Here is a 230,686-nt window from a genome sequence, read left to right as displayed (position 1 = left end):
CCCGTGACCTCTGTCACTGTAGCCACTGGCCACGCCTGCGTCAACGGGCGCTGCGGACATGTACGGAACGGGCCTGCCGAAACCGGGTTGGACCGGGTGTTCTCTGCCTATACTCGATTCAGCACGACGTGTCCAAACATGGGTTGACGAGCAGATGCTGCCGGTTTACACTCTCTGAAACCGGTGCGCGAGCGAGCAATTCGCCGCTGAATCCGGCTATCGAATCGTGGCGATCGAATCAATTGAAGCGCGAGGCAGATCCGACGGATCACTCGCGAACCCCCTTTCCCATTCAGTGCAGTCCGCACGACAGTGAGGTTCAGAAGTTGAGAGCAATAGTGTTCGATGGCACCGCAAGCAAGCTCTCCGACAACGTGGTCGTCCGAGAGCCGGGCTCGGGTGAGGTGCTCGTCCGTATCGTTGCCAGTGGGCTGTGCCAGAGCGACCTCAGCGTGATGAACGGCAAGATCCCGTTCCCGGTGCCGGTGATCCTGGGACACGAAGGGGCAGGCGTCGTCGAGGCGGTCGGCCCAGGCGTCACTGCGCCCGCGGTCGGTGATCACGTTGTGCTCTCGACGCTGGCAACGTGCGGACATTGCGCCGCATGCGTTTCCGGCCGACCCACCATGTGCCGTGAATCGTACGGAGCTCCCCAGGCGCCGTACAGCATGGACGGAGGTGCGATCCACAACTTCGCCGCGCTGTCGACGTTCAGCGAGTACGCACTGGTGAAAGCCGTTCAGGCAGTGTCGATTCCGAAGGACATCTCGCTGGCCTCCGCGTGCCTGATCGGCTGCTGCGTTCTCACCGGTGCCGGCGCAGTCCTCAACCGAGCCCGCATTCAGGTCGGCGACACTGTGGCGGTTATCGGGTCGGGCGGAATCGGCCTCAACGTCATCCAGGCGGCTAGGATTGCGGGGGCCACCAGAATTGTCGCGATCGACACCAATCCGACGAAGGAAGCGCAAGCCACCCGATTCGGAGCTACGGACTTCATCAACCCTACCCAGGTCGACACGGTTGCGGCTCTTCGCGAATTGACCGGAGGCGGAGCCAATCACGTATTCGATTGTGTTGGTGGAGAGAAGATCACGTCCCAGGCGATGGACATGCTCGACTGGGGTGGTCAGCTGATCCTCCTCGGCGTGGCATCACGAGAGACGAAATTCTCCGTGCCCGCAAGCACGTTCTACATGGACCGCTCGGTTCTCGGTTGCCGATACGGTTCTTCCCGGCCCGCAGCCGACATACCGCGATTCATCGACCTGTACCGATCGGGCCGCCTACTCTTGGACGAATTGATTACCAAGACATACAATCTCGATACCTTCGATATGTTGGTCGACGACGCAAAGAATGGTCTCCTCGACCGCGGCGTGCTTGTCATGTCGTCGTGACCACCCCCACGCACTCCGAGCTCGACACCGAGTGCAATCGGGTTCCCGACTACCGTTCCCTACTCGATCTGTCCGGTCGAAGGTATATCGTTCTCGGTGGTGGTCAGGGTATGGGCCGACAGATCTCTCATGCGCTCGCTCAAGTGGGGGCTCAGGTCGTTGTCGTCGACTCCGATTCCGTTCGCGCCGATCAGGTGTCCGCCGAGATCGGAGCGGAGTCGGCGGTGGTCGATGCGACGGACGACACCCAGATGAGCTCGCTGGCAACCTCGGTCGGCGATGTCGACGGCGTCGTGGACGTCATCGGCATGGCGCGGTATGCCTCGCTGGTCGACACGACCGATGAGACCTGGCTGTGGGAGTACGACATCGTACTTCGGCACGCGGCGCTGGTGGTTCGTCACTTCGGACCGCGCGTCGGGAACGGGGGTGTCGGTTCGCTGACCTTCGTCTCCTCTGTCTCGGGTACCGGCAGCTCACCTCAACACGGTGCGTACGGTGTCTTCAAGGCCGGACTGCTTTCTCTGGTCCGAACCGCTGCCGTGGAACTGGGCCCTGCTGGTGTCCGGGTCAATGCGGTGGCTCCCGGGTTCGTCTTCACGCCGAGAATTTCCGAGGCAATGGACGACGCGGGCATCAGCCGCGCGATCGAATCTTCTCCGCTGCAACGGTTGACGTTTCCCTCCGATGTCGCGAGCGCGCTGCTCTTTCTGGTCAGCGACCTGTCTCGGAGCGTCACCGGGCACACGCTTGTGGTCGATGCCGGAGCCACCGTCAAATATCCGTACGACATGTCGGGGTTCTGAACTAACCCGTACTCGTACTCGCTCCACGTCGGAAAACCGACGCACCCCGACAACTCAGAGCACCCACAGCAAGGTAGCCAGATGCAGACAACCGCACGCGATCTGTTGCCGTCCGAGCGGCCCGGCAGGCCCGCAAGCCCCGAATTGGTCGGGCGGCGTGCCCAGTTCACCGGCACTGCCGTCGAATCCAGCACGCGTATAGAGCCCGAAGTCGTTGCATTCGGGGGCGTCTCGTCTCTGGTGCTGCACGGCGGTGACAACTCCACAATTCTGTACCTGCACGGCGGTGGGTACCGTATGGGCAGCCCTGAGGCATATACCGCGTACGGAACGAAATTGGCTCACGCAGCGGGTGCGACGGTTGTACTTCCCGAATACCGGCTTGCACCCGAGCACCCTTTTCCCGCCGGCCTGCGTGATGCCGTTGCTGTCTACGAGTCGCTGGTGGACCAGACCGCTGGGCCGATCTTCGTCGCCGGAGACTCTGCGGGCGCCGGCTTGGCGCTCGCATCTACGATGTCCGTTGTCGCCGCGGGCTCGACCCCACCCGCCGGTTTGATGTTGCTCTCGCCGTGGCTCGACTTGAGCTGCGAATCACCCTGCTACGCAACGTCGACCGATCCATATTTTTCACTCGCAACGGCGCTCTCGGCCCGCGAGGACTACCTGCAAGGTAGCGAGCACTCCGACCCACTCGTCTCTCCACTGCTGGCAGACCTCTCGCTGTTGCCGGCGGTATTGGTCCAGGTAGGAGGCATCGAATCGCTCGTCGGAGATGCCTTGGAACTGACCCGAGTGCTCGCCACGGCCAACAGGTCGTGTCTGCTCGAGGTCGTCGCAGATCAGGGCCATACGTGGCCGCTGATCTTCCCCGACCACCCTGACTCGACACGATCCATCCGCAGCATCGGGAACTTTGCCCGAAGCATCACCGAACGTCGTACCGCAGTATCGCCCACCACGCAGTAATTGTCCGAAAGCCGAGGAATCCACTGTGTCCACCGACAATCCCACAACGCCATCGCCGCAGGTAGTCAGACGCGCCTCTACCGCAGGCTTTCTCGGAACCGTCGTGGAAGCCTACGACTTCTTGGTCTATGTCTTCTTGATCGCGTACACAGCACCACTGTTCTTTCCCAGTGACGATCCGGTGACCGGCACACTCGCCTCCCTGGCGGTACTCGGCACAGGCTTCCTGGCCCGTCCTCTCGGTGGCTTGTTCTTTGGACAACTCGGCGATCGCCGCGGGCGTCGATTCACGCTGATGATCACCATCGTCGGGATGGGTGCAACCACCACGCTTATCGGCCTGTTGCCGACCTACGCCACCATCGGTGTCTTCGCACCGGTACTACTGGTCATCCTGCGCCTCCTGCAGGGCTTCTCGGCCGGCGGAGAACTCATCGGCTCCACCACTTTCGTCTCCGAGCACGCGGGAAAGAACAATCACGGCAAGTTGAGCGCCGTCACCCCGATCGGATTTGCCGTCGGCAGCTCGCTCGCGCCGGGCGTGGTCGCGTTGCTGACCTTCCTGCTGTCCGAAGGCTCGATGGCCGATTGGGGCTGGCGGGTGCCGCTTCTGCTGTCGCTGCCGATGACGGCAACATGCCTGATTCTGCGTCTCCGCCTCGAGGATTCACCCGAGTACCGCCGTATCGTGTCCGAGAAGAAAGTACCGAAAGCCCCACTGAAAGAACTGTTCTCGAACCACGCACGCACTCTGGCGCGAGTCATCGTGCTCAGTGCCTCGGTCCTGATGATCGGCTACATAGCGGCTGCGTACCTACCGGTCTTCCTGCGTCAGGAAGTCGGTATGAAGCCGGGCACCGCAGCGGCGGTCGCATCATTGGGATCGGCGATCGGAATATCTGCGTCCATCGGTGCCGCATTCATCGTAGACCGCCTGGGTCGGAAGCGAACACTGATCCTGCTGATGGGAATTCTGGGCGTGACGATCCTGCCGGTCATGTACGTCATGAAGGCAACAGGAGGCAACTTCGGTGTCACCGTGCTGACCTTCGCATTGATCGCCGGCATCGCCGGTGCCGCTGCGGTGCCAGCCTATGCCGCATTCACCGCACTGTTCCCCGCCGGCGTTCGTTTCAGCGGGGCGGCAATCGGATTCGGAATCGGATCTGCGCTCGGCGGTGGCTTCGGACCCTACCTTGCCGGGCAGTTCACCGCGTGGACCGGAAATCCCTTCGCGCCTGCCTTCCTGGTCATTGTGGCGGCAATCGTCGGGGTTGCCGTGATGGTGCCCGTTCCCAGCCGTGGCGTCGCCGATGACACGGGGCGCATCGACGGCAAGCTGGTCGACAAAGGGACGAAGACTCGACCGGAACCGGATGCGCATACTGCCGACCGCGTTCGCTGACCCGCCGAGCGGGTTCGGTTCTCGTGACCGATCCCGCTCGGCGCGTGCCCTGACTGAAAGGGACTCCCGTGAGAACTGATATTCCGCCGGCTCACTCCGCGTGGCAGAATTGGCAGACCATGGACGACGAACACGCCGATCACCCCGCGGCGACAGACGCAACCGAAGGCCGGTCGGTTCCGCCTGCCCCACAGTTGTGGACGACCCCTCAGGTCGCCGAATTCATGGGAATCAGCCGTCAGGCAATCAACAAGCGCCTCCGTAGTCACCGACTTCTCGGGTATCCGGGGAAAGGCGTGACACTCTTTCCGGTCTGGCAATTCGACCCGAAGACTCGTTGGTCTCGGCCCGAAGTCGAGAAGTTTCTAGCCGCATTCGAAGGCGATGTCGATCCACATGACCTCGCCCAATGGTCGGAGACACCGATCCCGGGCAACGGATCGACACCGGCACAGCTGTTGACCGATGCCGACGCCGAGGTCGAGGTTCTCGATCTCGTCGACAGGTACTACGCGGCCGATACAGACCACACCGCGTCCACCGACGCAACAACTACCCCGCGGTGGGCGAAGGCCGAGTGGCGGCCGGAGGATTCAGGGTCCTCGGGGCCACGCCACGCCATCTTGCTGGCCGCCGCCGACCTGTTCGCACGACGCGGTCCCGCGAAGGTGACCCTGAGGGAGGTCGCTGCGGCCGCGGACGTGTCGTACAGCCTGATCCATCGCTTCTTCAAGTCGAAGGAGAATCTGCTTGTCGCGGTGATGGAACTGCTCGTCACCTACGGCGGTGAACGACTCTCCGACGAGAACGACGCATACGCTGCGATAGAGAATTCGTTCGGTGCAGACTCGGGGCAGATCGGCCGAATGTTGACATGGTCGATCCTGGAGGGGACCACACCCGAACATCTGTTCAGCGGCGGCATCAGGTCCCGCGGCTACCGAACTCAGATCGAGGCTCAGTGGGCGAAACCGTTTGCGCCACATACTCGTAGCGACTTCGACTCACGGACGCTCGCGGCGCTGATTGCATTGATCGCTGCAGTGTGGGATTTCTACGAGCCGCATCTGACGGTGCTGGGCGATCTGGATCGTGATCCTGACGATCTACGAAACGAAATCGTCGACATGCTCAAAGTACTCGTCTACGCAACTCGCCCGAAGAAGTAGCGGCCTCAGGACTGGAGGGTCCGGTCTTGCGAACGAGCCTGTCGGGATGGCGTGCAGCGACGGTCCGTCGAATTCCTTCGCGCCAGTCCACAGTGCACGGACCGGTGATCGCCGACCGCCGGGTGGTGTCGGCAATCGATCCGCGCAGAGTGTTCTCGATCGGCACCACGTTGATCCGGGCCTTGATTCCCATCAGATCCCCCGCGTACTCGGACCAATCCTGCGCACTCACAGGCTCGTCTCCGGCCCAGTTCACGATGGTAGCCGGGGACGAGGCAGCATCGAGCAAAGAGCTGAACTGCGCATTGATGTCGTCCTCGTAGATCGGGCTGTACATGCACGGATCCCACCGAGTTGTGATTTCCGCTCCCGCGGCTAGAGCGTCGATATGGAGGGCGGGTAGGCCACCGTTCGGGCCGTACGAGGCATTCATGCGAGCGATTGTCACGGGCAGATCGAAGGACCGAGAGCAGAAGCGCGCCACCGCTTCCTGGCCGATCTTGGACACCGAGTACGACGGTGAGTGGGTGCTGTTGCTGTCCCCGAGCGGAGCTGATTCGTCGAACTCGAACATCGGATCGTCCTGGGGCTTGTAGACCGAATGCGTGGACATCACTAGCACCGAGCGCGCCGATCGACAATGCTGAAGGAGCAACCCCGTTCCTTCGGCGTTGTCACGTATCGCTGGTTCGTAGTTCAGCCCAGGGCCCATGTTTGCAGCCAGATGGATTACGCGGGTGAAATCGCCAGGAACACCGTCGAAATTTCCTGTGCCCAGGTCACAGACCACCGGGGTGATGTTCGCATCCACCACCCGCGTCTTGTCGTCAGGATTGCCGAACCTCGCCAATCCCCACACCTCGTTGTCCACGGCGAGCATGCGCGCAATGGGGAATGCGATCTGCCCCGCAACTCCAGTCACCAAAATCTTCTCGCCGCTCAACATCTACGTCAGTTCTCTTTCTCTCGCCTGCAACGAACCTGGGCCGTCTACCGACAAGGCGCGCAGGTCGACCTGACCCTGCGCGCCTGTTCTCACCACAACGAGCTCACCACAACTGGTCTGTGTACTTGTCGGTTCCTACCTCGGTCGGAATGAACGGCGCGGCAAACGTGACCCGTCCGGCACCGGATCGATCGACCTCGTCGGCATAGGTGACGATGTGCTGCCAGCTGTCGGCGGGATCGCCCTCCAAGAAACACAGTTGCACAATGCGATCCGTTGTTCCGCCGTCGTTACCCATCTTCATGGGAGGGTTGTGATCGGGTGGCCACGGCTTCATCCCCCACATGCTCACCAAATCGACTGCGCCAGTATCGAGCAGAGCGCGGACGGGCCCCTCGGTGAGCTTGTCGATCACGGTCTGACGGGCCACCCCATCCGACGGCTCGATGGTCACAACTACGAGCCCGCGATAGTTGTGGTCGAGTGCCAGCTCGAGCGGCACACCGTCGTCGTGCGCGGACACATTCGCATCCGGCAGATACAACCCGGTGTGCACGTGCTCACGCTCGGTAAAGCCCCGACCCTGTGCGTAGAGCCAACCCACCTGCGCCTTGGCCCAAGCCTCTGCCGATTCCATCTCCGGCTTGTGTACCCAGTACACAGCCAGATACGAACCGGCATCCACCGGCACGGCCACCGGACCCGTCGCCGGAAAGCGCAGATTCTTCAGCTCTCGAGTGGCTACCCACCGGCCACCGGCAAACCAACCCGGTCCGACCATGCAGCCGGAAAGCCGGTGGTCGCGTTCGTACCACCGGTTGAAATCGACCTCGTGACCGCGATTCGGATCCACCATCGTGAACAACATCTGGCCGACTTCGACCGGAATGTTCTGCATCTGTGCCTCTTTCGTCATCAATTAGGATCAGGACGTGACGGATAGACCGTCGAGGTCGTCGCGTTTGCGCCATTCCGCCAGCAGATCGAAGAATTCGCATCCGGGCATGTAGACACCCGACACCAGCGGATTTCTGTTGTCGGCCAGCTTTCCCTCGTTGTTGTATTGCCCTGGTGTGCATGCAGTGAAGTACTCGAGCTTGGCGACACTCACTTCACGCATGACGGTGTTCCACCCTGCCTCGGCGTCAGCTGTGGGCTCGAGTGCACGAATTCCGGACTTCATGGCCTTGGTGATGATGTAGACCATGTGATTGGCCTGCTGGTCGATCAAATGCGCAAAATTGGACACCGCACCTGTCTGCGTGAAGCCGAGAAAGAACAGATTCGGAAAGTCCTGGGAAAGAAATCCGTGCAGGGTGCTGATACCGTCGGAGAATTTCTTCGAAAGACGGTTACCGTTCCGGCCGAGTACATCGTAACCCGCCTTGTCCGTCCACGAACGACCGTGCTCGAAGCCTGTTGCATAGATGATCAGGTCGACCTCGAACTCTCGATCGCCAACCGCGATCCCACGCTCGGTGATCCGATCGATCGGTGTCGCCGACGTATCCACCAGTTCGACCGATTCCTTGTTGAACGTCGGCAGGTAGACGTCGCTGAAACCCGGACGCTTGCAAAGCGTTCGGTAGTAGGTCTTCAGCTTTTCGGCTGTCGCCGGGTCGAGGACCGTCGCATCGACGCGGTCGCGGAGCATCTCGTTCCACTCGTAGTCCGAACGCTCCATCGCGTCCATGAAGTCCTGCAGCGTTGGGTTGCCGTTGCCTGCCTCGGCCATTGCCGCGAGCTGGTACTTCGCAAATCGAATCCACCCGTCGTCGACCTCGGAGTCGGCCGCAACGCGGTCCATCGCGCACTTGTCGAATGCGATCCGCCGCTCGGTATGCCAACCCTCGGGCAGAGATTCGAACCATGATGTGTCGGTCGGCGCGTTCAATCGAGGCATCACCTGAGTGGGGGTCCGCTGGAACACCACCAGCGACTGTGCGTGATCGGCCAAGTGCGGGATCGCCTGAATTCCTGTCGCACCGGTCCCGATGATCGCAACCCGCTTACCTTCGAGGCCGGTGAGATTACCCTCGGCGTCGCCACCGGTGTAGTCGAAGTCCCATCGACTGGTATGGAAGCTGTGCCCGGCAAAGCTTCCGACCCCGGGAATACCAGGCAGATGCGGGCGAACGAAAAGCCCGCTCTGAGTCGATACGAACCGAGCCGAGAACACGTCTCCGCCATCGGTGTTCACAGTCCAACGGGCTGTGTCCTCGTCCCACTCCATCCCGGTGACCCGAGTCTGGAACAGACTGTTGTCGTACAGGTCGAATTGTCGCGCCAGCAGTCGGCAGTATTCGTAGATCTCGGTCCCAGTGCTGTAACGCTCCTTGGGTACGTACCCAGTCTCCTCCAGCATCGGAAAATAGATGTACGACTCGATATCGCAGCGCACGCCCGGGTACCTGTTCCAGTACCACGTCCCCCCGAAGTCCGCGGCGACGTCGAGGATCTTGATGTTGGAGATTCCCGCCTTCTTGAGCCCGATGGCCGCCGTCATACCCATGAACCCGGCCCCGATGACCAACACATCGACCTCGGCGGTCATCGGGGCGATCTCTCTGCGCCCACGCGCATACGGATCGGCGTCGAACTCGGAGAACTTTCCCTCGAATTGGACAGCCAGGTATTGCTCGGCACCCGACTCGGTCAGGCGCTTGTCTCGCTCAGCCAAGTACTTCGCTCGGAACGGTTCGAGGTCTTCGATCTTTCGCGCGGGCACAAAAGAATGGGGGTCCCGAATGTGAGAATCTGTCGAGGTCATGAGTTTCCTTCGAGATCTGGCTCGGCGTGATACTTGGGCATCATCGAATTGGTATGGAGCGGTCTCTCCCGATCGAGACCGTAAAGTGCGGCCTTCTCAACGTCCGGTGGTACTGCGCAACCGTCGAACTTCGCTGGGGGACCGAGCTGTGGCGGTCGACGGGTTGGACGCCCGCGTCCGAACTGGTGCGTCAATCAGTGTGGTGCGTGTCTCAATTGCACAGAGATTATGCGCTTCTCATTGGATCGTCAAGCAGCACCAGCAATTTGGTGCTGTTCGAGCAGGTGGCGACACCCCGAACGACGAGCGCGCAGATGGCAGCGCGGCCCAAGACATAAAAAGGTCGACCTCGCCCTGAGCGCAGGCGTCCGGCATCGGCGCCGACCCGTCCGGACCACACACACCGCCTTTGACGTGCAGATGAGCGGGACTTCTCGGCAACTCGAGTGAAGACTGTTGACGCAAAGGTGGCCAGTGGCTACAGTGGCGGACGTCACGTTTTTCGATTTCAGCTCGAGCCCGAGGCGGCGCGATCGAGGTAGGAAGTTTATATTTGAGCCTCAATCCGGCGGCGTTGCAACGGAATTGAAGACCGATCGATGCAACAATAGGCCGGCGTTCAGCAGTAGGTTACGAGGCGAATGAAGTTGACTAGGAGTCGAAGTGGACGTTCTGAAGACCAATGGCGTTCGTAGGACAAATTGGGGCCGTTGGGGAGAATCGGACGAGTTGGGTGCCCTCAACCTCCTCACGCCCGAGCGGGTGCTGGCGGCTCTGCAGATCCCGAAGACCGGAAAGACCTACTCGTTGAGCATCCCGATCCAACGTTCCGGAGTTCCGAACTTCGAATACCGTGGCACGCCAATGCGTCTGACGACTATGAATCATACCGACGAGTACATGGCACAGGCCAACGGCGGCGTTCCAGGTGTCGGTGCGAGCGAAGATCAACTGATCATGCCGTCGCATACGTCTACTCACATGGACAGCCTGTGCCATGTCTATTCGGACAGCACGATCTACAACGGCTATCCGCACGATTCGGTCAGCTCGTATGGGGGTGCTGCCAAGTGCAGCATCGACAAGGTCGGTGGATTTGCCGGCAGGGGTGTGCTGATCGACGTTGCAGCCGCACTGGGAACAAACTGTTTGGCTCCCGATCACGTCATCACTCCCGATGAACTCCGTACGGCACTCGCGGCGCAGAAAGTCGAACTCGCCGCCGGCGACTTGGTCTTGATCCGGACCGGGTGGATCGAGGCCTTCCTCGCCAACCCCGGTGATACCATGCCGCAACCAGGACTCGGCTTGGATGCTGCCACTTTCCTTGCCGGGCACGATGTTTCACTGGTCGGTGCAGACAACTCCGCCATCGAGGCGATCCCCTTCGATCAGGGGGTCTATCTCGGCGGCCATATCGTGCTCTTGGTCGACCACGGTATTCACTTGGTCGAGAACCTGAATCTGCAGGAACTGTCCGCGGACAAGTGCTACGAGTTCTTCCTGTCCATCGGTGCACTCAAGATCACCGGCGGCACAGCAAGCCCGGTGACGCCGGTCGCGATCGGCTGACGAACCCCAAACCCACCCGCGCGAAAGGCCGGACTCAACTCGATCGAGTCCGGCCTTTCGTCATGCTTGCCGAGCCGCTGCTCTCACAGACCAATACTGCTACGTTCGAAAATTGCTGTGCCGCTGTCGATTGCGACGCCACGGGTCGAGTCGACGCGGAAGCCACCGCCGCGCCAGCTCGACACATCCACAGTCTCACCTGGATACACAGCGGAACTGAACCGTCCCTGCAGTTCGGTGAGATCGCACGGGTGCACGCCGGTCAGATCCGCCAGGGCCAGCGCCGCGGTGGCCAGTGTCGCCAATCCGTGCAGTATGGGTCGAGGTTGACCTATCGCCTGCGCGGCCGCTGGGTCGACGTGGATATGATGCCGATCCCCGGACAACCGGTACAGCAGTGCGGCATTCAGTGCCAGCCGCACAGCCACATGCTCATCTGGTTGCGTTGCGGCCGGTGGTGCAGCGCGCGGTCCTCGATCTCCGCCGAAGCCGCCCTGACCGGGCGCAAAGATCGACCAGGTCGCGCTGAACAGGTCGGAGTCGACAGTGACATCGAAAATTGCTGCACGGCCTTTGTCCCACACCGCCGTCACACGTGCGTCGAGTGTGAGCTCACCTGACGGCGGCAGGGCAGATCGCACGCGCAGTGTCTGCGAGCCGTGCAAAGCCTGCCCGACGTCGAAAGCGCCTGCAGCACCGAGTGCGTCCGGCGCCCACTGAGCGAGCGTCAGTCCGAATGTGGGCAACACCCGCAAATCGCGCTCGAAAACCAGATCGAGTTGATCGGGGCGGGCACCGACCGCGAGCGCGAACAACATCGCGTCACGCTCGTTCCACGACACCGTCCTGCTCCCGAGGCTGCGGCCCAGCCACTGCCCGGCGCCACCGGAGCTCACGTACGCGCTCCGTATACCGGCTCCGGCCGGCGGCCCTTCTGCAGTAATCCGAGCAGTTCGCCGCCGACCTCGGGCGCAGACCACCGTCGACCCAGGTCGGTGGACGCTCCGTGCACCCACCCCTCCTCGACCGTGACTCGACCGCCTTCGACCTCGATGACGCGGCCGGTGACATCGCCGCTCTCGACACTGGCCAACCAGGCTACGACGGGCGAGACATTTGCTGGATCCATCGCGTCGAACCCCGATTCCGGGGCCGCCATGGTTTCCGCGAACGGACCTTCGGTCATGCGCGTGCGAGCGGATGGCGCAAGCGCGTTGACGGTGACTCCGTACGACTGGAGTTCCTCTGCTGCCACGAGAGTCAGAGTCGCGATGGCTCCCTTCGCGGCAGAGTAGGTCGCCTGTCCGACGGACCCCTGCAGCCCCGCACCCGACGAGGTGTTGATGACTCGAGCCACGCGCGGCCGCCCCGCTTTGGACTCGGCGCGCCAATACGCCGCAGCATGACGGAGCGGTGCGAAGTGACCCTTGAGATGCACTCTGACAACGGCATCCCATTCTTCCTCACTGGTGTTGACGAGCATACGATCGCGGACGAATCCGGCGTTGTTGACCAGCACGTCGAGATGTCCGAACGTGTCGATTGCCTGACGCACCATCGCCTCGGCCGCGTCGAAGTCTGCGACGTCGGCGGTGTTGACGACGGCGCGGCCTCCTGCGGCCTCGATGGTCGCTACGACTTCCTCCGCTGGTGTCTCGCCCACTCCGTGACCCGACAGCGAAACGCCGTAATCGTTGACGACCACGGATGCGCCGTGGCGGGCCAATTCGAGCGCATGCTCGCGCCCTAGACCACGACCCGCGCCGGTCACGATGGCCACTCGACCGTCCAAAAACTTCGGCATGCTTCGCCCTTCTACGGTTTACGCACCGCGACGTCGGCCGCCGATGCTAGCTACGTTTCACGAACGCTGCTAAGGTACCAAGCAATCGCTAGGTTAGGAACTTACATGAGCATCTCGACCGAGATCATCGATGGAAAAATCGCCGTCGTCACGATGAACTACCCCCCAGTCAACGCACTCCCGGTGGCGGGCTGGTTTGCCATCGCAGACGCGATGGACGAGGCCGGCAAGCAATCGGATTTGCGAGTTGTGGTGCTGCGCGCCGAGGGCCGCGGATTCAATGCGGGCGTCGACATCAAAGAGATGCAGCGCACCACCGGTTTCGACGCCCTAGTCGGCGCCAACCGGGGGTGCTACGCGGCATTCAAGGCCATCTACGAGTGCTCGATTCCGGTCATTGCCGCCGTGAACGGCTTCTGCCTCGGCGGCGGAGTGGGATTGGTCGGCAACTGCGACACCATTATCGCCGCCGATGATGCGTACTTCGGAGTTCCCGAGGTGGACCGAGGTGCACTGGGAGCGGCGACGCATCTCTCTCGCCTCGTCCCGCAGCATCTGATGCGAACGATGTACTACACCAGTCGCACGATCGCGGCGGCCGATCTCGTGCCACACGGTTCCGTGCTCGAAGTTGTTCCGCGAGCAGAACTCGACAGCGCGTCGATGGCCGTCGCCCAGGAAATCGCCGCCAAGGATCCACGCGTTCTCCGCGCTGCGAAAGCCGCGCTGAACGGAATCGACCCCGTGGATGTGAACAAGAGCTACCGCTTCGAGCAAGGCTTCACCTTCGAGCTCAATCTGGCAGGTGTTGCCGACGAGCATCGCGACGAGTTCGTGCAATCGGGAAAGAACCTGTCCGTCTGATTGAACTGGTCGCCCAACTTTATTCGGGTTTCACATCACTGTCCTCCAAGGAGACTCCGTGCCTACCTCCGCACGCATCAGAACGCCGCTGACCGAATTGACCGGGGTTGAACACCCGATCGTGCAGACCGGCATGGGCTGGGTCGCGGGGCCCCGACTGGTGTCGGCAACGGCCGAAGCCGGCGGTTTGGGACTGCTGGCGTCGGCGACCATGACCCTCGAGGAACTCGAGAAGGCCATCGTCGAGGTCAAAACTCGCACCAACCGTCCGTTCGGAGTCAATCTCCGTGCCGACGCAGGCGACGCGGTTGCGCGTGCGGACCTGCTGATCCAGCATCGCGTCAAGGTCGCATCGTTCGCATTGGCACCGACGAAGGATTTGATCTCACGCCTCAAGGACGAGGGCATCGTGGTCATGCCGTCGGTCGGCGCACCCCGGCACGCCGAGAAAGTCGCCTCCTGGGGTGCCGACCTCGTCATGGTCCAAGGCGCGGAGGGCGGTGGCCATACCGGTTCGGTCCCAACGACACTGCTGCTCCCGTCCGTGCTCGACGCGGTCGATATCCCGGTCGTTGCCGGTGGCGGCTTCTTCGACGGACGCGGGCTCGCTGCCGCTCTGGCCTACGGGGCCGCCGGAGTCGGAATGGGCACACGATTCTTGTTGACCAGCGACAGTGCCGTCCCGCAGCGCATCAAGGAGCAGTACCTCACCTTCGATCTGAACGGCACTGTCGTCACCCGAAAGGCCGACGGAATGCCGCATCGTCTGCTGCGAACCACCTTCGTCGAGAACCTCGAATCCGAGCGCGCCTCCCGCAGGATGGTCGACACGGTTCGCCGTACTCTCGAATTCAAAAAGATGAGCGGGATGACTTGGGGCCAGTTGATGTCGGACGGCCGGGCGATGAAGAAGGCCAGTGACCGAACCTGGGGTCAGATGACACAGGCAGCCAACACACCGATGTTGCTCAAAGCTGGTTTGGTGGAGGGTGATACGACCGCGGGGATGCTGGCATCGGGTCAGGTCGTCGGACTCATCGACGATCTACCGTCCTGCCGCGAACTCATCGACTCGATGGTCGACGTGGCCTCGGCGCGGCTGGCACATCTGGCGGGTCTGACCGTCTGAACTCGTCGGAGTGGTAGCCGTCGGTGGGCCTGGTGCCCTTGCCCACCGGCAGCCTCGGTCAGGATAGGACGTCGTTGTGTTCGAGCTTGGCGAGCTCGGCGTCGGTGAGGTGTAGGTCGATGGCCTGCACCGAGTCCAGCACCGACTCCGGCCGCGAAGCGCCGGGTATTGGAATCACATGCGGCCACCTCTGCAGCTGCCACGCCAGGGCGACCTGTTGAACCGAAATCGACCGGTTTGCAGCTACTTCGGTGAATGCCACATTGCCCGATCCCATATCCTTCGCGGCCCGCATTCCGCCGAGCGGACCCCAGGACAAGAACGCGAGTCCCAATCGACCGCACAGTTCGATCTCCGGCTCGCTCGAACGAAACCCCGGTGCGTACTGGTTCTGCACCGATACCAACGCGTCGCCGACTATTTCGCGGGCGATCAGAATCTGCTCGGGATTGGCGTTCGATACCCCGACCCGGCGAACTAGCCCGTCGTCGACCAGGTCTCGCAGCGTCTGCATCGATTCCTCGTACGGCCGAAACGGATCGGGTCGGTGGTGCTGATACAGCGGAAGCGGATCGAGTCCGAGCCGGGCCATCGAGTCCTGACAGGCCTTGCGCAGATGCGTTGCGCTGCCGTCGATCCACCAGTTGTCACCATGCCTGGTGTGTCCACCCTTGGTAGTGACGATCACGTCGTCGAGCGGCCCACCCCACGTCCGCAACGCGTCCGCCAGTGCGCGTTCGTTCACGCCGTACTCGTCGGTGGGTCCGTAACTGTCGGCGGTGTCGAAGAGTGTGATGCCCGCGTCGAGGGCAGCGTGGACGGCACGCCTGCCCCGATCGACGTCGTATCCGGCGACCTGGGTGATGGTCATGGATCCGAAACCGATCGCGGAGACCTCTAAATCACCGAGAGCGCGTTGCTGCACAGGGGTATTCACCTTCCCACCCGTCACCTTCCCACCCGTCAGGTTCCCACCCCTCACTTGCCCACCGCAGTCCATCCGCCGTCGACCGGCAGACACACACCGGTCGTGTAGGTGGCATCGACAGCGAGATTGACGATGGCCAGCGCCATTTCTTCCGGCGTGGCAAGCCTTCCGAGCGGGATCCGCGCCTCGGTGGCAGCAATGTCGTATCCGCCGTCGATGAGGTCGACAACCATCGGTGTCAATGTGTGTCCGGGGGCAACGCTGTTCACGCGTATTCCGTGCTGCGCCCATTCGACCGCGAGGTTCTCCGTGAGCTGTCTGACCGCGGCCTTGGCGACTCCGTAATCGGATTGCTTGTGCCACCCACGGTAGGCTGTAGTCGAGGAGATCGTCACGATCGATCCGCCGGTTCCCGCCTCGATCATCCGTCGAGCCAGACCCGTGGCCACCAGCAGAGTTCCGACAACGTGAACGTCGAACATGCGGCGCACGCCATCGGGCGTCAGGTCGAGCGCAGGAACGAATGCCCCGCGAATTCCGTGACAGGTCACGGCCGTATCGATCGGACCGCGCGCGTCGACCGCGGCCGCGATGGACGCCTCGACGAGCTCGGCGTCGGTCACATCGACGGCAATGTATCCGACGGTATCGACGCGATCCGCCGGCTCGGTCAGATCGAAGACGGTCACCTGGTACCCACGGGCGACAAGAAGTTCCACCACCGCGCGTCCGATTCCACTGGACCCGCCGGTGACCACTGCATGACTCATATCTCTCCTAGCAAGTGCTTGCTTGTTATTGTAGGTCCACGCTGTCATGCTGAGCGGAATGCCGCAAGACATGCGTCGAATCTCCACACACAGCGGCACCCACGCACCGACGCTACTTCTAGGAGCTTCATGGCCGACAAAGTAATTCCACTGAGCGAAGTTTCCGATCACGTGAGATCCGGCATGACCATCGGCGTAGGAGGCTGGGGCTCACGCCGCAAGCCGATGGCACTGATCCGTCAGATTCTTCGCTCCGATGTAGACGACCTCACGGTCGTCGCTTTCGGCGGTCCCGAGGTCGGACTGTTGTGCGCGGCAGGAAAGGTCCGACGCGTCATCTACGGTTTCGTCTCCCTCGACAGCATCGCACTCGACCCCAACTTCCGCGCAGCCCGCGAAGCGGGATCGATCGAATGCACCGAATACGACGAGGGCATGTTCGTGACCGCACTGCGCGCCGGTGCGTCGCGAATGTCATTTCTCCCCACCCGAGCTGGAATGGGAAGCGACGTCCTGAAGATCAATCCCGAACTACGCACGGTCGACTCGCCGTACACGGACGAGACCTACGTGGCCGTCCCCGGAATTCGCTTGGATCTCGGCCTGATCCACTTGAACCGCGGCGACTCGCGCGGCAACGGCCAGTACCTCGGACCCGATCCATACTTCGACGACCTCATCGCTATGGCCTCGGACCGATGCATCATGAGCGTCGAGAAGGTGGTGAGCACCGAGGAACTCACCGCTTCTGCACCTCCCCAGTCGCTGCTCGTGAGCCGCATGTTCGTCTCATCGGTCGTCGAAGCACCGAACGGCGCGCACTTCACCTCGTGCGAACCCGACTATCCCCGCGACGAAAAACTCCAGAAGCATTACGCGACATCAGCGGCCGATGCAGACTCGTGGAAGAGCTTCGAGTCACAGTTCCTCGCCGTGGACGAGGACGGCTACCAGGATGCCGTCCGAACTTTCTCCAGCTCTGACGACAAAGGCAAGGAAACAGCATGAGCAGCGACATCACGCGAGCCGAGGTCTGCGTCACCGCCTGCGCGGATGCCTGGCGTGGAGCCGGCGAGATCCTCGCCCACGCCGTCGGAACCGTTCCCGCCATCTCCGCCCGCCTGGCCCGACTCACCTTCGAGCCCGACCTGGTGTTGAGTGACGGCGAGTGCTTCTTCGTCAGCGACCCACCGCCTCTCGGCAAGACTGCAAGCAACGGCGGAGGCACCATCGAGGCATGGGTGCCGTTCCGCTCCATCTTCGACGTATTGAACTCCGGCCGCAGACACAGCATGATGGGTGCCAGCCAGATCGACCGATTCGGCAACCAGAACATCTCCGCAATCGGTGACTGGCGCAAGCCGACTCGGCAGCTCATCGGAGTCCGCGGCGCGCCGGGCAACACAGTCAATCATCGCACCGACTACTGGGTGGCGCGTCACTCGGCCCGCGTGTTCGTCGAGCATGTCGACGTTGTCTCCGGCGTCGGAAATGACAGGGCTGCCGCGGAATCGGGTTCGACGATGAAGTACCACGATCTCGGCGTCGTGGTCACCGATCTGGCGGTACTGGACTATTCGGCAGAGGGCGTACTCAAAGTTCGGTCCCTGCACCCCGGCGTCAGCGCCGAGGATGTCCAGAGCAACACCGGTTTCGATATCGACACCTCCAGCGCGACAACCACTCGGCTGCCGAGCGAAGAGGAATTACAGTTGATCAGGACGGTCATCGATCCCACGTCGCTTCGCGCACGAGAAGTGCGAAGCTGACCGCAGACTACGAAGGACGGATCATGGCCATAGTCACTGTTCCTGAACTGCTCGCAGAGCGCGCAGCGACGTTCGGGGACCATCCGGCGATCGTCGACGGCGAGACAACACTGTCGTATCGCGAACTCGACGAGATGACGCTCGCGGTCGGTGCCGGCCTACTCCGCCTGGGAATACTGCCGGGTGATCGTGTCGGTATCTGGGCACCCAACAGTGCCCGTTTCGTGCTGGCACTGTTAGGTGTGCAGCGCATCGGCGCGTCGGTCGTCCCGCTGAACAGCCGATACCGCGGCTACGAGGCACACGATATCCTGGCCCGCTCGCGGGCCACCGCCATCGTCGTCGCCGACGGCTTTCTGGGCACCGACTACGTCGGCATGCTGCAGAACGCGGGAGAAGGTGCTGCGGGCAGCCCCGTTCCGGGTCTTCCGCATCTGCGCGCGATCATCGACATCACCGACTCGGGCCGCGCCGATACGACTCGATGGAGCGATGTCGTCTCGGTCACCGACGACGATGTCGAGCACGCGCGCATGCGCGGGGCCGAGGTCACCGGTTCCATGCTCTCGGACATCCTGTTCACCTCCGGGACGACGGGTCGACCCAAGGGCGTCATGACGACCCAGAGACAAACGATCGGAATCGGTCGAACCTGGGCCCGCGGAGCCTCGTTGACGCCCGAGGACCGCTATGCAATCGTGAGCCCGTTCTTTCACGGCTTCGGGTACAAAGCAGGTGTGGTGGCCGCCCTCACGGCCGGGAGCACGATCTATCCGGTGGTCACCTTCGATCCGGTGCAGCTGATGGAGCTTGTTCAGACACAGCGCATTACGGTGATGCCAGGGGCACCGACCATCTTCCTCACGTTGATCGACCACCCTCGACTCAGTGAGTTCGATCTGTCATCACTTCGGTACGCCACAGCCGGTGCCACCTCGGTGCCCGAGACCCTGTTCGAGCAGATGCGCGATGTCCTCGGTTTCGAGGTTGCGGCGCAGGCCTACGGACTCACCGAGTGTATGGTGGCGACCCAGTCACGCCCGGACGACGATCCGCGTCATATCGCGCAGACGACAGGGCCGGCAGTGGAAGGCATCGAGATTCGCGTCGTCGATCCCTCCGGGCAGGACGTAGCGGTCGGTATCGACGGCGAGGTGTGGCTTCGCGGCGAGAGCGTGATGATCGGGTACTTCGAGGATCCCGAAGCGACCGCTGCAGCAATAGATTCCGAGGGTTGGCTCCGCACCGGTGATGTCGGTCGCCTCGACGAACATGGTTGCCTCAAGATCACCGACCGCATGAAAGACATGATCATCGTCGGCGGGTTCAACGTCTACCCCGCGGAGGTGGAGAACGTGGTGTCCGCACACCCCGACGTGATCGAAAGCGCCGTGGTGGGAGTCGCGGACGACCGGCTCGGTATGGTACCCCGAGCGTTCGTGGTACCGCGCTCGGGCGCATCGGTCGCGATGGAGGACATCGGTGCCTGGTGCCGCACTCGGCTGGCGAACTTCAAAGTCCCGCGCGAGTTCGTCGTCGTCGACGCTCTGCCCCGCAACGCCAGCGGCAAGATCCTCAAACGAGAGTTGCGTTCGGGATCGTAAATGCTTGTACGGCAATCTTTTGGACCGCTTCTCCAAGGAGATGAGGGCGGCCACCGTAGTTCGGTGGCCGCCCTTTCTCGTCCGTTCCGGTCAGCCGTTGGGGGTGTGTTGCAAGAATGCCGGCCACTCTCCGCCGCCATCCACGTTCAGCACTGCACCGGTGATGTGCGACGCCAGTGGCGAAGCCAGCAAGAGGCACGCTTGACCGATCTCTGCCGGGGTTGCGAACTGTCCCCGCGGAATGGTTGCGGCGACGGCGGCATACTGGTCCTCGTCACCGTAATGATCCACCGCGCCGGGCGTCGCGACCAAACCACAACTGACGGCATTGACACGGACGGCCGGAGCCCATTCCACCGCAAGGCTGGTGGTCAGACTTTCCAGCGCAGCCTTGGCCGCCCCGTACACGGCCGTTCCCGGACTCGGGCGTCGCGCAGATATCGACGTGATGTTGACAACGCTCGACTGTGCTGTGGCAGAAAGTATTTCAGATGCGGCATGGCACACGTTGGCGGCCGAGCTGAAATTGAGCGCCAGTATCTTGTCGTGGAAGCGAGTGGAACTCGTCGAGAAACTCGCGAACGGAGCCCCACCGGCATTGTTGATCACCACATCGAGTCGCCCATGCCGCGCACCGATATCGTCGATCCAGGTGTGAACGGCAGCCGCGTCACGGACATCGACGCGCGAGCTCGACAACCGTTCGCGGCCGTCCTCCACACCTTCCTCCGGCACGGTGCGGCCGCATATTTCCACCGAGGCCCCCGCCTCGAGGAACACATCGACAATGCCTGCGCCGACGCCCCGTCCCCCACCGGTCACGACAACCACACGCCCAGTCATGTCGAGTACGAACACAATTGGCCTCTCTTCGTTGATTCGGTCGACGTCAGAGTCTCTCGATGATGGTGACGTTGGCCTGTCCGCCGCCCTCACACATCGTCTGCATTCCGTATCGACCGCCCGTTCGTTCGAGTTCGTGCAGCAACGTCGTCATCAATCGGGTGCCGGTCGCCCCGATCGGATGACCGAGCGCAATGCCGCCGCCGTTGACATTGACCTTGGCCAGATCTGCGCCCGTTTCCTTGGCCCACGCGAGAACCACCGAAGCGAAGGCCTCGTTCATCTCGACGAGGTCGATGTCGTCGATGCTCATCCCGCTGCGCTCGAGCGCCAACCTCGTCGCCGGAATCGGGCCGGTCAGCATCCACACCGGGTCGTCCGCGTAGACGGTCAAGTGATGAATCCGCGCCCGGGGCGTGAGCCCATGTGTGTCGAGCGCCGCCTTGGATGCGATCAGCACTGCGCTCGCGGCGTCGGATATCTGCGACGCGACCGCAGCGGTGAGGACGCCCCCCTCGGTCAGCGTCCGCAGCCTCGCCATCTTCTCCGCTGACGTATCTCGGCGTGGCCCTTCGTCGGTCGTCACGCCATCGATCGGCGCGATTTCCCGGACGAATCGACCCTCGTCGATCGCCGCGATGGCGCGTCGATGACTCTCGAGGGCGAACTCCTCCATCCGTGCCCGGGTGACGCCCCACTTGTCGGCGATCATCTCGGCCGCCCTGAACTGCGAGACCTCCTGGTCGCCGTAGCGAGCGCGCCAACCCTTCGACTCGGCGAAAGGTGTTGTGAATCCGTACTGTTCGCCGACGGTCATCGCAGCCGAAATAGGGATGGCCGACATGTTCTGCACCCCGGCGGCGACAATCAGATCCGCCGTGCCGGACATGACGCCCTGGGCCGCGAAGTGCACTGCCTGCTGACTCGATCCGCACTGCCGATCGATGGTGACACCCGGAACATGCTGCGGGAGACCAGCGGCCAACCATGCGGTGCGGGCAATGTCGCCGGCCTGCGAACCGATGGTGTCGGTACACCCCATGATGACGTCGTCCACGGCTGCGGGATCGACGCCGCTGCGCTCCATCAGCGCATTCAATACGTGCGCTCCCAGGTCTGCGGAGTGGATACCGGCAAGACCGCCGCCTCGCCGCCCCACCGGAGTGCGCACCGCGTCGACGATATAAGCCTCGGTCATTGGTTTCCCCTCACACTGTTCTTCCCGGATATCTCACGCGTGTTGACTGCTGACCGACACCACTTCACCGGTCATATAGGACGAGTAGTCACTGGCCAGAAACACCATGACGTTGGCGACTTCCCACGGTTGTGCGGCCCGGCCGAAGGCTTCACGGCCCTTGAGTTCGGTCAGAAACTCAGGCGTCGTCACCTTTTCGAGGAACGGATGCATCGCAAGACTGGGCGAGACCGCATTGACTCGGATTCCGTGTTCGGCGAAGTCTGCCGCTGCCGACCTCGTCAGTGCCATGACTCCGGCTTTGGCCGCGGCATAATGAGCCTGGCCTTCCTGTGCGCGCCAACCGATCACCGATGCGTTGTTGACGATGACGCCTGCATGGCCGCGGGCGACCATGCGTCGACCGGCTGCCCGCACGCACCGGAAAGTCCCGGTCAACGTCACATCGAGCACCGAAGACCATTGGGTGTCGGTCATCTCGAGCAGCGACACCGTTCCGCCGAGACCCGCATTGTTGACCATGACGTCCACCCCGCCCACCTCGTCGGCAAGGTCGAGGAGGGCCTCGACGTGATCTTCTCGGGTCACGTCGCAGACGCGGGTTCGGACCCGATCTGCGCCGAACTCCGACGCCCATTCCTGGTGCGCCTCGGCCAATCTCCGCTCATGGGTATCGCCGACGACGACGGCCTTGGCACCTTCTTCGAGTGCGCGGCGCACTACCGCGGCCCCGATTCCTGCGCCTGCACCGGCGGTGACGACGACGGTTCGGTCTGTGAGCAGTCCATGTCCCGGCAGGTACGCGGGGGCCGGTTGTTCTCTCTTGGTCACGGTCGTGGCTCCCTAGGCATTCCGAGTACTCGCTCGGAGATGATGTTTCGTTGGATTTCGTCGGATCCGCCGTAGATCGTGTCGGCCCGACTGAAGAGGAACAGCGTCTGTAGATCATCGAGTTCGTAGGAGGGTCCGGTGGTGAGAGCCGAGCCACCAAGGACGTCCATCGCAAGCTCGCCGAGATCTCGGTGCCACCTCGCCCAGAGCAGTTTGGCCACCGATGCCTCGGGTCCCATCGAGCCGGATTCGTAGGCACTGAGGGTGCGCAGGGCATGCACTCGCAGCACTTCCAGGCCGACCTGCGCCTGCGCCAGCCGATCGGCGATGATCGGGTCGTCGATGGTTCCGTTTTCTCTCGCCCGGTTGCGCACCGTCTCGAGTTCGCGCGCGAAGCCCACCTGTTGGCCGACGGTGGAGACACCGCGCTCGAAGCCGAGCGTCCCCATCGCTACCGGCCAACCTTCACCCGGTGCGCCGACGATCATCGTGGTGTCGGTGACGGCTCCGTCGAAGAACACCTCGTTGAATTCCGATGTTCCGGTCAGCTGGACGATGGGTCGCACGGTCACCCCTGGTTGGTCCATGGGGACGAGCAGGTACGACAGTCCGGCGTGCCGGGTGGTGGTCGGGTCGGTGCGAGCGACGACGAAACACCAGTCGGAATGATGCGCGAGTGAGGTCCACACCTTTTGGCCGTCGATTATCCAGGTGTCCCCGGCCAGTCGCGCTCGCGTCCGTACCGCGGCGAGGTCCGAACCCGCTCCCGGTTCTGAGTACCCCTGGCACCAAAGCTCTTTTACGGCGGTGATGGGCGGCAGGAAGCGGGCCCGCTGTTCGTCGGTTCCCCAGGCGATCAGCGTGGGGCCGAGCAATTCTTCGCCGAGATGATTGACCCGGGCAGGCGCGTCGGCGCGTGCGTATTCCTCGTGGAAGATCATCTGCTGAGAGAGACTGAGTCCGCGACCACCGTGCTCGGTAGGCCAGCCGAGGCAGGTCCAGCCGGACTCGGCCAGGTGCCGGTTCCATTCCAGTCGCTCAGCGAAGGCCTCGTGCTCTCGGCCGGACCCGCCCAGTCCCTTCAACTCGGCGAAGTCGCCGCTCAAGTTGTCAGCGAGCCACTCACGTGCTTCTTCCCGAAACCTGTCGTCCTCTTCGGAGAACGTGAGATCCATCTGTGACTCCTTTGTCGACCACGCGCGTTCGAGGCTTCAACTCCTTTGACACCATACAATACCCCACCAAGCACTTGTTTGGTATGGTCGTGCTGCGGTGCCACTCGCCGAACGGCACAGAACAGTTGGAGGAAAAATGGCAGAGCAAACCGACGCCACCCAGGACGTGGTTACGTACGAGGTCCGCGGACGCGTGGCGGTGGTGACTCTGAATCGCCCGCAGTACAGCAACGCGCAGAACTCGAAGGTGACATATGCCCTCGACGCCGCCTTCACTCGCGCAACCGACGACGACGACGTCGCAGTGATCGTGCTGGCAGGCAACGGAAAACACTTCTGCGGTGGCCATGACATCGGCACACCCGACCGAGACATCGACCAGTCCTTCGAGCGCAAAGCCGTGATCTGGTGGGACCATGCCGACAAGAAGGGTGCCGATTCTCGGATTGCTCGCGAGTCGGAGGTCTACCTAGGGATGTGCCGTCGGTGGCGCGAGATTCCGAAGCCGATGATCGCCATGGTGCAGGGCGCCTGTATCGCCGGCGGCCTGATGCTCGCGTGGTCGTGTGATTTCATCATCGCCTCGGAAGACGCATTCTTCGCCGATCCCGTGGTCCGCATGGGCATTCCGGGGGTCGAGTTCTTCGCACACCCCTGGGTGATGAATCCGCGGGCAGCCAAAGAGTTCCTCTACACCGCCGATCGGTTCCCGGCCGAGCGGGCCCGCGAACTCGGAATGGTCAACCACGTCGTACCGCGCGCGGATCTGGAGAAGTTCACCTTCGATATGGCAGAACGTATTTCGGCGATGCCGCGGTTCGGCCTGGCACTGACCAAGAAGGCGGTCAATCAGACCGAGGACATCATGGGCATGCGGAACGGAATGGATTCGGTCTTCGGACTCCATCACGCCGCCCACGCACACAACGCCGAGGTGGGTGTCGATTCGCTCGGCGGCCTCGACGCCAAGGCCATGGCCGACGCGAACAAGAAGAACGCCAGCGGCGCGGACAAGGACTGAGCGATGCACTTCACCGATGACGAAGTGAACTTTCGCAACGAGGCCCGCGCGTGGTTGACCGAGCACTCACCGGGCCGGCTGCCGTCGATGGACACCGCGGAGGGCGCGCTCGCCCACCGGCAATGGGAGAAGGAGCTGTCCGACGCCCGGTGGTCGGTGGTCGCATGGCCGGCCCGCTACGGCGGCCGCGATGCGAGCCTGACCGAGTGGGTGATCTTCGAGGAGGAGTACTACCGCAGCGGAGCACCGACTCGCATCGCGCAGAACGGCATTTCCCTACTGGCACCGATCATCTTCGAACACGGCACACCGGCCCAACAGGAACGCTTTCTCGGCCCGATGGCGAACGGATCGCAGGTATGGGCCCAGGCTTGGTCGGAGCCCGAGGCCGGCAGCGACCTCGCGTCGATTCGCAGCCGAGCCGTACGCGACGACGAGCGCGGCGGATGGCTGCTCTCCGGGCAGAAGACGTGGAGCTCACGCGCGCCCTGGGCAGATCGCGGATTCGGCCTGTTCCGTTCGGACCGAGATGCCCAACGCCACCGCGGCCTGACGTACTTTCTGTTTCCGCTCGATGCACCCGGCATCACCGTCCGGCCGATCGCCCAGCTCGATGGAGACGCGGGGTTCGGCGAGATCTTCTTCGACGACGTATTCGTGCCCGACAAGGACGTACTCGGCGCGGTAGGGGACGGCTGGCGCGTCGCGATGAGCACCGCGGGCAACGAGCGTGGCCTGTCGCTGCGCTCCCCTGGCCGATTCAGTAACGCTGCCGATCGTCTTACCGCACTGTGGAAGTCGACCACTACCGCCGCGTCCTCCATCGACGACAAGGTCGTCGACGCGTGGATCGGCGCACGCGCATATCGGCTCTACACCTGGGGAACCGTCGAGAGACTCTCCGGCGGCGGCGATATGGGTGCGCTCGGCAGCGTCAACAAACTGTTCTGGTCGACGCTCGATATTCGGTTGCACGAGGCGGCCCTGGAACTGCTGGGGGCCGATGCCGAATTGCGAGGAGCCAATGCCCCCGATGAGGGCGCTTGGGTCGACGACTATCTGTTCTCACTCGCCGGGCCGATCTATGCCGGCACCAACGAAATCCAACGAAATATCGTCGCTGAGCGCCTCCTCGGGCTACCGCGAGAGATCGATGTGAGGAAGCTGTCATGAAATTCTCGCCGGATCAGGAGCAGGAGGACTTCGCGCGGGCGCTCGATGCGTTGCTCTCGAGCGCCGACACGGTAGCCGCGGCACGGGCCTGGGCCGGTGACGACTTCGGTCCCGGATCGAAGCTGTGGCGCAGGGTTGCCGGCCTCGGCGTCACGGCCCTGCTGATTCCCGAGGAATCGAACGGGATCGGCGGCACACTGGTCGATGTCGCCGTCGTCTTCGAAAGGCTCGGCTACCACGGCATTCCCGGACCGTGGATCGAGTCGGCAGTCTTCCTCCCGGCACTGCTGAACGACTCGTCGGAGACCTCGCTCCGCACCCGCCTCGCCGAGGGCCTCATCGCCACCAGCTCCGAACCCGACGCGAGTCGTGCTCTCGACGTTCGTGCGGCCGACTGCGCGTTCACGGTCACAGGAAACCGAATGTTTCGAGCGCAGCGGACCGACGACATGACCTCCGTCGATCCGGTCCGACGCCTCGGTGCCGTCGAACCCGGTGAGCCCGTGTGTGAACTCGATGCTGCGACGGTCATCCGCGCATTCGACGCCGCCTCGCTGGCGTGCGCAAGCATGCTCCTCGGTGCGGGCCAACGGTTGCTGGCCGATACGGTGGCGTATGTGCTGCAGCGCAGACAGTTCGGTAGAGTGGTCGGCGGCTACCAAGCGGTCAAGCACATGCTTGCCGACGTCGAAGTTTCGCTCGACTTCACCCGACCGCTGGTCATCGGAGCCGCCCACGAATGGACTGCCAATTCCACTACTGTCTCGCGCGATGTCTCGGCAGCGAAGGTCGCAGCCGGAAACGCCGCGTACCTCGCAGCCCGCGCGGCCCTGCAGCTGCACGGCGCAGTGGCGTACACCCTCGAACTCGATGTGAGCATGTGGATTCTGCGCGTGCAGGCACTCGAAACGGCCTGGGGTACATCGGCTTATCATCGCGGACGGATCGCCGCAGCTCTACGAGAGGGATGACGATGCAATTCTCGTTGACCGAAGAACAGCAAGAACTTGCGAAAACTGTACGGGCAGTAATCCTTCGGCGACTGTCCTCGACCTCGCTTCGCGATGCCTTCGCGTCTCAAGCCGGGTACGACGAGGTGCTGTGGAAGGCTCTGTGCGGTCAGGTCGGCGTCACAGCGCTGTCGGTGCCCGAGAACATGGGCGGGCTCGGGTTCACCTCGTTCGAGACCCACATCGTGCTCGAAGAGCTGGGGCGCACCCTGACCCCCTCCCCCTTGCTCAGTTCGGGTGTTCTCGGTGTCCAGGCACTGCTGTACGGAGCGGACGCCCAGGAACAGGCGCGGCTGCTACCGGAGCTGGCCGAGGGTGCCCGTGAGGCCGCCTTGTGCTGGGCAGACGAGCACGGACGGTGGCGAACGGACGGCAGCAGCGTGATCGGCCGAGACCAGGACGGGTCCTGGTACCTCGACGGGGTGAGCACCCTGGTGCTGGGCAGCAGCGAATCCACGACACTGCTGGTAGTCGCGTCCACATCGGATGGGGCAGCGTTGTTCGAAGCCGATCCCGCTTCCGACGGGGTGACACTCGAGTCCGTTCGCGGCGTTGACCCGACCATGCGATTCGGTACCGTTCGCTTCGACGGTGCCGCGGCCCGGCGGCTCGGCGGTTTCGGCGATCGATTGGCCGATCTGCACGCCGCCGCATCGACCGCAATCACGGCCCTTCAGGTCGGCGGCGCTCAGGCTGCCCTCGACCGTACGGTCGCCCATCTGAGCGAGCGCGTCCAGTTCGGTCGACCGCTGGCGTCGTTCCAGGCGCTCAAGCATCGGTGCGCGGACATGCTCGTCGCAGTGGAGACCGCGCGTTCGATCTCGTGGGCGGCTGCGTGGGCAGCCGCCGAGTCGACCCCCGATATGCGTCGCCAGTCTGCGATCGCCGCTTCCTGGTGCAGCGAAGCCTTCTCGGCCGTGGCCAGAGAAATGGTGCAAATGCACGGCGGTATCGCCATTACGTGGGAACATGACGCTCATCTGTATTTCAAGCGCGCACACAGCACCGCCCAGCTGCTCGGAGCGCCCCACGAGCACCGCCGACTGCTCGGTGCGGGAGTCCGGTGACGGCCGAGTTTCCTGGGCTGGCGTCGTTCGCAGGCCCGCGCGTGCACCACGCGGGAGTGACTGTCTCGGACCTCGACACCTCGGCGGAGTTCTATCAAGACCTGTTGGGCGGCAGCCGGTTCGGGCCGTACGAACGATCCGGCCCTCGGATCGACGCGGTGACGGGATACGTCGGAGCTGTGGTTCGGCAGGTGTTTCTCACCGCAGCCGACGGTTCGACGATGGTCGAATTGCTTCAGTACGTGGGCGGCTCTGCCGATGTTCTCGAACCGGACAACGGCACAGTGGGAGCGGTGCACATCGCGCTCACGGTCGACGACCTCGACGCGGCGCTTGCGCGGGCCCGAGAACGCGGATACGTGGCGTTGTCGGATCCGATCCCGGCGAGCCCACCGATGACGGGCTGCCGCGTGGTGTACATGCTCGATCCGGATCGCGTCAGGGTCGAACTGGTCGAGCTTCCGCGTCGGACTCTCGCGTGAGTGCCGTGGTCACACAGGGCTGTACACGCCGACCCGCATGACGGCCAGGAACTGATCGGCCACCTCCTCGTGGCCGAGTCGTCCGTTCGGTTTGTACCACCGCACGGTCGACCACACTGCATCCTGAACGAACCTGTACACCACACCGGTGTCCAGGTCAGGGCGGAAGTCACCCGCGTCGCGACCGGAGTCGAGTACGCCACGCCAAATGCGCTCGACTTCTCTGCTCGCGTCGGCCACGAATCTGAATTCGGCGGCGCTCATGAACAATCCGGATTCGTTCTGGTACAGCGCCACCGGATCAGGCAATTCGTGGATACGCTGGAACGAGGCTCGCACCAAACCTTCGAAAGCTGCTCGTGCTGATGGACTTTCCGCGACAACACCGGCGAATGTCTCGCACAGATCTCCCATGAACTGGTGAAGGATCTCCGTCAGCATTGCCTCTTTGGAATCGAAGTGGTGGTACAAACTGCCCGAGAGAATGCCTGCCTCGTCCGCAATGTCGCGAACGGTGGTCTGGGCATAGCCGCGCTGCGCGAACAACCGCGCTGCGATCGCCAGCAATTCTGTACGCCTGGACGACGCCGCGACCGCCTTGCGTCGCCCGCTACCCTCACCGACGATCGTCGAGCTCATCCTCGTGCCCTTCCATGAAACATCCGAACTCGACAACGGCTGCCGTGCATACTCCTGCGACGGAGGCACCACACCACGATACCCGGCACCGAGAACACACCGCAGGTAGCTACGACAGACGCTGGACGACCATGGCCATTCCCTGACCGCCCGCCGCACACATTGTTTCGACACCGAACTCTTTGTCGTTCCAGCGCAACGCATTCAACAGGGTGGCCGTCATACGCGCCCCCGTCATTCCATAGGGATGCCCGAGCGCGATCGCCCCGCCGTGCACGTTCACTCGGTCGTAATCGAGCCCGAGTTCGCGCACACTCGGGACCACCTGCGCGGCGAATGCCTCGTTGATCTCGACAAGGTCGATATCGCTCAACGTCATTCCCGCCGCCGAGATCGCCCGCCTGGTCGCATCGACCGGCGTCATGCCCATCACCTCGGGGGACATCGCCGATACGGCCGTCGAGACGATCCTCGCCAGCGGGGTGATCCCCAGATTCCGTGCCTTCTCCTCGGACATGATCACCAGTGCCGCAGCGCCGTCGTTCATGGGGCAGCAGTTTCCGGCGGTGACCGTGCCGTCGGCAGTGAAGACCGGCTTCAGCGCGCTGAGCCCTTCGGCGGTGACGCCCGCCCGTGGACTGTCATCCGCGGTGACGACCGTGCCGTCGGGCGCGGTGACCGGTGTGATCTCGCGATCGAAGAAGCCCGATTCGCGCGACCGTTCGGCCCGATTCTGACTGAGCGCGGCGAACTCGTCCTGATCCTCGCGGGAGACGTTCCAGCCGGACGCGACATTCTCGGCCGTCAATCCCATCGATACGTACAGGCTCGGCAACAGACCGTCCTTGCGCGGATCGACCCAGCCACGTCCGGCACTCTCGGTAGCGCGACGCTCCGGCTCGTCGAACCGCGGGTTCCTGGTATCGGGCATGCCGTCGGACTTGCCGTTCACGAACCGCGAGACCATCTCGACACCGGCCGAGACGAAGGCGTCGCCCTCCCCCGCCTTGATGGCGTGGAATGCCATCCGGGTCGTCTGCAGGCTCGACGCGCAATAACGCTGCACGGTAGTTCCAGGAACGCCGTCCAGGCCGAGTAGTACAGCCATCGCTCGCGCGATGCCATAACCCTGTTCTCCCGCCGGCTGCGCGCACCCAACCATGATGTCGGTCAGCTCGTGTCGATCGAAGGCGGGAATCGAATCGAGTGCGCGGCCGATGATCTCGGCCCCGAGGTCGTCGCCACGCATGTCCCGAAGCGACCCCTTCTTCGCGCGTCCGATCGGAGATCGGGTGGCTGCGACGATGACGGCTTCGGGCATCTTCGGACTCCTTGAATCGACGTGGCTCTCACTGAACGGAGGCGATGCGTCCCACCATAGCAAGCAATTGCTTGCTTTGTAACCCGGCCGCGGTTAGGCTCCCATCAGCCGTTGACGATGAGTTTCGGACAATCACTTCCTCCACGATTCGATGCGGGGAGCAGAGCAGACTGCCGATCGAGGAACGAGGTGCCGGTATGAGCCAGGCAACGCGGCGAATAGCAGAGGTGCGATGCGGTGAGTGGCACGAGATCACACCGACACCCGAGGACGTTCAGACTGTCCGCGTCTGCGCCACCGACCTCGGCGAAGCACTGATCACAACTGCGCGGATTCGCGACGAAGCTCACCAGGCCGAGCGAAAGATCGCCGTCTACTTGGACGTGGTCTATCACGTCGCCGACGACGCACGGAAAGCGCGACAGGAGGCGGCCCCCTATACCGGACAGGCGAGCCCGCGCACCGTCATGTACATCGGCACCCGTGCAGGGCTGACCGGGCTGATCGACGACATCGCCGCCGCCGACGTCGCCGATGGAGTCACCCTGCTGCCGCTGCTGCCGACCCCGCGTTCCGCCGAAATCGTCCGCCCCAGCGAGCCGGGTCCGCGCATCTCGGCCTGAGACGCGATTGTCGGCGACACCCTCTATCAGGCGCGGGAGGGGACCCGCATGGACCGTACCGCCCGTGCTCGCTTACGCCCGGTATTCGCGCAGCAAGAAGTAGAGCGCTCCTTGAAGAATGCGATTACGAACGCGTTGGGGAGGATGAATCCGAGGACGGTCAGCAGGAGCAGGAGACGCCGTCGGCCCCGGGACGACACTCGCCCCGCCCTCATGCCTGTGCCATGTCGTCGAGGACGTTTCGCCCCAGCACCGCCGATGCTGCGAGCACTCCCCCTTGAGTCGCTCCAACGACTCCGGCTGCGGCTACGTCCTGTCCTGCCAAATACAAATTCTCGATACCGCTGTGCGCGCCGAGGTTTGGGATCGCGAATCGGGCCGGACTTGCGGCCAATGACATGAAATCTCCGTGGCTACGTCCGAGGAAGTGGTTGAAGCTCAACGGAGTTGCCAACTCGGTGTGGTCGATCTTGCCGCGGACCTGCGGGCAAAAGCGATAGACCTGCTCGAGCAGTTCGTCGATGAGGCGGGATTTGATCGCTTCGTATTCGGCGCCGCGGTTCATCCATGCAGTTCCGGAGAACTGCTCGAACAACGCCCAACTCGTCACGCCTGCGATGTCGATTGTGGAACGACCGGGATGCCTGTCGTCCCAGGTCGAATCCTTGGCTGAGGGGAAGGTTATGAAGAACAGCGGCATCGGCGACGTCGCGGGCTTGCGCTCGAATGCCTCGAGATGCGCGTCGATGTCCGGTTCCGGGTGAATCCAGATGTTGCCCCGCGGCAGACCCAGGTCGGCTGCTGATTCCGCGATCCCGATGTTAAGTACGACCCACGGTAGCGAAGGCCCCACTGCAGTGCACTCGTTCAGAACTTCGCGCGCCGTGTCGCTTCCGTGCGATGCGGGCAACAGTCCCCCCAGAGTGGGGGTGATACCGGCATCGCTGATCACGGCACGAGCACGGAAGATCCTGTCGTCGGCCATCTCCACACCCGCCGCAGCGTGAGTGTCGTCGAGCAGGATCGAGGTCACCTCCGCGCCGACAAGTATCTCGCCTCCCGCGGACTCGATCACCGAGGCGATCGTTTCCGCCAGTTGGCCGGAACCGCCGCGCGGGTAGCTGGCACCGTCGATGTAGTGCCGAATAAGCATGGCATGCACAGCGAACGATGCTTTGCCGGGTGAAAGGCTGTAGTCGCCGCAGTGGCCGCAGAGAACGGCGATCAAGTCGATGTCGTCCGTCAGTTCGGAAAGAACGTCGACAACAGTACGGTCGGAGTACTCGCGGAACGGTGTGCACATGTCGTCGTAGGCGGAGTTGGCTACTGCCGGGGGCAGAGTGCGATGCGCGAAAAACATCCGTGCTGATCGATTGACATGGTTGACCAAGCCAAGGTACGCATCGATCGCTTCTACTTCGTTCGGGAAATACAGCTTCATTCGGTCGGCGAATGCTACTTCCCCCGAGAGATATTCGTAGGCTTTGTCACCGACTACGATGGTGTTGTAGACATCGGGCATCGGATCCCATTCGAGCTCACCATTGCTGATGTAGTCGAAGATCCGTCGTAACCCGCTGTTCGGCCGGTGTACCTGACCGATGTAGTGCAGTCCGGCATCCCATTCGTAACCTGCTCGTTTGAAGGTCTGCGTGGCGCCCCCGGCAGTGCTGTGCTTTTCGAGTACGAGTACCCGCTGTCCCGCCTGGGCGAGGAACGCAGCTACAGTGAGACCACCAATCCCCGAACCGATTACGATCGCATCCCATGTCTCCTGCAGTCGACTGCGCTTGTAACTCTGTCCTACCGGCATGACTGTGCTCCTTGTGGATTGATGCGCACCTGAGCGCGCGTTGGGATCGCCTCAGCCGAAAGCGATGTTGTCGGTGGTGTACATGGTGATTCCAGCAGCAAAATTCTTCAGATCTGTCCCAGCGTCGGCCATTTCGCGAGTCACCAAAGCAGCAGCGCGCTCGTCCGCTGTCTCGAAGTCCAGTGTCGCGATCATGTAGTACGGAGCCGGGTGACCGCCGGGGAGTGGCCGGCAGTGAGACCGAGCAGACCTGGGATCGTCCGTACGATCGGTACATGCACGTCGGCGTAGTGCAGATCGAACGCGGACTTATCGGCGGGCTCGTGGTAACAGATCGACAAACGGAACATGGCCAGAACTCCTCGGTGTGGTGTGGCGTGCAAACTCCGGCCGGGTCTACCTAGAGCAACCGGCCGGTGGAACGAGTCAGCGATCCAGCGCGCTGTGGTCTCGCTCTGAGATCAGAACGGCGAGCGCGTCGGGGTGCTCGTCCGGAATCCAATGGGTTCCGTCCAGAATGACGAGGCGGTAGTCGGCGTGCACGTAGCGCCCGGTCAGCTCCGCCCCGGACCGGGAAAGTGAAGTGTCTTTCGTTGACCACACATGAGTGGTCGGCACCCGAACTGCTGCAATCGTGCGTGGCGAGACAAGGCAGATTCCGCGATACCAGTTCAACGCGCCGGTGAGTGCTGAATTTGGGACGACATCGGCGACCACTCGGTCGACCTCCGATGTGGACAGACCAGTAGCCCTGAGTACGGCGCGGAACGCGTTCGGGTTGCGACGAATCCATGCCTCAGGAAGCCATGGCAGCTGGAACACAGCCATATAGATCGCCCGTTTGCCTTGATCGCTCGACAACAACGACCGGGCAAAAGCACGTGGGTGGGGAACGGACACAGTCGTTATCGACCTGATCGCGTCCGGCTGCGCCGCAGCAACTGCCCAAGCCACGATCGCACCCCAATCATGGCCGACGATCGACGCCGAACGCGGCCCCAGCATGTTCAGCAGAGCCGACACATCTGACGCGAGTGCTCCCACGCGATACGCAAACCTACTTCGCGGCCGTGCTGACGGCGCATAGCCGCGCTGATCGAAAGCGATCGTTCGATGTCCTCGCTCGTGCAGAACTTGTCGAACCTCGTCCCAGCAATGACGGTTCTGCGGAAACCCATGAAGCAAAACAATGATCGAGCCGTCGATCGGCCCCTCATCACTTACCTCGAACTCGAACTTGCCGTTCCGAAAGCGCTCGATACGCATTGCTGTATCCAATTGGGCCCCCTTCGACTGCATTTTCTTACCATAGCATCTGTTATGTCATCCGATATTGTCCGCCTGCTCGGGCAACACCGCAGCCTGCAATGCAAGACTTGCCGATATGTCACGAACGTCCAATCCGGGAGTACGAACCGACCTGCTCAACAGCGCCGCCCGCTTGATCGCGGAACACGGGCCGGACGCAGTCTCGACGCGAAGGGTCGCGGCAGAAGCGAACACATCGTCGATGGCTGTGTACACCCAGTTCGGATCTATCGGAGGACTGATTTCGAGCGTGATCGAAGAGGGATTCAGCAGCCTGGCCGAAGAGCTCCAATCCGTCGACAGCACCGACGATCCCGTACGAGATCTCATGGCCCTGCTGCTGGCCAGCATCTCCTTCGCGCGGCGTGAACCCAATTTGTACGAGGTACTGTTCGTGACGGCATCACTCGGGAAATACCGTCGCTCGGAACCAGCAGAAATGCTCGCCGGAAGAGCCGGAACGTTCCGTCGCGTCGAAGAAGCCTGCGAACGCGCATGCGTGACCGGACGCTTCGACACCGCCTCCGACATCTCCCCGTTGGCCTATCAATGGTGGAGCGCAGTTCACGGCTACGCAATGCTGGAAGTAGCCGGATTCATCGACCCCGGGCCGGGTACGGAGAAAGTCCTGCTCCCCCTGCTGACTACGCTCGCGCGCGGACTCGGCGACAAACCCATCAGAACCGAAGCCTCGCTGTGCGCTGCGCTCGGCTGAGCTCACGACATCGGCCCGATTTGGTCGACGACCAGGCGATATGCGGCGTCGATCCTTGGCAGAGATAGACAACTGGCTTACGTCGGTCGACTGGAACCGGTAGGTCCGAGCGGGCGCTAGCTAGGCATGATGCGCAAGAGGACAGTTCGGATCTTCTGTTCGATTTCATCGAACTGCTCTTGGCCGCAGATCAGCGGTGGGGCTAGCTGAATGACCAAGTCACCGCGACTGTCGACGCGACAGTAGAGGCCCTCGTCGAATAGTTCACGCGCCAGCCAACCGTCCGATAGGCGACCTAAGAAATCAGGATCGAAACGCGCCTTGCTCTCCTGGTCGGCCACCAACTCGATCGCGTAGAAGTAACCGCAGCCGCGTACGTCCCCGACCATAGGAAGATCAGTCAGCTGTTGAAGCGTTTCGAGGAACAGGCCCTCATTGCTCAAAACGTTCTCGTTCACGCCTTCTCGAACAAAAGCACTGATGTTAGCGAGGCCGACGGCGGTCGCGACCGGGTGGCCGGCGAATGTCGAACCGTGGGCGAATACGCCCTCACCCGTCGCGAACGGTTCCATTAACTTTTCACTGGCGAGAACTGCGCCCAGGGGCGCGTATCCCGAAGTTAACCCCTTGGCGCACGTGATGATGTCCGGAATGTAGTTGAACCGCTCCGAGCCGAAGAAGTAGCCGAGTCGTCCGAATGCACAGATCACTTCGTCAGAGACAAGCAGGACTTCGTACCTATCACAGATTTCTCGAACGCGAGCGAAGTATCCGGGCGGAGGCATAAGGCAACCGCCGGCGTTCTGTACGGGTTCGACGAAAACTGCTGCCACCGTGTCCGGGCCCTGGGCCTCGATCTCTTTGGCAATTTCGTCGGCCGCCCACGTGCCGTAGCCCTCAGGGTCGTCTTGATAGATATCTGAGGCGCGATACGAGTTGGTGTTCGTGGCGTGTCCCCGGTGAACGGGGCCATCTCGTTTTAGAGTCTTGTTGCCCCTGAAGTGGGCGGATAGGACGATGGAGAACATGGCTGGACGGAAGCGCAACTCTGCCGAGGACATCGTGCGCAAACTGCGCCGTGCCGATGAGCTGACCGCTGCAGGCAAGACGCAAGAGGAGATCGCGGCGGAGCTCGAGGTGTCGGCGGCGACGTTGTACAACTGGCGGCGTCAGTACGGCGGGATGGACACCGATGCCGCGAAGGAACTCAAGGAGCTGCGCGAGCAGAACGGCAAGCTCAAACGCCTGCTCGCCGAGGCCGAGCTGGAGAAGGACGCACTGCGGGAGGTAGCGAAGGGAAAATTCTGAGCCCAGCCGCCAAGCGCCGCGCCGTCGACATGCTCGTCAACACCATGAGTCTGTCGAAACGTCTGGCGTGCAAAGCTGTTGGGCTTGCCCGCTCCACCTACGCACGAACACCGATCGCCGACACACCCGCGGATCCCGACGCGGCCCTGAGGGCGTCGCTGCGGACATACGCAGGCTCGCATCCACTGCACGGCTTCCGTCGCGCCTGGGCGCATCTGAGGCACGACCAGGGCATGTCGGTGAACAAGAAGAAGGTGCACCGGCTCTGGAAGGAGGAGGGTCTGCAGGTTCGGATCTATCATCCCCGCAAACGCGCCGGCATCAGCTCCTGCCCGCAGATCGAAGCCGATGCGCCGAAAGTGGTGTGGGCTATGGATTTTCAGTTCGACTCCACGGTGGATGGGAAAGCGATCAAGATCGCGTCGATGATCGACGAACACACCCGGCAGTCCCTGTTGAACATCGTGGAGCGCTCGATCACCGCGCAACGACTGACCGACGAGCTCGACAAGACGTTCGCGCTGTGGGACGGACCGCCGATGGTCCTGAGAATGGACAACGGTCCGGAGTTCATTTCGCATGTGCTGCAACAGTTCTGTCGCGACCGTGTCGGTATCTCCTACATCCCGCCGGGGACGCCGTGGAACAACGGACACATCGAATCGTTCAACAACCGACTACGGAAGGAGTGCCTGAACCGCAATCACTGGACGAGCCTTCTCGAAGCGAGGGTGGTGATCGAGGACTTCAAAGACGACCACAACCATCGACACCGGCACTCATCACTGGGCTACCTCACGCCGTCCGAGTACGCTGCCCAATGCACCCACAACCACCAACCGGTCGAGGGTTGCGAGATCGACTGAAATCAATCACACCGTGGCTCTAGAACACGGTGGCCCGACTATCGGGGACCTGCCATTCGCAACATGGAACGCACTTGGAACCAGCGGTTCGAATGCTTTCTTGATGTCAGGCAGGCCGGTGATCGTCAACGCACCGTGTGTGGTCCCGTGATACGACAGAACGCGGCTGATCACTTTGTGCTTGAGCGGCTTTCCGACGGTCTTGAAGTAGCTCTTGGCCAACTTCCACGCCGTCTCCACGGCCTCCGACCCGCTGCTGGTGAAGAACACGTGGTTCAAGTCGCCCGGAGAGATCTCGGCCAGTCGTTGTGCCAGTTCGATTGCAGGTGGATGACCGAACGACCACAGAGGAAAATACGCCAAAGTGGAGGCTTGTCTCGCCGCCACCTCCGCCAAATCGGTCCGACCGTGCCCGAGCTGGTTCACGAACAGACCGGCCAGGCCATCGAGATAAGGCTTCCCAGCGCTGTCGTAGACGTAAGCACCTTCACCACGAACGATGACCGGAAGATTGTCTCCGCGTAACTTCGACATGCGAGTGAACTGAAGCCATAGATTGGCGTCATCGTCTACTGCAGACCCTGATGAAAACCCAGCTAGCTCAGTGCGAGGATTCATTGTCTATATCCGCCTCTCGTTTGATGAGGTGCCCTTGCCACTACACTCCGGGGGGGTGCTGGTGACAGAGTGGTTCCTTAGCTTCTGAGTCCGATCACGAACAAAGAGCCTGCTCGGCGTCGCCAACATCGCCATATTCGGTCGTACGCTGCTTCAGCGGCCGATTGACGCCGCGTGCTATCTGCGCGAGCTCCGCAACCGTCTTGGCCGATCCGTGTTGAGAACCGGCCATTCTGGATATTGTCTCCTCCATCAAGGTGCCGCCCAGATCGTTTGCCCCAGCCCGCAGCATGGATTGCGTTCCCTCGACACCGAGCTTCACCCAGCTCGTCTGGATGTTCTCGATCCGTCCATGCAGCATGATGCGCGCCACCGCATGCACTGCAAGGTTGTCTCGCAATGTGGGACCGGGACGCGCGACACCTGCCAGATAGATCGGCGCGGAGTTGTGCACGAACGGCAGCGGAACGAACTCGGTCAACCCATTGGTCTCGTCTTGGATGCGACTGAGAACCCGCAAGTGTTGGCCCCAGTGTGTCGGGTTGTCGACGTGGCCGTACATCATCGTCGATGTCGTGGAAATACCCACCGAATGCGCCGTAGTGATGATCTCGACCCACGTTCTCGCTGGCAACTTTCCCTTGGTGAGAACCCAGCGCACCTCGTCGTCCAAGATCTCGGCAGCCGTTCCCGGCAGGCTGTCCACCCCAGCCTCTTTGAGAGCGACCAGATAGTCGCGGAAAGACATGCCGGATCGAGTTGCGCCATTGACGATTTCCATGGGAGAGAATGCATGAAGGTGCATCTGAGGTACACGTTTCTTGATTGCGCCGGCCAGATCGAAGTACGCAGTTGCCGGCAACCGCGGATCGATGCCACCCTGCATGCATATCTCGGTCGCCCTAGCCTCGATCTTGCATGAGGCCGATGTGTCGGCCTGAGCGGTTCGAGATTGCGGTTTTCGAGCTCGATTGCGGCTTCGGGCATGGTGACTGTGCCGATATCGTTCGGCTGGGCGCTCGGTTCCACTGTCCGAGAGGGGTCTTTCGGGTCGATCGGTCGGTGGGTCCGGTCAGGCGGGTGCGGTCAGTGCCGCCAACCGGTTCAGTGCGGTGACGATCAGGTCGGACCAGGTCGCACTTTTCGACAGTCGCAGGTGGATGCGGCGGGCATGGTGGGCGATGCGTCCGGCGACGGAAAAAATCCGCAACCGTAGCCGTTTCGGCTCCCACCTGCGAGCGTCGTGATCGGTGAAACCGAGCATCTGAGTCCACGCGGTCAGGTCGAGTGCGAGAGCGACGATGGCAAGCCAGATCCGATTCTGATCGAACCCGTGCAACGGAAGATTGCTCAGCCCAGTATCTTTCGCGATACGGATCCGGTCCTCGCAGCGTGCACGGCGACGGTGCCGCAGTTCGAGAACCTGAACTTGACCACGGACTGTGTTCGTGGCGAACGCAGTGAGCCGCAGTCCGTCGGTATCGGTGAAACGCAATTGAGCACCCGGATGCGGGCGCTCCTTCCTGATCACCACACGCATCCCCGGCGGCCATGCCCCGAGGTCGAGGACACCGGTCGCGTCAATCACCCAGGCACCGTCGCGGACCTTCTCATCGGCGTCGACCGCGACCGACCACGCAGTGTCGGGGACCTCGCCCAGTGCGGCGACCATGGCGTCGGTGAGCCCGAACCCGATCGAATACGACACCCGCTGCCGATGCAACCACGACATGAAGACATGGCTGGCTCCCGCTCCATCGGTGCGGACCAGTACCTTCTTGCCGGGGCGGCCGCCGGTGGTGAACGGCAGTTGTGCGAGCGCCGCGCGGGTGACGGCGATGTGGTCGGCGGCGGTGTTCGAGCCGGCGTTGCCGGCGCGCAGCAGTGCTGCGAGGGGCTCGCCCGTCCCTGCCTGCCCGTGATCGACGAAGGCGAGGAGTGGGTGAAAGCCATACCCGCGCTTGTATGTTGGTGCGGCGAGCTGTTTGTCGGAGTGGGCGGTGACGAGGGTGGCGTCGAGGTCGATCACGATCGGGTTGTCTGCGGTGATGCCGTGATCGGGTGCGTCCTTGCCGGCATGTTTCCATGCTGCGGCGCGAGCGGCTGCTCGGGCAGTGTCGATGGCGGTCAGGACTGCAGGGGCATCTGCGGCCAAGGTTGCGATCAGTCTGGAGACGGTTGGGTCGGAGGGTACTTTCCCGAACACGGCGGTGTGTTCGCGCAGGGTCGCGATGTCGGCGAGGCAGTCACCACCGAGCGCCAACGACACGGCGAGGTCGGTGATGATTTTGCCGGGGTCGAACTGCGCCAACGGTTTCCGCCACAACGAAAGCTGCCCGGACAACGCTGCGGTGAGCCCGGTAGCGTCCGCGGTTCGGAGCAGTGTCACCGCTCCGGCGTGCGACACGATGCCGCCTCCGGTGGCATCGACAGACAGGGCGGGGTAGGGCGACGTAGACTTACTCACCGGGATGGTGCCTCTCGAACTGGTCGGGTTTCAACTGTGGTAAGTCGAATTCTCCCAGTTCAAGGCACCATTCCACCATCTTGACACGCCGCCACTAACTACCGGCATGAAAGCCCCAGGTTAGGAATGCCGGAGAGCCATCCGGCGTGGGCGGGTTGTCGGGTGAGAGTAGCGACGTCGCGGTTACAGGGAGTCGACGCTTCTGTCTGACTGGACACGGATGCTGGAACTGACGCTTGCCAGCGATCGGCACGGACGTGAGCGTGGGCGTGGGAGCCGAACATCGGTTTGCAATGGCCGCCTGCAAAACTCTCAGTGTGCATATCTACCCGAATCGGAACTTCACGGCCGGCGCCCCGGCGTGGGCTCACGATTCCGACGAGGACTCCGAATGCGTCACCATCGACCTGAGCTCAACAGAGTTCATCGACACTCTCGGATTGGTTGCCATCGCTGCGGTTGCCGAGGATGCAGTGACGCAGGGCCGAGCTGTAGATCTGCGCCTACCAACGCTGTTGAGAACCCGAAACTGGCTTGCACGTATGCACCTAGGACAAAGCCTCCAGGAGCTCGACATACCGTGCAATCTCGACAGCGTGGTCGAATCGGCACTCGGAGACAGACTCTTGGAGCTACACCGGTTCGACAGCACATCGCCGGATGAGCTGGCCGAAAAGGTCTACGCAATACTGGCGAGCGATAACGCCGAGGAGGCCGGCGAACTGTTCAGGAGCGTTGCTGAGGCCGCTGCCAACGTGTGGGAACACAGCGGGGCGTCAGGGGGTTGGGCAGCTCTCAGGCAGAAGGGCCAGGGACCCGACCGGGGCGTCGAGTTCGCAGTCGGCGATTGTGGAGTTGGGCTACGTGCCAGCCTGAGCAAGGCAATACCTGTTGCATCTGACGTCGCGGCCATTGAGCACGCCGTACAGAAAGGCGTCAGCGGCACCGGCGAACGCAACCGAGGCTTGGGCCTGGCTGAAATAGCCGCAAGCGCGCAGAGGAGAGACGGCTCCCTTCGACTCTTCAGCGGGCGCGCCGGCGGGTTCACACTCCCCAACGGCAAGATACTTGCCCGCAATTCGCTCGCTCGATACCCTGGAACGCTTGTCTACGCTACGCTGAAGTTCGAGACTGGGAGGTGACCGTGCTGCAAGCGCTGCCATTGCCGCCGCTGGCGGGAACGCGGAAACGCGCCCAGGAACTACTTTCTGCCCTTCCGCCGACGCTTAAGGGGTCGATCGTAACCGTCGATTGCCGCGGGCTCGTCGCAGCGACTCAGTCGTTTGCAGATGAACTGATCAAGGTCGTCCTGGTAGAACGAGACGCGTCGGAGATGCGTTTTACTAACGTCGACGACATGAAGTTCGCTCAGTGGGTAGATGATCGCGCGGAGTTCCACGGTATGACGAAGCGCGTGAAGGTGGATCGTCGCCCTTAGTCGAGTTCGTCGAGTACCTCGCGTATCCGGTCGACTAGCTTGTGCGAACTCTTATCAAGGTCTACACGTGTAACTACGCTCGCCTCGTCAAGTCCGTCGAGGTCATCGCTCTGTACCGAGTACATCTTCAGCTTCTCGTGATAGTCCTCCGACAAGCGCTGGATTTTGCTGTCGGAGCTCATCCTCCAAGCCCGGCCGTACGCACGGATTGCCAGATCTAGGTCACGGCTCTCGCGAGACGCAAGGTCGGACCCCGTGGCCGCGGCGTAGGCGCCGTCAAGCACCTCAATGCTCTGCCGCAGCTCGTCCAGTTGGGCTGACCTACGGTCACTGCGCCGTTGGTTCTTTGACAAACGGAATGCACCCAACTGTGTGATCGCCACACCCAATATTGCAGAAAGACCACCTACGAGGCCGGCTACGACAGCGCCCGGGGTCGAGGAGATAGGGCCCGCTCCAGGCTGAAAGCTCGGCACCGCAGGCGGAGTAGAAGTGACTGGAGGCATTACATCCGTTGAAACCTCTGCTTGTACAGACGGAACCAGCTCGGTAGGCACAGCCGTCGGAGGTGTCGGTGCTGGTTGCGAGCTTGCCACGCTTGGGGCCGCCAGGAGAAGTCCGAAAGCAATGCTTAAACACAACATTCCGGCCCGAACTGAACGGCCTCGTCGCAACCCGTACCTCCTCATGAACCAACCCTATGCAAGCGAGAGGCACCACCGTTCAAATTTGACTTGCCGCCGAACCGCGCGGCCACGGATTCCATCTATCGGACCTCACTGCTGCTCCCCAACATATCCTGCAATCGCGCAAGCGTTACCCGCATCTTCTGAGAATCGGCGATCTCCTCCAACACATTCGGATCGCACTGCCGGTGCAACTGCTCCACCGCCTGTCCACACCTCCCCCTCGGCATCACCCAACCCCGGACGCTTTGCCAGATCCAACACCGTCTGCTCCGCAGTAGTTACTAGCACCGCACCCAACTCGGTATCGATGCGCTCCGCATCCAGACGTGCCGTGTCGCGCACGGCGAACCGAACCACCGCCTGACGATCCGCCAACCGGATCGGATCGTGCCGCATCGGCAAAGCCACTACAGCGGTCGCCAACGCGCGCGGAATCGCGCCATGCAAGCGGGCTGCGCTGACGCCCATCACGACGGCATCGTCGGCGCTGTAGGCCGCTACCGCGATACCGGCCGCCGCTGCCTCCAGACCCGGCATCCACTCGGTCCCGCCCCGGTCGTCGGGCACCGCCACGTAGAAGCCCGTCGCCACCCGGTGCAGTAGACCCAAGTCCGTCAGCCGCGCAAGCTCGGCGCGCGGGTGCGCGTAGACATCGGCCGCTGTCGCGGCTCGCACCATCCGCATCGGAAGCCGCGCGAACTCCGAAGGTAGACCGGTCTGACGGCGTCGAACATTGCTCGAAGTCACGGACACCTCCATCGAGTATCGAATACGTAGGCTTTAAGCCTATAGAACCGACACTAATCACGACGCCTCCATCCGGCCTCAAACCTCCCGGTCAAGTCCGTGCGCATCCACCTACAGCCACACGAATGCTCACTGATGAGTTAGCAACGAGTTGTGACATTCTGTGACACCCAGCGCCGAATCGAGCCGCCGAACCGGCAAATCCCCAGGTCACAAGCGACAGATAAACCCAGGTGGACGAACCGGGCTCACCCAGAAACGAGCGGCCGAAACAGGCCGAAAAAGAGACGGCCCCAACCGTTTTCGCTGGTCAGAGCCGTCCGAAAGAGCCTCCTAACGGGATTGAACCGTTGACCGCTCGCTTACAAGGCGAGTGCTCTACCGCTGAGCTAAGGAGGCGTTGCTGCGTGGTCACTATATCCGCTAAGCGAACGGTCAGTGTGAGCAGGTACCTTGTCGGTGGATCACCCCAGCAACGTAAAGACGGACATGACCTTCCTGCAAGACCTGACGACGTCTCTTGGTCGTATCACCGGTGAGCGTCGGGCCACCATTGATACACCCACAGCCCCGCCGTCGCCTCTGCGTCCGATCGATCTCTCCGACGATGCTGTGGTGGCCGAGGTGCTCGATCTCGCGGTTCGTGTCGGCGAGGTTCTGCTGGCATCGGGGACGGGGGCGATGGATACGACCGCCCAGGTCCAGTACATTGCCGCAACCTACGGTCTCGCTCGGTGCGATGTCGACGTCACGTACAACTCCATCACCATCAGTGCTCACCGCGGCCCGACGCGGCCTCCGTCGACGACGATGCGCATCGTTCACTACCGCTCGATGGACTTCACTCGCCTCGCTGCCGTCGACCGTTTGATTCGCGGTGTCCGAACGAAGATGATTCCGCCGACGCTGGCACGGGAGACACTGAACAAGATCACGACGGCACCGCACCCGTACAACCGTTGGGTCGCGACGTTCGCGTGGTCGGGCATGGCCGCATCCATCGGTGTCTTGGTCGGCGGTGGCGCGCTGGTAGCCGTCGTCAGCTTCTTGACGACGATGGTCATCGACCGCATCGGCCGCGTCCTGAACCGAGCGGGCCTCCCGTTCTTCTTCCAGCAGGTCGTAGGCGGATTCGTGGCTGCAACTCCGGCGATCACGCTGTACAACTTCCAGGACCAACTGGGAGTCACGATCTCGCCGACGCTCGTCATCGCCGCCGGAGTGACGGTGCTGTTGTCGGGGCTCTCACTCGTCGGTTCGGTGCAGGACGCCATCACGGGCGCACCGATCACAGCGTCGGCGCGGTTCTTCGAAGTCCTGATGATGACGGGCGGCATCATCGCCGGCGTCGCAACGTCGTTGAAGATCGCGGCGATCATCGGCAGCGATCTGCCGCTCATCAGCAACACCCCACCGCCGGACATCACCGAAGTCCCGACGAAGGTGCTCGCAGGCGCTTTCGCCTCGCTGTTCTACGCCCTTGCCTGCTACGCGGAGAAGCGTGCCCTGACGGCGGCGTTCCTCGGCGGCTTCGCCGGCGCGCTGGTGTATCTGATGGTCCAGACGCTGGCTACGGGCCCGATCATTGCGTCGGCATTCGCGGCGACGGTCGTCGGCTTCGCAGGTGGTCTGATGGCTCGTCGCGCATTGATTCCACCGCTCATCGTCGCGGTCGCGGGCATCACGCCGTTGTTGCCGGGTCTGTCGCTGTATCGCGGTTTGTACGCGATGCTCAACGACCAGCTACTGCTCGGGTTCAGCTCACTGCTCGCGGCGTTCGGTATCGGCTGCGGCCTGGCGGCCGGAGTCACGCTCGGCGAGTGGGGTGCGCGCACGCTGCGTCGGCCGCGGATCCTGGCGCGCACGGAGGAGCTACTTCGACCGACCCTTCGCCGCAGAGAAGAACCGCGCCGCCCGACGGTTCGTCGGCGACGCGGTCCAGTGGAGCTCAAGAAAAAGAAACCTCAGGCCTCGGGGGTTCCCTCAGCGGACTGACGGGCAGCCGCGTCGGCCTCCATTGCTTCACGGAGGCTGCGCGGACGCATGTCGGTCCAGTTCTTCTCGACGTACTCCAAGCACGCTGCGCGGCTGTCTTCACCGAAGACAACTCGCCAACCCTGCGGGACGTCGGAGAACGTCGGCCACAGTGAGTGCTGATCTTCGTCGTTGACCAGCACGAAGAAGCGTCCGTCTTCGTCATCGAATGGATTGGTACTCATCTCGCCTCACTCGTCGCATACGTATGTAGGGCAGTCTTCTTTGGTGAAGTGCCCCCCTGACCCTAGCAACGCACACTATCCCAACGGTGCGTCAGCTCCGCAGAAACTCCAGGACAGCCTCGTTGATCGCTTCGGGTCGCTCCAGGTAGCCGTAGTGTCCGACGTCCGGGATCTCCACGTACTGGGCGTCGGGAATGGCTTTGGCCAGCTCCGCACTCAGGTACGCCGGAATCATCCGGTCGTGCTCGAACCCGACCGACAGGCACGGAACGCCGATTTTTCCGTACGCGGCACCGCGGTCGAAATTCTCGTCCATGCCGATCTGCGCTCGAACGCCCGCGGAGATCGGCGCGACGGAGAATTCCAGCAGATCGAGCCAATCGCGAGCAGATCTGGGGTCTGCCAGAGTCGTCGGCGATAGGTTCATTGCGGCCGTGATCGCTGCGGCGTACTTCGGCGGCAGCTCTGTCTTCGCATCGGCCAACGCGCGCTCACCTTCGCCGAGGGTCTTCTGGAACTCGTCCAGCCGAGCGTGGCCAGCGAGGAAGATCGCCTTGCGAATCAACTCCGGACGTCGCAGCGCAAGTTCCTGAGCAACCCGGGCGCCCATCGACGTGCCGACGACGAACGCCTGCTCGTCACCCTCGCGCACCTGCTCGATCAGACCTGCTGTGTCCGCGACGAGATCATCGATGGTCATGCCCTGGGTGCTCTCGGACGACGGCGCGATGCCTCGGTTGTCGAAAAAGCACACTCGGTAGCCGGCCTTGACCAGGGCCGGGACCTGGTGAAGATCCCACACTCGGCCCGGGCTGCCGGTTCCCATGATCAGAACCACCAACGGCCCGGCACCCTTGACCTGGTAGTTCAGCGATATCCCGTTCACCGTCGCGGTGGGCATGTAACTCCTTAGCTGTCGCTCGTGTTCGCGATGAGTTTACGACCGCGACGCCGGCGCCGGGTTTCCGGCATCGTCTCAGGGGTACTCGCGGGTAGGGGACATCGCCGTCCGACGGACTCAATTTTCGTATGCACTAGGAGTACTGCACATGACTGACGACAATGCATCGCAGGAAGCCCGAAAAGGCCTGCTCGACGGCATCAAGGGCAAGGCGAAGGAGGTCGTCGGCGCGGTGACGGGCAACGACTCGCTCACCACCGAAGGGCAACTCCAAGCCGCGCAGGCCCGTGAGAAGAAAGAAGCCAAAGCATCCGAGCTGGCGGCCGAGACCCAGGCCGCCCAAGCGGGCGAGGATCTTTCCTCGGTGAAGAACGCCGCGGACGACCAGCGGGCTGCCGCCGAAGAAAGCGCCCGCGCCTCCGAGGACGAAGCCCGCCGCGCACAGCAGGCGCAACGAATCGCTGCCGAGCAGGAGAAGGACCGCGCTGTTGCTGCCGAGATCGTCGACGCCGAGGTCGACGCCCGGGCCGAGCAGATCGAAGCCGTCGCCGAAGGGCAGGCCGACGCCGCAGCCGCCTCGCAAGACCAGTTGGATGCGGTCGTCGAATACAGCAACGACGTCTCCGAGGCCGAGGCAGCACGTGCCGCGGCCGAGCGTGCTCGTCGCAACGCCTGACTTTCCATACATACCTAGGAGTTTTCCGAGAATGAACCTCATCGACATCCCGATCTCGATCCTCAGATTCCAGTACAAGCTCGTGCGGATTCCGCTGGATTTGTTCGAGAACAACGTCGTGCACTCGATGAACACCGAGGCACCCGCACGACTGGTGTACGAGCGCACCGTCGGCACCCTCGACCAGAAGGTCGGCGCACTTCTCGGTGACAAGAATGTTCAGCATCGAGGTGCCGAGCAGGTGCATCACGCGGACGAGCTGGCCCGAGCGCAACGGCTGGAAGCCCAAGCCGACGCGAAGGAAGCAGAGGCCGCGCAGAAGTTGAAGGCCTCCCGCGAGACCGCCGAGAAGGAGCGCAAGGCCGCAGCCGACGCGGCCAAGGAAGCGACCGAGAAGGCCCGCGTCGAAGCCGAGGAGCGTAAGCAGCAGGCCGCCCAGGAGGCGGAGGAGAAGGCCGCAGCCGACAAGAAGAAGGCCGACGATGCGGCCGCCGCTCGTGCTGCTGCCGCTCGCGATGCCGAGAAGAAGCAGAAGGAACAGATCGACAAGGTGGAGCGGTCCGCCGCAGCCCCGGCCGAGGCAGAACTCGCCGACGCCGCGGAGCACCAGGAGGACGCCGAGGACAAGAAGGCCGAGGCCGCCAGGATCGAGAAGCTGTTCCTGGCAGAGAAGGAATCGGACAGCTGAACGAGCGCTGTACAACTGGGGAAGAAGCGCCTTCGCGGGGACGCTTCTTCCTCAGTTCACTTCAGGAGACCGGCGTCGTTGCCGCCAGTCGAAGCCGTCTCAACATTCGCTGACCCGCACTCAACCTGGGTGCGGGTTGGAGATCTGCGTCATCGTGCTGAGCCAACAACGCACGGGCCACGTCTGCGTAATCCGTGAAGTTTCGTACATTCCCGCCCCCTTCCGTTCAAGCCGACTCCCGCGGTCGACTGCACGACATGGTGCACGAAGGCACCGACAAACTAGCCGATACCACGGAAAGTTGCGCGATACGCACTCGGGGAGACCCCGATCTCGGCCATCAGCTGCTGACGCATCGAGGTGGCGGTACCGAACCCCGCATCGGCGGCGACCCGGTCGATTGTCTTGTCGGTATTCTCGAGTAGCTCTCGGGCACGGTGCAACCGTTGCTGCACAATCCATTTCGCCGGAGACATGCCGACTTCAGCAGCGAATCGCCTCGTGAACGTGCGCACGCTCATCGATTGCGTCGATGCCAGTAGTTCGAGGCTCAAAGGCTTGTCCAGATTCGCGACCGCCCACGCTTGCGCATCCGCCGTCGACGTCGTGGTCGTCCGCGGCACCGGCGTGTCGATGTACTGGGCCTGCCCACCACTGCGATGCGGCGGCACGACGGTTCCCCGCGCCACCTGATTGGCGACGGCGGAACCGAAATCACAACGAATCATGTAGAGACACAGATCGATTCCCGACGCCTCACCTGCGGCCGTCAGGATGTTGCCGTCGTGGGTGTAGAGAACATTCGGCTCGAGGAGCACCTGGGGGTGCAGTGCGCGGAACTGCTCTGCCGACTTCCAGTGCGTAGTGGCCCGTTTACCGTCGAGCAGACCTGCCGCGGCGAGAACGAACGATCCGGTACAGATCGAGGCGATACGGGCGCCTGCCGGAACCGCGTCGAAGATGCCGCCGACGTCGAGCCGCGAAGACCCGTAGTCGACGTCCGATGCCGGCACGATGACAGTGTCGGCATCGGCCAATTCCTCGACGCCCTTGGTGACGTGAATATCCACGTCCGAGTCGGTGCGAACAGTCCCGGGCGCCAAAGTGCAGGTCACGACGTCGTAGAGCGGCTCGTCCTGTTCCGACCTGGCTTGCCCGAACAGTCGGTGGACCGAGCCGAACTCCATCGCAAGTAGACCGTCGCGGACGAACACCGTCACCTTGTGCGCGCACATGGCCGAATTCTTTCACATGTTGTCCTGTCGGCCACTGTCTTGGTGAACCGAATCCCGGCAGGCTTCGAGTCATGAACATTTTATGGGTTTTCACGCATCCTGAATCTCGCTCGCTCAACGGCTCGCTGCGGGACGCGGCAGTAACGCACCTGACGTCGTCGGGGCACACCGTCGAGCAGTCCGACCTGTATCGGATGGGATGGAATCCCGTTGTCGATGCGGCCGACTACGGCCACGATTCAACCCGCCGCCTGCATGTAGACACCGCATCCTCGGACGCTCTCCGCAACGGAACCCTCGCCGCAGACATCGCGGATGAACACAAGAAGCTGCGGCAGGCAGATGCCGTCGTGCTGCAGTTTCCGCTGTGGTGGTTCTCGATGCCTGCGATTCTGAAGGGGTGGGTGGACCGAGTGTTCATCGAGGGCTTCGGCTACGGAATCCGACGCGACACCGGCGGCACGCGACGCTACGGCGACGGCCTGATGGCAGGCAAGCGCGCTTTGATCGTCACGAGTATGGGCGGCAGTGAGCACACGGTGTCCGAGCGCGGGATCAACGGTTCGCTGGACGAGCTACTGTTCCCGATCCAACACGGATTGTTCTGGTACACAGGCATGTCCGTGCTGCCACCGGTCTTGGTTCCAAGCGCCGACCGAATCACCGCCGAGGGGTATGTGGAGGCGGAATCTCTACTGCACAGGCGTCTCGACTCGATGTTCACCGATGCACCGGTTCCATTCCGACAGCAGAACGGCGGAGATTACGACGAGCGGTTCGTCTTGCGGCCCGAGATCTCGGCCGGCGAATCCGGGGTGCGGGTGCACAGCTCCCTGCCGGGCGCATGAGAGTCACGCGGCAACTACTGTGCTCGAGGACGACCACTCGATCGGCGGCGGAGTTTTTGTCGGTGGTGGGTTGTAGCTTTCCTGGCATGCAGAAGTTGGGGGACTTCCAGAGCGCACACACGCTCTCCGATCAGGAGCTCGTGTCCGCACTCGCCCACATCCACGCCACCGAATCCTCCCTCGCCGCATCGAAACTGGCGATACTCGCCGAATCCGACCGCCGCGGCCTCGCCCTCAAACTCGGCTACTCCTCCGTCGCCTACTGGCACGCAAAATCCACCCGAACCCGCGAAGCCCAGTCCACCCACCAGATCCGCCTCGGCTACTGGCTCACACACCACCCCACCGTCGCCGACGCACTCACCGACGCCACCATCCACCACGCACACGCCAGCGCCATCGCCGACGGCCACACCCTCATCCACACCGCAGACCCCACCCTCGACAACACCGCCCTCGACGCCCACATCGCGACCCTCCTCGACGTCGCCACCCGCTCCCTCGCCTCCACCGTCACCACACGCGCCCGCGAACTCGCCCACACCGCCGCAGCCGACGCCCAAGCCCGCCACGACGCCGCCCGACGCGAAGCCGCAGCACGGCAAGCACGCGAAGAAGCCGCCCGACGCGCCGCAGAAGACAAAGCCCAACGTCGCGGCACACCTGATCCCACACCACGCCCCGACGACACCGATGGACCCAATCCGGGTGATGATCCCGCGCTGGATCTCCCCGACGGACCCCGCCCACCAGCAGCATCAGAGAACCCCGCCTTGAACGTCCTGAAGATCTTCCAACTTCCCGACGGACGTAGCCGCGTCGAAGGCAACCTCGACACCCTCACCGCCGAGAAACTCCGCACCGCCCTCTCCCCACTGACCGCACCGACACCCGGACCCGGCGGCGCCCTCGACCCACGCACCCCCGCCCGCCGCAATGCCGATGGCCTCGCCGAAATCCTCGACCGCCACCTCGCCGGCGGACGCGGGTCACCCTTCACCGCACCCGCCCGCGTCAACCTCATCGTCCACCTCGCCGACCTCCTCAAACGCCCCTGCACTCACCACACCGCAGGCGACGGGAGCCCGCTCGATCGCGAATGGCCATTCGACATGGAATGGACCGGACCGATCTCCGGACAACTCGCCGAACTCCTCACCTGCGATGCCGACCTGACGCCGATCATCGTCGACGGCGCCGGCGTACCCCTGGCGATGGGCCGAGAAGTTCGCCTCGCCCCACCGGAACTACGGCAAGCGGTCATCGCACGAGATCGATGTTGCGTCATGTGCGGACGACCCGCAGGCTGGTGCCAAGTCCACCACCTCCAATACTGGACCGACGGAGGACCAACAGACCTGACCAACTCGGCGTTGGTCTGCGGGCGATGCCACCGCTCCATCCACCACGGAGACTGGGAACTCGTCCTCGGCGACGACGGACACCCACAGGCCATCCCACCTGCCGCCGTCGACCCGCACCGACAACCCATCCCCAGCTACCACCGCCGACGACAACGCACCGCCTGACCGCTGGGGCACGTCCCCCTACCGAGATCGAAGCTACGATCTCGGCGGGAGGGGCGGGAATGGCCCCCGAGAATCAGGTGGAACCGGCAGTGTTCCGCGAGGTCCCTACCTCCGGTCAGCGCCCCTCCCACGCCGACCAGAGTTCCGCATACCGCCCACCGGCGGCGACGAGCTCGTCGTGCGGGCCCTGTTCGAGGATCCGGCCATGCTCGAGGACGACGACCCGATCGGCGGCCGCAGCCTGAGTCAACCGATGCGCGACGACCAGCGTGCTTCGACCCCGCGTTGCTGCTGCAGCCGCCGCTTCGAGGTCCCGTGCACCCGAGCTGCCCGCTTCCGCCGTCGCCTCGTCGAGGACAGCAACGGCCGGGTCCGCCAAGACCAACCGTGCGAGCGCGAGCTGCTGCGACTGGGCCGAGGTCAGCTCGTGCCCGCCTTCCCCGACCTGCGTATCGAGGCCATCGGCGAGCGCGTCGACCCATTCCTGTGCGCCGACGGTGTCCAGTGCGGCCCGGACGTCGTCGCGAGTCGCGTCCGGCGCCGCCAGCAGCAGATCGTCGATCAGGCTGCCTGCGAACACATGCACTTCCTGGCTGACGATCGCGATGTGACGACGCAGACCGTCGGCACCGAGCTCATCGAGGCTCGCCCCGCCGATGCGGACCTGCCCCGAGGTTGCATCGATGGAGCCGGCAGCGATCGCCGCGATGGTGGATTTGCCTGCACCAGTGGACCCTACAAGCGCAACAGTTTCCCCTGCGTGCACCGTCAGATCGATTCCGTGCAGTACTTCGTGGCCGGTGTCGTAGGAATGCCGAAGTCCGGTGACCTCGAGCGTCCCGTCCGTCGGCGTCGCTCCGGTACCGCGGGAACGTTCGTCGGGCATATCGATGACACCGACGAGCCGCGCGAGAGACGCACCAGCAGACTGGACGTCGTCGAACGAGAACATCAGCATTCCGATGGGATTGAACAGCCGGTGGAACAACAGTGCCGCAGCAGTGACCTCACCGACCGAGACATGGCCGTCCTGCACCAACACGAATCCCGCGGCGAGAATCACCGACAAGCCGACACATTCGGCGCGATTGCTGCGAGAGCCGAAGCGCGTGAACAACCGAAACACCGTGATACCGATGTCTCGAGCCTTGCCCGACGCCGCGTCGATTTCGGCCAGGTGGGCCTGCTCGAGTCCGTACGCTCGGACGGTTCGGGCGCCTTGCATGCTGCTGATGAGCGCCTGCGATCGTTCACCCATCGCGACACGCTCCGCGGCGTACATCGGCGCAGACCTGGGCAGATACCAGCGCAACGCGAGCACGTACATCGGAATCGCGACCATACCGGCGAGGCCGAGCCGCCAGTCGAGACTCAGCATGGTCACGACACTCAGCGACACCAACAGCAACGCCGAAACGATGTTCGGGATGACCTCACCGATCGACTTCGCCATGACTGCAACGTCGTCGCCGACACGAGACAACAAGTCGCCCTTACCGACTCGTTCGAGGGTGTTGACGGGAAGATGCAACGCACGGCCGAGCACTCGCTGACGCAACGATGCGAGAATTCCCTCGCCGAGCTTGCTGATCAGGTACGAACTCAGCGCAGTGAACACGCCACCGACGAGAGCGGCCACGGTGATGATGGCGACCACGGAGACGATCGTCGACGTCGGCGCTCCCTCGGTCACGCGGTCGACCAGCACCCCGAACACGTAGACCGGCACGAGCGACATCGCCGCAGCCACAGCAGAAATGACGAGTGTGACGAGCCCGAGGACCCGTCGCCCTTTCAACTCGCCGGACAGAAACGCCCAGGATCGCGCGCCTGTCGCGATGGGAAGCAATTCGGGTGTGCTCATCGCAGGACCGTCTCCCGGTAGCGTTCGTCGTTCGCAGCGAGATCGTGGTGTGTGCCCTCGGCGACGACCCGTCCAGCGTCGACGACGAGCACCCGGTGGGTCACCGCCAGCAACGCGGGACTCGTCGTGATCAGCACGGTCGTCTGCGCGAGATCACCCCTATGACGCAGTTCCTTGATCCCAGCGGCGATGGCGTGCTCGGTGACGGCGTCGACGGCCGTCGTCGGGTCGTGCAGAACGAGCACCGGCGCGGACACCGACAGTGCTCTTGCGAGCGCGACGCGTTGACGCTGGCCACCGGACAGCGACGCTCCGCGGTCCGTGACGGCATGATCGAGCCCGCTCTCGTGCATCGCGACGACATCCGTGGCAGCCGATGCCGCCAGGATCCTGTCCAGTTCATGATCGGCGCGATCGCGTCCGGCGATGACATTGCTGCGCACCGTCCCTGCGAACAAGTCGGTGTTGTGCGGTTCGACAAGAACGGTCCGGCGTGCCTCGGTAAGTCCGAGTTCGCCGACTCCGACGCCCCCGATCGTCACGGTGCCGAGGTAGTCGTCGGCACCGATTTGCCCGGACAGCACCGACGCCAGCGCCTCGCCGTCCTGTGCACGCAGCGTGACGACGCCCAGCAGTTCCCCCGGCGCGGCCGACATGTCGAACCCGTCGAGTGAGCGGTAGGTGACACCTTTCACGGCGACGTCGGTGGCCGTCGGCACCTGTGAACCGCCCTCTGTCAGAACATGGTCGGCGCCCAGTACCAGCGCGAGCCGGTCCGCCGATCCTCGTACCATCGCCGCGATCCCCGGCAAGCGCGACATCGTCGTCAACGGCTCGATCACGAACTGCGAGAGTCCGACGACCGTGATCAGCTCCCCCACCGAAATACGCCCTTGCAGAGCAAAGAAGCCTGCGGTGCCCGCGATCCCGACGGAGAGCAGAGCACTGACCGTCGTCGAGAATCCGAGGTAGATGCTGTTGGCTTTTGCCATCTTCATGGTGGCGGTCAACGCTTTTCCGCTCGACTCGTCGAACCGAGCCGATGCCGCACCCTCGGCGCCGATTCCGCGCAGTGGCCGAACACCGCTGACTAGGTCGGTTGCCATCCCCGATACCCGGGCGACCTCGGCCTGCTGTGTCGTCGCGGTGCGCGTCAGGAGCGGTGCCGCGCGCTGCAGCAGATACATGATGACCGGCGTTCCGAGAAGCACCGCGAGACCGAGGGGAATGTCGATGATCAACAACGCGACCGCGCAGACGACGGTCGCGGTGATCGCGGCGACGGTCCGCGCGATGACGTCGAGAATCCAGGACGTCTTTTCCGCGTCGGACGTCGACACCGTCAGGAGCTCACCGGAGACCAGGTCGGTGCGGACGCCCCGGGGGTGCAGCACCCGGCTTGCGACCTCGACGCGCATCATGTGCGCCTCACGCTCGATCGCGACGATGATGATGCGAGCGCCGAAGCGGTACGCGTACGACAACACCACGAACAACCCCGCCAGCGCGAACAACGAGACGATCATCGCCCTGCCGTCACCGGTGTCGATCGCCCTGCCCACGATGAGACCGATCGCGACGGGAACCATCGTCTCGCAGAACTGGTGAACGCAGAAGAACAGCGAAGAAATGATCATTCGCGCTCGTTGACGCATGACAGTCCGGCGAAGAATCGAGCTGCCCGTCAACGGTGAAGTGGCGTTCGAGGATGTCGGCATCACGTCGCCGGAGAAGAAAAGGACATTAGCCGACCCTAAACCATCCGCCCGTTCTGTTTGCCGCCGACAGCAGAAAGTGGCGTGAGGGCAGCGAATTCTCATAGAGTCGGGGCGCGACGAGCGACATGGCTCCCGCAGTCGACACCGACGAAGGAAGACGGAGAAGATCATGGCCGCCAAGACGACCACCGACACCGACATTGCCGACGAGGATCTGGTTCCTCTCGCCGACGAAACCGCCAGCCAGGCGCAGCGCGTTGTCGCTGCCTACGCAACGGATGCGGACGAGTGCCGCATGCTTCTGGCGATGTTGGGTATCGAACCCACAGCGAAAGTCGACTGACTCGCTTCATTCTCGAGATCGATGAACGAAAAGGACAGTAGTGGCTGACGCCTCGAAGGGCTCGGATTTTGTCGTAGTAGCCAACCGGCTACCCGTCGACATGGAGACATCGGCCGACGGCAGCACCCGATGGAAGCGCAGCCCAGGCGGTCTTGTCACTGCACTGGAGCCGATCCTTCGTGCCAACAAGGGTGCATGGGTCGGCTGGCCGGGAGTCCCCGACGTCGAGGTCGAGCCGTTCGTCGAGGATGAGCTCGAGCTTTGCCCGGTCACGCTGAGCGAGCGAGAAGTCGCCGACTACTACGAGGGCTTCTCCAACGCGACCCTGTGGCCGCTGTACCACGACGTCATCGTCAAACCGGTGTACGACCGGGCGTGGTGGAACGCGTACGTCGAGGTCAACAGGCGCTTCGCCGAGACCACCTCGGCTGCGGCAGCCGAGGGCGCGACGGTATGGATCCAGGACTACCAGCTCCAACTCGTCCCGAAGATGCTGCGGATGCTCCGTCCGGATCTCACCATCGGCTTCTTTCTGCACATCCCTTTTCCACCGGTCGAGCTGTTCATGCAGATGCCGTGGCGTACCGAGATCGTCGAGGGTCTCCTCGGCGCCGACCTCATCGGCTTCCATCTCCCCGGCGGGGCGCAGAACTTCCTGTACCTGGCTCGGCGCCTTGCCGGGCAGGTCACCTCACGCGGAAGCGTCGGAATTCGCTCGAGGTTGGGTTCGGTGCAGGTCGGGTTCCGGACAGTTCGAGTCGGTGCCTTCCCGATCTCCATCGACTCGGGCGATCTGGATGTGAAGTCGAGGTCGAAGGCCGTCCGTGACCGGGCCAAGGAGATCCGCAAGGAACTCGGCAACCCGAAGCGCATCATGCTCGGAGTCGACCGCCTCGACTACACCAAGGGCATCGACGTCCGACTCAATGCGTTCCGCGAACTCCTCGAAGAGGACCGCGTGGACCCGGCTCAGAACATCATCGTTCAGCTCGCCACTCCCAGCCGGGAACGGGTGGAGAGCTACAAGGCGATGCGCGGCGAGATCGAACAGCAGGTCGGACGCATCAACGGCGAGTACGGGCAGGTCGGCCATCCAGTGGTTCACTACCTGCACCGCCCGATACCCCGCGACGACCTCATCGCCTACTTCGTCGCGGCGGACGTCATGCTCGTAACCCCGCTGCGCGACGGCATGAACCTGGTCGCCAAGGAGTACGTCGCCTCCCGCAGCGATCTCGGCGGCGCACTCGTACTCAGCGAATTCACCGGCGCTGCAGCCGAACTGCGACAGGCGTACCTCTGCAACCCGCACGACCTCGACAGCGTCAAGGACGCCATCATCTCTGCGCTGGAACAGCCGGCGGAGGAAGGTCGACGCCACATGCGCGCGATGCGTCGTCAGGTTCTGGCCCACGACGTCGACCGGTGGGCTCGGGCGTTCCTCAATGCGCTGTCCGATCCGCCGCAGGACAGTCAGGCGACGTCGAGGTAACCGCTCCGCCCCCCAGGTGACACAGGGGCTCCGCCCCCAGTGGCGCGGTTAAGTGCACTGGCGGACGCTTTACCGCACCACTAGATGGGCTCCAAGTTGCTCGTCAGCCAGCGCCCGTCGACCTTCTCGAGGCTCATCCGCACCCGGCTGCCGCTGCTGGCGGCGTCCGGGGCGTCGGAACTCGTGGTGATCTGATTGAGGAACAGCAGTACCGACGCGGCGTCCGGTTCTGCGGAGACAACGGCCGTTCCTTGCACCGTGACCTGCACTGTCAGCGACTTCTCCTTCGCGGCAGGCGCAATCACATCGGTGATGAGCCCCAAATACTCGTCTTTGAAGTCACCCGTCAATCCTTCTGCAGCGGAGCTCAATTGCTGATCGACGCTGTTGTAGTCGTAGGCCAACATCGCGAGCGCTTGGGCACCGGCGGCGTCGACTGCCTCCGTGCGTGCCTGCTCGACCTGCTGAGTCTGTCGGTATTGGTAATACAAGGCACCGACACCCGCAGCCAGAGCGACGACCAGCAACACCGCAAGCAATTTCTTCACGGTACGAACTCCACTCTCGACGCCGTCATGACGCCATCGGTGTCGACGACTCTGACGCGGAGCCGAAAGTCCCGCGGCTGGGGTTCTTCCGCGTCCGAGTTCTGCACCATCGCCCGCGCAGCAACCAGAACTTCGGCGTAATCGTCTGCGCTGCTCTCGATTCCGGCTTCGATGATCTCACCGTTGGAATCGACTCTGGCTTGCTGGACGACCTCCACGAACGGCCCCTCGCGTCCTTCGAACTCCGCTTTGAAGTCGCCACTCGCACCAGCGAGCAACCGGTCGACGTCGGCCTGAGCCGAATCCGGGTGAATGGTCGTCAGATTGAGGACAGTCTGACGTGCCGTCTGCACGAACCTCTCCGCGCGGGCATCGTCGGAGTTCGAAGCACGCAGGCCGACAAAGAGATACGCCCCCGCGGTTACCAAGGCCAGGACGACGACCACGAAAGCAGCCGTCAGCAGGACGCCTCGACGACGGGCGGGAGCGTCCACAGGGGCATCCTCAGTCGCCCGGGGCCCCTCAGCCTCGACCTCAGGCTCCCGAGACGGCTTGGGCTCATACGACGGCGTGGGATCGGACTCGTGCGGGGGCGAGATCGGGGTCTCGCGCTGCGCCGGTGCGCTCGCGCCGGCCACCGGGCCCGCCGCTCGCACAGCTCGACGGCGTGGACGCCTCGGCGTCGTGCCCTCGTCCTCGTCCATGAAAACCTTCCTCGTACCAGCAGTCGTCGTCATGCCAACTAGAACCGGTTTTTCGGGTACGTCGATCACGATAGTGCATGCCAATCATTGCCGGACACACCCCAACTGGAACCCGTTCCTTCTACTGCTAGCCTCACAATGTCCGGTCTCACCCGCGAGAGGATGTTCGACGCATGACCCACACTCTTACGTGGCATCACGACGTCAGCCGCCAGGCACGACTTCTGTCCTACGCGATGAGACTGACGCTCAAGCCGACGCTGCGCATGTGGCCCCTCACCGACGGCGGCATCAAAGCCATTGCACATGTCGACCGCGCGGTGGACAAGATGCCCAAGCCGAAGCGCGTCACGATCGAACAAGTCTCGCTCGGCGGCATTCCGTGCGAGAAGACGACGCATCCTCGCCCTGCGTCCGGCTCGCTCGACGGTGCGACGGTCCTGTACTTCCACGGCGGTGGCTTCGTGTTCTGCGGCCTCGCCACCCACCGTGTTGCCTGCGCGACCATCGCTGCTCGCTCCGGCGTTCCCGTCTACTCCGTCGAGTACCGGCAGATTCCCCACGGCGGAATCGGAACATCCATCGCCGACGCCATGGCGTCGTACCGGGCCGCACTCGACCTTGTCGCCGATCCCAAGAAGATCGTCGTCGCCGGGGACTCCGCGGGTGGATATCTGGCGATGAAGGTCGCCGAGATCGCAGCGCTGGAGGGCCTCACTCCACCGGCCGCGGTCATCGGATTCTCGCCGCTGCTGAACCTCGACCTGAAGAACCATCCGCGGAAGTTCATGAACAAGGACGCCTACCTGCCGATGAAACAGGTACTTGCGCTGGAGGATCGATGGCTGAACGGCCCGGACGCCATTCCCGGTTCGGCGTCCCCCATCGACGCCGATCCGTCGGCGTTCCCGCCGGTGTTTCTCTCCACCGCCGAGTACGAGCTCATGCGCCCTGACGTGGAAATGATGACACGAAAATTGGTCGACGCCGGCCGCACCGTCGAGACGCACGTCTGGAAGGGGCAGGTGCACGCTTTTCCGGTCCTCGCCGGAGCCGTGCCGGAGGGGCGCACCGTCCTCGAACTCGCCGTAGCCTTCGCTGCACGAAACCTGTAGGCCTGCAGCCTTACTCACCCGACATCCTGCTGCCCCATCATCAGTCCGGCAATGTCGTCGACGCCGCCGAGCGTCGGCTGATGGTATGCCGTGCCGTCGGGCGCGACGTAGGTTCCGGTCTGCGGATTGTACGGTCTGGCAGCCGATGCAGGTGCGACACTGCTTTCGCCGCTGGGGATTTCGGTGTACGACGGTTGATCCTGTTCGACAGGTCCCCACGGCGGGTTGTTGCCGAGCGGCACGTAGCCCTCTGCGCTGCGGCAGATTTCGGGCGTCGGCGCTCTCCGCCCAGGCACTTCCATACACGGCAAGTTTCGCGACCCGCGAACGGCAGTGCTGTCGTTCTGGTCGACTTTGCAGAACAGGTCGGCGGGTGTGTCGGGTATCGACATCTCGTTGGGGTCGCGGCGCTGTTCGGGTAGCAGGAAGCCCGTCGTGCACGCGGGAGGATCGTTGACCTCGAGTTGGAAGTCGACGATCGCACCCTCGTCTGCCGGTCCACTTCCCGCCGCGGTGACCAGGGCAGCCGTGACCGGCGGGTACAGCACCAGAATCTGTTCGATGCCGGCGTTGTAGATGACTCCCACTTCCCCGATGCTGACGAGGTTGGCGACCAGGATCGGGAGCGTCGGCCGCAGGTTCTGGAACAGTTGGTTCGCCTCGGCCGCAGCTCCGGGGCCCTTCGCGATGATCGCTCGCAGATTCGGATCACTGGCGCGCAGCTGGTCGGTGAAGGTCGCGAGATTACTGGTCCACGTGCGGATTGCGTCGCTACTGACGACTTGTCCGTCGAGCAACGGGCCCGCTTGGTCCAGCAGGATCTTGGTCTGTTCCGAGTTGGCCTGCGCTTCCTGAACGAACAACCGCGCCGAATCGATGAGCTGTTGCAGTTCCGGACCGGTTCCGTTGAACGCCTGGAACGCTTCGTCAACGACGGTCTCGAGCCTGGTATCGGAGATACTTCTCAGCAGCACGTCGGCCTGATCCAACATGGGCCCGACGTCCTGTGGCACCGATGTCCGGTCTTCGGGAATCACGTCACCGTTGGCCAGCGCTGGTTCCGAGCTCGAGCGCGGAATCAGATCGACGTACTGCTCGCCGATCGCGGATACGCTCTTGACCTGCGCATCCACATCGGCGGGTATGCGATAGGAACTCTCGATCGACAATTCGGCGTCGACGCCATCGGGCGTCAGGCGTACCGAGCTCACCTCACCCACCGTGGTGCCGCGGTAGGTGACATTCGCGTGTGGATACAGACCACCGGTGGTGGGCAACTGGACGGTCACGCTGTAACGCCCGATGCCAACCAGCGCCGGAGCGCCCACGTACTGCGTCGCCATGACGACAAGCCCGAGGACAGTGAGGATCGAGAAGATGATCAATTGAGCGCGAACGAACTTGGTGAGCATCATGGCGCCGGCACCCCGAGACCGGGAAGGACCGGTAGCTCGATCGGCGGTAGCCCCGGGATCTGCAGTGTCGGCGGAGCCACGGGTGCGAGCAGCGGATCGACTGCCGACGAAGCCGTCGGCGCAGCCTGCGTCCCGAGTGCACCCTCCAGGCCACCCATCCTGCCCGCCAACGGCGTTCCCGTCAGGAAGTTCGCATCGAGTCGTGGAAGCGACATGTCGATCGTCATCGCCAGATTCGCATAATCTCCGCGGATGGCGTTGTCGATGCCCTCCTGCGGGAATGGGTAGGTCAGCAGCACCGACAACACGTCGGTGAGTGCGTTCCCGGAGTCTGCCAGGGCCTCGAGCACCGGCGTCAGGCTCGCGATGTTGGTCTGCAGGTCCTGCCCTGATGTCTCGATCAGCCGCGTCACGACTTCACTCAGATTCCCGAGGGACGAGAACGCGGTGGTGATGTTCTCCCGGTCTGCGATCAGCACGTCGAGTGCCGGTGGGATCTCGTTCAATGCCCTGGTGAGAGTCGCGTTCTGGTTCTGAACGTTCACTGCCAGTCGATCGATGCCGCTCATGGCGTCGATGATGTCCCCGCGCTGGTTGTCGAGGCTGGATACGAGTTCGTCGAGTCGCGGCAGCAGGTCGCGGACCGAATCCTCGCGTCCACCGATCGCATTGTTCAGCTCCGTTGTGATGTCCTGGATCTGAGCGAGACCGCCGCCGTTGAGCACCACCGACAGTGAGGACAATGTCTGCTCGGTCGTCGGATACGCCCCGGCGCGGTCGAGCGGAATCGTATCGCCCGCTTGCAGACGGCCTTCCGGATTCTCCGGTGGCACCAACGCCAGGTGTTGGGAGCCGAGCAGCGACGTCTGACCGATCTTGGCATCGACGTTCGCCGGCAGCTCGACGCCCTCGTTCAGCGAGACCGTCACCAGAGCCTTCCAGTCCTGGACCTCGATGCCCGCGACGCTTCCGACCGTCACATCGTCGAGCATGACCGGCGAATTCTGCGACAGCGTGGTGACATTCGGCATCTGGATCTGCACCTGATACGCGTTCTCTCCTCGACCTTCCGTTCCCGGCAGTGGAAGCGAGTTCAGTCCGTCCCACTGGCAGCCGGCCAGCGTAAGCACCAACAGTGCACCGACGAGCGCGCGCTTCATCGTCCGCCTCCCAACAGGTCGCCGAGGCTCGGCACCTGCACAGTCGGCATAACCGGCGCCGCAGCGGGAACGGGCGTAGGTGCCGGTGCCGCCGGTTCCAATCCCGGCTCGGTGTAGACGATCTGATCGGGATTGGCGTCGGCACCCATGATCGGATTCGCCAGAAACGCCGGGTAGTTGAACACCAGGGAGCTCAGAACCGGTCCGAGATACTGCTTGCACAGGTCCGCGCTCCGCTCCGAAGTAGTATTTTCGATTCCCGCCACGGCGCCACACACGAAGTTGATCGGATTGCCGAAGTTGTTCGCCGCGATCGCACCCGTCAACGTCCCCTGTGCCGGTTGGTAGATATTGTTGAAGTTGGCCAGAGCATTGGGTCCGGCATGCAGTACCCGTTCGATCTCGGGACGCTTCGTGGTGAGCACCTGGGTAGCGTCGGCGAGCCGGGCGACTCCTTCGACCAGGCCTGCCTGGTTGTCGGCGACGAAGCGTTGCACCTCCCCGATGGCAATGTCGAGATCGGTCATCGCTACTCCGAACTCGTCGGAACTCTCACCGAGCATCTGCGATACCGAGGCCAGCCTGCCACCGAACTGAACGATCTGTTCGTTGCTGTTCGAGAGCGCCGTGACGAAGGTCTGCAAGTTGCGAATCGTCGCGAACAGGTCGGTGCGACCGTCGGAGAGCACCCGCATGGTGTCGGACAGTTCCGTCAACGTGGACCTGAGCGACTCGCCGTTGCCGTCCAGGTTCTCGGCGGCCGTGTCGATGAATCGTCCGGCAGGGCCCTGTTCGTCGACGCCATCGGGGCCGAGGGCGCTCGACAGCTTCGTCAGCTCGGTCTTGATCTCGTCCCACTCGACCGGAACGGCGGTGCGCTCCAATGGAATGACAGCATCGTCGGCGAGCTCGGGACCCCCTGCATAGACGGGAGTGAGCTGGACGAATCGAGCCGAGACGAGACTCTGCGCAATGATCACCGCCTGTGCATCGGCCGGGATGCTGACGTCCGAGTCGATGTCCATGGTCACCGTCGCTTCGTCGCCCTGTGGGTCGATCGAACGCACCTTTCCGACATTCACACCGAGCACTCGGACGTCGTCGCCCGCGTACAGGCCGGTCGTCGAGGAGAACTGTGCGACAACGGTTGTACGCGTCACTCCCATGTACACGAAGTAGCCTGCGGTGGCGATGGCAACGACCAGCACGGCGGCCGCTGCGGCGATCACGATCTTCTTCATCTCACTCCCCCGGCGGCTTCAGGATGGGCGGTGCATTCTTCGGGAGCAGATCGATGAGCGTGCTGGGCAGTTGCTCCGGCGCCACGACGCTGTCGACGACGGTCTTCCACCAGGAACTGGGCAGAATGTTCTGAATGTAGGCGTTGAAGAACGGGCCGCTGGCGACGGACTCACCCAGCGCACTGATGTACGGACCGAGACCGTCGAGCGCACCGGCGATGTTGTCGTTGTTCTTCTGCAGCACCGCCACCACGGAGTTCAGCTTCTCGAGCGTCGGTCCGAGCTGCGTCTGATTCTCCTGGACCAAGGCCGTCAACTGTCGCGACACCGCCGAGATGTTGGTGATCAATTGACTGATCGCAGTGCGGCGACGATCGAGCTCGCCGAAGAGCTCGTTGCCGTCGAGGATCAGTTGATTGATCTGCCCGCTGCGATCGGCGAGTATTCCGGTGACGCTCTCGGCGCGTTCGAGTAGGTCCTGCAGGCTTTCGTCGCGAGAGTTGATGCTCTCCGACAGTCGGGACACGCCGTCGAGTGCCGCTTTCAGGTCGGGCGGAGTGTCGGCGAAGGTGTCCGACACGACGTTCATCGCATCGCCGAGCTGCTCGGTGTCGAGTTCGGAGACGGTGGTTCCGAGGTCGCCGAGCGCCTCGGTCAGCGAGTACGGCGAATTGGTTCTGCTCGACGGGATCACGTCGTCGATTCCGATCGCGCCGGCACCGGCTGGGGTGACCTTCAGCGACTTGCGACCGAGGATGGTGTTGGTCTTGATGTCCACGCTCGTCGCGTCGCCGAGTTCGATGTCTTCCTGCACCGTGAACTCGACACGCACTTGCTGCTCGGCGAGGGAGATGCCGTCGACCTTGCCGACAGTGATTCCGGCGACCGTCACATCGTCGCCGACCATCAGTCCGCCTGCGTCCTCGAACATCGCCGAGTAGTTCGTCCCGCTGGAGAGGAACGGAAGCTTGTCGTACTGCAGTGTTGCGAGCACGATGCAGACCGCGAGCACGATCCCGATGATTCCGACGTGTGCGAGGTTTCTAGTTTTGTCCATTGATGTTTGCACACCTCCCCGTGTCCTGTTTGGCCGTAGGAACGAGAAGCGTCCGGCCGTCGGGTCCGGACAGTTTGAACGTATTGGAGCACAGGTAGAACTGGAAGAAGCTTCCGTACGATCCGACGCGAATGAGCTTCTTGTAGTCGCTCGGCAGTCTCGTCAGAACCTGATCGATGGTGTCCTTGCCCAGATCCAGTTGTGTCGCAGTGCGTCCTGCCTCGGCGATCATGGACTGGATGTCGGGTCGCGATGCTTGCAGAAGCCCGGCGAGGTCGGCTGTGGCAGAGTCGATCTTGGGTATCGCAGCCCCGATGGGATCACGGTCCTCCGCGAGCCCACTGATGAGTTGCTGCAGCGAGTCTATCGTGGTCTCGAACTGTTCGCCCTGACTGTCGATGGTCTCGAGAGTGGTCTCGAGGTTGGTGATGACGTCACCGATCAGTTGATCTCGATCGGCGAGGGTGTTGGTGAACGAGTTGGTATTGGCCAGAAGCGATACCAGCGTTCCTCCTTGACCTTGCAGCACATGCAGCAGTGCCGCCGACAGGTCGTTGACCTGCTGCGGATCGAGCCCCCGCAGCAGCGGCTTGAATCCGCCCAGAAGCATGTCGAGATCCAGGGCGGGCGATGTCTGCGTGACTTCGATGGTGCCGCCGTCACCGAGTTCGTCGGTGCCACCGGGTCCTTCGAGTAGCTCCAGGTAGCGGTCGCCGACGAGGTTCTCGTACCGGACCGTCGCCGCCGTACTCGACAGCAGTCGATACTTCGAATCGACGTCGAAGTCGACCTCGGCGAGAAGACCGTCCGCGACCTTCACACCCGACACCGACCCGACGGGCACACCCGCGATGCGGACTTTGTCACCGGACTTGAGCCCCGAGGCGTCGGTGAAGACGGCGTGGTAGCCGTCGGTGCTGCCGAAACGGTACTGGCTCAACACCAGAGCCAACGCCCCGAAGATCAGCACCATCACGAGCGCGAAGATGGACAGTTTGACCGTGTTGCTTCTCATGGCCACGCTCCAGCGAACAGGAACTGGAAGATCGTCGGCACGTTGACCGAAGGCTGGGTCGACGGGATGTACGGCTGGGTCCCGGTGTCGGCGACGACGAACGGCGCCGGGCCCTGCTTCGGATCGAAGTCAGGTAGGCCGTAGCAGTTGGGCCCACCGGACGCAGCGATCTTCGGGAGGTCCTTCTCGACCGTGTACGCCGGATCGCCCAGCAGGAAGCTCGAGCTCAACTGGATCGACGCGTTGTCTCCCGCACCCGCGAGCGGTCCGAACGCGATCCGACCCTTGTTGAGTCCCACGAGGAAGCACGTCAGGGCCGGGGAATATTCGTCGAGCAGAGTTGTTGTCGCCGTGAGCGTTCCGAGGGCCGTGACGAGGGGTTGTTCGTTCTCGGTCAGAACCTGATTCGCGGTGTCGGCGAGACCTGTGACATTCATCAGCAGCAGATCCAGGTTCGCCTGCTCGCTGACGATCGTCGCCGAGGTCGTCGTCGCGTTGTCGAGGACGCGCATCAGATCCGGCGTCGAGTCCGCGTAGACGTTCGTCACGACGGCCGCAGCCGACAGATCACGTTGCAGCGCTGGAAGAGAGGGGTTCATCGTGGCCAAGTATTCGTCGGTGTCCTCGAGAAGCTCACCCAGCTCGTTGCCGCGGCCTCGCAGGGCGGAGGAGACGGCACCGAGAGTTGCGTTGAGTTTCTCCGGTTCGAGTTTCTGGAGCACCTCGGACAGGTGCTGGAAAAGAGTGTTGAACTCGACGGTGACACTCTCGGCAGGGATGATCGCACCGGCCTCGAGGCTCTGCGTCGATGGGTCGGCAGGGACGAGGAAGTTGACGTACTTTGCTCCGAACACCGTGGTGGACTTGATGTCGACAGCAGCGTTCGATGGGATCATCTGCAGCATTGCCGGGTTCAGATCGAGGTGTATCTGCGCCTCGCCACCCTCCTGCGTGATGGATGCGACCCTGCCGACCTCGACACCGCGAAGCTTGACCTTGGCTTGCGGATCCATGACAAGACCGGCACGGTCCGAGGTGACGGTGACCGGGACCGTCTCGGTGAATCCACCACCGAACGTCGTCAACGCGAACGCGACGATGGCAACAAGACCGAGAACGAGGCCGGCAGCGGCGAGCTTTTTCATCGCTATCCCGACAGGTTGAAGTTGCCGGAGCTGCCGTAGATGGCGAGCGAGATCAACAGGGTCACGGTGACGACGGCGATCAGCGATGCGCGTACTGCATTTCCTACTGCGACACCGACTCCGACCGGGCCGCCGCTTGCCGTGTAGCCGTAGTAGGTGTGGATCAGCATCACGGCAAGAGCCATGACGATCGCTTGTGCGAACGACCACAGGATGTCCGTCGGTATCAAGAAGGTATCGAAGTAGTGGTCGTACACCCCGGACGACTGACCGTAGATCACCACTGTCGCAAAGCGACTCGCGATGAACGAGGCAATTACCGCCAGCGAGTACAGCGGCACGATCGCTATCATCCCGGCCAGTACCCTGGTGCTGACGAGATACGGAATGGATGGAATAGCCATCGATTCGAGTGCGTCGATCTCCTCCGAGACGCGCATCGCGCCGAGCTGGGCAGTCGAACCAGCACCGATCGTGGCAGCAAGTCCGATACCCGCGATGACCGGAGCTGCAATCCGCACGTTGATGAATGCCGCGAAGAATCCGGTGAGTGCTTCGACGCCGATGTTCCCGAGTGAAGAGAATCCCTGAACCGCAATGGTTCCCCCGGCGAACAGCGTCAGGAAGCCGACGATGACGACCGTGCCACCGATGACCGCGAGCGCTCCCGACCCCATGCTGATCTCGGCCACGAGTCGCAGCGTTTCCTTTTTGTAGCGCACCGCGGCACGCGGAACCGAACCCAGCGCCTGGAGATAGAAGATCGCCTGTTCACCGAGACGGTCCGCCGAACGCGACGCGCCGGCGATGCGCCGACGCGTCAATGGGAATCGACCTGCCGCAGCGAGGGCCATTCAGCGCTCCCTCATCCGGCCGTCAACTTGATACCGACGGCAGTGACGACGACATTGACGACGAACAGCGCCATGAAAGCGAACACGACGGTTTGGTTCACGGCGTCGCCGACGCTTTTTGCGCCGCCCCTGACGTTCAGCCCGAGGAAGCACGCGACGAGCCCCGCGATCATTCCGAACAGGCCGGCTTTGACCTGGGACACGATGAGCTCGCCGAAACCGGTGAGCAAGGTGATGCCGCTGACGAACGACCCCGGGTTCACGCCCTGCAGGAACACCGAGAACACGAAGCCACCCAGGATGCCGATGGTGCATACCAAGCCGTTGAGCAGCAGCGCGATGACGGTGGACGCCAGTACCCGCGGCACGACGAGACGGTGGATCGGATTGATGCCGAGCACGCGCATCGCGTCGATTTCCTCGCGGATGGTGCGTGCCGCGAGGTCGGCGCAGATGGCCGTCGCACCTGCACCGGCGACGATCAGGACGGTGACGATGGGTCCGACCTGGGTAACCGCACCGAGGGCCGCGCCTGCCCCACTGAGATCGGCCGCCCCGATTTCTCGCAGCAGGATGTTGATGGTGAAGCTGACGAGGACCGTGAACGGGATGGCGACGAGGACGGTCGGCACCATGGAAACGCGGGCGATGAACCACGCTTGGTCGACGAACTCGCGTCGCTGGAACGGCCGAGAGAATACTGCGCGGAGGGTGTACCAGGACATGTCGAAGAACGCGCCTACCGCACGTAGCGGTACGAGTAGGAGGTCGTTCATCAACCCTCCCCTACTTGTTGCGTGTGACTCAGGTCATATTAACTAGAACAGGTTCGGTAGTCAAAGAATGCGCATTGTGGGCGTTTCTTTTGTTGTTGTTCAACGTATTCGACAACATCATCGGTGTTCACCGAATCCCAAACTAGAACGTGATCTAGTTTTCCGATCGGCGGCAATGGTCAACCGCCAGTCACCATCTTCGTACTCTCCGGCCACCGATGTAGCCGAAATGACAAAGCTCAGGAACCAGCCGTGACCTGCGGCGCACCGAGATCGAGGGCCGCTGAGGCCGAGAACGTCCTCGACGGATCACGTCCGGAAAAGTGCGAACCCAGCTGCTCGGCGAGATCTTCCGGTGTCCACGCGCCGTCGCCGGCGTCGAAACGCGCCTCGACGGTCGGCGCAGCCATCAGAGCGACCATCGGACCGTAGACGACGAAGACTTGCCCATTGACACTGTCGGACGACGGGGCGGACAGGTAGCGGACCAAGGTGGCCACATGTTCGGGCGACAACGGATCGAGGCCGTCGCTGGGCGCCGATCCGAAGACCGCCTCGGTCATCGAGGTTCGCGCCCGAGGACAGATTGCGTTGGCGCGCACACCGTATCGTGCGAGTGCCCGCGATGCAGACAATGTGAGCGCGGTGATGCCGGCTTTCGCTGCACCATAGTTCGCCTGCCCTTCCGGCCCGAGAAGCCCCGCCTCGGAGGAGGTGTTGACGATTCGGCCGTAGACGGGACCGTCCGCCGCTTTGGATCGAGCCCGCCAGAAGGCGCCCGCATTGCGGGTCATCAGGAAGTGCCCCCGCAGGTGGACCTTGATAACAGCGTCCCAGTCCTCGTCGGACATGTTGAACAGCATGCGATCTCGGACGATCCCGGCGTTGTTGACGACGATGTCCACGCTGCCGAACTTCTCCTGCGCGACACTGAACATGGCGTCCGCGGTCGATCGTTCACCGATGTCGCCCGCGACGAATGCGACCTCGCCTCCGGCCTGCTTCACCAGATCGATGGCTTCGTCGACGGCCGGTCCCGGGGCGATGTCACCGAGCACGATGCTCGCACCCGACTGCGCGAGCCCGATCGCTTCCGCACGCCCAAGTCCCGATGCCGCACCGGTGACGAGAGCAACCCGCCCGTCAAGTCGTATCTGTTCATCGCTCACGATCAAAATGTAGAACGTGTTCTCATTCTTGGCAAGGAGCCTAGGTCCGCCACCGAATGGCTGCCCGCGGGCAGCCGGCGATGGCCTCGTCGATCGCATCCTTGTTCTCGGGTAGCTCCGCGGCCGAGTCGGACACGACCAGCTCGTCGCGCTCGTTCAGATCGAACACGTCGGGAGCCACACCGACGCAGACGCCGTTGGACTCGCAGAGATCGAAGTCGACCTCGACCATATTCGCTCCTTCCGTAGGGCGGTTCGGCCGCCGATTCCGTAGGGGGCTCCGCCACCAGTGGCACGGTTGAGTGCCCCAGAACGCACTTAACCGCGCCAGTGCGGCGGAGGCGCGTCCTCACTCAAGACTAGAACCTGTTACACCTCGTGTGCAATGATTTGGCCAGCATCGAAAAGAGGTATGGCATGCACATCGCATACACCCAGGAGCAGACCGCGCTCCAAGAGGAACTCCGCTCCTACTTCGCCACCCTGATCACTCCGGAGCGTCGCGAAGCACTGAGCTCCACCTCTGGCGAATACGGCGAAGGCACGGTCTACCGGGACGTCGTCCACCAAATGGGCAAGGACGGTTGGCTCGCGCTCGGCTGGCCGGAGGAGTTCGGCGGGCAAGCCCGATCGGCCATGGAACAGCTGATATTCACCGACGAGGCGGCCATCGCGGGCGCACCGGTCCCATTCTTGACGATCAACAGCGTGGCTCCGACGATCATGGCGTTCGGAACCGAGGACCAGAAGTCGTACTTTCTCCCTCGCATCGCGGCGGGCGAGCTGCACTTCTCGATCGGCTATTCCGAACCCGAAGCCGGCACCGACCTCGCGTCCCTCCGCACCACCGCGGTGCGCGACGGCGACGATTACGTGATCAACGGCCAGAAGATGTGGACCTCGCTCATCCAGTACGCCGACTACGTGTGGCTCGCGTGCCGCACGGATCAGGAAGCAAAGAAGCACCGCGGGATCAGCATGCTGATCGTTCCCACCGATGCCGACGGCTTCTCCTGGACCCCGGTGCACACCATGGCCGGTCCCGACACCAGCGCCACCTACTACCAGGACGTGCGCGTACCGACAAGCGCGCTCGTCGGCGAAGAGAACCGCGGGTGGTCGTTGATCACCAACCAGCTCAACCACGAACGCGTCGCGCTGACCTCCGCCGGGCCACTGGTCGCGTCCCTACGCGACACCCGGATGTGGGCGCAGAACACCAAGCGGCCGGACGGTACCAGAATCATCGACCAGGAATGGGTCCAGATCGCCCTCGCGCGGGTGCACGCAAAAGTCTCCTACCTGGAGCTTCAGAACTGGGAGATCGCGAGCGCCAAGTCCGCCCTCGGTCCGGCCGACGCGTCGGCCAACAAGGTGTACGGCACCGAACTCGCCACCGAGGCATACCGCACCATGATGGAAATCCTCGGTCCCGCCGCCACGCTTCGCCAAGGTTCCCCCGGCGCGCAGCTGCACGGCAGACTCGAACGCCTGCACCGCTCCTCGCTGATCCTCACGTTCGGCGGCGGCACCAACGAGGTGCAGCGCGACATCATCGGTATGACCGCACTCGGCCTGCCTGCCTCGGCTCGCTGACTCCCGAAGACTCGCCGACTCCCTAAGGCTCGCTGACTCCCGAAAGAAAGAGACCATGGATTTCACGACGACCGAGGCCCAACGCGATCTCGCCGGACTCACCCGCGACCTCGTCGCGAAGTACAGTACCAACGACGTTCAACGACAACTCGATTCGAACCCCGACACGATCGATGCGGCACTGTGGAGCGCGCTGGCAACCGGGGGGCTGCTGGCAGCCGCGGCACCCGAGTCCGTCGGCGGCGACGGATTCGGCGTCCTCGAGTCGACGTCGATTGCCGTCGAGCTGGGCCGCGGTCTCGCCGCCGTCCCGTTCGTCGTGAGCTCCACGGCCGCGGCCGCAGTGGCCGAGTTCGGAACGCCGCAGCAGATGGCAGAGTGGGCAGCGCCGGCTGTAGCCGGATCGTCGATACTCACGCTTGCGCTCGAAGAGGAACAGGGCGAGGACCTCCTCGACCCTCTTACTCGGGCCGAGGAAACAGCCACCGGATGGACGGTGACGGGCACGAAGATCTCCGTCGACAGCGCCACCGTCGCAGATGGATTCGTCGTGAACACCACCGACGGGGTGTTCCTCGTTCGCGCCGACGACCCAGGGGTCGCCATCACGCCACAGCGCGGCGTCGACAACCGCAGCCTCGGATTAGTCGAACTGAACTCCGTTGCCCTCGAACCGAACCGACGACTCGCGAGCAGCGACGCCGCACGATGGATCAGGGCTCGCATCGTACTGGGAACCTGCGCGTACCAGCTCGGGGTGTTGGAGGAATCACTGAAGGTCACCGCCGAGTATGCACGCGAGCGGGTGCAGTTCGGAAAGCCGATCGGTAGCTTCCAAGCCGTGGCGCAGCGGTTGGCCGACGCATACATCGACGTCAAGGGTGCACGGCTGACCCTGTGGAAGGCAGCCTGGGTTCTGTCGGCAGGGCGACAAGGCGACGACGAGGTTGCCGTCGCCAAGTTCTGGGCGGCCGACGCAGGCCATCGAGTTGCACACACGCTGGTGCACATCCACGGAGGTGTCGGTCTCGATCGGGATCATCCGGTTCATCGATACTTCCTGGCTGCCAAGCGCGCTGAATTCGTATACGGCTCTGCCACAGCGCAACTCCAACGCCTAGGGGCGACACTGGCGTCCGTTCCAGCGTGATGGAGACCGTCGCGGATCTGCTCCTCGCGCGCGAACACGATTCGACGACGGCGCTGCTGTTCGAGGATCGGCGCATCACTTGGGCCGAGCACGTGGCGGAGTCACGACGATGGGCTGCATACATCGAGGGCATGCTCGACGCCGACGCACCGCGCCACATCGGGGTGTTGCTCGCCAACGTTCCCGAGTTCTCCTACCTGCTCGGCGCGGCCGCGCTCGGCGGTTTCGTGCTTGTCGGACTCAACTCGACGCGGTCGGGACCGTCGATCGTCGACGATGCCAGACGGACCCACTGCCAGCTGATCCTCACCGACTCCGAGCACATCCACCTGGTACCGAACGCCGTGAACATCGCCGGAATCGAGCTGGGTGATCGTGTTCGTGGGCCTGTTGTCGATCCGGCCCCGCAGGACCTGTTGATGCTCGTCTTCACCTCGGGAACGTCCGGTGAGCCGAAAGCCGTCCGATGCACACACGACAAGGTCGTCACTCCCGGAACCATGTTGGCGTCGAGGTTTCAGCTCGGCCCATCCGACACCGTCTATGTCTCGATGCCGCTGTTTCATTCGAACGCGATCATGGCCGGTTGGGCTGTCGCATTGGCAGCGGGCGCGAATCTCGCTCTGCGAAGAACGTTCTCGGCCTCAGGTTTTCTTCCCGATGTACGTCGGTTCGGTGCAACCTACGCCAATTACGTCGGCACTCCCCTGTCGTACGTGTTGGCGACGCCCCCGCGGCCGGACGACCGCAACAACCCCCTGCGCGTGGTCTACGGCAACGAAGCGACGCCGGGTGCAGCCGCACAGTTCGCAGACAGGTTCGCAGTGACGGTCGTAGACGGATTCGGATCCTCCGAGGGCGGAATCTCGATAGCGCGAACCCCGGACACACCACCGACCGCCCTGGGGCCGATCCCGGAAGGCGTGAATATTCTCGATGCGTCGGGCAACGTCTGTGCCATCGCGGAATTCGACGACGGACGCCTTACGAACGAGGACGCCGCCGTCGGTGAGCTCGTCAACACTGCCGGTCGCGGGATGTTCTGCGGCTACTACGACGACGAGGACGCCGATGCCGACCGCATGCGCGGCGGGATGTACTGGAGCGGCGATCTGGCCTATCAGGACGCCGACGGTTTCGTCTACTTCGCCGGTAGGTCCACCGGGTGGATGCGAGTCGGCGGGGAGAACCTCGCGTCCGCACCGATCGAGCGGATACTTCTGCGTCACAGCGGGATTCATGCAGCCAGCGTGTACGGGGTGCCGGCGTGCGGACCAGGAGACAGAGTCATGGCAGCGATCGTCATCGACGACGTCGATTCCGTCGCCGACGTAATGGAATTCCTGACGAGACAACCCGACCTGGCGAGACGAGCACGACCCGAGCTGATCCGGATCTGCACGGAACTCCCCAGAACCGCCACCCACAAGGTGCTCACGCGAAAGCTACAGAGGCAGAGGTGGAACACCTCCGACCCAGTATGGATGTCGGCCGAGCCGACGGGCCCGTATCGACGCCTCTCGGAGCTCGACCGTCAGGGTCTCGAAAAATCGATTGGCACCGATCTCCGGCGCTGATAGTTTCTTCCCGCATCAGCTTTTCGATTCGAACGTCACAGGAGGTCACCATGCCCATTCGGCGCACGGCCGCACCGTCGGCACCTCTTGCCCATGTTCCTGGCCGACCCGTAGACCGCGGGTCGGCCCCTCGAAAGGCTCACCTGCGTTGTTTCTCGACTCCTACGGGTACGACTCCCACTGGCATGACCTCTTCCAGGCACTCGACTCGCCGGGAGACCCCGGCCGTGTGACGGTGGTGGACCGCGGCGCGTGCGGCGTCGCCACTTCCCACGGCATCGTCCGCGCTCGATCCGGCCGACACGACGTGTGCACCGGCGACTGGGTTGTCGTCGACTCCGACACCATTGCAGGGGTGCTTCCGCGCCGAAGCGCGATCGTCCGAGCGTCGGCGGGAACCACCTCGACCTCCCAGACACTTGCATCCAATGTCGACACTGTTGCAATCACCGTGGCCGCCGATACCGAACTCGACCTCGGTCGCGTCGAACGCTACGTTGCCCTCGCATGGGACAGCGGTGCAACGCCTGTCCTCGTCGTCACCAAGAGCGACAGAGGCCTCGACAACGACGGCCGCCTCGACGCCGTCCGATCGGCTGCGCCGGGCGTGGCAGCACTCGCGGTAAGTTCGCAGACCGGTTCCGGAGTGGACAGCTTCACAGACAGGCTCGCGGGGACGGTCGCCCTGATCGGGCCGTCCGGATCGGGCAAGTCCACTCTTGCCAACGTTCTGATCGGGGAGCAGGCGCTCGACACGGGCACTGTCCGACAAGCCGATTCGAAGGGGCGACACGTCACTGTCCGGCGCGAGTTGATTCCACTGGCGACTCCGGGGATGACCGTCATCGATACCCCGGGACTACGTTCGGTCGGGCTCGTGTCTTCGGAAGAAGGCCTGCACCAGACGTTCTCGGATATCGAGGCACTGGCGCAGCACTGCCGCTTCGACGACTGCGCACACGGCAGCGAGCCCGGGTGCGCTGTCCAGGAGAACATCGACCCCCGAAGAATCGCCAACTATCACCGGTTGCAGCGGGAGAACTACTGGGCGACGACGCGCCATGATGCGCGCGCCAACAGTCGCCGACTCGCCGAGGCCAAGCAGTTGTCGAAACTACAGCGGCGAATGTACAAGAACCGCTAGTCGAACAGGGTCGGCGATTCGGGCTCGTCGACGGCAGGCTTGGCCGCGTCGACGGGCGATGCCTTACGGACCACGGACAGCGTCGTCGTCCGCACGGACAACCGGTGCCCGTCGAGGTGCTCGAGCAACGCGAGACCCTGGCGTATCTCGAGCACCTTCCACGGCCCGGCATGACCGCTCGCCTGAACCAGGTCGCCTACTGCGATCTCGGAAGCCACTGCTCGTCTCCATTCGACTCGTCGACTCGTGCTCGCGTTTGTGCTCGTCGAGCAGCTTAGTCGTACGCGTCGACCGTCCAGCTCTACCGCAGCTCGACGAGCCTGTCGACTGCACTTTCGTACCCCGCGACGAGCTCGGCGACGATGTCTGCGACCGGAAGGATCTGGTTCATCCGGCCGACGATCTGGCCGACGGGCATCGCCACGACCTCGGGATTCTCGGCCTCGTTGATCCGCTGGTGCGCCTCACTGACCAAGATGTTCTGAAGCGGCATAGGCAGTGGGTTCGGCGCGTCGGGCTTGTCCCACGCGTCGGTCCACTTCGTTCGCAGGAGCCGCGCCGGCTTGCCCGAGTAGATACGTGTGCGCACGGTGTCGCTCGAGGTCGCCGTCAGGAGCGCTTCCTGCATCGCCGACGGTTTGCCTTCGTGTCGCGCCCCGAGTCGGTACTCCGCTGCTGTCAGCCACGTCGATCCCATCCACACTCCGTGTGCGCCGAGGGCGAGGGCGGCTGCCACCTGCCGTCCGCTGCCGATCCCGCCTGCGGCCAGGACGCTCGCACGCTCGCCTACGGCGTCGACGATCTCCGGAAGCAGCACCATCGACGCGATCTCACCGGTATGGCCCCCTGCTTCATACCCTTGAGCGATGACGATGTCGACGCCGTTCTCCACGTGCCTGCGGGCATGTTCCGCGGTGCCCGCGAGCGCGGCAACCGGAACGTCGTGCTCGTGGGCCTGCACGACGACGTCGTTCGGAGGCGAGCCGAGTGCGTTGGCGATCAACGCGATCGGGTGCCGCAACGCGACGTCGACGTGTGATCGGGCGACCGAATGGAGCCATCCGAGCACGCCCTCGTTCCGCGCGGCGTCGTCGCCGAGAGGCGGGACACCGAGCTGTTCGAGCGTCCTGTCGATGAACGCACGGTGCTCCGCCGGGATCAACTCGTTCAGATCCACCGACGCGCCCTCGGTCGGCACCTTGGCCGGCATGACGATGTCGACGCCGTACGGCTTACCGTCGGTGTTCTCGTCCATCCACGTCAGCACGGCGTCGAGATCCTCGGCGTCGTTGAAGCGAACACACCCCAGCACACCGAGCCCTCCCGCCCTACTGATCGCTGCCGCAACATGTTCGGACGGGGTGAAGCCGAAGATCGGGTACTCGATGCCGAACTTCTTGCTCAAATCGGTGCGCATCAACGCACCTTCTCGGACAGGTACGCGGAGTTGACCTCGTCGGCAGGTCTGAGCTCGGTTTGGCTCACCGCCCACCGATAGTCCGGCTTACCCGCCGGGGAACGCTTGATCTCGTCGACGAACCACACCGCGCGCGGGACCTTGTAGCCCGCAATCTCTTTCCGCGCACACGCATCGAGTTCCGCGAGCGTTGGACGATCCGAGCTGCGCGCTTGAACAACGGCGGCAACCTTGTGCCCGAGCCGCTCGTCGGGAACCCCGACGACGATCGCGTCGAACACCTCGGGATGCGATTTGAGCGCCCCCTCGACCTCTTCGGGGAACACCTTCTCACCACCGGTGTTGATGGAAACGGACCCACGTCCGAGCATCGTGACGGTGCCGTCCTCCTCGACCTGCGCATAGTCGCCAGGAATCGAGTAGCGCACTCCGTGTATCTCCTTGAAAGTCGCGGCGCTCTTGGCCTCGTCCTTGTAGTAGCCGATCGGAATATGACCGTGCCGGGCAAGCAAACCTGTTCGGCCGGAACCTGGTTCGACGGGATGTCCGTCGGCACCGAGAACTGCGGTCGAGGCGTCGATCTTCACTCGCGGTCCGCCGGTGTGCTCGGTTCCCTTGGCGACGATGCTGAGTCCGCCGAATCCGGTCTCCGAGGATCCGATCGAATCGGTCAGCATGCGATTGGGCAGCAGTTCGAGGAACTTCTCCTTGATACTCGGCGAGAACAACGCCGCACTGCTCGCCATCAGGTAGAGCGTCGAGAGATCGTAGGGCGTCCCGTCGGGCTTGCCCTCGATCAGGGCGTCGAGCATCGGTCGGGCCATGGCGTCGCCGGTGATGAAGATGAGATTGACACCGTGACGATCGACCAGCTGCCAGATGGCGTGACCGTCGAAGTCCGGATGCAGCACTGTCCGTCCACCGCCGAACAGGCTTTGGAAGGTTGCCCACTGCGCACCGCCGTGGATCATCGGCGGGATCGGCATCCTGGTCATGACGGGGTTCTCGGCACCCATCTTCGCCAGATCCCATTCGTCTTCGACGTACTCGCCCGTCATGAAGTTGATGCCGCCACCGAGTACCCGCCAGACATCCTCGTGACGCCACATCACGCCCTTGGGGCTCCCTGTGGTGCCACCGGTGTAGAGCATGTAGATGTCGTCGGGGCTACGTTCGCCGAAGTCGCGCTCCGGGGAAGACTCGGCAAGAGCGTCTTCGTAGGAGACTTGGCCGTCCTGCCCGTCGATCACAATGGTCGTCTTCAGAAGCGGGCACGACGGCAGGACCGCGGCGACTTTGTCGGAGTAGCGCTCCTCGTGAATCAGGGCAACCATGTCCGAATTCTGGAAGATGTACTGCAACTCGTTCTCGATGTACCGGTAGTTGACGTTCACGACGACACCGCGAATCTTGAACACCGCGATCATCGACTCGATCGTCTCGATGCCGTTTCGGCTGTACACACCCACCTTGTCACCGGGCTTCACTCCCTGTTTCTGCAGGTAGTGCGCCAGTCTGTTGGTCCTGTCTTCCATCTGCGCGTAGGTGATCTCGCGATCACCACACACCAGTGCGACCCGGTCGGGTACCAGGTCTATTGCATGTTCCACGAGGTCTGCGATATTGAGGGCCACGTGTCAAAAATAGAACGTGTTATCGTTTCTGGCAATAGCCAATTGGAGACGCAGGTCACACAGACTGGGAGTACTGAACAGTGTCGTCGATCGCACCGGAAACATCTGCGAAATCAGCACACGCGCTCGTCGAGAAGCGTGGCCACGTTCTCATCGTGACGATGAACCGTCCCGAGGCCCGCAACGCGCTCTCCGGCGAAATGATGGCAATCATGCGCGACGCCTGGGACCAGGTCGATGCCGATCCCGACATCCGAGTCGCGATCCTTACCGGCGCCGGCGGAGCGTTCTGTGCGGGTGCGGACCTGAAAGCGATGACGTCCACGCACCCGGGTGACAGTTTTTCCTCGGGCGGATGGGACATGTCCAAGATCGAGGCCCTATTGAAGGGGCGCAGGCTCACCAAGCCGCTGATCGCGGCGGTCGAAGGGCCCGCGATCGCGGGCGGTACCGAGATCCTTCAGGGCACCGACATCCGCGTCGCAGGAGAGAGCGCAAAGTTCGGTGTGTCCGAGGCCAAGTGGGGTCTCTTCCCACTCGGCGGATCAGCCGTCCGCCTCGTCCGGCAGATTCCGTACACCATCGCGGCCGATATTCTGCTGACGGGCAGGCACATTCGAGCCGCCGAGGCGTTGCAGATCGGATTGATCGGACACGTGGTGCCAGACGGTCAAGCGCTGGACAAAGCGCTGGAACTGGCCGAGCAGATTGCCGCGAACGGTCCGCTCGCAGTGCAGGCAATCCTGAAGACCATCCGCGACACCGAGGGCATGCACGAGGAGGCGGCATTCCAGATCGACGCCGAACTCGGCGTCGAGGTCTTCAAGAGCAACGACGCCAAAGAGGGACCGCGTGCCTTCGCCGAGAAGCGAAAGCCGTCGTTCGAGGGGCGGTAAGTCTCCAGCGTCAGCGCACGATCGCCTCGACCGGAGTCCCGTTGCCGACGAGTGCGGCAACAGTCGCCGCCTCCATCCCTGGCGAACCGCACACCAGTACCTGATGCTCGGTGAACGGCTCCTGCACGCTCATGACGTCGGCCAAGCTCCCTTCCCAGCAATGCTCGGGCCCGAAAACTCCTGAAGCACCGTCGATCTCACCGCGGATCGTGTCGTGCCAGCGATCCGGCGCCCACGGATCGGAAAGCTGATCGACAACGGGGATCACCGTCAACCACGGCAGCTCGGACGCCAAGATCCACAGCAGATCGGCGGCATAGAGGTCGCGTGGCGATCGACCGCCGACGAACAGCGTGACCGACGGCGGTGATTCGCGTCGGGCCAGATCCAGGATGAGCGATCGCATCGGCGCCAGCCCGGTTCCGCCTGCAATCATGACGACGTCACGTCCCGAGTCGTCGACGCGAAGCGCACCGGCGGGATTGGTCAACTGCCAGATATCTCCCGGCCTGGTCTCGTTGACGATCGACCCGCTCACCCAACCGGCCGGCACGGCTCTGACGTGAAACTCGAGCTTGCCGTCGAGAGAGGGTGGCAGCGCGGGCGAGTACCGACGGCGCAGGCGTGCGTTCTGCGGAACGGTGACTTCGAGAGACTGGCCCGCGGAGAACGGGATCGCATCTCCGACGAGTCGAATGACGGCCAGGTCGTTGCGAAGTCGGTGGTACTGCACCACCTCGGAATTCCACGTCTGCATGGGCTCCAGGATATGTGGCGCCGGTGGCTTCACCGACCAGGCGGGCAGGTCAGGGAGGCTGTGGTCACCAGGGGTCGTGACGGACCGTCGAGAGATCGACCCCTGCCCCTTGCAGCCGAAACTTGGTGGTGTTGATCATCGACGGCGAACCGACGATCTGAATGTCACGGTCGGTCCACCGGCCGAACTCGGCGACGACCTTGCCGATCTGCCCGACGATCGGCGACGAGCCACCCGGCGTCGGCCGATACTGCGGGCCGTCGTACCACCAGGGGTCGGTTTCTTCTTCGACTATTCCGATGACCGACAACCACGGATTGGTCGCGGCGATCTGTTGGAGGATCGGCAGGTCGTACAAGTCGCACGGGTAGCGGCCACCGTAGAACACGTGCACACGCGGGTTGTCGGTTCGGCTCGCCATCTCCATCAGCTGTGCCCGCACCGGTGCAATGCCGGTGCCCGACGCGATCAGCAGCCGGTCGCGTCCCCCCGCGGTGTGCCGTGTCATGGTGCCCAACGGAGATCCGACGGTCCACCGATCACCCACCGCGGTGCTCGCGACCAGTGCCGGGCTGACCCAGCCGCCGGAGACTCGTCGAATGTGGAACTCGATTTCGCCTGCCGAGTTCGCTGGGATCGCCGGCGACAGGTATCGCCACATGCGAGGTCTGCTCGGAATGGAGACGCTTACATACTGACCTGCGCTGTAGTCCAACGGTTCGTCGAGCTTCAACCTGATGACCGAGACGTCGTCGAGCACTCGAATGTGATCGACGACCGTTCCCTGCCACACCGGAGGCCCGTCGTCGGCCTCGGCGGCTTCGATCATCGTTCCGGCCATGACCGAGATGACGTCGCGCCAGGCCGCGTCTACCTCTTCCGTCCAGATCTCGTTGCCGGCGAACTGCTCGAGGGCAGTGATCAGAGCATCGCCGACGGCCGCATAGTGGGCGTCGACGATGCCGTACTTGCGATGGTCCCGCCCCAATTGCGCGAGAAACGGCAGCAGCCGATCGAGATCTTCCAATTGGTCGATCGCATATGCGATGGCCGTCACCAGCTTGTCGCGCTGCGTCACCATCGAGGCTGGAAAGAAGTCGCGGACAGCAGGATGTCGAGCGAAGAGAATTGCGTAGAAAGAACGCGTCAGCTTCTCGGGCCCGCCCTCCACAGCCGCGACGGCCTTGAACGTCGTTCGCACAAGCGAAATTGCTCGAGCATCCATCTCTCGAAAACCCCTATCCACCTTCAGGCCAAGCAGCCTTCAGCTCGCCTACGTGTGATTGAAGGCGTTCGACAGCCAGCGCGCAACGCCGAGCACGGCAATCGCTGCAATTGCCTGGGAGTCTAGCCCAGCTCTCGCACACTGACGTATCGAGAAAATTCGACCGTCGGATTCACGCGGCAGTAACCGTCACATTGCCCGAAACGGACGTCGTAACCAACTGCCCGATCGAAACCGATTGCCCCGCATCCGCATTCGGCCTTTCCAGTAGTTGTTCGAGGCCCTAGGATTCGCAGCGTCGATCAAGATCGGACTGATGCCAATCGAAACGGGGTAGGCGAATCGTGACTCTCACTGTCGGGGTGGGCTTGAAAGAACCAGTGATAGACGAATCCCTCCTCGCCCGGCGACTCGCCGAATGTCGCGAATTCTTCGACCTACCGGAGCTACGCCACCTCCCCGCCGAGCGCACGACGCAGGCATTGGCCGAACTCCGAGCCACCGGAACGTACGTCCAGTCGGCCGAGGAAATTCTGATCGGCGCAAAGATCGCCTGGCGAAACCATGCACGATGCGTCGGACGCAAGCACTGGCGCACACTCAAGCTGCTCGACGCGCGTCGCGCCACCACGGCCGCGGAGATCGCCGAGGCATGCTTCGAGCACCTACGAGTCGCGACCAACGGTGGCGCTCTGCAGTCCATCGTCACCGTCGGCCCGACGCCGTTGCCCGACGGGCGCGAGTATCGGATCATCAGTCCGCAGCTGATCCGATACGCCGGGTACCGGGGCGTGGACGGCACCATCGTCGGCGACCCCGCGCACGTCGAGCTCACCGAGCTCGCGTCACGACTGGGCTGGCGCGGCGAGGGAACCCCCTTCGACGTCCTCCCGTTGATGATCTCGACGCCCGACGAGCCGATCCAGTGGTTCGAGGTGCCGCGCGAGTTGGTGATGGAGGTCGCGCTGGAGCACCCCAACTACCGGTGGTTCGCCGGGCTCGGGCTCAAATGGCACGCAGTCCCAGCAGTCTCCAACATGGACCTGGAGATCGGGGGCGTTCGGTATCCCTGCGCGCCGTTCAACGGGTGGTATGTCAACACCGAAGTCGGCGCACGAAACTTCAGTGACACCGATCGATACGACATGCTGCCGACCATCGCGAAGAAGCTCCGTCTCGACATGAGCTCCGACCGCACACTCTGGAAGGATCGTGCGCTCGTCGAGCTCAACCGCGCAGTCATCCACAGCTTCCGTGAGGCGGGGGCGTACATGGTCGACCACCACACCGTCGCCAAACAGTTCGTCGACCATGTCGATCGCGAGGCACAGGCCGGACGAGAATGCCCGACGGATTGGTCGTGGGTGAATCCGCCGATGTCGTCGGGAATCACTCCGACGTTCCACAGGCTCTACGATCCGCCGGACCTGGACATCAGGCCGAATTTCGTCGCCAGGGGTTCGGCGGGCTGCCCCTTCTCATGAGGTGTCGGGGGTGCGGTGTCGTCCGGCGCCCCTCCCGGTGACCGAATGTCTCATTCGGTCACCTCCAGGGCCCGACGCGCACCTTCCAGCCGGGGCGCAGGTTGCAACCCGCGCGCTCGCTGGAACCTGCGCGGGCTGACCCTCACGGGAGCGAACGACTCATTCGGTCACCTCGCGGGCTGACCCCCGAGTGACCGAACGACTCATTCGGTCTCAAAACCGGCCGAACGCGCACCTTCCAGCCGCCCACACCTAGGCCGCAGCTCAGCGCTGGTTTCGCGGCTTCCAGACGACCAGGGCGCTGCGCTGAACCGGCACGAGATCGCGACGATAGCTCGCGTGCACGTTCGCCAGTTCCTGCGCGAGCTCACCCACTCGGGCTTGCAGTGCCTCGACCTGGTTGGACAGTTCGATGATGCGCTTGATGCCCGCGAGGTTGACTCCTTCGTCCTGCGACAGCCGCTGAACCTCGCGGAGCAGCGCGACGTCTCGCGGCGAGTACCGACGCCCACCACCGGTGGTGCGATGCGGCGTCACCAACCCGAGTCGGTCGTAGGTCCGCAAGGTCTGCGCGTGCATCCCCGCGAGCTGGGCTGCGACGGAGATGACGAAAACCTGCGCGTCAGGATCGCCCTGGGGAGGAGGGGGTGCAGGCGGCACCGGCATCATGCACCTGCCCATCCTGCCCGCGGATCGAATCCGCTGGCCTTCTCCGCTTCCAGATACGCCCGCAATGCTTCGGTTGCCGGATCGTCGAGCTTCTGAGGGACCGCGACCTTGACGGTGACCATGAGATCACCGGGGTTGCCGGTCTTCTTCGGCACGCCACGACCGCGCACTCGCAGGACTCGTCCGTCCACGGTGCCGGGCGGAACCTTCACACCGACCCGTCCGTCGAGCGTCGGAACCGACAGAGTCGTTCCGAGTACAAGCTCGCCGTAACTGACCGGAACGGTGACCGTGAGGTCGTCGCCGGTGCGGCCGAACACCTTGTCCGGTCGAACCCGAACGGTGACGTACAGGTCGCCCGAGGGAGCACCGCGCAGTCCCGCCTCGCCTTGACCTGCGAGCCGGATCTTCTGGCCGTCGGACACGCCTGGTGGCACTCGAACGGTGATGGTGCGGGTCCGATTCTGGACGCCGCTGCCGCGGCAATCCGCGCACGGGTCGTCGATGATGGATCCGGTTCCGCGGCAGTCGTCGCACGGCTCGCTGAAGCCGAACGCCCCCTGGTTGCGGTTGACGACGCCGGCGCCGTTGCACTTGGGGCACACACGGGGGCTGGTTCCTGGCTTTGCTCCGCTGCCGTGGCACGTCGTGCACGATGACGGACTGGTGAGCCTGAGCGGAACCGTCACACCCTGCGTGGCTTCTCGGAAGCCGAGTGTGGTCTCGGTTTCGACGTCGCTGCCACGCCGGGGTCTGGTGCCTGCGGGGCGCTGCTGTGTTCCGCCGCGATTGAACAGGCCACCGAACAGGTCTCCGATGCCGCCGTCGCCACCGCCCTGACCGAAGATGTCGCCGACGTCGAAAGTCTGACCACCGCCGCCGAATCCGCCTGCGTTGGGGTTGAATCCACCTCCCTGGCGGCCGAAGCCACCGGAGGCGAAGAGCCGTCTCGCTTCGTCGTACTCGGTCCGCTTGGCAGGGTCGGCAAGGACCGCGTGGGCCTCACTGACAGCTTTGAATTTCTCTTCGGCGGCAGCATTGCCGGGGTTGGCGTCAGGATGGTTGTCCCTTGCCAACTTTCGGTAGGCCTTCTTGATCTCTTCTGCACTCGCGCTGGAGGAAACGCCCAGCTCCTTGTAGAAGTCCTTCTCGATCCACTCCCGCTGGCTCACCGGGCGTTTCCTCCTCTCGCGCTATTTCTGTTTACTTCTCGTCGGGCGCATCGGCACCCGACTCTTGTCCAGCATCATCTACGACGCCGACCATCGCGGTCCGCAGAACACGCTCACCGAGCTTGTAGCCCGGACGCATCAGCGTTCCGACGACGGGGCTGCTGCCGTCACCCTCATGGGAGACGGCCTCGTGGATGGCGGGGTCGAAGGCGTCGCCCACGGCTCCGAACGTGCTCAGACCGATGTTCGAGAACACCCCGGCCAACTTGTCAGCCACGGCCTTGAGCGGACCGGTTTCGAGATCACCGTGCTGGCGGGCCCGCTCCAGGTCGTCGAGGACGGGAAGCAGCTGGGAGATGACGGACGCTTTCGCGTTCTCGGCACCTGTCTGCTTCTCGCGATCGGTGCGACGCCGGTAGTTGGCGTACTCGGCCGATACGCGCTGCAGATCGGCGGTGAGCTCGGTGACCTGCGTGTCCCGCGGGTCTTCCTCGACTTCACCCTCGACTGCCACTACATCGGATCCCTCCGCGTCCACCGAGCCGGGCTGGGGCGCAGCCCCGGTACCCGCAAAGGGCTCCGGAACTGCGTCCCCTTCCCGTGCTGCACCGGTCTCGGGATCGATCTTTCGCTTGTCCACGAAAGTGACCGGTTCTTGCTCGGTATTCTGCAGATCCTGCTCGGTGTCGCGGGGGGTCACTTCTTCTCCGTGTCGACCGGCTCGTCCACGACCTCGGCGTCGACGACACCGTCGTCAGCTGCCTGTGCATCGCCTTCTGCGCCGCCCTGCTCCTTGGCCTGAGCCTCGTAGATGGCGGTGCCGAGAGCCTGCGACTCGGTCGAGAGCTTCTCGACGGCGGTCTTCACTGCCGAGATGTCGCTGCCCGCGAGAGCCGACTTGGCCTCTTCGATGGCCGACTCGACGCGTCCCTTGAGCTCCGCGTCGACCTTGTCCTCGTTGTCCTTGACGAACTTCTCCGTCTGGTGGACGAGGGACTCGGCCTGGTTGCGGACCTCGGCCTCTTCGCGACGAGCCTTGTCCTCGTCTGCGTGAGCTTCCGCGTCGGCGACCATGCGGTCGATCTCTTCCTTGGACAAGCCGGAGCCGTCCTGGATCTTGATCGTGTTTTCCTTGCCGGTGCCCTTGTCCTTGGCCGTGACGTGCACGATGCCGTTGGCGTCGATGTCGAAGGTGACCTCGATCTGCGGGACGCCGCGAGGAGCAGGCGGCAGCTCGGTCAGCTCGAAGGAGCCGAGGAGCTTGTTGTGCGAGGCGATCTCGCGCTCACCCTGGAAGACCTGGATCTGCACCGACGGCTGATTGTCGTCAGCGGTGGTGAAGGTCTCGGACCTCTTGGTCGGGATGGTGGTGTTGCGCTCGATGAGCTTGGTCATCACGCCACCCTTGGTCTCGATACCGAGGGACAGCGGTGTGACGTCGAGGAGCAGAACGTCCTTGACCTCGCCCTTGAGCACGCCGGCCTGCAGAGCAGCGCCGACGGCCACGACCTCGTCCGGGTTGACGCCCTTGTTGGGCTCGCGTCCACCGGAGAGTTCCTTAACCAGCTCGGAGACAGCAGGCATACGCGTCGAACCGCCGACGAGCACGACGTGGTCGATGTCCTTGACGGCGATGCCCGAGTCCTTGACCACTGCCTGGAACGGCGCACGAGTGCGGTCGAGCAGGTCGGAGGTGATCTTCTGGAACTCGGAGCGGGAAAGCTGCTCGTCGAGGAACAGTGGGTTCTTGTCGCCGTCGACCGTGATGTACGGAAGGTTGATCGAGGTGCTCTGCCCGGAGGACAGTTCGATCTTCGCCTTCTCGGCAGCCTCACGGAGACGCTGCAGGGCCATCTTGTCCTTGGTCAGATCGATGCCGTTCTGAGCCTTGAACTTGTCGACGAGCCAGGTCACGATGCGCTCGTCCCAGTCGTCGCCGCCCAGGTGGTTGTCACCCGAGGTCGCACGGACCTCGACGACACCGTCGCCGATTTCCAGCAGGGAGACGTCGAATGTGCCGCCGCCGAGGTCGAAGACCAAGATGGTCTGCTCGCTGTCGCCCTTGTCCAGGCCGTATGCGAGAGCAGCCGCGGTGGGCTCGTTGACGATGCGCAGGACGTTGAGGCCGGCGATCTGGCCGGCTTCCTTGGTGGCCTGACGCTGTGCGTCCTCGAAGTACGCAGGCACGGTGATGACCGCGTCGGTGATTTCCTCGCCCAGGTACGCCTCGGCGTCGCGCTTCAGCTTCTGTAGCGTGCGCGCGCTGATTTCCTGTGGCGTGTACTTCTTACCGTCGATCTCCACGTTCCAGTCCGTGCCGATGTGGCGCTTCACGGATCGGATGGTGCGGTCGACGTTGGTAACCGCCTGGTTCTTCGCGGGCTGGCCGACCAGCACTTCGCCGTTCTTGGCGAAAGCGACGATCGACGGGGTGGTGCGTGATCCCTCGGAGTTGGCGACCACAACCGGCTCGCCGCCCTCGAGGACGGACACGACCGAGTTGGTGGTCCCGAGGTCGATACCGACCGCACGAGCCATAGTGTTTCCTCCTGTTTGTTGCTTGGTAAGTCCCTAGCTGAGCGAACTGCGCTCAAGTCTGCAAGACATTTCGAACTTCTGTCAACTCGGACTTGAGCCTCATCCACTCAAGGCTGTCGAAGTGCACAACGGAGGGTTTCGCAGATTTGTTCCCGGCAGGTCGGCTCCGCCTCCAGTGGCGCGGATAAGTGCACTGGAATGCACTCAATCGCGCCACTGGGGCCGGAGGCCCCCACAGGGCACAGCACTGCGCCGCGACGGCAGATGCTCGTCACGGCGCAGTTGGTGGGACCGAACTAGGGTTACTCGCCCTCGGGCACGTCCTCCGGCTCGCAGTTGATGCTCAGGAGGCCGAAGGCGACGTTGTCCGGGTAGTTGGCGTCGAACTGCGGCGAGAACACTGCAGCTCCACCCGGTCGCGACTGCCACACCTCGTCGGCGCTCGGAATCGTGTACGTGACCCCTTCGCCCGCCTTGATGACATCTTCGTTGATGACTCCGGGCGCTTCGGGAAGCACGACGTAGTTGGTGGCGACGTTGGATGCGTCGCCCGTGCCGACGTTGTCGACGTCGATCTGAAGAGCTGCGACATCGCCGCCGAGATCTCCGTCGCGCGGATCGCAGATGGCAGCGACCGTGACGACCAGGTCAGGCGATTGCGCGACGGACGACCCGAAGGGCATGGGAGCCGGATCCTCCTGAGCCGACGCCATGGGTGCGAGGGCGACCGCACCGACAGCGGCGGCGATCGCGGCCGTCGAGGCCAAGACAGTGGTGCGGACAAAGCGACGCATGTGTTACTCCTGTGACTGAAGGGGTTGTTGTTGCGTTCTAACTATTACTCATTTCAATCGGACATTCCATACCGGACAGTCTCGATCCGGACACGTTCGGATACTCCGGCGGTCTCGGATCACAACCGTGTAATTCACTTCGGCACAGGTTTCGCCACTCGATCATCCGGGGATGCCCCAACACTGCAGAGGGCACGTTCCCTACGTAGGGTTCAAGTAAAGCGAGGCGAGAAGAGGCACATGGATCCCGAAGTGCAGCACGAACCGAGCGAGATCACCTACGACGAGAAGTTCTATCCGGCCCGGCCGCGGCCGCTGCGCCCGTCCGTGCGACGAGCCGATCGAAACGGCGCGACCCCGCAGGACGGCGAACCATCGGCAGCCAATCCCGAGTACGTCGAGTGGCTGACCGAGCAGTCGATGTTGCGTGACGCCAAGCTCATCGCCGAACAACTCTCCGGCAAGGGGAGCATGTGGCAGAACCCGTACGCCGACCCGAACCCTCGCGGCGCGGTGGAACGGGCCCCTGTCTGGTTCACCGCGTACCCCATCTCGGTGATCAATGCGCCGCGCACGAGCTTCCTCAGCACCCTCGGCGACGAAGCGTTGTGGCAAGCGTTCTCCGATATCGGCATCACCGCGGTCCACACCGGTCCGGTCAAGGTCGCGGGCGGCATTCACGGATGGCGCCCGACGCCGTCGGTCGACGGTCACTTCGACCGAATCGGCATGCAGATCGACCCGGCATTCGGATCCGAGGAAGAGTTCCGACGCTTGTGCGTCGTCGCAGCTGCATACGACGGCATCGTCATCGACGACATCGTCCCCGGCCACACCGGCAAGGGTGCCGACTTCCGTCTCGCCGAGATGGCCGTCGCAGACTATCCCGGCATCTACCACATGGTCGAGATCGAGCCGGAGGATTGGCACCTGCTCCCCCGGGTTCGCGCGGGCGCGGATTCCCAGAACATCGACGCCGAAGCCGAAGCCAATCTGGCGCGTGCCGGCTACATCATCGGCCAACTCCAACGCGTCATCTTCTACGAACTCGGAGTCAAGGAAACCAACTGGAGCGCAACGGCTCCCGTCATCGGTATCGACGGGGTCGAACGACGCTGGGTCTACCTGCACTACTTCAAGGCCGGCCAGCCGTCGATCAACTGGCTCGACCCATCGTTCGCCGGAATGCGTCTGGTGATCGGCGACGCCTGCCACTCCATCGCCGATCTCGGCGCCGGCGCACTTCGTCTGGACGCCAACGGCTTCCTCGGCGTCGAGCGGCGTGCCGAGGGGCCGGGGTGGTCCGAGGGCCATCCCCTGTCCGAGGCTGCAAATCACCTGATCGCCAGTGTGGTTCGCAAAATGGGCGGGTTCACCTTCCAGGAATTGAACCTGACCATCGACGACATCAAGGCCATGGGCACCAACGGCGCCGACCTGTCGTACGACTTCATCAATCGCCCTGCATACCAACACGCCCTCGTCATGGGGAACACCGAATTCCTCCGACTCACCATGACGCTGTCGCGCGATCACGGCGTCGACCCGGCGTCACTCGTGCACGCGTTGCAGAACCACGACGAGCTCACCTTCGAGCTGATCCACTTCGCGACGCTCCATGCCGAGGACGAGTTCCACTACGGCGGCGAGGTGGTGAAGGGTTCCGATCTGGGCAATCAGATTCGCGCCGAGCTCACCGACCGGCTCACCGGCCGCTGGGCGCCGTACAATCGACTGTTCACGACCAATGGAATCGCTTGCACGACAGCCAGTGTCATCACCGCATCGCTCGGAATCCGCGACCTCGACCGGATGGACGAGGCGGACATCGAAACCGTCAAGACGGTGCACCTGATGCTCGCGATGTACAACGCACTGCAGCCGGGTGTGTTCGCATTGTCGGGATGGGATCTACTCGGCATTCTTCCGATCGACGCCGAAGACGTGGCCGAACTCATCCGTGAGGGTGACACCCGTTGGCTCAACCGCGGCGCCCACGACCTGATGAACAGCTTTCCCGACGCCGTGCGCTCCGAATCCGGCATCCCGCGTGGTCGCAGCCTGTACGGTTCGCTTCCCGAACAGTTGAAGGACTCGAACTCCTTCGCTCGCCGACTGGCTCATATCATCGAGCTGCGTAACCGGTACGGCATCGCGACAGCGCAACAGCTGGACGTTCCGACGGTGTCCCACAAGGGACTGTTGGTTCTGGTGCACGAGCTGGCACAGGGTGCGATCCAGGCGACCGTCATCAACTTCTCGCCCGACGAGGTGGCCGCGACGATTCAGTCGAAGCACCTGACTCCAGGCGCAGGGGTCTACGACATGTTCGACGATTCCGATATCGGCGTGGTCGACGAGTTGAACAGCTTCCCGATGACGCTCGGCCCGTACCAGGGCGTGCCAGTGATACTGCGCTGACGTTCAGCGCAGTATCACAGCGGCACGCAGTCGCCGATAGGATCGACAGTTGTGACCGATCCCGCCAGCCATCGTCGCCCGGACCCAGCACCGCGGCCGCAGCCGGAACGACCGGAGTTCGCAGTTCGCCCGCTGCGACCGCGGGACGAACCGGCACGACCCGCGGTTGCCTTCCGAGTGACCCTGGCAGCGTGGGCGGGGGTGACGCTCGTCGTCCTCGGGCTCGCGGCCGTGGTTGCGCTGAATTACGACGCCGTACGCGCGGCGCTGGAAACGACGGTGTCGCAGGACAGCTCGGGTGCGACGGAAACCGCGATCGCGGATACCGTCACCGTGACCGTTCTCGGCAGTGCGGCAGTTGCAGTCGTACTTCTACTCGTGGCGGGCGTGGGACTCTCGCTCGCGTCGGCGAGAAAGTCCCTGGCCGGCAGCATCCTGCTGGTTGCAGGGTTGGCAACCACGGGCGCGTGCGTACTGTTCTGGACTTTCACTGCCGACGCCGGTGACCTCGTAGCGGGCGTCCTTCGCTGGGGACCGCTGCTCGGTGCAGGCCTCGCGGCAGTCGCGACGGTGGCGGCCGGTGCGGCCATGGCACGAAGATAAGATCCGCGCAGCTACCGTCGTGACTGTCTACGTCCTCACGGGCGGCGCAGCCGCAATCCCCTCCGCGCTTCGCGCTGCCACCGCGCACGCCCGCGAGGTGAACGGGTCGAGCAACGGATGCTCCGACAGCCGCCGCCACTTCCACGCTGCGCCGATGGCCGCGTCGTAGCGTTCGGTCGGTCCTGCGTCTGGATCCAATCCCAAGCGCGTCGACGGGTCGATTCCGAATCCGCCGATCAGTCGGTGTAGTTCGGCGAGCTCGGTCTCCGGAAGCTTCGGCTTGGCCGACCGCATCCGGCCCAGCAGCCGCAGCTCCTGAAAACCGTGCACGTCTGCGAGCATTCGCCCGGCTTCGGCACGGAACGCCGCCGATTCGGCGATCGGTCGTGCCTCGAGTGTGCGCTGTAGCGCCAGCAGCGCCGAGTGCAACTTCAACTGATCGGCACGCTGACCGAATTGCACGTCGATGACCGAGCGCAGTTCGTCGAGTCCGCTACGCTCGACCAACTCGGCTGCGAGAGTCGGAGAGTCACGAACACCGAGCTTGATCAACGTGACGGCCATTCGGATGCCGAACAAGCCGAATCGGTCGACGATCGACGCCCGCAGCTCCGAATCGACCGGCAGCAGACCCGGCCGCGAGAAGCGGTCCGCGGACAGCATGGCCATCTGCAGGTCCTCGTCCGGCACTTGAGCCAGAACCTCGAACGCCGCGAACTCGGTTTGCCGCAACGTTTCTGCGGCCAGTGCCAGCAATCCCGCAACCGGCACCACGGCCTGACACAGCCCAGTCGCCTCCAACTCCGAGGCGAATCGGGCGGCGACGTCCCTGGCCGACATCATGGCGTCCATGCGGCCGCCACCGACCTCGTCGGCGCGGGATACGACGCCGACGACACCGAGCGGGCCTGATTCCCCACCCACGTGCGACCCGATCTGGCTCAGAAACGATACGTCCGTCGCGTTCAGCGTGCGCAGCAGATACACGACGGCGTCGGCACCGGAGGATGCGTTCTCCGGCGTCAGCATCGACAGAGTGCGCGCGGACACGTCACGCGAAAGCGACGACGTTCCCGGCGTGTCGATGATCGTCGTCTGGGTCAACGTCCGCGCCGGCCATTCGACGTCGAGGCGATCCACCTGCGCCGCCGTCAACTCCCCCAGGTCGAACGTCAACCGACCGCTCCGGCGCTGGACGGGAACGTGGGCAGAGCGGTTGCCGTCGTACCAGGCCGTCACGCTCGGAGTTGCGCCGCTGCGGTACCACGTCACGACTTTCGTGCACTCGGTCGCGTCGGTCGGCGCAATATCCTGCCCGACAAGCGAGTTGAGCAACGTCGACTTGCCCGCTTTCAACGACCCGGCCAGCGCCACGCGCAGCGGCTGATCCAGCCGTTCGAGGCATTCGGTCAGCGTCGCCGCCGCATACGTGTCGATGGAGTACGCAGTTCGCGCGGCAGCAATGAGGGCACGGGCGTCGGCGAGCGCTGTCACTTCACCACGTCTTTCGGGCCGACGAGCGCAGCGGCCCGCTCGTTGAGCTCGGCGACGACCTTCATGTCCCGATCCAGTTGCGCTGTGCGGGCGGCACGTTCGGTCGACTCGATCTTCGCGGCTTCCTGCGCGGCGCGCAACGAATCGTTCAGAGATCGCAGTGTCTGCTCGGCGATGGAGGTGAAGTGATCCCGAAGAACGCGCTGGATCTGACGCAGCCGATCCTTCGACTCTTTGCCGACCTGGAAGCTGACGTCGTCGGTGAATCTGCGGATGGCCATCTTGGCCTCGGATCGCCGAGCTCGGATCCGATTCTCCTTGTCCTCCTTGTACGCCTTCGTGCCGAGGAGAACTCCCGCGCCGATCGAGATGGGGTTGAGCAGGCTCAGGCCGACGAAGGTGGTGATCAGTCCGAACATCAGGACACCGCCGTACGATCCCCGCATTCCGACGAGAACCTTCTGGGTGATCCCGATCTTCCCGCTCTCCAGATCAGCAAGGGAGGCAACCGGATCGAGAACGTTGTCGAGATCGCCGATATCGAGATCGGGAAGTTGGGCTGCACCTGCGGCCGCGAAATGATCTGCGACGAGCTCGGCGAGCCAGAGTGCACGCTCGTGGGCCCACACGAAGTTGTCGCCGACCGACGTCGCGATCTGCTCCTCCAGCCAGTCGCCGAGCTCGAGCCAATCAGATCCTGGATCGCCCTCGTCGACGGTCTCCTCCGCTTCCCGGGTGACCCGACGAAGCCGATCACGCAGGTCATGGTCGATGTCCGACGCCAGGTCGGCGATACCGTCGGCGAGGGTCTGTTGCCACTGCGAGGTCTTCTTGTGCAGTTCCTCGGCGGCGGACTTGGCCCGTTGCAGACCCGCCACCGCAGCTGCGGCGCGATCGGGATCACGCAACGCTGCCAGTTCGCTTCCCATCGCAAGAGTTAGATGTTCTGTCACAGATCGGATGTCGAGCGAGACTGCGGACCGAGTCGTGGCATCGGCACGGGACACGACCTGCTCTCGCAGAAATGCGTAGAGCTCCGGAAAGCCGGACTCGACGTTCAGTTCTTCGTCGTTGAGCCGCAGTGCGTGCGAGCGGAGAAGCGAGGACAGCGGAACCATCGGAACGTCGAGGCCTTCACGCTGGAGGTGGCCGCGGTTCGCCTCGACGATCTGACGCCAGTGCGGATACAGATCGGTTTTCGTGATCAGAACTGCGACGGTGGGGCAGAGGCCGAGAACCTGACGGAGAAAGGAGATTTCGGGCTCGGTGAACTCGCGGCTCGCATCGGAGACCACGAGCACGGCATCGGCCGACGGAATCATGCCGAGAGTTCCTGCAGCGTGCGGGTTTCCGTGACCACCGACTCCCGGCGTGTCCACCAGCACGAGGCCGTCGGCGAGAAGCGGACTCGGCACGTTCACCTCGAGCCGCACTACCTCGCGTCCTTGCGCCCGAGGGCTGGACGGGGTGATCGCTTGCAGTTCGTCGAGCGGAACGTCGGCGCGCACGACGTCGTTGCCTGGATCCGCCAGCACCAACTCTGCGAACGAGCGTTCCGAGTTCTGCACCAGCGTAGGAATCGCGGTCGTCTCGTCGTCACCGACCGAGCACACGTTCAGGTTGAGCAACGAGTTCACGAACTGGCTTTTTCCCTGTTTCAGCGGGCCGACGACGACGATGCGTCTGCGCGGATCCAGTACCCGCTCTTTGGCGAGTTCCATTCTCGATACGAGATCGGACCGTCCGACCGTCTGCGCTACTGCCGCAGTTCGATCGAGCAGCTCGGCCAACTGTTTCGCTTGCCCGTCCATGGCCTTCTTTCGGTACACGTTCATCGGCTGCCCTGAACTCTAACGAGCGTAAAGACCCCGGGCAGTAGAACCGCCCGGGGTCTTTACCTACAAGTTCACCGATTACGTTACGGGTTCAGCAGATCCGGGTGGTGATCTACGGTGGCGACGTCCGTGACGGCGTCGGCCGAACTGTCCACGTCGCCGTGCAGGCTCGCGGCCGAGTGCAGCGAGGACTCCGCCTCGCCGAACACGCTGGAATCCACCGAGGACCACGCGCTCGAATCGAAGGCGCTGGTGAACGATCCGGATGCGCTCCCCGCGACGTCCGCAGCACCGTCGAAGCCGCTCGTGACTCCACCTGCTGCGCCGCCGACGACATCTGCGCCTGCTCCGATTCCGCCCGCCACATCACCGGCAACATCGGATCCGGCTTCGACTCCGCCTGCGATTCCACCGGCCACATCACCGGCAACATCGGATCCGGCTTCGACTCCGCCGGCAATTCCACCGGCAATTCCACCGGCAACGTCACCGGCGACATCCGTGCCTGCGGCTGCGCCACTTGCGATACCGCCGGCCAGGTCCGCTCCCGCCGACGCACCGGCGTCGAGTCCTGCGCCGAGTCCCGTGTTCAGCCCGGCACCGAGGTCACCTGCAGCCGAAAGGCCGAGGTCGGTGGCGCCCTGCAGCGATCCGGTCAAGTCCGCGCCCGCCTGAGCTCCGGCGTCGACGCCGGCTCCGACGGTTCCTTCGACCACTCCTTCGAGCGACCCGCCGAGGCCCGCTGCACCCGAGACGACACCCGAGACCGTTCCGTCGAGTCCGCCGGTCAGTCCGCTGCCCAGCTCCGCACCGGTTTGGACTGCACCGTCAAGGCCTGCGGCCAATCCACCATCAAGGCCCGCGGCCAGTCCGCCGCCTAGGCCTGCGGTCACTCCGCCGACCGCACCGAGTCCCAGGTCGCCGGAGCCTGCTACGCCACCGGTGATGCCACCCGCTGCACCGAGGGCGGCGTCGACTGCACCGGTGAGTGCGCCGCCGAGTTCGGCTCCGCCACCGAGGGCGGCGCCGAGATCGAGCGCACCGCTCGTGTCGAGCACGGTGTCGAGTGCTGCGCCGAGATTTGCGCCTGCTTCACCACCGACTCCGAACGCTGCTCCCAGAACCCCTTCGAGATCGGTCGCAGCTGCGATGTCGGCTCCGACCGACGTGTCGATCGCGGTTCCCAGTGCGGCGGTGAGGCTGCCGACTGCGCTGGTGTCCAGGTCGAGCGCCGAGCCGACCGCACCGCCGATGACCGTTCCCAGTTCACCCGACGTCAGTCCGGTCAGATCGAGATCGGCCAGCGCGCCTGCGTCGAGGACCGCACCGAGCGAGGAGCCGATGCTCGACGCGAGGCCACTCTCGAGTGCGAAGACGCCTTCCAGTCCCGACGCGACGTCGAGTCCTCCACTTGCACCGAGTCCTGCAATTGCGCCGAGATCGATGCCGCCTGCGAGGTCACCTGCTGCACCGAGGGCGGCGTCGAATGCTCCCTCGAGTGCGCCACCGAGAGCGGTCCCGGCACCGAGTGCGGCGCCGAGATCGAACGCTCCGCCGGCACCGACGACTGCGTCGAGAGCGCCGCCGATTGCTGCGCCTGCTTCGCCGCCCACTCCGAACGCGGCACCGAGTACCCCTTCGAGGTCGGCGACTCCGCCGAGTCCCGCTCCGAATGCGCCGTCGATGGCCGTTCCGATCGAGGTCGTCAGGTCCGCGACGATGCCTGCATCGAGGTCGAGTGCGGTGCCGAGGGATCCGGCGACGATTCCGCCGAGGTCGATACCTGCAAGTCCGCCGAGATCGAGATCGGCGAGAGCACCCGCGTCGAGCACCGCGCCGAGTGAAGATCCGAGGGCCGCGGCCAGACCGCTCTGCAACGCGAACACACCTTCGAGGCCACCGCCGACGCCTGCGGCAAGTCCGCCGCCCGCGCCTAGTGCCACGTCCAGTGCCGAGCCGAGCTGTGCGGCGACGTCGGCGCCGAGGCCGAGGCCTGCAGTCAGTGCCGTTCCGAGTCCGCCTGCGAGACCTCCGACGAGGTCGATCTGTCCGGCGTCGATGACTGCACCGAAGACGCCTCCCAGAGCTGCGCCCAGCTCGGCGCCGATGTCGCCACCGACACCGAAGACCGTTCCGAGTGCCCCGCTGAGAGCTCCGTCGATGCCTGCGAGCGCGTTCAGGTCGAGCCCGCCGACTGCGCCGATCGCTGCGTCCAATGCGCCGGTGAGTCCCGCGGTGACGTCTGCGCCGAGTCCCGCCCCAAGTCCTGCGCCGAGCCCAAGTCCGCCGCCGATCAGGCCGGTCAGCGCGGCACCGAGCTCGGCCGAACCGCCGAGGTCCACCGAACCGCCTGCGCCGACGAGGGCTTCGAGCGCAGCGCCGAGGGCCACTCCGAGATCCGCGCCGATTCCGCCACCGACGGCGAGCGCTGCGCTGAGTGCTGCGCCGATGGATGCCGCGATATCGCCTGCAAGATCCAGGTCGCCGCCGAACCCTCCGCCGATTCCGCCACCGATGACTCCGCCACCTGCCAGACCGCCACCGACCACTGCGCCGGCCGTGAGACCGAGGCCGGTCGACAGACCGCCGCCGATTGCGCCTCCGCCGGCAAGTCCACCTTCCAGACTCGCTGCGGCACCGGCTCCCGCACCGAGGATGGCCGACAGCTGCGCACCGGCACCTGCGAACAGTCCGGACTCGGCGACCAACGGGGCGACGGCGACGATGTCCGCGTGGCACACATCGCCGAGGCCGGCAGCAGCCAATGTCCCCTCTGGGTTGGCGCAGTATGCGGCAGCCGCCTCGTCGTCGCGGAGGAGGCTGAGGATGAAGTCGAGTACAGCGTTCGTGGCCATTGCGTGGCTCCTTCGATGTCGGACGTTCGTGGTTGATCACAAAGCTATGGGCACCACGCAGTTCTCCCAACGGGGTCGATCCCCCTACTCGATCCAGGACACCCAGGGGTGGCGCATTAGGGGATTCCCATCCACTAGGGGGTTTGCCCGCATGTAGGCCGCCACCTGCTGTGAGACGTAACGAAAGATGCCATGCTGGCGACATCCACTACAGCGTCGGCGGGCGTCGCGGGCAGAGAAATCGGAGATGCAGATGAGCGCAGGGCTCGGTATACGGATCGGCACGGTCACCTCGGTGGCCGCCCTGGATACTTCCTACGACCCGTATGCATCGCGCGACTTCGCCACCGATGAGGCAATGCCCACGGTTGTGCGCCGCTCGGCTCTCGATCTCCGCCCCGGTGCGACGCCGAACCTTGCCGCTCTGTCGGATCGGCCACAGCGCCATCTGATCACCGGATTCGCAGACCGGGTGGGGGATCCAGTTCCACTGCTCGACGAGGACGGCGTGTCGTACCTCGCCGAGGATCTGTTCGCGACCGCGACCCGCGCGCTGGTGGCCGAGGTAGCTGCGGGTGCCACCACCGAGCCGGCCGTCATCGTCACCCATCCCGATCGATGGACTGCCTACACTGCCGATGTCCTGCGCGAAGCCCTCGGACGTGCAGGGGTTCCCGACGCCACCCTCGTCCCCGAGTCGTTCGCGGCGATGCGCTGGCTCGAAGCCTCACGGGGAGCACAAAGCGACGGCCTGACGGTCATCTACGATCTCGGTGCAACCTCACTTGCCCTCACGTTGATGCGCACCGGTTCCGAAGCCGGCGTCATCGGAACCGGAGTCCACTCACAGGATTTCGGCGGATCTCAGTTCGATCACCTCATCACCCAGTACGTTCTCGACACCGTCTCGGGCAGCCAGCCGTTCGAGTTCGACCCGTTCGATCCCGATACGGTCGGCGCGCTCGTGGAACTGCGCGCGCGGTGTTGCGAAGCGAAGGAACAGCTTTCGTACGAAACGGCGACAACACTTACCGTCGAGCTACCGGGTCTGCACAGCGACACCCGCCTCGTTCGTGACGAGATCGAGGAACTCGTCCGCCAACCGATTCTCGAGACCGTCGAGTTGATCCGCGACACCTTGCACACTGCAGGCCTAGACGTTTCCGACGTCACCCAGGTGCTGCTCACGGGTGGAAGTTCGAGCATTCCCCTTGTCGCCGAGCTCATTTCCTCGGAACTGCGGGTACCCGTTGCGACCGGACCGAACCCCGACCGCATCCCGGCCATCGGTGGCGCGATCATCGCCAACGAGATCTCCGGTTCCGTCGTCGCCGACGTTCCACCGGCGCCCGTCGCAGCGGTCATGCCCCGGCCAACTCCACGCCCGGCATCGGCGTCCGTCGGCAGTGCTGCCGCGTCCCCCGGGATGTCCGGGCGCAAGAAGGCAGGCATCGTCTTTGCGTCAGTGGCCGCGCTGGTGGTCATTGCCGGTGGCGGACTATCCGTCGGCACCGCTCTGACATCCAACGAACCGGCCGAGACTGTTTCCGAGAACACTGCGGGTACCAGCAGTACGACCGCACCCGAGACGACGGAGGCAGCCATCGCCGATGCCATCGTCGGCGCCACTACCGCGAACGGATTGCCCGCACCGACCGTCGCCGCGGACGGCAGCCTCGTCCCGGCCGCGGGCACCGTTATCGCCGAGGACGGCAGCGTCGTGGCCGCTCCCAACGCCGGCGCCGCTCCCGCGGCCCCAGGGGCTGCGGCTCCAGCTCCGGCAGCGACAGTTCCGGATGTCACCGTGCCGAGCGTGCAGGTACCCAGCGTGCAGGCCCCGAGCCCCCAGGCTCCCAACGTCGAGGTCCCCCAGGCGCCGGTGATCAACGTTCCGCCCGTTCAGAATCCGCTGCCCGGAACCCTGGACAGCGCGGGCAATTTGATCGGAAAGACGACGGATTCCCTTGGGCGTCTGATCGACCCGATCACCGGTCGGATCATCAACTAGGCCGTCGGTTGTGACCCCCGCACGTGAACGGTTGACGAAACCCGACATCGCAGCGCTGGCCGCCGATCGAGGCCACCCGATTTCTGCGGCACTCGCGGGGACGATCGCGACCATCACCGGAGGTTGCCCACGGACGGTGGATGCGGCGCTCGACGCCGCCCAGCATTCCGATGCCGACTCCGCGGTCACCAAAGTCGTCGCCGACGCGGTGCGTGGTCATCGCATCGAGGTGCTGCGAGCGATGAGCGAGATCGACCGAACCGTGGTGACGTTGGCGCACTTCGGTGTCGGCGCGGACCACGATGCAATGGTCGATCTCGTCGATGGGATCTCGGATGTCGATTCCATACTGGACGAAGCGGTCGCTGCTGGGCTGGTGTCCGACTCGTTCACCGCACTCCCCGACCTCGACAACGCCCTGATCGGTGCCATCGGCCGGCGACGAGTCCTGGCCACAGCCACCAGGCTTCTCGAATATCGCTGCAAGACAGATACTCTCGATACATCAACGGCCGTGATGATGGCACGGGCCGGTGTTCGTCACGGCGAACTTGCACACTTCCTGGCGTCCTCGGCATCGGGAGCTGGAATCGACTCCGCGGCACTGCTGTACGGGTACGCCGTCGACGCCGGAGCCGACGCGATCGCGCTGGCCCCGCAGCGCGCCGAGATCGCGTTTCTGCTCGGTGACCTCCTGTCGGCCGAGCAGTTCTGCGATTCGGTTCTGGAACAACATGAGTCGGTCGACGATCGGCAACTGCGCACCACCATACGAGTGTCCGCAGCGGTCGCCGCCGAACGAGGAATGGCGACTCGAAGCAGCGCGTTGTACTCGTGGCTCGGCGTCGAACGCGCAGGAAGCGATGCCGATATCGCTGCTGCGGTGGCACTGACCGTCGGCGATCGGACAGTCGCCGACGCCATGGCCGGCGCATCGAACGCGCCACCCACCGCGTCCAGCGCGGCGACCGGCCTACTCGCAGCGGGTCTGCGCGAGTCCGTCACGGCGATCTCCACGGCGGAAGCGACCGCTGCCACGTCCACCTTGATGCGGGCGGTCTCGCTCTCGGCCGCAGCATCTCGCGGCGCAACCCCCGATTCAGCTGCCGCAACGGCGATCCTGTTCGCGCTGCACGGCGGCGACCTTGCCCGAGCCGAGTCGACGGCGGTCCGAGCTGCCGCGACGCTGCCGCCCAGACACCCCCACGCAGCGCGAATCGCACTACTGCACGCCTGGACGGCGATGCTGGCCGGGGACGTCACCAGCGCCCAGGCCCGCATCGATTCCGTCCAGATCCCGTTGTCTCACAGCCGGAATCAGCTCTTTCTCCACGGCCTTCGTGTCGGCCTCGCACGGCGGTCCGGTGACAGCGGATCGTTGTCGAAGGCATGGGACGATGCGCAGGACGTCGTCGCGTCGTACTCGGTGGATCTGTTGTCCTTCCTGCCAGTGGGAGAGCTGTGGCTCGCCGCCGTCCGCGTCGGTCAGCCGGAGCGGGTATCTCACCTCCTCGCGCAGGCGGACGCGGTGATCGCCCAGCTCGACGAGCCGCGTGTGTGGTCCTCGGCGCTCCACTGGTACGGCGTACAGGCCGCGATTCTGGGCGAGCGCCCGGCCGAGCTCGTCCCCCACGCCCGCGCACTTGCACGATCAGCGGAATCGAATCACTACGCTGCGGCGCTTGCTGCAGCGGGGCGAGCGTGGCTCGGCGTTCTACAGGGCCACCCCGATGTGCCGGAAGTCGAGCTGGCCGCCCGGTCGTTGACCCGCTTCGGGTTGTCCTGGGATGGAGCTCGCCTCGCCAGCGAAGCGGCTCTACGCGTCGCAGACACTCGTTCCGCGACCTCGCTGTTGCAAGTAGCGCGCTCGCTGCGGCTGCCGGCGTCCGCTCCGACAGCCGACGTCGCCGACGAACCGAAAGGCTCCCTCAGCGCCCGTGAAGCCGAGGTCGCCGAACTCCTCGTCCTCGGCGTCACGTACCGCGAGGCGGGCGCACGCCTCTACATATCGGCCAAGACCGTCGAGCACCACGTGGCTCGGATCCGTCGACGGCTCGGCGCGGGCTCCAGGTCAGAGCTGCTGTCGATGCTTCGAGCACTGGGATACGGCGCGGATTCGACGGACGTGTAACTCCGGCACGCCGAAAAGCGACATCCTTGACAGTGCGGTGACCGCCCGGTGCGCCGATCAGTTGACGAGGTAGCGCAGAACATGTCGAACCGCCACGCCGAGCCAGACGCGGCCTTCTCGTCGTATGTCGGCCTGCCCGACGTCGGGTTGTACATCGACGACGAGCGGTCCATCGCCGCTGTCTCGCGTCCCAGCGCGGCCAACCCGTCGCTGCACGTCGCGTCGTTGCACAGCACAGTCCTGTACGTCCACGCCGACAATTCGGTATCACTGGGCGGTACCGACGACCTTCATGCTGCGGAGTTCACCGGCTACGTCGGAGCCGAGGTCGACTCCGGATTCGAGCCCGGCGACCTCATCGCGATGACGCTGCGCTGCCTGTTGGCGGAGGTCGCCCAGTCGGTCGGTACCGATATGTCGCGCATGGCCGCGGCAGCAACGTTCCCCGCATCGTGGACAGCCGAACGAGTTTCCGATGTTCGGATCGCCATGAACCGGCACGGCCTCGATCACGTCGCACTCGTATCCGAAACCGATGCCCTCGCTGCCTGGGCGAACACCACACGGGCAACCTGGGCCGGTGCAGACACCGGGATCGCAGCGGCGCGGGGAGCGGCGTCGATCGCGTCCGAATACCCGGTCGACGCAGTGACCGAGGAGATTCTTCTCGCCCGGCCGGCACGACCGATCTGGGCACGCACGCCAGTACTTGCAGCTGTCGCGTTGGCCGCCGTCCTGGCACTCGGCGGCGGTGTCGTGTCGCTGATCCTGCAGGACTCGACGACGCCCTCGATCCCCGTGATCGAGGGCGCACCGGCTGCGGCTCCACGGACGACGGCCAGCTCTCCCACGTCCGCCATCCCGTTCCCGACGGTGGTGCCGATCATCGAACCGGCTGCACCAGCGCCATCCACGCTGGACCCGGGCACACCGACGGCTGACTCCGAGGTCGGCCGCACTACCGAGGAACTCCCCAGGACCAATCCTGCGTCCAACTCGACTGCACCCAGCAGCGACGTGGACACCCCCGCTGACGACACTCCGCCCACCGACGATTCGCCGGACGGTGAAACTCCGGATAGTGAGACGCCGGGTGGTGAGACGCCGGGTGGTGAGACGCCAGGCGAGGGAACCCCAGGCGGGGAAACCCCGGGCGAGGGAACTCCAGGCGAGGGAACTCCAGGCGGAGGAACCGGACCTGGCGACGATGGAGGCACGGACACCCCGTCGGCGCCGAACGGGTCGACGAATTCGGAACGGGGCGCCTGATGGGGTACCTCGCTGTATCGATCGGTGACACGAACTCCGTCGCTGTACACCGCAGGGACACAAGTGTGGACCCGACAGTCTTCGAAACGACGACCCAACTGAGCTTCGCCGAGGATGGAACCGTCAGCCTCGGCACAGAAACCCAGCACGAGTCCGAGGACGGTGCGCCGACGGTTGCCGCATCCATCTCACGCGTCGGACGCCCACCTGCCGAGGACGACGTCTATCTCGCCGAGGATCTCGTCGCGCATGCGGTGAACTGCCTCGTCGCGATGACAAGATCCCGCCACGGCGGGGTGACACCCAGCGTCGCAGTCGTTCATCCCGACAGCTGGGGAACCGGCGAAATCGATCTACTTCTCGGAGCGCTGGACCACACCGGCCTGCGCGGCGTCCACCTCGTGCCGCAGACCGCTGCGAGAAGCGCCTACGCGGCACTCGACTCGGGCGCTGGATTGCCCGACGACGTCGCGCTGGCGATCGGTGCACTGGCCGTGCTCGAGGGCGGTCGATCTGGCGACGCTGCAGATACCGATGCGCTACCGGTCATCGCGTCGCCGCAAGCACTGGCATTTTCCGAGGCCATACCCGTCGCAGTGGCAGAGCCCTCCCGGTCCGCTCCCGAGAGCGAGCGCCGCAAGCGAAAGCCATTGCTGGTCGTCACCGGTCTGGCTGCTGCGGTGATTCTGGCATCGATCGGGATCGCGGCTGCTCTCGGCACTTTCTCGGACGGAGCAGAAGTAACACCGCCTCCGATCACGGATGCGCAGTCCCCGTCCACTACGTCGGCGGCGCCGCCCACCACCCCGCAAGCCGTAGCTGTTCCGTTTCCCACCACGGAGCCCGCACCGCCGACCACCGAGGCACCTCCCGAACTGCCCCCGCAGGAAGCCGTCGAGACCGTGCCACCCGAGCCGGCTCCGCCCGTGGCACCGCCACCTGCCGTCGAACCGCCACCGGTAGCCGAACCCCCACCCGCTACGACGCCACGGTCCCTCCCTCCTCGTATGGAGATCCCGCGGCTCACTCTGCGTGAACTGCCGCCTGCGCTCGGTATCCCGGGCGCAGGCTGACGCAGGGGACGCTCCTGCTCATCGCTGTGAGCTGCGGGTTCCCACCATCTGTGACGTTATGGCCTAGGGTGGGGCGCTGATGCTCAGACCCGATGAAGGGATTTCATGCGTAACACGGGGGCACTGCGCGCCGCAGTGATCTGTTCGACGGCGTTCTTGTTTTTCGGTATCTTCTCGGCCCCCGCGTCGGCAGACCCAGAATCATCGATAAGTCAGAGTCCTGCCGATCAGCTCCCCCGCGAGCTCGCGGACGCTGTCGTTCGTGATCTGAAGATTTCTCCCCAGGAATACCTCGACCGCGCAGCGCGCGCTCAGGAGCTGTCCACCTACGCTTCCGACTTCCGCGCGTCCCGGCCGTCGGATTTCGCCGGCGCCTGGATCGGTCCCGACGGCACTGCCGTCGTCGCCGTGACCACTCCCGATGCCGCACAGGCAGTCGCCAAGGACGGGTACGACACCGCTCACGCGCCGGTGTCGGCCGACGGCCTGGAAAAGTCGCTCGCCGACCTCAACTCGTGGATTGCGTCGCTGCCACGCGAGGTTGCCAGTCAGGTCAATGGCACATCGATCGACATCCTGGACAACCAGATCGTCATCGATCTGGCCAACAGCCCAATCGGTAGTGCTCTCAACCTTCCGACGTTGCTCGCCAACTTGAAGGTGATTCTGTCTCCGGGAGCACCGAAGCCAGTCGATCCGTCGCCGATGGGCGGCGACACGTACGTCACCACCAAGGGCGATATCAAGGACACCCCGTCCACCGAGATCAGCGTCTGCTCGTTCGGTTTCAACGCTACCGACGCATCCGGGAACCCTGTCAATCTCAGTGCAGGACACTGCAATCCGAATGCCGACACCGGCTCCGGTGGAGCGCCCGTCTATCTGCCGAACCCGGCGGACGTGCAGGCGAGCACTCGGATCGGCACCGTCGATCGTTCGAGTCTCGGATCTTCCAGCGGCCTCGACTGGTCGGTCATCGCGCTGAACGAGCAGGGCGTCTCCTCCGGTCTAGATCGCCCCACGGTTCGCGGCGCCAACGGCAGCACGATCACCGTCACTGGTATGGCGTCGCCGGTCGTGGGAGCGCCGGTCTGCAAATCGGGACAGTCCTCGTCGTTCACTTGCGGTGTCATCGCGGCCGACCGGGTCGAGACACAGTTGTTCATGGAGGGCGGCAGCAGCCGTACCGTCCGTGGATTCGCCAGCACGGCATGCACATTGTCCGGTGACAGTGGCGGCGCAATCGTGACGGGAACGTTGGCTCTCGGCATCACCAGCGGCTCCAACAGCGGCGGCGCTCCCGACTGCGCAGAGGCCAACCTGGCCCTCGCTCAGTACGGCGGAACAGCGAGCCTCGGCATCCCCATCGCCCAGGTCGCCGACGAAACCGGAACCACAGTGCGAACTTCGCCCGTCACATAGCTTTTCAGGCTCCACAGGTCCGCCTCGACAACCATGTCGAGGCGGACCTTTTGTTTCTTCTCACAGACTTTCGCTCGGCCGTGGCTGGGCAATCTGTTCGAGCGGTACCTTCTATCGGAAGAGTGGCCGGGGCGGCCGAACTCACGAGGGGACACAATGCCTGCTTTCACGATGGTCTGGATTCAGCTTGCCGAGCACGCGGTTGCGCTGTGGCAGAGCGCAATCAACTTTCTGCCGCCGATTCCAGAGGACGCTCTACCGCCTCGAGAGTGACGTCACCGGCGGCGTCCCACACGCGCGGCGGCACCTCCGACGCTCGACAAGACCCGAGGTGCCGTATAGAGAATTCGAAGCATTGCTCCTGACAGCACCCACGCATTCGGCACCGCAGACAGCCGGAGAACGTCGTACCCGGAATTCGCCCACGTCGTCTTGATTCGATTGATGCCGACTCCCTGGTCCAGCCAACGGACGCCGAGTTCGTCGTGATGGTCGGCGAACCACTCGATCATCTGATGGCCCGGCTGCAGTTTTCCTATCCCGGCGTCGTAGTGCGTCAGCCAGCCTTCCATTCGCGTGCCTGTGCGGAGCCCGACCTCATGTGCGCTCCAGACACCGTCGATCACCAGACCTATGACGCAGAGTGTGCCGGCACGCGCTTCGCTGAGGAGAAAGCTCTTCGCGAACTCACCGTGCGGCGGAACGAGGTAATTGACCCTGCCGTTCCGCTCGACCGCAGACGCCGCGACCCGTTCGATGTCGGCCCAACGGGATTCCAGATGCTCGACGCCCGTCACCATCTCGACGTCGAATGCCGTGACTCCGCGCCGGTACTGCCGAAGGCGTTTCAGCGACTTCGCACTTCTGATGCTCGACGCCTTCTGCCCATCCGCCAGCTCGAGAACTGGGACGCTCTCGCGGATCGGTGCATGCACGTTCCACGACGCATGCATCAACAATCGCTGCATGGTGAGGTCGTTCGCGATCATCGAATCTGCAGACAACATGTAGCCCTGATCGGCAATGGCTCGCAGGAGCGCATCCGACGCCTCGGGGCCGTCACTGAGAATTTCCAGTGGCACACCCAAACCGGTGCCGACCACCTTGGCGAGCGTGAACGGCCCGCGCTTGAACTTCGAGAGCGCCGCAAGCGCAGCGAGTCGACCCCCTCGACGGACCTCGACGTATTCACACGCGAGCGCTGTCGCTTCCACAACGTTCGACACGAAGCCGGGTCGGGAAGAGAAGACCGTGCCGACGCGCTCTGCGAGCTCATGCCATTCGGCGAGGATCGACTGCGGGTCGGTGCGAATTCGAGCTACAACCGTCTCTACGCCCGTTTCCACGCTATTCAATTTACCAAGAGTTTGTAAATAACGCGAAAACATTCATTCAAACAGGTGAGAGTCACTGATAGCCATTTACTGTGTGGCACTGCCCCATTCGCCGTTCGGTTGCACTGCCCCCGACGCGTGTGGCGGCACGATCCCCGGGCCTGATGCGTCGTATGATCACCGTGCAGTCAGGTACCCACGTACCGATCAACCGGCGGCGCCTCGCGCCTGCACCACTCGACTGGAAGGCATACCCCTCATGCTCGCACTTCTCGGCGTCGGCTTCGATCTCCTCGGCTATGCAGCCGTAATCGTGATCGAGGCAATCAATTTGGCGTCGCCCGGTATTCGATTCGGCTAGACCCACGCAACGCACAAGCGGCCCGTCACCTTCCGGTGACGGGCCGCTTTCGTGGATGTCTACTTGTTGGCTGCGTCTGCGAACTTCGACGTGCCTGGTGCTGCCTGGAGGGTGTTGATCAGGTCGATGCCTGCAACCACCAGGGTGGGGCCACCGGCGACGATCGTGCCGATGATGCCGCCGACTGTTGCTGCGAGCGGGACAGTAGCGAGACCGATCGCACCGCCCGCGAAGCCAAGCAGGCCGACGCCGAAGCCGATTGCCGTTCCGGTGAACCCACCGATTGCCGTAGCGATACCCAGCTGCGTCGCGAAGGTCTGCTGAGCGATCAGGTTCTCCTCGGTCGATGCGACCGGGGTGGCGCCGAGGCTGCGCGAGTTGGCCGACGCCTTGGTCAGGTCCAGCTGAGGAACGAGACGAAGCGTCTTGCCGTTGTCGGTGACGTTCTGCTCGTACGGGAAGTTGAGCCCGCCCAGGTTGAACGACAGCGGCAGCGTGACGACTACCTTGTCAGCGGAATCGAGGACGTCGACGGTCTTGCCGTCGTCGGCGACCTTGAAGACACCGGCGTCGATCGTCGTGACGATCGTGCGGTCTTCCAGGTTCGATTCGTAGTTGATGTTCTCCGTGGTAGCGGGAGCGTCCGGGGTCGGATCTGCATAGGCCGTACCGCTGGCGAGACCCATCGCAGCGGCGACGAGCACCGACGTAACGACCAGTTTGCTGAGTTTCATGTAGAGAATGTTCCGTTTCTATGCAGTCGAGCCTTGCAGTACCGAGCTAAGAGCAGCCTGTCAGCCGCAGATACACCCAGACCGAATCCGCGAGTTAATCGGTGCGGCAGCAGCATAACCCACAACTCCGACCAAGCGTTATCGTCCTGGCATCAATGCGAGTCCCACTGGTTACCAAAAGCCCCACTGGGTAATTCGGACAACCGACACTCTCCGCACAAACCGCCAGTACAAGACGTCGCACAGCACTTTTCGAACTGCCACTGCATTCTGTGAACCCAACTTAGGACTGCCTTCTTGGCGACCCTGCGAAACACTACGCATAACGTGACCTACAGGACACAACCTACTGACCGGTTCAGCCAGCCGCGAAGAGAGGCCCATCCGGCGACCTACCAGCAGCCCGCCAGGCGTCGCCACTAAGTTACCCACGGGTAGCTACGGACTTGTTACCGACGGGTAGCATCGCTACTCTTAGGCTGACCCAAAGGTGGCTCTTGCTGCCGATGAACGAAAGGCCGCTTACATGAACGCCCTGACGATCACGTTGGGCACGGTCGGATTCCTCCTGAGCCTTGTTTGCTGGGGCTACTTCTTCCGCGGAATCTGGAAGATGGTTGCGGCCATCGCTCAGGGTCAGCCGGACAAGACCCGACTTCGCCCGTTCATTCCGCGTTTCAAGCAGATGATGATCGAGTTCATCCTGCATACCCGGATGACCAAGTTCAGGACCGTCGGCTGGGCCCACTGGCTGGTCATGGTCGGGTTCCTCGGCGGATTCCTGCTGTGGTTCGAGGCCTACGGTCAGACGTTCAACCCCGAGTTCCACTGGCCGATCTTCGGCAACACATTCGCCTGGCATCTCTGGGACGAACTCCTCGGCATCGGCACGGTCGTCGGCATCATGACGCTCATCGTCATCCGCCAGCTCAATCACCCCCGCAAGCCCGAGCGTCAGTCACGCTTCGGCGGCTCGCGGATGAAGGTCGCGTACGTCATCGAGGGCATCGTCCTCCTCGAAGGCCTCGGCATGATCCTGGTGAAGGCCGGCAAGATCGCCACCTACGGTCACGCGAACGCATACTCCGACTTCTTCACGATGCAGGTCGCGAAGCTTCTGCCTGCCAGCCCCGAAATGGTCTCGGTCTTCGCATTCGTCAAGTTGATGACGGGCATGATCTGGCTGCTGATCGTCGGACGCAACATCAACTGGGGGGTCGCCTGGCACCGCTTCACCGCGTTCCCCAACATCTACTTCAAGCGCGAGGCCGACGGCGGCGTCGCTCTCGGTGCTGCAAAGCCGATGATGTCCGGCGGCAAGGTCCTCGTGATGGAGGACGCCGACCCCGATGTCGACGCGTTCGGAGCGGGCAAGATCGAGGATTTCACTTGGAAGGGCTGGCTCGACTTCACCACCTGCACCGAGTGCGGCCGCTGCCAGTCCCAGTGTCCTGCATGGAACACCGGCAAACCGCTGTCCCCGAAGCTGCTCATCATGTCCCTCCGCGACCACGGCAACGAGAAGGCCCCGTACCTGCTCGCGGGCGGTAAGAAAGACATGGCAGGTGACGAGGTCGGACTCGTCGACGCCGATGGCAACCCCGATCAGGCCAAGCTCGACAAGATCCCGCAGTCTGCGCGTGACGAGGCCGATCGCAAGCTCGTCGCCGACGCCATCGAGGGCGGCATCATCGATCCTGAGGTTCTATGGAGTTGCACCACCTGTGGTGCGTGCGTCGAGCAGTGCCCCGTGGACATCGAGCACGTCGACCACATCATCGATATGCGCCGCTACCAGGTTCTGATCGAGTCGGAGTTTCCGTCCGAGCTGGCAGGCCTGTTCAAGAACCTCGAGAACAAGGGCAACCCGTGGGGCCAGAACTCCAAGGACCGTCTCAACTGGATCAACGAGATGGACTTCGAGATCCCGGTCTTCGGCCAGGACGCAGATTCGTTCCAGGACTACGAGTACCTGTTCTGGGTCGGTTGCGCCGGTGCATACGAAGACCGCGCGAAGAAAACCACCAAGGCAGTCGCAGAACTCCTCGCTACCGCGGGCGTCAAGTTCATGGTCCTCGGCGCCGACGAGACCTGCACCGGTGACTCTGCTCGCCGTGCAGGCAACGAATTCCTGTTCCAGCAGCTCGCAATGCAGAACATCGAGACACTCAACAGTGTGTTCGAGGGTGTCGAGCAGCAGAAGCGGAAGATCGTCGTCACCTGTGCACACTGCTTCAACGCGCTCGGGAACGAGTACCCGCAGGTCGGTGGCGACTACGAAGTGGTCCACCACACGCAACTCCTCAACCGTCTGGTGCGACAGAAGAAGCTGATCCCAGTGGCCACGGTTGGCCAGGACATCACGTATCACGATCCGTGCTACCTCGGCCGTCACAACAAGGTCTACGACGCTCCCCGCGAGCTCATGGCCGCGTCGGGCTCCAATCTCAAGGAGATGCCACGACACGGTGAGCGTTCGATGTGCTGCGGCGCCGGCGGTGCTCGCATGTGGATGGAAGAGAACATCGGCAAGCGCATCAACATCGACCGGGTCGACGAAGCGCTCAGCATGAACCCGAAGAAGATCGCTACGGGTTGCCCGTTCTGCCGCGTCATGCTCACCGACGGTGTCACCGCGCGTCAGGAAGGCGGCGCACACGAAGGTGTCGAGGTCGTCGACGTCGCGCAGTTGATGCTCGAGTCGATCACCCGCGTCGATGCATCGGTGCTGTCGGAGAACATCAAGGTCATTCCGCGCGAGCGCACTCCCGAAGAGGAGTTGGTCACCGAGAAGGCCGCAGAGGTCGAAGAAGCCCAGCGCATCCAACCCGTCGAAGAGCCTGCGGAGTCGAAGTCCGCTCCCACAGCGCCGGCGCCCAAAGCAGGCGGCGGTTTGAAGATGAAGGGGCTCGCCAAGGCTCCGGGAGCGAAGGCCCCCGGCAACGCATCGCCGGCCGCCGAGTCCTCGGACGACGCTCCGGCCACGCCTGCCGCTCCGGCAAAGCCCAAGGGCCTCGGAATGGCGGGTGGCGCAAAGGCACCTGGCGGGAAGGGTCTCGCGATCAAGGGCAAGGCTCCGGGTGCGAAAGCAGCAGCATCTGAGCCCGCAGCACCTGCCGAGGCAGCCGAATCGACGCCGACGGTCAAGCCCAAGGGCCTGGCAGTCAAGTCCGGCTTCAAGAAACCAGGCGCAAAGGCACCGGGGCAGTCTGCACCCAAGGCCGCCGAGACCGCAGCACCCGAGGCGGCGGCACCTACCGAGTCCAGCGCAGCACCTGCCGAAGGCTCAGTGTCCACGCCGACCGTCAAGCCCAAGGGCCTGGCAGTCAAATCCGGCTTCAAGAAACCAGGCGCAAAGGCACCGGGGCAGTCTGCACCCAAGGCCGCCGAGACCGCAGCACCCGAGGCAGCAGCTCCAGCTGCCGAGACCGCAGCACCTGAAGCACCGGCTGCTACAGCACCCGAGGCCACTGCACCTGCCGAGGCCGCCGCACCTGCCGAAGGCTCAGTGTCCACGCCGACGGTCAAGCCCAAGGGCCTGGCGGTCAAGTCCGGGTTCAAGAAGCCGGGGGCTCGTACTCCGAGCAAGCCTGCCGCTCCGGATGCTGCGCAGACGGAACCTCCAGCGGCCGAAGCGCCAGCGGTGGAAGAGACTCCGGCCGAGGCACCAGCTGAGGCAGTCGAACCAGCGACCGCTCAGGAGACTCCGACTACGGCACCAGCTGAGGATTCAGCGCCGTCTGCGGACTCGGACAGCTCCAACGGAACACCAACGCCGCCGCCCGCGAAGCCAGGCGGTCTCGGATTCCGTCCGGGCACCAAGGTTCCGGGCCGAAAGAAGTAACCTGGCACCGTTTTTGCCAAGCAAGCACCCCTGTTCGCCTCAGCAGGGGTGCTTGCTTGTCAGAAAGGGTGCTAGCTTCGCGAACCCGGGTCCGATACCACACCGATTCCGCCGAGCACCCCGAATACTGCGCACAAATGGGAGTTATCCACAGCCGCAGGCTCTATCCACATTTCGTGGATCGGACCTTGTCCAGCCGCTCGCCGATCGCCACTATTCGCTCATGGCACGCATCGTCTCCCGATCCGACGCACTCACACGTGGAGTAACCGACTCCGAGCTGCAACGCTTCTGCCGCACGAAGACATGGCGTCGGCTACGCCCCGGGCAGTACGTCAGCAGAATCGAATTCGATTCCCTGTCGCCCGTGGACAAGCACCGGGTGATGGCAGAGTCCATGATGGACGCGTCGACCGCTGCGGATGCGGTCCTCAGCCACGTCAGCGCCGCGGTGTTTCACGGCCTCGAAGTGTCCGTCGCGGATCTAGGTCGAGTACATATCACTCGCAACAGGACCGGTGGCGCCCGAAGCAACTCGCTGCGCGTCGTACATGCGGCGCCGTACTCCGCATCCGACGTCACCAGCATCGACGGCCTTCCCGTCACCGCTCTTGCGCGCACCATCGCCGATGTCGCACGATCCTTGTCGTTCGAGAACGCGGTCTGCTTGGCTGATCTCGCGGCCCGCCTCAGAAACGTCACATCCGAACAGGTTGCGGCAGTGCTCGATTCGTGCCCCACGCACCCGTCGAACCGCAAAGCTCGTCGAGTAGCGGAATTCATGGACGGGAAATCGGAAAGCGTTGGAGAATCCCGCTGTCGCATCGTTCTGCACGAGTTGGGCTACACGCCGCGATTGCAGGTTCGGATCGCGGATGCGGACGGGGTGTTCGCGCGTATCGACTTCTATCTGGACGGCATCTACACGGTGGTGGAGTTCGATGGCCGCATCAAATACGGACGCCTGGTTCCCGAGGGAGCAACACCGTCGGACGTGGTCTGGAAGGAAAAGGTTCACGAGGATCGCATCCGCGCTACCGGGAGGCAGGTGGTTCGGCTGACCTGGGCAGACCTCGACAATCCCGAGCACATCGAACGCCTGATCCGAGCAGCGGCCATCCGTGCAGCGCAATCACCTCCGCCGGCCGGTTCGATCGGCTGACCTAGCACCATTTTTGCAAAGCTTGGACATCGGCTCGCGTCCGAGCAGGGGTCCAAGCTCGGCAAAAAGGGTCCAAGCTCCCGCCACCCAGCCAAGCGCAACTAGCCCTACTACTCAGGCCGCCACAGCTCTAGCTTCGGAATCCCCGGCGGCGTGAAACCGAGCACCTGACCGTAGAACGACAGTTCGGATTCGCGGGCGTTCACCTGCGTCTCGAGCTTTCGGAACCCGTGCGATTCACCCTCGTAAGCCAAGTAGGCATGCGGAATGCCCTTCTTCACCATCGCATCACGGAATCGCTCGGCCTGTGAGGGCGGAACGATCGGATCGGACAACCCCTGCAGCAGCAAGACCGGGCACGAGAGTCCGTCGACGTTGTTGACCGGCGCCCGGGTGCGGTACAGATCGATGGCTTCCGGGAGTGGTCCGATCAGACCGTCGATGTAGCGGGACTCGAAGTCGTGCGTCTCGGCTACGAACAACTCCAACTCGGCGACTCCGTAATACGATGCTCCGCACGCGAATACGTCCGAGGATGTCAACGCAGCCAGAACTGTCCAGCCACCGGCGGATCCCCCTTCGATGGCCAGACGTGCTGGGTCCGCCAGCCCGGCGTCGGCCAATCCCTGTACCGCTGCGACGGTGTCCTCGACGTCGACGATCCCCCATTGACCGCGAAGCCTGTTTCGGTACTCGCGTCCGTAGCCACTCGATCCGCCGTAGTTGACGTCGACGACGCCGATGCCGCGGCTGGTGAAGTAGGCGAACACCGGATTGAGCGCGGGTGCGACGTGAGCTGTCGGACCGCCGTGGACGAATGCCACGTACGGCGGCAATTCACCGTCCAGTCCTTGATATTCGGGGCTGCGGGGTGCGTATGCGATTGCATGCACCTCACGCTCCGCGCCCTGGAAGGTCATCGGCTCACCGAGCGGTAGATAGTCCTCGTCGGGAACGGTTTCGAGGCCGGAACGCACCAGGCTGTGTTCCCCTGTCGAAAGGTCGAGCAGCCGAAGGCCACTGGGGCTCTGTGCTCCTCCGGCTTTGATCAGCACCGAGGTTCCGTTGCGCCCACCCAATGACACCGAGGTCAACCCGTCGAGATCGATGTCCTCCAGCGAACCTGTCTCCGGATCCAACACGGCGAGCGTGTCGACTCCGTATGTGCGCACTGTCAAGAGTTTCCCGTCGTCCAGCACCGAGTACCATCGAGCACCGAGCTGCCACAAGGGCGCACCGAAGTCGGACTCGCACTCGTGCAGAGGGCTCGAAGAACCCTCTGTGTCGGTGCGGTAGATGCTCCACCAACCGGTGCGGTCGCTGATGACGTACAGCGAGTTATCGTCGATCCATTCCGGCTGGAGGATCGATTCTTCGGAGCTTCCGAGCACGGTCTTCCACGTTCCGGTCGCGAGGTCGGCGACACGGAGTTCGGTACCGTCCCAGGGCATCTGCGGGTGGTTCCATGCGATCCACGCCAATGCCGAACCGTCGGGTGAGAGTCGCGGATACGCCAGGAAATCCGATCCCGACACCAGTGAGCGCACGCCGGAACCGTCGAGAGCGATCATGCAGATGTCGCGGGTGACATCGGCGCCGTCGTGGCTTTCCCGAACAGCGAGAACTTCGTCGCCGACGACCGACAGTTCACCGTATCTGACCGACGACGCAACCTCGGGCGCCGGAGTGAGTGCGACTGGCGTCTCACCTGCTTTCGCGACGTACACGCGCTGATCGGAGAACTCAGCGAAGACGATTCGTGCGTCCTCGGTGACAGTCCATGCGCCGCCGCCGTACTCGTGCACGCGGGTGCGGGCGTTGTACGGCTCTTCGAGCAGTACCTCGACCGTGTCACCCGAACTCCGACAGATAGTTGTCCGCCCGTTTTCGCTGGGCCGCATCTCCGCCCACCAGATCTGGTCGCCTACGAATCGGCCGCCCTCCACCGGGTGCCCGCTCGCAGACAGGTCCGCAGCGGTGATCGGTGACGGCCAGGATCCGTAGGGCAACGCTGCACGAGTCATGCGATCAGCGTAAAGGTCGTAACGCAACGTTCACCGGCAGGAGAGAGTATGTGGCTGAAGATTTAGGGAGAGAACATCATCTGGGGGTAGCAATGCGCGACACGGTACCGAACAACCTCGATCAGGCCATCCTTGCATTCGGTCGGGCTTGGTGGCGGTACGGCGGCGGAAGCGACGAGGACATCTACGTCGAATTCGGCCTGTCTGCCCGGTCGTACTTCGAGCGACTGCGCATTGTGCTCGACGGGCAGGCCGCGGCATCGCTGGACGAGCAGACACGGGCACAGATGCACGCGATCTGCATGCGCCGCCTTCACTAACCGACGGGCGTCAGTAGATCGGGACCGTTGTTTCTGACGCTGTTGACTGCCGTACTGACCTCGTACGGCACCAGCCGTGGTTCGGGGATCGCCGCAAGCATCTCCTGCACGGACTCGAGTGAGGTGATCGACGGATTCAGCCAATCGGAGCGCAGGTCCTCCGGCAGGACCACTGGGGACCGATCGTGAATGTGCCCGAGCGCGTCCGCCGCCGGAGACGTCAACACCGTCACCGACCACACCCATCGATCCGGGTCGTCGTCGGACTTCGACGGATCACGCCACAGTTCGTACAATCCCGCCATCGCAAGGACTCCGTCGGAGTGCAGAAAGTACGGAACCTTCTGGCCGTCACGCTTCTCCCACTCGTAGTACCCGTCTGCCGGAACGATGCACCGCCTGCGTGCCGCGGCCTTCTTGAACGACGGCTTCTCGGTGATGGTCTCCGAGCGTGCGTTGATCATTCGGCTGCCGATCTTCGGGTCCTTCGCCCACGACGGGATCAGACCCCATCGCACCGACCGAAGTTGGCGCACGGCCCCGGTCTCGGGTTCGTCTTTCGGTGCGCGTTCGACGACGGTCCGCACAGTCTGCGTCGGCGCCACGTTGTAGGCAGGCGGGATCTCGTCGCCGACCGTCTCCGCGATGTCGAACACCGCACGTAGATCGCTGTCGGTTTGTGTACTCGCATACCGTCCGCACATGCCCTCGATTGTCGCACCCACTACCGACAAGTAGCAGCGGGCGGAATATGCCTCGCCGTTCCAGGGGCGCACCTGGCACGATGGGAGGGTGAGCCATCCGCAGACGATCCACCAGACGCGTCAACATCGCCCGCTGCAGCAGTCGACGAAGCTGCAGAACGTGCTCTACGAGATCCGTGGGCCGGTACACGCCCACGCTGCGCGGCTGGAGGCGGAAGGCCACCGAATCCTCAAGCTGAACATCGGCAACCCGGCCCCGTTCGGCTTCGAGGCACCCGACGTGATCGTCCGGGACATGATCGCCGCTCTGCCGTACGCGCAGGGCTACTCCGAGTCCAAGGGCATCCTGTCCGCCCGACGTGCCATCGTCACCCGGTACGAGCTGGAACCCGGATTTCCCGAACTCGACGTCGACGACATCTACTTGGGCAACGGCGTCTCCGAGCTCATCACGATGACGATGCAAGCGCTTCTCGACGACGGTGACGAGGTGCTGATTCCGGCGCCGGACTACCCGTTGTGGACGGCGATGACGACGTTGTCGGGCGGCAAGGCCGTGCACTACATGTGCGACGAGGAGAATGGGTGGAACCCCGACCTCGCCGACATCGAATCGAAGATCACGCCGAAGACCGTCGCGCTGCTGGTGATCAATCCCAACAATCCGACCGGCGCGGTGTACTCGAAGGAAGTACTTCAGGGCATCGTCGACCTAGCTCGCAAGTATCAGCTTCTTCTGCTGGCCGACGAGATCTACGACCGGATCCTGTACGACGACGCCGAACACACGTCGTTGGCCAGCCTCGCTCCCGATCTGCTGTGCCTGACGTACAACGGCCTGTCCAAGGCGTACCGCGTGGCGGGTTACCGCGCCGGCTGGCTCGCTATCACCGGCCCCAAGGAACACGCGGCCGGCTTCATCGAAGGCATCGACCTACTCGCCTCGACGCGACTGTGTCCGAATGTTCCCGCGCAACACGCGATCCAGGTGGCACTCGGCGGACACCAGAGCATCGAGGATCTGATCCTGCCCGGTGGCCGACTGCTCGAACAGCGCGATGTCGCCTGGGAGAAGCTCAACGCGATCGACGGTGTGTCCTGCGTGAAGCCACGGGGTGCGCTGTACGCGTTCCCTCGCCTCGATCCGGAGGTGCACGAGATCTACGACGACGAAAAACTCGTCCAGGATCTGCTGCTGCAGGAGAAGATTCTCGTGGTCCAGGGCACCGGATTCAACTGGCCCGGACACGATCATCTCCGCATCGTGACCCTGCCGTGGGCACGCGATCTCGCGGTAGCCATCGAACGATTCGGCAACTTCCTGTCTTCGTACTCGCAGTAGAGCATTCCTCGCTTTTCCGGTCGGTTCATCCTGCGAACTGACGGGAAAGTAGGGAAAGTAGTTGAAAAGTGATCTAAAAAACACCGCGGTGAAGCCACACTTTCGCCAATTCGTCTGTACATTGGCCATGGCACCTTGTGTGCCCGAGCACTGGTCGTACCCCACCCCCCCGGGGCGATCAGGAAGGTGGCGGGGGACGCCCCCCCTGCTCCCCGCCACCGAGCTCCACACACGTTCCCGCCGTAACCGGCAGCCACTAGCCTTGCACCGTGGAGTCACACGGTCATGGACACGGACACAGCAACGCATCAGCGCCACTCGGGCCCGTTGCAGCACGGATCGTCATCGGACTGCTCGTCGCCATCGGAATTGCCGTGATCGCAGGCGCTGTCGCGCTGTGGCCGAGCCAGCAGAGCGTCGAAGTCCCACTTCCGTTTCAGACTTCCGGTGGCGGATCCGTCGAGACCGAAGCCGGTACCGTCGTCTCCCAGGACATCGGTGCGTGCGGCAGCGGATCGGCGGGCCGGGTGTTCACCGGCAACCCGACGCCACCCGTCGGTGGCGGTTACGAGTGCCAGCGCAGCATCGTGACGATCGACTCAGGACCGAACGCCGGAACCCGAACCCTGATCGAAATTGTGCCCGGGCCAGGACAACCCGACATTCGCACGGGAGAGAGCGTTCGTCTGGTTCGCCAGACCGACGCGGCAGGCACCACGCAGTACTCGTTCAACGACTTCGCCCGAGGACTCCCGCTCGCCGTCATCGTCGGTGTGTTCGCGCTCGTGATCTGCATCGTGGCCAGGTGGCGCGGTTTCCGGGCGCTGCTCGGGCTGATCATCGCGTTCGGCGTACTCGTCGGATTCATGCTGCCCGCGCTGCTGGATGGGAAGCCGGCGATTCCGGTGGCTCTCGTCGCCGGTTCGATCATTCTGTACGGGGTGCTCTATCTGGCACACGGAATCAATCTGCGCACGAGTTCTGCGCTCCTCGGCACTCTCACGTCGATGGCGCTGGCCGCTGTGCTGTCCTACGTGGCGATCCGTATGACGCACCTGACCGGACTGTCCGAGGAACAGAACACCAACGTGCAGGCCTACATACAGCAGGTGAGCATCACCGGCCTGCTGTTGGCGGGTTTCATCATCGGCTCTCTCGGCGTCCTCAACGACGTGACCATCACCCAGGCGTCGGCCGCGTTCGAGATCGCGTCGGCCGATGCCACGGCGACCCGACGGCAGATATTCTCGTCGGCGATGAGGGTCGGCCGGGACCACATCGCCAGCACCGTCTACACCCTCGTTCTTGCGTACGCGGGCGGCGCGTTACCGCTGCTGTTGCTCTTCAGCGTCGCAGGACGCTCTATCCAAGATGTCCTCACCGGTGACGCCGTGGCGGTCGAAATCGTGCGCTCGTCCGTCGGCGGGATCGCATTGGCCCTGTCGGTCCCGTTGACGACGGGAATCGCCGCACTGCTCGCGCGCCCTGGCGGCGTGGCAGGAAGCCCCGTGGGACCAGGAAGCCGCGTGGAACCAAGAAGCCCCGTGGAACCAGGAAGCACTGCCCGGGCGATGCCGGCCCCGAAGAAGTCGGGCCGGCATTCGCGGTAATCGAACCCTCAGGCGAAGGCTGCCGCCACCGACTCCGACAGCAGCACGCCCGCATGAGTGCTGAGGCCGTTCTTCAGGCCGGGATCAGCTTCGCATGCGGCTTCCCAGCCCTTGTCCGCGAGCGCGACGACGTACGGCAGCGTCGCATTGGTCAGCGCATATGTCGACGTACGCGGGACCGCGCCCGGCATGTTGGCGACACAGTAGAAGACGGACTCGTGGACGCGGTATGTCGGGTCGTCGTGCGTCGTCGGGACGGAATCCTCGAAGCAGCCGCCCTGATCGATGGCGATGTCGACGAGCACCGAGCCTGGCTTCATCCGCTGAACGAGGCTGTTGGAGATCAATTTCGGAGCCTTGGCGCCGGGCACCAGAACTGCACCGATGACCATGTCCGCAGCGAGCACAGCTTGCTCCAACTCCAGCGCGTTGGAAACGACGGTCTTGACGCTGCCCCGGTACTGATCGTCGATGGACCGCAGCGCAGCCACATTGAGATCGAGCACGGTGACATCGGCATGCATGCCGTGGGCGATTGCGACGGCATTGCGTCCTGAGACACCTGCACCGATGACGACGACATTCGCCGGCCGAACCCCGGGGACACCGCCCATGAGAACTCCGCGGCCGCCGCCGCTCGCCATCATGTGGTACGCCCCGGCTTGGGGTGCGAGCCGCCCGGCGACCTCGCTCATCGGCGCCAGCAGCGGCAGCGACCCGTCGCGCCCTGTGACGGTCTCGTAGGCGATCGAGGTGGTACCTGACGCCAACAGCGCATCGGTACACGGCTTCGACGCGGCGAGATGCAGGTAGGTGAACAGAACCTGGCCCGCGCGGAGTCGCGAGTACTCCTCGGCGATCGGTTCTTTGACCTTCAGCAGCAGATCGGCAGCTTCCCAGACCTCATCGGCGGAGGTGATGATCTGCGCACCCGCAGCCTTGTAGTCGGTATCGGAGAAGGACGATCCCGAGCCGGCTTCGGTTTCGATGATGACTTCGTGTCCATGCGAGACCAATTCGTGCACGCCTGCCGGAGTGATGGCCACCCGGTATTCGTGGTTCTTGATCTCGCGTGGAATTCCGATCTTCATGATGTGACTCCTATGCGGTTCGGCGGAATTGCCTGCTCGGGGGATTGTCACAACTATGAATTAAATGCAGAAACACGACAACAGATGTGAATAAAATTCTGTAGACTCTGGCAATGTCGGTCAATAATGCATCTTCGGGTCGTAAGAACACCCACCCATCGAATGATGTTCGGCACGTGCAGCTCGACAAGATCGACCACATTTTGATCGACGAACTGCGCCGGGACGCCCGAATTCCCAACAACGCGCTCGCCGCCGCTGCCGGGATCGCACCGTCGACTGCCCTGGGACGCGTCCGTTCGCTTGTCGAACGAGGTGTCATCCGCGGCTTCCACGCAGAAATCGACCCAGAGGCGCTCGGGCAAGGCATTCAGGCCATGATCTCCGTGCGACTCCAAGCCGACGCCCGCAAACGAATCAGCGAGTTCGGCAAACAGATCGCTGCCCTCGAGGAAGTGCAGAACATCTACTTCATCGCCGGCGCCGACGACTTCCTCGTTCAGATCGCGACGGTGGACACTGCAGCGCTACGAAACTTCGTGGTCGACAACCTGAGCGCACATCCAGCCGTCTCCGCCACGGAAACGATTCTGATCTTCGAGCACGTTCGCCCCCGAAACAGCGCGTCGCGACCCGGGACCTAGGGCGCAGGCGGGAACAGCGGCGGGATGGTCGGCAACGTGAAGTCGGGCAGACCGGGGATCAACGGAGGTGGCTCAGGAGCCGGCGGAGGCGCTTGCTGGGTCGGCGCGGGCGCTGGTTCCTGCGTGGTCTGCACCGCGGTCGGCTGCGGTGCAGCCGTAGGCTCGGGCTCGACTGGAACCGCGGCCGCAGTCGTCTCGGGTGGCGGCGGAGCGACCGGAACCACCGGCGCGCTCGGAACCGACGATGCCGGTGGCGTCGTGGCTGCCACGCTCGGTGCAGGCGCATCGGTGACTGCGGTGTCGACGACGGTCGGTGAGCTGCTCGGCCGCAACAGCAGAAAGCCGGACAACGCGACGATGGCCGCTGCGACAACTCCGACGACCGACCAGGCACGCACTCGACGACGCGTGTACTCGGCAACGGTATCCCCGTCATCGTCCTCGTAGTCCGCCTCCAACCAGTACACGTTCTGCAGCGCGAAATGGGAAGAACCCGCGGGCTCCTCCGGCGATTCGCTCGGGGGCGGCGAACTAGGAGGCGGCGAACTCGGGGGCACGGGTGGCAGCGCAGTCGGGAGACTGTCGCGCGAGATGGAAATGGTCGGCGTCGCGTCCGTCGGCCTCGGCGATACCGGAGCCGTACGATCACCGATTCCGTTACCGACCATGGCTGCCACCGGCGGGCGCGGGCGGGCAGCCACCTGGCCCTCGGCCGGCCTCGCCGACAGCGCGGCACCTCGCGCGGCGACGGACTCCGGCTCGTTGGGGGTCAGCGCGGGCAGGTCGAGCGACGCTCCGACGCGCTTGCGAACCAATGGGATCCGCGAGCCGCCGCCGACCAGGACGACTGCGTCGATCGGGACGTGGGCACCGATCAGCACATCGCGCGCGAACTCGATCGACCGATCGACCTCGTCGGTGATCAACGTCTCGTAGCTGTCACGAGACAGAAGGATCATTCCGCTCTCGTCCGGCAGGCACACCGCATCGTTTCCGGACAGCCGTTCCTTGGCCACCCGGCAGCGACGGGTGAACAGGTCCATGTCGGGCGCATCGCTCGGCTTACCCAGGCGGTCGAGCTGATTGTCGCGCAGGATCGCGTCGAACTGATCTCCGCTGAACTCGGTGCTGCGACGCGTGACGATCACCCGACGAGCGGCCAGATCGACGACGCTGACGTTGAGACCGGAACTACCGAGGTCGTACAACGCGACAGTCGAGTACCCGGCGGCCTCGCCGCTCGCGATCAGGTATTCGACGACCGCTTCGACCTCGTGGACGAGGTGGTAGTTCTGCAGATGCTGATGTTCGAGCGCTCTCTGCAGGGTGTCGGCTTGATGCGCGTCTCGGTACGCGACGCCGGTGGCCATCTGCCGTTCGGACTCGGCCGCGACGGCACTGATCGACTCGGCGGCGAGGTACTCCACGTCGTCGTCAACGGTGTCGATGACCTGATTCCGAAAGAACAGTTGCTGTGGAGCCTCGAGCACGCGAGCCGACGCCATGGCGGGCGCAAAAGCCGTTCCGTTGCGCGGCAGCGCCATACGCACGGCGTGGGCACCCATGGACACCCCCAGCAACACGGTCATCGTTTATGCCTCACTCGAACGGTCTGCGGTCGGACGTGAAAGGTAAGTCCGACTCGCCACGCTACCGGTAGTTCAGGTGGGGTGCGCCGCGGCCCTTCCGCGTCCGAAGGTCAATTCCCGACGTCCAGCCCGGTACCGGAGCCGAAACCGACTTCGGCGAACTGCTCGTCGTCGAGTTCGGTGCCGTCGGTCTCCAGCGTGCTGTCCTCGCTGTCCACCTCACCGGAAATCACCTGCGGATCAACCGGTGGTGGCGGGAGCGCGGGCGGCGGAATTGTCGGCAGCTCGGCGGGCGGCACACCCTCGGCGACCGAGATGTCGCTCGTCGCACCACTGACAGGTTCGACACCGATCCCAGGCGGTGGCGGGGTATCGCCCCGAAGGAAGACCACGGCCCACACCAGGACCACGACGGCCGCCACCCCGGCCAGCCCAGCAGCGTCGCGCACCGACCAGCGGATACGACGGCGGGACGGCGATCGCTCGGGAGCAGGCTGGGAAGCAGGGCGTACGGGCGCGGGCGCCGGTGCCACGTCCGGAGCGGGCGCAGAGACATCCGGAGCGGGCGCAGAGACATCCGGAGTGGGCGCAGAGACATCCGGCGCGGGCGCGACAACCCGAAGGGGCGTTGTCGGTGGCTCCAGGTCCTCGTCCGCGTCGACGGTGAGAACCATGTCCTCACCGCCCGGATACTGCTCCGGCTGATGCTCCTCTGGCTGGTGCTCCTCGGGCTCGCCGTCGAGATCGAGATGCGGTGCCGACGGCTGCGCTTCGAGCGCCGCGCCTTCGACGATGACGGAGTTGGGCGAGTCGGGCAGGACGAGCGGAACCGTCCACTCCTGCTCGACGAGAGCCTTGACCAGCGGGATCCGCGCCTGGCCACCGATCAGGAGGACGGCGTCGGGTTCGTCGGGAGCAGCCCAGGCAAGAGTCTGCAGAAGCGGCGCCGTGACGGCCTCTTCGAATTCTTCGCGCGTGAGCAGCATCGGGCCGTTACCCGGAGCGCGGACGCCAGCCGAGGTGGAGACCAGTTCCTTCAGTTCGCGGAAGAAGGCGCGGTACTCGCGTTCGGCGTCGATGCCCTGTGCTGGGGGAAGGATGCCTTTGCTCATGACGAGACGTTCGACGACGTCGTCGAGCACCTCGCCCGACAATGCCGCGCGCCGAGAGGACCGCGTGACCTGCCCTGCTGCGACGTCGAGGGTGAACGCCGACGTGCCGTACCGACCGAGATCGAGTACGAGAAGTGCGCGGGCGTCGGCCAGAACCTCGACGGAACGCGCGTACGCGAGTAGTGCAGCACCTTCGCCGACCATGCGGATCGTCGACGTATCCGAAGTGTCCAGCGAGGCAAGGAGCGAGGAGACCGCGTCGACGTCTCGACCGGTCAGTACGACATCGTCGAACGGTCCGCAGTCGACAAGTTTGCCGTTCAGGTGCCAGCTGGCTCCTTCGGCATCAATCGAGTCCTCGACACGTTGCCCGTCCCGAAAGTACGAGATGCGGACGGCGTCCGACTCCACGGCCACGCCGCAGACTCCACCCATCGGCTAGAAATTCCTTCGACTGTACGAACCCCGACCTGTTGATCACTGTACTGGCGCGCGGCCGTGCGATTTGTCCTACTCGAGCGCCGACGAGCAAGTAATGCGGCGTTCGACACACTACGTAGGCACGTACACCCAGGTGAACACAAAGCCTGTAAAAGATTGCATGAGCAAACTACACTCTCGTGGTAACGCGATAAAACAATCTAAGATATTGTTCGGGTGGGTCTGGGGAGACTGCTGGGTGTCGAACGGTCGTAGCCTTCGACCCACGGTCGCGATCGAGGCCGTCCGGTCTCGGTATCAACGAGATTCGGTGGAGGATCGCATGGAGACGCTCAACTCTGAAGATGTCGCACGAGTTCGGGACGTTCTGGACAAGTTCGGAAAGCTGCCGGTATCGGCGGCGGACCTCGATTCCAGCGCTGACCTCTACGACAACGGCCTCACTTCCCACGCCAGCGTCAACGTCATGATCGCGCTGGAGGACGAGTTCGACGTCGAGTTCCCGGACACGATGCTGCAGAAGTCCACCTTCGGCAGTGTCGACGCCATTGCCGCCGCTCTCGCACAGCTGACGGACTGATCGCCGGTGACCACCGTCTACGACACCGACACACTCGCTGTGTCCGAGGTCCTCGCTGTCCTGCGTGAGCACGCAGGCGCAGTCGACCGTGACGCTCGCTTCCCCGCAGAGTCGGTCGATGCTATGCGCAGGGCAGGCCTACTCGCTGCGGGTATTCCCACGGAGTTCGGCGGCGGTGGACAGTCTCTGACCGAACTCGCACACACCGCGCGTGCTCTCGGCGCCGAGTGCGCATCCTCGGCCATGATCTTCGTGATGCATCAGTCTCAGGTCCTGAGCATCGTCCGACACGGCAAGTCCGACGCCATGGAGTCGCTGCTGCGGCGGATTGCCGCCGAGCAGCCCCTCGTCGCGTCCGCAACCACCGAGATCAACATCGGTGGTGACGTACGCACCAGCAGCTGCGCCGTCGAATACGACGGCGAGCGAATCACACTCTCCAAGACCGCGCCGGTCATCTCCTACGGTGAGTACGCGCAGTTCGTCCTTGCCACGGCGCGGCGTTCGCAGGACAGTCCGCCGAGCGATCAGGTTCTGGTCGTGTGCGAGAAGCCGAACGTCGAGCTTCGGAAGATCGGCGAATGGGACACGCTCGGGTTCCGCGGAACCTGCAGCCCTGGGTTCCAACTCGAAGCGACGGCAACGACGTCGAACATCCTCGGCGACAACTACGGTGACATCTCCTCACAGACGATGCTGCCCGCGGCACACGTCCTGTGGGGCTCGGCGTGGCTCGGCATCGCCGACGCCGCGGTCGCCAAAGCTCGAAAGTCCGTCCGTAAGTCCGCGAGCCGCACCCCCGGCGAAACGCCTCCTGCTGCGCTGCGACTTGCCGAGCTCTACGTCGTCCACGAGCAGTTGGTCGATACCGTATTCGGTGCCGCCGCCAAGTTCGAGGCCATCGCCGACTCCCCCGCCGAGCTCGGTGCCATCGGGTTCGCCGTCAAGATCAACAATGTGAAGGTGACGGCGTCGACACTCGTCATCGACATCGTCGGAAAAGCACTGCAGATCTGCGGCATATCCGGCTACCGGCAGGACGGCGATCTCAGCGTCGGCCGTCACCTCCGAGACGCCCACGGGTCGGCCATCATGGTCAGCAACGAGCGGATCCTCGGACACAATTCCCAACTGGCGCTCGTCTACAAGGGGAAGTAATGACCGCGACGCAGGAAACTACCATCAGCGAACTCGACACTGCCCGTTCACGTTTCCGAGAAGAACTGGTGGAAGCGGGCCTACTGGTCCCGAGCTCGGTCGAAGGGCTCTACGGACGCTCAGGCGAGTTCGAGGACATCGTCGACACGATCGACGACCACGTCAAGGCAGCCGGTGCCGCAGAACACGGTTACTCGGCCCCGCGGTTTCGCTTCCCGCCCGTCTTCCCTCGGGAGGCCTTCGAGCGCACCGACTACATCGCCTCGTTCCCCAACCTGACAGGGGCGATCAACACATTCGACGGTGACAACAAGGCCCACGCGGCGTTGCTGGCAGATCGTTCCGACGGCAAGGATTGGGATCACCATCTCGAGTCCGCGGGCACGATGTTGGTGTCGGCGGCGTGCCACCCGTCGTACTCGATGATGACCGGCACACTGCCCGACGAGGGCCGTCTGCTCGATATCTACGGATACTGCTTCCGGCACGAACCGGCCGTGGATCCTGCTCGCATGCAGGCGTTTCGGATGCACGAGTACGTTCGCGTCGGAACGCCCGACGAGGCAATCGCACACCGCGAACGGTGGGTGGGCCGCGGTCTGCAGGTTCTCGCCGATCTGGGACTCGAAGCCGAGGCGGTCATCGCGAACGACCCGTTCTTCGGGCGCGCCGGCAGGATGCTCGCAGCGAACCAGCGCAACGAAAACCTGAAGACAGAACTCGTCGTCAAGCTCTACGGAGATCTGGACGACGGCACCGCGGTCGTCTCGTGCAACTGCCATCGCGATCACTTCGGTCACACCTTCGACATCCGGACAGCCGACGGCGAGCCCGCACACAGCGCCTGCGTCGGATTCGGAATGGAGCGAATCGCGTTGGCGATGCTGCGTACTCACGGTCTCGATCGCCGTCGCTGGCCGGCCTCACTCGCAGTCTGATCGAGCGTAGGCAGACAGCCCGGCAGTACCCGCACCACCCGTAAACACGACAAGGACATTTCCAGTGAGCAGTCGAGACACCGCTGTGCGGAGCACGGACACGAGCGCGGCCCACACCGCCCCGTCCACTGCCGAGGGCAAGTACTCGACGTGGTTCGGTGCAGAGTCGTCGAGCCTGCTCGGGACCGTGCATGTACCGGCAGGTGGGCAGGCACGCGGTGCGGTCGTGTTGTGCCCGCCGCTGGGAAAGGAGCAGGTCGACTCGTACCGAGGCCTGACCCTGCTTGCACAGAAGCTCTGCGCCACAGGCCTTCTCGTCCTTCGTTTCGACTACCTAGGGACCGGAGACTCACACGGCGCGCAGGACGAGGCGGGTGCGGTAGAACGCTGGCAGGCCAGTATAGACACAGCGGTGCAGTTCGTTCGTAGCTGCGGACCCCAAGACGTCGCACTCGTCGGTTTGCGCGCCGGCGCGCTGCTCGCGACGACGGTCGCGGAACGGAACGGGCCGCTCACCGGACTTGTACTGTGGGATCCGGTCGTGCGAGGACGGTCGTACCTCCACGAGCAGCGCGCGTTGTACTCGGTCAGCGTCGCCCAGGATTCCGAGGAAGATCCGCGGGTGTCCATCATCGGCGCTGTACTGAACCCCGATGTCGTGCCGGCGTTCGGCGCGCTGGACGCCACGAAACTACCTGCGGTCGGGTGCCCGGTTATCGTCGCAACGAGACCTGAACGCGCTGATGCAAAGCCGATCAGAGCCGTCGTGAAGAACCAGAACGCCGAAGAGCACACCCTGTCCAAGCACGAACTGTTCCTCGAACCGAGTGATTTCGAGGTGGTGCTACCGACCGAGGACATCTCGCACCTCGCCAAATGGGTCGGCAACTGCTTCGACAGCGTCACCGCGGACGTGCACGTCCCGCTTCGAGACACCGCAGTGACAGGTGAAGGCGACAATGCCGTCACGGAAACAGTGGAACGACTCGGTCCGGCACAGCTGTTCGGCATCAGAACCACGTCGCGGCAGTGCATTCCGGCAGGACCTACCGTCGTGTTCTACCCGACCGCCAACGAGCACCGCGTCGGCCCAGTCCGCAGCTGGGTGGAACTATCGAGAACACTGGCAATGCACGGTGTTTCCGCCCTCCGGTTCGATCGACGCGGCACCGGCGAGAGCGGCGCCGTCGAGGACGACGAGATCACCCGGCTCTACAGCGACGAAGGCAACGAGGACGCCCTTTCCGCCGTACGCGCGGCGGGCACCTCACCCCACAACGTGATGGTATCCGGAATGTGCTCCGGCTCTTGGTATTCGAGTTTCGCTGCGCGCGAGCTCGGCGTCAATTCCGCCGTGCTGCTGAACACCCTCGACTGGACCACTCGTCGGCTCGAATTCGTCAAGCGCGCGTCGATGCACAACGAGGACACCGGACTCGCCAGCACCGCACTCGACCGTCTGCACGACGTCGGGGTCGCGGTGAAGAACAGCCTGCAGTCGTCGATGCCGTATCCGCTGTGGTTCTGGCTGGGCACGCGCGGACTGATCCAGGTCCCCGAGATCTCGCTGCGGAAGCTGGAAGCGAAGAACGTCCGCACGACTGTCCTTCTGTCACCGACGGACGCCGACTGGTTCATCGCCAATCGTGGACCGGAAGGGATGAACCGCCTCCGCGGGAAGCGCGCGACGCGCAGGAGGAAGGCACAGTCTTCGTCTCCAGCCGTCGTGAAGTCCTACGCAGGAGGCGACCACTCGCTCTACGGACGCGATCTTCGCGAGACGGTGCGCGGTGAACTTCTGCGCGCGGCGTCGGAAGCATTCGACGTAGAGATCAGCGCGCCCGCACCGCCTGTACCAGTGGATTGGGCTCCTCTGTGAAGCATCGCGCGCCGAAGGTAGCGCCTCCGAAGCATCACAATCTGGAACGGCTCGAGTGGCATCGAATCGAACCGGTGCATTGGGACATGGGCCTGATGTCGCACACAATGCCGATCCAGAAGATCCAGGCCGAGAACCCGTACGTCGCCGCGCCGACTCCGTCGGGTCTATCGCTGGAGCAGACGCCCCCTACCGATACCACGAGCTCCGACCGAAACCTTGCCCTCAACTCGCTGGCCATGATGCTCTCGACGGTCATCACCGGCGGTCTCGGTCTGCTCTTCTGGGCCGCTGCCGGGCGTCTGTATCCGGTCGCCGAGGTGGGCAGCGCGTCTGCCGTGATCACCTCCGCGGTCATGTTGTCCACGCTCTCGAACCTCAGTCTCGGTTCGATGTACGAACGCTTCCTGCCGGTGTCCGGATGGTTGGCCCGGTCGTTCGTCATCCGTGGCTACCTGACGGTCACCGTCTTCGCATTCATCCTCGGCTTCGGATTTCTCCTCGTCGCGCCCGTGGACGAAATGTTCACGACCACGGCCGAAATACTCTCCTTCCCAGCGTTCGTCGCGGTCCTGTCGGTATTCGCGCTGCAGGACCAGACGTCCTCCGGTCTCGGTGTGGCGCGATGGGCCGCAGGCAAGAACATCTTCCACGCGGTCGTGAAGTTCGTGCTGCTCCTCGCCCTCTTCACCACCGCACGCAGTACCTCGATCATTGCGGCGTGGGCAATTCCCGCCGTCATCGCGTCGGTCGTCGTGCTGCGGTCGATATTGCGAAATCTGCGCACCGAGCCGCGCTACCGCAAAGCCCCTGACCTGCCCCCGAAACGGGAACTGTGGTCCTACTTCGGCTCCGCCTACGGCATCACCGCGCTCGGATCCCTCGCTCCACTGCTGGTCCCGATGATCGTCGTCGCGACCCTCGGCGCCGAGGACAACGCCTATTTCTCTCTCACCTGGTCGATCGTGAGCGCCCTGTACATTCTCATCAGCGTTCTGGTCGGTCCGTTCGTAGCCGAAGTGGCGGCAAACCCCGAGCAGTTCGGACGCTTGACCAAGCGATTCATGTCGATGGTGTGTGTTGTGGCACTGGGCGGCTCGTTCTTCCTCGCCTTCCTCGCTCCCTACGGTCTCGGCATCGTCGGCCAGCAGTACCGCGAACACGGGACGATCATCGTCCACCTGGCAGCAGTGACGATCCCGCTGTCGGTCATCGGATCTCTCTACGACGGCCTCGCACGTGTCCAGCGTCGGATGCGCCTCGCGGTAGTGGTCCAGGTGGCAGCCACGTCGATCATCATCGTCGGCTCACTGGCGCTGTCGGACTCGCTGGGTATCGCTGCGGTCGGTTGGGCGTATCTCGCAGCGGAGGCATTCGGTGCCATCGTTCTGATCGTTCCGCTGATCCGGTGGATCCGCGAGCTCTCCCAGCGTGGAGGTACGCCGCCCTCCGGCGGCGCGGTCCCACCGAGGCCGCGGCCGCAGGTCGGGCGCGACGATCCACCCGCGTCGGGGCGGGGCGAGTACCAAAACGGCCGCACGCGTGAGTACAGCACGGCAGGTTCGCACAAGATTCGTACGTCGCCGCAGGGTCCAGGTCCAGGCCACCTGCATAGCCCCTATCGAAATCCGGCACCGGGAAGAAGTACGCCATGAACCCAGTGAAGTACTCCGCCAGCGCGATAGACATGCTGCGTTCCGAGGCCCGAATCGTCTGTGTACTAGGCCCGGCCGACTTCGGCGGGCTCGCTCGCATCAAGGAACGACTCGGTCGGCTGGCATCCGCCGGTCCTGCCGCTCGCCTCGGTCTGCGCGTGGATTCTTCGTCGCGGAAGTGGGACTACCGACCAGACCTTGTGTGCGACGACGTCACCGAGATCGCCGCTGCCACCAGATACGACGTCAGCGACCGGCTCGCCGAACTGTCGCGCTCCGCCTCGACCGAGGTTCCAGTGCGCGCTCGACTGGCGGGCGAGTACCTACTGCTGGACCTGTCGCACGGGTTGAGCGACGCGGTGTTGCCCATCGAACTGTTTGCCTTCCTCGCCGATCCCGCCGAGTCGCCCGAACTCCCTGCGTGGGCCACCGCGCGCACCGTCCGCTGTCCGCTGCCGCGCGCAGTGGCCAGCTGGATGATTCACAACCCGATGAAGGTCGTCGACGTTCTGTACGGCAAGTTCTTTCGGTCCCCACATGCCGGAGGGTCCACTGCCCAAGGGGCCACTGCCGGCGCACCGATCGACGAGTCTCGAATCCCGTGGACCCGATCCCCTGCCGTCGTCGCGGCCACATCGTCTGCCGGGGCGACGAAGTCACTGCGCGAATGGCGCGACGCCAACCTTCCCGATGTGTCGGTCACCTCGATTCTGAGCGCTGCCGTTGCGTCGGCGTTTCGCGCCCGCGGCATCGCGACGTCGAACTCGGCGGCATTCCTGTTCGACTGCAGGCGCTACCTCCGTGGCACCGACGGCGTCGTCCTCGGCAACTTCGCCGTCGGCATCGACTTCGACGGAGTCGACCTCACCGATGCCAATGACGTGCACCGCAACGTCACTCACGCGATCGACAAGGGTCGTCCGCTGGCCGCGGGAGCACTCAGCGCATTGATGTACTTGCGGACCCGAGCGTCATTACCCGTCATCGCCACGGACTCGGCTCCGACGTCGACCCGCGCGAATCTGACCTTCTCGGACGTCGGCCGTCTCCGCCAGCTCGAATCCATCGCGTGGACGGACGATCCGAGCAGGCGCTCGTTCTACCCGCTCAGCGAACCCAGCTTCCCGGACACCATCGTCGTCACGTCGATGCATCTCCGCGATACTTTTCACGTATCCGCGTCGTTCCACGACAATTTCTTCGATCGTGACATCGTGCAGTCCGCAATGGACCTCGCGATGAAAGATCCCGTCGCTCTTCTCAGTGCATAGGAGTTGTCCCCTTGAGTACCCAACTGCAGCAGGTGCGGGCAGCGATACGTGGCAAGACGGCCACCGGTCCCGACGCATCCTGGTGGGCCCGGGTCGGATTCTGGGCAGGCGTGTCGGTGATTCAGCTCGTCGTGCTCGAATTCGTCGTGTCCGCGACGTGGCGGGGGCTCTACAGCTACCGGACGAACTTCGTCAGTGAACTCGGTGTCGCATTCTGCGGGCCGGCCGGCAACTGGCCGTGCAGCAAACTGTATGTCCTGATGAACTTTTCGATCGCACTGTTCAACGCCGCTCTCGTGGTCGCGGCCCTGGCATGGGTGATCACCGGGGTCCTCGACGTTCGTGGCGGAGTGCTGTTGTCGATCGCGGGGCTCGGCGGAATCGTGGCCGGAACGGTGAACCAGGGGATGAACTACCAGATCCACTCCTTCGGGGCGATGGTCGTTCTTGTCGTCGGATCGCTCGGGATCATCGTCGCCGGCGGCCATCGGACACTGGATCGCACGGCCCAGATCACCGTCACCGCTCTCGGCGGCATCGCATTAACTGCCGCACTGTTCTTCATCGGTGGACACCACTTCGGGCTCGGCATCGGCACAGTCGAACGCATCGCGGTCTACAGCATCCTCGTCGCAACACTTGTGTTGGCCTTCGCCCACCGCAAAACGGCGCGCCGGATCGCAGCACGTGCCGACGCCTCGAACGGCGACCGAAGGCGATGACACATCGCCAGGATTTCGCCGGCAGCGGCGAAACGAGCAATATGCCTCACACCGTCGAGGTGTCACGGCTGCCCTCACCAGGGCTGGCCCAGCCCAACTCCACCCCGCCCAGCCTCAACCCGGCGCCCAAGCCGAAGCTCTGGCCGCGACTGTTGAGCATTGCGGTCGTCACGGCCACCTGTGCCGTGTCCGGGTTCGTCGCGTACCAGCAGTTGTGGCCTGCGCCCGAAGATCTCACCGCATCGAAGATCATGAACGACGACACAGTCGCCGGCTTCACCGTGTACGACCAGTTCGACGGCGCTGGTGGAACCGAACTCGACTCGGACAAATGGAGTTACGACACCGGACAGACCGGCTGGGGTAACAACGAAAAGCAGAACTACACCGATTCCTCGGCGAACTCGTTCCAGGACGGATCGGGAAACATGTCGATCTCGGCGCTGGACACAGCCGACGGGTACACCTCGGCACGTGTGACGACGAGGGGCAAGTTCGAGTTCACCTACGGCCGGGTCGAGGCACGCATCAAGATGCCGGCGGGCGACGGACTGCACCCCGCGTTCTGGCTGCTCGGCTCCGATATCGATTCGGTGGGGTGGCCGCTCTCGGGTGAGATCGACGTCATCGAGACACTCAACGACGCGGACAACTACCACACTGGCATTCACGCTCCGCAGGCCGACAGCCTGACGAGCCAGAAAGTCCAGGCCGCCGGTTACCCGCCCGTTCTGCTGTCCGACGACTATCACGTCTTCTGGGTCGAGCGGTCCCCGAACAAGATCGTCACGGGTATGGACGACAAGATCCTGAAGACGATCACTCCCGATGATCTGACCGGCGGTTCCGAGTACTGGGTGTTCGACAAGCCCTTCTACCTACTGTTCAACGTGGCGGTCGCAGGCGATTGGCCGGGACCGACGACCGCGGAGACGAAGTTCCCCGCGACCATGTCCGTCGACTGGGTTCGCTACCGAACCGACTGATCTTCCCCCCATGCTCCACCCGAAAGGATCTACCCCAAGTGTCGAAGCCAGCCGATCTCGAGCCTGCCCTGACCAGTACGCAGCCGCCCGAGTGGACCGGCGCCGTCTGGATCGGCGACGTCGACATCGAGGCGGAAATGCCGGACACCCTGGCCCTCGCCTGCTCTGACGGTTACACCCGGGCTCGCCTACTCGTGCGACGCGGGATGGATCCGCTCGGCTTCGTGGAGCTACCGATCAGCGGGTTCGGCCTCGACACCGGGGAACTGATCGATGCCGTCCGCACACTCGAAGTCGTGGATCCGGGTCCTGTCCCCGCACGCAGTGCAGCCCAGCCGCCGATCACGGTCGTCATCTGCACGCGCGACCGCATCGATCATCTACGGGGCGCGCTGTCTTCCGTACTCGCCGTCGAGTATCCCGACTTCGAGGTCGTAGTCGTCGACAACGCGTCGCCGACGGATGCGACGCAGACCTACGTCCGCTCGCTGAACGATCCGCGTGTGCGCGTCGTGTCCGAACCTGTTGCGGGACTGTCGAGAGCTCGAAATACCGGTCTGCGAGCGGCGCGGCATTCGATCGTCGCATTCACCGATGACGATGTCGCGGTGGACGCCAAGTGGCTCTCCAGCATCGCCCGCGGATTCGGCCGGGACGTTCGAGTGACGTGTGTGTCGGGCATCGTCCCCAGCGGCGAGATCCGCACGCATGCGCAGGCCTACTTCGATCGCCGCGTCGGATGGGCCAGTTCGGTCACGCCTCGCATCTACGATCTCGCGCATCCACCCGCGGACGTCCCACTGTTCCCGTTCCAGGTAGGAATGTACGGAACTGGCGCGAACTTCGCGGTTCGACGAAGCCGCATGTTCGATCTGGGCGGTTTCGACGAGGCCCTCGGGGTCGGCTCTCCCACCAACGGCGGTGAGGACCTCGACATGTTCTTCCGTGTGTTGATGGCAGGAGACAAACTCGTCTACGAGCCTGCTGCCATCGTGTGGCATCGTCACCGCGCGGATTCCGACGCCCTTGCGGTGCAGGCTCGCGGCTACGGACTCGGCCTCGGTGCCTGGCTGACGACCGTCGCGACCAACCGCCGCGCCGCGACGCTCGCTGCACGGGTGGCCGTACGAAGGCTCGGCAGCGCAATCCGATTGTCGGCCAAGATGAGCAAGGTTGCATCCCCGCCCGACGATCTCGCCGCCGATCTACCCGAGGGAATCGGCAGAATGGAACTGCTGTCCATCGCGAAAGGCCCGGGTGCGCTGCGTCGTAGCCGCCGTGAGGGCCGTCGCCGTCAACCGCTTCTGGAGGTCAGCCGTGAGCCTGTCCTCGACTGAGTATCGGCCGCGCACGGTCGTTGCGGCGTCGCACGTCCTCCGGCCTCGGGTGCGGTACGCCGACGTCGCGGTACTCGCATCGGCGACGGCGTTGCTGTCGATGCTCCCCCTACCCGCCGCGCTGCGGGCAATCCTGCTCGCAGGCATGGTGTTCGCCGGTCCAGGGTCGGCGATCCTGACGTGGGTCTACATCCCGCCGAGGGCGCGCATCGCAGCGGTGCCGGTGTTGAGCCTCGCCCTCGTCACGCTGGTCACGACGGCCGCGATGTGGGGGTACCACTGGTCGCCACGGTGGATCACCACCGTCGTCGCGCTCGCCGGGCTCGGGTCCTCGCTGCTTTGGTACCGCAGGAAAGACGAGTGGCCCGATCTACGCAGGTGGCGAAGCTGGGCACGCCACACGTTGTCGCGCCGTCACCTGTCGGATCGATGCAGGGTCGGCCTGACAAGGCTGTGGGACCGGGAGTACCTGCGGCGTAACGTCGCCGGACTGATGCTTGCGCTGACAGTGGTGCTGTGGCTGCCGTCGCTCCCGGGTCTCGAGAAAGCTGGATACTCCCAGTTCGGACTGCTGCCGGCAGGAACCGGGCCCATCCTGGTGATCTGTATGGCTCTGGTCGTGGCAGCGTTCTTGATCGCGATCCGCCGACACCAACTTCGCATCGCCGTCGCTGCGATCGCGGTTGCGATTCTGGTGCAGCGACTGACCGTCACCTTCGTCACGAGCGCACCGGTGTACGAGTGGACGTACAAGCACGTCGCGGTCACCGAGTACATTCTCGCGTTCGGGGCGTTGCCGCCCAACGGCATCGACATCTACGCTCAGTGGCCGAGCTTCTTCGTCCTCACCGCGTGGTTCGGCCAGGTCACCGGGTTCGGCATTCTGTCGCTGGCACGCGTTTTCGCGCCACTCGTCCACGTATTGATCGCGCTGTTCGTCTACAGCCTCGCCCGTGTCCTGAAGCTGAGACCTCGGGTCGCCGTGATGGCAGCCATGCTGGCGGAACTGGTCAACTGGGTCGGACAGGACTACTACGCACCGCAGTCGCTCGGATTCGTGCTCGCCGTCGGATTTCTCGTCCTGCTGCTCGCATCGACGCAGCTTCGGGTTGCCGGTTTCCTGGCGATCATCCCGTTCGCTGCGCTCGTGCCGAGTCATCAACTGACGCCGTACTGGCTGTTCGCGGTCACCGGAGTTTTGCTGGTGACCGGTCGGGCGAAACCGTGGTGGCTGATGTTCCCGCTGGCCCTGATACTCGTGGGCTACCTAGTGCCTCGACTGGACATCGTCGCCCCGTACGGGCTGCTGTCGGGGTTCGACCCCGTCGAGAATGCGGCAAGCAACGTGCAGGCTCCCGGCATCCTCGGCAAGCAGGTGACGTCGCTGATCTGTCGAGCATTGTCGGCCGGAGTGTTCGGCCTCGCCATGGTGTCCATCGTGTACGCGTGGCGCACCAAGAAGACGTTCTGGGCGCCCATGGTGATGGCCTTCGGGTCGATCGGTCTGCTCGCCGGACAGAGTTACGGCGGTGAAGCCATCTTCCGGGTGTACCTCTACGCCATTCCCGGTTGCGTGCTGCTGATCGCGCCGATGCTGCTGGCTCTGCTCGACGCGAATGCCTCTACCGCCCGTAGCACAGTGCGCAGGCTCGGGGCGCGTGCAGCGCTCACGTGCGCGTTCGTTGGCACCGTAGTGGCCGCGACGTTCGGGCTGCAGGGCTACTTCGGCCTGTGGCCTCTCGTCATCGAGAACCGGTCTCAGATCGAGCACACCCAGGCTCTCGTCGAGAGTGCTCCTGCGGGATCACAATTCACGATGTTGTATCCGGCGGGCTATCCCATCAGATCGACCGCGAAGTATGTCGAACAAGCCGAAGCCAACGTGATGTTCGATGCGCCACTGAACTACTACGGCGCCGAATACATGTTGGAGTTCCCGACGGTCGAGCAGCTGGAAGCATTCGAATGGGACGCGTCACAACGCGATACTCCTTCGTACGTAATTCTGACCAGACAATCCCTGGAAGCGATGAAGTACTACGGGTTCATCCAGGACGGGGCAGCGGACACCTTCGAGCGCTGGTTGAGGTCGAACCCTGCCTGGTCAGTGCGCTACCAGGATGCGGACACGATCGTGTTCGAACGAGCAGTGGACTGACCGACCTCGCGGTATGACGAACGTCTCCAAACAATCACTCAGTTTGTTTCATCGGGACTTGACAAACTCATAGCTTCTTTTAAGGTTATGGGCAGTCGATGAAAACGCAATCTTCGTGCCTAACCAGGGCGCAGGATGCTTCTGTGGATCCGCCGGGGGTCGCGACACAGGCTTTCTGAGATCAGTCGGTCACACACTGCCCTCAACCCGTCTGGAAATGGATATGTCGAACTCCCATAATCCGCGCATCAGCATCGTCATCCCCACTCTCAACGAGGCCGCCAACCTGCGCCACGTTCTTCCGTTGCTGTCCCACGACTACGAACTGGTCCTGGTCGACGGCGGATCAATCGACGGAACCATCGACGCCGCCCGCGAGATTCGCGGAGACATCCGCATCATCAAGCAGACCCGCAAGGGCAAGGGCAACGCGCTCGCATGCGGTTTCGAGGCCGCCACCGGTGACATCATCGTCATGTTCGACGCCGATGGGTCCGCCGACGCCGACGAGATCCCGCGTTTCGTCGACGCATTGCTCGCCGGGGCCGACTTCGCCAAAGGCAGTCGCTTCACCGACGGCGGCGGAAGCCATGACATCACGCCCCTTCGTCGTGCGGGCAACGGCGGACTCCACCTCGTCGCCAACACTCTCTTCGGCACGAAGTTCTCGGACCTCTGCTACGGGTACAACGCGTTCTGGCGCGATCTGGTGCCGGTTCTCGATCTCCCGCCGGTGGATCAGCAGGGCCGCGAGGACGAGATGCTGTGGGGCGATGGATTCGAAATCGAAACCATCATCAACTGCCGCTTCGCGGAATCCGGCGTTCGCATCCAGGAAGTTCCGAGCGTCGAACTCGCTCGTATCTACGGACAGAGCAACCTGCGCACCTTCTCCGACGGCTTCCGTGTCCTTCGCACCTTGTTCACCGAGCGGTTGAGGGCGCGCAAGCTGGCCAAGAAGTCGATCCCACGCCCCGATCGCCGCACCAACGATTCCCGTACCGACATGGATCTCGAGTTCGAGGCGTTCGACGTTCTCGACGAGATCACGTGGCAAGAAAAGTCGGCGTGAACAACCCGACTTCCTCGGTAGTCATCTGCGCGTACACACTCGATCGCTGGGACGATCTCAGTTCCGCTGTGAATGCGGTTCTGCGGCAGTCGAACCCCGCAACCGAATTGCTCGTGGTCATCGATCACAACGACGAGTTGCTGTCGCGTGCCCGCATCGAATTCCTACCGCGCGGTTCCACCGTCGCCGTCGCCCCGAACACGCATCCGCGCGGTTTGTCCGGCGCGCGCAACACCTCGCTCGACAGAGCCACCGGCGAGATCGTCGTATTCCTCGACGATGACGCCACACCGAGATCCGAGGACTGGCTGTCGTCGCTTCTCGCGCACTACGCCGATCCGGCCGTGTACGCGGTAGGTGGATCGGCACATCCGGTATGGCCCGATGCACGTCCCGCGTTCCTGCCCACTGCGGTGGCAGGGCAACCGGGCGAACTGGACTGGATCGTGGGCTGTACGTACAGGGGGCAGCCCACGACCACTTCGGCTGTCCGAAACCTGATGGGCGCGAACATGTCGTTCCGCCGCGAGCCGATCGTCGCCCTCGGTGGATTCGTATCCGGGATCGGGCGCATCGGGCGCATTCCGCTCGGGTGCGAGGAAACCGAATTGTGCATCAGGCTCCGGCAGAATCATCCGGGTGCCGAGATCGTCTTCGATCCGTCGATCGTCGTCGATCACACTGTCAGCGCAGACCGGACTCGGCCCAGGTACTTGCTGTCGAGGAGCTACGCCGAGGGTGTGTCCAAGGCTGCCATAGCGCGACTGATCGGTTCGGAGGACGCACTGTCGTCCGAGCGGGCATACACCGCGAAGATCCTGCCTCGGGCAGTCGGCCGTGAAACGTCGGCGGCGGCGCGTGGCAATCCGGTCCGCGCCTGGGGTGCAGTCGCTGTCGTGGCCAGCGTCGGTGCCGCGGGATTCGGCTACGCCCGCGGTCGCTTGAGTCGTATCTCGGGCTAGCAGATCTGGGCGCGCTCGACCGAGTTGAGTGCGCGCACATGGCCCGTCACCTTTGCCTTGTCCCCCGTCACAGTCAGTATGCGTCGGGAGCCGGGCGCGAGGTGAAACCACGAGTCGCTGACCTCGAGGCCGTCCACGTCGATGCACACGTACTGCGCTGCCCACCGTGTCGACACGGTCAGTGACCACACACCGTCGTCGACCGGCTCTGCGTGAGCTTCGAGTCCGATGCCGTTCTGGCGGGCATGCCGGGCGCCGACGAGATGGACCGCCTGCGCCAGGGTGGCTCCGGAGGAGTCCACCAGGTCCACCGATACGGCCGCGTACGTCTGCGAGCCGAAACGGTATGCATGGCCCGCGTCGGTGAACGAACCTAGTACACGGTCCACCGACATCCGCTGAGAACTGTGCGCGCCCAGCTCGACAGGACATTCGTACGGGTCACCGGTTGCGCCGGTTGCGCCGTGCAGCGTCACCCTGAGTGTTCCGCGCACGGGTTCGGCCGAGTCTACGACCAGCTCCACGGTCAGGCCGTCGAGGCCGTCGTCGACCAGGAAGACCGCGACTGCACTGCTGAGGCGAGCGAGGCTGTACCACGGCGCTTTCGGTATTCCCGCCGAGTCGATCAACCCCCAGCCCGCCCCGGGCACGAGGTCACGAAGGGTGAGCACCAGAGCACCCGCGCACTCGGAGTCGGTTCTCCGCCAGTGCATGTACGACGCGGACACCGCCTCGCACACGGCAGCGCGACCGTAGTCCAGATACAGCTCGGCATCGTCGCGGCGCACGAGATGCGGATCGACCCCGAAAAGTTCACGGACGTAGTGATCGCGAACATCCTCGAAGTCCCAGGACGATCCACGATCGCGTGGCACCGCAGCTTTCCAGTCCGGGTGATGTCCGGCAACGGTGGCCGATCCGAACATCTTCTCGACCGATCGACGTTCCGGGGGAATCGAAAATGCCAGGCATTCCGCGGCGAACCGCACCCGCGCCGTACGCACATCGGACAGAGGCCGTAGATAACCGCCTACCCCGAAGTAGTGCGCGATTCCGTCTCCGACATGGGTGTGTAGTTCGCCGGTTGTCGACGACGGACTCGAGGTGACGTACGGGGTGCCGGGTAGCTCGGACTCGACAAACTCCGGAATCAGTTTCTCCAACAACGACATGTACTGCCCGTCGGCTGGAACACCCAGCATGGTCGGTTGCTGCTGGGTCTCGCTTCCTCCGCTGACGACCGCCAAAGCGGGGTTGCCGCCGACGAGACCGGTCAGCTCGGCCAACTCCTGCTCGAAGGCCTCGACGAAATCCTCGTCGTCCGGCGGGTCGAACGTCGCCACCATGACGTCCTGCCAAACCAGGATCCCCAATTCTGCACAGAGAGACCAGAATTCGCGCTGCTCGTACACCAAGGTCCCGACGACTCGCACCATGTTGTGTCCGGCATCGCGTATTCGCTCCAGCTCGCACCGCATGCGGTCGGCGTCCACCCACATCCGCGTCGGATCCGGGGGCACCCAGCATCCACCGCGCGCGAACATTCGAATTCCGTTGACTGTCAACGTGACCGCTCGATCCGCACGGTCGAGGTGGACGGACCGGAACCCGAGTGCACCGGACCCGACGACGCTACCGTCGACCTCGAGTTCCCATGGATAGAGCGTCGGCTCGCCGTGGGTGTGCGGCCACCACAACGCCACATCGGGAACGACCACGGAGGCATCGATTCTGTCGGAATCCGAGGGAATCGAGATTTTCTCGGCACCGATCCGTACTACGACGGATGTCGCAGGTGCCCCGAGATCGGCTCGCACTCGGACGGTGCCGTCGGTGCCCCGGGCCGCTGCGTGCATCCGGATGTTGCGCACCGTCGGGCGCTCACGAAGTTCGACGGGACGCCACAGACCGATAACCGGTGGTAGCGGACCGTACACCGGTGCCCGCCCCAGAAGGGTGGTCCGTTCGTGCCGCAACCCCTGCTGAGCGACGAGCGACGAACGCCACCGTCCCCGTGGTCGCCTCTTCTTCAGGTGTGCGTCCATCGACTCGATGCGGACCGCGATATGCACGGGGCCGGACCCCGCCTCGAGATCGATCGACACCGGCACGAACATCGAGCGAGCCCGCGCTGATTCGACACCGCCGATCCAGATGGTCGCCCTCGTAGCGATGCCCCCGAAGGTCAGCGTCGTGGCGATCCCCTCGGGTGCCGTCGCCGACGCCAGGAACCACCAATCAAGCAAATCCGGTTGCAGGTCACCGACGCTCTCGATCGACGAGACGACAGTGCCCGGCACCTGGGCAGGCTGCCACTGAGCATCGGCGGGGAGTTCGTCGGGATGGCTGCACGCGCCGGCAGGCGTCGCAGTGAGCCGCCATTCGACGCCGTCGAGGTAGTCCGTACTCACGAAAAGCAGGATGTCACAGCGCCGCCGACACGATGTTCATCGCCGCTGACCAATTGGCGGCCATGTCCGCGAGCGGCTCGTCGAGTGACACTGCGCGACCTCGAGATGCGCGGGCCATCCGGAATTGGACAGCCTTTGCACCCTGAGCCACCTGGAGGAAATGCGGCACCGCGTCGTCGATACCATCCGCGCCGCGTCCGGCCAGATACCCCACCAGGTCTGCAGCAAGTTCCGCCGTCGCGCCGCACTGCCGCAGCAACCCGAAGGACCACAGATGAAACGCGTCGGGTCCGGACGCTTGCACGACGGGAATGTCGGCGACGATGCGCTGGGCGAGCCGGTCGACGGGATTGCCCGGAGGTCGTCGCGACAGGTGCGCGCGGGCCACCGTCAGATCTCGTTCTCCGACGCCCTCCGCGATGGTGTTTCGGCCGACCCGAATCTGCTCGATGTACGGGAGGAGCACTTCGTCGTGCGGCTCTGGGGCGAGGTTGAAGACTCCGTCGAAATCTGCGCCGGACAGCTCGAAATAGCCCCGGTTGTGGAAATAACCGAGGACCCTCTCGGTCTCGTCGACCGAGTTCGGCACGATCGTGGTCTTGGTGTGCTGGTTGCGGTAGCTGGTGCCCGCGGTGTCGGGAAGCCAGAAGCCGTCGACCTCCACCGTCAGCAGAACACCGTCGGCCAGGCCTTCTCGGACGTGCGCGAGAACCGGCCGCCAGACGTTCATCTCACCGACGTCGATTCCGTACAGGGTGCGCAGATCCTCGGATTGCATCTTGACGAAGTCCCACTGCCTCCCGTCGCAGTCGGCACTGAGCACGAAAGCGAGCGCGGGCACAGGATCGGCACCGAGCGAATGAAGAAGTTCGATCCACAGATCCACGTAGCAGTTGGTCTCGGTCCATACCCGATCGTGAGCGTGGATCGTGTGTGGCTGGTATTCCTCCGGGCGCAACGCCAGCAGGCGATCCGCGCTGCTTCCCTGGGCTACCTGGCTTCCCTGGGCGATGGTCGAGCCGATCGACATGTTCATGACTGTGTGCCTCCCGCCGGATCACAAGCTCACGGTCCCCACGCCGACTTGCCCGTATTGCCTTGATTCAACTCACGATTCTAATCAATCGGTTTGTTTATCGCACAATTTCGGCCGGTATGCTCGTCAAGAGGTACTTCGGCTAACGATTGACCCGCCTGGTCAGGATCGACAGGATGGGACGTCGGAATCGAGGACATTCACAGAGAGAACAGTCGCTTCCCCGACGGTAATGCTGATGTGCAGTTTGCTGGTGACCACACTTGCAGATGGGGACTGAGCTGGGCATATGTGGAGTCTAGACAATGGATTACCGACCGAACGCCGCTTGCGGCCCTAAGCACCGGAGGCGAGCGCAGTTGCGACGCATCATGCGTGGAACAGCCATTGCGGTTGGCTCCGCACTCTTGTTGGCCTTGGCCGGGATGCTGGTCGCCAGACAGATGGGGGTGACGGACATCACACTCGTTGCGCTGCTCGTCGGCATGCCTTTCGCTGCACTCCCGGCAGCCCTGGCGGTCGTACTCTTCGCGCTCGCGAAATCTCGGATCGGAGTCGCACTCGCCGTCGTGTTCACCGTCGTACTCACCGCTGTTCAAATTCCTGGATTCATCGCGGAGCGGCACACCGCGTCCGGCGCCGAGTTCACGGTCCTGACCATCAATGCGGCGCACGGCGATGCCGACGCGGCCGCCATCGTCGACGAAGTCAGAAGCAGTGACGCAGACTTTCTCGCCGTACAGGAGTTGACCCCGAGTGAGGAAACAGACCTCACCGCCGCGGGGATCGAGGACGTGCTGCCGTACAGCTTCACCGCCGCGCTCCCTGTCGCCGACGGCACCGGGTTGTGGAGCAGGACGCCACTCACCGACGGTGAGACTCTCCCCGACTTCGGTTTCGTCCCGGTGCGTGCGAACACCGTCGTCGATGGCGTCGAACTGACCTTTGTGTCGTTCCATGCGATGTCGCCGGCAACTCCGCGCCACACCGTCCAATGGGCAGAAGACCTCGCGCACATGCGCAGGCTCATGGACTCGTACTCGGGGACGGTCCTCGTCGCGGGAGACTTCAATGCCACCGGCGACCATCGTCAGTTCCGCCGATTGACCGAGGACGGGTTCATCGATGCTGCCGATGCGTCGGGCGCAGGCCTGTTCCGGACGTTTCCGTCGTCCGGTCCGCTTGCTCGGCTCGACCACGTGGTGGCCAGCGATGACGTCGACGCCATCGAGGTGAACCCGGTATCGATTCCGAATTCCGATCACTTGGGCGTCGTCGCGCACCTGCGGCTACCGGCAGCCTGAGCGACCGCGTCCGGTCAGAAGCGAGGTAGCTCGAATACCGGTGGCGGCGGCAGCTGGATCTGCGGCAGCTGGAAGTCGGGCAGACCCGGAATCAGTGGCGGCGGAGGCGGAGGGGGCGCGGGCGCCGGCGCAGGCCTTTCGTACGCCGGGGCCTCGTAGGTCTCGACCGGAGCCGGTGCCGGGGCGGGGGCCTCGACGGTCGTGGACGGCGGGAGCGTCGTGGTCGACGTGCGCGAGGTCGACGGCGGAGCCGTCGTCAGCGGTTGCTCGCTGTCAGCAGGCGCGCTGGTGGAGTCCTCGGAACCGCCGTAGCCGAGAGTCAGACCCAACGCTGCGACGGCAGCAAGACCACCGGCGACAAGGGCCGCGCCCCTGATCTTGCGCTTCGACGTCACCGAACGATCGACCGGTTCCGGGCTGAGCCACTCGGGGGCCCCGCTCAACGCCTGCGCCCCGGAGGAAGTCGCCGGCCCGTTGCGGAGAACCGGCGGTGCCGTGGGTGCCGGTGCGTCGCGAACCGGGGTAGCGAGAAGCGCAGCACCCTTGGCGGCCACCGATTCCGGCTCGGCGGGAGTGACGACGGGCAGACCCGTCCAGGAACGCAGTATCGCTTCGACGAGCGGAATCCGAGCTCCACCTCCGACGAGGAACAGTGCATCCACGCGCTGCGGCGACCGGGTGATCACGTCGCGGACCAGCCGCGCCGAGTATTCGATCGGGACGGTCACGAGAGCTTCGAACGATTCGCGGGAAATGAGGATTACACCGCTCTCGCCCGGCAGGCACACCGCGCCCGACGTCGACAACTGTTCCTTCGCGATGCGGCATCGAGTGGTGAACTCCTCCACACCGACCGAGTTCTGAAGGTCGACCCCCTGCTTGGCCAGCTGGTTGTCGCAGATGAGCCGATCGAAGTCCGACCCGCTGATGTCCGTGGTGCGCTCGGCGAGAAGGACGTCGCCGGTAGCGCGATCGACGACACTGATGGTCAGACCGGAGCTGCCCAGGTCATAGAGCGCGATGGTTCCGAAATCACCGATCTCGCCGGACGCTTCGAGATACGCCAACGCCGCGCGCGCCTCGGGCACCAACCGATAGTTGTGCAGCCGCTGCACCGACATGGCTTGCTGGATATCACCGAACTGCTGTTGGTCTCGGTAGGCGACACCGGTGGCCTCGACACCTCGATCGCCGTAGTTCTGCGCAAGAACGACGCCGATGGTCTCGGCTGCAAGTTCTTCTGCTCGATCCCGCTGGGTGTCGACGGTGTCGTGGCGAAAATCGAGTTCGCGCTCGCCGGATGTGTGCAGGCGAAGGTCGGGACGCGCCATGCGCACAGCACTGGCCCCCACCGACACACCGAGAACCTCAGTCATGACCTGCCTCACTTGGACGTGCGAAGGGACTCGCCGACAGGATATGTAACGATCCAATCTCGAAGCCCCCGCTCGGCATCACTGTAGCGTGAGCGCTGACTGAATGCGATCACAGTTGTTTTTTGCCGGTTCAGGATGCCTGCAGTCCGCTTGCCGCGCGTCCACACGACGATGATCCGGTTTCGGGTCTCTCACCGGTATGCGGGCCCGGTACAGGCCCCATCCGGCGCCGGTTTCGCGTCAGGCTCCCGTCGGGAAATCGCCACCCACTAGTCTGGCCCGCGTGCACGTCCTCTTCGTCTGTACCGGGAATATCTGCCGCTCACCCACGGCCGAACGACTGACCGTGGCGTATGCGCGCGAACGCGGTCAGGAGCTGACGTCCTCCAGCGCGGGTACGCATGGGCTGACCGGACACGAGATGGATCCCGACGCCGCGACCGTCCTGCATCAACTGGGCGGTGATTCCGACGGGTTCGTCGCGCGTCGCATCACCCCGAAAATCGCCGACGGCGCAGATCTCATCCTGACGATGACGGCTCGCCACCGCGATGCCGTGTTGGCAGTCGCACCGCGCAAACTTCGCACGACGTTCACTCTCCTCGAGGCTGTCGCGCTTGCCGAGGCATCCGGTGCGCAGACGATCGCCGAGATCGCCGATGCTCGCTCACGGCACACGGTCACCACATTGGACATCGACGATCCGTACCGACGTGAGCTGGAGATGTACGAGCAGATCGGCCAGCAGATCGCCGACGCCGTGCCCAGGATCCTGCACCTACTCTGACGTTCGGCCCGTTTGTACGGCGATCGAACGACAGACCGAGCGCTGCAGTGGCGATAACGGCGACGCAGCCGGTCCGTATCGCTGTCGCACAAGACATTTCGCGCGGCGTGATGCATGATGTGCACCATGCCGATGTATCAGTTGCGAACCGACGACGACGAAGTACTCGCCGAAGCCGAGCTTCCTTCCGACAGCAAAGCCATGACGTGGGCAGTGCGGCAGACTACCGAACTGAGCAAGACACTCGGCGGCCGTCGATGGCAGGGCCACCGTCTTGTAGGCAATGTCTGGGAGCACCGCTTCGGCGGTGGACGAGGCGCGTCGACGCAGGATGCGGTTGCCTAGCTGAGCGAACACCGGGCGTCCTACGGTAGCGTTCTCGCATCAGCGCCGCTGAGACCGACGCGGCACCTCGAGAACAAGGCCGAACAACGATGCGCGACAAAGTCATCGCGATTTCGACGGTGGCAATCGCCGGAGTCGCTGTTGTAGCTGGACTGACCATAGGCGCCCTCGGCGGTGCCTTCGACGACGGAGGCGACAAGGTCCAGCCGCCCGCGTTGCGCTCGGACCTCAGCGTCGCAGTCACGGCGACGAGCTCCTCGGTGATCACCGTTCCGCCGTCGCCGACCTGGCGGGTTGCGACGCCGACCACACCCAAGCCGACCACCACCACCGCAGTGACCACGACACCATCGAAGTCGGACGAATCGACCACCAGAGCTCCGCGTGGACGAACCACCACGGACGTGCCAACACAGTCCGAGGAGCCGGAAGCAGAGGACGACAGCTCCGAGACTCCGACGTCGACGACCCGCTGAGCCGCCGGTCCTCCTAAAGGATGACCCTCCTCTCGCCCGGTCAGCCGATGTGCGAGCCGGGCATCTGAAGCGAACATGCACGTATGAATGCAGTCGCAATCGTCATCGCCCTGTGTGAACTCGGTTTCTGGGCACTGATAGCCGTCGGATTGCTCGTTCGGTACGTCCTGCGTAGGCGTCGAGCGGCGACGTGGATCCTTGCATCGGTGCCGGTCCTGGACGTCGTGCTGATCATCGCGGTCGCCTTCGATCTGTCCAGCGGAACGCCCGTGGGCGGGGTGCACCACCTCGCCGCGTACTACCTCGGCTTCAGTGTCGGCTTCGGTCCCGCATTGATTCGCTGGGTGGACGTGCGCGTTGCCCACCGATTCTTCGGCGGTCCAGCACCGGCGAAGATCGAGAAGGGGACCGACGAGTACCGCCGCTACCTGTGGGAGGACTGGTTCCGGGCAGTCGTGGCGTGCGGTATCGCCGCGCTGGTGCTGCTCGGGCTTGCCTTCACGGTCGCGTCGGGCGAGCAGTTCTCGGCGCTCGTGGGCAATATCGCTCCGCTCGGCTTGATTCTCGGAATCTGGTTCCTCGCCGGCCCTGCGTTCGCGTCGACCAAGGACTCGGTCCACCACTGAGACAGTTCCAGATATATGTGTAAAAACCAGTTACATGTACTATTCGACATCATGCCCGTCATCGAACACTCCGCCGTAGCCGACGTCCCACGCTCGCGTGCGTTCGCATACGTCGACGACTACAGGTCCGTGCCCAAGTGGATGTTCGGCATCCGATCGTTCGAACCCATCGGCGACATCGACCACGGCCTCGATGCCGTCTACTCCGCCGAGATGCAGATCGGTCCGAAAACGCTCCGATCCACACTCCGCGTCACCGAGTGGATCGAGAATCGATCGCTGACACTGTCCTCGGTCGAAGGGTTCTCGACGGTCTCGAAGTGGTCGTTCGAGGACACACCGGATGGTGGGACCAGATTGAACGTCGACTTCGCCTACAACTTCCCGGGTGGGCTCGCCGGCCGAGCACTGGGCGCCCTGGTCGAACCGGTTGTCGGCCAGGCGATCCGGCACACCGAATCCACGTTGCGGAGGGAGCTAAGCGCGTTGTGAGCCTGGCCTTGCCCGGCGGCTCCGCCGCCAGTGGCGCGGTTAAGTGCACGGGAGGACACTTAACCGTGCCACTGCGGCGGAGCCGCTCACGCCACTGGGGCGGAGCCGCTCATGTGATTGGGGGCGAAGTCACCGAACCACCGCAGAATCCCCGATCCGCAGCGCCTCGACCAACTCCCGGTACAGCGAATCCGACTGCAGCAGCTCCGCGTGGGTCCCCCTGGCCCTGATTCGGCCGTCCTCCATCACCAGGATGGTGTCGGCATCCAGCACGGTGGACAGCCGGTGCGCGATGGTCACGACGGCGCGGGTCGACGCGATGGAGCGAATGACGTCGTGGATCGCGGCTTCGGTCCTGCCGTCCACCTGCGCGGTCGCCTCGTCGAGCAGCAGCACCTGCGGACTTCGAACGATCGCCCTCGCCAACGCAATTCGCTGCCGTTGACCCCCGGAGACGGTGGACCCGACGAGATCGGTGTCGAGCCCGTCCGGCAGTTCCCGCACGGCACGACCGAGGTGCACCGAGTCCAACGCCCGCCAGATATCGGCTTCCGATGCTTCGGGATGTGTGAACAGAAGGTTCTCTCGGACGGTCCCCGGGATCGTCGGTGTCTCCTGTTCGACGTAGGCGAGCGCACTGCGGACGTCGTCGTTGGACAGGTCTGCGTACGACGTTCCCCCAAGCAATATTTCACCGTCGACCGGCTCGAGAAACCGTAGGATGAGCGAGAACACGCTGGTCTTGCCCGCTCCCGACGGCCCGACGATCGCCGTGTGACCGGCCGCGGGTACGTCGAACGAGATTTCCTCGACAGCGGGTGCGCCACCGGGCCGGTAGCGCGCTGTCACACCCCGAAAGCTCAGAATCGAATCATGCTTTCCTGCAACCGCATTCCCGACGGTTTCTGCCGAGGTTTCGATCTCGAGTTGTTCGATCTGCCGGATTCGCGCTGCGGCCGCCATTCCGGATTGAAGTTGAGTGAAGTTCGTCGTCAACGATGACAGCGGGTCCATCAGTTGGAATGCGTAGAGCAGGAACGCAATCAGGCTGGAGACCGCGAGCGCGCCGATGCTCACACGATATCCACCTATGCCGAGAATGCCGATGATCGCCAGTTGTATCCCGCCGCCCGCGACCGTCCACGCCAGCGCGGACGTACGCACCGCCCGCACACTGTGTTCGGCAGAGTCTCGGGCGTCGGCGATCACCCTGTCGAATTCCCGCTGCTCGGCGCGGGAGGACTTGACGGTTCGAATGGCCCGCAGCGCACCGTCCAGGCGTCCCCCGAGCCTGCCCACCGATTCCTGTGCTTGCTTCTGCGCCTCGGCGATGGGCGGCATCAACTTGGCGAACATGGTGCCGAGAATTACGATGGCGACGAAGATCGTGCCGAGAAGCACCAGGTCCAGGACCGCCATGAGCACTAGAGCGCCGATCAAGGCGATGGTGCTGTTGACGATGGCCACCAGAGCCGACGACGCCGCCTCGCGAAGAAGAACCGTGTCCGAGGTGACGCGGGTGACCAACTCTCCGGTCGGCCGCGTCGAGAGGCTGCCGACAGTGGCTCGAAAATACCTGCTCACCATGGATTTTCGAGCGTCGAGAACAATTCGCTCTGCGAGTGTCCCGAGCATGATCCATTGAACGTAGAGAACTGCGGATCCGATGACGAGAAGCAGGACGAGCAGGGCTACTGCACCACCGAAGGACTGCCCCGACCCGAGACCGTCGAGAACCGACTTGGTGACCATCGGCGTCGCGAGCGAGGCTCCGGTGCCGACGAGTCCGAGCAGCATGCCGAAAATCAATGTCCGCCGGTGTGGTCGAACGAAAACCCACAGCACCCGCAGATTGGGCAGCGAAATAGCTTTGTCCGGTTCACCCATGCTCGTTAGTGAATCACCGAAGTCGGGAGTTCGTCGACCACGTTATTTTCGAGTGAATCCGATCTCGGCGAACTCTGCGCCGAACTGAGTTCCAACCGGAGCAAGCTCACCGACCCACACCAGCACCCCGGTCAGGCCTGCGGGAGCGTCGACGACGATGTCGGTCCTTCCGATGTTCAGAGCGCCGGAACCGAGGACCCGGGTCGACGCCAGCGCCCCGTTCTCCGCCGGCGGTGTCCTGATCTCGACGAGGGCTCCCGGATTCGGCGTCGAAATCCATACTGCGCCCAGGTCGGTGGGCTGCGCGAACGAGACAACAACACCGATACCGTTGCCGGGATCACCGAATAGCTCGCGGTACAGGTCGGTGGACCAGGACGTGACCGGGTCGGCGTCGACGGCCAGTGCTGCGTCGCCCGCATTGTCGGGCGCACGAACAGCCGACCACACCTGAACCCCAGCTGGCAGAATTGGTTCGGTGGAGGGTGTCGGGGAAGTGTCCGCCGTGGGCAGGGAAGGGACCGCGACGACGTTCCGCACGTCACCGTAGTCACCGCCGAACATCCTGGTGGTGAGCATCCAGCCGCCGATTCCCAGTGCGGCGACAAGCACAGCCGATGCGGCGACGAAAGCTACGACGGAGCGGCTTTTCGGGGTTGTACTTGTCTCCCCGGCCTGCACTGGATCGAACAGCTCGGGTTCCGAACCGGGCTCACCGACGACCACAATGTAGGGGGCGACGTCGAAGATCCGCACGTCACCGCGGGCAGTGGCTCGGACTGCTCCTCTGAGTCTTCGAGCGGCGTCCGCAGACGGATCTCTGGATCTGATCACGTCGTCGTGCACGAGCGTCAGCGTCATCTCTCGCCCGGTGTGCAGTTCGCGGGCATCCCATTGCTGAACCCACGGAGCAGACGGTCGACGAGTGAACAATCGGAATCTCCCCGCGACCACCGACCCAGGTACCTCTTGTGTGTCCATCTGCGCCTCCACCCTCGGCGCCCCGAGTGTGCAGAGCGTCGGGGATGAGAGCATTGTGCTCTCTCACAAAGGACACTGTCCTGCCTTTGGAGAAGCCGTCAAGCAGGCGCGTTCCAGACCAGACGAACGGTCGTTCCCTCGTCGTCCGAGGTGACCGAGGTCGAATCGGCGAGGGCGTGCATCAACGGGACGCCTCGCCCGCGAGTCGAGTCGGGTTCGTGTACCGCCCACGCCCCGCGATCACGAATAGTCACTTCGATCCGGCCGGTCGTGGACACGTACTTTGCAATCAGGTCGAGGGTGCCTGGCCCAGGATCAGCCGTATAGGCATGCTCGACAGCGTTGGCCAGCGCCTCGTACGTCGCGAGCACTACGTCGTACACCCGTTCTGGTGCCACCTGCAACCCTGTCAGCCAGTGACTGAGCTCCACCCTGAGAGCCGAGGCGCGCTCCGCGACAGCAGATTCGCCATCGAATATCAGGTGCATGGCGTCCTCGTGAACTGGCTCGGTGTGGGGTCGGGCGGCAGCGGCCACGGCGTCTTCTCCACCGAATGCAATTGCCATCATGACCCCGTCATACCCGAAAGTTCAGGAATTACCCGCGCCGACCGCGGACAGCGCTTCGCCGACAGTGGCGAAAATACCGAAGACCTCGTGCAAACCGACGAGAGTCAGTGGTCGACCGGTGGACGGCCCGTCCGCCACCACTGCAAATCCCGTCGAGCGGTCGAGCTGCTGATGTGTGGAGGCAAGGAGCGACATTCCGGCCGAGGCGAGGAAGCCGACGTGGGACAGGTCGATGACGACGGCCGATGGCCGCTTTTCCAGTACCAACTTCATCGACTCCGACAGCTGCGGTGCCGTGGCCAGGTCGAGCTCTCCCGACACCGTCACGATCACGACATTGTCGCGCCACTCCACTGCTACGTCGAAATGCTGAGGGCTGAACCCTGACTCGTCTAGCGTCACAGATGTCAACATACCCGAGGCCGACTGTGATCTGCCCCGGCAGAGCATGCTTCCTCCGATCGACTGAGGATAGGGTCAGTCGTTGTGGCCCCCACCCGTCTGATCGAGAGTGCGACGGTCGCAGTCGGTGGTGCGCTCGGCGCAGTGATTCGGTACGAGATCTGGCAGTGGCGAGACACTCCGAAGTGGTTGTTGATCAATACCTTCGGCATCAATGTTCTCGGATGCCTACTTCTGGGCAGCGCCCTCGGCTATCTGTCCGGCCGGCCGGCACCGATTCCGCGAGCGGCAGTAGCGGGCCTGGCCTGCGGCTTCACCACTTTCAGCTTCTACGCACTGCAGGGCATCACCCACGACGGTGCGTGGAACTCCGTGGTCTACATCGTCGTGACCCCCGTCGTCGCCGTCGCTGCGCTCGCTGCAGGCGCGCTCGTCACCCGTCCGGTGCAGCGAACACGATGACGGCCCTCCTTCTCGTCGCGGTGGGTGGGGCGTCGGCCGCGCTGCTCCATCATCACCTCACCCGAGCTGTCAGCGAGCCGAAGCGAATCCTGGTCCTGACGATCGTGACGTGCACGATTCTGGGATTCGTGACTGCCGCGACGCCACCTCAGTGGTTCGTCGGACTTGTGTGCGCAGGATTTCTCGGGTCGCTCGCCCCGATGACCTCGATCGCACTGTTGACGGTGTTACGAATCCGGGAACGGCGCTACCGAAGCGGGCTGCTCTTCCTGGCCGCCGCCGTGATCGGCGGGATTGCGTGCACGATGTTCGGCTTCCTGCTGTACAGATCGGGGCTGACGCTCTACCACAAGTTCTGACAGTCGCCCTGCACAGCGGCCTTCGCGAAGCCCGCCAGCTGATACAGGTAGGTGTACTCCCAATGGACGAGGGAGAAGTCGTACGCCCGCGGCACGGCCTCCATCGATACCTCGCCGCTGAAACACTGCCCGAAGATGTATTGCGCTCTGGGCAGGTGGTAGCGCCAACTCACGACGACTACGTGGTCCCAGCCCCGCTCCTGAGCAAGGTCCTGGGTGAATATCGCCTCACCACGCGTCGTACTCGGAACAGGTTTCTCGCACAGAACGCTGTACGTGTCGGTCTGCACCCCGCAGTACTTCTTCATGACTGCATCCGACTTGCCGTACGGATTGGACAGTACGACCGTGTCCGCCACGCCCTGTTCCGCCAGTTCGATGCCGTACGCCTCGCGGCCGTCGTGCTCACCGCCGAGAACGATGATGGCGTCGGCGCGCCCGATCGGATCGGTTTTCGCCTTCGTGAACGTCAGGTAGCCGCCGACTCCGACCACCGAGACCATCAGTACCGGCATGACGATGGCCAGGACTAGCAGGAGGTTCCGACGGATCACCCGTCAAGCGTAGGCACGCCGGCCCGAACGTGCTCGGACGGCGACGAACGTCACCGCCCCGCCCGAGCACGTCCCACGGCTATTCGCTCGGCTGCGGCAGTTGGCAGTCCGTGACCTCGGGATTGACGCCTGCGTAGTTGAGTGGTCCGGCTACCACCGTCAATGCGATGGTTCCGACCCCGGCGCAGTTCTCCGGCGCGCTGTCGAAGTATCCGCGCTGGAACACCGCGAAAGCACCGATGACAAGCCAGACGACAATGATGAGAGTGACGAAGCGCATGATTTACCCCCTACCCGTAGCCGTGTCTCGGCTACCGCGAATCGGGCGAATACCCCATCTGCGTCCGTTGAAACCCAATCTCCAACGTATCCAGTTCCCGGCCCTTGGTCTCGGGGGCCGCGTAGGCCATCCACAGCACCGCGAGGACGACGAATGCCGTGACGATCGCGAAGGTGAGTGGCAAGCCGAGGATCGGCCACATCACCGAACCGAAAAGCAGCGGCGCGAAACCGGTGGCGATACGACTGACCGAGGAGGCATAGCCGAAGCCCGACGCCCGCAGCGGCGTCGGGTAGAGCTCGGAGACATAGCAGTACAGCACCGGGATCGCGATCTGGATGACGAACCCGAACACTGCCAGCCAGACGAGCACCGCTGATCCGACGTCGAGCATGATCGCGAACAGCACCAGAGCAGCACCGGCGATCGGCCCGGAGATGCCGATGACCCATTTCCTGCCGACGACCTCGACGAGGTAGGCGGACACCGCGACGCCGAGGATGCCGACCGCCGTCATCAGCGTCGTACCCGCGAATGCGGCGAAGTCGTCGTAGCCTTCGCGGCGAAGGATCGACGGCATCCAACTCAGGGCCGCGTAGTACAGCAACATGATCGAGACGAACAGCAACCAGGAGGCCGACGTGATCCTCGGGCTGTAGCTCCAAACCGCTTTCACGCCGGACAGAGCCGTTCGCTTCACGGGCGGTTCGGCGGTGATGGAGTACTGCTGGACGTCGGCTCCGGTGCGCGCAACCAGATCGTCGATGACGGTCCGAGCCTCCTCCTCACGTCCGACGGCAGCCAGATACATCGGCGACTCGGGAATCCCTCGGCGCACCCAGAACAGCAGGAGCGCAGGCAGGATCATGAACAGCAGCATGATTCGCCAGCGGACATCGCCGTCGATCGGTACCAGCGCTGTCGCGACGACGCCGCAGATCGTGGCTCCGATGGGCCACCAACCGTCCATGGCGGACAACACTTTTCCGCGTATTCGTCGCGGCGAGAATTCGCTGACCAGCGCGTAGTCGACGGGAATACACCCGCCGAGTCCGAAGCCCGCGCAGAATCGGAGCAGTACGAAGATCTCGAAGTTCGGCGAGAACGCGCCGAGTACCGAGAACAGCGCGAAGATCAACAGGGTGATGGCGAATGCTCGCTTGCGCCCCATCCGGTCTGCGATGGTCCCCCACACGACGGCGCCGACGGCCATGCCGATGAGATTTCCGGTTGCGACGAGACCACGCTCGGTCTGCGACAGGTCCCAGTAGGAACCGAGCAGCGGGGTCAGAAACCCGTTGAGAGTGACGTCCCAGGCGTCGAACATGAAACCGAGACCACCGATCACGAAGATCCGGCCCTGCACCCCCCATTTCCAGGGAAGCTCCTGCACGATCTGTTCACCGGTTTTCACCGACGCATCCTCTCACCGAATGTCCATACAGTGTCCTCCCCATGCGAATCGGCGTCGGCCGGTGATTGCGGTGTCGTAACCGAGTGGGCGCGGGCCACCGTTGACCCGGTAGACTTGTGTTCGGTGCGCCGGGAAGTCTGGTCGGCAACAACTTAGTGCTGCGCACATGCTTTCCGTTTCTTCAGGATGTGCCGCAGCTTCGTCGACGTTTGCACACGAAAGGCCACCCTCCCAGTGACCAATCCCAAGACCCGCCTACCACTGTTCTCCCGCGGTTCGTGGTCCGAAGCAGACCGGATCGGGCAGATCCTGCGCAAGGAGACCGTCGGTGGCGCATTGCTGCTCGCGGCTACCCTCGTCGCATTGATCTGGGCCAATTCGCCGTGGGACGAGGCCTACAACTCCCTGATGAGCACCCGCGTCGGTCCGTCGGCACTCCATCTGGACCTCACACTGTCCACGTGGGCCGCAGACGGACTGCTCGCCATCTTCTTTTTCGTCGTCGGACTCGAACTGAAACGCGAATTCGTCGCAGGAGACCTCCGCGATCCCGCGCGAGCAGCCCTGCCGATCGCTGCCGCAGTCGGTGGAATGGCAGTTCCCGCAATAATATTCGTCATCATCAACCTCAGGACCGGTGACGGTGCGCTACTGGGCTGGGCAATCCCTACCGCCACCGACATCGCCTTCGCGGTCGCCGTTCTCGCAGTGATCAGTACCCACCTACCCCTCGCACTGCGAACGTTCTTGTTGACGTTGGCCGTGGTCGACGACCTATTGGCCGTCACGGTCATCGCGATCTTCTACACCGACGACATCAATTTCGTCGCGCTCGGGCTGACTCTGATTCCGTTGGCGCTGTTCACATTCGCAGTGCAGAAGCGCGTTCGGTCGTGGTGGATCCTGCTGCCGCTCGCTGCGGCCACGTGGATCCTGATGCACGAGTCCGGCGTTCACGCCACCGTTGCAGGCGTGCTGCTCGGCTTCGCCGTACCCGTTCTCCGCAGCAAGGCCGCAGGCGGACCCGAAGCCGGCCCCGGGCTGGCCGAACACTTCGAACACAAGATCCGACCCATCTCCTCCGGGATCGCCGTGCCGCTGTTCGCATTCTGCGCAGCAGGCGTGACGGTCGGCGGATTCTCCGGTCTGCGCAGTGCGCTGTCGGACCCCATTGCCATCGGCATCATCGCCGGACTCGTTGTCGGTAAAGCCATCGGCATCTTCGGAACCACCTATCTCGTATCCCGGTTCACTCGAGCGACCCTCGACGCCGGTTTGAAGTGGCTGGACGTCTTCGGTGTTGCGTTGCTCGCCGGAATCGGATTCACCGTCTCGCTGCTGATCGGCGACCTCGCATTCGGCGAAGGAACCCAACGTGACGACCACGTCAAGGTCGGTGTGCTCACCGGCTCGATCGTCGCCGCGTCACTCGCCGCCCTGATCCTGCGCAGCCGCAACAAGGCATACCGGCTCATCCACGAGGAAGAAACCCGCGACGACGACCACGACGGCATTCCCGACATCTACCAATCGACGCGGGACGAGAAGGCCTAGACCCGATCGTCTTCCTGCGATTGCACCACCTTGTCGGGATCGTGCTTTCCTGGGCGAGTTGCCATGTAGTCGGCCAGTTCACGCTTGACCACCGGGAGTAGCAGGTAGAGCCCAGTGATGTTGACGAGCGCGAGCAGGAACAGCGTCGCGTCGGCGAAGTCGAGCACCGATCCGAGCGAGAGGACGGTGCCGATGACGGTGAACGTGCAGAACATCAGGTTGAAGAAGTTGCGGGAGAGTGGGCTGCGTCCGAACAGCGACGTCCACGCCTGCTGGCCGTAGTACGCCCACGTGATCGCCGTGGACAGCGCGAACAGTGCAACGGCAACAGTCAGTACGTACGGGAACCACGGCAGCACCGTCTCGAAGGCGTCCGAAGTGAGTGTGACGCCGCCGGCGGGCAGTTCACCGGTCTCGGCGACGACCTCTCGTTGGTCCTGCCAGGTCTGGGTGTTCGCGATGACGATGTCAACGCAGTTGCCGTACAGATCACGACAGTGTCGATGAACGGCTCCAGCATCGCGACGAAGCCCTCGGTCACCGGATGCCGAGTTTTGACCGCGGAGTGTGCGATCGCTGCGGAGCCCAAACCGGCTTCGTTGGAGAACGCTGCGCGCTGGAAACCGATGATCATGACGCCGAGGACGCCGCCCGCGACACCTTCGGGTGAGAAAGCACCCTCGAAGATCGCCACGAACGCCGACGGCACCGACTTGAAATTGACGCCGATGACGACGGCGCACGCGAGGATGTAGACCATCGCCATCGACGGAACCAGTCGTGCGGTGACGGCCGAAATCGACTTCATCCCGCCGATGATGACGAGGCCGATGATCAGTGCTATTCCGATACCGAAGATGGCTTTCGCACCGTCGGAACCGAGGAGCCCGTCGTCGCCTCCGGTGACGGATCGAACCTGCGCGAAGGTCTGGTTGGCTTGGAACATATTGCCGCCGCTGATCGCGAAGAACGTGATGATGATGGCGTAGAAGACAGCCATGATCTTGCCGAGCTTGGCGAGTCCACGATCGGCGAGGCCCTTGGTCAGGTACTTCATCGGCCCGCCCGACACGGTGCCGTCTTCGTTGACGTCGCGGAATTTCACGCCCAACGTACATTCGACGAATTTCGACGCCATTCCGAGCAGTCCGGCAAGGATCATCCACAGCGTCGCACCTGGGCCACCGAGCGTGACGGCCACTGCGACGCCAGCGATGTTGCCCAGGCCGACCGTCCCCGACACCGCCGCGGTGAGTGCGCGGAAGTGACTGACCTCCCCGGGCGCGTCGGGTTCGTCCTCTTTGCCGCTCACTAGGATCAATGCGCGCTTGACACCGCGGAACTGGATGAACTTGAAGGAGACCGTGAAGATGACGGCGCCGACGATCAACCACAGGACGATGAGCGGTACGTCAGCGCCCGCGATGTTCACGGAGTAGAAGACGAAGTTCGTCACGGCCGCGGAGATGGGATCGAACGCGTTGTTGATCGCTGTCTCGATCGAGCTGATCGTCCCCCCGTCCGCAGCGAGATGGTCCATGGACAGGGGGTTGTGACTCATCCCTCGATACAACCCCACCGAATACCGGCGCCGCACCGGTTTGCCCACTCTCGGGCAATGTTTTACTCAGTGTTGACCATCGCCATTGATACCCCCAGGGGTACTTGCATACCCCCCTCGGTATATGTCATCGTAGTGGACACACGCCCACTGCATCAGCACGGCGTCGAGCGCTCGATTCAATACCCCCGCCCGTATAAGGAGACCAATGCCTCTGCCCGACGCCCTTCTGGACACCGAAGCCCCCCACGCCGCCTCACCCGGCATGCTCGGGCGCGCAGGGGCCGCGATGGTCACCCACCGCAAGTGGGTGTTCGGGGTGTGGCTGCTCGCGCTGATCGCCCTCGGATCAGCGGCACCGACGGTGTTCACCTCGCTCGCCGGGGCCGGCTGGCAAGCCAACGGGTCCGAGTCCGTTCAGGTCCGTGAACTGGCACAGCAACACTTCGGCGGAAATTCCTCGGCCGCCGTTCAGGTCGTAGTGCACTCCGATACTGCATCGATCGGCGACGCGGCCGTGCAACAGACACTCGCCGACGTCGCAGCGGTCTTCGACGGGGACTCACGTTTCGGGGATGTCGTTATGCCGCAACCGGGTATGACGATCAGTCCGGACTCGCACACCGGAATTCTCATTGCCGGTGCCAACGCGAGCACGGACGAGATGGTCAAAGCTGTCGACGACGTCAAGGACGAGCTGACCGCCCTGTCGACCGACGGAATCGAGGTCTACCCAACCGGATCGTCGGCACTGTGGTCCGACTTCAACGTCGCCAACCACGACGCCATGATTGCGGCCGAATTGATCTCCTGGCCGGTCACTTTGGCGATCATGGTCCTGGCCTTCGGCTCACTCGTCGCCGCGGGCCTACCCCTACTGCTGACCGTTGCCGGGCTCGTCGCGTCCGCCGGCGGTCTCGTACTGCTCAACGAGGTGACGCCGATCTCGGTATGGGCGATGAACTTCGCGATGATGTTCGCCCTCGCACTGGGTATCGACTATGCGCTGTTCATCGTTGCGCGCTTCCGCGACGCTCTGCGCCATGGCGATCCACGAGCCGCAGTCGCCGAAACCATGGATACCGCAGGCAAAGCCGTCGTCCTGTCCGGTCTGACGGTTCTGGTCAGCCTGTCGGCTGTGTTGCTCGTTCCAGCACCGGCGGTAAGGACGATGGCGGTAGGCATCATGATGGCGGTCACCTTCGTTCTGGTCGCCACGATGACCCTGTTGCCGGCGGTACTCGGTGCACTCGGCCCTAAGGTCAACGCCGCGTCGCTGCCGTACGCCAAGCGTCAACACCACCGTTCACCGAAGTTCGCCGCCTGGGGCGAAGTGCTGCACAAGCACCCGTGGCCGTTCGCTGTCGTGTCGGTCGGGATCCTGATCGCACTGGCACTTCCGGTCCTCGGATTGAAAGTGGCCATGCCCTCCATCACCGTCGTGCCCGAAGACGCACCCGTGCGCCAGGGATACGAACTGGTTCAAGCACAGTTCGGTGACGGCGCGCCCGGCGCGTTGCAGATCGTCGTCCCCTCGGCCGACGCCGAATCCACCGCCGCGACCGCGAGCACCGTCGACGGAATTTCGATGGTCACCCCACCCCAGCAGGCGCAGGACGGTTCCGACTACGCACTGCTGCAGGCAATTCCGGCAGTGGACCCATCCGATGAATCGATGGGCACCATCCTGCAGGATCTGCGGGCGGAACTACCCCGGTCGGCACTCGTCGGAGGTGCTCCCGCGGAGAATCTCGACTTGCAGCAGGCCCTGAACGACTACCTGCCGATCGTGATCGGCATCATCCTGGTCCTCGGTTTCGTTCTTCTACTCGTCGCACTGCAGGCCCCTCTTATTGCACTGCTGGGAACCGTCGTCAGCCTGCTGTCCACCGCCGCGGCGTTCGGTGTCGCGAAACTGATCTTTCAGGACGGACACGGCTCGTCGCTGCTCGGATTCACCCCGCAGGGCTTCCTCGACGGGTGGGGCCCGGTGTTCTTCTTCGCAATGATCTTCGCCATCGCCATGGACTACACCGTATTCCTTCTCGCCACTGCCAAAGAACACTACGAGCGATCCGGTGACCCCAAGGCCGCACAGGTCGACGGACTCGCACACTCCGGACGCGTCATTTTCGCCGCAGCTGCGGTGATGGTCGCAGTGTTCTTCACCTTCGCGCTGTCGGATCCGCTTCCCCCGAAGGAAATGGGAATTATCCTCGGTGTTGCGGTCCTACTCGACGCTTTTCTGATCAGACTTATCCTGCTTCCGGTGCTGCTCCGTTTGAGCGGACACGGCGCGTGGTGGTCGCCGGCATGGCTCCGCAGGGTGTTGCCCTCGATAAGTTTCTCGCACTGAATATTTCACACAGATTGTTTCGCCATCTACAGGAGGCACGATGAACATCGCATTGACAACCACACTGACCGACACCGATTTCGATGCCGCAGTCCAGAGCACCAAAGCGGCATTGTCCGAGCAAGGGTTCGGAGTACTGACCGAAATCGACATGCAGGCCACCTTGAAGGCCAAGCTCGGCGAGGATATGGAGAAGTACCTGATCCTCGGCGCCTGCAACCCGAACCTTGCACACCGCGCAGTCGGGGTCATGCGGCAGATCGGGCTACTGCTGCCGTGCAACGTCGTCGTCCGCGCCGACACCACGACTGAAGGCTCGGTGGTCGTCGAGGCCATGAATCCGGCGATCATGGTCGAGGTAACCGGTGAACCCGGTCTGTCCGACGTCGCAGCAGAGGCGACCGTCAAGCTGCAGGCGGCCATCGACGCACTCGGTAGCGCGCAAGCCTGAGACAGCTACCCGTTCTATGCCCCCGGGGGTAACCTGACACTACCGGCACCACTACTCCCTAGGAGACCGACATGATCGGCGACGAAGACAGCATCGCATTGGTACTCAACCGCCTGCGACGGGCACACGGCCAGCTCGCCGGTGTGATCGGCATGATCGAGAACGGCCGCGACTGCAAGGACGTCGTCACGCAGCTCGCGGCCGTCTCTCGCGCTCTCGACAAAGCCGGGTTCAAAATCGTCGCGACCGGTCTCCGCGAATGCATGACGGGTGAAACAGCCGACAACAAAGAGCCCATGACCGAGGCGGAGCTCGAGAAGCTCTTCCTCGCCTTGGCGTGAACTTCATCGTTTCGACGTAAGGGGCTTGAGCACACGACTCGGAACCCAGTGCGTGACCGTTTCACAGCGATCCTTCGACGTGAGCTGGTAGGTGACACGGCCGATCCAGTCACCGTCGACAGTCATGGACCACTCGGTGAGGTCGCCTGGCACGACGGTGCGGACGTCGAAGCCCTCGGCGGTGAACGTGCCGCTGTGATGCGGAGGCTGCGGGTAGAGGACCGACAGGTCGATCAGGACCTTCACCGCAGGGGTCAGCACCTTGAACGGTCGACGCCGAGGATCCACGCCACCACTCGATCCGTTGACCCTCACTGTTCGACCATACGTTCGAACTCGACAGGACTCAATCCAGATGGAGCGTACACTGTACGGTGACGAAAGGTGGTTCACCTTGTACGCGCTTCCTCCACTGAGCAAACAGGCCGAGCGGCTGATCGAACTCGGCGTTCATTCGCTCGCCGGCATCACCGACGCCCAGGTCCGCGGCGCCGTCTCCGATGCCACTGACGATGCGCTCCTCGTCCTGGGTGGCGTAGGTCCATCCGCGCTCGCACCGATGCTCGAGTTGTCGGGCGTGTGCGGATTCGTCGTCTCGGACATGCCGGACGTCGACCGGTTCACCCCGATCGAGTCGTTGACGATCCCGGCGGGTCCGGCATACCTGGTCCACGGGCCGACACGCGGCGACGAGATGGAGAACTGGAGCCCCGACGAGGCGCTACCCGCCATCCTTGCCGCAGACCGCACACCTCTGACACTGATCGAGGGGATCCACTGGCTGATCCAAGTGCCCGACGTGCTCGAACGGGGACATTGCTTCATGACGATCGGGTCTCGGCTACGCAAACCGAATGGAGCGCTCGACACACGGACCCCTGCGCTGTGGATCAGCAACGGCACCGGGCGAGACGGAAAGAACAACCGCAACGCCCCGAAAGTCGGTTGGTGCTGGGCAGGAAACAGGCACACCTGGCTTGGGTTCGCGTCCGCGGCCAACCGGACGTGAAGTCCGCGAAGCGACTGGATATTTACCAACGTTCGCAACGCCAACTCGACAACGCGCCGTGTAACTGTGACTGTGGAGGACGTCTTACCCACCCGAAGTCTGGAGAAGTACCCGTATGAAGTTCCCGCGTCGCTCGATCGTCGTCCTCGCTGCTGCACTGACCGTGGGGCTCGCTGGCTGCGGGTCCGACGACGGTTCGGACAGTGGTTCGGACGGTGGGGCCAATGCAGACGGTGGCGGGGATATCTGCACCCAGCTCGAGGACATCTCGAATTTCGAGATGGAGTCGCAGTCGTCCGCCGAGATCGATCCCTCCGACTGGCCGGGAATGCAGGCTGTGCTGAAGAAGTACGGTGACGGACTCTCCGAGCACTACGACCCTGCCATCGAATCGGCTGACGCGGACATCGCAGCCGATCTCACCACGGTGCGCGACGCCAGCGCCCAGGTGACCGACCTCGTCACCGAGTCCGCCTCGTTCGAGGAGTACCAGCAGAAGACTCAAGCCAACATCGATGCCGAGAGCTTCACCGCCGCAAGCGATGCCAGCGCCCGGATCGACACGTACGCCAAGTCGAACTGCGAGTTCGCCAAGCAGATGCAGCAGCAGCAGCAGCAACAACAACAACAGCAGCAGCAAGATCCGCAGCTCCAGGAGATCCCGCAGCAGGACCCGCAGGTTCAGCCGGGCGGGTAAAAGCCGGTGCTCCGCGCCAGTGGCACGATTAAGTTCACCCTGGTGCACTCTTTCGTGCCACTGGAGGCGGAGCCTCCACTACCCGACGATCCGGCCCAGCGTGCGCGCGGCGTCAGGGAAGGTACTCGGATTGGGTCCCGCGTAAGTGAGTCTGAGGTATTTGCCGGTCGCCTCGGCCGGGAACCAATCGTCACCTGCGCCGATGATCACCCCGGCCGATTTACATTCCAGGACAACCTGATCCAGATCGGACGTGTCGGGAAGTCTGACCCACAGATTGATTCCCCCACGGGGAACGGCGTCGAGATGGACGTTGGGAGCGTGCTCGCGCAGACTCTCGACGAGCAGGTCGCGTCTCGCACGCAAGAGTTGACGGACGTTGCGCTGGTGCGCTTTCCACGACGGATGGGTGACGACGTCGAGCGCGACGCCCTGGAGCACCCCACTGACGTACATCGACTGCACCTGCGTATCGGCCAGTATTCGCTCGTGTGCGGGACCACGTGCAATGACCGCCGCGACCCTCACCGCGGGTGAAACACTCTTGGCCAGCGATCGAATGTAGACGACGTGACCGCCATCGTCTCGCGCTGCGATGGGACTCGAGTCCGCCGTAATCCCGAAATCGTGCGCAGCATCGTCCTCGATCAGAAACGCGGAGTGCGCACGCACTACACTCAGAACACGGTCGGCCAACTCGCTCGACCACAGCGCGCCGGTCGGGCTCGCGAAGTTCGGCTGGGCGTAGAACGCTCGTGCACCGGTCTCCTCGAACGCCCTGGCCAGTTCGTCGGAGTCGGGTCCGTGCGACCCACTCCGAACCGGGACGATGACGACGCCCGCCTGCTCCGCTGCCAGGATCGCACCCCAGTAGGTGGGCGATTCCATCAACAGGATCCGTCCCGTACCGACGAGTGTGCGGAAGATAGTGCTCAGCGCCCCTTGGCTTCCGGGCTGAACAACGACGTCGCTGGCAGCAGGTTGCCTGATACCAGCGGGCGTAACCGCAGCGAGTTCGGATGCGAACCACGATTGCAGTTCCTCCATTCCTGGCGCACGAGGACGGCTCACCACCGCTTCGGATCTGGCCGCTCGCCCAAATGCCGCTCGAACCAGTCTCTCCGGCAACAGTTCTCGATCGGGATAACCGGAGTGCAGTGCGATGACGTCGTTGCTCGCACCCTGCAACGCTGCAGGCAGTTTGGGAACCTTGTTCCCGAGTGCCGCGAGTGCGCTCGTCTGCCAGCCGTAGTCGCTGGGCCGCGGCGTTGCGACGGTTCGTACGAACGTCCCGACGCCAGGGCGCGTATCCACCAAACCGTGGGCGGCCAGCGTCCGAAGTGCCTTCTGCACCGTTACCGGGCTTGCACCGTAGCGAGCGACAAGCGACCGCGTCGACGGCAGCTTTCCACCGACGGGCGCCGATGCGATCCACTGCCGGAGGTCCGCCACTATCTTCGAACTGCTATCGTCGGACATGACACAGCAGAGTAGCGCTACTCGATCCAGCACACCAGTGCTACTGAACCGGGCCGGCCTCATGTGGGGACTCCTGGGGGTCACCGCATTCTCGTTTACATTGCCGCTCACTCGGTTTGCCATCGGCGGAGGAATGTCACCGCTGTTCGTCGGATCCGGCCGCGCAGTCGTTGCCGCCCTGTTGGCGGCCTGCGCCCTGACACTGACCAGACAAGCTCTGCCGCATGGAGTCCAGTGGGTGCGCCTGACTGTCGTCGCAGGTGGCGTCGTCGTCGGCTTTCCGGTTCTGACGTCGTTCGCACTACAGACCGCTCCCGCAGGACACGGAGCCGTCGTCATCGGGCTCTTGCCAGCAGCGACCGCGGTCGTCGCGGTTCTGCGCACGGGCGAGCGTCCACCGAGGGCCTTCTGGATCGCCGCGGCAGTCGGTGCAGCGGCGGCACTCGCGTTCGCGCTGATCAGCGGTGGCGGCGTACTCGGGTTACATTGGTCGGACCTGCTGCTGTTCGGATCCGTCATCGCTGCCGCCGTCGGGTACGCCGAAGGTGGTCTCCTGTCCCGTGACCTCGGCGCGTGGCAGACGGTGTCGTGGGCACTGGTGGTGGCATCGCCGGTCATGGTTCTCCTCGCCGCAGCCGCGGTCGCATTCGAACCACCGTCCGGGACACCCAGCACCTGGGCCGCGTTCGCCTACCTTGCTGTAGTCAGCATGTTCCTCGGCTTCTTCGCCTGGTATCGGGGTCTGTCGATCGGCCCGATGGCCCGGGTGAGCCAGGTCCAGTTGGTTCAACCCGTCATGACAATCGCCTGGGCTGCGCTACTCCTCGGCGAAGCGCTGACGTGGCAAACCGTCGTGGGCGGACTTCTCGTGATCGCGTGCGCTGCGGGTGCCGTCATCGTGCGCACCACCGCTCGGCCCACCACCGCTTGAATGGTCCATTCATACGATCAGATAGCTAGCGGGTGACATTCAAGCGGAGAACCGCTTGGCAGCGAAAGTAGCTGACCCGCTGGTCAACTCGCCAAACGGCGAACCTGACTCCACACCCCGTCGAGCGACGATGCGTCATTGCGCAGCTTTGCGAAGAGAACCAGACCCTCCAGCTGGGCAAGCATCGCCGACGCGAGTCGATGCGGCGTGTCGTCGGCATGGAGACTGCCGTCGGCCATGGCCTCACCGAGGACCTCGGCAACCAGCGCGATTTGTTCGTCGAAAACCGATTCCAGGTCCGATCGTATCGACGCGTCCCGGGCCGACAGTTCCAGCGACAGGTTCGCAAAGATGCACCCGTTGATGACGTTCGACTTCTGTTCTGCGCGAATATCATCCGCTTGCATGTCGAACAGAGCCTCGAGCCGCACCAGGGGCGCCCCCGACGCCGACAGCACCGCGACCCATCGCGCCCGCTCACTCCGCCAGTGCTCGCGGATCACCTCACGGGTGAGGGCCTGCTTGGAATCGAAGTAGTAATAGAAGCTGCCTTTGCGCACGTCGGCGACGGAACATACTTCGGCAACTCCGACGGCTTCGTAGCCACGGCTTCGGATCAGCGAGCAAGCCGCATCGAGCACCCGTTCACGCGCCGTACTGGTTCGTCCCATGAGCCCACTATACGACCGGTCAACTACCTCTCGACAAATAGTTGACCGGTCGTCTACTGTCAGGGAACTTCCCCTACGACGCGAGGATCGGCCATGACGGACTGGACACGGACCCCTTTCGCACGCACCCTAGGCCTCAGGTACCCCATCGTGCAGGGGCCCTTCGGCGGCGGCATCTCCCGCATCGGGCTGACCGCGGCCGTCTCCGATGCCGGCGGTCTGGGTTCCTTCGGGGCGCACCATCTCGAGCCGGAAGAACTCGATGTCACCGTAGGGCTGCTGCATGCCGCGACGAATCACCCGTTCGCAGTGAACCTCTGGGTTCCCCGGCCCGGCCAGCCCGACGAGCTCGATCGCACCACCTACGACACATATTCCGATGCCCTACGCCCGTGGTTCGAGCGAGCGGGCATGTCGCCGCCGGTCTATCGGCACGCCGCGTCCCCGGACTTCGACGCCCAGGTGGAGGTCGTGCTGGCGCGTCGACCAGCGGTGTTCAGTTTCGTATTCGGCATCCCGAGCCCTGAGGTACTTGCCGAGTGCCGACGACGAGGCATCCGAACCATCGGCGCGGCAACACATCTCGACGAAGGTATTGCGCTGCGGGACGCTGGTGTCGATGCCGTCGTCGCCGCCGGTTACGAAGCCGGTGGTCACCGCCCAGCATTCCTGCGCCCTGCGTCGGATTCCGTGGCCACCGGTCCACTCACTGCACAACTGTCCGCTGTGCTCGAGATTCCCGTGATCGCTGCCGGCGGTATCGCGGACGGACGCGGGATCGCCGCTGCGCTGGTACTCGGTGCCGACGCTGTCCAGATCGGCACCGCCTTCCTGGCCACCGATCAGTCCGGTGCACCCGACGCCCACAAACAGGCACTCAGGTCGCCGCGGTCTCGATACACCGCCCTGACAAGAGCCTTTTCGGGCAGGCTTGCACGCGGAATCCGCAATGACTTCCTGGATGCATTCGAATTCGCCGATGTACCAGCGTATCCGCAGCAGAACTGGATGACCGCGCCGCTCAAGGCTGCAGCGGCGGAGCGCGACGATGCCGAGCTACTCGCACTCTGGTCGGGGCAGGGTGCAGCATTACTCACCGATCGCCGGGATGCGACCGAGCTGTTCGAGTTCCTCGTCGAAGACACCGACCACATCCTCGGTGCCACACCGAGACCGACCACCGCATGGGAGTCCGTCGCATGAATGCAGTCACAATTGCCGTCGTATTCCACAGCGGCTACGGACACACCGCACGGCAGGCATCGGCCGTCGCTCGCGGCGCCGCAAGTGAGTCCGCCGAGGTACATCAGTTCGACGTCAGCGACCCGCCGGCCGACATGTGGGACATCCTCGACTCTGCGGACGCCATCATCTTCGGCTCACCCACGTACATGGGCGGGGCGTCGGCCGAGTTTCGGCGCTTCGCCGAGGAGTCGTCGACCGCCTGGTCGACGCTGAAGTGGCGGGACAAGTACGCGGCCGGATTCACCAACTCCGCTGGCGTCAACGGCGACAAACTGAACACTCTCATGAGCTTTGTACTGCTGGCCGCCCAGCACGGTATGCACTGGATAAATCTGGGGCTACCCCCGGGATGGTTGTATACGACGCACGGTTCCGCCGAAGACCTGAATCGTCTCGGCGGATTCCTCGGGGCGATGGCGCAATCACCGTCGGATGCGGGCCCCGAGCTCTCACCACCCGCATCCGATCTGGCGACCGCCGAGCACCTCGGTCGTCGCGTGGCGACGACAGTCGCAGCCAGAATGCCCGCGCGATCAAGTTGATGGCGCTCCACCCCAGTGGCACGATTGAGTTCACCCTGGTGCACTTATTCGTGCCACTGGGGGCGGAGCCCCCAGTCAGCCCATCCGATAGGTTCCCAACCCCGTCGCGACCAGCCGCTCCGAGTTCGTGGCAACGATGTCGACTGCGCACGTGCTCAGGCTCCGACCAGCACGGACACGCCGTCCGACGATGTCGAGGCTCTCCGCGAACGCCGGTTCGACGAATTCGACCGCCATCGAAATCGTGACACCACGCAACTGCTCGGGCACACGCTCGCCTGCCCACGCGGCCGCCATGATGCCGATGTCGATACACCCGGCGAGGGCGCCACCGTGCACCATGTCGCCGACCGTGATCAGGTCGTCCTTGAACGGCATCCGCAGCCTGGCATGCCCCTCCGAAATATCGATCAGCTCGATCCCCAGGTGTTGCACGAACGGTGATTGCGGCAGAAACATCGTCATCGCATCTGAACCGGTCTTGGGATTCATCTCTACCCCTATCGGAAGTTGATTCTGTTATCGGAATCAGATTACGATAAGACCATGATGTTGGAAACCCCCACCGACAAACGAAAACGCCGAACACATACTGCGGTACTCGACGCCGCCCGATCACTCTTCCTCGAGCACGGATATCGCAGTACATCGATCGAAATGCTCGCCGGCGCAGCAGATGTCGCCGTCAGTTCCATCTACGCCAACTTCGCCGGTGGCAAAGCCGACGTGTACGCCGCCCTCGCCTGGCACACCACGACGACGCACGTCGACGAGATGAAAGGCTCGACGTCCATCGTCGACGCCTTCGACCGGTACGTGGCGTTCCACCGGGAGAATCCCCTGGCGTTGCGGCTGCTCAGCCTGTACGACGTCGCTACGTCCGAATCCGAACTGGTCGCGCACGCGAAGCCTCGAATCGACGAAGCGCTCCAAACGTTGGTCGAGACCGTAACGCGGGACATCACTGAGTCCGGGTGCGACACCGATCCCCGAGTTCTCGTACTCACCACCTGGGCCGCGGCGAACGGGGCGGTGTCCCTTCGTCAGCGCGGAGTCGTCGACGACACGACCCTCGACGCCATGCTCGCCATCACCAGAAGCGATCTACAAGGCCACATCACGGAGGGACCCCATGCGCACAGGTGAATTGACGCGACGGGGGCAGCTTCGCGTGATCGGCGACGCCCTTGCGATCCAGACCATCGCCATGCCTCGCCTGCTGCGCGGGATCGACGCACCGAGCAGCCCGAGATTTCCAGGCACCCGTTCGACGCCACCGGATTCCAGACTGTGCCGCGATGCTCTGCAGGAGGCGGAGGAAACCCTGACTCCTGCGGTGCTCGCCCACAGCCTCAGATGCTGGGAGTTCGGTAGCGCCCTCGCCGAGGTCGACGGTCGGTCTTTCGATCCCGAAAACCTCTATGTCGCAGCCCTTCTACACGACATCCGGTTCGGCGCCCCAGCGGACGATCAGGTGGGATGTTTCGCTGTACTCGGCGCCCAACATGCGCGCGCGTTCGTCGCCGCACACGGGGGCTCCGCAGCCAGTGGACACTGCGTGCACACAGCCATTGCCCGGCACATGGACGCCAAGACCCCTCTCGATGCGGGGCCCGAGGCCGCGCTGCTTCACGACGCCGCCCACCTGGATGTAGTCGGCCTACGCGCACACGAACTCGATGCGGCACTTCTGAGCGATATCGAATCGCGCTTTCCTCGAATCGGTTTCGCCGACGAGTTCAAGACTGCGATGCGTGCCGAAGCGCAACTGCGCCCACGCTCGACGGCAGCGGCGCTGTGGAGGTCCGGGATGAGGCTGGCGATCGCACTGAACCCCCTTGATCGGGGCGCGAATCAGTAGCGTGCGCTTACCGCCGCGACAATATCCTGCTCGAGCAGATAGTGATTGATCGCGATGGCGGCTCGCGATCCCGCGCTCGCCGCGTTGATGATCTGCGCAGGCGAGTCTGCGACGTTGCCTGCCGCCCAGACCCCCGGGACGCTCGTTGTTCCTACAGCGTCCGTCTCCACCCATCCAGAGTCCGCACGCGCACAACCTAATTCGACCAACAACTCGTGTCGGGGAAGGAACCGAGGCCCGACGAACACAGCCGACCGGTGAATCGCTGCGCCACCCTCGAGCACCACCGCCACCCCGTCGCGGTCGTCCTCGACTGCCTGCACGGCGCCTTCGGCGATGTAGACCCCGCGCGCCTGCAACCTCCTACGTTCCTCGGGTTCGAGTTCGATGATGCCAGGGAAGAACACGACGTCTTCCGACCATTGACGAACCAGTGATGCCTGATGAATGCTGAACGGCCGATTCTCGCCGCCGATCACGCCGAGTGTCCTCTCGCGCACCTCGTAACCGTGGCAGTAGGGGCAGTGCAGAGCCTTCCGTCCCCACAGTTCTGCCAGTCCGGCGATCGCAGGCAGTTCGTCACGTAGGCCAGTTGCCACCACTACCGCTCGCGCCCGCACGTCGATTCCGTTGTCGCAGTGGACCGTCAGATCCTTCGATATGGAGTCGACGCGGGCCTGAACGATCTCCGTTCCGTAACCGAGCGCTTCGCGCTTGCCGACGTCGAGCAACTCCGCAGACGCCATCCCGTCGCGGGACAAGAATCCATGCAGGTGTCGAGCTTTCACGTTTCGCGGACTTCCTGAATCCACGAGCAGAACTTTGCGGCGGGCACGTGACAACACAAGCGCTGCACTCAACCCTGCAGCACCCCCGCCGATGATCACACTGTCGTACTCCACTTCTCGCCCCCTCCTCGTCGAGTAGAGTGACGGTAGCAAATTGTTAACTGGTTAACAAAGGGGAGTGCATGCTCAGGACGGAGACAATCGAATCGTGGCGAATCCACAATCCCGACCTCGACACGTCACCGATGACGATCGTCGCGCTGATCAAGGAAATCAGTGAGGGTGTGGGCCGAGCGGTCGACGAGATCTACGCACACTCCCCCTTGTCGCACGCCGACGTCGAGCTACTCGTCCCACTGCGCTACCAAACCGAATCAGTGACCGCGATCCGATTGGCCGAACGCCTCGGCATGTCCCGAGCCGGCGTCAGCAAGACGCTGTCGCGACTCGAGGAACGCGGCATCGTTGTTCGCATGCCGGACCCCACCGACAAGCGGTCCGCATCCGTACACCTCACCGCGCACGGCGAACGCCTCGTCGACGACTTGTTCCCACGGGAATTGGCTTCGCATGCAGCCATTCTCGACCACCTCGGCCCGGACAGAGAACACGTGATCACTGCGCTCGAGCTGCTCGCACAGGCATTCCGGTGACACGCCGCGTTCGGATGGTCGCCTGTGCGCCTCTCGGATGGCTGGCCGTCACCCTGATCAGCGTGTTCGCGCTGGCCCCCTGGTGGAATATCGTCGGCGATGTCGTCGTCACCTGGAACGTGGTCGGCGTCTTCGGGTTGGTCCTGACGCTTCCCGGAGCCCTCGTCGTACTCATTGCTTCCACCTCATTGGACACCCGCGCCGGACGCTGGTTCACCACGGCCGGCTTTGCCGTACTTCTCGCCTTCTGTGCATGGATGATGGTTGTCACCTTCGACGGATTGAACTCTGCGCCAAGGCAATACGACGATCCCTCGATGGTCCCCAAGCTGACGACCACAGAGCAGCTGGTGTTCACGACGCCCTACGTGCTCTACATAGGTCTGATCGCCTGGGTTCTGCTCGTGATGTGGCGACGCCCGTCCGCGTCAGCTTCCACGCGTCATGCGCCACCCCGCGCGAATGAGTAGCGACGCGACGATCCACCCGGCGAGTGCGCCCACCACCGGCGCAGCATACGGGAGATATTCGCGCACGTACCACCAGAATCCGGGGTCGTACCGTCCGACCACGAACGCGAAGTTCACGCGCACCGGTTGCGACACAGCCACCAGCGAAATCCAGCCGACGGCGACACCTGCAACCAGACCGAACACCGACAGAGTGACTTTCAGACTTCGCATGACCAACCGTCCTCGCTCACCGCACGCGCGTGCGTGACCGGTGCGTCGATCCTAAACGGCTCCTACCCAACACGACGAAGCCAACGGTTTCCATCGAGAAATCGACTGTGCGATCGGATAATTCGACTCGTATCGGCGGTTGGTTCGTATCGACGTGCAGTGGCGGGCAATTGGCAGAATTCGGATCCGCTTCTCGCAGCCCGCCATCGGGTACCGTAATCAGACCACGAAGTTCGGACGCCACCGTGGTGAACGAACCGACCAGCACTGCGCCATGGAGGGATATGTCGAACCGCCCGGCCGCAGCTTTTCTGCTGACCGTCGTCACTGCCCTTGCGCTCGCAGGATGCACCACCGATACCGACGATGCAGCTCCCACGCCGTCGACGACGACGTCCGGATCACCGACTTCGGCCGCGCCAACTTCGCCTATGCAGGCCTCCACCAGTCCGGAAGCACCTCCGCTCGTGCCGCCGACCGCTGTTGCCTCGGTCCCACCGCCACCGGTCGACCAGCCGCCGACCACGTTCGTCGAACCGGTCATCGTCGAACCGCCGGGTCCGACGGAATGCGCCGACTGCGCGTTCACGCCGACCGAACCGGCGGGCCCACCGCCGAATCCGGTGGACTGGCGCGGATTCCCGTTGGGTACCACGTGTGGGCCGGTCTCGTGCACATCGCCGGACGGCCTGATCTTCGTCAACCCCGATGCCGTACCCGGCCTCGGTGGCCAGACCTTCGATCTGTGTGATCACACGTACTGCGCACCCCCTGGTCTGCAGATCATTCCGGGGCCACTTCCATCCACCGGCAGTTCGGGAGGCGGGGGCGGACTTCCCACCGCACCGCGGTAGCCGACCGGATGAAGTAGGTACGGCACAATGCTCGAGTGGTGAAGACTCGGCGTTACCGACTGCTGCTCGTCGCCGGAATGATCCTCGTGGTGGTCGCCGGCTTGGTGCTCGGCCCGCTGAAGAAGCCGGTTCTGTATCTCTGGAATGCCGAGTGCTTCGGCTGGAGCACGAGCAGTGACGGACCACGGCTAGAGCGTGTCTCCCAAATTTGAGAGGTGCTGTCAGCGATGATATTTCGATGACGCGCGTGGGAGTGATCAGTGACGAGTTCTGGGAGATCGTCGAGCCAGTGATACCCACCGACGTGGGAAAACGTGGGCGGCGGTTCGCCGAGCACCGGCGAATTCTGGAGGGCATCGCATACCGATTCCGTACCGGGTGTCCGTGGCGAGATCTGCCGGAGGACTTCGGTCCGTGGCAGACGGTGTGGAAACGCCACCACCGATGGTCCTTCGATGGCACCTACGACGAGATGCTTGCCGCGGTGGCCGAGGTGTTCGGTCTCGACCCGGAAGAACTCGACGGCGATATCGGGGCGGTGCTCTCGATCGACTCGACCAGCGTCCGGGCGCATCAGCATGCGGCCGGTGCGCGAGCCGACACTCTCACAGGGGGCCTTGTCGAATTACAAGAAATCCGTCGACGAACCCGCTGACCACGCGTTGGGTCGATCTCGCGGAGGATTCACCACGAAGATCCATGCACTGACCGACCTGACGTGCTCGCCGGTGACGATGCTGCTGACCGGTGGGCAAGCCGGGGACAATCCACAGTTGGTGCCGTTGCTCGATGCCCACCGAGCTGCCGGTGGGGACCAGGACTACCGATTGCTCGCCGACAAGGCGTACACCCATCCCAGTACCCGCACCGAACTGCGTCGCCGCAAGATCAAACACACCATTCCCGAGCGCAGCGACCAGAAGCAGCGACGGGCCGACAAGGGGTCCGCCGGTGGTCGTCCACCGGGTTTCGATCCGACGATGTACAAGCACCGCAACACCGTCGAGCGTGGCTTCGGGCGGCTCAAACAGTGGCGTGGTGTGGCCACTCGATATGACAAGTACGCCATGACATTCCTCGGGGGCGTTGTCCTGTGCGCGGCAGTTCTGCACTCCCGCAACCACAACCACCGCCCGGCGATGAAAACGAAAACGGACCCAATTTAAGAGACACGCTCTAGTCGCGCTCGGAGATTCGATCGCCGAGGGCAATTCCGTCGCCGACTGGGGCATTCACGGCGACACCTCGTGGTATTCCCACCTCGTGTGCGGGGACGGTGCAGCTGCCGTAGACGGACTGAACGCGGGCGCCACAGGCGAGACCACCGCGCAGATCGCGGCTCGTATGGACGAGGCACTCGCCGCCGAACCGGATGTGCTCGTCGTCAACGGTGGAACCAATGATCAGGCGCGCGGAGTTCCCTTGGCAGACACCATCGCGAATCTTCGATCGATCTTGGACCAGGCCCGAGGCGTCGAGACCGTCGTACTCGCCACCGTGCCTCCGTCGAGGTCGGCGCCGGACGACAGCTTGAACACCGCCATCCGGAACCTCGCCTCCGAACGCGGGCTTCCGCTTGCCGATTTCGCGTCGACGCTGAAGACACCGGGTGCGACGTTCGACGGTGTTCATCCGACCGCGGACACCGCTCGGTCGATGGCCGAGCAGGTCGTCCTCGCCGCCGGCTTACGCTGACAGCGCCCGCAGACCGTCGTTACCGATCCGTTATTCGGTAGATGCCCTACCGTGATGAAACCCGAAACGGACACGAGATCTTCGCCTGTCAGAGTTTCAGCAGGCACGAAATACGACGCGAAGGGCAGAAGAGATGATCACTGCAGCCAACCCCTTATCCGTCGACGCCACCGCACAGTCCGTCGGCGAAGCTCCTCGGCATTCAGTCGAGATCGAGTCGTACTCGACCTTGTACGCGGTTCTACGAGTGTCGGGCGACCTGGATATGACCGCTCGAGCAGAGCTGACAGGAAAACTCGACGAGCTCCTCGGCAGTGGCGCCGACGTGCTGGTCGATCTGTCCGCGGTCTCGTTCATGTACTCCGGTGCCGCGAATGCCGTGATCGACGCAGCATCGGCGACGGATTCGCGTGTTCGGATCTTCGCGCCGACGCGTCCGGTTCGGATGATCCTCGACGTGCTCGGTGCGGGCGTGCTGATTGTCGACAACCGGTCGAGAGAGTGGACTTCGCGATGACCAGGTCGGATCACCCCGAATCAGAGCACCCGACGGACACGCCCCGGAGCACGTCCGAGCCCAAACCTCAGGCGTCATCGTTCCTTCAAATGTTCCTCGAGACCCGTCCCCCCGGCAGCAGTTCCGACTGAACCTGCGACGTCGATAGAGTGTCCGCGTGGATACTCCGTCGACTGACTTCTCGATCGCAACACCTCGACTCCGCCTCCGCCACTACCGGATCGGCGACGAGGCACAACTGCTCGAGTACTACGGCGACGAGGAAGTCTGCCGCTATCTACTGCACGGTCCGTGGACCGAGTCCGACGCGCGCGAGAACGTGGAGATTCGCAGTGCACGTACGGATCTCGACACAGGCGACCTCAATGTCGTGGCCACTCTCGACGGCCGGATCATCGGAAACGTCAGCGCTCATTTCGTGAACGACACCGACCACACCGTCGAACTGGGCTGGACGTTCTCGCCCGCCTACGCAGGCCGCGGTTACGCAACCGAGGCCGTCACCGCGCTGATCGAAACAGTGTTCTCCCTGGATCGGGTGCACCGCGCGATCGCTCAGATGGACGCCGAAAATGCCGCGTCCGCACGGCTCGCCGAACGCGTGGGCATGCGTCGGGAAGGGCACTTCATCCAGGATTGGTGGAACAAGGATGCCTGGTCGGACACATTTTTGTATGCAATTTTGCGTGCCGAAGTGACCGAATGACTACTCGAGTCACTCAGAGTGACCCAGATAGTCGTTCGGTCCGGAAAGAAGTGTGACACACATCACACTACCGTCGGCGTTTGCTTTCGCGGTCCCCAACCGACTAAGTATCTGCAACTTCCAATCACATGCAGACAGGAACTCCTGATGACCTCCACCGATTCCGCAACCACCCCCGCACGTCGACGCAGCGGCGGCTTCACCAAGTTCTCGCTGGTGATCGCGCTCGTGCTGATCGTCGCCCTGGTGATCTTCGCACTCCAGAACACCGTGCACACACGCATCAACTTCATCGGGTGGAACTTCGATCTGGCGCAGGGCGTGTGGCTGTTGGGCGCGGCAGCGGTCGGATCGATCATCACCCTGGCCGTTACTGCTGCACTGCGCGTCCGCCGCGCGGTGCGCTGACTCGGATAGGACTGCACCATGCTTCCATTGCTAGCGCGCAAGTACCTCTACCGATATCTGTTCGTAGCGATTGCGCTGCCGATTCTGGCGCGGTTGCTCGTTCTGAGCGGTCTTGCGATCGAAAAGCGTTCAGGCAAGCCGAACTTCGTCTCCAAGGCTCTGAAGAAGGGCGGCACGTTCGCCCAGCGTCGCGCCGACAAGGCCGCAGGAAAAGACAAGAAACAACCTGTCCGGTGAGTGCGTGAAAAAAGTCACGCCCTCACCGATTCTCGGAGCGATGCCGGACCGAATCAAGTGCACCCAGCACGAGTACGGCACCGATCACGACCAACCCCAGGAATGCGCGCGGTGCCCAGACCTCCAGGACCACCCACTGCCACACCGCCCATCCGATGGCCACCGTGCCGACCACTCCGGCGAACACTCGAGAACCGGCGACGTCCACGATCACTGCCGCAGCACACACGAGCGGCGCAATTCCCAGCGCGAGCAATACGAATGCGCCTGCATAACGGTAGTCCCAGGTATGCCAGTCCGGGAGCATGTCGACGCGAAGCCCCAGCGTGCCGCCTTGAGGGTCGGAGACCAGCGCGATTCCGTTGAACAGCCCTGCGGCGCCCAGCAGCAGAAGTACCGCAGCGGTGGCGAGTTTCTTCACGCCCTCGCCGTTACTGTGGCGTCCATCGCACGCACGCAACGGGTGAACTCGATCATGCGTGCACGACAAGCAGGATCAGGGTGGACGATATTCTCCAGCGACACACGCAGGCTGTCCTGATAGACCTCCATCGAACCCCTCTCACAGCATCGCCCCCGCCTGCATTCAAGTTAGACGACATAATCCAACCTGTCAGTACGGAATCACAACATCCTGCACGCACGCCCAGGCCGCCAACAAATAGTCACTCGGAGGCGGCTGTAGCGCTTCCGCCAATGCATCGCCGACGGCGTCGAGCACAGCGACTTGGTTCTGCTCGCGTACTTCGATCAAAAGCGCTTCGCGACTGTCGAATTCGACAAGCTCGAGGACACTAGGGCGGGGTACCCGGGACCGTCGTCAACAAGATCGACATTGGTCAGGCGCCGACCCCGACGATTCCCATGTTCGTGGCCCAGGCGTCGAACGGCATCATGGTCGCCGGGGACGTGCAAAGTTCACCTTCAACCGTCTTCAGCAGCGGAAATACTGTGACGCAGTCGTTGGTTGAAGGCGTATCAGGCGGGGTAGTTGCCACTCGATCGTTTCCCCCAGCTGACGACACTCAGCCTCAACACATGGAGAATCAGTGCTCAAACGCGACGTATCAGCGCGACTCGATGTCGATATCACCGACGCCACCACCCTCGAATTCCAGATCGCCATCGCGCCCCACCCCGGCACGACGGTGACCGAGTCACTCACCTTCGAACTCGACGGACAACCGATCACGCCCACAGAAGTCAGTGGTGCGCACGGCAATCGCATCCACGTCTTCCCAGCCGGCGTGGGCAATCTTCAGGTCGCGTACGACGCCACCGTCCTCGGTAACACGACGCCCGCGCCCGTCACGGATTACGACATGTCGCTGTACCTGCGCCCCAGCCGCTACGCCGAGGCCGACAAGTTCTACGGTTTCGCGGCGACCGAGTTCGGCGCCTACGCCGACTCCGAGGAGTTGCTCGAGCGAATCTCGTCATGGGTCGGTGCGCGGCTGAATTACGTTCCGGGCAGCAGTGATCCGATCGACGGCGCGACCGACACCCTCCTCGCCGGAGCGGGCGTTTGCCGCGACTACTCGCACTTGGTCGTCGCGATGCTGCGGGCGGTCAACGTGCCGGCGCGACTGGTCGCGGTCTACGCACCGGGCTGCGACCCGATGGACTTCCACGCCGTCGCCGAGGCATTCGTCGGCGGCGTATGGCGAGTCGTCGACGCCACCTGCTTGGCTCCGCGCTCGACGCTTGTCCGCATCGCAACTGGGCGGGACGCGGCGGACACCGCGTTCCTCGACAACCACAAGGGTGCAATCACCTTGAACAGCTCGGTCGTCACCGCAGTGGTCGACGGCGATCTCCCGAACGACGACATCACCGAACTCGTCTCCCTGACCTGATCTGCATTCTCTGTCGTCGGCACCGAGATTTACCCCCCGGTTGTGCGCTGAATGTCCCTGTGGCCGCACAACCGGGGGGTAAATCTCGCAGTCCAGCATTATGACTACACCCGCCGGAGGTAGACCCTGCCGGTTAGGAATCGGTCGACGATGCGCCCGGCCTCTGGACCGTCGATCTGCTCGACCATGATCATCGTGCCCACACCGTGGATCAACGACATCAGAGTCCGCGCTTCCACCCTCCACTCCATGTCGGCTGCACCGCATTCGAGTGCCGCCGAGCGAATCAGATCGACGAGGACCTCTTCCGTCGCATCGAGATTGGCGCGATAGATGCCCGCCGCCAGCTGAGGATCACTCAGAGCCAACGACGCGAACGCCACCCCCAGCCTGTGAAACGCGCGGCGTTCCTCGTCGAGTGGAAGCGCAGCATCCACGAACGCGCGCACCTTCTCCCGCGCAGACATCTCGTCGCCGACCCGGGCGCGCCAGCCGGCGAAACTTCGGTCGGAGAACCGCGTCAGCACCGACTCCAACAGGCTCGACTTCGACCCGAAGTAGTACTGAACCAATCTCAGCGACACTCCGGCCTCGGCTGCGGCACTGCGCATCGTCAGCTTGTCGAGCCCCTCGAAGGTGGCTACTCGCTCCGCTGCAGTGAGTATTTGATCTCGCCGATCATCGTCTCCCATTCGTCCTCCCGTCTGATACAACTGTATCAAAGGGGTGATCCGATGGTATCGAAGAGTCGTTGGGGAGTACTTGCAGTCGCGGCACTTGCGCAACTGACAGTGGTGCTCGATGTGTCGGTGGTCAACATCGCACTTCCCGAGATCGACACCGCACTCACTCTCAGCACCAAGGACATTCAGTGGGTTGCCGGCGGATACAGCCTCGCGTTCGCTGCCGCGCTCCTCGCCGGCGCCCGAGTCGCGGACACGCACGGCGCACGACGCGTGTTCATCATCGGCACAACGGCATTCGTCGCGGCGAGCGTCGCCGGCGGACTTGCACCGACCGGTTCAGTGCTCATCGCCGCCCGCATCGCGCAGGGCTTGGCCGCGGCGGTCGTCTCTCCTGCGACCTTCACGCTGCTGACAACCACATACCCCGAAGGGCCCACTCGAACACGGGCACTTGCGGTGTGGACGGCCGTCAGCGTCGCCGGCGGCGGAGTCGGAAATATCGTCGGTGGCGCGTTGACCGAATACATCTCATGGCGTTCGGTGCTGCTGATCAATCTGCCGATCGGCATTGCGGTACTGCTCATGACGTTTCGCTACGTTCCGCGACCGGTCCTCTCGAACCGACCGTCGGTCGACTTGGCGGGTGCCGCGCTGGGCGCTGCCGCACTGGGTGGATGCACCCTCGCCGTCACCGAACTCGGCGACGACGGCTCGACCTCGGTCGCCTCGGCGGCCGCGCTACTCGGGATTGTCGGCACGGTCGGCTTCGTCGTCCGACTACGTCGATCACCCAATCCACTCGTCCCGGCACGACTGCTCGCCAACCGAATCCTTGTCACCGGGAACGCGTTGACCCTGTTGACCGGCGCCGTTTTTCAAGTACCCATTTGGTTCTTCCTGACCTATCGCATGCAGCAGTCGCTACATCTGAGTCCAGTTCGGACGGCCTTCGGATTCCTCCCACTCACCACAGCAGTAGTCATCACCAGCATCGCCCTGACACCTCGCCTACTCGACAAACACCCGCCGCACCGCATAGCGGCTGCGGGCGCGGCACTGGCATCGATCGGACTGATGTGTGCGAGCCTCGCGTCAACGCACTCGGACGCTTACTTCCTCGCCATCGGCATCCCGTCGATCCTGATCGGCGTCGGCGGAGGACTGCTCAACACACCGCTGGCCACAGCCGTCAGCAGCGGCGTCGCCCCCGACGACGCAGGCGCAGCATCCGGGCTGATGAACACCAGCAAACAATTCGGCGGTGCGCTGGGACTGGCGGCGCTCACGCTCGCGACAGGACTGGCCGACTTCCGACTTGCGTGTGCAGTCATGGCCGTCTTGCTGGCAGTCACGGCAGCATTCTCGTTCGCCCTCCTGCGTTCGACGGTGGCCGCGCGCTAGAGAGAGTTCACGTGCTGTTCGCTTGACCCGTAATTCGGCGACTGTCAATATAGACGCATGTCGAAACAGAGCCTCCCCGTCGAGGACGCCGCAAGTGGTGCATGTTGCTCGCCCTTGATCCGCGAACCCTTGACCACCGATTGGGCAGGCGATCTCGCTCGGATGTTCAAGGCATTGGGAGATCCGGTCCGGCTCCGACTGCTCAGCATCGTGGCGAGCCACGCAGGCGGCGAAGCGTGCGTGTGCGACATCTCCGATTCGTTCGACCTGTCCCAGCCCACGATCTCCCATCACCTCAAGGTTCTCCGCGAAGCCGGGCTTCTGGATTGCGAACGGCGCGGCACCTGGGTGTACTACTGGGTCATTCCCACAGCACTGCAACAGTTGTCGTCGGTGCTGGCTGCCGCCGACCCAACCGCTGACGATGCTGCGCTGGTGACTGCATGAGCACCGCAGCCAGTACCTCCGACCACCCGGCAGTCGTCGGAAAGCTCTCCACCCTCGACAGGTTCCTCCCGGTCTGGATCGGTGTAGCCATGGTCGTCGGCATCCTGCTGGGGAAACTGATCCCAGGAATGAACGACGCCCTGTCGGCCATCTCGATCGACGGCGTCTCACTGCCGATCGCCATCGGACTGCTGATCATGATGTACCCGGTGCTGGCGAAGGTCCGATACGACCGTCTCGACACCGTCACCGGCGACAAGCGTCTGCTCATAGGTTCTTTGCTTCTGAACTGGATCCTGGGCCCGGCGTTGATGTTCGCACTCGCGTGGCTCTTCCTACCCGATCTGCCCGAATACCGCACCGGACTGATCATCGTCGGTCTGGCCCGCTGCATCGCTATGGTCATCATCTGGAACGACCTCGCGTGTGGTGACCGAGAAGCGGCAGCCGTGCTGGTCGCGATCAACTCGGTGTTCCAGGTGTTCATGTTCGCCGTTCTCGGCTGGTTCTACCTGTCGATCCTGCCCGGCTGGCTCGGCCTCGAACAGACCACCATCGAAGCCTCGCCCTGGCAGATCGCGAAGTCGGTCCTGATCTTCCTCGGCATCCCTCTCATCGCCGGGTTCGCGTCGCGCTACTTCGGTGAGCGCGCCAAGGGGCGTGAGTGGTACGAGTCGAAGTTCATCCCGAAGATCGGTCCGTGGGCGCTGTACGGTCTGCTGTTCACCATCGTCATTCTCTTTGCGCTGCAAGGTGATCAGATCACCTCGCAGCCGCTGGACGTCGTCCGCATCGCACTCCCGCTTCTGGTGTACTTCGCGGTGATGTGGGGCGGCGGATACGCCCTCGGTGCCGCCATGGGCCTGGGCTACGAACGCACCACGACTCTCGCATTCACCGCTGCGGGCAACAACTTCGAACTCGCCATCGCCATCGCGATCGCCACCTACGGCGCAACATCCGGCCAAGCACTCGCGGGTGTCGTCGGACCACTGATCGAAGTACCAGTGCTCGTGGGCTTGGTCTACGTCTCACTGGCTCTCCGCAAACGCTTCACGCCCAGCAAATCCGTGACGACAGCGACAAAGGAGTCCTGATGTCCGAACACCGCGCGCAACCCGAACTACTCATGCCACAGGCCGTACTCTCGCGCACCGCAGAGAGACTGGCCGCCGAATACGAAGGCATCTTTTCGATGCAAACCGTGGAACGGTATGTATTCGAGTCCTACACATCACTGCGGCGGACCTCGAAGATTCATACACACCTGACGACGCTGGCAGGCAAGTTCGCCGCCGATCGACTCACAGCACTTGCTCAATCACAAGGTGACGCACCGAAGCTCGTACCCGAGGTGCTCTTCATCTGCGTCCACAACGCCGGGCGGTCTCAGATGGCTGCAGGCTTGCTCAACCACCGTGCACAAGGTCGGGTACACGTGCGATCGGCAGGATCTTCGCCGACGCACGAGATCAATCCGATCGTGGTCGAAGCCATGGCGGAAATGGGCATCGACCTGGGAGGCGAATTCCCCAAGCCGTTGACCGACGACGTTGTCGCCGCGGCCGACGTCGTGGTGTCGATGGGATGCGGCGACGCCTGCGCCGTCTACCCCGGTAAGCGCTACCTGGACTGGCAACTGACCGACCCCGACGGCAAGTCGCTCGACGAAGTTCGGGTCATCCGCGACGACCTCGACGCCCGCGTGAGCGAGCTTCTCACCGACTTGACCTCATCCGTTCCTGCTTGACCCCCGATACAGAAGGGCCATCTCGATGTCCGACACACCCAGCGTCCTGTTCGTCTGCGTCCACAACGCCGGACGCTCCCAGATGGCCGCCGGATTCTTGAGCCACCTCGCCGGCGACACCATCGAGGTCCGTTCTGCCGGTAGCGCACCGGCCGATTCCATCAACTCCGCCGCCGTGGAGGCCATGGCCGAACTAGGTATCGACATCTCGGCACAATCTCCGAAGATCCTGACCCCGGTAGCCGTCGAAACCTCCGACGTCGTCATCACCATGGGGTGCGGGGACGCATGCCCGGTCTTCCCAGGCGTGAGTTACCGCGACTGGGCTCTACCCGATCCCGCAGGCAAGGGAGTCGAGGCGGTCCGACCGATCCGCGACGAGATCAAGACTCGCATCGAAGACCTGATTGCCGAACTGTCGCAGTCTGTTACGGCTCGATGAGCACACCGAGCGTACTGTTCGTCTGCGTCAAGAACGGTGGCAAGTCGCAGATGGCCGCCGGGCTGATGCGCAAAGCGGCAGGCGATTCAGTCGAGGTGCATTCGGCCGGCACCAAGCCCGGCAGTGCAGTGAATGCGCTGTCCGCAGAGTCACTGCTCGAGGTCGGTGTCGATCTCACCGGTGAGCAGCCCAAGCCGATCGATCCCGAATTGCTGGCTCGGATGAACTACGTCATCACCCTCGGCAGTGAAGCGAAGCTCGACGCGATAGACGGTCCGACGTATCTGAACTGGGATACCGACGAGCCATCCGAGCGCGGTATCGACGGCATCGAACGCATGCGGCTTGTTCGCGACGACATCTCCGCTAGGGTCGACGACCTCACCGCTCGCCTGTCTCGGTGACCGATAAATGGGCAGGAAGCCACACTTGCGACCGAATCACGCGGGTTCCCGCGTGAAATCAGCGCAAATGTGTCTTCCTGCCCACTCGCAACTACTGGTGCGGCCGTGACCACCGTGGTCATCGGTGGCGGCCAAGCCGGTCTCGCCGCAGGCTACTACCTACGCCGGGCGGGGTTGGATTTCGTCATCCTCGACGACCAGCCCCGTCCGGGCGGATCCTGGCAGGACTACTGGCCGTCACTTCACCTGTTCTCGCCCGCCGAGTACTCACGACTGCCGGGATGGCCGATGCCGCCGTGGCCGCAGGGCTTTCCGCCTGCCTCCCACGTCGTGGACTATCTCACCGCGTACGAGAAGAAGTACGACCTCCCTGTGCACCGACCGGTACGGGTGGAGTCGGTTCGTCGCGGTGACCATCATCGGTATCGCGTCGAAACCGACAGCGGCGTATTCGACGCGTCAGCAATCGTCAACGCCACCGGAACGTGGTCACGTCCGTTCTGGCCGAACTATCCCGGAATGCGCAGCTTCGGCGGCGTGCAGTTGCACGCTGCCGATTACCGCACCCCCGAACAGTTCTCGGGTAGAGAAGTTGCCATCGTCGGTGGAGGCAACTCTGCGGCGCAGATCCTTGCCGAGATATCCACCGTCGCCGATACGGTGTGGTTCACCGCTCGGGAACCGCGGTTTCTTGCCGACGATGTCGACGGACGAGTCCTGTTCGACGTTGCCAGTGATCGCGCCCGCGCGCTCGCCAGCGGCGCAGCCGACTCCGGCGGCGTCACCGGGTTGGGGGACATCGTCATGGTTCCACCGGTCAAAGACGCACGCGAGCGGGGCGTCCTGCACAGCCGACGCATGTTCACGGAGATCGTTCCGGATGGAGTGCTCGGCGAGGACGGAACCGAGGAATTCGACGCCATCGTGTGGTGCACCGGATTCCGCTCTGCGCTGCGGCACCTGCGAGCGCTGCATCTGCCATCCACCGATTCGTCGCCAATAGCACTGAACGGCAACCACGTTCAGGACGAGCCGACGATGGTATTCCTGGGATACGGCGACTGGTGCGGCCCAGCGTCGGCGACACTGATCGGGGTGGGGAGGACCGCACGTTCAGCAGTCTCTGCACTCGTGAAGACGCTGTCGTGAATCCGATGGGCCTGTGCTCAGTCCGCGCGGCGGCGTTCGAGCATGACGGTGTCACGCCAGACGCCGTCGAGCTGGGCGACGCGCTCGCGGATCCCGACGGTGCGATATCCCGACGAATGATGCAGCGCGATGCTCGCTCGGTTCTCGGGAAAGATCGACGTCTGCAGTGTCCACAGACCAGCAGCATCAGCCTCGTTGACCTGCTTGTGTATCAACGACTTTCCCACGCCGCGGCCACGATACCCGTCTGCTACGTATACCGAGTTCTCGGCGACTCCGCGGTAGCAGTCGCGGGCGGAGACGGGAGCCAACGTCGCCCATCCCACAAGTTGTTCGTCGACTACTGCGACCCAGCGGTGACCGACCGACCACTTCTCGTCCAGCGCCTGCTGCGAAGGAACATCGGTCTCGAACGTCGCGTCACCGGTTGCGATGCCCTCGGCGTAGATCCGGCGAACTGCATTCCAATCGCCGTCCTCCATCGCGCGAACCGTGACATCGTCCGGAAGGTCCACCGGGCAGCACGGCCTGGGCGTCAGCAGACCCATGACCGCATCCGCGGCGTGCGGGAGGCCGGTGCAGCACGTCGGATTGACCGAAACGATCGTCGTAGTGCCCCTCTTGTCGAGGGTCACGAATCCGACGTCGGCAAGCTTGCGAACGTGATGCGACACCGTCGGCTGGCCGATGTCGAGCGCATCGGCAAGCTTTCCGACGGCGATTCCCGATCGGGATCCGGCGACGAGATGCAGAATTCGGACGCGCATCGGCTCGGCCAAGCACGCGAACCACTGGGCGTACGTCGCCGCATCATCGGCGGCAAGCGGCTCTACCTGGACTGGAAGTGCGGCTGCGGTCATCACGCGAGTATATCGACAGCAATCGATGGTTGCCATCATCGACAACCATCGATATAGTCGGCTCAGCGAACATTGATGACCATCGATGAAAGGGAAGTACAGATGACCGAGTACCCCGTAGTAGTGGTCGGAGCGGGACCGATCGGCCTCGCCGCCGCTGCACACTTGACCGAAACCGGCTCCGAGGTAGTCGTGCTCGAACGCGGCGCGGGTGCTGGATCCTCCGTCGCAGAGTGGAATCACGTCCGCCTGTTCTCCCCGTGGTCCGAGGTCGTCGACCCCGCCGCTGCGCGGTTGCTCGCGCCGACCGGATGGACCGCGCCCGACGGCGACACCTACGCCACCGGCCGCGAATGGGTCGAAAGCTACCTCGCGCCGCTCGCTGCAGAGCTCGGCGACGCGGTCCGATTCGACTCCGAGGTAGTAGGTGTCGCGCGACGCGGACGTGATCGCGTCGTCGACGCCGGCCGTGACACCGAACCCCTCTCGGTCCACGTTCGTCACGGTGACGGCAGCGAGGAACGCATCCTGGCTCGGGCCGTCGTCGACGCCTCCGGCACGTGGGGATCCCCCAACCCGCTAGGTAGCGAGGGACTTCCGGCCATCGGAGAACGCGGCGCTTCCCGGCGCATCGACTACCGCGTTCCCGATCTCACCGACGATGCAATCCGGTCCGAGTTCGCAGGCAAGCACATCGTCATCGCCGGCAGTGGACATTCGGCGCTGACTGCAATCATCACCTTTGCCGAGCTGGCCGCCACCCATCCGGGCACAAGACTCACCTGGGCAGTGCGACGCGGTGTCACCGACTCGGTGTTCGGCGGCGGTGAGTCCGACGAGCTCGCAGCACGCGGCGCGCTCGGTCTACGGGCGAAGAAGGCTGTCGATGACGGTTACCTCAACGTGGTCTCCGGATTCCGCACCGAGGAAGTTGTGGCAAACAGTGACCAGCTCACACTCGTCGGCGACGCCGGTGCCCGCATCGACGGCGTCGACCGAATCGTCGCGCTGACCGGATTTCGACCGGATCTGTCCTGGCTGTCCGAGGTTCGCCTCGATCTCGATCCCACGTTGCAAGCCCCGAAGTTCCTTGCAGCACTGATCGATCCGAACATGCACTCCTGCGGAACGGTCTACCCACACGGCGTCGAGGAACTCACCCAGCCCGAGCCCGGCCTCTACCTGGTCGGCATGAAGAGCTACGGCCGTGCCCCGACGTTCCTGGCGATGACCGGTTACGAGCAGGTCCGCAGCATCGCAGCCGAACTCGCGGGTGATCATGACGGTGCGCGAAAGGTCGAACTGACGCTTCCCGATACCGGCGTCTGCGGCGGTGCCGGACTCTTCGACGACCCGAATGCCGACGCCGGCGGGAGTGGTGGATGTTGCGGCGCGCCGGCGGCACCGGAGCTGATCAGCCTCAGCGCGCCGTCTGGCAGCCGTGACTGAGTCGGTCACCGATCCGGCGTCGACGAAGGAGGAAGCACATCCTGGTCGACGCCGGGTGCTGTCGGTTCTGTGCGTCACCGAGATCACCAGTTGGGGCATTCTGTATTACGCGTTTCCTGTTCTCTCCCCTGCGATTTCCGCGGACACGGGATGGTCGACCACGTCGATCGTCGCGGCGTTCTCGTTGAGCCAACTCGTTGCAGCGCTTATCGGCATCCCGGTCGGGCGGATGCTGGATCGCCACGGACCGCGCTGGGTGATGACGCTCGGATCGGTCGTTGCAGCTCCTGCGTTGGTGCTCGTCGCCGTGTCGCAGAACCTGACGATGTTCTACTTCGGGTGGGTCATCGCGGGGACTGCGATGGGCGCTGTTCTGTATCCTCCCGCATTCGCAGCGTTGACGCGGTGGTGGGGAGCGGACCGCGTACGCGCGCTGATGATCCTCACCCTCGCGGCCGGGTTGGCCAGCACGGTGTTCGCGCCACTGACGGCCCTACTGTCGAATCAGAGCGATTGGCGTCGAACATATCTGGTACTCGCACTCCTACTGTTCGTCGTCACCGTCCCGGGTCACCTACTCGGCCTGCGGGGACGCTGGCCCGATGTGAGCGCGCCACATCATGGTGCGATGCACCGGTCCGACGTCGTCCGCAGTCGGCCGTTCATCATGCTCACCGCGTCCCTGAGCCTGACGGCGTTCGTCGCGTTCGCAGGCGTATTCAACCTCGTGCCACTACTGCTCGAGCACGGCGCCGACTCTGCCGTCGCTGCCACCGCACTCGGACTCGGCGGCCTCGGGCAAGTCCTCGGACGCATCGGATACCTGCCGCTGCAACGGTTCACCGGAGTTCGCGGGCGAACCGTCGGCATCATCGCTGCCGCCGCTGTGACCACTTTCTTCCTGGGTGTCGCGACGTCGACGGTGGGACTCATCGCTCTCGCCGTCGGCGCCGGACTCGCGCGCGGGGTGCTCACGCTCATCCAAGCCACCGCGATCACCGACAGGTGGGGGCCCTCTGAGTACGGACACTTGAACGGAGTCGTGTCCGCACCCGTGATCGTCACGATGGCATTCGCACCATGGGTGGGTGCGCTGCTCGCATCATGGACGGGGAGCTACTCGGGTGCGTACATCGTTCTCGGTGTGCTGGCGATCATCGCCGCCGCAATGTCGGCCGCGAGTGTGCCGGTCGCCAGCTAGTCAGCTGAGCTTGTCCGAAAGCTTGGGCACCAGCAGGTCCGACCGAAGTGGCCAGTGAACTCCTGCAGCTCGCCGTTGTAGGTGACCCTCCGTTCGGGTGACAGGTTCAGCACGATCGCTTGGTCGTTCTGCACGCTGGGGAGACGCGCGATCAGCGGATTCGCGAACCATGCGTCGAACTCGGCCTGATCGGAGGCCTGATTGGAGATCACCAGAACGTCGCCGGTGAGTGAGCCGAGGAGTAGAAGTCGTTCCTGCCATTGTGCGCCGGTGCGCCGAGAACGGGTGAGACGTCGCTGAGCTGCTGAGGACACCAGGCGGCGTCACAACAAAGGTAAGACTACCTACCCAGCGCCGATCGAAACTACTCGCTCACAGGTGGCAACAGATTGAGCCGCGTCTCGTTGACCACCAGAACCCCTCCTCCGATTTCCTGGAGCGCTACCTCCTCGGACCTACCGTCGGTGTTGCCCACCAGTGAATCGATCGACACGGATGCGCGACGACTACCCGTGGCAGGATCGAGCGCCAGGATCTCCTGCCAGTCCACGACGTACGCGGCGCCGCCATGCACCGCCGTCGGCAGAGTATTGACCGGCTCCACATCGTCCGACCACAGTTGCGCACCTGTGCGGAGATCGCGCGCCGGCACGGACTGTGCGATAACCACGCCGTCGACTATCGCAACGTCGCTGGTGAAGTTGTAGTCGTCCGCCGTCCAGAGCGTTTGGCCCGAAATCGGGTCGAACGCTGTGCCGCCGAACATGACCGGATCGTCCGGCGCATTCAGCGCATCGACCGATACCCGCTGATAGAGCTCGGTATCTGCCGTCGCGATGGTTCGTCCGGTCGAGTCGACGAGGTCCGAGCGAAAGACGAACAAGTCGGAGCAACGCCGACCGACCACGAAGAAGACCTCGTCACCGCGCTTGGATCGTTCGCGTACGCAGTCGGGAGAGGCGAAGTTGTCGACAAGTTCACCGGTCTCGACATCGAACAAGGCTGTTCCCGACGAGAACCGGGCCACCCCGTTGCCGCCTGCGATCGTCACGATCTCGAGCCGATTGCTCGGGTCCACCCACGTGTCGTCCACGGTGAGTGACCACCGCGAGTCGAAGTCGTCGAGCGTCCCCCGATGAATACGGACGGAGTATCCGTCTTCTTCCCCCTCGACCACGTAGATATCGGCGCCGTCCGCAGTCACGCGGAACAGGTTCCACCCGGTTGGGTAGCGCGTCACCTCCCCGGACGCAGAATCGACCGCTACGACATCACTTCCACTGATGCACAACACGAACGAACCGACAACTGTCGACGAGCAATGACCGATCCCGTCGGCCGACGCCGTCCACCGCACGACACCCGTCGAAGCGTCGAACCCGACCAGTTCCGATCTCTCGAACTCCTTCGACTCCTGGTTGATCAAGCCGGCCTTCGCAACGAGCACATCACCCGCGTCGATGACGCCTCCGGCTACCTCACCGAATCGTCCACCGACGGGGTCTTCGAACGTCGCGAACTCGTCACCGAGCACGTCGGCAGCGTCGAGAGTCCAGACGGCCCCCGGCGACGTGGCAGTCGACCGTGTGGGCTCCACGTCCTCGCGAGGTGCAGTGGCCACCGAAGCTACTGCTACGCCGACGCTGACGATCGCAACCACGGCAGTGACGGCCAGCCTTCGGTAGGGGTTCACAGAACGTCCAATCCGTCCGCGGTGGCGATGGCTCGCAGCGTGTCCACTCCGAGAGGCTCGTCGGGACGTTCGGCGTGTGAGCGAACCTCCACCTGCGTTCCCGACGGGTACGTCACCGTGACGGTGCGACGCATCCCGCCCGTCGACCCCTCCTGCGGAGCAGGCGAATAGGAGTAGGGCATCTCGTCGAGCTGAAGAACCGCACCGTCGTCGAGGGTTTCGGTAGAGAGCGGGCGGTTGTCGTACGCCGGATCGTAGATGTCGGGAACCGTCGGCAGTTCCTGCCCACCCATGATGGACATGGAAATGTCTGCACCGGTTCCGAGTACGGCGACGTGCGTGCACACAACTTCGGTCCCGAAGTCGGCGAGTCTCAGCGTGTTCAGGCCTGGTTCGAATCGTTCGTCGATATCGACTTCGGCGAGGGCGTCGTTCAACTTCTCCGCGGCATCAGCGTCGATCGGGGGTCCGTCGGAGCTGTACGCCACCGACCCGTCGCACCCGGCCATCGGCCCAGGAGTGTTCGCGGGCACCGGCGCGGTGACTCGCAGGTCCGGCAGCGCGACAATAGATTTCAGCTCATCGACGGTCAGCACTGTGTCGCGATTCCCTGCATTGACCGACGGAAATCCCTCGGCGTCGGAAGCGGTTGCGGAGATCGCCGATCCGTCCGGAGTATAGGTAATCACACTGCGGAAATTCGTTCTGTCCGTGCCGTACTCGTACCAGGATTCGTCGATGTCGGTGACCGTTCCATCCGAAGACCTTGTCCGTTCCTGCACCGCACCTGCCACACACGGCGGAACCGGGGTATTCGCTGCCACGGCCACGGCCAGCAGACCGATAGCGTCACCACGTCCCATCTCTGCAGACGCCGACGCCCAACCCGGCACTACAGGTTCCCCCGGTTCGACGGAGGTCTGCGGGATCGGCTGGAACACCAACGACTCTCGGTGACTGCCGAATTGGATGTCCACGCCCTCGGGAAGCGCCTGCTGCAACGCTTCGGTCATCATCACCGACCGCGGTCCGGAATACCAGGGGTACTGCGGATTGTCGTACGCATCTTCACTGGTGACGAGCTGCCCCCACGTCAACGACCCTTCGGACGGCGGTTCGACGACGTCGCAGCCCGGGATAGTCGTCGGGAAGGTTACTTCCGGAGTCCGATAGGTCGAATCGACAGGTGCCACCTGGGCTTCCGTGGTGGCCGCAACGACAGAACGGGAAGACTCGGGCGATTCGGGGGATTCATGGGCCGAGGAGCTACGATCCACCACCGCCGCAACACCGATACCGAGGGCGACGATGGACACGATCGTCAGCGCATCGGCCAACGCGCCGGCTCGACGAGGACTAAGGCTGGGCACCGAACGACAATACCCCCGTGGTCTAACTAGTACTCGGATCGATGCGACGCCGCAGGTCCGCGAACGCGCTGTCGCTCAGCTCGACGCCGCGTAGCGTCAGTACCCAGTCGAAACCGTGGCTCGACCAGATCCTGGCATCCGGGTACGGCGCCCACACATTCTCGGAATGAAGCCGCCTGGAGAGCGATCCGGAATGACGGTGATCGCCCAGGCTCGCGCTGAACTCACCTGTCTGCTCGTCCAATTCGTGAATCTGAGTCACTTCGAGTGTGATCGTCGTTTCGACGGTCAACGGCTCAGCGGTGACATGGTCGCGGAACCAGGTCAAGTGTTCTCTTCGAGCCGATTCGTCCTCTTCCTGCTGTCGCCGCAAGAGCTCCTCGGCCGACTCCGACGGCCCCGACCAGCTGAAGAGCTCGTCGTCGAGCGAGTCCACGACCTCGAACTCGGTCCACTCGTCGACCGCGCCGACCGACGGAACTCCCTGCAGAAGAACAAGTCCTGTCTCTGCGTCCACGACCATGTGCAGCGGGTGTGGCTTGTGCACAGGCGGAGCGAGATCGAACTCGTAGACGGACCGCCCGTGCCGACGAGTCATCTCGACGGTTCCGATCAGCTGGGTGAAGTCGTCCCCGACCCATTCCGCTGCCGGTCGACGCACCAGCAATTCAGTGCCGCTCCCCTGAAACAGCAGCCGATCCAGAGGCTCGTGCACAGGCACATTACCGCCTCGGAACCGCCAGCTCTGGATTCCGTCGCTGATCAGGACCGGCGTGCCGTCTGGCCGTTCGAGGCGGACGCGCGCGCCATCACGCCAGACCGAGAGGTCACCGACCGAACCGATCGCCACATTCCGACCGAACGACTCAGCTGCCCCGCGCTCCTCTGAACTTCGGAGCTTCCCCCGCACAGGGGGATTCGGCCCGTGCACCATCTGGACCAATACCGCGATCCACGGCACCTCCCGCGCCCGACGCCGTGCCTCGTTGCGGTCGGGCCGCGGCGTCTCTTCAGCCGGTCCACCCCAAATGAACAGGTCTTCCGGCAAATCGCCGCGGAGCTGCAGATCGGTCACGACGAGCCTGTCGACAGCATCGGCAGTGAAGCGAAGAAGCACCCCGGTCTCGTCGTCCAGCACGACCTCGGCCACTTCCGACCCACCGTCGCGCGCGAGATCGACGGCGTATGCCCGACGCCCACCTTCGGAGACGAGTCTCGGCGGTGAGGGAACGATCTTCTGCGACATCCGCTCGAGCAGAGACTGCCCTCCGACGAATGCCATCGGTCCGGGCGATCCGAGCAATGGCATGTGGAAGTCGCTCTGCGATCGATGCATTCGGCCGTCTCGGCGCATCACGGCCGACGTGCCGTCGAAGAGATAGACCGGTTCACCGCCCTGCTCGACGCGCCACTGGTCGCTGCGTGAGCGCCACACCTGCCAGTGCGTGGGCTCGCCGTCTCCTCGCGTCGTCACGGTGGCCGTCAATCCGTGGGTGCCCGACGCCGCATGCCGGCCCATCAGTTCGATCCACGAAGGTGTCTCCGTCATACCCGAAGCCTACCGACGGGTCCGTTCCTGGGGCGAGGGATCAGCGCGGGGTCGGAGTGGAACGCCCCCACCCCTCCTCCTTGCCGAGGTGCTCGAGCAGAGGTTGTATGCGATAACGCAGCGGGGTGGTCAGGGCGAGCGTCGTCGACGAGTGCGACACGCCCTGCACGGACACCACTCTCTGAGCGAGAGCTTGCAGGTCGGCCTGCGTAGCGGTGGCCACTCGAACGAGAAGGTCCTCACGCCCGGTCGTCGCGTGGATCTCGAGCACTTCCGGCATCGACGTCAGCGCGTTCACGACCTTCTGGATACGGCCCTGCTCCAACTCCAACGCCATGAATGCTTCGACAGCGATCCCCACTTCGGTGAGGTCCAGTTCGGGTCGGAATCCGGACAGGACGCGCGCCTCGACCATGCGTGCCAACCGGGCCTGCACGGTGTTGCGTGCAACTCCCAACGCAGACGCCAGTTCCACGATTCCGACGCGGGCGTTGCGTGAGAGAACCCCGAGCAACTCGATGTCGAGCCGGTCGATCTTGAGCATTGTTCTCAACTCCAGACGTGACGGGCGTCTCCAACTGACCCGATGGTGTAGTTGTTGCGCCTTCCTTTGATTGCAGAGCCGAATCGATGCACGCTTACACCACGTTTTGTTCATCTCGACCGCGTGCAAGTGTACTGAAGTGGAGCCTCTTCATGACCCAAATCGACGACACACGCGTAGCGCCGAGCGCGGTCGACCTCGACGATCGCTACCGAACGGACTCCGGACCTGTCTTGATGACGGGCGTGCAGGCCATTGCACGACAGCTGGTCGAGCAACACGAACGCGATCGCCGTGCGGGCAGGAACGTTGCGACCTTCGTGTCGGGATATCAGGGCAGTCCGCTCGCCGGACTCGACCGACTTCTTGCCGGCATCCCCGAGCTGAAGAACGAGCACGACGTTCGACTCGTACCAGGAATGAACGAGGAGCTCGCGGCTACGTCGGTATGGGGCAGCCAGATGGAACTGCCGAAAGGCCAACGCACACACGACGGAATCGTCGGCGTCTGGTACGGCAAAGGTCCCGGCCTCGACCGCGCAAGTGATTCGCTTCGCCACGCCACCATGTACGGCGCCCATCCGTCGGGCGGAGCATTGGTACTGGTCGGCGACGACCCGGCCGCCAAATCGTCGACGGTCCCCGCTGCCAGCGAAAAGTCCCTTGCCGCATTGGGAATGCCGATCTTCTTCCCTCGCAACGCCGAGGAAGTGATCGCGTTCGGTCTTCTCGGTGTCGAATTGTCGCGGCTGTCGGGGTGCTGGTCCGGGATGAAGATCGTCGCCGACGTCGCCGACGGACTATGGACGATGAGCACCGACTTCGCCGACTTCCCCATCGTCAGCCCGACGCTGGAATGGGAGGGTCGCCCTTGGACCTACCGTCAGCGGATCATGGCTTCGCCGCCGGACAGTCTTCTCGCCGAAGCCGACATGTACGGTCCGCGTTGGGAAATGGTGCGGCGCTTCAACGACGCCAACAACATCGACAGCATCGACATCAACCCGCCACGGGCCCGGTTGGGCATCGTCGCGGTCGGGACGGCGTACGACAGCGTCCGGCAAGCCCTCGATGAACTCGGCCTCGGAAGCGATCGCCTGTTCGAGCTGGGCATTCGCGTCATGCGCATCGGAATGCCGTTCCCGCTCGGGGAGAAGAAGGTCCAGCGGTTCGCCGACGGCCTCGACACGGTGTTCGTCGTCGAGGACAAGACGCCTTTCGTCGAGTCTCAGGTCAAGGAAGCTCTGTACGGCACGGCCGACGCGCCGCACATCGTCGGCAAGTACGACGCGGATCGCAGGCCCCTCGTGCCGGCGGACGGAGAACTCACCGCAGCTCGCACGCTCAGGCCTTTGCGCCGGGTCCTGAAGGGGTACACCGAGCTGCCGAAGCCGCCACTGCCCGTCCTCGATCTCACCGTTCTGCCTGCCAAGCGGGCGCCGTACTTCTGCTCGGGCTGCCCACACAATCGTTCGACGGCGGTGCCGGAGGGATCGTTGGCCGGTGGCGGGATCGGGTGCCACACGCTCGTCACGATGTCCTCACGGACCGATTCCCAGGTCACCGGCCTCACGCAGATGGGCGGCGAGGGTGCACAGTGGATCGGTCAGTCCGCGTTCACCGACGTCGACCACATCTTCCAGAACGTCGGCGACGGAACGTTCTTCCACTCCGGTCAGCTGGCCGTCCAGGCGTGCATCGCTGCCGGAGTGAACATCACCTACAAGATCCTCTACAACTCGGCCGTCGCGATGACCGGCGCTCAGGATGCCGAAGCCGGTCTCACCGTCCCCGAGTTGACGCACAAGCTCACCTCGGAGGGCGTCCGTCGGATCATCATCTGCGCCGATGAGCCGCAGCGGCACCGCAAGGCGAATCTCGCCGCCGGAACGGTTCTGTGGGAGCGTGAGCGTCTCGACGAAGCACAGCGGTTCCTGCGCGAGGTCCCCGGCGTCACCGTACTGATCTACGACCAGCAGTGCGCGGCCGAGGCCCGCCGTAAACGCAAGCGCGGCACCCTGCCCCCGCGTCGAACACGCGTCGTCATCAACGAGGCGGTCTGCGAAGGGTGTGGCGACTGCGGCGTCAAGAGCAACTGCCTCTCGGTTCAGCCGATCGACACCGAGTTCGGCCGCAAGACCACCATCGATCAGACGACCTGCAACACCGATTACTCGTGCTTGGAAGGTGAATGCCCGTCGTTCGTGACGGTGGAGATTCCCGAAAACGCCTCCCCCGCACGCAGGGCCGTCCCCGAACCGCCGTCGGCTCCGGAACCGAAGCGCGACGCGCTGACCGGGATTCACAACATCTTCCTTGCCGGCATCGGCGGGACCGGAATCGTCACCGTCAACCAGGTTCTCGGTATGGCGGCGCTGCGTTTCGGTCTGCACGTGGAAGGCCTCGACCAGATCGGTCTGAGCCAGAAAGCGGGACCGGTCACCTCGCATCTACGCCTGGCCACGGACGCTCGGGAATCGTCGAACCGCATCAGCCCGTCCTCGGCCGACTGCGTTCTCGCGTTCGATCTGCTGACCGCAGCCGACGCGAAGAATGTCGGCTTCGGAAGCGCCGAACGCACCGTCATGGTCGCCTCGACCACCAAGACCGCCACCGGCGACATGGTCTACGACTCCTCCGTCCAGTATCCGGCCGACGACGACCTCATCGGCAGGCTCGCGGCGGTGTCGAAATCCATGTACTCGTTCGACGCATCGGCTGCATCGGAAATGCTGTTCGGCAACACCGCAGCTGCGAACTTCCTGCTCGTCGGAGCCGCATATCAGGCTGGTGGACTGCCCGTTTCGGCAGCGTCGATCGAAGAGGCGATCACGATCAACGGGGTTGCAGTGTCTGCGAACATCGCCGCCTTCCGCTGGGGCCGCGCTCGTGTAGCCGAACCGAAGGCCTTCTCCGACGCAGTGGAGTCTTCCGTCGCTCCCGCCCGCAGCGACACAGCAGTCCCGACGCATCTGCTGACCGATCTGACGATCGAGGGCGAGACCCTCGACACGGTCGAACGACGGTCTGCGCAGCTGATGTCGTACCAGGGACCTGCAATCACCCGGCGCTATCTTTCCCTCGTCCAAACCGTCTGGGATGCAGAGAGTTCCGTAGGGGAAAGCCGAGAGTTCACCGATGCTGTCGCGCACGGCCTGCACAAGCTGATGGCATACAAGGACGAGTACGAGGTCGCGCGGATGCTGACCGATCCGGCGTTCCTCAGCTCCGTTGCAGCCGAGGTGCCCGGTGGTGAGAAGCTGACCTACAAGCTGCACCCACCTGCGCTGAAGGCGCTCGGGCGGAAGAAGAAGATCGGAATGGGGCCGAAGAGCCATCTCGCTCTGAAGGTCCTCGCGCGCGGCCGGGTTCTTCGCGGTACACCGCTCGATCCGTTCGGCTACGCGAAGGTGCGGCGCATCGAGCGCACACTGCTGGCGCACTACATCGCGACCGTGCAGGAATTCGCGTCGACGCTGTCGACCGAAAACTACTCGACTGCTGTCGAATTCGCGCAAGCAGCCGATATCGTCCGCGGCTACGAGGACGTCAAGCTGCGGAACATCTCCACCTACCTCGGGACGTTGAAGCGTCTCGGCATCGAAGCACCTGCCATAACGCTGCACTAGAGAAGAAATCCGTTCACACACGCACAGGAGCACATCCATGACGCACGCCGCCGAACACAAGGTCGACATCGACGCCTACTCCGGCGTATTCGACCGCCCGGACTTCGCTGACGACTCACCTCACGAACAGGTTGTGTTCTGTCAGGACAAAGCAACAGGCTTGAAAGCGATCATCGGAATACACTCCACGACGCTCGGTCCCGCGTTGGGTGGCACGCGGTTCTACCCCTACCGCGACGAGCAGGCTGCGCTGACCGATGTCCTGCGGCTCTCGCGCGGCATGACCTACAAGGCCGCCGCGGCGGGGTTGCAGCTCGGCGGAGGCAAGGCAGTTCTCATCGGAGATCCGGCGTTGGACAAGACACCGGCCTTGCTCGAGGCGTACGGCCGGTTCGTCGAGACACTCAACGGGCGATACATCACTGCCGGTGACGTCGGCACGACATCCGACGACATGGACATCATCGGACGGTCGACCGAGCACGTCGTGGCCAGGACACCTGCAGCGGGCGGCTCGGGTGACAGTGCGCCGATGACTGCCCTCGGCGTCTTCAATTCGATGACTGCCGCAGCGAAGTCCGTGTGGGGATCCGCCGATCTGACCGGACGTCGGGTCGGCGTCGAGGGAACCGGCAAGGTCGGATACAACCTCATCTCCCTGTTGCTCGACGCGGGAGCCGTGGTCACCGCCACCGACGTCAATGCCCTTGCATTGCAACGAGTGAAGGCCGCGTTCCCGGGCGTCGCCATCGCCGAGACGGTCATCGACAAGGACATCGACATCTACGCACCGTGCGCGATGGGCGCCACGCTCACCGACCTCAGTGTGCGCACACTGAACGCGGCCGTGGTCTGCGGAGCGGCGAACAACCAGCTCGCCGTCGCACGCGTCGAAGAGTCGCTGCGCGCCAAGGGTGTCGTCTGGGTCCCGGACTTCGTCTCCAACAGCGGAGGTCTCATCCAGGTTGCCGGGGAAATCGCCGACACTCCCCGCAGCGAAGTCGAAGCTCAGGTGAAGAACATCGGAGTCACCGTCGGACGGATCCTCACCCGTCAGCACGAGCAGGGAATCCTGGCAGGTCAGGCCGCCGACGCCATAGTCCGGGAGCGCTTGAGCGCGGTAGCGGCACACTGACGCGCGTGGCACCATTCACACGGTGAATACATTCCAGCGTGTAGCCAAGGGTTTCAACCTTCTCGTTCGGCCGTTGATCAACGCCCCGATCATCGGCAAGTACATCTCGGGCACCCTCACCGAGATCACCTACACGGGCCGCAAGTCCGGCAAGGAATTCACCATTCCAGTCGCATACCACCGCCGAGGTGACGAGGTGATCATCGGCGTCGCTATGCCGGACAAGAAGTCGTGGTGGCGTAACTTCTATCCCGATGGCGGTCCCATCCGTATCGAGCTCGACGGCACACGACGGACGGGTCGGGCGGTGGCGCACAGGGACGGTGACAGCGTGCACGTGAAGGTCGCTCTCGACAGCTGACCTCGAGATCACGACAGGACCCGGTAGATTCTCCAGTTCGGCTGGTCCGCACCCACATTGGGCACCTCGAATTCGAGGGTCGCGATCGTGCCACCGTTGTCGTAGACGGTCGGGTACCGGCGGTTGAGGGCGTCGGACTCACCGCGTCCACTGTTGGGCACCGTCAGGAGGTATTCGACGCCGGCTGCGGCGGGGTCGTTGAGGATCGTCGTGAAGTCCTGGTCGGACGGCACCACGAAGCGCTTCGGATGAGCGGAGGCAGCGAGGACACCGAATCCGTAGACGGTGTCGACCAGGATCGAGCCCTCCGGCAGATCCATTCGGTCGAGATACGCCGCCAGTTCCCGCTCGGTGGAGAACGACGCGATGACCGTGCGAGCCTTCACTGCGTCGACGTCACTGACGTCCGGGTGCGCATCGAGCAGGTACCGCAGCGAGTACTGCTGGCTGGACAGCGACGGCGTCAGCATCGCCCACCCGGTGACCGGCACCGCCAGTAGGGACAACACGACCGACAACACAGCGACCGGACGACCGACCGACGGGCCGTCCTCACGCAGCGTGACGAACGCCCCACGCCGTCGAGTGTGCGGGTTTCCCCGCGCCGGAGCGAGCTGAACGACCAGGACGACGACCAACGGAATCGCGCAGATGTAGAACCTCAGGAAGCCGAACGTCGACCCGCTGATGTAGGTCACTGCCTGAAATGCCAGAATCGCTCCGAACACCACTGGTGCGACGAGGAACTCCAGATCACCTCGTGCCTTGGCCAAGACCGCGCCGACTGGTAGCAGCAGCGGAAGCAACGGCCCCATCGCCAGAACGGCGACCACCGCGAAAGACGCATTGACCAACGGCGTCCCCGTCGACCCGCCCGATTGTTCGAGAATCGCCGAGTTGCCGTAGGTCGAAGTCAGCTGCGTCAGAAGTTCACCGGTGATCAGCCAGCTCGTCGCGCTCCACACCAGGAACGCGATGAATCCCGGCCCCGCGACGAGAACTGCGTCCAAGATGGCCTGACGCCGCATCGCCCGCCACTCATTTCGGCCCCGACGCAGAAGCGTCACACCGGCGACGAGGAACGCCGCTCCGGCAATGGCGACGACGGCGTCGTACCGGGTGAGATATGCCAATGCCAAGGCGATTCCGGCGACGATCAAGTCGTGTACGTCATCGGTGTGCACCCACCGAATCAGCCGACGCACCGCCCAGCACGTGAAGAACAGGAACACCGCCTCGCTCATCCCGTTCGCGCCGTAGAACACGATCATCGGGTTGAGTGCGAACACGGCGGTGATCAGGGCGCTGTGCCATCCGACGAGCCCGCGGTCGCGGCAGATGCCCAGCACCATGACCGTCGCACCGGCCATGAACAGCGCAGACACCGCGATGCCGGAGATGTTCCACCGCGTGATCGCCGACCACCAGGACGACAACGCCACCAACGGCAGCTGCAGCAAGGCGGTCAACGGCGTGAAGATGAACCCGATCGCCGATACGTGCGGATCCCGGCTCAACAGCACTGCCTGTGCAGCGGATGTCCGCGACAACGCGTCGCCGAGCAGGTATCCGAACCGCAGGCTGAGGGTCAGGCCGACCGCGAAGTAACCGGCGAATGCGCCGAGAAACAGTCTCATTTCACCGACTCTGCATCGGGTGTCGGCGCCGACAGACCGTGAAACGTCTTCTCCCAATACGACGGATTACGCAGCAGCTGCCAACAGCCCTTGATCGCTGCGACGCTCATCATCAGCCAGTACAGCGGCATCGTCAGGCTCGGGACCAACAGATACGCGTTGCCGCTCTCGCGGCTGGCGATGAGATACATGTACACGGTCGCGACGTTGCCGATGATCAGCGACACCAGCGAGAAGTAGTAGATGTACGGCGGGAACAGCGCCGCGATCATCGCCGGTTGGCCGAGTATCCATGCCGCAGTGGTGAACCAGAAGACCATGTTGATGCACGCGGTGATCGGCGTGCCCGCCAACAACAGCGTGAAGCGGTACGTCCCCACCGGTCCGAGCGCACGAAACGTGTCCCGAGGCCGACGCATGTGCACCAACCAGGTCTGCAAGTAGCCCTTGTACCAGCGGGACCGCTGCCTGATCCAATTGATCGCGTCGCTGTTGGCTTCCTCGAGTGTGGTCGAGTCCAGGACGGCAGTGGAATAGCCGGACGCTGCGATTCGCACCCCGAGGTCTGCGTCCTCGGTGACGTTGAACCCGTCCCAGGCACCGACCTCCTCGATGACGTCGGCGCGCAGGTGATTGGAGGTGCCGCCCAACGGGATCGGCGACGTGCTCCGCATCAGCCCGGGCAGCAGATAGCCGAACCACAACGCGTAGTCGGCGGTGAACCATCCGGTCAGCAAGTTCTGAGAACCGTTGTGGAAAGCCAACTTCGCCTGCACACAGGCCACGGTGTCGGGCAATCGAGCGAACGCAGCGACGACGCGACGCAGCTGCAGACGTTCCGGTTGATCCTCGGCATCGAAGATCGTGATGATCTCCCCTGTCGCGAAGTGCAATCCGTAATTGCACGCCTTCGGTTTGGTTCGCGGGTCACCGGCCGGAACCAGCACCACGTCGACGACGTCGCTCACGCCGCTCGCCTTCGCCGCAGCGATGGTGACGTCGTCGTCCTCTTCGAGCAGCAACAGAACCTGCAGTTTGTGGGCCGGGTAGTCGAGGCTGCTCATCGCCGCGATGAGATCACCGACCACCTCCGGCTCGTCGTACGCCGGCACCAGGATGGTGTACCGGGGCAATTCCTCGTCGGGAATCGCCCGCGCATCTTCGTCGGTGACGGTGACGATGGCGCTCGCGTCGAGACCGCGAGAGAACAGCAATAACCGGTCCGCCATCATGGCGATGTAGCCGATGGTGCACAGCACGGTTATCGCCAACAGAGTCGACAACGGCGCCAACACCGCGCAGACGACGACGATTGCCGCGATCGTCAATGCGGTGTACTTCTGCCAGGGAACGAAAGCGACGGCGGCCGACGCCAGCGGATGACGACGAGCCAGCCCGTTGACGGCGTCGTCGAGCGCGGCAGCCCGGAAGCTCTCCGACTCTTCCCCGACGCGCGGAATCACTTCTCACTCCATTGCGCGCGTACCAGTTCGGTTCCGAACGACGTCAGCAGTCCCAGGTCCTTGTAGTCGGGATCGCTGTCGGTGGCAATGGTGTTGCCGCGCAGGAAGATCGCCAGCGACGTACCGAGGTTCGACGCCATCGACGGCATCGGTTGTGGGAAGTCCGCGTCTGGTTCGTGATTGTCGACGCTGATGACGGTGATCCGTTGCGTGAAATCGCCACGCACCCAGGTGAAGACCAGCTTGGTCCACGTCAGAAGCAGCCCGTCACTGACCGAGGTGTAGAGCGAACCGACGATGTCGTGGCCCAGTTTCACCGGCAGCGCGGGGCTGGTACGGGTGTTGCTCAGTCGGTACAGCGTGCTCTCCGGGTACACGCTCAGGCTCGCACGGTTGGCAGTGGTCAGCACGTCGACGACGACCGTGCGCGGCCGAGCCTGCAGGTCCCACGACGGGTTTCCTTCGACTGCGCGCATGATCTGACGATTCAGTGACGACTTCTGACCGAAGTACGACCTCACCCAGCCGAAGTACTCGGTGCCGGTCTGCGTCCACCCGTCGGGCACGATGAGCGGGCTCCCCGAAGACCCCGGCGGACCCGGAGTGGAGGCGATCACCGTCTGCTCGGGGATCGGGATCACGAACAGGATCACCGACGCTACGACGACCGTCACGACCGAGCTGATCGATCTCTTCGCTGTCACCGGAGCAACAGGACGCGACAACGGCCGCATCGATTCTCCGCGCCGCGCAACGAGATAGAACCCAATGCCGACGAGCGCTGCGGCACCGGCGGTCGGAATCAACTGCAGCCACGCGATGTGCAGGTTCGGGAACATCGCCAACATCGTCGCCAGAATCACGAAACCGATGGAGACCGAACAGACGAAGCCCGCCAACGCTCTGCGACGGGTGCGACCGACAGCGATGGCCCCGGCCATACCAGCAAGCAGCACGAGCACCGCGCCGTAGGCGAATCGGCTACCTCCGGCAGCGATCGCCACCATTCGATACCCCAACGGACTCAACGCAAGCAGCAGTAGCCACACCGACCAGAACCGCCCGACCGGCCTGAGGCCGAACAACAAAATGGAGGCTCCGAGGAAGAACACCAACCCAGCGAGTACATCGAGATGGGAAAGTTGATACTGCTCGACGTAGCGCGGTACCCACAGCGCTTTGATCGCCACCGCGACCAGGAGCGCCAAACCTCCGACGATGATGTCGGTCTGCCGATCATGGATCGGCAACTCCCCGGCTCGACGACGGGCGATCCCCTGCGCAGCTACTGCGGCGAGGAACGGCAGGACGAAAATGTAACTGGTGATCGCGCCGTCCGCCGCTTCCTGCATCAACCGCTGCAGGGTCGGGTAGGACGCGAAACCGACGCACACCACCAGCACGACCCAGTAGAAGAAGATCACGCCGACGGGTCTACGCGTCCGCAGCGTCAGAAGCCGATCGAGTATCGACTCGGTTTTCTCGATGTCAGAGGTGTCGACGTCGGTCGTCATGGCGCGCGGGAATCGTCGCTACCGGAGTCACCTCTACGCGAGCGCATCCAGACGATCAGCGCTGCACCGAGTCCGATCACAGCCAGCACGGCCGCGGCGACGATCCCCGCGACGAGTAGCCCGTTGGAACCGTCGGGTTCGGCGGCGGCGTCTGCTTCCGCTCCGGCGAGCTCGGCGCTGGACAACGACAACGGATCGGAACCCGCGGCACCGAGCAGGACGTCACCGCTGAGCCCGTACCACCGCGACGGGTCGGCATCGAGCCATCCCAGCAGTCTGTCCAGCTCCTCCGGTGCACCGTTGGACGACGCAACGAGCATCGCCGCGTCGCTCTCGGTCCCTGCCACCTGAATGCTCGCGTACGGCAATGCCGCATCGAGGGTGAGCAGGGTTTCCGAACCCTGAGCCGACTCCGTCGAGAACGTCGTCACGCCCGTGGACGACAGCGGTAGCGACACGGTCTCCGGCAACCCGCCGTCGGGGGCGACGACGATCGCCGGTTCGGTCCCGTTCAGGGCGTCGTCCAGCGGGACGACGTCGACGTCGAGAGCCCTGCCTGACATCCGCTGCAAGCCGTCGACGATCGACACTGCACGCACGAGGTTTGTGAATGTGTTGTCGGCCAGCGCGATACCGACGCGGGGCATCAGGGCCTGGGGTAGCGAGCCGAATCCCAGCGGTGCCGGCGTCGACGAGCCCGAGGACTCGATCACGCTCGAACCATCGATCGTCACCTCGGAGACGACGGTGCTGCCACACGCGGCCGCGCCCTGCGCGGGATGCTCGACGGTGACGTCGAGGGTGGTGATCCGCTCCAGCGTCGCGTTGGGGATATCGATCCACCGGTCGAGAACACCACTGTCGTCCGCAGGCCAGGCAGCGAGGGTCCTCCCGCCGACGGTGGCGGTCAGGGACCCGGAGCCCGGTGTGTAGGTGCCGATCAGGTGCACCGACGCTCCTGAGGTGGACCGGCCGAGACGTGTCTGATCCAGCGGGATCGACGCCGTGCGGGTTCCGGTGACGGTACCGATGCCGAGGTCGTCGAGCGTGGTCGAATCGGGTGCGAGCACGGCAGGCGGTACCGCTGCGCCGGCGAACGCCTTGGTCGACAACGCCAGTTCCGCGACGTTGCTCGTCACGAGCCGGGCCTGGTCAACGAGCTCGGTGCCGGTGCCGGTGACGAACAGCCGCGGCGGCGCCTGGTCGAGCGGGAAGACGAGTTCGGCGCTCGCGTCGGAGTTCTCGGACAGGACCACCGACCGTTCGAACGGCCCGTCCGAGACCGCCCCCTGCAGCTCGGAATCCGGCCGCACGACGACGTTCACGGTCTGCGCACCGTAGTAGTCGGTCACCGACGTCGTCATCGTCAGAGCTGCGGCGATGACGTCGGAGTCGGGCTCGGACGGAACGAACACGGTGAGCTGCCGGAGCACTGGAGGCAGGAAGTCGGCAAGCGTCCGTGGGATCGCGGGGAAACCGGCGTACGCGACGGAGGCATCGATGAGTCGGAGTGGATCGTTGCGCACGTCCGGGCAGTAGGCGACGTCGGGGACGAGTGTCGAGGACAGCTGGAGCGTCACGGCGCCGCCGACGATGGCCGCTGCAGTCAACGGAATCGACACCGGAACCGTCGCTGCGTTCGCGTCGAGGACGATGCGGGAGATCGGGCGGTCGGCGGATTCGACGTCGAGCCAACCTCTGTCGAGCCATGCCGGGACGGTCAGGGTCCCGATCAATTCCGACGGCACGGTTCCGGTCGGAACCGGAATCGTGATCTGTGCCGATCCGTCGAGCCCATACAGCGGAAGTGACCCACCCAAACCGATATCGCCGAAGTCGAGGGACGAAACGACCGCATCCGCCGCGGCTTCGGTGGACTCCTGCTCGTCTGGATCCTGGCCCCAGGCAGGGGTGCCCGGGAGTAGGGCGAGCGCAAGAACACCTGTCGTCACGACGATGCGTGCGCGCCACGAAGACATGCGGGTACTACGGAACATGGTGGGAATCCGACCTTCGAGAGTTGAAACCGTCGAGTTGCATTATTGATTGGAAATGTAATCGGTGCATCCGGAAAGAGCCGTATCGTCACAATACAAAGAGACTATTTGATAGAAACGCAGCTATTCATTCAGTCGTCAAGATTGTTTACAAGCTATCCACTATCCCCACCGTGCATGTTCTATCCCTCAACCCGCGCAGCGCACTGTTCGCACATGTGATCCGATTGTCGTTGCACGTGTCCGCTGACTAGCATCATCCAATGACCCGGACCGCTCGCTCGATTCGATGGGCTGCGATGACAGCCCTCGCAGTGTTTTTCGTGTCCTCGGTGCAGATGCCGGCGACCGCCCAGCCTGCGAGCCCGCCGTCCACAGCCAGGGTCACCGCAGGCGCCGGTGGACTGAGTCTCGACGGCTCGCCGTGGTGGCCGACGGGATTCAACGCCTATCAGCTGGCGACGAACTGGTCCGTCAATGCGGGATGCGGTGCCATGGTCGACCTGGACGACTATTTCTCTTCGTTGCCGGCGCATTCCATGACGCGATTCAACGCATTTCAAGCGCTGGCAACAAATCGATTCACCGGTCTGCTCGATTTCGGCCCGATGGATGCGGTGTTCGCAGCGGCGGAGGCGCACGGCCAACTCATCGTTCCCGTGCTCTCACCCCAGGACGGCGCCTGCGAGGGAGACGTATTCAAGGACCGCCAGTGGTACATCGACGGATGGACTGCGCCGCCCACCGGAAGTGCAGTCCTCAGCTTCCAGGACTGGGTGACGACGGCGGTGGACAGATGGAAGAGCTCGCCCGCCCTCGCCGCATGGGAGCTGGTGGGTGAACCCGAGACCAGCACGTGCGCCGACGCGAGTTGTTCGTGGTCGACCCGCACGTGCTCCTCGGACGCGGCACAGGTGCTACGCACCTTCTTCGACACTGCGGGCGCTCAGGTTCGCGCCCTCGATCCGGACACCCTGATCACTGCCGGGCTGACCGGCGGCGGACAGTGCGGGAGCCAGGGCGACGAGTACCGCTACCTGGCGCAGTCACCTGCCGTCGACGTTCTCCAGTACCACGACTACGGCGCCGATGGGGTCCCGCTGCCCGGCGATCAGTGGAACGGCCTCGCCCGCCGAATCACTCAGACCACCGAGGTGGGAAAGCCGTTGCTGGTCGCCGAGATCGGCGAACTAGCAGGGTCCTGCGGCGATCTCGACGACCGTGCGACAAGCATCGCCACGAAGATCGACGGGCAGAAACAAGCCGGTACTGCAGGAGCTCTGCTGTGGGCGTTCGTGCCCGATCCGAGGCCGGCGGAGTGCACCTACGACATCGGCTACGACGACCCGCTGTGGGATCTACTCACCGACTTCCAGTAGTCAGGCTTGCTGCTACCCGGTCACTCCTTGTACCGACGCGACGATGGTGCGGCACCGTTCTGCGGGACGGATGACGGCGGACGAGGAGTCGACCGCGGTGGAGTCGATGCGTACAACGGCGCGTCCGCCTCGGGTTCGACCGGCGGTGTCGGAGCGGCCGGTGCCGACACGTATGGAGCGGCCGGCGTCGCGATGTGCTGCGGAGCATGGGCAGGTAGCGGCGCTGACGGCATCGACCCGTCCCATGCGGTGGCTCCGGACGTCGGGTTGACGATCGATCCCGGGGCGACGGGGTTGGGTGTCTGGCGCGGGATGGTGCTGTCGGTCTCGTAGTAGTACGAGTAGTTGTCGCTACCCTTGCGACCAGCAGGCATCATCGTGAACACGGCGCCGAGGATGTGCGCGCCGATCGTCTCCAGATTGCCGACGGCCCGGCCGACCTCACTCTCGGTGGTGTGGCCGAAGCGAGCAACCATGAGCGCGCCGTCGCTGTGCGTAGTGAGCAGCGCGGAGTCGGTCACCGGCAGCAGTGGTGCACCGTCGATGATGACGTAGTCGAACCGGCCGCGCAGTTCGTCGATCACGCGGCGCGAGGCCTCGGAGCCGAGCAGTTCGGACGGGTTGGGCGGAAGAGGTCCCGATGCGAGAACTTCCAAGCCCTCGTACGGCGTCGGCTGCAACACGTCGGACAGGTCGGCCTGATTCGCCAGGACGGTCGACAGACCGACCGAGCCGATCAGATTCAGGTACTTCGAGACTCGCGGACGGCGCAGGTCACCTTCGACGAGGGCCACCTGGTGTCCGGCCTCGGCGAGAGCCAGTGCAAGGTTGACGGCAACCGTCGTCTTGCCCTCGGCGGGCACCGCGCTGGTGACGACGATGACGCGCGGCGGGTGATCGACCTCGAGGAACTGCAGGTTGGTGCGCAGCTCGCGATACGCCTCGGCGCTGGGGGAATGCCCGGCACCGAACTTGACGACGGCCGTCTCCTTGAGCGTCTTGTCGAACGGCAGTGTGCCGACGAGCGGCGTCTTGGATGCAGCTTCGAGCCTGCTGCGCGTCTTGATGGTGTTGTCGAGGCGGTCGCGTAGGACTGCGAGCGCGATGCCGAGTAGCAGACCGACAGCCGCTCCCAGTGCAAGGTTGCGTGTGGTCTTCGGGCTGACCGGTGTCGCCGATTCCTGGGCCTGCTCGACCAGACGCACTCCGGCGGCCGGTGATCCACCGTCTTCCGGTGTTTCGAGTTCACGGACCAGGGTGGTCAGCTGCGACGCGAGGGAGTTCGCAATGTCACGGGCAAGGCCAGGAGAGGTGTCGGTGACGACGATGTCGAGCAGCACGGTGTCCGGCGTCGACGTCGCTGTCACCTTCGACGCCAATGTGCCCGGCGACATGCTCAGGCCGAGCTCGTCGATCGTCCTCGAGGCCAGAGTTTCGCCGGTGACCAGTTCGGAGTACGACGCCACACGCTGCTGTGAGAACAAGTTGCCCTGGTACGACTCACTGACGGTCGAGCCGCCGGAAGTGGAAACGAACACTCGGCTGGAGGACTGGTAGGTCGGAGTGGTGAGTAGCGAGACAGCGAGTGCCCCCAATACCGCCACAGCGACGGTGACAACGATGACCATCCATCGCGCTCGCAGGATCTGTAGGTAGTCCTGGATTTCCACTTGGGGCTCCCTCATTCTTTGTGCACAGCTTCAGCAATAGTTTCATGATCTTCGGGGGTCCCGCTCGGTCACGTCATCGAACGAACCGCCGGCGGCGACTGTGCTCGCCTGATCGCATACGTTTCGAACTCGATGCCAGGGAGGAATTCGTCTGGGCACCGGAAGTCGGGGAGCGCCCAAAGTCAAGCCGAGTCAACAGCGCACTCCCAACTGCCACTTCTGCAACCCCTCCTCAACGGTCCAGACAATTGTGCGTTCTTACTCCGAACGTCGCCCAGCAACGTTGAATCTCAGCGCCCCTGACTACAAACTAGTGGACACACGGTAATTGCTCTACTCGTCGAAAAATGTCGAGCACTTTCTTCGACGGTTAGATCTGCAAATTCCGGTGGTCACTCGAAAAGCCGCTAGAAAAAGGTCCAACCGCTCGTTTTCGGACCTGACATCCGGTCAGTCAAACAGTTTCGCGTCCGTACCGAACTTTTCGCGCGGCGGCCAACAAGATGCGAATGTCTCGGGAAAGCGACCACGACTCCAGGTACGAGCGGTCGAGCGAGAAAATATCTTGTGGCGTGAGTTCGGTACGGGGAGTGAGAATCCACAGTCCGGTCATGCCTGGGTGGAGTTCGACGCGTACAGCGGCCGGGACGTTCACCCTCGTGTCGTCGAAGGGTCGGGGACGTGGGCCGACAAGGCTCATGTCTCCCTGCAGGACGTTGATGAGTTCCGGCAGGTGGACGAGCCCGTAGGTGACCATCGGGTGGCCGGGTAGCGCGCGAAAGTTGAGTACCTCGAGGCGGCGTCCGCCGAATCCAATTCTGGGCAACCTCACGATCGGCGACTTTCCAGGATTGGCACTCTTCACATAGACCCAGCACGATAGGAGGATCGGAGCCAGCACCACGAGCATTCCCGTCGAAACGAACTTGTCGAAGATCGATTTGACGCCCGCGTCCCACGAACTCAGGGCGACCGTCGCAGCGGCCGAATGAAACGACTCATCTTCACTTCGGTCCGCCTGATCACTCGGCACGAGCTCGTACTCCTTCCCGACAACTACAACTCCGAAGTCGTATGTAATCACCATCACGTTACGATCACGACACCCGGTGGTGGTTCCCTGTCGCCGATGAAATCCATTTGTCATTCAGGTGAATTAAGTTCGACTCATTCACATTTTCCAAGCGGGAGACGATCCATCGCGACCGCGGACTCTCCAGCAGCCTGACGACGAGACCTCCAATTCTCACCGCGTCGGGTGTTCCTGCAGTCGATCGTATGTCCGTGCGGTCCTGTCAGGATTGAACTGCGAGACGGTCACCCTCACACTCACCCGCTAGTTGCTCCCACCGCCGAGAAGCAGGCCGATCCAGGCGGTCCGGTTGCTGGAATGGATAAACTCGTCGAGTCTGCGCTCGCTCTTGATCCCGACCGCGTGACCCCTCACCAGCGGTCGTAGATCGAGGTGGGCTGCAGCGGTTCTGCGACGGCATAGTCGTCGGTTCGCCGGGGTTGGGTCGGAATCTGCCCGGGCGGGTTGGGCTGCGTCATGGTCTGATCGACCAACCGTGCGACGCGCGGGTCCTCCAGCAGCTCCCGCCTGATTCCGTGCGCGGCCTGATTGGCCGCGGTCAGTGCCGCAGCGTGGGTACGGGCGATCAGTTCTGCTCCGGTTTCGGCAGGCAACATCGAAAACGACTGGCCGATAACAATATCGGTCATCGATCCATCGACTCCTACCTCGACGCGCACGTGGCCGCCGTCGGAGACCGCGCTCCCCCGCACGGCTTGTACCGCTCGCTGGATGCGGGCCGCCTTGACCGTGATCTCCTCCAACCCGCTCATCGCTGCCCGATCGCGTGCACGTTGTCGAGATTTTCGAACGGGAAGCACGGCGACGAGATGCCGAGGCTCAGCTGTCCGTCCTCACTGAGCCTTGCTATGAGTCGGTAGTCGTCGCACGACGTCGCACGCGCAGATCCGAGTCGCTGCCCGGACCGGTCGTCGACTGCCCAGCCCCACTGAGTCCATCGTTCGATCAACAGTGTGAGATCGGAGCGGCCGTCGCTGCCCACAACCCAGAACGTTGCCGAAAAGCGGTGTGGTCCGTCGATAGTGGTGTTGTCGTCGTAGCAGGGTTCGAATTTCGCGAAACCCAGCTGTGCCCACGGGAATTCCGGGTGTACACGGTCCAACCGGACGGCTGCGGGCAGCGCGGACAGCGATTGCTCGAGCGCGTCCATCGAACGGTCCTGCGCCTGTGTCGAGGTCACCGATTGGTTCATGCGCTCGCGCCCCGCCCGACGATGATCGCGCCGATCGTGTCGAGACCCGGGTTACCCCGATCGAAGTAGTTGATGTGTGAGGTCTGCGTCGTGTCGGGGTCACTCCCGAACACGGTGGCACCGAAGTGCGGTGCGACGGGGTTGGATCCGTGGGCGTCGGGAACGACACCGCCCGTCCATGCCCCTGGATCGGACACCGACGCGGTCGCATACACGTGGGTTGCGTTCTCGGACGGGTCCACTCCGTGGAACGACAGTTCTTCGGCTCCGGCCACGCCGACTCCGGGGCTCCCGACGAAGACGACGTCGTCGACGTCGAGCGAGGCCCCGTCGCGCATCGCGTGTCCGATGACGGTACTGCCGTAGCTGTGACCGATGACGGTGGTGTGTGCGGGCAGTCCGTCGTGTGCCGCCCTGAGGCCGTCCTGGAATCGGTCGAGCCGCAGCGCGCCGGCGTCGGCGAATCTCTCCGACGTTGCCGCGTGCAGATCAGGCGGCGCGGTGTAATTGAGCCAGGTGACAACCGAATTGGGTCCGGGGCTGGCCATGTTGGCGGCGTCGAGCAGGTTCTCGGCGCGGCTCATGTCACGGTCGATCGAGGCGAGCACCGTCGATGTTCCGGGCACGTAGGTGGCGATGTTCTGGGCGGTGTCGGGGTTGTTGAGGGCCATCGCCCCACGGCCGCTGTCGTCGATGTTCAAGAGGAATGCGGGAGCGCCGTCTCGGCCCAGTTGGGTGTGGACGTTCTGGTAGCCCGCGAGGCTGGCTTCGGCGGCGTCACGGTCATCGAGCCACCGTGCGTATTCGCGCAGCGCTGCCGCGTCCTCGGCCGTGTGTGCGCCGATTTCACGCGGGAGATTGGTGTCCGTCATCCAGTCGGGGTGACGGGCTTCGATCGCGTCGAGGGTCGCCTTGGCGTCGACGGTGAGAGTGTCCAGCAGTTGGGCGTTGTAGCGGGATTTGTCGACGGCGGGGAGTCCGTCCCGGTTGCCGATGGTCGGATCCCACGCTGCGAGGCCGTCCTTGTCAGCAGGCGTCAGTTGATCCCAGAACTCGGCGAGGGCTGCCGGGTCGTCCGGTAGGGATGCGTGCCCGTCGAGGATCGCGGTGACCTGGGGACTGTAGGAGTCCGCTGCACTGTCCGTGGTTTCGAGGCCACGGACGGTGTCGACGGCCTGTTGCAGTCTGGCGGCGCAGGTTCCGTCGGTGTCGGCGGCGTTCGTCAGCAACGGCTTGAGCTGGGCCTCGATCCCACGTGCTCGCTGCTCGAAGTCCGATTGCAGCACGAGATCGACGACGGCATCGCCGGTCGCGCTGACGGGGGCGAGGACACGTCCGTCATCGAGGACGCTGAATCCGTCGGCGAGGGCCGAGTCGACGACGGCAAGAACCGAATTCCGGACGGCGTCGATCTCCCGTGCTGCCGTGCCGAACGCTGCGGAGTACGCGTCGACGGCGGCGATGAGGTGCGTGCTGGCGAGTTCTTCGGCGAGTGCGCGGGCTTCGGCTGCATCTGCGGTGTCGCCTTGCCAGTGCGGACGTGTCTCGCCGACGGTGCGCCGGACGTAGTGGACACGCACGTCGAACATGTTGTTGACGCGGGCGATGTCCTCGGCGATGCCGGTGAGCAGGACTGGGTTCCACCCACGTAGCTGCGAAACCGATACTGCCATCACAGCCCGCCTTGGTATTCGATGAGCTGGTCGCGGAAGGCGGCTTCGGCTTGGTCGTAGCTGTGGGCACTGGCCAGTGCGGCGTCGGCCATAGCCCGGATGCGTTCGGCTGTTGCCCGGTAGGCGGCGAGTATCGGTTCGGCGGATGATGCTGCCGCTGCTCCGAACGCTGAGTTGGGCATAGCTGCGGCACCGGTCTCCACTGGCGGTGACGGGTCGAGTGCAGCGACAGCGTCCGCTGTCTCGACCAGCGATGACGACAACGCTCGCAATGACTCCGAGTCGACCTCGAGCATCGTTCGCTCCCCTCGCTCGGGCGAACGCGCCCACGCGCCCGCCGACCGCACCACCCCTACACCTTCCTTTGACGCATCAGGTGCGCATCCGGTTCCACCTAATTCTCGGGGCAGCTCCCCCACCTCCCGCCGAGTTCGAGGTTGTGCATCGTTGTTGCTGGTTGTGGGTGCGTGTCTTCGATCTCGGTGGGGGTGTGTGCCCGGTTTGTTATGCGGTGCGTTGTCGTCGGCGGTGGTAGCTGGGGATGGGTTGTCGGTCCGGGTCGACGGCGGCGGGCGGTATCGCCTGGGGGTGTCCGTCGTCGCCGAGGACGAGTTGCCAGTCTCCGTTGTGGATGGAGCGGTGGCAGCGCCCGCAGACCAACGCCGAGTTGGTCAGATCTGTTGGTCCGCCGTCTATCCAGTATTGGACGTGGTGGACTTGGCACCAGCCTGCGGGTCTGCCGCACATGACGCAACATCGATCTCGGGCGATGACCGCCTGTCGGAGTTCGGGTGGGGCGAGGCGAGCTGTCCGGCCCATCGCCAGGGGTACTCCGGCGCCGTCGACGATGATCGGCGTCATATCGGCATCGCAGGTGAGGAGTTCTGCGAGTTGCCCGGAGATCGGCCCGGTCCACTCCATGTCGAACGGCCACTCGCGATCGAGCGGGTTCCCGTCGCCGGCACTGTGATGGCTGCAGGGGCGTGTGAGGAGGTCGGCGAGGGTGACGATCAGGGTGACCCGCGCGGGAGCGGTAAAACTTGTCCCTCGTCCGCCGGCGAGGTGGCGATCGAGGATGTCGGCAAGCCCATCGGCGTTGCGCCGGGCGGGGGTTCGGGGGTCGAGGGCCCCGCCGGGCCCGGGTGTGGGTGCAGTCAGCGGGGACAGCGCGGTGCGGAGTTTCTCGGCGGTGAGGGTGTCGAGGTTGCCTTCGACGCGGCTCCGCCCGTCGGGAAGCTGGAAAATCTTGAGCACGTTCAACGCCGGGTTCTCCGCTGCTGACGGTGGGCGGGGTCCGTCGGAAAGTTCCGGAGCAGGATCGCCGGCTGAGTCGGTGCTGTCGGTGTCGTCGGGGCTGGGGGTGGGGGTGGGTGTGCCGGTTCGGCGGGCTTTCTCTTCCGCGTCGCGTCGGGCTTGTTCTTCACGTGTGCGGCGGGCGGCCTCGCGTGCTTCGGCGGCTTTGCGGGCGGCGTCGTGGCGGGCTTGGGCGTCGGCTGCGGCGGTATGGGCGAGTTCGCGGGCGCGTGTGGTGACGGTGGAGGCGAGGGATCGGGTGGCGACGTCGAGGAGGGTCGCGACGTGGGCGTCGAGGGCATCATCGTCGAGGGTGGGGTCTGCGGTGTGGATGAGGGTGTGGCCGTCGGCGATGGCGGTTGCGTGTGCGTGGTGGATGGTGGCGTCGGTGAGTGCGTCTGCGACGGTGGGGTGTTGTCCGAGCCAGTAGCCGAGGCGGATCTGGCGGGTGGATTGGGCTTCGGGGGTTCGGGTGGATTTGGCGTGCCAGTAGGCGACGGAGGAGTAGCCGAGTTTCAAAGCGAGGCCGCGGCGGTCGGATTCGGCGAGTATCGCCAGTTTCGAGGCGGCGAGGGAGGATTCGGTGGTGTGGATGTGCGCGAGTGTGGACACGAGCTCCTGATCGGAGAGCGTGTGTGCGCTCTGGAAGTCCCCCAACTTCTGCATGCCAGGAAAGCTACAACCCACCACCGACAAGAAAATCCGGCCCGTTCAGTCCGACACCTCGATCGCAATATTCGAGCCGCTAGGCTGGCGGCCGTGCGAGTAGATGAGTATCGGAAGTACGACGGCCTCGGCTTGGCCGAATTGGTCGCGTGCGGTGACGTGACCCCCCGCGAGCTGCTCGATTGTGCTCTGGCGCGGTCGAGTTCGGTCGATCCTGGGCTGAACTCCATTGTCCGGCTCATGATCGAACAGGCCGACGAGCAGCTGACACGACCGTTGCACGGGCCATTCGCGGGCGTCCCTTTCCTGATCAAGGACCTGGCTCAGGACTACGCCGGGTTGCCTACCGCCAGCGGATCGAAGGCATTGACCGATCTTGCGGCACCCGAGCATTCCACGGTGGTGCAACGGTGGCTCGATGCCGGCCTCGTGATTTTCGGAAAGACCAACACTCCCGAATTCGGCTCCAAGGGAATCACCGAGTCCGTTCTCTATGGTCCGGCTCGAAACCCCTGGGATCGCAGCAGAACTCCCGGTGGCTCGTCGGGTGGATCTGCTGCCTCGGTCGCAGCCGGAATTGTCCCGGTGGCTGGAGCCAACGACGGCGGCGGTTCCATACGCATACCGGCTTCATGTTGCGGCCTCGTCGGGCTCAAACCGGGACGTGGCTTGGTCCCGTCAGGGCCGACGGTCGGTGAGGCCATGCACGGCGCTGCGGTGCACGGCGTCGTATCGAGATCGGTGCGCGACACCGCTGCGATGCTGGACGCAATAGCAGGCGGCGAGCCGACGTCCGGTTTCATGCCTGCACGCCCGGAGGAGAGCTTCTTGTCCCGAATGGACAAGGACCCGAGGTCTCTACGAATCGGCATGTACGCGACCACGTCGATGTGTCCGACACCCGACCCCGAAGCTGTTGCGGCGATGGAATCTGCAGCGAAGACATTGATCGATCTGGGTCACACCGTCGAACTACTCGATGCACCCCCGTTCGACGACGCGGCCTTGAACCGCGAGTTCCTACTCGCTTGGTTCGCCTATCTGGCGTACGAAATCGACGACGTCAAGCGTCGAACAGGTTGCAGGGACGATGCATTCGAACGCGACAGCCGCGTCATGGCTGCACTTGGCCGGTCGGCGAGTAGCGTCGACTACCTGAACGCAGTAGAAGGTCGTCACCGGCATGTACGTGCACTTGCGTCCTACTTCGAGACCTATGACCTGCTACTGACGCCCACCCTCGCCGAGCTCCCACCGCGGATCGGTGCGTTCGATCTGCCGAAACCGCTACACCTGGCGTCGGAGTTGTTGCTGCGCAGCCGAACTACCGGAGTTCTTCGGCACACCGGCACAGTCGATCGAATCATCGAGGACAGTATTTCGTGGATCCCGTACACCCAGCTGGCCAACGTGACCGGCAGACCCGCGCTGTCGCTGCCCCTGCATTGGACTCCGAGTGGCCTTCCGATGGGTGCGCATTTCACTGCTCCGCTCGGCGGAGAAGGGCTACTCGTCCAACTCGCTGCGCAGCTCGAACGAGCAGTCCCCTGGGGCGATCGCTACGCGGAGGTCAGCTAGAAGTCAGTGGTGGCAGGTGCGGCGCTCGGGGCTTACTGCCGTCTTACTAGTCATCAACCGTCGGCAACTGCAGTCGACAACACAGAACTCGGGACAAATCACCGTTCAGCGGAGGATTCGACTCACCCACGTCGATGCCGGCGGTACGGTCCTGCAATGGGCAATCGCGCGGTCGCACTGCTTCTCCTCTTCGCGTTCACCATGGTCGGGTGCTCCACGGACTCTGGTGGATCCGATGATCAAAGCCTGCCCACCCCCTCGGAAGCGCCACCGGTGTTCAGTCCTGAGGCTCAGATCTACTCCGCTGTCATTCATCGCCTCGTGTTGACGGACCACACCTTCGGAGGAGCCGGCTATCCGTCTCCGTTCAAGGCTGTGTACATCCTCGATGCCCTCTCGTCCGGTGGCTCGGACTTCTTCATCGACGCGGACGGTGCGCCGTTGGAGGAAGCACTGAAGTCCGAGATCGTAGAACTGTCCGATGGGTTGCCTCCCGTCGAATTCACCGATCGAATCGATACCCGGGCCGACCCCAGCGGACAGGGCGTGACCGGCATGCAGGACGACGGAGTTGTCATCGGCCTCTCGGCTATCGAAGAACCCCCTGAGGGCACGGTCCTAGTGGGCGCCGGCTTCTGGTGCGGCGTCGATTGTGGCTTCGGCACCACCTACGTGGTCGAAGAATCGAACGACGGCTGGCACGTCACACGGAACATCGGCCCCATATCAATTTCGTAGCCACGAGCTGTCACCCTTTCCATATACAGTCGTCGCTCTCACACAGGTAGCCGCTAGCGTTGCCGGTGATTCGGTCGGGAGGGACACAGATGAGCACACAGTCACGAGCTGATCAGCCGGAACTGCAACGTCGGCTCGGTGTGTTCGACGCGGTGGTGATCGGGCTGGGGTCGATGATCGGCGCAGGCATCTTCGTCGCACTGACACCCGCTGCCGCGGCGGCAGGGTCGGGTACAGGGCTGCTGGTGGGGTTGGCGGTGGCCGCGGTCGTGGCGTACTGCAACGCGACATCCTCGGCGAAGCTGGCGGCTCGGTACCCGGTCTCGGGCGGGACATATGTGTACGGCCGCGAGCGGCTGGGTGACTTCTGGGGTTATCTGGCCGGGTGGGCGTTCGTCGTCGGCAAGACCGCGTCGTGTGCGGCAATGGCGTTGACCGTCGGCGCGTACGCCTGGCCTGCGCATGCCAACGCGGTCGCGGTCGCAGCCGTCGTCGCGTTGACTGCGGTGAACTATCGGGGCGTGCAGAAGTCGGCGCTGTTGACCCGCGTCATCATCGCAATCGTTCTGGCGGTTCTGGCATTCGTCGTAGTGGCGAGCGTGTCCTCACCACAGGCTGATGTCGGCCGCTTGGACATCGGTGCCGACGTCACCATCGGTGGAGTGTTGCAAGCGGCCGGGTTGTTGTTCTTCGCGTTCGCCGGCTACGCCCGCATCGCCACCTTGGGCGAGGAGGTCCGCGACCCCGCTCGCACGATTCCGCGTGCGATCCCGCTGGCGTTGGGGATTGCCTTGTTCGTGTACACCCTGGTGGCGGTTGCGGTGCTGGCTGTCTTGGGAGCCGACCAGTTGGGTGCGTCGACCGCCCCGTTGGCCGATGCGGTTCGCGCTGCGGGTGTGCCGTGGCTGGTACCGGTCGTGCAGGTGGGCGCTGCAATCGCCGCGCTGGGTTCGCTGCTGGCCCTGGTGCTGGGGGTGTCGCGGACCGTGTTGGCTATGGCGCGCGATCACCACTTGCCGCACGCATTGGCCGCCGTGCACCCGCGGTTCAAGGTCCCTCATCGGGCCGAACTGGCCGTCGCCGCTGTCGTCGTGGTGATCGCATCGACTGCTGACGTACGTGATGCGATCGGCTTCTCGTCGTTCGGGGTCCTGATCTACTACGCCATCGCCAATGCCGCAGCGTGGACTTTGACCTCGGCTGAGGGCCGTCCCAGGCGGATCGTGCCGGTGGTGGGTTTGGCAGGGTGTGTCGCCCTCGCGTTCGCGTTGCCGATGGTGTCGGTGACGACCGGAGCTGCGGTCATCGTGATCGGTGCGCTGGTCTACGGCCTGCGACGCGGACTTTCCAGCCGGTCGGCGAGATTGGGCTGACCGGTTGAGCCGCGAGAGCTATCCGCCTAGCATTCCGCGGCCGAGTTCCGCCGAAGCGTCACCGAACATCAGCGATTTATCGGGCCCCGAATCTGCAGAACACAACTCTTCTATTCGCACTCGGAGCACCTATCGATATCCGACCGTCTATTCGGCTCCGCCCGCCGCCGCTTCCGGACCGCTTACCGAAGAGGCAGCAGGATTGTTCGTGCCCGCTGGCGGTACTGCCTTCGAGAACAACGCGGCTAGGACATCATCCCAGTGGCTGCTGGCGAAGTAGTCCGAGTGCCCCCGCATCTTTTCTGTACCAGGCTCAGGATCAGCCAACCAATACTCTCGGCCGAGCTTCACGAGCCCTTGGGCGACCGTCTCGCCGGCCTCCTCCTGATAGATTGCTGTCCCGTTCCATGGAACCAGAACCTCGGCGCTCAGGGTCTGGCCAGCGCCGACCGTGCGATCCCAGGACAGTACTGGTCCTCCCACGAAATCGGTGAACCGAATCAGATTGCGCCACCGCCCTTCCAACGTGCCCATCACGCGGCCATGCGATTCGAAGCTGAGCATCGACGGGAATCCTCGAACGAACGCCCATTGCAGTTGCGAGCCGTAGGTGATCAGAGCTAGCCGGCTCAACGCGTCCTTGTTAGCCTGGGGCTTTCATGCCGGTAGTTAGTGGCGGCGTGTCAAGATGGTGGAATGGTGCCTTGAACTGGGAGAATTCGACTTACCACAGTTGAAACCCGACCAGTTCGAGAGGCACCATCCCGGTGAGTAAGTCTACGTCGCCCTACCCCGCCCTGTCTGTCGATGCCACCGGAGGCGGCATCGTGTCGCACGCCGGAGCGGTGACACTGCTCCGAACCGCGGACGCTACCGGGCTCACCGCAGCGTTGTCCGGGCAGCTTTCGTTGTGGCGGAAACCGTTGGCGCAGTTCGACCCCGGCAAAATCATCACCGACCTCGCCGTGTCGTTGGCGCTCGGTGGTGACTGCCTCGCCGACATCGCGACCCTGCGCGAACACACCGCCGTGTTCGGGAAAGTACCCTCCGACCCAACCGTCTCCAGACTGATCGCAACCTTGGCCGCAGATGCCCCTGCAGTCCTGACCGCCATCGACACTGCCCGAGCAGCCGCTCGCGCCGCAGCATGGAAACATGCCGGCAAGGACGCACCCGATCACGGCATCACCGCAGACAACCCGATCGTGATCGACCTCGACGCCACCCTCGTCACCGCCCACTCCGACAAACAGCTCGCCGCACCAACATACAAGCGCGGGTATGGCTTTCACCCACTCCTCGCCTTCGTCGATCACGGGCAGGCAGGGACGGGCGAGCCCCTCGCAGCACTGCTGCGCGCCGGCAACGCCGGCTCGAACACCGCCGCCGACCACATCGCCGTCACCCGCGCGGCGCTCGCACAACTGCCGTTCACCACCGGCGGCCGCCCCGGCAAGAAGGTACTGGTCCGCACCGATGGAGCGGGAGCCAGCCATGTCTTCATGTCGTGGTTGCATCGGCAGCGGGTGTCGTATTCGATCGGGTTCGGGCTCACCGACGCCATGGTCGCCGCACTGGGCGAGGTCCCCGACACTGCGTGGTCGGTCGCGGTCGACGCCGATGAGAAGGTCCGCGACGGTGCCTGGGTGATTGACGCGACCGGTGTCCTCGACCTCGGGGCATGGCCGCCGGGGATGCGTGTGGTGATCAGGAAGGAGCGCCCGCATCCGGGTGCTCAATTGCGTTTCACCGATACCGACGGACTGCGGCTCACTGCGTTCGCCACGAACACAGTCCGTGGTCAAGTTCAGGTTCTCGAACTGCGGCACCGTCGCCGTGCACGCTGCGAGGACCGGATCCGTATCGCGAAAGATACTGGGCTGAGCAATCTTCCGTTGCACGGGTTCGATCAGAATCGGATCTGGCTTGCCATCGTCGCTCTCGCACTCGACCTGACCGCGTGGACTCAGATGCTCGGTTTCACCGATCACGACGCTCGCAGGTGGGAGCCGAAACGGCTACGGTTGCGGATTTTTTCCGTCGCCGGACGCATCGCCCACCATGCCCGCCGCATCCACCTGCGACTGTCGAAAAGTGCGACCTGGTCCGACCTGATCGTCACCGCACTGAACCGGTTGGCGGCACTGACCGCACCCGCCTGACCGAACCCACCGACCGATCGACCCGAAAGACCCCTCTCGGACAGTGGAACCGAGCGCCCAGCCGAACGATATCGGCACAGTCACCATGCCCGAAGCCGCAATCGAGCTCGAAAACCGCAATCTCGAACCGCTCAGGCCGACACATCGGCCTCATGCAAGATCGAGGTTAGGCGGCTGCTGGTCGACAGTCAACTCTCGCCGCACCTGCAGTACAGCCGCATACATCAATAGCGAGCCTTGACTGTGGCCGCACAGCACAACGCGATTATTCTGGGCCACTTTTGTATTGGGCTCCCTTGTCGTTGGATCGAGGCCGAGGTGATAGTAGATGCGGCCCACCAAGTCGTCGAGCGCAGTGGGTGCATACGACAGCGGCGTGACCGGATGCGCTTCACGAGGCCAGAACGATGCGATGTCCCAGATGACTCCAAGGTTCCGGCCGCTCTTCTCCGGATTCTTTCTCGCGTTCATGATCGACCGAAGCAGCGTCGCTGCAATGAGTCCGAGTATCGCGAACCCCGCGCCTTCCAGTGCCCCCTGGCGCGCGGACCATGGCTGGTTTGCGAGGTAGTCCCAACGAAGAGCAACGCTGACCACCCAGTCGGCAATGCACCCCGTAGTCGCATCTCGGAGCGAGAGCAACCACCCCGGTAGATCGTCAGCGGTATGGATCGAAATCAACCCTCCGAGAACGGCACAGCCCACTATGTACGCAACGATACGGTGAAGATACTGGTTGATTCGCGATAGATACCAGCGACCTGCAAGCTTCACTCGGCGCCAGAGGCCCGGCGTCGTGGCGCCGGCAGCGAACTGAACAGCTGCCGCATCGGGGAATGGCTTCAACAGACTTCGGTAAGCAAGAAGTATCAGTATCACGAGCGCAAGAGCAACCAGCCCTGACGCAATAACGCCCCACAGGAACGCAACTGCTTGGTAGATCCCCGGAAGGCGCGCCTTGACGTCGTTCTGGACAAGGAAATGCGAAACGATCTGTGCCAACCCCGCGCCAAACCCTGAACCCAAGATGCACGCCAGAGCCGCGAGGATCGGTGCGTGAATGCCGAATAGCATCGCTCTGAACTTGGGAGGAACTCGTTTCCGATAGTTTTGGTCGGTACACAACACTGTCGCACACTGAAACCGACTCTGCAAGAACGCCGGAACGGAAACGATCACGAAGAGCACAATGCACAGCCCGCAGAGTACAACCATCAGTGCCGACACTCCATCGTTCGAGCCTGTCATCGAGGTTCCGAACGCAGAGCTATCGAATCGTCCAGGGACTACAAGAACACAGACCGCCCAGAAGACCAGGAATGCAAAGACACTGGCGATCCAACCACCAGTTCCACTCAACCTCTGGCGCGCGAACGTGTGGCCTCGCACATACCGGCCACCAGAGAATGTCGGGTCGTCCAGCCAAAAGCTGCAACCAAGCGCAAGGACGCCAAGCACAGCCGTCAAGACGAACAATGCAGACTCCACATTGAGTCCGGACGGCAACCACATCCCGAGCAAGATTAGACCAGAGGCGCAGAATGCCGCCACGGTGTGCAGCGTTCTCAACGCGGGGGCTGTCGGCGAACCAGTCGAGGTAGCGCGAAACTCTTTGTCTCCGAGTGGTGCCGAGTTGGTAGGAACCAATGCTCGGGTTGCGACTGCTTCGTCGTCCGCCTGGCCCTGACTCAGCCCGAGCTTGCTAGCGTATCTAGAACCAGTCATGGTGCCACACAGAACAACGACTGCGGTCACTACCAGCGCAACGATGACGCCACTCCAGAACGAGCGGACACGTAGCGCGTCCGGGATATCGGCGATGAGCGTCCTAGCCACAGTCCATCGCTCGAGCCACGAAGGTAGATGTCCTGCCATCGATTCAGAACTCCAGCATTGCGCGGCCTCGGAGACGGGCACTGTGAAGGACAGACACTGCGCGAAGAACAGGTCGGCGAGAATCACCGTCAACTGAGCGGTGATCAGCGCAGTCAGCAGTAGCCCGATCACGCGTATCAGAGCTCTCGCCGTCGTGACCGCCCGAGCAGCGGACGGCCCGGTTGGAGCCGGCAACATCCACTGCGCCAAATTCACCAGCGAAAAGGGCAGGAGCAGCGCCCACAGCGCCTGCATGAAGCCACCGGAAGTCATCCCACCCCAGTGGTATGCCTCACGGACCCTCTCATGTGTGGTCCCGTCGATCTCCACCGAACGCCGAGAGGGATCAGTGCCATTTCTTTCTCGAAAGAACCGCTTGTGCGTACCTGTGTCTATCGCAACTACAGAGTCGGTTTCGAGCATCGACTCGGGTGGGGTTCCGCTGACTCCATGGGTTCGCAGCTCGACGACGACGAACTCACGAGCCGGATTGACCGATTTGTCGCTATTCGGATCATTCATCGCTCCCACCCCTGTCGCAGTATCGACAGAAAGTACCCCGCAGGAACGCGCCCGGTGAATGAAATACAATGGCTTGGATCAGTCCAGAGTAGGAAGACGATGGACCGGAAATCGGGCCAAAACAGTCCACGAACCGCAGAGAATGGCTGACCGTCGACTGAGAAGCGCTTCAGTACCGGTCTGGAATGGGAAAGTACAAACCACGACGTCGATATCAATATCGATCGCTACGCGATCTGCACTTCGATCACTCGGCGAACGACCGCTACGAATGCCCGTTCAGGGCTGCTCGATCACCCCCGGAGCCTGCGCGTCCAGGTCGGTGCCGTTCTCGAACGGGAAGCACGGTGACGACCCAGTGAGGCTCAGAAATCCGTTGCTGCTGATCTTCGCGCTCAGAAGGTAGTCGTCGGATGACGTTCCACGCGCTGAGTTTCCACCGTCGACCGTTGCGTCGTCTACTGTCCAGCCCCACTCCTGCCATCGTGCCACCAAGGTCTTCAACCCTGCCTGCCCGTCACCGCCATCGACGACCCAGTAGCCCGCACCGAAATACTCCGGCCCATCCACCACGGCATTGCTGTCGTAGCAGGGTTTGAACCCGCCAAATGTCATGTCCGCCTGAAGTTCCGGGTGCACGCGGTCCAATCTGGCACCGGCCGGGAGCGCCGATACGGACTGCTCGAGGTATTCGATCGTCCGATTCATCGACAACTCGGACGTCAAGGATTCGTTCATGCTTTTGCCTCCGCTGGTCGAGCATGCAAGTGCTGCAGTCGACAGGACCGCAGCTGTCGACAGGGCTGCCAAGACCCGGCGATACGAGAGTGTCATCGTCTATTACCTCGTGCCCGCAATGATTCTGCCCATTTCTTCCAGTCCCGGGTTGTTGATGAGGAAGTAGTCGCTGTGAGTGGACGGCGAGACCCCGAAGTCCATGCCGCCGATATCGATGCTCGGACCTGGGTCGGTCTCGAAGACTGTCGCGCCGAAGGACGAGCTGGTCGGGTCGGGCCCGTGTATGAGGCTGATGTCACCGGGAAGCCCGATCACCGAACCTGCTTCGGCCACAGTGTCAGCCGCGCCGCCGATCCACGTTACCGGGTCCGTCGCCGCCGCCGTTGCGAAAATGCGTTCATGATTCGACGACGGGTCGACGCTATCGAGTCTGAGGTCTTCCACCCCGTCGATACCGTTTCCGACGCCCGGACTTCCGACGAAGATGACGCGGTCGGCGTCGAGCGAATTGCCTTCGCTCATCGCGTGCCCGATGACGGTACTGCCGTAACTGTGTCCGATCACGGTATTGACCGACGGTGCGCCGTCGTGCGCTGCCCGCAGGCCGTCTTGGAAACTGTCCAGGCGTGGTGCGCCCGCCGCGGCGTACTCGGAAGATCCTGCATTGTGAATTTCGGGTGGGGCGTTGTAGCCAACCCATGTGACGACAGAATTGCGCCCACCGTTTTCACTGTTTGCGGCGTCGAGAAGGTTGCCTGCACGATCCATGTCACCTCCCAGTGACGGCAACCCCGAGCTCGTCCCGGGGATGTAGGTAGCGACGTGGCCTGCGCTGTCGGGATTGTTGAGGGCGATGGCACCGCGGCCCTCAGCATCGATATTCATCAGGTAGCGCGGCACCCCGTCCTTGTCGAGCTGTGTCCGAACCTCGCGGTATCCGAAGGCGGTTTTCTCGGCTGCGGCCCTCTCTTCGAGCCACCGGTCCAATTCGCGCTGCCTGTCGCTGTCCTCATCGCTGATAATTCCTTGGGTTGGAGGGAGGTTCTCGCCCTTCAACCAGTCAGGATGGCGGGCCTCGATGTCGTCGACATTCGCATCGGCGTTGGCGGACAACGTCTGCAGCAGTTCTTCGTTGTAGCGGGACTTGTCGATCGCGGGCAGTCCGTCACGATTGCCGATGGTGGGGTCCCAGGCCGCAAGCCCGTCTTTCTCGGCCGGTGACAGCTGGTCCCAGAACTCGGCGAGCGCCACCGGATCCTCGGGCAGGAATGCACTCCCGTCGAGGATTGCTCGGACCTCGGGCGAGTACAAGGATGCAGCAGGTGAGGCAGTGGTGATATCGGCGAGGTCGGACATGGCGTCGGCAAGGCTTACAGCGCACGCGCGATCGACTTCTGCTGCAGACTCGAGAAGAGGGATGAGGCTGGCTTGGAAGATTCTGGCCTTTTCATCGAAGCTCGACTGCATGAGCATGTCGATCATGGCATCCCCAGTAGAACTGGACGGGGCGATGACCGTGCCGGAATCCTCGACGGTGAAGCCCTCTGCGATTGCGGAATCGACGATTCTCAGTGCTGGATCTCGCACAGCTACAAGTTTGCTAGCGGCCTGTCCGAATGTCTCGGAGACAGCGGCGACGGCAGTGACGATGTGGGTCCCGACGATCCGGTCGGACAGAGAACGGGCCAATGCAGCAGCGGCCGCGTCGCCTTCCCAATCCGACAAGGCTTCGTCGGTGCTGCGTTCCATCTGGGACAGGCGGTCGTCGAAATCGTCGTTGATCGACCCGACGTCAGCCGCGACTGCGACCAGCGCCTGCGGCGTCCACGACCGCAGCTGGGAAACCAGCACACCCATCAGAGTGCGTATCCGTGTGTGTCCAGCTGACAGCTATGCCCGTGATCTACGGAGTCTTCCCCCATACGTTCTTTTCCTCCCCCAGCGCCCTCCCCGGCACGCGGGTCAGACTAGCAGGGGGACTTGGACCAGCACTCGGAACTCATAGCAGGTCATCGGGCCCGAACTGGAAGCTGACAACCCGTTTTTGGCTGGATATTGGGCGATGTGACAGCGCCTTTCGTCGATATAGCCGGCCCCGACGTCATCGGTGTTCCAGGTGGCATGTCCGAGATGTCAACGTCCGCTCACTCTTATAGTCTGACGCTCGACGAAGGGACCGTTCGACTCATGGGCAAAGGCAGACCGTCCAGTTACGACGCTTACGGCGGCTGGACCGACACATCGAGTCGGCGCAACCGCGAACGACGCCGGCGCCGCAGTTCCGCACGCCAACGGCGCCATCCTGTGCGTCGGCGCATTTTGATTGGGTGCGGCATCGGCGTCGTTGTTGTGGTGGCGCTCCTGGGGTGGCTCGGCTACACCGCAAAAACCGCCTACTCGGATCTGAACATTGCCAAGAACTCCGCATCGGCGGCACGTGAGTCCGTGACTTCAGGAAACCCGGACAATGCCATGAAGCAGGCGGCAGAAGCAGTCGAGGCATCGGCAAGCGCGAAGCAAGCCGCCGATTCACCCATTTGGCGTCTTGCGGCGGCTGTTCCGTTCCTTGGCAATCCACTCGACTCGGTAACGCAGATCATCGACGTGGTCGACGGGCTGGCGAAGAACGTGCTGGAACCCGCTGTGCAGTTGGGGCCCGTCCTCGATCCCAGCCAGCTTCAGTCCCCCGACGGTCGAATCGATGTTCAGGTGCTGCGTGACGCAACGCCAACTCTCGTAGCGATCGCTGACTCCGCCGATGAACTGAAAGCTCAGGCCGACGCCATTCCTGAGTCCTCATCCATCAGCCAGATCGACGACGCTCGTGTGCAACTACAACAGCAGGTGACCGACCTGGCCAGCCTATTGGCAAACACAAGGATCGCCGCTGAGGTCATGCCGTCGATGATCGGTGCAGACGGCCCGCGTAACTACTTCATGGCGTTCCAGACAAACGCGGAATCACGTGGAACCGGCGGCCTCATCGGCGGATTCGCCATTCTGTCAGCCGTCGATGGGCGGGTCCAAGTCGACGATCTGGCAAGCAACAAAGAACTTTCCAGGAACTACGACCCCATCGATCTCGGCCCCGACTTCTACAAGGCCTACGAACAACGATTCCAGGCAACGCAGAACTGGCAGAACAGCAATGTAAGCCCCCACTTTCCCTACGCGGGGCAGATCTGGCAATCGATGTGGCAACAAGAAACCGGACAGGTCATCGACGGTGCGATCGCTACGGATCCTGTCGCGTTGAGTTACATCCTCGAGGTCGTCGGCGCGGTCAAACTCGCCGATGGCGAAGTTATCGATGCCGACAACGTCGTTCGAATCACGCAGTCGGACGCCTACTTCCGGTTCCAAGACGACCAGATTGCACGCAAACAGTATCTACAGAACATTGCGGCGGCAGTGGTTGCCAAGATGCAAGGCGACATCAAATCACCGTCCGCGCTACTCGACGCGATCGGTAAAGCAGCTAGCGAAGGGCACCTTGCAATATGGAGTGCTGACCCTGAGATTCAACGAATCCTCGGACCGACCAAAGTCGGCCACGAAGTGCCCGATACAGCGGCCCCCTACGCAGCGGTCGTCGTCAACAACGGTGCAGGTGGCAAGCTCGACTACTACCTGGACCGGTCAGTCACCTACTCCGGCGGCTCCTGCGAGGGCACGACGCGGCCCACCAAGGTCACTGCATCGATCACCAACAGAGCTCCGGCACAAGACTATCCGGTCTATGTTGCAGGCCGCCAGAACGACTCGACTCGCTATGACGGACCGCCTGGAACCAATCGGTCGATCGTCACCTTGTACGCGACACAGGGCGCAGTGTTGAAGAAGGCGACTCTCAACGGCTCGTCGCTGTTCCTTCTCGGCGGCGGCTTCGAACGCGGGCACCCCATCTACTACGTTCCGGTCGTCACCGAGCCAGGTCAGACGAACGTCATCGAGTACGAGTTCGAGGAGCCAGTCGCGGCGGGAGAACCGCAGGCACCGATCCAGCCGCAGACTGGGGACGCCGAATCGGTCGTTGAGGTGCCTATCTGCTAGCAGACGGGGCGTGCATCGCAATGGACGCGCGGTATTGACCGTCCCTGCGGTTTCCACGAACGTCGCAGTGCGGCGAGGACACTTATCAAAGTACTAGTCGTGTCTGTTCAACTGACAACGTACATGCATGTGCGCCGAAGCCAAATCTGATATGCCCTTGCCTCCGGCAGCACGCTTCCAACCTGCGCGTTCGCTGGAACCTGTGCGTTCAGCGGCGCGGGTGACCGAATGAGACATTCGGTCACTACGAGGGGGTCAGCCCTGGTACTTCGGCAGATAGCCGGCGGCGATGGCGTCCGCAAGTGAGGGTGCCGCTCGGTCCTTGTCGGAGAGTTGATACTCGAGCGGGGATCCGTCGCGTGCGAGGGTCGGCCAGTCGATACCCAGATCCGGATCCAACGGATCGATGTCGCGGTCCAGGGACGGGGTGTACTCGATCGAGCACAGGTACATCACCGTCGATCCGTCCTCGAGCGACAAGATCGCATGCCCCAACCCTTCCGGCAGATACACCGCACGCCGATCGACATCGTCGATGAGCACACTGTCCCACTGCCCGAACGTCGGCGAACCCACCCGCAGGTCCACGATCACATCCAGGAAGGCACCGGTCACCGCGGTGACGTACTTCGCCTGCCCAGGCGGGGTGTCGGTGAAATGGATCCCACGCAGAACCCCGGCCGCGGAGACCGAACAATTCGCCTGCTCCAACGTCAAGGGCCGACCGACCGCATCGGTGAACGCCGAGGATTTGAACCACTCGAAGAACACACCACGATCGTCACCGAACTGACGCGGGGTGTACTCGTAGGCGCCAGCGATCTTCAACTCACGAAAACTCATTGCTTCACTTTTCTCACTGACGGCGATCGAGAAGGTCGAGCAGATACTGCCCGTACCCGGATTTGACGAGCTTCTCCGCCCGCTCACGCAGTTCGTCGTCGCTGATGAACCCTCGACGCCACGACACTTCCTCCGGCGCCCCGATCTTGAGACCCTGACGCTGCTCGATGGTGCGCACGTAATTGGAGGCATCGAGAAGCGAATCGAAGGTGCCGGTGTCGAGCCACGCCGTCCCACGGGGCAGCACCTGCACCGCCAACCGGCCCGCATCGAGATAGTGCCGGTTGACGTCGGTGATCTCGTATTCCCCCCGCGCCGACGGCTGCAGATCCCGGGCGATGGCCAGGACATCGTTGTCGTAGAAGTACAGACCCGGCACCGAATAGTTCGACTTGGGGACCTTCGGTTTCTCCTCCAACGACACCGCCCGACCGGATGCGTCGAATTCGATGACGCCATACGCGCTGGGGTCCTTGACCTCGTAGGCGAAGACCGCGCCGCCCTCGATCGACTCGAACCTACCCAACTGCGAGCCCAGCCCTGGACCGTAGAAGATGTTGTCACCGAGCACCAGAGCAGCACCCTCGGACCCGATGTGATCGGCACCGAGGACGAACGCCTGCGCGAGACCGTTCGGGGTGTGCTGGACCTTGTAGGTGAGGTTGATGCCGAACTGCGAGCCGTCACCGAGCAGACGTTGGAACTGCTCCGAGTCCTGCGGGGTGGTGATGATCAAGATGTCACGAATGTTCGCCAGAATCAGCGTCGAAAGCGGGTAGTAGATCATCGGCTTGTCGTAGACCGGAACAAGCTGCTTGCTCACGCCCATCGTGATCGGATGAAGACGCGACCCGGTACCGCCCGCCAAAATGATTCCCCGCATACCCGGCAGTCTCCCAGATCGACTTCGAACTACCAACATATATCCCGACAAATCTCTGTGACGCGCGCCGCAAGAGAGCAAGTGATGCGTAGCACCACGCAGAACCGTAGACTGAATCAAAATAGCATCTCCTCATGAGCCCCCCCAAGGAGCGAACCTTTGTCTAGCGACCCGCTCGCATCTGCTGTTAAGCGAGTCCTCGATAACGACAACTGCAGCGGATGTGGCGGGTGCGCCTTGGTTTCCAATCGCGTCAGCATTTCTTTAAGCAACGACGGTTTCATGCGTCCGGTGGTGGCTCGCTCAAATTCCCACCATCAAACAGGAGCTGACGAGGCGAAGACTTTCAAAAGCATGTGCCCGGGAATCACGATGACCGCAAGCAAGTCTGCAGTGTTAAAAAACAGCGATATCTTCGGCGGGTACGTGTCAAGCTGGGTCGCCTGGGCAAATGATCCAGAGATCCGTGAAGCCGGCAGCAGCGCAGGTGTACTCACCGCCATGACCGACTGGCTAATTTCAACAGGAAGAATTCGTTCCGTCGTAGCCAGTACCGAAGCAAAAGTAGATCCTCGTCGAACTGTGCCACTCACTATCACCACTCGCGACGAGGCGCTTACTGCGGCCGGTTCGAGGTACGCACCGGTCGCGAACCTTACAAACCTGAAAATTGACGATTTTCAGACGTCGGCATTGATTGGTAAACCTTGCGAAGCTTCAGCGATCAAGCAGCTTGGGGACGCGCTCGGACTGCAGGACCACCAGCGTCCAATTGTTTTGTCTTTCTTCTGCGCCGGCACACCTAGTCAACTCGCGACTGATTCGCTAGCAGAGTTACTTGAAGCGCCTGCAGATGATATTGAACATCTACGATACCGCGGAAATGGATGGCCAGGCGAATTCACGATCAAACTCGAAAGCGGCGACACCAGAACGATGTCATACGACCAGTCATGGGGGACCCACCTCGGTCGAACTGTTCAGTGGCGCTGCAAAATTTGCGTGGACGGCACCGGTGGGCATTCCGATATAGCAGTTGGCGACTACTGGGAAGTCGACAGCAAGGGCTACCCATTGTTCGAGAATGCTGACGGTCGATCCGTCGCGATCGCACGCACCGTCCGTGGCGAGGAACTGCTCGAAGCGGCCGAGAGAGACGGAATAATCACCAGGTCGCCACTGAAGCTTGATCTCGTCTCCGCGGTCCAACCCCTCCAGACCGAACGTAAGCTGACACTTGCGGCACGACTCGTCGGGCGGCGCGTCGCCGGCAAGCGAATTCCCCAATACAAAGGCTACAACCTCATTCGAATCGGACGACAATCCGGAATGAAGGCTTTGCGTGCCCTAGCGGGGACTTTTGTGCGTACGCGTCAAAGTTGACAGCGATGATGCAGATTAAACGGCTACACAGTACCCTTCAGGCAGAGCTTTAATGAAGCTTTGATATCCCGAGTACCGATTACAAGTACAGACGGACCCACACGCAGCGCAGCCAAACTGCCGGCCATAGTCACTGTCCATCCAAGCAAGACACCGACGGCGCCACCGACTGCCCCCATCGCTGGCGAAAGCGTGAAGAGGCCGACCAGAGAGACCAGGATTCCCGCGAGCTGACACACAGTCATTGTCCTACCGCGCCCCTCTGCTCCCAGAACCTGAGTAGCAACATAATTCACTACGAGTAGGGGAGATCCTAAAATCAAGATCAGAGCGGGCGACACTGAATCTCTGAATTCTGCTCCAAAAAGGAACGGAACTCCTATCGGCGTTGCCATCGAGAGGATCACAGCGATGACCGACCCGCCATATACAGCAGTTCGAATCGCAAGCCTTCGAACATACTGCAGTCTATCGGGCGACGCAGATGCAATGTTTTTAAAGACTGCAGAGCCAACGGCATAGCCTCCAGCCAGCGGGATGGCGGCCAAGGTCATTGCCACTGATAGTAGTCCGGTTTGCAGGGCACCCATCGCGACTGCGGCGAATAACAGTACAATTGTATTGCTAGCGGTCTCCGCGATCTGGCTGCCAGCGTACTTTATTCCCTCACGTCCGATTGAAATCATAGACAATCGTGGGCCTATAACGGATACGCGAATCTGGCCAAGCGAAATGGCGACCGCGGTTACGGTTCCAGCAATGTAAGCCAACATAAGATGGCTAATCGACAATGACGAGAATAGCCAAAAGAAAATAACGAAAAAAGCCGTTACACCGGGCTGAACAAACTGCAGGACCGCAATGCTACGATACCGCTGCTTCGCTATCAGCGCGCTCTGCACGCAAAGAACGACAACGAACAGCGCAGACACACCCATCGCCACCAAGAACAATGTTCGATCTACACCTGCTATCTCGGGCAGCAGGAAGATTGCAACGACAGCGCCAATCGCGAATGCAGGACTGACCAGCAGCCCCGCTATCCGATAACACACCCTCACAACCGGGGCAAATTCTCCGACAGAAGCCAAACGCCGAACAGCCATCGGAATGCCTAATCCCACCACGACGGGCGACAGGCTCAATGCAGCCAGGCACGTCGCATACACACCGCGGCCCTCCGGTCCAAGCTCCCTCGATATCATGGGTGCCGTTCCAAGGGCGATGATCATTATCGTCACACGACTGACCGAAATCAGCAGAGGCGATCCCATTGACGGACCTGCAGAATTCGATGTGATGACGGCGCGGCCCTTACGGTGTTTCGCCATTGGCAGCATAGGAATCGAGTAGCCGGCGTGCCTCTATGGGATCCAACGTCCAATACTCGCTATCCAAAATTCGCGCAGCTTGCTCGGGTTCGAACCGAAAGCGCAGCACGCGCGCTGGGTTTCCTGCAACAACAGCAAATGCGGGGACGTCCCGGGTAACCACCGACCCGGCCCCAATGACCGCGCCGACTCCGATTGACCTACAACCCGGCAGAATTATCGAATTGGCACCAATCCAACTATCATGACCAATGACGCAACCTGTCCGAGCGACGTCTTGCGAATCGTCAACAAAGCCCAGCCTTGCGTTATACCAAAAGGGATGCATACTTACATGGTCGAGCGGATGAGCGGCTCCTATCCGCCTCACACCCGGACCCACCGATACATAGCGGCCAAGTACAGACCGCTCATCGGCGTTGCCTGGTTGAAGAAGGGAGCCATAGCTAAATTCGCCTGCAACAACACCGAAATGATGAGCCAGCACGGTTCTTAGGCTCCGCGAATACATGTCTCCCCCCTCCAGCCGCACTATCATCCTAAGCACACTGGAACGAAACGGCACTCGCCGATAGATGTGCGCGACCACCCGGCCAACAACCGACGACCGCATACATTCAAGATCGCTCGTCTTCGAGCGCGCTCGGCGACTCACACTGACGCACCATTCATGGCATCCGAGATTGAGGACCATTTCGGCGAACCGGTAAAGGACCGAATCATAGCGTCTGCCCTGTCATTGACTGACAAGACTGACTCCTGCAAATTCCCGAAGTTCGTGCTTCCCAGTAGGCCAAGCGTCTCGGCCACCGGATCGAGACCCGACCTTAGGTCGACAGTGCAGTCCCAACCAATCGATGCCATCAACGGCGCGAACTTTCTGGAGTATGACCACGGTATTGCCACCGTACCGACTGCCAAAGCATTGATCGAAGAGTGCATCCGTGAACCAATCAGCACCTCCGTACTGGCCAATATGCGGCGGACGTCCGCAAGATCTCTTGGAATCAACACATCGACAGAGATTCCACTGGCGGAGGCGGCAGCCTCGACAGCCGGGACGTCGTTATCCATCAAGTTCGAACTCAAGACGTGAGCCAGAAGACTAATTCTTCGTCCGCGCTTAGACAACTCTTCGATCAGTTCGATTACACTTGACCGGTAGCCCAAATAGTCGACATGCGGATTCGGATTCCAAAGCAAACCGGATACATTGATTACTACATCGTATAGCTGGCTTCGCCTCAACTTTCCTAGAGCGAACGCCATGTCCGTCGACTCGACATCAGCTTGCCGACCAAGCTTCCGTGCATAAGCAGCACTCTCAGGATCGCGTGTGCAAACGAATGCACAGCCGCGCAGCATCGACTTCCCAACCATCTTACCGACACGAGTTTCGAATGGACCGACTGTCTGAGGCGTCATTACCACGGGCCTACGGGCTTTCTTTGCGGCGTATCGGACGTACTTCATTAGCAATAGCCGCCGCAATCCATATATATCGGTGAAGCTGTCACCGCCACCGGTGTCCAGGATGACGTTAA

At 63.5% G+C, this 230,686-nt stretch carries 209 protein-coding genes, 1 tRNA gene and 5 pseudogenes (1 of these 215 only partly in view); 109 read left to right on the top strand and 106 right to left on the bottom strand.

The features are described 5' to 3' along the window. Positions 1-326 precede the first annotated feature (326 nt). From WDS16_RS26615 to WDS16_RS26595, 5 genes are all read left to right on the top strand, one after another. Positions 327-1,397 carry a Zn-dependent alcohol dehydrogenase gene (locus WDS16_RS26615; RefSeq protein WP_338889101.1) on the top strand — a complete coding sequence of 357 codons (1,071 nt, stop codon included), beginning with the start codon at positions 327-329 and terminating at the stop codon, positions 1,395-1,397. Beyond that, entirely contained in the window at positions 1,394-2,203 is an 810-nt protein-coding gene (locus WDS16_RS26610) for an SDR family NAD(P)-dependent oxidoreductase (protein ID WP_338889099.1), read from the top strand. The genes WDS16_RS26615 and WDS16_RS26610 overlap by 4 nt, the downstream gene beginning before the upstream one ends. Before the next feature lie 81 nt (positions 2,204-2,284). Continuing rightward, positions 2,285-3,172, top strand: coding sequence for an alpha/beta hydrolase (locus WDS16_RS26605; RefSeq protein ID WP_338889097.1), 888 nt, complete (start codon positions 2,285-2,287; stop codon positions 3,170-3,172). Positions 3,173-3,197: 25 nt separating this feature from the next. Further along, a complete protein-coding gene (locus WDS16_RS26600) occupies positions 3,198-4,577 on the top strand; it encodes an MFS transporter (protein ID WP_338889096.1) in 1,380 nt (459 codons plus the stop codon). A gap of 68 nt (positions 4,578-4,645) precedes the next feature. Continuing rightward, complete coding sequence (locus WDS16_RS26595; protein ID WP_338889094.1) at positions 4,646-5,746, top strand: helix-turn-helix domain-containing protein; 1,101 nt, start codon at positions 4,646-4,648, stop codon at positions 5,744-5,746. On the opposite strand, the gene WDS16_RS26590 is transcribed toward WDS16_RS26595, so the two are convergent. The 3 genes from WDS16_RS26590 to WDS16_RS26580 all read right to left on the bottom strand — a co-directional run bounded on the left by WDS16_RS26590 (position 5,709) and on the right by WDS16_RS26580 (position 9,462). Further along, entirely contained in the window at positions 5,709-6,668 is a 960-nt protein-coding gene (locus tag WDS16_RS26590) for an NAD(P)-dependent oxidoreductase (RefSeq protein ID WP_338889092.1), read from the bottom strand. The two genes, WDS16_RS26595 and WDS16_RS26590, sit on opposite strands and share 38 nt — an antisense overlap. Before the next feature lie 127 nt (positions 6,669-6,795). Then, the gene (locus tag WDS16_RS26585; RefSeq protein WP_338889091.1) at positions 6,796-7,590 is read right to left on the bottom strand and encodes a hypothetical protein; all 795 of its coding nucleotides are present in this window, start codon (positions 7,588-7,590) and stop codon (positions 6,796-6,798) included. 27 nt (positions 7,591-7,617) lie between these two features. Continuing rightward, positions 7,618-9,462: an NAD(P)/FAD-dependent oxidoreductase gene (locus WDS16_RS26580; protein WP_338889090.1), complete on the bottom strand. Its 1,845-nt coding sequence runs from the start codon at positions 9,460-9,462 to the stop codon at positions 7,618-7,620. Positions 9,463-10,125: 663 nt separating this feature from the next. Here WDS16_RS26580 and WDS16_RS26575 point away from each other — a divergent pair. Continuing rightward, on the top strand, positions 10,126-11,034 hold the full coding sequence (locus WDS16_RS26575) for a cyclase family protein (RefSeq protein ID WP_338889088.1): 909 nt from the start codon (positions 10,126-10,128) through the stop codon (positions 11,032-11,034). Between the two features lie 83 nt (positions 11,035-11,117). Here the strand turns inward: WDS16_RS26575 and WDS16_RS26570 are convergent, their stop codons facing one another. Both WDS16_RS26570 and WDS16_RS26565 read right to left on the bottom strand, forming a co-directional pair. Further along, entirely contained in the window at positions 11,118-11,930 is an 813-nt protein-coding gene (locus WDS16_RS26570; protein ID WP_338889086.1) for a MaoC/PaaZ C-terminal domain-containing protein, read from the bottom strand. Beyond that, positions 11,927-12,838 carry an SDR family oxidoreductase gene (locus WDS16_RS26565; protein WP_338889084.1) on the bottom strand — a complete coding sequence of 304 codons (912 nt, stop codon included), beginning with the start codon at positions 12,836-12,838 and terminating at the stop codon, positions 11,927-11,929. Before WDS16_RS26565 ends, WDS16_RS26570 begins: the two co-directional genes overlap by 4 nt. Positions 12,839-12,943: 105 nt before the next feature. On the opposite strand from WDS16_RS26565, the gene WDS16_RS26560 reads away from it, so the two are divergent. Both WDS16_RS26560 and WDS16_RS26555 read left to right on the top strand, forming a co-directional pair. After that, the gene (locus WDS16_RS26560) at positions 12,944-13,702 is read left to right on the top strand and encodes an enoyl-CoA hydratase family protein (RefSeq protein WP_338889083.1); all 759 of its coding nucleotides are present in this window, start codon (positions 12,944-12,946) and stop codon (positions 13,700-13,702) included. Positions 13,703-13,760: 58 nt separating this feature from the next. Further along, positions 13,761-14,831, top strand: coding sequence for an NAD(P)H-dependent flavin oxidoreductase (locus WDS16_RS26555; protein WP_338889082.1), 1,071 nt, complete (start codon positions 13,761-13,763; stop codon positions 14,829-14,831). A gap of 58 nt (positions 14,832-14,889) precedes the next feature. On the opposite strand, the gene WDS16_RS26550 is transcribed toward WDS16_RS26555, so the two are convergent. Next, positions 14,890-15,768, bottom strand: a complete 879-nt coding sequence (locus WDS16_RS26550; protein WP_338889081.1) for an aldo/keto reductase — start codon at positions 15,766-15,768, stop codon at positions 14,890-14,892. A gap of 41 nt (positions 15,769-15,809) precedes the next feature. Next, the gene (locus tag WDS16_RS26545) at positions 15,810-16,529 is read right to left on the bottom strand and encodes an SDR family oxidoreductase (protein WP_338889079.1); all 720 of its coding nucleotides are present in this window, start codon (positions 16,527-16,529) and stop codon (positions 15,810-15,812) included. A 129-nt stretch (positions 16,530-16,658) separates the two neighbouring features. Here WDS16_RS26545 and WDS16_RS26540 point away from each other — a divergent pair, with 129 nt between their 5' ends. From WDS16_RS26540 to WDS16_RS26530, 3 genes are read left to right on the top strand one after another with little or no spacing between them, the layout of a single operon-like run. Further along, a complete protein-coding gene (locus tag WDS16_RS26540) occupies positions 16,659-17,537 on the top strand; it encodes a CoA transferase subunit A (protein ID WP_338889078.1) in 879 nt (292 codons plus the stop codon). Beyond that, entirely contained in the window at positions 17,534-18,298 is a 765-nt protein-coding gene (locus tag WDS16_RS26535; RefSeq protein WP_338889076.1) for a CoA-transferase subunit beta, read from the top strand. The genes WDS16_RS26540 and WDS16_RS26535 overlap by 4 nt, the downstream gene beginning before the upstream one ends. A 23-nt stretch (positions 18,299-18,321) precedes the next feature. After that, the gene (locus WDS16_RS26530) at positions 18,322-19,902 is read left to right on the top strand and encodes an AMP-binding protein (RefSeq protein ID WP_338889075.1); all 1,581 of its coding nucleotides are present in this window, start codon (positions 18,322-18,324) and stop codon (positions 19,900-19,902) included. A 90-nt stretch (positions 19,903-19,992) separates the two neighbouring features. On the opposite strand, the gene WDS16_RS26525 is transcribed toward WDS16_RS26530, so the two are convergent. Genes WDS16_RS26525 through WDS16_RS26510 form a run of 4 tightly spaced genes read right to left on the bottom strand, consistent with a single transcriptional unit; the run spans position 19,993 to position 23,949 of the window. After that, positions 19,993-20,745, bottom strand: coding sequence for an SDR family oxidoreductase (locus WDS16_RS26525; RefSeq protein ID WP_338889073.1), 753 nt, complete (start codon positions 20,743-20,745; stop codon positions 19,993-19,995). A 46-nt stretch (positions 20,746-20,791) separates the two neighbouring features. Beyond that, positions 20,792-21,943 (bottom strand): acetyl-CoA C-acetyltransferase, encoded by a 1,152-nt coding sequence (locus tag WDS16_RS26520; RefSeq protein WP_338889072.1) that lies wholly within the window; start codon positions 21,941-21,943, stop codon positions 20,792-20,794. 33 nt (positions 21,944-21,976) lie between these two features. Further along, positions 21,977-22,774 (bottom strand): SDR family oxidoreductase, encoded by a 798-nt coding sequence (locus WDS16_RS26515; protein ID WP_338889071.1) that lies wholly within the window; start codon positions 22,772-22,774, stop codon positions 21,977-21,979. Continuing rightward, a complete protein-coding gene (locus WDS16_RS26510; protein WP_338889069.1) occupies positions 22,771-23,949 on the bottom strand; it encodes an acyl-CoA dehydrogenase family protein in 1,179 nt (392 codons plus the stop codon). The genes WDS16_RS26515 and WDS16_RS26510 overlap by 4 nt, the downstream gene beginning before the upstream one ends. Before the next feature lie 136 nt (positions 23,950-24,085). Between WDS16_RS26510 and WDS16_RS26505 the strand changes: the two genes are divergently transcribed. The 5 genes from WDS16_RS26505 to WDS16_RS26485 are packed head-to-tail and all read left to right on the top strand — an operon-like array spanning position 24,086 to position 28,702. Beyond that, entirely contained in the window at positions 24,086-24,970 is an 885-nt protein-coding gene (locus tag WDS16_RS26505) for an enoyl-CoA hydratase (RefSeq protein WP_338889067.1), read from the top strand. Positions 24,971-24,973: 3 nt separating this feature from the next. Continuing rightward, a complete protein-coding gene (locus WDS16_RS26500; RefSeq protein WP_338889065.1) occupies positions 24,974-26,143 on the top strand; it encodes an acyl-CoA dehydrogenase family protein in 1,170 nt (389 codons plus the stop codon). Continuing rightward, complete coding sequence (locus WDS16_RS26495; protein ID WP_338889064.1) at positions 26,140-27,114, top strand: acyl-CoA dehydrogenase family protein; 975 nt, start codon at positions 26,140-26,142, stop codon at positions 27,112-27,114. The genes WDS16_RS26500 and WDS16_RS26495 overlap by 4 nt, the downstream gene beginning before the upstream one ends. Further along, positions 27,111-28,220 carry an acyl-CoA dehydrogenase family protein gene (locus WDS16_RS26490; RefSeq protein WP_338889063.1) on the top strand — a complete coding sequence of 370 codons (1,110 nt, stop codon included), beginning with the start codon at positions 27,111-27,113 and terminating at the stop codon, positions 28,218-28,220. Before WDS16_RS26495 ends, WDS16_RS26490 begins: the two co-directional genes overlap by 4 nt. Continuing rightward, the gene (locus WDS16_RS26485) at positions 28,217-28,702 is read left to right on the top strand and encodes a VOC family protein (RefSeq protein ID WP_338889062.1); all 486 of its coding nucleotides are present in this window, start codon (positions 28,217-28,219) and stop codon (positions 28,700-28,702) included. Before WDS16_RS26490 ends, WDS16_RS26485 begins: the two co-directional genes overlap by 4 nt. A 9-nt stretch (positions 28,703-28,711) precedes the next feature. Here the strand turns inward: WDS16_RS26485 and WDS16_RS26480 are convergent, their stop codons facing one another. Both WDS16_RS26480 and WDS16_RS26475 read right to left on the bottom strand, forming a co-directional pair. Next, positions 28,712-29,341 carry a TetR/AcrR family transcriptional regulator gene (locus tag WDS16_RS26480; protein ID WP_338889060.1) on the bottom strand — a complete coding sequence of 210 codons (630 nt, stop codon included), beginning with the start codon at positions 29,339-29,341 and terminating at the stop codon, positions 28,712-28,714. Positions 29,342-29,450: 109 nt separating this feature from the next. Then, complete coding sequence (locus tag WDS16_RS26475) at positions 29,451-30,662, bottom strand: acetyl-CoA C-acetyltransferase (protein WP_338889058.1); 1,212 nt, start codon at positions 30,660-30,662, stop codon at positions 29,451-29,453. A gap of 197 nt (positions 30,663-30,859) precedes the next feature. On the opposite strand from WDS16_RS26475, the gene WDS16_RS26470 reads away from it, so the two are divergent. Beyond that, positions 30,860-31,285: a hypothetical protein gene (locus WDS16_RS26470; protein ID WP_338889056.1), complete on the top strand. Its 426-nt coding sequence runs from the start codon at positions 30,860-30,862 to the stop codon at positions 31,283-31,285. Positions 31,286-31,496: 211 nt separating this feature from the next. Here WDS16_RS26470 and WDS16_RS26465 read toward each other — a convergent pair whose 3' ends face one another. From WDS16_RS26465 to WDS16_RS26450, 4 genes are all read right to left on the bottom strand, one after another. After that, positions 31,497-33,098 (bottom strand): NAD(P)/FAD-dependent oxidoreductase, encoded by a 1,602-nt coding sequence (locus WDS16_RS26465; RefSeq protein ID WP_338889054.1) that lies wholly within the window; start codon positions 33,096-33,098, stop codon positions 31,497-31,499. Positions 33,099-33,149: 51 nt separating this feature from the next. Further along, complete coding sequence (locus WDS16_RS26460) at positions 33,150-33,293, bottom strand: hypothetical protein (protein WP_338889052.1); 144 nt, start codon at positions 33,291-33,293, stop codon at positions 33,150-33,152. After that, positions 33,290-33,448, bottom strand: coding sequence for an EthD family reductase (locus tag WDS16_RS26455; RefSeq protein ID WP_338889051.1), 159 nt, complete (start codon positions 33,446-33,448; stop codon positions 33,290-33,292). Before WDS16_RS26455 ends, WDS16_RS26460 begins: the two co-directional genes overlap by 4 nt. Positions 33,449-33,524: 76 nt before the next feature. Further along, positions 33,525-34,397, bottom strand: coding sequence for an alpha/beta fold hydrolase (locus WDS16_RS26450; protein WP_338889049.1), 873 nt, complete (start codon positions 34,395-34,397; stop codon positions 33,525-33,527). A gap of 85 nt (positions 34,398-34,482) precedes the next feature. On the opposite strand from WDS16_RS26450, the gene WDS16_RS26445 reads away from it, so the two are divergent. Then, positions 34,483-35,121 (top strand): TetR/AcrR family transcriptional regulator, encoded by a 639-nt coding sequence (locus tag WDS16_RS26445; RefSeq protein WP_338889047.1) that lies wholly within the window; start codon positions 34,483-34,485, stop codon positions 35,119-35,121. A 116-nt stretch (positions 35,122-35,237) separates the two neighbouring features. On the opposite strand, the pseudogene WDS16_RS26440 reads toward WDS16_RS26445, so the two are convergent. Then, positions 35,238-36,065 (bottom strand): annotated as a pseudogene (locus tag WDS16_RS26440) (aminotransferase class III-fold pyridoxal phosphate-dependent enzyme); the annotation flags it as partial. A gap of 82 nt (positions 36,066-36,147) precedes the next feature. Between WDS16_RS26440 and WDS16_RS26435 the strand changes: the two are divergent. Continuing rightward, a protein-coding gene (locus tag WDS16_RS26435) for an IS3 family transposase (protein ID WP_422395690.1) occupies positions 36,148-37,295 on the top strand; the annotation gives its coding sequence in 2 pieces (ribosomal slippage) (positions 36,148-36,415 and positions 36,415-37,295; 1,149 coding nt in all). Positions 37,296-37,349: 54 nt separating this feature from the next. Here the strand turns inward: WDS16_RS26435 and WDS16_RS26430 are convergent. From WDS16_RS26430 to WDS16_RS26420, 3 genes and pseudogenes are all read right to left on the bottom strand, one after another. Next, positions 37,350-37,913 (bottom strand): annotated as a pseudogene (locus tag WDS16_RS26430) (aminotransferase class III-fold pyridoxal phosphate-dependent enzyme); the annotation flags it as partial. Between the two features lie 94 nt (positions 37,914-38,007). After that, a pseudogene (gene cofH, locus WDS16_RS26425) lies at positions 38,008-38,829 on the bottom strand (5-amino-6-(D-ribitylamino)uracil--L-tyrosine 4-hydroxyphenyl transferase CofH); the annotation flags it as partial. 156 nt (positions 38,830-38,985) lie between these two features. Beyond that, a complete protein-coding gene (locus WDS16_RS26420) occupies positions 38,986-40,380 on the bottom strand; it encodes an IS1380 family transposase (protein WP_338888780.1) in 1,395 nt (464 codons plus the stop codon). 236 nt (positions 40,381-40,616) lie between these two features. Between WDS16_RS26420 and WDS16_RS26415 the strand changes: the two genes are divergently transcribed. Continuing rightward, positions 40,617-41,522: a hypothetical protein gene (locus WDS16_RS26415; RefSeq protein WP_338889045.1), complete on the top strand. Its 906-nt coding sequence runs from the start codon at positions 40,617-40,619 to the stop codon at positions 41,520-41,522. Continuing rightward, positions 41,519-41,818, top strand: a complete 300-nt coding sequence (locus tag WDS16_RS26410; RefSeq protein ID WP_338889043.1) for an STAS-like domain-containing protein — start codon at positions 41,519-41,521, stop codon at positions 41,816-41,818. The genes WDS16_RS26415 and WDS16_RS26410 overlap by 4 nt, the downstream gene beginning before the upstream one ends. A 776-nt stretch (positions 41,819-42,594) precedes the next feature. Here the strand turns inward: WDS16_RS26410 and WDS16_RS26405 are convergent. Both WDS16_RS26405 and WDS16_RS26400 read right to left on the bottom strand, forming a co-directional pair. Next, positions 42,595-43,254, bottom strand: a complete 660-nt coding sequence (locus WDS16_RS26405) for a type IV toxin-antitoxin system AbiEi family antitoxin domain-containing protein (protein WP_338889041.1) — start codon at positions 43,252-43,254, stop codon at positions 42,595-42,597. 327 nt (positions 43,255-43,581) lie between these two features. Further along, positions 43,582-43,653 (bottom strand) — tRNA-Thr (locus tag WDS16_RS26400). Between the two features lie 99 nt (positions 43,654-43,752). On the opposite strand from WDS16_RS26400, the gene WDS16_RS26395 reads away from it, so the two are divergent. After that, positions 43,753-45,249, top strand: a complete 1,497-nt coding sequence (locus WDS16_RS26395; protein ID WP_422395869.1) for a threonine/serine ThrE exporter family protein — start codon at positions 43,753-43,755, stop codon at positions 45,247-45,249. Here the strand turns inward: WDS16_RS26395 and WDS16_RS26390 are convergent. Both WDS16_RS26390 and WDS16_RS26385 read right to left on the bottom strand, forming a co-directional pair. Beyond that, a complete protein-coding gene (locus WDS16_RS26390; protein ID WP_019663793.1) occupies positions 45,219-45,473 on the bottom strand; it encodes an MbtH family protein in 255 nt (84 codons plus the stop codon). The genes WDS16_RS26395 and WDS16_RS26390 overlap by 31 nt on opposite strands. Positions 45,474-45,564: 91 nt before the next feature. Next, the gene (locus WDS16_RS26385) at positions 45,565-46,374 is read right to left on the bottom strand and encodes an alpha/beta hydrolase (protein WP_338889031.1); all 810 of its coding nucleotides are present in this window, start codon (positions 46,372-46,374) and stop codon (positions 45,565-45,567) included. A 148-nt stretch (positions 46,375-46,522) separates the two neighbouring features. Between WDS16_RS26385 and WDS16_RS26380 the strand changes: the two genes are divergently transcribed. Beyond that, on the top strand, positions 46,523-47,050 hold the full coding sequence (locus tag WDS16_RS26380; RefSeq protein WP_338889029.1) for a general stress protein CsbD: 528 nt from the start codon (positions 46,523-46,525) through the stop codon (positions 47,048-47,050). A 31-nt stretch (positions 47,051-47,081) separates the two neighbouring features. Continuing rightward, positions 47,082-47,738: a hypothetical protein gene (locus WDS16_RS26375; protein WP_338889027.1), complete on the top strand. Its 657-nt coding sequence runs from the start codon at positions 47,082-47,084 to the stop codon at positions 47,736-47,738. Between the two features lie 281 nt (positions 47,739-48,019). On the opposite strand, the gene WDS16_RS26370 is transcribed toward WDS16_RS26375, so the two are convergent. Next, positions 48,020-48,973, bottom strand: a complete 954-nt coding sequence (locus tag WDS16_RS26370; RefSeq protein WP_338889026.1) for a GlxA family transcriptional regulator — start codon at positions 48,971-48,973, stop codon at positions 48,020-48,022. Between the two features lie 71 nt (positions 48,974-49,044). Here WDS16_RS26370 and WDS16_RS26365 point away from each other — a divergent pair, with 71 nt between their 5' ends. Then, positions 49,045-49,821: an NAD(P)H-dependent oxidoreductase gene (locus WDS16_RS26365; RefSeq protein WP_338889025.1), complete on the top strand. Its 777-nt coding sequence runs from the start codon at positions 49,045-49,047 to the stop codon at positions 49,819-49,821. Between the two features lie 86 nt (positions 49,822-49,907). Further along, positions 49,908-51,350 carry an HNH endonuclease gene (locus WDS16_RS26360; RefSeq protein ID WP_338889023.1) on the top strand — a complete coding sequence of 481 codons (1,443 nt, stop codon included), beginning with the start codon at positions 49,908-49,910 and terminating at the stop codon, positions 51,348-51,350. Positions 51,351-51,465: 115 nt separating this feature from the next. Here the strand turns inward: WDS16_RS26360 and WDS16_RS26355 are convergent, their stop codons facing one another. After that, on the bottom strand, positions 51,466-53,214 hold the full coding sequence (locus tag WDS16_RS26355; RefSeq protein WP_338889021.1) for an ABC transporter ATP-binding protein: 1,749 nt from the start codon (positions 53,212-53,214) through the stop codon (positions 51,466-51,468). Further along, on the bottom strand, positions 53,211-54,851 hold the full coding sequence (locus WDS16_RS26350) for an ABC transporter ATP-binding protein (RefSeq protein WP_338889020.1): 1,641 nt from the start codon (positions 54,849-54,851) through the stop codon (positions 53,211-53,213). The genes WDS16_RS26355 and WDS16_RS26350 overlap by 4 nt, the downstream gene beginning before the upstream one ends. A gap of 250 nt (positions 54,852-55,101) precedes the next feature. On the opposite strand from WDS16_RS26350, the gene WDS16_RS26345 reads away from it, so the two are divergent. Both WDS16_RS26345 and WDS16_RS26340 read left to right on the top strand, forming a co-directional pair. After that, positions 55,102-55,275, top strand: a complete 174-nt coding sequence (locus tag WDS16_RS26345; protein ID WP_338889019.1) for a hypothetical protein — start codon at positions 55,102-55,104, stop codon at positions 55,273-55,275. A 40-nt stretch (positions 55,276-55,315) separates the two neighbouring features. Continuing rightward, positions 55,316-56,767, top strand: coding sequence for a trehalose-6-phosphate synthase (locus tag WDS16_RS26340; RefSeq protein ID WP_338889018.1), 1,452 nt, complete (start codon positions 55,316-55,318; stop codon positions 56,765-56,767). Positions 56,768-56,847: 80 nt separating this feature from the next. On the opposite strand, the gene WDS16_RS26335 is transcribed toward WDS16_RS26340, so the two are convergent. Together WDS16_RS26335 and WDS16_RS26330 are read right to left on the bottom strand one after the other, a co-directional pair. Next, a complete protein-coding gene (locus WDS16_RS26335; protein ID WP_422395723.1) occupies positions 56,848-57,315 on the bottom strand; it encodes a h domain protein in 468 nt (155 codons plus the stop codon). After that, positions 57,312-58,019 (bottom strand): hypothetical protein, encoded by a 708-nt coding sequence (locus WDS16_RS26330; RefSeq protein ID WP_338889016.1) that lies wholly within the window; start codon positions 58,017-58,019, stop codon positions 57,312-57,314. The genes WDS16_RS26335 and WDS16_RS26330 overlap by 4 nt, the downstream gene beginning before the upstream one ends. A gap of 173 nt (positions 58,020-58,192) precedes the next feature. Between WDS16_RS26330 and WDS16_RS26325 the strand changes: the two genes are divergently transcribed. Continuing rightward, a complete protein-coding gene (locus WDS16_RS26325) occupies positions 58,193-59,134 on the top strand; it encodes an alpha/beta hydrolase (RefSeq protein ID WP_338889014.1) in 942 nt (313 codons plus the stop codon). 14 nt (positions 59,135-59,148) lie between these two features. Here the strand turns inward: WDS16_RS26325 and WDS16_RS26320 are convergent, their stop codons facing one another. From WDS16_RS26320 to WDS16_RS26275, 10 genes are all read right to left on the bottom strand, one after another. Continuing rightward, a complete protein-coding gene (locus tag WDS16_RS26320; RefSeq protein ID WP_338889012.1) occupies positions 59,149-60,549 on the bottom strand; it encodes an MlaD family protein in 1,401 nt (466 codons plus the stop codon). Continuing rightward, entirely contained in the window at positions 60,546-61,709 is a 1,164-nt protein-coding gene (locus WDS16_RS26315) for an MCE family protein (protein WP_338889011.1), read from the bottom strand. The genes WDS16_RS26320 and WDS16_RS26315 overlap by 4 nt, the downstream gene beginning before the upstream one ends. Beyond that, positions 61,706-62,950 (bottom strand): MCE family protein, encoded by a 1,245-nt coding sequence (locus tag WDS16_RS26310; protein ID WP_338889010.1) that lies wholly within the window; start codon positions 62,948-62,950, stop codon positions 61,706-61,708. The genes WDS16_RS26315 and WDS16_RS26310 overlap by 4 nt, the downstream gene beginning before the upstream one ends. Before the next feature lies 1 nt (position 62,951). Then, entirely contained in the window at positions 62,952-64,007 is a 1,056-nt protein-coding gene (locus WDS16_RS26305; RefSeq protein ID WP_338889009.1) for an MCE family protein, read from the bottom strand. Then, positions 63,994-65,022 carry an MCE family protein gene (locus tag WDS16_RS26300; RefSeq protein ID WP_338889007.1) on the bottom strand — a complete coding sequence of 343 codons (1,029 nt, stop codon included), beginning with the start codon at positions 65,020-65,022 and terminating at the stop codon, positions 63,994-63,996. Before WDS16_RS26300 ends, WDS16_RS26305 begins: the two co-directional genes overlap by 14 nt. Beyond that, positions 65,019-66,167: an MCE family protein gene (locus WDS16_RS26295; protein ID WP_338889005.1), complete on the bottom strand. Its 1,149-nt coding sequence runs from the start codon at positions 66,165-66,167 to the stop codon at positions 65,019-65,021. The genes WDS16_RS26300 and WDS16_RS26295 overlap by 4 nt, the downstream gene beginning before the upstream one ends. A 2-nt stretch (positions 66,168-66,169) precedes the next feature. Then, positions 66,170-67,021 carry an MlaE family ABC transporter permease gene (locus tag WDS16_RS26290; protein WP_338889003.1) on the bottom strand — a complete coding sequence of 284 codons (852 nt, stop codon included), beginning with the start codon at positions 67,019-67,021 and terminating at the stop codon, positions 66,170-66,172. Positions 67,022-67,032: 11 nt separating this feature from the next. Beyond that, a complete protein-coding gene (locus WDS16_RS26285) occupies positions 67,033-67,797 on the bottom strand; it encodes an ABC transporter permease (protein WP_338889001.1) in 765 nt (254 codons plus the stop codon). Positions 67,798-68,036: 239 nt separating this feature from the next. Further along, positions 68,037-68,975, bottom strand: coding sequence for a 3-oxoacyl-ACP reductase (locus WDS16_RS26280; RefSeq protein ID WP_338893618.1), 939 nt, complete (start codon positions 68,973-68,975; stop codon positions 68,037-68,039). A gap of 31 nt (positions 68,976-69,006) precedes the next feature. Further along, complete coding sequence (locus tag WDS16_RS26275; protein WP_338888999.1) at positions 69,007-69,198, bottom strand: ferredoxin; 192 nt, start codon at positions 69,196-69,198, stop codon at positions 69,007-69,009. Between the two features lie 185 nt (positions 69,199-69,383). Here WDS16_RS26275 and WDS16_RS26270 point away from each other — a divergent pair, with 185 nt between their 5' ends. The 4 genes from WDS16_RS26270 (at position 69,384) to rsgA (ending at position 74,433) form a co-directional block, all read left to right on the top strand. Then, a complete protein-coding gene (locus WDS16_RS26270; protein WP_338888997.1) occupies positions 69,384-70,562 on the top strand; it encodes an acyl-CoA dehydrogenase family protein in 1,179 nt (392 codons plus the stop codon). Positions 70,563-70,617: 55 nt separating this feature from the next. Next, positions 70,618-71,712, top strand: coding sequence for an acyl-CoA dehydrogenase (locus WDS16_RS26265; protein WP_338888995.1), 1,095 nt, complete (start codon positions 70,618-70,620; stop codon positions 71,710-71,712). Next, positions 71,712-73,289 (top strand): AMP-binding protein, encoded by a 1,578-nt coding sequence (locus WDS16_RS26260; protein WP_338893617.1) that lies wholly within the window; start codon positions 71,712-71,714, stop codon positions 73,287-73,289. Before WDS16_RS26265 ends, WDS16_RS26260 begins: the two co-directional genes overlap by 1 nt. 148 nt (positions 73,290-73,437) lie before the next feature. Then, positions 73,438-74,433, top strand: coding sequence for a ribosome small subunit-dependent GTPase A (rsgA, locus tag WDS16_RS26255; RefSeq protein WP_338888993.1), 996 nt, complete (start codon positions 73,438-73,440; stop codon positions 74,431-74,433). Here the strand turns inward: rsgA and WDS16_RS26250 are convergent. From WDS16_RS26250 to WDS16_RS26240, 3 genes are all read right to left on the bottom strand, one after another. Continuing rightward, complete coding sequence (locus WDS16_RS26250) at positions 74,430-74,651, bottom strand: hypothetical protein (RefSeq protein WP_068373033.1); 222 nt, start codon at positions 74,649-74,651, stop codon at positions 74,430-74,432. The genes rsgA and WDS16_RS26250 overlap by 4 nt on opposite strands. A gap of 83 nt (positions 74,652-74,734) precedes the next feature. Further along, positions 74,735-75,850 carry a nitronate monooxygenase family protein gene (locus WDS16_RS26245; RefSeq protein ID WP_338888988.1) on the bottom strand — a complete coding sequence of 372 codons (1,116 nt, stop codon included), beginning with the start codon at positions 75,848-75,850 and terminating at the stop codon, positions 74,735-74,737. Next, positions 75,850-77,484, bottom strand: a complete 1,635-nt coding sequence (locus WDS16_RS26240; protein WP_338888986.1) for an acyl-CoA synthetase — start codon at positions 77,482-77,484, stop codon at positions 75,850-75,852. The genes WDS16_RS26245 and WDS16_RS26240 overlap by 1 nt, the downstream gene beginning before the upstream one ends. Positions 77,485-77,564: 80 nt before the next feature. Here WDS16_RS26240 and WDS16_RS26235 point away from each other — a divergent pair, with 80 nt between their 5' ends. Next, the gene (locus WDS16_RS26235) at positions 77,565-78,380 is read left to right on the top strand and encodes a crotonase/enoyl-CoA hydratase family protein (protein WP_422395722.1); all 816 of its coding nucleotides are present in this window, start codon (positions 77,565-77,567) and stop codon (positions 78,378-78,380) included. Between the two features lie 10 nt (positions 78,381-78,390). Here the strand turns inward: WDS16_RS26235 and WDS16_RS26230 are convergent, their stop codons facing one another. After that, positions 78,391-79,137: an FAD-binding oxidoreductase gene (locus tag WDS16_RS26230; protein ID WP_338888985.1), complete on the bottom strand. Its 747-nt coding sequence runs from the start codon at positions 79,135-79,137 to the stop codon at positions 78,391-78,393. A 64-nt stretch (positions 79,138-79,201) separates the two neighbouring features. Beyond that, on the bottom strand, positions 79,202-80,362 hold the full coding sequence (locus WDS16_RS26225; RefSeq protein WP_338888984.1) for an FAD-binding oxidoreductase: 1,161 nt from the start codon (positions 80,360-80,362) through the stop codon (positions 79,202-79,204). 344 nt (positions 80,363-80,706) lie between these two features. Between WDS16_RS26225 and WDS16_RS26220 the strand changes: the two genes are divergently transcribed. Next, positions 80,707-81,846, top strand: a complete 1,140-nt coding sequence (locus WDS16_RS26220) for a nitric oxide synthase oxygenase (RefSeq protein ID WP_338888982.1) — start codon at positions 80,707-80,709, stop codon at positions 81,844-81,846. 264 nt (positions 81,847-82,110) lie between these two features. Here WDS16_RS26220 and WDS16_RS26215 read toward each other — a convergent pair whose 3' ends face one another. The 5 genes from WDS16_RS26215 to WDS16_RS26195 form a co-directional block, all read right to left on the bottom strand. After that, complete coding sequence (locus WDS16_RS26215) at positions 82,111-82,512, bottom strand: heat shock protein transcriptional repressor HspR (protein ID WP_422395868.1); 402 nt, start codon at positions 82,510-82,512, stop codon at positions 82,111-82,113. Beyond that, positions 82,512-83,687, bottom strand: a complete 1,176-nt coding sequence (dnaJ, locus tag WDS16_RS26210; RefSeq protein WP_338888979.1) for a molecular chaperone DnaJ — start codon at positions 83,685-83,687, stop codon at positions 82,512-82,514. The genes WDS16_RS26215 and dnaJ overlap by 1 nt, the downstream gene beginning before the upstream one ends. A 31-nt stretch (positions 83,688-83,718) precedes the next feature. After that, the gene (grpE, locus tag WDS16_RS26205; protein WP_338888977.1) at positions 83,719-84,387 is read right to left on the bottom strand and encodes a nucleotide exchange factor GrpE; all 669 of its coding nucleotides are present in this window, start codon (positions 84,385-84,387) and stop codon (positions 83,719-83,721) included. Then, a complete protein-coding gene (gene dnaK / locus WDS16_RS26200; protein ID WP_338888976.1) occupies positions 84,384-86,225 on the bottom strand; it encodes a molecular chaperone DnaK in 1,842 nt (613 codons plus the stop codon). Before dnaK ends, grpE begins: the two co-directional genes overlap by 4 nt. 302 nt (positions 86,226-86,527) lie before the next feature. Continuing rightward, complete coding sequence (locus tag WDS16_RS26195) at positions 86,528-87,019, bottom strand: Pro-kumamolisin, activation domain family protein (protein WP_338888975.1); 492 nt, start codon at positions 87,017-87,019, stop codon at positions 86,528-86,530. Between the two features lie 240 nt (positions 87,020-87,259). Between WDS16_RS26195 and treS the strand changes: the two genes are divergently transcribed. Continuing rightward, a complete protein-coding gene (gene treS, locus WDS16_RS26190; protein ID WP_338888973.1) occupies positions 87,260-89,440 on the top strand; it encodes a maltose alpha-D-glucosyltransferase in 2,181 nt (726 codons plus the stop codon). A 51-nt stretch (positions 89,441-89,491) separates the two neighbouring features. Then, on the top strand, positions 89,492-90,043 hold the full coding sequence (locus tag WDS16_RS26185) for a hypothetical protein (RefSeq protein ID WP_338888971.1): 552 nt from the start codon (positions 89,492-89,494) through the stop codon (positions 90,041-90,043). Between the two features lie 27 nt (positions 90,044-90,070). Here the strand turns inward: WDS16_RS26185 and WDS16_RS26180 are convergent, their stop codons facing one another. The 3 genes from WDS16_RS26180 to WDS16_RS26170 form a co-directional block, all read right to left on the bottom strand. Continuing rightward, positions 90,071-91,537 carry a dynamin family protein gene (locus WDS16_RS26180; protein ID WP_338888969.1) on the bottom strand — a complete coding sequence of 489 codons (1,467 nt, stop codon included), beginning with the start codon at positions 91,535-91,537 and terminating at the stop codon, positions 90,071-90,073. Further along, positions 91,534-93,348, bottom strand: a complete 1,815-nt coding sequence (locus WDS16_RS26175; RefSeq protein WP_422395867.1) for a dynamin family protein — start codon at positions 93,346-93,348, stop codon at positions 91,534-91,536. Before WDS16_RS26175 ends, WDS16_RS26180 begins: the two co-directional genes overlap by 4 nt. Before the next feature lie 107 nt (positions 93,349-93,455). Then, a complete protein-coding gene (locus tag WDS16_RS26170; RefSeq protein WP_338888965.1) occupies positions 93,456-96,227 on the bottom strand; it encodes an IniB N-terminal domain-containing protein in 2,772 nt (923 codons plus the stop codon). Positions 96,228-96,480: 253 nt separating this feature from the next. Between WDS16_RS26170 and WDS16_RS26165 the strand changes: the two genes are divergently transcribed. The 5 genes from WDS16_RS26165 (at position 96,481) to WDS16_RS26145 (ending at position 104,130) form a co-directional block, all read left to right on the top strand. Continuing rightward, on the top strand, positions 96,481-98,235 hold the full coding sequence (locus WDS16_RS26165) for an Hsp70 family protein (protein ID WP_338888964.1): 1,755 nt from the start codon (positions 96,481-96,483) through the stop codon (positions 98,233-98,235). Positions 98,236-98,245: 10 nt separating this feature from the next. Then, on the top strand, positions 98,246-100,366 hold the full coding sequence (locus WDS16_RS26160; RefSeq protein ID WP_338888962.1) for a LuxR C-terminal-related transcriptional regulator: 2,121 nt from the start codon (positions 98,246-98,248) through the stop codon (positions 100,364-100,366). Between the two features lie 48 nt (positions 100,367-100,414). Further along, a complete protein-coding gene (locus WDS16_RS26155) occupies positions 100,415-101,635 on the top strand; it encodes a hypothetical protein (protein WP_338888960.1) in 1,221 nt (406 codons plus the stop codon). A gap of 65 nt (positions 101,636-101,700) precedes the next feature. After that, entirely contained in the window at positions 101,701-102,708 is a 1,008-nt protein-coding gene (locus WDS16_RS26150; protein WP_338888958.1) for a hypothetical protein, read from the top strand. 105 nt (positions 102,709-102,813) lie between these two features. Further along, entirely contained in the window at positions 102,814-104,130 is a 1,317-nt protein-coding gene (locus tag WDS16_RS26145; protein ID WP_338888956.1) for a S1 family peptidase, read from the top strand. Between the two features lie 275 nt (positions 104,131-104,405). Here the strand turns inward: WDS16_RS26145 and WDS16_RS26140 are convergent, their stop codons facing one another. Beyond that, positions 104,406-105,476, bottom strand: coding sequence for a GNAT family N-acetyltransferase (locus WDS16_RS26140; protein ID WP_338888954.1), 1,071 nt, complete (start codon positions 105,474-105,476; stop codon positions 104,406-104,408). Between the two features lie 408 nt (positions 105,477-105,884). Further along, positions 105,885-106,559 (bottom strand): ammonium transporter, encoded by a 675-nt coding sequence (locus tag WDS16_RS26135; RefSeq protein ID WP_338888952.1) that lies wholly within the window; start codon positions 106,557-106,559, stop codon positions 105,885-105,887. Positions 106,560-107,085: 526 nt separating this feature from the next. On the opposite strand from WDS16_RS26135, the gene WDS16_RS26130 reads away from it, so the two are divergent. Further along, positions 107,086-110,403, top strand: coding sequence for a heterodisulfide reductase-related iron-sulfur binding cluster (locus WDS16_RS26130; protein ID WP_338888951.1), 3,318 nt, complete (start codon positions 107,086-107,088; stop codon positions 110,401-110,403). Positions 110,404-110,626: 223 nt separating this feature from the next. Beyond that, positions 110,627-111,565 (top strand): hypothetical protein, encoded by a 939-nt coding sequence (locus WDS16_RS26125; protein ID WP_338888950.1) that lies wholly within the window; start codon positions 110,627-110,629, stop codon positions 111,563-111,565. A gap of 110 nt (positions 111,566-111,675) precedes the next feature. Here the strand turns inward: WDS16_RS26125 and WDS16_RS26120 are convergent, their stop codons facing one another. Further along, a complete protein-coding gene (locus WDS16_RS26120) occupies positions 111,676-113,589 on the bottom strand; it encodes a prolyl oligopeptidase family serine peptidase (RefSeq protein WP_338888949.1) in 1,914 nt (637 codons plus the stop codon). Positions 113,590-113,681: 92 nt separating this feature from the next. Here WDS16_RS26120 and WDS16_RS26115 point away from each other — a divergent pair, with 92 nt between their 5' ends. Beyond that, positions 113,682-113,909, top strand: a complete 228-nt coding sequence (locus WDS16_RS26115; protein WP_338888947.1) for a DUF3263 domain-containing protein — start codon at positions 113,682-113,684, stop codon at positions 113,907-113,909. On the opposite strand, the gene WDS16_RS26110 is transcribed toward WDS16_RS26115, so the two are convergent. Beyond that, a complete protein-coding gene (locus WDS16_RS26110; RefSeq protein ID WP_338888945.1) occupies positions 113,906-114,613 on the bottom strand; it encodes an SOS response-associated peptidase in 708 nt (235 codons plus the stop codon). The two genes, WDS16_RS26115 and WDS16_RS26110, sit on opposite strands and share 4 nt — an antisense overlap. An 88-nt stretch (positions 114,614-114,701) precedes the next feature. Between WDS16_RS26110 and WDS16_RS26105 the strand changes: the two genes are divergently transcribed. Both WDS16_RS26105 and WDS16_RS26100 read left to right on the top strand, forming a co-directional pair. Then, positions 114,702-115,955, top strand: a complete 1,254-nt coding sequence (locus WDS16_RS26105; protein WP_338888943.1) for a pyridoxal phosphate-dependent aminotransferase — start codon at positions 114,702-114,704, stop codon at positions 115,953-115,955. A 269-nt stretch (positions 115,956-116,224) separates the two neighbouring features. Continuing rightward, the gene (locus WDS16_RS26100) at positions 116,225-117,565 is read left to right on the top strand and encodes a YibE/F family protein (RefSeq protein ID WP_338888941.1); all 1,341 of its coding nucleotides are present in this window, start codon (positions 116,225-116,227) and stop codon (positions 117,563-117,565) included. 8 nt (positions 117,566-117,573) lie between these two features. On the opposite strand, the gene ald is transcribed toward WDS16_RS26100, so the two are convergent. Next, complete coding sequence (gene ald, locus WDS16_RS26095) at positions 117,574-118,656, bottom strand: alanine dehydrogenase (RefSeq protein ID WP_338888939.1); 1,083 nt, start codon at positions 118,654-118,656, stop codon at positions 117,574-117,576. A gap of 113 nt (positions 118,657-118,769) precedes the next feature. On the opposite strand from ald, the gene WDS16_RS26090 reads away from it, so the two are divergent. Further along, complete coding sequence (locus WDS16_RS26090) at positions 118,770-119,300, top strand: Lrp/AsnC family transcriptional regulator (RefSeq protein WP_338888937.1); 531 nt, start codon at positions 118,770-118,772, stop codon at positions 119,298-119,300. Here the strand turns inward: WDS16_RS26090 and WDS16_RS26085 are convergent. Together WDS16_RS26085 and WDS16_RS26080 are read right to left on the bottom strand one after the other, a co-directional pair. Next, positions 119,297-120,889, bottom strand: a complete 1,593-nt coding sequence (locus tag WDS16_RS26085) for an Hsp70 family protein (RefSeq protein ID WP_338888935.1) — start codon at positions 120,887-120,889, stop codon at positions 119,297-119,299. The two genes, WDS16_RS26090 and WDS16_RS26085, sit on opposite strands and share 4 nt — an antisense overlap. A gap of 110 nt (positions 120,890-120,999) precedes the next feature. After that, positions 121,000-122,418 carry a hypothetical protein gene (locus WDS16_RS26080; protein WP_338888933.1) on the bottom strand — a complete coding sequence of 473 codons (1,419 nt, stop codon included), beginning with the start codon at positions 122,416-122,418 and terminating at the stop codon, positions 121,000-121,002. A 346-nt stretch (positions 122,419-122,764) separates the two neighbouring features. Between WDS16_RS26080 and WDS16_RS26075 the strand changes: the two genes are divergently transcribed. The 12 genes from WDS16_RS26075 to WDS16_RS26020 all read left to right on the top strand — a co-directional run bounded on the left by WDS16_RS26075 (position 122,765) and on the right by WDS16_RS26020 (position 137,160). Continuing rightward, positions 122,765-123,022: an acyl carrier protein gene (locus WDS16_RS26075; RefSeq protein WP_068372947.1), complete on the top strand. Its 258-nt coding sequence runs from the start codon at positions 122,765-122,767 to the stop codon at positions 123,020-123,022. A gap of 6 nt (positions 123,023-123,028) precedes the next feature. After that, complete coding sequence (locus WDS16_RS26070; protein WP_338888932.1) at positions 123,029-124,180, top strand: acyl-CoA dehydrogenase family protein; 1,152 nt, start codon at positions 123,029-123,031, stop codon at positions 124,178-124,180. Next, complete coding sequence (locus WDS16_RS26065; protein WP_338888931.1) at positions 124,180-125,118, top strand: amino acid--[acyl-carrier-protein] ligase; 939 nt, start codon at positions 124,180-124,182, stop codon at positions 125,116-125,118. Before WDS16_RS26070 ends, WDS16_RS26065 begins: the two co-directional genes overlap by 1 nt. A 64-nt stretch (positions 125,119-125,182) precedes the next feature. Beyond that, positions 125,183-126,997: a serine aminopeptidase domain-containing protein gene (locus WDS16_RS26060; RefSeq protein ID WP_338888929.1), complete on the top strand. Its 1,815-nt coding sequence runs from the start codon at positions 125,183-125,185 to the stop codon at positions 126,995-126,997. 95 nt (positions 126,998-127,092) lie between these two features. Beyond that, a complete protein-coding gene (locus tag WDS16_RS26055; protein ID WP_338888927.1) occupies positions 127,093-128,652 on the top strand; it encodes a lipopolysaccharide biosynthesis protein in 1,560 nt (519 codons plus the stop codon). Next, complete coding sequence (locus WDS16_RS26050) at positions 128,649-129,923, top strand: hypothetical protein (protein WP_338888925.1); 1,275 nt, start codon at positions 128,649-128,651, stop codon at positions 129,921-129,923. Before WDS16_RS26055 ends, WDS16_RS26050 begins: the two co-directional genes overlap by 4 nt. A gap of 11 nt (positions 129,924-129,934) precedes the next feature. Further along, positions 129,935-130,645: a hypothetical protein gene (locus WDS16_RS26045; RefSeq protein WP_338888923.1), complete on the top strand. Its 711-nt coding sequence runs from the start codon at positions 129,935-129,937 to the stop codon at positions 130,643-130,645. A gap of 41 nt (positions 130,646-130,686) precedes the next feature. After that, positions 130,687-131,631 (top strand): glycoside hydrolase family 16 protein, encoded by a 945-nt coding sequence (locus WDS16_RS26040; protein ID WP_338888921.1) that lies wholly within the window; start codon positions 130,687-130,689, stop codon positions 131,629-131,631. Between the two features lie 38 nt (positions 131,632-131,669). Further along, positions 131,670-132,968 carry a glycosyltransferase family 2 protein gene (locus WDS16_RS26035; RefSeq protein ID WP_338888920.1) on the top strand — a complete coding sequence of 433 codons (1,299 nt, stop codon included), beginning with the start codon at positions 131,670-131,672 and terminating at the stop codon, positions 132,966-132,968. Then, entirely contained in the window at positions 132,949-135,126 is a 2,178-nt protein-coding gene (locus WDS16_RS26030) for a hypothetical protein (protein WP_338888918.1), read from the top strand. Before WDS16_RS26035 ends, WDS16_RS26030 begins: the two co-directional genes overlap by 20 nt. 223 nt (positions 135,127-135,349) lie before the next feature. Beyond that, positions 135,350-136,198, top strand: coding sequence for a glycosyltransferase family 2 protein (locus tag WDS16_RS26025; protein WP_338888916.1), 849 nt, complete (start codon positions 135,350-135,352; stop codon positions 136,196-136,198). Further along, positions 136,177-137,160, top strand: a complete 984-nt coding sequence (locus tag WDS16_RS26020) for a glycosyltransferase family 2 protein (protein ID WP_338888915.1) — start codon at positions 136,177-136,179, stop codon at positions 137,158-137,160. Before WDS16_RS26025 ends, WDS16_RS26020 begins: the two co-directional genes overlap by 22 nt. Here WDS16_RS26020 and WDS16_RS26015 read toward each other — a convergent pair. Together WDS16_RS26015 and WDS16_RS26010 are read right to left on the bottom strand one after the other, a co-directional pair. Further along, entirely contained in the window at positions 137,157-139,571 is a 2,415-nt protein-coding gene (locus WDS16_RS26015; protein WP_338888913.1) for a beta-mannosidase, read from the bottom strand. The genes WDS16_RS26020 and WDS16_RS26015 overlap by 4 nt on opposite strands. A 13-nt stretch (positions 139,572-139,584) precedes the next feature. After that, a complete protein-coding gene (locus WDS16_RS26010) occupies positions 139,585-140,601 on the bottom strand; it encodes a DUF1839 family protein (protein WP_338888911.1) in 1,017 nt (338 codons plus the stop codon). 377 nt (positions 140,602-140,978) lie between these two features. Here WDS16_RS26010 and WDS16_RS26005 point away from each other — a divergent pair, with 377 nt between their 5' ends. Beyond that, on the top strand, positions 140,979-141,911 hold the full coding sequence (locus WDS16_RS26005; RefSeq protein WP_338888909.1) for an endonuclease/exonuclease/phosphatase family protein: 933 nt from the start codon (positions 140,979-140,981) through the stop codon (positions 141,909-141,911). A gap of 14 nt (positions 141,912-141,925) precedes the next feature. Here WDS16_RS26005 and WDS16_RS26000 read toward each other — a convergent pair whose 3' ends face one another. Beyond that, positions 141,926-143,287, bottom strand: a complete 1,362-nt coding sequence (locus WDS16_RS26000; RefSeq protein ID WP_338888907.1) for an Hsp70 family protein — start codon at positions 143,285-143,287, stop codon at positions 141,926-141,928. Positions 143,288-143,570: 283 nt separating this feature from the next. On the opposite strand from WDS16_RS26000, the gene WDS16_RS25995 reads away from it, so the two are divergent. From WDS16_RS25995 to WDS16_RS25975, 5 genes are all read left to right on the top strand, one after another. Then, on the top strand, positions 143,571-144,074 hold the full coding sequence (locus WDS16_RS25995) for a low molecular weight phosphatase family protein (RefSeq protein ID WP_338888905.1): 504 nt from the start codon (positions 143,571-143,573) through the stop codon (positions 144,072-144,074). A gap of 126 nt (positions 144,075-144,200) precedes the next feature. Further along, a complete protein-coding gene (locus tag WDS16_RS25990) occupies positions 144,201-144,419 on the top strand; it encodes a hypothetical protein (protein WP_338888903.1) in 219 nt (72 codons plus the stop codon). Between the two features lie 89 nt (positions 144,420-144,508). Beyond that, entirely contained in the window at positions 144,509-144,895 is a 387-nt protein-coding gene (locus WDS16_RS25985; protein ID WP_338888901.1) for a hypothetical protein, read from the top strand. Between the two features lie 83 nt (positions 144,896-144,978). Continuing rightward, entirely contained in the window at positions 144,979-145,521 is a 543-nt protein-coding gene (locus WDS16_RS25980; RefSeq protein ID WP_338888900.1) for a hypothetical protein, read from the top strand. A 51-nt stretch (positions 145,522-145,572) separates the two neighbouring features. Next, positions 145,573-146,013 carry an SRPBCC family protein gene (locus tag WDS16_RS25975; protein WP_338888899.1) on the top strand — a complete coding sequence of 147 codons (441 nt, stop codon included), beginning with the start codon at positions 145,573-145,575 and terminating at the stop codon, positions 146,011-146,013. A 129-nt stretch (positions 146,014-146,142) separates the two neighbouring features. Here WDS16_RS25975 and WDS16_RS25970 read toward each other — a convergent pair whose 3' ends face one another. From WDS16_RS25970 to WDS16_RS25955, 4 genes are all read right to left on the bottom strand, one after another. After that, positions 146,143-147,900, bottom strand: a complete 1,758-nt coding sequence (locus WDS16_RS25970) for an ABC transporter ATP-binding protein (RefSeq protein WP_338888897.1) — start codon at positions 147,898-147,900, stop codon at positions 146,143-146,145. Positions 147,901-147,942: 42 nt separating this feature from the next. Continuing rightward, entirely contained in the window at positions 147,943-148,881 is a 939-nt protein-coding gene (locus tag WDS16_RS25965) for a hypothetical protein (RefSeq protein WP_338888895.1), read from the bottom strand. 98 nt (positions 148,882-148,979) lie between these two features. Beyond that, complete coding sequence (locus WDS16_RS25960) at positions 148,980-149,450, bottom strand: ATP-binding protein (protein WP_338888893.1); 471 nt, start codon at positions 149,448-149,450, stop codon at positions 148,980-148,982. Positions 149,451-149,471: 21 nt separating this feature from the next. After that, complete coding sequence (locus WDS16_RS25955) at positions 149,472-149,852, bottom strand: STAS domain-containing protein (RefSeq protein ID WP_338888891.1); 381 nt, start codon at positions 149,850-149,852, stop codon at positions 149,472-149,474. Positions 149,853-149,936: 84 nt separating this feature from the next. Between WDS16_RS25955 and WDS16_RS25950 the strand changes: the two genes are divergently transcribed. Together WDS16_RS25950 and WDS16_RS25945 are read left to right on the top strand one after the other, a co-directional pair. Next, complete coding sequence (locus WDS16_RS25950; RefSeq protein ID WP_338888889.1) at positions 149,937-150,314, top strand: CrcB family protein; 378 nt, start codon at positions 149,937-149,939, stop codon at positions 150,312-150,314. Continuing rightward, a complete protein-coding gene (locus WDS16_RS25945) occupies positions 150,311-150,673 on the top strand; it encodes a hypothetical protein (RefSeq protein ID WP_338888887.1) in 363 nt (120 codons plus the stop codon). The genes WDS16_RS25950 and WDS16_RS25945 overlap by 4 nt, the downstream gene beginning before the upstream one ends. On the opposite strand, the gene WDS16_RS25940 is transcribed toward WDS16_RS25945, so the two are convergent. From WDS16_RS25940 to WDS16_RS25930, 3 genes are all read right to left on the bottom strand, one after another. Then, positions 150,658-151,227: a YdcF family protein gene (locus WDS16_RS25940; RefSeq protein ID WP_338888885.1), complete on the bottom strand. Its 570-nt coding sequence runs from the start codon at positions 151,225-151,227 to the stop codon at positions 150,658-150,660. The two genes, WDS16_RS25945 and WDS16_RS25940, sit on opposite strands and share 16 nt — an antisense overlap. Positions 151,228-151,306: 79 nt before the next feature. Next, positions 151,307-151,507: a hypothetical protein gene (locus tag WDS16_RS25935; protein WP_338888884.1), complete on the bottom strand. Its 201-nt coding sequence runs from the start codon at positions 151,505-151,507 to the stop codon at positions 151,307-151,309. 31 nt (positions 151,508-151,538) lie between these two features. Then, positions 151,539-152,921, bottom strand: coding sequence for an MFS transporter (locus WDS16_RS25930; RefSeq protein WP_338888883.1), 1,383 nt, complete (start codon positions 152,919-152,921; stop codon positions 151,539-151,541). Positions 152,922-153,155: 234 nt separating this feature from the next. Here WDS16_RS25930 and nhaA point away from each other — a divergent pair, with 234 nt between their 5' ends. Next, complete coding sequence (gene nhaA, locus WDS16_RS25925; RefSeq protein ID WP_422395721.1) at positions 153,156-154,475, top strand: Na+/H+ antiporter NhaA; 1,320 nt, start codon at positions 153,156-153,158, stop codon at positions 154,473-154,475. Here the strand turns inward: nhaA and WDS16_RS25920 are convergent. Both WDS16_RS25920 and WDS16_RS25915 read right to left on the bottom strand, forming a co-directional pair. Beyond that, positions 154,472-154,834 (bottom strand): alanine:cation symporter family protein, encoded by a 363-nt coding sequence (locus WDS16_RS25920; protein ID WP_338888880.1) that lies wholly within the window; start codon positions 154,832-154,834, stop codon positions 154,472-154,474. The two genes, nhaA and WDS16_RS25920, sit on opposite strands and share 4 nt — an antisense overlap. After that, positions 154,807-156,036 carry an amino acid carrier protein gene (locus tag WDS16_RS25915; protein ID WP_338888878.1) on the bottom strand — a complete coding sequence of 410 codons (1,230 nt, stop codon included), beginning with the start codon at positions 156,034-156,036 and terminating at the stop codon, positions 154,807-154,809. The genes WDS16_RS25920 and WDS16_RS25915 overlap by 28 nt, the downstream gene beginning before the upstream one ends. Before the next feature lie 208 nt (positions 156,037-156,244). Here WDS16_RS25915 and WDS16_RS25910 point away from each other — a divergent pair, with 208 nt between their 5' ends. The 3 genes from WDS16_RS25910 to WDS16_RS25900 all read left to right on the top strand — a co-directional run bounded on the left by WDS16_RS25910 (position 156,245) and on the right by WDS16_RS25900 (position 159,184). Further along, positions 156,245-158,392, top strand: coding sequence for an MMPL family transporter (locus WDS16_RS25910; RefSeq protein WP_338888876.1), 2,148 nt, complete (start codon positions 156,245-156,247; stop codon positions 158,390-158,392). Positions 158,393-158,432: 40 nt separating this feature from the next. Beyond that, a complete protein-coding gene (locus WDS16_RS25905; protein ID WP_338888874.1) occupies positions 158,433-158,843 on the top strand; it encodes a DUF302 domain-containing protein in 411 nt (136 codons plus the stop codon). A 71-nt stretch (positions 158,844-158,914) separates the two neighbouring features. Then, positions 158,915-159,184: a metal-sensitive transcriptional regulator gene (locus tag WDS16_RS25900; RefSeq protein ID WP_121109931.1), complete on the top strand. Its 270-nt coding sequence runs from the start codon at positions 158,915-158,917 to the stop codon at positions 159,182-159,184. A gap of 3 nt (positions 159,185-159,187) precedes the next feature. Here WDS16_RS25900 and WDS16_RS25895 read toward each other — a convergent pair whose 3' ends face one another. After that, a complete protein-coding gene (locus WDS16_RS25895) occupies positions 159,188-159,499 on the bottom strand; it encodes a hypothetical protein (protein WP_338888869.1) in 312 nt (103 codons plus the stop codon). Between the two features lie 40 nt (positions 159,500-159,539). Here WDS16_RS25895 and WDS16_RS25890 point away from each other — a divergent pair, with 40 nt between their 5' ends. Both WDS16_RS25890 and WDS16_RS25885 read left to right on the top strand, forming a co-directional pair. Next, positions 159,540-160,193, top strand: a complete 654-nt coding sequence (locus WDS16_RS25890) for a DUF5701 family protein (protein ID WP_338888867.1) — start codon at positions 159,540-159,542, stop codon at positions 160,191-160,193. A gap of 115 nt (positions 160,194-160,308) precedes the next feature. After that, entirely contained in the window at positions 160,309-160,890 is a 582-nt protein-coding gene (locus tag WDS16_RS25885) for a hypothetical protein (RefSeq protein ID WP_338888866.1), read from the top strand. 78 nt (positions 160,891-160,968) lie between these two features. Here WDS16_RS25885 and WDS16_RS25880 read toward each other — a convergent pair whose 3' ends face one another. Next, positions 160,969-162,369: a PLP-dependent aminotransferase family protein gene (locus tag WDS16_RS25880; protein ID WP_338888864.1), complete on the bottom strand. Its 1,401-nt coding sequence runs from the start codon at positions 162,367-162,369 to the stop codon at positions 160,969-160,971. Here WDS16_RS25880 and WDS16_RS25875 point away from each other — a divergent pair. Continuing rightward, on the top strand, positions 162,368-163,300 hold the full coding sequence (locus WDS16_RS25875) for a DMT family transporter (RefSeq protein WP_338888863.1): 933 nt from the start codon (positions 162,368-162,370) through the stop codon (positions 163,298-163,300). The genes WDS16_RS25880 and WDS16_RS25875 overlap by 2 nt on opposite strands. Positions 163,301-163,383: 83 nt before the next feature. Here the strand turns inward: WDS16_RS25875 and WDS16_RS25870 are convergent, their stop codons facing one another. After that, complete coding sequence (locus WDS16_RS25870) at positions 163,384-163,971, bottom strand: TetR/AcrR family transcriptional regulator (RefSeq protein ID WP_338888862.1); 588 nt, start codon at positions 163,969-163,971, stop codon at positions 163,384-163,386. Positions 163,972-164,064: 93 nt separating this feature from the next. On the opposite strand from WDS16_RS25870, the gene WDS16_RS25865 reads away from it, so the two are divergent. Both WDS16_RS25865 and WDS16_RS25860 read left to right on the top strand, forming a co-directional pair. Then, a complete protein-coding gene (locus WDS16_RS25865; protein ID WP_338888861.1) occupies positions 164,065-165,174 on the top strand; it encodes a nitronate monooxygenase in 1,110 nt (369 codons plus the stop codon). Next, the gene (locus tag WDS16_RS25860; RefSeq protein WP_338888860.1) at positions 165,171-165,758 is read left to right on the top strand and encodes a flavodoxin family protein; all 588 of its coding nucleotides are present in this window, start codon (positions 165,171-165,173) and stop codon (positions 165,756-165,758) included. Before WDS16_RS25865 ends, WDS16_RS25860 begins: the two co-directional genes overlap by 4 nt. A gap of 75 nt (positions 165,759-165,833) precedes the next feature. Here the strand turns inward: WDS16_RS25860 and WDS16_RS25855 are convergent, their stop codons facing one another. Next, a complete protein-coding gene (locus WDS16_RS25855) occupies positions 165,834-166,250 on the bottom strand; it encodes a PaaI family thioesterase (protein WP_338888859.1) in 417 nt (138 codons plus the stop codon). Between the two features lie 54 nt (positions 166,251-166,304). On the opposite strand from WDS16_RS25855, the gene WDS16_RS25850 reads away from it, so the two are divergent. Next, entirely contained in the window at positions 166,305-166,904 is a 600-nt protein-coding gene (locus WDS16_RS25850) for a TetR/AcrR family transcriptional regulator (protein ID WP_338888857.1), read from the top strand. Beyond that, positions 166,891-167,619 (top strand): HD domain-containing protein, encoded by a 729-nt coding sequence (locus WDS16_RS25845; protein ID WP_338888856.1) that lies wholly within the window; start codon positions 166,891-166,893, stop codon positions 167,617-167,619. The genes WDS16_RS25850 and WDS16_RS25845 overlap by 14 nt, the downstream gene beginning before the upstream one ends. On the opposite strand, the gene WDS16_RS25840 is transcribed toward WDS16_RS25845, so the two are convergent. After that, the gene (locus WDS16_RS25840) at positions 167,613-168,521 is read right to left on the bottom strand and encodes an NAD(P)/FAD-dependent oxidoreductase (protein WP_338888854.1); all 909 of its coding nucleotides are present in this window, start codon (positions 168,519-168,521) and stop codon (positions 167,613-167,615) included. The genes WDS16_RS25845 and WDS16_RS25840 overlap by 7 nt on opposite strands. Positions 168,522-168,589: 68 nt before the next feature. Here WDS16_RS25840 and WDS16_RS25835 point away from each other — a divergent pair, with 68 nt between their 5' ends. Continuing rightward, a complete protein-coding gene (locus WDS16_RS25835; protein ID WP_338888852.1) occupies positions 168,590-169,060 on the top strand; it encodes a MarR family winged helix-turn-helix transcriptional regulator in 471 nt (156 codons plus the stop codon). Further along, a complete protein-coding gene (locus WDS16_RS25830) occupies positions 169,057-169,530 on the top strand; it encodes a hypothetical protein (protein WP_338888850.1) in 474 nt (157 codons plus the stop codon). The genes WDS16_RS25835 and WDS16_RS25830 overlap by 4 nt, the downstream gene beginning before the upstream one ends. On the opposite strand, the gene WDS16_RS25825 is transcribed toward WDS16_RS25830, so the two are convergent. Next, positions 169,489-169,743 (bottom strand): hypothetical protein, encoded by a 255-nt coding sequence (locus tag WDS16_RS25825; protein WP_338888848.1) that lies wholly within the window; start codon positions 169,741-169,743, stop codon positions 169,489-169,491. The genes WDS16_RS25830 and WDS16_RS25825 overlap by 42 nt on opposite strands. 284 nt (positions 169,744-170,027) lie before the next feature. Between WDS16_RS25825 and WDS16_RS25820 the strand changes: the two genes are divergently transcribed. From WDS16_RS25820 to WDS16_RS25785, 8 genes and pseudogenes are all read left to right on the top strand, one after another. Beyond that, positions 170,028-170,597, top strand: coding sequence for a hypothetical protein (locus WDS16_RS25820; protein ID WP_338888846.1), 570 nt, complete (start codon positions 170,028-170,030; stop codon positions 170,595-170,597). 38 nt (positions 170,598-170,635) lie between these two features. Next, on the top strand, positions 170,636-170,809 hold the full coding sequence (locus tag WDS16_RS25815) for a hypothetical protein (protein WP_338888845.1): 174 nt from the start codon (positions 170,636-170,638) through the stop codon (positions 170,807-170,809). 26 nt (positions 170,810-170,835) lie between these two features. Continuing rightward, positions 170,836-171,763 (top strand): annotated as a pseudogene (locus WDS16_RS25810) (IS5 family transposase). A gap of 22 nt (positions 171,764-171,785) precedes the next feature. Then, a pseudogene (locus tag WDS16_RS25805) lies at positions 171,786-172,292 on the top strand (SGNH/GDSL hydrolase family protein); the annotation flags it as partial. A 133-nt stretch (positions 172,293-172,425) separates the two neighbouring features. Beyond that, complete coding sequence (locus WDS16_RS25800; RefSeq protein ID WP_338888844.1) at positions 172,426-172,809, top strand: STAS domain-containing protein; 384 nt, start codon at positions 172,426-172,428, stop codon at positions 172,807-172,809. Between the two features lie 157 nt (positions 172,810-172,966). Further along, positions 172,967-173,515, top strand: a complete 549-nt coding sequence (locus WDS16_RS25795) for a GNAT family N-acetyltransferase (protein ID WP_338888843.1) — start codon at positions 172,967-172,969, stop codon at positions 173,513-173,515. Between the two features lie 147 nt (positions 173,516-173,662). Beyond that, complete coding sequence (locus WDS16_RS25790) at positions 173,663-173,923, top strand: DUF1049 domain-containing protein (protein WP_338888842.1); 261 nt, start codon at positions 173,663-173,665, stop codon at positions 173,921-173,923. Positions 173,924-173,941: 18 nt separating this feature from the next. Beyond that, positions 173,942-174,160 (top strand): hypothetical protein, encoded by a 219-nt coding sequence (locus WDS16_RS25785; RefSeq protein ID WP_338888840.1) that lies wholly within the window; start codon positions 173,942-173,944, stop codon positions 174,158-174,160. Between the two features lie 22 nt (positions 174,161-174,182). On the opposite strand, the gene WDS16_RS25780 is transcribed toward WDS16_RS25785, so the two are convergent. Together WDS16_RS25780 and WDS16_RS25775 are read right to left on the bottom strand one after the other, a co-directional pair. Continuing rightward, positions 174,183-174,581 carry a hypothetical protein gene (locus WDS16_RS25780; protein WP_338888839.1) on the bottom strand — a complete coding sequence of 133 codons (399 nt, stop codon included), beginning with the start codon at positions 174,579-174,581 and terminating at the stop codon, positions 174,183-174,185. 192 nt (positions 174,582-174,773) lie between these two features. Then, positions 174,774-174,914 carry a hypothetical protein gene (locus WDS16_RS25775; RefSeq protein WP_338888837.1) on the bottom strand — a complete coding sequence of 47 codons (141 nt, stop codon included), beginning with the start codon at positions 174,912-174,914 and terminating at the stop codon, positions 174,774-174,776. Positions 174,915-175,209: 295 nt separating this feature from the next. Here WDS16_RS25775 and WDS16_RS25770 point away from each other — a divergent pair, with 295 nt between their 5' ends. Next, on the top strand, positions 175,210-176,016 hold the full coding sequence (locus WDS16_RS25770; RefSeq protein WP_338888834.1) for a transglutaminase family protein: 807 nt from the start codon (positions 175,210-175,212) through the stop codon (positions 176,014-176,016). 104 nt (positions 176,017-176,120) lie between these two features. Here the strand turns inward: WDS16_RS25770 and WDS16_RS25765 are convergent, their stop codons facing one another. Next, positions 176,121-176,708: a TetR/AcrR family transcriptional regulator gene (locus tag WDS16_RS25765; RefSeq protein ID WP_338888832.1), complete on the bottom strand. Its 588-nt coding sequence runs from the start codon at positions 176,706-176,708 to the stop codon at positions 176,121-176,123. A 42-nt stretch (positions 176,709-176,750) separates the two neighbouring features. On the opposite strand from WDS16_RS25765, the gene WDS16_RS25760 reads away from it, so the two are divergent. The 7 genes from WDS16_RS25760 (at position 176,751) to WDS16_RS25730 (ending at position 182,295) form a co-directional block, all read left to right on the top strand. Next, complete coding sequence (locus WDS16_RS25760) at positions 176,751-178,103, top strand: MFS transporter (RefSeq protein WP_338888830.1); 1,353 nt, start codon at positions 176,751-176,753, stop codon at positions 178,101-178,103. A 57-nt stretch (positions 178,104-178,160) separates the two neighbouring features. Continuing rightward, complete coding sequence (locus WDS16_RS25755; RefSeq protein ID WP_338888828.1) at positions 178,161-178,550, top strand: metalloregulator ArsR/SmtB family transcription factor; 390 nt, start codon at positions 178,161-178,163, stop codon at positions 178,548-178,550. Next, positions 178,547-179,647: an ACR3 family arsenite efflux transporter gene (arsB, locus tag WDS16_RS25750; RefSeq protein WP_338888827.1), complete on the top strand. Its 1,101-nt coding sequence runs from the start codon at positions 178,547-178,549 to the stop codon at positions 179,645-179,647. The genes WDS16_RS25755 and arsB overlap by 4 nt, the downstream gene beginning before the upstream one ends. Further along, a complete protein-coding gene (locus WDS16_RS25745) occupies positions 179,647-180,300 on the top strand; it encodes an arsenate reductase ArsC (protein ID WP_338888826.1) in 654 nt (217 codons plus the stop codon). The genes arsB and WDS16_RS25745 overlap by 1 nt, the downstream gene beginning before the upstream one ends. 25 nt (positions 180,301-180,325) lie before the next feature. Beyond that, positions 180,326-180,742, top strand: coding sequence for an arsenate reductase ArsC (locus tag WDS16_RS25740; RefSeq protein WP_338888825.1), 417 nt, complete (start codon positions 180,326-180,328; stop codon positions 180,740-180,742). After that, complete coding sequence (locus tag WDS16_RS25735; RefSeq protein WP_338888824.1) at positions 180,739-181,146, top strand: low molecular weight phosphatase family protein; 408 nt, start codon at positions 180,739-180,741, stop codon at positions 181,144-181,146. The genes WDS16_RS25740 and WDS16_RS25735 overlap by 4 nt, the downstream gene beginning before the upstream one ends. A gap of 105 nt (positions 181,147-181,251) precedes the next feature. Then, entirely contained in the window at positions 181,252-182,295 is a 1,044-nt protein-coding gene (locus WDS16_RS25730; protein WP_338888822.1) for an ArsO family NAD(P)H-dependent flavin-containing monooxygenase, read from the top strand. 17 nt (positions 182,296-182,312) lie between these two features. On the opposite strand, the gene WDS16_RS25725 is transcribed toward WDS16_RS25730, so the two are convergent. Then, positions 182,313-183,155, bottom strand: a complete 843-nt coding sequence (locus WDS16_RS25725; protein ID WP_338888820.1) for a metalloregulator ArsR/SmtB family transcription factor — start codon at positions 183,153-183,155, stop codon at positions 182,313-182,315. Positions 183,156-183,257: 102 nt separating this feature from the next. Here WDS16_RS25725 and WDS16_RS25720 point away from each other — a divergent pair, with 102 nt between their 5' ends. Both WDS16_RS25720 and WDS16_RS25715 read left to right on the top strand, forming a co-directional pair. Further along, the gene (locus WDS16_RS25720; protein ID WP_338888818.1) at positions 183,258-184,604 is read left to right on the top strand and encodes an FAD-dependent oxidoreductase; all 1,347 of its coding nucleotides are present in this window, start codon (positions 183,258-183,260) and stop codon (positions 184,602-184,604) included. Continuing rightward, on the top strand, positions 184,597-185,805 hold the full coding sequence (locus WDS16_RS25715; protein ID WP_338888816.1) for an MFS transporter: 1,209 nt from the start codon (positions 184,597-184,599) through the stop codon (positions 185,803-185,805). The genes WDS16_RS25720 and WDS16_RS25715 overlap by 8 nt, the downstream gene beginning before the upstream one ends. Here the strand turns inward: WDS16_RS25715 and WDS16_RS25710 are convergent. Genes WDS16_RS25710 through WDS16_RS25690 form a run of 5 tightly spaced genes read right to left on the bottom strand, consistent with a single transcriptional unit; the run spans position 185,802 to position 190,961 of the window. Further along, positions 185,802-186,119 carry a hypothetical protein gene (locus WDS16_RS25710; protein WP_338888815.1) on the bottom strand — a complete coding sequence of 106 codons (318 nt, stop codon included), beginning with the start codon at positions 186,117-186,119 and terminating at the stop codon, positions 185,802-185,804. The genes WDS16_RS25715 and WDS16_RS25710 overlap by 4 nt on opposite strands. A gap of 50 nt (positions 186,120-186,169) precedes the next feature. Beyond that, positions 186,170-187,498: a PQQ-binding-like beta-propeller repeat protein gene (locus WDS16_RS25705; protein WP_338888814.1), complete on the bottom strand. Its 1,329-nt coding sequence runs from the start codon at positions 187,496-187,498 to the stop codon at positions 186,170-186,172. Beyond that, positions 187,495-188,868 (bottom strand): hypothetical protein, encoded by a 1,374-nt coding sequence (locus WDS16_RS25700; RefSeq protein WP_338888812.1) that lies wholly within the window; start codon positions 188,866-188,868, stop codon positions 187,495-187,497. Before WDS16_RS25700 ends, WDS16_RS25705 begins: the two co-directional genes overlap by 4 nt. Positions 188,869-188,890: 22 nt before the next feature. After that, a complete protein-coding gene (locus WDS16_RS25695) occupies positions 188,891-190,417 on the bottom strand; it encodes a hypothetical protein (protein WP_338888811.1) in 1,527 nt (508 codons plus the stop codon). A gap of 40 nt (positions 190,418-190,457) precedes the next feature. Beyond that, positions 190,458-190,961, bottom strand: coding sequence for an Lrp/AsnC family transcriptional regulator (locus tag WDS16_RS25690; RefSeq protein WP_338888809.1), 504 nt, complete (start codon positions 190,959-190,961; stop codon positions 190,458-190,460). 152 nt (positions 190,962-191,113) lie between these two features. Here WDS16_RS25690 and WDS16_RS25685 point away from each other — a divergent pair, with 152 nt between their 5' ends. Genes WDS16_RS25685 through WDS16_RS25675 form a run of 3 tightly spaced genes read left to right on the top strand, consistent with a single transcriptional unit; the run spans position 191,114 to position 196,086 of the window. Further along, positions 191,114-194,590 carry an indolepyruvate ferredoxin oxidoreductase family protein gene (locus WDS16_RS25685; RefSeq protein WP_338888807.1) on the top strand — a complete coding sequence of 1,159 codons (3,477 nt, stop codon included), beginning with the start codon at positions 191,114-191,116 and terminating at the stop codon, positions 194,588-194,590. Between the two features lie 37 nt (positions 194,591-194,627). Next, positions 194,628-195,725: a Glu/Leu/Phe/Val family dehydrogenase gene (locus WDS16_RS25680; RefSeq protein WP_338888806.1), complete on the top strand. Its 1,098-nt coding sequence runs from the start codon at positions 194,628-194,630 to the stop codon at positions 195,723-195,725. Positions 195,726-195,747: 22 nt separating this feature from the next. Next, on the top strand, positions 195,748-196,086 hold the full coding sequence (locus WDS16_RS25675; RefSeq protein ID WP_338888805.1) for a hypothetical protein: 339 nt from the start codon (positions 195,748-195,750) through the stop codon (positions 196,084-196,086). Between the two features lie 8 nt (positions 196,087-196,094). Here the strand turns inward: WDS16_RS25675 and WDS16_RS25670 are convergent, their stop codons facing one another. Genes WDS16_RS25670 through WDS16_RS25655 form a run of 4 tightly spaced genes read right to left on the bottom strand, consistent with a single transcriptional unit; the run spans position 196,095 to position 202,697 of the window. Then, the gene (locus tag WDS16_RS25670) at positions 196,095-197,723 is read right to left on the bottom strand and encodes a glycosyltransferase family 39 protein (RefSeq protein ID WP_338888804.1); all 1,629 of its coding nucleotides are present in this window, start codon (positions 197,721-197,723) and stop codon (positions 196,095-196,097) included. After that, a complete protein-coding gene (locus WDS16_RS25665; RefSeq protein ID WP_338888803.1) occupies positions 197,720-199,186 on the bottom strand; it encodes a glycosyltransferase in 1,467 nt (488 codons plus the stop codon). The genes WDS16_RS25670 and WDS16_RS25665 overlap by 4 nt, the downstream gene beginning before the upstream one ends. Then, positions 199,183-200,700, bottom strand: coding sequence for a hypothetical protein (locus WDS16_RS25660; RefSeq protein WP_338888801.1), 1,518 nt, complete (start codon positions 200,698-200,700; stop codon positions 199,183-199,185). The genes WDS16_RS25665 and WDS16_RS25660 overlap by 4 nt, the downstream gene beginning before the upstream one ends. Then, on the bottom strand, positions 200,697-202,697 hold the full coding sequence (locus WDS16_RS25655; RefSeq protein ID WP_338888800.1) for a hypothetical protein: 2,001 nt from the start codon (positions 202,695-202,697) through the stop codon (positions 200,697-200,699). Before WDS16_RS25655 ends, WDS16_RS25660 begins: the two co-directional genes overlap by 4 nt. 299 nt (positions 202,698-202,996) lie before the next feature. Here WDS16_RS25655 and WDS16_RS25650 point away from each other — a divergent pair, with 299 nt between their 5' ends. Further along, a complete protein-coding gene (locus WDS16_RS25650; RefSeq protein ID WP_422395866.1) occupies positions 202,997-204,076 on the top strand; it encodes a beta-mannosidase in 1,080 nt (359 codons plus the stop codon). A gap of 20 nt (positions 204,077-204,096) precedes the next feature. Here WDS16_RS25650 and WDS16_RS25645 read toward each other — a convergent pair whose 3' ends face one another. From WDS16_RS25645 to WDS16_RS25615, 7 genes are all read right to left on the bottom strand, one after another. Next, on the bottom strand, positions 204,097-205,746 hold the full coding sequence (locus tag WDS16_RS25645; protein WP_338888798.1) for a polysaccharide biosynthesis tyrosine autokinase: 1,650 nt from the start codon (positions 205,744-205,746) through the stop codon (positions 204,097-204,099). 454 nt (positions 205,747-206,200) lie between these two features. Next, entirely contained in the window at positions 206,201-206,833 is a 633-nt protein-coding gene (locus tag WDS16_RS25640; protein WP_338888796.1) for a sugar transferase, read from the bottom strand. 356 nt (positions 206,834-207,189) lie between these two features. Beyond that, the gene (locus WDS16_RS25635) at positions 207,190-207,591 is read right to left on the bottom strand and encodes a YbaB/EbfC family nucleoid-associated protein (protein ID WP_338888794.1); all 402 of its coding nucleotides are present in this window, start codon (positions 207,589-207,591) and stop codon (positions 207,190-207,192) included. Further along, the gene (locus WDS16_RS25630; protein ID WP_338888792.1) at positions 207,588-208,019 is read right to left on the bottom strand and encodes a hypothetical protein; all 432 of its coding nucleotides are present in this window, start codon (positions 208,017-208,019) and stop codon (positions 207,588-207,590) included. The genes WDS16_RS25635 and WDS16_RS25630 overlap by 4 nt, the downstream gene beginning before the upstream one ends. Positions 208,020-208,027: 8 nt before the next feature. Then, the gene (locus WDS16_RS25625; protein WP_338888791.1) at positions 208,028-209,704 is read right to left on the bottom strand and encodes an alpha/beta hydrolase; all 1,677 of its coding nucleotides are present in this window, start codon (positions 209,702-209,704) and stop codon (positions 208,028-208,030) included. Next, positions 209,704-210,000, bottom strand: coding sequence for a hypothetical protein (locus WDS16_RS25620; protein WP_338888790.1), 297 nt, complete (start codon positions 209,998-210,000; stop codon positions 209,704-209,706). The genes WDS16_RS25625 and WDS16_RS25620 overlap by 1 nt, the downstream gene beginning before the upstream one ends. A 208-nt stretch (positions 210,001-210,208) precedes the next feature. Then, entirely contained in the window at positions 210,209-211,663 is a 1,455-nt protein-coding gene (locus WDS16_RS25615) for an HNH endonuclease (RefSeq protein WP_338888788.1), read from the bottom strand. Positions 211,664-211,756: 93 nt separating this feature from the next. Between WDS16_RS25615 and WDS16_RS25610 the strand changes: the two genes are divergently transcribed. The 3 genes from WDS16_RS25610 (at position 211,757) to WDS16_RS25600 (ending at position 215,352) form a co-directional block, all read left to right on the top strand. Further along, positions 211,757-213,241, top strand: coding sequence for an amidase (locus WDS16_RS25610; RefSeq protein WP_338888786.1), 1,485 nt, complete (start codon positions 211,757-211,759; stop codon positions 213,239-213,241). Between the two features lie 156 nt (positions 213,242-213,397). Next, the gene (locus WDS16_RS25605; protein ID WP_338888785.1) at positions 213,398-213,979 is read left to right on the top strand and encodes a hypothetical protein; all 582 of its coding nucleotides are present in this window, start codon (positions 213,398-213,400) and stop codon (positions 213,977-213,979) included. 89 nt (positions 213,980-214,068) lie between these two features. Then, on the top strand, positions 214,069-215,352 hold the full coding sequence (locus WDS16_RS25600) for an APC family permease (RefSeq protein ID WP_338888783.1): 1,284 nt from the start codon (positions 214,069-214,071) through the stop codon (positions 215,350-215,352). Positions 215,353-215,499: 147 nt separating this feature from the next. Here WDS16_RS25600 and WDS16_RS25595 read toward each other — a convergent pair whose 3' ends face one another. Further along, positions 215,500-215,985 (bottom strand): hypothetical protein, encoded by a 486-nt coding sequence (locus tag WDS16_RS25595; protein ID WP_338888782.1) that lies wholly within the window; start codon positions 215,983-215,985, stop codon positions 215,500-215,502. Between the two features lie 134 nt (positions 215,986-216,119). Between WDS16_RS25595 and WDS16_RS25590 the strand changes: the two genes are divergently transcribed. Further along, positions 216,120-217,514: an IS1380 family transposase gene (locus WDS16_RS25590; RefSeq protein WP_338888780.1), complete on the top strand. Its 1,395-nt coding sequence runs from the start codon at positions 216,120-216,122 to the stop codon at positions 217,512-217,514. A gap of 150 nt (positions 217,515-217,664) precedes the next feature. Here WDS16_RS25590 and WDS16_RS25585 read toward each other — a convergent pair whose 3' ends face one another. From WDS16_RS25585 to WDS16_RS25575, 3 genes are all read right to left on the bottom strand, one after another. Next, positions 217,665-219,911 (bottom strand): hypothetical protein, encoded by a 2,247-nt coding sequence (locus WDS16_RS25585; protein WP_338888778.1) that lies wholly within the window; start codon positions 219,909-219,911, stop codon positions 217,665-217,667. A 279-nt stretch (positions 219,912-220,190) separates the two neighbouring features. Continuing rightward, positions 220,191-220,745, bottom strand: coding sequence for a hypothetical protein (locus WDS16_RS25580; protein ID WP_338888777.1), 555 nt, complete (start codon positions 220,743-220,745; stop codon positions 220,191-220,193). A 6-nt stretch (positions 220,746-220,751) separates the two neighbouring features. Beyond that, on the bottom strand, positions 220,752-222,506 hold the full coding sequence (locus WDS16_RS25575) for an alpha/beta hydrolase (protein ID WP_422395720.1): 1,755 nt from the start codon (positions 222,504-222,506) through the stop codon (positions 220,752-220,754). A gap of 207 nt (positions 222,507-222,713) precedes the next feature. Here WDS16_RS25575 and WDS16_RS25570 point away from each other — a divergent pair, with 207 nt between their 5' ends. Beyond that, positions 222,714-224,702 (top strand): DUF4012 domain-containing protein, encoded by a 1,989-nt coding sequence (locus WDS16_RS25570; protein ID WP_338888774.1) that lies wholly within the window; start codon positions 222,714-222,716, stop codon positions 224,700-224,702. Between the two features lie 255 nt (positions 224,703-224,957). Here WDS16_RS25570 and WDS16_RS25565 read toward each other — a convergent pair whose 3' ends face one another. Next, the gene (locus WDS16_RS25565; protein WP_338888772.1) at positions 224,958-225,545 is read right to left on the bottom strand and encodes a dTDP-4-dehydrorhamnose 3,5-epimerase; all 588 of its coding nucleotides are present in this window, start codon (positions 225,543-225,545) and stop codon (positions 224,958-224,960) included. A 13-nt stretch (positions 225,546-225,558) separates the two neighbouring features. Further along, positions 225,559-226,428, bottom strand: coding sequence for a glucose-1-phosphate thymidylyltransferase RfbA (gene rfbA / locus WDS16_RS25560; protein WP_338888770.1), 870 nt, complete (start codon positions 226,426-226,428; stop codon positions 225,559-225,561). Between the two features lie 237 nt (positions 226,429-226,665). Between rfbA and WDS16_RS25555 the strand changes: the two genes are divergently transcribed. Further along, on the top strand, positions 226,666-227,811 hold the full coding sequence (locus tag WDS16_RS25555) for a Coenzyme F420 hydrogenase/dehydrogenase, beta subunit C-terminal domain (RefSeq protein WP_338888768.1): 1,146 nt from the start codon (positions 226,666-226,668) through the stop codon (positions 227,809-227,811). A 23-nt stretch (positions 227,812-227,834) separates the two neighbouring features. Here WDS16_RS25555 and WDS16_RS25550 read toward each other — a convergent pair whose 3' ends face one another. Together WDS16_RS25550 and WDS16_RS25545 are read right to left on the bottom strand one after the other, a co-directional pair. Continuing rightward, positions 227,835-229,016 carry a hypothetical protein gene (locus WDS16_RS25550; protein WP_338888767.1) on the bottom strand — a complete coding sequence of 394 codons (1,182 nt, stop codon included), beginning with the start codon at positions 229,014-229,016 and terminating at the stop codon, positions 227,835-227,837. 777 nt (positions 229,017-229,793) lie between these two features. After that, on the bottom strand, positions 229,794-230,686 hold the 3' portion of the coding sequence (locus tag WDS16_RS25545) for a polysaccharide pyruvyl transferase family protein (RefSeq protein ID WP_338888766.1). Its footprint extends 232 nt past the window's final position; 893 of the gene's 1,125 nt are visible here — the last part of the coding sequence; its start codon lies off the right edge, out of view; it ends in the stop codon at positions 229,794-229,796.

It is taken from the genome of Rhodococcus sovatensis (assembly GCF_037327425.1).
GTDB lineage: Bacteria > Actinomycetota > Actinomycetes > Mycobacteriales > Mycobacteriaceae > Rhodococcoides > Rhodococcoides sovatense.
The sequence above is the reverse complement of the archived record's forward strand: the minus strand, read 5'-3'. Positions and strand labels throughout refer to the sequence as shown.

Excerpts from the sequence above, each read along its gene's own strand:
- WDS16_RS25725 (WP_338888820.1), bottom strand. The coding sequence starts at position 183,155 with ATGACCGCAGCCGCACTTCCAGTCCAGGTAGAGCCGCTTGCCGCCGAT.
- WDS16_RS26535 (WP_338889076.1), top strand. The coding sequence starts at position 17,534 with ATGAGCAGCGACATCACGCGAGCCGAGGTCTGCGTCACCGCCTGCGCG.
- WDS16_RS26560 (WP_338889083.1), top strand. The coding sequence starts at position 12,944 with ATGAGCATCTCGACCGAGATCATCGATGGAAAAATCGCCGTCGTCACG.
- WDS16_RS26510 (WP_338889069.1), bottom strand. The coding sequence starts at position 23,949 with ATGGATCTCACGTTCTCCGAAGAGGACGACAGGTTTCGGGAAGAAGCA.
- WDS16_RS26305 (WP_338889009.1), bottom strand. The coding sequence starts at position 64,007 with ATGGACAAAACTAGAAACCTCGCACACGTCGGAATCATCGGGATCGTG.
- WDS16_RS25620 (WP_338888790.1), bottom strand. The coding sequence starts at position 210,000 with ATGCTCGAGGTCGACTCGGAGTCATTGCGAGCGTTGTCGTCATCGCTG.
- WDS16_RS26125 (WP_338888950.1), top strand. The coding sequence starts at position 110,627 with ATGGCACGCATCGTCTCCCGATCCGACGCACTCACACGTGGAGTAACC.
- WDS16_RS26270 (WP_338888997.1), top strand. The coding sequence starts at position 69,384 with ATGCACATCGCATACACCCAGGAGCAGACCGCGCTCCAAGAGGAACTC.
- WDS16_RS26325 (WP_338889014.1), top strand. The coding sequence starts at position 58,193 with ATGACCCACACTCTTACGTGGCATCACGACGTCAGCCGCCAGGCACGA.
- WDS16_RS26170 (WP_338888965.1), bottom strand. The coding sequence starts at position 96,227 with ATGGCCACGAACGCTGTACTCGACTTCATCCTCAGCCTCCTCCGCGAC.
- WDS16_RS26260 (WP_338893617.1), top strand. The coding sequence starts at position 71,712 with ATGGAGACCGTCGCGGATCTGCTCCTCGCGCGCGAACACGATTCGACG.
- treS (WP_338888973.1), top strand. The coding sequence starts at position 87,260 with ATGGATCCCGAAGTGCAGCACGAACCGAGCGAGATCACCTACGACGAG.
- WDS16_RS26520 (WP_338889072.1), bottom strand. The coding sequence starts at position 21,943 with ATGACCGAGGCTTATATCGTCGACGCGGTGCGCACTCCGGTGGGGCGG.
- WDS16_RS26360 (WP_338889023.1), top strand. The coding sequence starts at position 49,908 with ATGCAGAAGTTGGGGGACTTCCAGAGCGCACACACGCTCTCCGATCAG.
- WDS16_RS26215 (WP_422395868.1), bottom strand. The coding sequence starts at position 82,512 with ATGCCGGTGCCGCCTGCACCCCCTCCTCCCCAGGGCGATCCTGACGCG.
- WDS16_RS25855 (WP_338888859.1), bottom strand. The coding sequence starts at position 166,250 with ATGAATCCCAAGACCGGTTCAGATGCGATGACGATGTTTCTGCCGCAA.
- WDS16_RS25605 (WP_338888785.1), top strand. The coding sequence starts at position 213,398 with ATGGGCAATCGCGCGGTCGCACTGCTTCTCCTCTTCGCGTTCACCATG.
- WDS16_RS25880 (WP_338888864.1), bottom strand. The coding sequence starts at position 162,369 with ATGTCCGACGATAGCAGTTCGAAGATAGTGGCGGACCTCCGGCAGTGG.
- WDS16_RS26345 (WP_338889019.1), top strand. The coding sequence starts at position 55,102 with ATGGCCGCCAAGACGACCACCGACACCGACATTGCCGACGAGGATCTG.
- ald (WP_338888939.1), bottom strand. The coding sequence starts at position 118,656 with ATGAAGATCGGAATTCCACGCGAGATCAAGAACCACGAATACCGGGTG.
- WDS16_RS26275 (WP_338888999.1), bottom strand. The coding sequence starts at position 69,198 with ATGGTCGAGGTCGACTTCGATCTCTGCGAGTCCAACGGCGTCTGCGTC.
- WDS16_RS25755 (WP_338888828.1), top strand. The coding sequence starts at position 178,161 with ATGTCGAAACAGAGCCTCCCCGTCGAGGACGCCGCAAGTGGTGCATGT.
- WDS16_RS25575 (WP_422395720.1), bottom strand. The coding sequence starts at position 222,506 with ATGGGTGTGCTGGTTTCCCAGCTGCGGTCGTGGACGCCGCAGGCGCTG.
- WDS16_RS26165 (WP_338888964.1), top strand. The coding sequence starts at position 96,481 with ATGAGCGCAGGGCTCGGTATACGGATCGGCACGGTCACCTCGGTGGCC.
- WDS16_RS26505 (WP_338889067.1), top strand. The coding sequence starts at position 24,086 with ATGGCAGAGCAAACCGACGCCACCCAGGACGTGGTTACGTACGAGGTC.
- WDS16_RS25905 (WP_338888874.1), top strand. The coding sequence starts at position 158,433 with ATGAACATCGCATTGACAACCACACTGACCGACACCGATTTCGATGCC.
- WDS16_RS26230 (WP_338888985.1), bottom strand. The coding sequence starts at position 79,137 with ATGCAGACGTGGAATTCCGAGGTGGTGCAGTACCACCGACTTCGCAAC.
- WDS16_RS26040 (WP_338888921.1), top strand. The coding sequence starts at position 130,687 with ATGCCTCACACCGTCGAGGTGTCACGGCTGCCCTCACCAGGGCTGGCC.
- WDS16_RS26120 (WP_338888949.1), bottom strand. The coding sequence starts at position 113,589 with ATGACTCGTGCAGCGTTGCCCTACGGATCCTGGCCGTCACCGATCACC.
- WDS16_RS25670 (WP_338888804.1), bottom strand. The coding sequence starts at position 197,723 with ATGAGACTGTTTCTCGGCGCATTCGCCGGTTACTTCGCGGTCGGCCTG.
- WDS16_RS26350 (WP_338889020.1), bottom strand. The coding sequence starts at position 54,851 with ATGATCATTTCTTCGCTGTTCTTCTGCGTTCACCAGTTCTGCGAGACG.
- WDS16_RS25585 (WP_338888778.1), bottom strand. The coding sequence starts at position 219,911 with ATGAATGATCCGAATAGCGACAAATCGGTCAATCCGGCTCGTGAGTTC.
- WDS16_RS26115 (WP_338888947.1), top strand. The coding sequence starts at position 113,682 with ATGCGCGACACGGTACCGAACAACCTCGATCAGGCCATCCTTGCATTC.
- WDS16_RS25850 (WP_338888857.1), top strand. The coding sequence starts at position 166,305 with ATGATGTTGGAAACCCCCACCGACAAACGAAAACGCCGAACACATACT.
- WDS16_RS26090 (WP_338888937.1), top strand. The coding sequence starts at position 118,770 with ATGTCGGTCAATAATGCATCTTCGGGTCGTAAGAACACCCACCCATCG.
- WDS16_RS25655 (WP_338888800.1), bottom strand. The coding sequence starts at position 202,697 with ATGTTCCGTAGTACCCGCATGTCTTCGTGGCGCGCACGCATCGTCGTG.
- WDS16_RS26585 (WP_338889091.1), bottom strand. The coding sequence starts at position 7,590 with ATGCAGAACATTCCGGTCGAAGTCGGCCAGATGTTGTTCACGATGGTG.
- WDS16_RS25635 (WP_338888794.1), bottom strand. The coding sequence starts at position 207,591 with ATGAGCGGGTTGGAGGAGATCACGGTCAAGGCGGCCCGCATCCAGCGA.
- WDS16_RS25825 (WP_338888848.1), bottom strand. The coding sequence starts at position 169,743 with ATGCGAAGTCTGAAAGTCACTCTGTCGGTGTTCGGTCTGGTTGCAGGT.
- WDS16_RS26225 (WP_338888984.1), bottom strand. The coding sequence starts at position 80,362 with ATGGATGCTCGAGCAATTTCGCTTGTGCGAACGACGTTCAAGGCCGTC.
- WDS16_RS25785 (WP_338888840.1), top strand. The coding sequence starts at position 173,942 with ATGCTTCCATTGCTAGCGCGCAAGTACCTCTACCGATATCTGTTCGTA.
- WDS16_RS25760 (WP_338888830.1), top strand. The coding sequence starts at position 176,751 with ATGGTATCGAAGAGTCGTTGGGGAGTACTTGCAGTCGCGGCACTTGCG.
- WDS16_RS26050 (WP_338888925.1), top strand. The coding sequence starts at position 128,649 with ATGAACCCAGTGAAGTACTCCGCCAGCGCGATAGACATGCTGCGTTCC.
- WDS16_RS25900 (WP_121109931.1), top strand. The coding sequence starts at position 158,915 with ATGATCGGCGACGAAGACAGCATCGCATTGGTACTCAACCGCCTGCGA.
- WDS16_RS25910 (WP_338888876.1), top strand. The coding sequence starts at position 156,245 with ATGCCTCTGCCCGACGCCCTTCTGGACACCGAAGCCCCCCACGCCGCC.
- WDS16_RS26545 (WP_338889079.1), bottom strand. The coding sequence starts at position 16,529 with ATGAGTCATGCAGTGGTCACCGGCGGGTCCAGTGGAATCGGACGCGCG.
- WDS16_RS25660 (WP_338888801.1), bottom strand. The coding sequence starts at position 200,700 with ATGACGACCGACGTCGACACCTCTGACATCGAGAAAACCGAGTCGATA.
- WDS16_RS26390 (WP_019663793.1), bottom strand. The coding sequence starts at position 45,473 with ATGAGTACCAATCCATTCGATGACGAAGACGGACGCTTCTTCGTGCTG.
- WDS16_RS26265 (WP_338888995.1), top strand. The coding sequence starts at position 70,618 with ATGGATTTCACGACGACCGAGGCCCAACGCGATCTCGCCGGACTCACC.
- WDS16_RS25640 (WP_338888796.1), bottom strand. The coding sequence starts at position 206,833 with ATGGTGATTACATACGACTTCGGAGTTGTAGTTGTCGGGAAGGAGTAC.
- WDS16_RS26365 (WP_338889025.1), top strand. The coding sequence starts at position 49,045 with ATGAACATTTTATGGGTTTTCACGCATCCTGAATCTCGCTCGCTCAAC.
- WDS16_RS26310 (WP_338889010.1), bottom strand. The coding sequence starts at position 62,950 with ATGAAGAAGATCGTGATCGCCGCAGCGGCCGCCGTGCTGGTCGTTGCC.
- WDS16_RS26300 (WP_338889007.1), bottom strand. The coding sequence starts at position 65,022 with ATGAGAAGCAACACGGTCAAACTGTCCATCTTCGCGCTCGTGATGGTG.
- WDS16_RS25885 (WP_338888866.1), top strand. The coding sequence starts at position 160,309 with ATGAAGTTCCCGCGTCGCTCGATCGTCGTCCTCGCTGCTGCACTGACC.
- WDS16_RS25745 (WP_338888826.1), top strand. The coding sequence starts at position 179,647 with ATGTCCGAACACCGCGCGCAACCCGAACTACTCATGCCACAGGCCGTA.
- WDS16_RS25975 (WP_338888899.1), top strand. The coding sequence starts at position 145,573 with ATGCCCGTCATCGAACACTCCGCCGTAGCCGACGTCCCACGCTCGCGT.
- WDS16_RS26290 (WP_338889003.1), bottom strand. The coding sequence starts at position 67,021 with ATGGCCCTCGCTGCGGCAGGTCGATTCCCATTGACGCGTCGGCGCATC.
- WDS16_RS26025 (WP_338888916.1), top strand. The coding sequence starts at position 135,350 with ATGTCGAACTCCCATAATCCGCGCATCAGCATCGTCATCCCCACTCTC.
- WDS16_RS26010 (WP_338888911.1), bottom strand. The coding sequence starts at position 140,601 with ATGTCGATCGGCTCGACCATCGCCCAGGGAAGCCAGGTAGCCCAGGGA.
- WDS16_RS26315 (WP_338889011.1), bottom strand. The coding sequence starts at position 61,709 with ATGAAGCGCGCGCTCGTCGGTGCACTGTTGGTGCTTACGCTGGCCGGC.
- WDS16_RS26375 (WP_338889027.1), top strand. The coding sequence starts at position 47,082 with ATGAACCTCATCGACATCCCGATCTCGATCCTCAGATTCCAGTACAAG.
- WDS16_RS26465 (WP_338889054.1), bottom strand. The coding sequence starts at position 33,098 with ATGCCGGTAGGACAGAGTTACAAGCGCAGTCGACTGCAGGAGACATGG.
- arsB (WP_338888827.1), top strand. The coding sequence starts at position 178,547 with ATGAGCACCGCAGCCAGTACCTCCGACCACCCGGCAGTCGTCGGAAAG.
- WDS16_RS25735 (WP_338888824.1), top strand. The coding sequence starts at position 180,739 with ATGAGCACACCGAGCGTACTGTTCGTCTGCGTCAAGAACGGTGGCAAG.
- WDS16_RS26330 (WP_338889016.1), bottom strand. The coding sequence starts at position 58,019 with ATGGACGAGGACGAGGGCACGACGCCGAGGCGTCCACGCCGTCGAGCT.
- WDS16_RS25580 (WP_338888777.1), bottom strand. The coding sequence starts at position 220,745 with ATGACACTCTCGTATCGCCGGGTCTTGGCAGCCCTGTCGACAGCTGCG.
- WDS16_RS26075 (WP_068372947.1), top strand. The coding sequence starts at position 122,765 with ATGGAGACGCTCAACTCTGAAGATGTCGCACGAGTTCGGGACGTTCTG.
- WDS16_RS25945 (WP_338888887.1), top strand. The coding sequence starts at position 150,311 with ATGACGGCCCTCCTTCTCGTCGCGGTGGGTGGGGCGTCGGCCGCGCTG.
- WDS16_RS25765 (WP_338888832.1), bottom strand. The coding sequence starts at position 176,708 with ATGGGAGACGATGATCGGCGAGATCAAATACTCACTGCAGCGGAGCGA.
- WDS16_RS26295 (WP_338889005.1), bottom strand. The coding sequence starts at position 66,167 with ATGAAAAAGCTCGCCGCTGCCGGCCTCGTTCTCGGTCTTGTTGCCATC.
- WDS16_RS25690 (WP_338888809.1), bottom strand. The coding sequence starts at position 190,961 with ATGCTCAAGATCGACCGGCTCGACATCGAGTTGCTCGGGGTTCTCTCA.
- WDS16_RS26530 (WP_338889075.1), top strand. The coding sequence starts at position 18,322 with ATGGCCATAGTCACTGTTCCTGAACTGCTCGCAGAGCGCGCAGCGACG.
- WDS16_RS26460 (WP_338889052.1), bottom strand. The coding sequence starts at position 33,293 with ATGATCGCGACACTGGACTTCGAGACAGCGGACGAGCGCGCTGCTGCT.
- WDS16_RS26455 (WP_338889051.1), bottom strand. The coding sequence starts at position 33,448 with ATGTTCCGTTTGTCGATCTGTTACCACGAGCCCGCCGATAAGTCCGCG.
- WDS16_RS25650 (WP_422395866.1), top strand. The coding sequence starts at position 202,997 with ATGACAGCCCTCGCAGTGTTTTTCGTGTCCTCGGTGCAGATGCCGGCG.
- WDS16_RS26565 (WP_338889084.1), bottom strand. The coding sequence starts at position 12,838 with ATGCCGAAGTTTTTGGACGGTCGAGTGGCCATCGTGACCGGCGCGGGT.
- WDS16_RS26480 (WP_338889060.1), bottom strand. The coding sequence starts at position 29,341 with ATGAGCTCGACGATCGTCGGTGAGGGTAGCGGGCGACGCAAGGCGGTC.
- WDS16_RS26380 (WP_338889029.1), top strand. The coding sequence starts at position 46,523 with ATGACTGACGACAATGCATCGCAGGAAGCCCGAAAAGGCCTGCTCGAC.
- WDS16_RS26245 (WP_338888988.1), bottom strand. The coding sequence starts at position 75,850 with ATGCGCACCGATTTGAGCAAGAAGTTCGGCATCGAGTACCCGATCTTC.
- WDS16_RS25600 (WP_338888783.1), top strand. The coding sequence starts at position 214,069 with ATGAGCACACAGTCACGAGCTGATCAGCCGGAACTGCAACGTCGGCTC.
- WDS16_RS26470 (WP_338889056.1), top strand. The coding sequence starts at position 30,860 with ATGAGCCAGGCAACGCGGCGAATAGCAGAGGTGCGATGCGGTGAGTGG.
- WDS16_RS26145 (WP_338888956.1), top strand. The coding sequence starts at position 102,814 with ATGCGTAACACGGGGGCACTGCGCGCCGCAGTGATCTGTTCGACGGCG.
- WDS16_RS26580 (WP_338889090.1), bottom strand. The coding sequence starts at position 9,462 with ATGACCTCGACAGATTCTCACATTCGGGACCCCCATTCTTTTGTGCCC.
- WDS16_RS25845 (WP_338888856.1), top strand. The coding sequence starts at position 166,891 with ATGCGCACAGGTGAATTGACGCGACGGGGGCAGCTTCGCGTGATCGGC.
- WDS16_RS25980 (WP_338888900.1), top strand. The coding sequence starts at position 144,979 with ATGAATGCAGTCGCAATCGTCATCGCCCTGTGTGAACTCGGTTTCTGG.
- WDS16_RS26490 (WP_338889063.1), top strand. The coding sequence starts at position 27,111 with ATGACGATGCAATTCTCGTTGACCGAAGAACAGCAAGAACTTGCGAAA.
- WDS16_RS26195 (WP_338888975.1), bottom strand. The coding sequence starts at position 87,019 with ATGCGTCGCTTTGTCCGCACCACTGTCTTGGCCTCGACGGCCGCGATC.
- WDS16_RS26065 (WP_338888931.1), top strand. The coding sequence starts at position 124,180 with ATGACCGCGACGCAGGAAACTACCATCAGCGAACTCGACACTGCCCGT.
- dnaK (WP_338888976.1), bottom strand. The coding sequence starts at position 86,225 with ATGGCTCGTGCGGTCGGTATCGACCTCGGGACCACCAACTCGGTCGTG.
- WDS16_RS25985 (WP_338888901.1), top strand. The coding sequence starts at position 144,509 with ATGCGCGACAAAGTCATCGCGATTTCGACGGTGGCAATCGCCGGAGTC.
- WDS16_RS26320 (WP_338889012.1), bottom strand. The coding sequence starts at position 60,549 with ATGATGCTCACCAAGTTCGTTCGCGCTCAATTGATCATCTTCTCGATC.
- WDS16_RS25875 (WP_338888863.1), top strand. The coding sequence starts at position 162,368 with ATGACACAGCAGAGTAGCGCTACTCGATCCAGCACACCAGTGCTACTG.
- WDS16_RS26495 (WP_338889064.1), top strand. The coding sequence starts at position 26,140 with ATGAAATTCTCGCCGGATCAGGAGCAGGAGGACTTCGCGCGGGCGCTC.
- WDS16_RS25935 (WP_338888884.1), bottom strand. The coding sequence starts at position 151,507 with ATGCGCTTCGTCACTCTCATCATTGTCGTCTGGCTTGTCATCGGTGCT.
- WDS16_RS26370 (WP_338889026.1), bottom strand. The coding sequence starts at position 48,973 with ATGTGCGCGCACAAGGTGACGGTGTTCGTCCGCGACGGTCTACTTGCG.
- WDS16_RS26085 (WP_338888935.1), bottom strand. The coding sequence starts at position 120,889 with ATGACCGTGTTGCTGGGGGTGTCCATGGGTGCCCACGCCGTGCGTATG.
- WDS16_RS25865 (WP_338888861.1), top strand. The coding sequence starts at position 164,065 with ATGACGGACTGGACACGGACCCCTTTCGCACGCACCCTAGGCCTCAGG.
- WDS16_RS25615 (WP_338888788.1), bottom strand. The coding sequence starts at position 211,663 with ATGCAGAAGTTGGGGGACTTCCAGAGCGCACACACGCTCTCCGATCAG.
- WDS16_RS26135 (WP_338888952.1), bottom strand. The coding sequence starts at position 106,559 with ATGAAACTCAGCAAACTGGTCGTTACGTCGGTGCTCGTCGCCGCTGCG.
- WDS16_RS26175 (WP_422395867.1), bottom strand. The coding sequence starts at position 93,348 with ATGGACGGGCAAGCGAAACAGTTGGCCGAGCTGCTCGATCGAACTGCG.
- WDS16_RS25860 (WP_338888860.1), top strand. The coding sequence starts at position 165,171 with ATGAATGCAGTCACAATTGCCGTCGTATTCCACAGCGGCTACGGACAC.
- WDS16_RS25740 (WP_338888825.1), top strand. The coding sequence starts at position 180,326 with ATGTCCGACACACCCAGCGTCCTGTTCGTCTGCGTCCACAACGCCGGA.
- WDS16_RS25565 (WP_338888772.1), bottom strand. The coding sequence starts at position 225,545 with ATGAGTTTTCGTGAGTTGAAGATCGCTGGCGCCTACGAGTACACCCCG.
- WDS16_RS26450 (WP_338889049.1), bottom strand. The coding sequence starts at position 34,397 with ATGCAGTCGAAGGGGGCCCAATTGGATACAGCAATGCGTATCGAGCGC.
- rfbA (WP_338888770.1), bottom strand. The coding sequence starts at position 226,428 with ATGCGGGGAATCATTTTGGCGGGCGGTACCGGGTCGCGTCTTCATCCG.
- WDS16_RS26005 (WP_338888909.1), top strand. The coding sequence starts at position 140,979 with ATGCGTGGAACAGCCATTGCGGTTGGCTCCGCACTCTTGTTGGCCTTG.
- WDS16_RS25695 (WP_338888811.1), bottom strand. The coding sequence starts at position 190,417 with ATGACGGAGACACCTTCGTGGATCGAACTGATGGGCCGGCATGCGGCG.
- WDS16_RS25890 (WP_338888867.1), top strand. The coding sequence starts at position 159,540 with ATGGAGCGTACACTGTACGGTGACGAAAGGTGGTTCACCTTGTACGCG.
- WDS16_RS25625 (WP_338888791.1), bottom strand. The coding sequence starts at position 209,704 with ATGGCAGTATCGGTTTCGCAGCTACGTGGGTGGAACCCAGTCCTGCTC.
- WDS16_RS25870 (WP_338888862.1), bottom strand. The coding sequence starts at position 163,971 with ATGGGACGAACCAGTACGGCGCGTGAACGGGTGCTCGATGCGGCTTGC.
- WDS16_RS26000 (WP_338888907.1), bottom strand. The coding sequence starts at position 143,287 with ATGACTGAGGTTCTCGGTGTGTCGGTGGGGGCCAGTGCTGTGCGCATG.
- WDS16_RS26355 (WP_338889021.1), bottom strand. The coding sequence starts at position 53,214 with ATGAGCACACCCGAATTGCTTCCCATCGCGACAGGCGCGCGATCCTGG.
- WDS16_RS25835 (WP_338888852.1), top strand. The coding sequence starts at position 168,590 with ATGCTCAGGACGGAGACAATCGAATCGTGGCGAATCCACAATCCCGAC.
- WDS16_RS26130 (WP_338888951.1), top strand. The coding sequence starts at position 107,086 with ATGAACGCCCTGACGATCACGTTGGGCACGGTCGGATTCCTCCTGAGC.
- WDS16_RS25820 (WP_338888846.1), top strand. The coding sequence starts at position 170,028 with ATGTCGAACCGCCCGGCCGCAGCTTTTCTGCTGACCGTCGTCACTGCC.
- WDS16_RS26055 (WP_338888927.1), top strand. The coding sequence starts at position 127,093 with ATGTCGCACACAATGCCGATCCAGAAGATCCAGGCCGAGAACCCGTAC.
- WDS16_RS25960 (WP_338888893.1), bottom strand. The coding sequence starts at position 149,450 with ATGATGGCAATTGCATTCGGTGGAGAAGACGCCGTGGCCGCTGCCGCC.
- WDS16_RS25680 (WP_338888806.1), top strand. The coding sequence starts at position 194,628 with ATGACGCACGCCGCCGAACACAAGGTCGACATCGACGCCTACTCCGGC.
- WDS16_RS25550 (WP_338888767.1), bottom strand. The coding sequence starts at position 229,016 with ATGATATCGAGGGAGCTTGGACCGGAGGGCCGCGGTGTGTATGCGACG.
- WDS16_RS26525 (WP_338889073.1), bottom strand. The coding sequence starts at position 20,745 with ATGACTGGGCGTGTGGTTGTCGTGACCGGTGGGGGACGGGGCGTCGGC.
- WDS16_RS25965 (WP_338888895.1), bottom strand. The coding sequence starts at position 148,881 with ATGGACACACAAGAGGTACCTGGGTCGGTGGTCGCGGGGAGATTCCGA.
- WDS16_RS26475 (WP_338889058.1), bottom strand. The coding sequence starts at position 30,662 with ATGCCCGAAGCCGTCATCGTCGCAGCCACCCGATCTCCGATCGGACGC.
- WDS16_RS25970 (WP_338888897.1), bottom strand. The coding sequence starts at position 147,900 with ATGGGTGAACCGGACAAAGCTATTTCGCTGCCCAATCTGCGGGTGCTG.
- WDS16_RS26285 (WP_338889001.1), bottom strand. The coding sequence starts at position 67,797 with ATGAACGACCTCCTACTCGTACCGCTACGTGCGGTAGGCGCGTTCTTC.
- WDS16_RS26540 (WP_338889078.1), top strand. The coding sequence starts at position 16,659 with ATGGCCGACAAAGTAATTCCACTGAGCGAAGTTTCCGATCACGTGAGA.
- WDS16_RS25790 (WP_338888842.1), top strand. The coding sequence starts at position 173,663 with ATGACCTCCACCGATTCCGCAACCACCCCCGCACGTCGACGCAGCGGC.
- WDS16_RS25915 (WP_338888878.1), bottom strand. The coding sequence starts at position 156,036 with ATGAGTCACAACCCCCTGTCCATGGACCATCTCGCTGCGGACGGGGGG.
- WDS16_RS26385 (WP_338889031.1), bottom strand. The coding sequence starts at position 46,374 with ATGCCCACCGCGACGGTGAACGGGATATCGCTGAACTACCAGGTCAAG.
- WDS16_RS25685 (WP_338888807.1), top strand. The coding sequence starts at position 191,114 with ATGACCCAAATCGACGACACACGCGTAGCGCCGAGCGCGGTCGACCTC.
- WDS16_RS26500 (WP_338889065.1), top strand. The coding sequence starts at position 24,974 with ATGCACTTCACCGATGACGAAGTGAACTTTCGCAACGAGGCCCGCGCG.
- WDS16_RS25800 (WP_338888844.1), top strand. The coding sequence starts at position 172,426 with ATGATCACTGCAGCCAACCCCTTATCCGTCGACGCCACCGCACAGTCC.
- WDS16_RS25990 (WP_338888903.1), top strand. The coding sequence starts at position 144,201 with ATGCCGATGTATCAGTTGCGAACCGACGACGACGAAGTACTCGCCGAA.
- WDS16_RS26445 (WP_338889047.1), top strand. The coding sequence starts at position 34,483 with ATGTCACGAACGTCCAATCCGGGAGTACGAACCGACCTGCTCAACAGC.
- WDS16_RS25720 (WP_338888818.1), top strand. The coding sequence starts at position 183,258 with ATGACCGAGTACCCCGTAGTAGTGGTCGGAGCGGGACCGATCGGCCTC.
- WDS16_RS26110 (WP_338888945.1), bottom strand. The coding sequence starts at position 114,613 with ATGTGCGGACGGTATGCGAGTACACAAACCGACAGCGATCTACGTGCG.
- WDS16_RS26605 (WP_338889097.1), top strand. The coding sequence starts at position 2,285 with ATGCAGACAACCGCACGCGATCTGTTGCCGTCCGAGCGGCCCGGCAGG.